The sequence below is a fragment of the Agromyces sp. Y782 genome, assembly GCF_059445405.1.
This window is the reverse complement of record NZ_JCAIUG010000002.1, coordinates 625,020-853,919: the sequence shown is the minus strand read 5'-3', so window position 1 is coordinate 853,919 and position 228,900 is coordinate 625,020. Positions and strand designations below refer to the sequence as shown.

General features: G+C 67.6%; 207 protein-coding genes, 3 tRNA genes and 1 pseudogene (2 of these 211 running past the window's edge). 65 read left to right on the top strand and 146 right to left on the bottom strand.

The genetic code is table 11. From position 1 onward, the window contains the following. The 7 genes in view from tatC to AC1C2S_RS18130 are tightly spaced (at most 50 nt apart) and all read right to left on the bottom strand, a layout consistent with a single transcriptional unit that may run on beyond the window. Window positions 1-715, bottom strand: partial view of a twin-arginine translocase subunit TatC gene (tatC, locus tag AC1C2S_RS18160; protein ID WP_495354000.1) — the 5' portion only. 83 nt of this gene lie to the left of the window's left edge; 715 of the gene's 798 nt are visible here — the first part of the coding sequence; it begins with the start codon at window positions 713-715; its stop codon lies beyond the left edge, outside the window. Between the two features lie 5 nt (window positions 716-720). Further along, a complete protein-coding gene (gene tatA, locus AC1C2S_RS18155; RefSeq protein ID WP_495353999.1) occupies window positions 721-933 on the bottom strand; it encodes a twin-arginine translocase TatA/TatE family subunit in 213 nt (70 codons plus the stop codon). A gap of 37 nt (window positions 934-970) precedes the next feature. Continuing rightward, complete coding sequence (locus AC1C2S_RS18150) at window positions 971-1,990, bottom strand: helix-turn-helix transcriptional regulator (protein WP_495353998.1); 1,020 nt, start codon at window positions 1,988-1,990, stop codon at window positions 971-973. Continuing rightward, window positions 1,990-3,051: a helix-turn-helix transcriptional regulator gene (locus AC1C2S_RS18145; protein ID WP_495353997.1), complete on the bottom strand. Its 1,062-nt coding sequence runs from the start codon at window positions 3,049-3,051 to the stop codon at window positions 1,990-1,992. The genes AC1C2S_RS18150 and AC1C2S_RS18145 overlap by 1 nt, the downstream gene beginning before the upstream one ends. A 50-nt stretch (window positions 3,052-3,101) precedes the next feature. Then, window positions 3,102-4,037 carry an FKBP-type peptidyl-prolyl cis-trans isomerase gene (locus AC1C2S_RS18140; RefSeq protein WP_495353996.1) on the bottom strand — a complete coding sequence of 312 codons (936 nt, stop codon included), beginning with the start codon at window positions 4,035-4,037 and terminating at the stop codon, window positions 3,102-3,104. A 42-nt stretch (window positions 4,038-4,079) separates the two neighbouring features. Next, complete coding sequence (locus tag AC1C2S_RS18135) at window positions 4,080-5,132, bottom strand: tRNA (adenine-N1)-methyltransferase (protein ID WP_495353995.1); 1,053 nt, start codon at window positions 5,130-5,132, stop codon at window positions 4,080-4,082. Beyond that, on the bottom strand, window positions 5,129-5,803 hold the full coding sequence (locus AC1C2S_RS18130) for an HAD family hydrolase (protein ID WP_495353994.1): 675 nt from the start codon (window positions 5,801-5,803) through the stop codon (window positions 5,129-5,131). Before AC1C2S_RS18130 ends, AC1C2S_RS18135 begins: the two co-directional genes overlap by 4 nt. A 74-nt stretch (window positions 5,804-5,877) precedes the next feature. On the opposite strand from AC1C2S_RS18130, the gene AC1C2S_RS18125 reads away from it, so the two are divergent. Continuing rightward, window positions 5,878-6,798 (top strand): PAC2 family protein, encoded by a 921-nt coding sequence (locus tag AC1C2S_RS18125; RefSeq protein WP_495353993.1) that lies wholly within the window; start codon window positions 5,878-5,880, stop codon window positions 6,796-6,798. Window positions 6,799-6,824: 26 nt separating this feature from the next. On the opposite strand, the gene AC1C2S_RS18120 is transcribed toward AC1C2S_RS18125, so the two are convergent. After that, window positions 6,825-7,652: an undecaprenyl-diphosphate phosphatase gene (locus AC1C2S_RS18120; RefSeq protein ID WP_495353992.1), complete on the bottom strand. Its 828-nt coding sequence runs from the start codon at window positions 7,650-7,652 to the stop codon at window positions 6,825-6,827. Between the two features lie 112 nt (window positions 7,653-7,764). Further along, window positions 7,765-9,090: a M20/M25/M40 family metallo-hydrolase gene (locus AC1C2S_RS18115; RefSeq protein WP_495353991.1), complete on the bottom strand. Its 1,326-nt coding sequence runs from the start codon at window positions 9,088-9,090 to the stop codon at window positions 7,765-7,767. A gap of 111 nt (window positions 9,091-9,201) precedes the next feature. Here AC1C2S_RS18115 and AC1C2S_RS18110 point away from each other — a divergent pair. Then, window positions 9,202-9,285 (top strand) — tRNA-Leu (locus AC1C2S_RS18110). A gap of 164 nt (window positions 9,286-9,449) precedes the next feature. Here AC1C2S_RS18110 and AC1C2S_RS18105 read toward each other — a convergent pair. After that, window positions 9,450-9,893 carry a MarR family winged helix-turn-helix transcriptional regulator gene (locus tag AC1C2S_RS18105; RefSeq protein ID WP_495353990.1) on the bottom strand — a complete coding sequence of 148 codons (444 nt, stop codon included), beginning with the start codon at window positions 9,891-9,893 and terminating at the stop codon, window positions 9,450-9,452. A gap of 102 nt (window positions 9,894-9,995) precedes the next feature. On the opposite strand from AC1C2S_RS18105, the gene AC1C2S_RS18100 reads away from it, so the two are divergent. Next, a complete protein-coding gene (locus AC1C2S_RS18100; RefSeq protein ID WP_495353989.1) occupies window positions 9,996-10,823 on the top strand; it encodes an SDR family NAD(P)-dependent oxidoreductase in 828 nt (275 codons plus the stop codon). Between the two features lie 52 nt (window positions 10,824-10,875). Here the strand turns inward: AC1C2S_RS18100 and AC1C2S_RS18095 are convergent, their stop codons facing one another. Continuing rightward, window positions 10,876-15,099, bottom strand: a complete 4,224-nt coding sequence (locus AC1C2S_RS18095) for a family 78 glycoside hydrolase catalytic domain (RefSeq protein ID WP_495353988.1) — start codon at window positions 15,097-15,099, stop codon at window positions 10,876-10,878. A 10-nt stretch (window positions 15,100-15,109) separates the two neighbouring features. Continuing rightward, a complete protein-coding gene (locus tag AC1C2S_RS18090) occupies window positions 15,110-21,136 on the bottom strand; it encodes a family 78 glycoside hydrolase catalytic domain (protein WP_495353987.1) in 6,027 nt (2,008 codons plus the stop codon). A 493-nt stretch (window positions 21,137-21,629) separates the two neighbouring features. Here AC1C2S_RS18090 and imuA' point away from each other — a divergent pair, with 493 nt between their 5' ends. Genes imuA' through AC1C2S_RS18070 form a run of 4 tightly spaced genes read left to right on the top strand, consistent with a single transcriptional unit; the run spans window position 21,630 to window position 28,268 of the window. After that, on the top strand, window positions 21,630-22,361 hold the full coding sequence (gene imuA', locus AC1C2S_RS18085; RefSeq protein WP_495353986.1) for a DnaE2-dependent mutagenesis accessory factor ImuA': 732 nt from the start codon (window positions 21,630-21,632) through the stop codon (window positions 22,359-22,361). After that, entirely contained in the window at window positions 22,361-23,914 is a 1,554-nt protein-coding gene (locus tag AC1C2S_RS18080) for a DNA polymerase Y family protein (protein WP_495353985.1), read from the top strand. The genes imuA' and AC1C2S_RS18080 overlap by 1 nt, the downstream gene beginning before the upstream one ends. 16 nt (window positions 23,915-23,930) lie before the next feature. Beyond that, entirely contained in the window at window positions 23,931-27,380 is a 3,450-nt protein-coding gene (locus tag AC1C2S_RS18075; protein ID WP_495353984.1) for an error-prone DNA polymerase, read from the top strand. Window positions 27,381-27,389: 9 nt separating this feature from the next. Next, on the top strand, window positions 27,390-28,268 hold the full coding sequence (locus AC1C2S_RS18070) for a DUF3097 domain-containing protein (RefSeq protein WP_495353983.1): 879 nt from the start codon (window positions 27,390-27,392) through the stop codon (window positions 28,266-28,268). Window positions 28,269-28,300: 32 nt separating this feature from the next. Here the strand turns inward: AC1C2S_RS18070 and AC1C2S_RS18065 are convergent, their stop codons facing one another. The 3 genes from AC1C2S_RS18065 to AC1C2S_RS18055 all read right to left on the bottom strand — a co-directional run bounded on the left by AC1C2S_RS18065 (window position 28,301) and on the right by AC1C2S_RS18055 (window position 30,842). After that, window positions 28,301-29,056, bottom strand: a complete 756-nt coding sequence (locus AC1C2S_RS18065) for an SDR family oxidoreductase (RefSeq protein WP_495353982.1) — start codon at window positions 29,054-29,056, stop codon at window positions 28,301-28,303. Between the two features lie 7 nt (window positions 29,057-29,063). Further along, the gene (locus tag AC1C2S_RS18060) at window positions 29,064-30,161 is read right to left on the bottom strand and encodes a VIT1/CCC1 transporter family protein (protein WP_495353981.1); all 1,098 of its coding nucleotides are present in this window, start codon (window positions 30,159-30,161) and stop codon (window positions 29,064-29,066) included. Between the two features lie 204 nt (window positions 30,162-30,365). Then, window positions 30,366-30,842, bottom strand: coding sequence for an Lrp/AsnC family transcriptional regulator (locus AC1C2S_RS18055; protein WP_495353980.1), 477 nt, complete (start codon window positions 30,840-30,842; stop codon window positions 30,366-30,368). Window positions 30,843-30,950: 108 nt separating this feature from the next. Between AC1C2S_RS18055 and AC1C2S_RS18050 the strand changes: the two genes are divergently transcribed. After that, window positions 30,951-32,198, top strand: a complete 1,248-nt coding sequence (locus AC1C2S_RS18050; protein WP_495353979.1) for a trans-sulfuration enzyme family protein — start codon at window positions 30,951-30,953, stop codon at window positions 32,196-32,198. 20 nt (window positions 32,199-32,218) lie between these two features. Here the strand turns inward: AC1C2S_RS18050 and AC1C2S_RS18045 are convergent, their stop codons facing one another. Together AC1C2S_RS18045 and AC1C2S_RS18040 are read right to left on the bottom strand one after the other, a co-directional pair. Next, window positions 32,219-33,598, bottom strand: a complete 1,380-nt coding sequence (locus tag AC1C2S_RS18045) for an MFS transporter (RefSeq protein ID WP_495353978.1) — start codon at window positions 33,596-33,598, stop codon at window positions 32,219-32,221. Between the two features lie 45 nt (window positions 33,599-33,643). After that, entirely contained in the window at window positions 33,644-35,440 is a 1,797-nt protein-coding gene (locus tag AC1C2S_RS18040; protein WP_495353977.1) for a DEAD/DEAH box helicase, read from the bottom strand. 71 nt (window positions 35,441-35,511) lie between these two features. Between AC1C2S_RS18040 and AC1C2S_RS18035 the strand changes: the two genes are divergently transcribed. Continuing rightward, the gene (locus tag AC1C2S_RS18035) at window positions 35,512-36,297 is read left to right on the top strand and encodes an SGNH/GDSL hydrolase family protein (protein WP_495353976.1); all 786 of its coding nucleotides are present in this window, start codon (window positions 35,512-35,514) and stop codon (window positions 36,295-36,297) included. A 29-nt stretch (window positions 36,298-36,326) separates the two neighbouring features. Here AC1C2S_RS18035 and AC1C2S_RS18030 read toward each other — a convergent pair whose 3' ends face one another. Together AC1C2S_RS18030 and AC1C2S_RS18025 are read right to left on the bottom strand one after the other, a co-directional pair. After that, window positions 36,327-37,577, bottom strand: coding sequence for a D-alanyl-D-alanine carboxypeptidase family protein (locus AC1C2S_RS18030; protein WP_495353975.1), 1,251 nt, complete (start codon window positions 37,575-37,577; stop codon window positions 36,327-36,329). Next, a complete protein-coding gene (locus AC1C2S_RS18025; protein WP_495353974.1) occupies window positions 37,570-38,391 on the bottom strand; it encodes a TrmH family RNA methyltransferase in 822 nt (273 codons plus the stop codon). Before AC1C2S_RS18025 ends, AC1C2S_RS18030 begins: the two co-directional genes overlap by 8 nt. A gap of 153 nt (window positions 38,392-38,544) precedes the next feature. Here AC1C2S_RS18025 and AC1C2S_RS18020 point away from each other — a divergent pair, with 153 nt between their 5' ends. Both AC1C2S_RS18020 and AC1C2S_RS18015 read left to right on the top strand, forming a co-directional pair. Continuing rightward, a complete protein-coding gene (locus AC1C2S_RS18020; protein ID WP_495354420.1) occupies window positions 38,545-39,327 on the top strand; it encodes an NAD-dependent protein deacetylase in 783 nt (260 codons plus the stop codon). A gap of 31 nt (window positions 39,328-39,358) precedes the next feature. Continuing rightward, a complete protein-coding gene (locus AC1C2S_RS18015; protein WP_495353973.1) occupies window positions 39,359-39,976 on the top strand; it encodes a histidine phosphatase family protein in 618 nt (205 codons plus the stop codon). 82 nt (window positions 39,977-40,058) lie between these two features. On the opposite strand, the gene AC1C2S_RS18010 is transcribed toward AC1C2S_RS18015, so the two are convergent. Then, complete coding sequence (locus AC1C2S_RS18010) at window positions 40,059-41,159, bottom strand: glycosyltransferase family 4 protein (protein ID WP_495353972.1); 1,101 nt, start codon at window positions 41,157-41,159, stop codon at window positions 40,059-40,061. Next, entirely contained in the window at window positions 41,156-42,049 is an 894-nt protein-coding gene (locus AC1C2S_RS18005; protein WP_495353971.1) for an alpha/beta fold hydrolase, read from the bottom strand. The genes AC1C2S_RS18010 and AC1C2S_RS18005 overlap by 4 nt, the downstream gene beginning before the upstream one ends. 126 nt (window positions 42,050-42,175) lie before the next feature. Here AC1C2S_RS18005 and AC1C2S_RS18000 point away from each other — a divergent pair, with 126 nt between their 5' ends. After that, window positions 42,176-42,874 (top strand): exonuclease domain-containing protein, encoded by a 699-nt coding sequence (locus AC1C2S_RS18000; RefSeq protein WP_495353970.1) that lies wholly within the window; start codon window positions 42,176-42,178, stop codon window positions 42,872-42,874. Here the strand turns inward: AC1C2S_RS18000 and AC1C2S_RS17995 are convergent. From AC1C2S_RS17995 to glgA, 4 genes are all read right to left on the bottom strand, one after another. Further along, on the bottom strand, window positions 42,851-43,462 hold the full coding sequence (locus AC1C2S_RS17995) for a GNAT family N-acetyltransferase (RefSeq protein WP_495353969.1): 612 nt from the start codon (window positions 43,460-43,462) through the stop codon (window positions 42,851-42,853). The two genes, AC1C2S_RS18000 and AC1C2S_RS17995, sit on opposite strands and share 24 nt — an antisense overlap. 91 nt (window positions 43,463-43,553) lie before the next feature. Continuing rightward, a complete protein-coding gene (locus AC1C2S_RS17990) occupies window positions 43,554-43,802 on the bottom strand; it encodes a type B 50S ribosomal protein L31 (RefSeq protein WP_022892088.1) in 249 nt (82 codons plus the stop codon). A 111-nt stretch (window positions 43,803-43,913) separates the two neighbouring features. Then, window positions 43,914-44,699, bottom strand: coding sequence for an ABC transporter ATP-binding protein (locus tag AC1C2S_RS17985; protein WP_495353968.1), 786 nt, complete (start codon window positions 44,697-44,699; stop codon window positions 43,914-43,916). A gap of 78 nt (window positions 44,700-44,777) precedes the next feature. Beyond that, complete coding sequence (glgA, locus tag AC1C2S_RS17980) at window positions 44,778-45,965, bottom strand: glycogen synthase (RefSeq protein WP_495353967.1); 1,188 nt, start codon at window positions 45,963-45,965, stop codon at window positions 44,778-44,780. Window positions 45,966-46,045: 80 nt separating this feature from the next. Here glgA and AC1C2S_RS17975 point away from each other — a divergent pair, with 80 nt between their 5' ends. The 5 genes from AC1C2S_RS17975 (at window position 46,046) to crcB (ending at window position 49,399) form a co-directional block, all read left to right on the top strand. Next, window positions 46,046-47,293: a glucose-1-phosphate adenylyltransferase gene (locus AC1C2S_RS17975; protein WP_495353966.1), complete on the top strand. Its 1,248-nt coding sequence runs from the start codon at window positions 46,046-46,048 to the stop codon at window positions 47,291-47,293. Continuing rightward, window positions 47,290-47,973: a phosphoserine phosphatase SerB gene (gene serB, locus AC1C2S_RS17970; RefSeq protein WP_495353965.1), complete on the top strand. Its 684-nt coding sequence runs from the start codon at window positions 47,290-47,292 to the stop codon at window positions 47,971-47,973. Before AC1C2S_RS17975 ends, serB begins: the two co-directional genes overlap by 4 nt. An 84-nt stretch (window positions 47,974-48,057) precedes the next feature. Further along, window positions 48,058-48,576 (top strand): universal stress protein, encoded by a 519-nt coding sequence (locus AC1C2S_RS17965; protein ID WP_495353964.1) that lies wholly within the window; start codon window positions 48,058-48,060, stop codon window positions 48,574-48,576. Then, the gene (locus AC1C2S_RS17960) at window positions 48,576-49,025 is read left to right on the top strand and encodes a fluoride efflux transporter FluC (protein WP_495353963.1); all 450 of its coding nucleotides are present in this window, start codon (window positions 48,576-48,578) and stop codon (window positions 49,023-49,025) included. Before AC1C2S_RS17965 ends, AC1C2S_RS17960 begins: the two co-directional genes overlap by 1 nt. Further along, window positions 49,022-49,399 (top strand): fluoride efflux transporter CrcB, encoded by a 378-nt coding sequence (gene crcB / locus AC1C2S_RS17955; RefSeq protein ID WP_495353962.1) that lies wholly within the window; start codon window positions 49,022-49,024, stop codon window positions 49,397-49,399. The genes AC1C2S_RS17960 and crcB overlap by 4 nt, the downstream gene beginning before the upstream one ends. A 39-nt stretch (window positions 49,400-49,438) precedes the next feature. Here crcB and AC1C2S_RS17950 read toward each other — a convergent pair whose 3' ends face one another. The 11 genes from AC1C2S_RS17950 to AC1C2S_RS17900 form a co-directional block, all read right to left on the bottom strand. Then, window positions 49,439-50,371 carry an urea transporter gene (locus AC1C2S_RS17950; protein WP_495353961.1) on the bottom strand — a complete coding sequence of 311 codons (933 nt, stop codon included), beginning with the start codon at window positions 50,369-50,371 and terminating at the stop codon, window positions 49,439-49,441. Window positions 50,372-50,444: 73 nt separating this feature from the next. Next, complete coding sequence (locus tag AC1C2S_RS17945; RefSeq protein ID WP_495353960.1) at window positions 50,445-51,422, bottom strand: urease accessory protein UreD; 978 nt, start codon at window positions 51,420-51,422, stop codon at window positions 50,445-50,447. 2 nt (window positions 51,423-51,424) lie between these two features. Then, window positions 51,425-52,060: an urease accessory protein UreG gene (ureG, locus tag AC1C2S_RS17940; RefSeq protein WP_495353959.1), complete on the bottom strand. Its 636-nt coding sequence runs from the start codon at window positions 52,058-52,060 to the stop codon at window positions 51,425-51,427. Between the two features lie 58 nt (window positions 52,061-52,118). Next, window positions 52,119-52,814 (bottom strand): urease accessory protein UreF, encoded by a 696-nt coding sequence (locus tag AC1C2S_RS17935; RefSeq protein WP_495353958.1) that lies wholly within the window; start codon window positions 52,812-52,814, stop codon window positions 52,119-52,121. Between the two features lie 7 nt (window positions 52,815-52,821). Then, entirely contained in the window at window positions 52,822-54,546 is a 1,725-nt protein-coding gene (ureC, locus tag AC1C2S_RS17930) for an urease subunit alpha (RefSeq protein ID WP_495353957.1), read from the bottom strand. After that, complete coding sequence (locus tag AC1C2S_RS17925; RefSeq protein WP_495353956.1) at window positions 54,546-54,974, bottom strand: urease subunit beta; 429 nt, start codon at window positions 54,972-54,974, stop codon at window positions 54,546-54,548. Before AC1C2S_RS17925 ends, ureC begins: the two co-directional genes overlap by 1 nt. A 19-nt stretch (window positions 54,975-54,993) precedes the next feature. Continuing rightward, complete coding sequence (locus tag AC1C2S_RS17920; protein WP_495353955.1) at window positions 54,994-55,923, bottom strand: sirohydrochlorin chelatase family protein; 930 nt, start codon at window positions 55,921-55,923, stop codon at window positions 54,994-54,996. A 1-nt stretch (window position 55,924) separates the two neighbouring features. Beyond that, the gene (locus AC1C2S_RS17915) at window positions 55,925-56,230 is read right to left on the bottom strand and encodes an urease subunit gamma (protein WP_495353954.1); all 306 of its coding nucleotides are present in this window, start codon (window positions 56,228-56,230) and stop codon (window positions 55,925-55,927) included. Between the two features lie 146 nt (window positions 56,231-56,376). Next, the gene (locus tag AC1C2S_RS17910; RefSeq protein ID WP_495353953.1) at window positions 56,377-59,850 is read right to left on the bottom strand and encodes an FUSC family protein; all 3,474 of its coding nucleotides are present in this window, start codon (window positions 59,848-59,850) and stop codon (window positions 56,377-56,379) included. 5 nt (window positions 59,851-59,855) lie between these two features. Continuing rightward, window positions 59,856-60,995: a S1C family serine protease gene (locus AC1C2S_RS17905; protein WP_495353952.1), complete on the bottom strand. Its 1,140-nt coding sequence runs from the start codon at window positions 60,993-60,995 to the stop codon at window positions 59,856-59,858. Window positions 60,996-61,230: 235 nt separating this feature from the next. Beyond that, window positions 61,231-61,941 (bottom strand): beta-ketoacyl-ACP reductase, encoded by a 711-nt coding sequence (locus AC1C2S_RS17900; protein ID WP_495353951.1) that lies wholly within the window; start codon window positions 61,939-61,941, stop codon window positions 61,231-61,233. A 133-nt stretch (window positions 61,942-62,074) separates the two neighbouring features. Between AC1C2S_RS17900 and AC1C2S_RS17895 the strand changes: the two genes are divergently transcribed. Genes AC1C2S_RS17895 through AC1C2S_RS17885 form a run of 3 tightly spaced genes read left to right on the top strand, consistent with a single transcriptional unit; the run spans window position 62,075 to window position 63,512 of the window. After that, window positions 62,075-62,428, top strand: coding sequence for a DUF3099 domain-containing protein (locus tag AC1C2S_RS17895; RefSeq protein WP_495353950.1), 354 nt, complete (start codon window positions 62,075-62,077; stop codon window positions 62,426-62,428). Further along, entirely contained in the window at window positions 62,425-62,682 is a 258-nt protein-coding gene (locus AC1C2S_RS17890; RefSeq protein WP_495353949.1) for a hypothetical protein, read from the top strand. The genes AC1C2S_RS17895 and AC1C2S_RS17890 overlap by 4 nt, the downstream gene beginning before the upstream one ends. Beyond that, window positions 62,679-63,512, top strand: a complete 834-nt coding sequence (locus AC1C2S_RS17885) for an SURF1 family cytochrome oxidase biogenesis protein (RefSeq protein WP_495353948.1) — start codon at window positions 62,679-62,681, stop codon at window positions 63,510-63,512. Before AC1C2S_RS17890 ends, AC1C2S_RS17885 begins: the two co-directional genes overlap by 4 nt. Window position 63,513: 1 nt before the next feature. On the opposite strand, the gene AC1C2S_RS17880 is transcribed toward AC1C2S_RS17885, so the two are convergent. Beyond that, a complete protein-coding gene (locus tag AC1C2S_RS17880) occupies window positions 63,514-65,112 on the bottom strand; it encodes an ABC-F family ATP-binding cassette domain-containing protein (protein ID WP_495353947.1) in 1,599 nt (532 codons plus the stop codon). Between the two features lie 137 nt (window positions 65,113-65,249). On the opposite strand from AC1C2S_RS17880, the gene AC1C2S_RS17875 reads away from it, so the two are divergent. Continuing rightward, window positions 65,250-66,401 (top strand): winged helix DNA-binding domain-containing protein, encoded by a 1,152-nt coding sequence (locus AC1C2S_RS17875; protein WP_495353946.1) that lies wholly within the window; start codon window positions 65,250-65,252, stop codon window positions 66,399-66,401. 54 nt (window positions 66,402-66,455) lie between these two features. Here AC1C2S_RS17875 and AC1C2S_RS17870 read toward each other — a convergent pair whose 3' ends face one another. After that, entirely contained in the window at window positions 66,456-67,019 is a 564-nt protein-coding gene (locus tag AC1C2S_RS17870) for a YceI family protein (RefSeq protein WP_495353945.1), read from the bottom strand. Between the two features lie 102 nt (window positions 67,020-67,121). After that, window positions 67,122-68,291 carry a glycoside hydrolase family 3 N-terminal domain-containing protein gene (locus AC1C2S_RS17865; protein WP_495353944.1) on the bottom strand — a complete coding sequence of 390 codons (1,170 nt, stop codon included), beginning with the start codon at window positions 68,289-68,291 and terminating at the stop codon, window positions 67,122-67,124. Between the two features lie 78 nt (window positions 68,292-68,369). Here AC1C2S_RS17865 and AC1C2S_RS17860 point away from each other — a divergent pair, with 78 nt between their 5' ends. From AC1C2S_RS17860 to AC1C2S_RS17835, 6 genes are all read left to right on the top strand, one after another. After that, window positions 68,370-69,515, top strand: coding sequence for an aggregation-promoting factor C-terminal-like domain-containing protein (locus AC1C2S_RS17860; RefSeq protein WP_495353943.1), 1,146 nt, complete (start codon window positions 68,370-68,372; stop codon window positions 69,513-69,515). Between the two features lie 17 nt (window positions 69,516-69,532). Then, window positions 69,533-70,357 carry an oxygenase MpaB family protein gene (locus tag AC1C2S_RS17855; RefSeq protein WP_495353942.1) on the top strand — a complete coding sequence of 275 codons (825 nt, stop codon included), beginning with the start codon at window positions 69,533-69,535 and terminating at the stop codon, window positions 70,355-70,357. Beyond that, window positions 70,357-70,851, top strand: coding sequence for an Lrp/AsnC family transcriptional regulator (locus AC1C2S_RS17850; protein ID WP_495353941.1), 495 nt, complete (start codon window positions 70,357-70,359; stop codon window positions 70,849-70,851). Before AC1C2S_RS17855 ends, AC1C2S_RS17850 begins: the two co-directional genes overlap by 1 nt. A gap of 108 nt (window positions 70,852-70,959) precedes the next feature. Next, entirely contained in the window at window positions 70,960-72,093 is a 1,134-nt protein-coding gene (pdhA, locus tag AC1C2S_RS17845) for a pyruvate dehydrogenase (acetyl-transferring) E1 component subunit alpha (protein ID WP_495353940.1), read from the top strand. Further along, on the top strand, window positions 72,090-73,112 hold the full coding sequence (locus tag AC1C2S_RS17840; RefSeq protein WP_495353939.1) for an alpha-ketoacid dehydrogenase subunit beta: 1,023 nt from the start codon (window positions 72,090-72,092) through the stop codon (window positions 73,110-73,112). Before pdhA ends, AC1C2S_RS17840 begins: the two co-directional genes overlap by 4 nt. Beyond that, on the top strand, window positions 73,109-74,479 hold the full coding sequence (locus AC1C2S_RS17835; RefSeq protein ID WP_495353938.1) for a dihydrolipoamide acetyltransferase family protein: 1,371 nt from the start codon (window positions 73,109-73,111) through the stop codon (window positions 74,477-74,479). Before AC1C2S_RS17840 ends, AC1C2S_RS17835 begins: the two co-directional genes overlap by 4 nt. 37 nt (window positions 74,480-74,516) lie before the next feature. Here AC1C2S_RS17835 and AC1C2S_RS17830 read toward each other — a convergent pair whose 3' ends face one another. Continuing rightward, a complete protein-coding gene (locus AC1C2S_RS17830; RefSeq protein WP_495353937.1) occupies window positions 74,517-75,032 on the bottom strand; it encodes a hypothetical protein in 516 nt (171 codons plus the stop codon). A gap of 104 nt (window positions 75,033-75,136) precedes the next feature. On the opposite strand from AC1C2S_RS17830, the gene AC1C2S_RS17825 reads away from it, so the two are divergent. The 4 genes from AC1C2S_RS17825 (at window position 75,137) to AC1C2S_RS17810 (ending at window position 79,437) form a co-directional block, all read left to right on the top strand. Continuing rightward, a complete protein-coding gene (locus AC1C2S_RS17825) occupies window positions 75,137-76,093 on the top strand; it encodes a metal-dependent hydrolase (protein WP_495353936.1) in 957 nt (318 codons plus the stop codon). Window positions 76,094-76,577: 484 nt separating this feature from the next. Continuing rightward, window positions 76,578-77,528: an amino acid ABC transporter permease gene (locus tag AC1C2S_RS17820; protein WP_495353935.1), complete on the top strand. Its 951-nt coding sequence runs from the start codon at window positions 76,578-76,580 to the stop codon at window positions 77,526-77,528. Beyond that, window positions 77,525-78,331, top strand: a complete 807-nt coding sequence (locus AC1C2S_RS17815; RefSeq protein ID WP_495353934.1) for an amino acid ABC transporter ATP-binding protein — start codon at window positions 77,525-77,527, stop codon at window positions 78,329-78,331. Before AC1C2S_RS17820 ends, AC1C2S_RS17815 begins: the two co-directional genes overlap by 4 nt. Before the next feature lie 212 nt (window positions 78,332-78,543). Continuing rightward, the gene (locus tag AC1C2S_RS17810; RefSeq protein WP_495353933.1) at window positions 78,544-79,437 is read left to right on the top strand and encodes an ABC transporter substrate-binding protein; all 894 of its coding nucleotides are present in this window, start codon (window positions 78,544-78,546) and stop codon (window positions 79,435-79,437) included. Window positions 79,438-79,450: 13 nt separating this feature from the next. On the opposite strand, the gene AC1C2S_RS17805 is transcribed toward AC1C2S_RS17810, so the two are convergent. Continuing rightward, window positions 79,451-80,956 (bottom strand): PucR family transcriptional regulator, encoded by a 1,506-nt coding sequence (locus AC1C2S_RS17805; protein WP_495353932.1) that lies wholly within the window; start codon window positions 80,954-80,956, stop codon window positions 79,451-79,453. A gap of 264 nt (window positions 80,957-81,220) precedes the next feature. Between AC1C2S_RS17805 and AC1C2S_RS17800 the strand changes: the two genes are divergently transcribed. Continuing rightward, window positions 81,221-82,426, top strand: a complete 1,206-nt coding sequence (locus tag AC1C2S_RS17800) for an alpha-hydroxy acid oxidase (RefSeq protein ID WP_495353931.1) — start codon at window positions 81,221-81,223, stop codon at window positions 82,424-82,426. Between the two features lie 66 nt (window positions 82,427-82,492). Here AC1C2S_RS17800 and AC1C2S_RS17795 read toward each other — a convergent pair whose 3' ends face one another. Together AC1C2S_RS17795 and AC1C2S_RS17790 are read right to left on the bottom strand one after the other, a co-directional pair. Continuing rightward, window positions 82,493-83,059: a hypothetical protein gene (locus AC1C2S_RS17795; RefSeq protein WP_495353930.1), complete on the bottom strand. Its 567-nt coding sequence runs from the start codon at window positions 83,057-83,059 to the stop codon at window positions 82,493-82,495. A 32-nt stretch (window positions 83,060-83,091) separates the two neighbouring features. Continuing rightward, window positions 83,092-84,237 carry a zinc-dependent alcohol dehydrogenase gene (locus tag AC1C2S_RS17790; RefSeq protein WP_495353929.1) on the bottom strand — a complete coding sequence of 382 codons (1,146 nt, stop codon included), beginning with the start codon at window positions 84,235-84,237 and terminating at the stop codon, window positions 83,092-83,094. Between the two features lie 469 nt (window positions 84,238-84,706). On the opposite strand from AC1C2S_RS17790, the gene AC1C2S_RS17785 reads away from it, so the two are divergent. After that, complete coding sequence (locus tag AC1C2S_RS17785; RefSeq protein ID WP_495353928.1) at window positions 84,707-85,018, top strand: DUF7882 family protein; 312 nt, start codon at window positions 84,707-84,709, stop codon at window positions 85,016-85,018. A 125-nt stretch (window positions 85,019-85,143) separates the two neighbouring features. On the opposite strand, the gene AC1C2S_RS17780 is transcribed toward AC1C2S_RS17785, so the two are convergent. From AC1C2S_RS17780 to AC1C2S_RS17750, 7 genes are all read right to left on the bottom strand, one after another. Further along, window positions 85,144-85,623: a DUF4383 domain-containing protein gene (locus AC1C2S_RS17780; RefSeq protein ID WP_495353927.1), complete on the bottom strand. Its 480-nt coding sequence runs from the start codon at window positions 85,621-85,623 to the stop codon at window positions 85,144-85,146. A 255-nt stretch (window positions 85,624-85,878) separates the two neighbouring features. Then, entirely contained in the window at window positions 85,879-86,451 is a 573-nt protein-coding gene (locus AC1C2S_RS17775) for a DUF3618 domain-containing protein (protein ID WP_495353926.1), read from the bottom strand. After that, window positions 86,448-86,879, bottom strand: a complete 432-nt coding sequence (locus AC1C2S_RS17770) for a phage holin family protein (RefSeq protein ID WP_495353925.1) — start codon at window positions 86,877-86,879, stop codon at window positions 86,448-86,450. The genes AC1C2S_RS17775 and AC1C2S_RS17770 overlap by 4 nt, the downstream gene beginning before the upstream one ends. Beyond that, window positions 86,876-87,601: a hypothetical protein gene (locus AC1C2S_RS17765; RefSeq protein WP_495353924.1), complete on the bottom strand. Its 726-nt coding sequence runs from the start codon at window positions 87,599-87,601 to the stop codon at window positions 86,876-86,878. The genes AC1C2S_RS17770 and AC1C2S_RS17765 overlap by 4 nt, the downstream gene beginning before the upstream one ends. 130 nt (window positions 87,602-87,731) lie before the next feature. After that, window positions 87,732-88,742, bottom strand: coding sequence for a manganese catalase family protein (locus AC1C2S_RS17760; protein WP_495353923.1), 1,011 nt, complete (start codon window positions 88,740-88,742; stop codon window positions 87,732-87,734). A gap of 188 nt (window positions 88,743-88,930) precedes the next feature. Then, complete coding sequence (locus AC1C2S_RS17755) at window positions 88,931-89,380, bottom strand: SRPBCC family protein (protein ID WP_495353922.1); 450 nt, start codon at window positions 89,378-89,380, stop codon at window positions 88,931-88,933. A gap of 141 nt (window positions 89,381-89,521) precedes the next feature. After that, window positions 89,522-90,499 carry a diacylglycerol/lipid kinase family protein gene (locus AC1C2S_RS17750; protein WP_495353921.1) on the bottom strand — a complete coding sequence of 326 codons (978 nt, stop codon included), beginning with the start codon at window positions 90,497-90,499 and terminating at the stop codon, window positions 89,522-89,524. A 776-nt stretch (window positions 90,500-91,275) separates the two neighbouring features. Between AC1C2S_RS17750 and AC1C2S_RS17745 the strand changes: the two genes are divergently transcribed. Further along, window positions 91,276-92,022 carry a histidine phosphatase family protein gene (locus tag AC1C2S_RS17745; RefSeq protein ID WP_495353920.1) on the top strand — a complete coding sequence of 249 codons (747 nt, stop codon included), beginning with the start codon at window positions 91,276-91,278 and terminating at the stop codon, window positions 92,020-92,022. Then, window positions 92,006-92,872 carry an NAD(P)H-hydrate dehydratase gene (locus tag AC1C2S_RS17740; RefSeq protein ID WP_495353919.1) on the top strand — a complete coding sequence of 289 codons (867 nt, stop codon included), beginning with the start codon at window positions 92,006-92,008 and terminating at the stop codon, window positions 92,870-92,872. Before AC1C2S_RS17745 ends, AC1C2S_RS17740 begins: the two co-directional genes overlap by 17 nt. Before the next feature lie 63 nt (window positions 92,873-92,935). Here AC1C2S_RS17740 and AC1C2S_RS17735 read toward each other — a convergent pair. The 5 genes and pseudogenes from AC1C2S_RS17735 to AC1C2S_RS17715 form a co-directional block, all read right to left on the bottom strand. Continuing rightward, window positions 92,936-93,037, bottom strand: a pseudogene (locus tag AC1C2S_RS17735) (glycoside hydrolase family 15 protein); the annotation flags it as partial. 607 nt (window positions 93,038-93,644) lie between these two features. Then, complete coding sequence (locus AC1C2S_RS17730; RefSeq protein ID WP_495353918.1) at window positions 93,645-94,208, bottom strand: 3'-5' exonuclease; 564 nt, start codon at window positions 94,206-94,208, stop codon at window positions 93,645-93,647. A gap of 227 nt (window positions 94,209-94,435) precedes the next feature. Then, window positions 94,436-94,576 (bottom strand): hypothetical protein, encoded by a 141-nt coding sequence (locus tag AC1C2S_RS17725; RefSeq protein ID WP_495353917.1) that lies wholly within the window; start codon window positions 94,574-94,576, stop codon window positions 94,436-94,438. A gap of 297 nt (window positions 94,577-94,873) precedes the next feature. Continuing rightward, window positions 94,874-95,548: an FMN-dependent NADH-azoreductase gene (locus tag AC1C2S_RS17720; protein ID WP_495353916.1), complete on the bottom strand. Its 675-nt coding sequence runs from the start codon at window positions 95,546-95,548 to the stop codon at window positions 94,874-94,876. A gap of 97 nt (window positions 95,549-95,645) precedes the next feature. Further along, entirely contained in the window at window positions 95,646-97,862 is a 2,217-nt protein-coding gene (locus tag AC1C2S_RS17715) for an LLM class flavin-dependent oxidoreductase (protein WP_495353915.1), read from the bottom strand. 64 nt (window positions 97,863-97,926) lie between these two features. Here AC1C2S_RS17715 and AC1C2S_RS17710 point away from each other — a divergent pair, with 64 nt between their 5' ends. Beyond that, on the top strand, window positions 97,927-98,301 hold the full coding sequence (locus AC1C2S_RS17710) for a winged helix-turn-helix transcriptional regulator (protein WP_495353914.1): 375 nt from the start codon (window positions 97,927-97,929) through the stop codon (window positions 98,299-98,301). Window positions 98,302-98,682: 381 nt separating this feature from the next. Here AC1C2S_RS17710 and AC1C2S_RS17705 read toward each other — a convergent pair whose 3' ends face one another. Further along, complete coding sequence (locus tag AC1C2S_RS17705) at window positions 98,683-99,972, bottom strand: hypothetical protein (RefSeq protein ID WP_495353913.1); 1,290 nt, start codon at window positions 99,970-99,972, stop codon at window positions 98,683-98,685. A 653-nt stretch (window positions 99,973-100,625) separates the two neighbouring features. Between AC1C2S_RS17705 and AC1C2S_RS17700 the strand changes: the two genes are divergently transcribed. The 6 genes from AC1C2S_RS17700 to AC1C2S_RS17675 all read left to right on the top strand — a co-directional run bounded on the left by AC1C2S_RS17700 (window position 100,626) and on the right by AC1C2S_RS17675 (window position 106,291). Continuing rightward, a complete protein-coding gene (locus tag AC1C2S_RS17700) occupies window positions 100,626-103,373 on the top strand; it encodes an AAA family ATPase (protein WP_495353912.1) in 2,748 nt (915 codons plus the stop codon). 383 nt (window positions 103,374-103,756) lie between these two features. Further along, on the top strand, window positions 103,757-104,344 hold the full coding sequence (locus AC1C2S_RS17695) for an SDR family NAD(P)-dependent oxidoreductase (RefSeq protein WP_495353911.1): 588 nt from the start codon (window positions 103,757-103,759) through the stop codon (window positions 104,342-104,344). A 5-nt stretch (window positions 104,345-104,349) separates the two neighbouring features. Then, entirely contained in the window at window positions 104,350-105,027 is a 678-nt protein-coding gene (locus tag AC1C2S_RS17690) for a hypothetical protein (RefSeq protein WP_495353910.1), read from the top strand. Window positions 105,028-105,047: 20 nt separating this feature from the next. Continuing rightward, entirely contained in the window at window positions 105,048-105,749 is a 702-nt protein-coding gene (locus tag AC1C2S_RS17685; RefSeq protein WP_495353909.1) for an SDR family oxidoreductase, read from the top strand. After that, on the top strand, window positions 105,746-106,000 hold the full coding sequence (locus AC1C2S_RS17680) for a nuclear transport factor 2-like protein (protein WP_495353908.1): 255 nt from the start codon (window positions 105,746-105,748) through the stop codon (window positions 105,998-106,000). The genes AC1C2S_RS17685 and AC1C2S_RS17680 overlap by 4 nt, the downstream gene beginning before the upstream one ends. Before the next feature lie 36 nt (window positions 106,001-106,036). Then, the gene (locus tag AC1C2S_RS17675; protein ID WP_495353907.1) at window positions 106,037-106,291 is read left to right on the top strand and encodes a hypothetical protein; all 255 of its coding nucleotides are present in this window, start codon (window positions 106,037-106,039) and stop codon (window positions 106,289-106,291) included. A 134-nt stretch (window positions 106,292-106,425) separates the two neighbouring features. Here the strand turns inward: AC1C2S_RS17675 and AC1C2S_RS17670 are convergent, their stop codons facing one another. Beyond that, window positions 106,426-107,016 carry a TetR/AcrR family transcriptional regulator gene (locus AC1C2S_RS17670; RefSeq protein ID WP_495353906.1) on the bottom strand — a complete coding sequence of 197 codons (591 nt, stop codon included), beginning with the start codon at window positions 107,014-107,016 and terminating at the stop codon, window positions 106,426-106,428. 146 nt (window positions 107,017-107,162) lie between these two features. Here AC1C2S_RS17670 and AC1C2S_RS17665 point away from each other — a divergent pair, with 146 nt between their 5' ends. Then, a complete protein-coding gene (locus AC1C2S_RS17665) occupies window positions 107,163-107,930 on the top strand; it encodes a DUF998 domain-containing protein (RefSeq protein WP_495353905.1) in 768 nt (255 codons plus the stop codon). 160 nt (window positions 107,931-108,090) lie between these two features. On the opposite strand, the gene AC1C2S_RS17660 is transcribed toward AC1C2S_RS17665, so the two are convergent. The 11 genes from AC1C2S_RS17660 to rplU all read right to left on the bottom strand — a co-directional run bounded on the left by AC1C2S_RS17660 (window position 108,091) and on the right by rplU (window position 115,793). Continuing rightward, window positions 108,091-108,597 (bottom strand): hypothetical protein, encoded by a 507-nt coding sequence (locus AC1C2S_RS17660; RefSeq protein WP_495353904.1) that lies wholly within the window; start codon window positions 108,595-108,597, stop codon window positions 108,091-108,093. A 157-nt stretch (window positions 108,598-108,754) separates the two neighbouring features. Continuing rightward, window positions 108,755-108,827, bottom strand: a tRNA-Ala gene (locus tag AC1C2S_RS17655). A gap of 92 nt (window positions 108,828-108,919) precedes the next feature. Continuing rightward, window positions 108,920-109,294 carry a ribosome silencing factor gene (gene rsfS / locus AC1C2S_RS17650; protein WP_495353903.1) on the bottom strand — a complete coding sequence of 125 codons (375 nt, stop codon included), beginning with the start codon at window positions 109,292-109,294 and terminating at the stop codon, window positions 108,920-108,922. A 34-nt stretch (window positions 109,295-109,328) separates the two neighbouring features. After that, the gene (locus tag AC1C2S_RS17645; protein WP_495353902.1) at window positions 109,329-110,153 is read right to left on the bottom strand and encodes a hypothetical protein; all 825 of its coding nucleotides are present in this window, start codon (window positions 110,151-110,153) and stop codon (window positions 109,329-109,331) included. A gap of 344 nt (window positions 110,154-110,497) precedes the next feature. Continuing rightward, on the bottom strand, window positions 110,498-111,097 hold the full coding sequence (nadD, locus tag AC1C2S_RS17640; RefSeq protein WP_495353901.1) for a nicotinate-nucleotide adenylyltransferase: 600 nt from the start codon (window positions 111,095-111,097) through the stop codon (window positions 110,498-110,500). A 16-nt stretch (window positions 111,098-111,113) separates the two neighbouring features. Further along, window positions 111,114-111,335: a hypothetical protein gene (locus AC1C2S_RS17635; protein ID WP_495353900.1), complete on the bottom strand. Its 222-nt coding sequence runs from the start codon at window positions 111,333-111,335 to the stop codon at window positions 111,114-111,116. A 51-nt stretch (window positions 111,336-111,386) separates the two neighbouring features. Then, complete coding sequence (locus tag AC1C2S_RS17630; RefSeq protein WP_495353899.1) at window positions 111,387-112,655, bottom strand: glutamate-5-semialdehyde dehydrogenase; 1,269 nt, start codon at window positions 112,653-112,655, stop codon at window positions 111,387-111,389. Between the two features lie 66 nt (window positions 112,656-112,721). After that, window positions 112,722-113,534 (bottom strand): glutamate 5-kinase, encoded by an 813-nt coding sequence (gene proB, locus AC1C2S_RS17625; RefSeq protein WP_495353898.1) that lies wholly within the window; start codon window positions 113,532-113,534, stop codon window positions 112,722-112,724. Then, window positions 113,531-115,135 carry a GTPase ObgE gene (gene obgE, locus AC1C2S_RS17620; RefSeq protein ID WP_495353897.1) on the bottom strand — a complete coding sequence of 535 codons (1,605 nt, stop codon included), beginning with the start codon at window positions 115,133-115,135 and terminating at the stop codon, window positions 113,531-113,533. The genes proB and obgE overlap by 4 nt, the downstream gene beginning before the upstream one ends. A 72-nt stretch (window positions 115,136-115,207) precedes the next feature. Continuing rightward, window positions 115,208-115,465, bottom strand: a complete 258-nt coding sequence (rpmA, locus tag AC1C2S_RS17615) for a 50S ribosomal protein L27 (protein ID WP_022892059.1) — start codon at window positions 115,463-115,465, stop codon at window positions 115,208-115,210. Between the two features lie 19 nt (window positions 115,466-115,484). Beyond that, complete coding sequence (gene rplU / locus AC1C2S_RS17610; RefSeq protein WP_495353896.1) at window positions 115,485-115,793, bottom strand: 50S ribosomal protein L21; 309 nt, start codon at window positions 115,791-115,793, stop codon at window positions 115,485-115,487. A gap of 238 nt (window positions 115,794-116,031) precedes the next feature. On the opposite strand from rplU, the gene AC1C2S_RS17605 reads away from it, so the two are divergent. After that, window positions 116,032-116,325, top strand: coding sequence for a DUF4031 domain-containing protein (locus AC1C2S_RS17605; RefSeq protein WP_495353895.1), 294 nt, complete (start codon window positions 116,032-116,034; stop codon window positions 116,323-116,325). On the opposite strand, the gene AC1C2S_RS17600 is transcribed toward AC1C2S_RS17605, so the two are convergent. Further along, window positions 116,314-119,007 carry an Rne/Rng family ribonuclease gene (locus AC1C2S_RS17600; RefSeq protein WP_495353894.1) on the bottom strand — a complete coding sequence of 898 codons (2,694 nt, stop codon included), beginning with the start codon at window positions 119,005-119,007 and terminating at the stop codon, window positions 116,314-116,316. The two genes, AC1C2S_RS17605 and AC1C2S_RS17600, sit on opposite strands and share 12 nt — an antisense overlap. Window positions 119,008-119,280: 273 nt before the next feature. On the opposite strand from AC1C2S_RS17600, the gene AC1C2S_RS17595 reads away from it, so the two are divergent. Next, window positions 119,281-119,907, top strand: coding sequence for a vitamin K epoxide reductase family protein (locus tag AC1C2S_RS17595; RefSeq protein WP_495353893.1), 627 nt, complete (start codon window positions 119,281-119,283; stop codon window positions 119,905-119,907). A gap of 63 nt (window positions 119,908-119,970) precedes the next feature. Here AC1C2S_RS17595 and ndk read toward each other — a convergent pair whose 3' ends face one another. From ndk to AC1C2S_RS17570, 5 genes are all read right to left on the bottom strand, one after another. Continuing rightward, on the bottom strand, window positions 119,971-120,390 hold the full coding sequence (gene ndk, locus AC1C2S_RS17590; protein WP_495353892.1) for a nucleoside-diphosphate kinase: 420 nt from the start codon (window positions 120,388-120,390) through the stop codon (window positions 119,971-119,973). After that, a complete protein-coding gene (locus AC1C2S_RS17585; protein ID WP_495353891.1) occupies window positions 120,387-120,842 on the bottom strand; it encodes a DUF4233 domain-containing protein in 456 nt (151 codons plus the stop codon). Before AC1C2S_RS17585 ends, ndk begins: the two co-directional genes overlap by 4 nt. Window positions 120,843-120,850: 8 nt before the next feature. Beyond that, window positions 120,851-122,212, bottom strand: a complete 1,362-nt coding sequence (locus AC1C2S_RS17580) for a bifunctional folylpolyglutamate synthase/dihydrofolate synthase (RefSeq protein WP_495353890.1) — start codon at window positions 122,210-122,212, stop codon at window positions 120,851-120,853. Continuing rightward, window positions 122,209-125,526 carry an isoleucine--tRNA ligase gene (ileS, locus tag AC1C2S_RS17575; RefSeq protein ID WP_495353889.1) on the bottom strand — a complete coding sequence of 1,106 codons (3,318 nt, stop codon included), beginning with the start codon at window positions 125,524-125,526 and terminating at the stop codon, window positions 122,209-122,211. The genes AC1C2S_RS17580 and ileS overlap by 4 nt, the downstream gene beginning before the upstream one ends. 233 nt (window positions 125,527-125,759) lie before the next feature. Next, window positions 125,760-126,155: a GntR family transcriptional regulator gene (locus AC1C2S_RS17570; RefSeq protein ID WP_495353888.1), complete on the bottom strand. Its 396-nt coding sequence runs from the start codon at window positions 126,153-126,155 to the stop codon at window positions 125,760-125,762. Window positions 126,156-126,281: 126 nt separating this feature from the next. Between AC1C2S_RS17570 and AC1C2S_RS17565 the strand changes: the two genes are divergently transcribed. From AC1C2S_RS17565 to AC1C2S_RS17535, 7 genes are all read left to right on the top strand, one after another. After that, window positions 126,282-127,943 carry an ABC transporter substrate-binding protein gene (locus tag AC1C2S_RS17565; RefSeq protein WP_495353887.1) on the top strand — a complete coding sequence of 554 codons (1,662 nt, stop codon included), beginning with the start codon at window positions 126,282-126,284 and terminating at the stop codon, window positions 127,941-127,943. Then, on the top strand, window positions 127,921-128,904 hold the full coding sequence (locus AC1C2S_RS17560; RefSeq protein ID WP_495353886.1) for an ABC transporter permease: 984 nt from the start codon (window positions 127,921-127,923) through the stop codon (window positions 128,902-128,904). The genes AC1C2S_RS17565 and AC1C2S_RS17560 overlap by 23 nt, the downstream gene beginning before the upstream one ends. 71 nt (window positions 128,905-128,975) lie before the next feature. Then, the gene (locus AC1C2S_RS17555) at window positions 128,976-129,773 is read left to right on the top strand and encodes an ABC transporter permease (RefSeq protein ID WP_495354419.1); all 798 of its coding nucleotides are present in this window, start codon (window positions 128,976-128,978) and stop codon (window positions 129,771-129,773) included. After that, the gene (locus AC1C2S_RS17550; RefSeq protein WP_495353885.1) at window positions 129,773-131,434 is read left to right on the top strand and encodes a dipeptide ABC transporter ATP-binding protein; all 1,662 of its coding nucleotides are present in this window, start codon (window positions 129,773-129,775) and stop codon (window positions 131,432-131,434) included. Before AC1C2S_RS17555 ends, AC1C2S_RS17550 begins: the two co-directional genes overlap by 1 nt. Window positions 131,435-131,559: 125 nt before the next feature. After that, window positions 131,560-134,142, top strand: coding sequence for a valine--tRNA ligase (valS, locus tag AC1C2S_RS17545; protein ID WP_495353884.1), 2,583 nt, complete (start codon window positions 131,560-131,562; stop codon window positions 134,140-134,142). An 8-nt stretch (window positions 134,143-134,150) separates the two neighbouring features. Continuing rightward, the gene (locus tag AC1C2S_RS17540; RefSeq protein WP_495353883.1) at window positions 134,151-134,597 is read left to right on the top strand and encodes a GNAT family N-acetyltransferase; all 447 of its coding nucleotides are present in this window, start codon (window positions 134,151-134,153) and stop codon (window positions 134,595-134,597) included. After that, complete coding sequence (locus tag AC1C2S_RS17535) at window positions 134,597-134,821, top strand: hypothetical protein (RefSeq protein WP_495353882.1); 225 nt, start codon at window positions 134,597-134,599, stop codon at window positions 134,819-134,821. The genes AC1C2S_RS17540 and AC1C2S_RS17535 overlap by 1 nt, the downstream gene beginning before the upstream one ends. A 28-nt stretch (window positions 134,822-134,849) precedes the next feature. Here AC1C2S_RS17535 and AC1C2S_RS17530 read toward each other — a convergent pair whose 3' ends face one another. Further along, window positions 134,850-135,677, bottom strand: coding sequence for a methyltransferase domain-containing protein (locus AC1C2S_RS17530; RefSeq protein ID WP_495353881.1), 828 nt, complete (start codon window positions 135,675-135,677; stop codon window positions 134,850-134,852). 52 nt (window positions 135,678-135,729) lie between these two features. Between AC1C2S_RS17530 and AC1C2S_RS17525 the strand changes: the two genes are divergently transcribed. Then, window positions 135,730-137,775, top strand: a complete 2,046-nt coding sequence (locus tag AC1C2S_RS17525; RefSeq protein ID WP_495353880.1) for a M3 family metallopeptidase — start codon at window positions 135,730-135,732, stop codon at window positions 137,773-137,775. A 7-nt stretch (window positions 137,776-137,782) separates the two neighbouring features. On the opposite strand, the gene AC1C2S_RS17520 is transcribed toward AC1C2S_RS17525, so the two are convergent. Beyond that, window positions 137,783-138,802, bottom strand: coding sequence for a DMT family transporter (locus tag AC1C2S_RS17520; protein ID WP_495353879.1), 1,020 nt, complete (start codon window positions 138,800-138,802; stop codon window positions 137,783-137,785). Window positions 138,803-138,835: 33 nt separating this feature from the next. Between AC1C2S_RS17520 and AC1C2S_RS17515 the strand changes: the two genes are divergently transcribed. After that, on the top strand, window positions 138,836-139,456 hold the full coding sequence (locus AC1C2S_RS17515) for a TetR/AcrR family transcriptional regulator (RefSeq protein WP_495353878.1): 621 nt from the start codon (window positions 138,836-138,838) through the stop codon (window positions 139,454-139,456). A gap of 59 nt (window positions 139,457-139,515) precedes the next feature. Here AC1C2S_RS17515 and AC1C2S_RS17510 read toward each other — a convergent pair whose 3' ends face one another. The 5 genes from AC1C2S_RS17510 to sufB are packed head-to-tail and all read right to left on the bottom strand — an operon-like array spanning window position 139,516 to window position 143,672. Further along, window positions 139,516-139,845, bottom strand: a complete 330-nt coding sequence (locus tag AC1C2S_RS17510) for a metal-sulfur cluster assembly factor (RefSeq protein WP_495353877.1) — start codon at window positions 139,843-139,845, stop codon at window positions 139,516-139,518. Between the two features lie 20 nt (window positions 139,846-139,865). After that, window positions 139,866-140,651, bottom strand: a complete 786-nt coding sequence (gene sufC, locus AC1C2S_RS17505) for a Fe-S cluster assembly ATPase SufC (RefSeq protein WP_495353876.1) — start codon at window positions 140,649-140,651, stop codon at window positions 139,866-139,868. 51 nt (window positions 140,652-140,702) lie between these two features. Next, on the bottom strand, window positions 140,703-141,029 hold the full coding sequence (locus tag AC1C2S_RS17500; protein ID WP_495353875.1) for a non-heme iron oxygenase ferredoxin subunit: 327 nt from the start codon (window positions 141,027-141,029) through the stop codon (window positions 140,703-140,705). A 1-nt stretch (window position 141,030) separates the two neighbouring features. Next, window positions 141,031-142,239: a Fe-S cluster assembly protein SufD gene (sufD, locus tag AC1C2S_RS17495; RefSeq protein ID WP_495353874.1), complete on the bottom strand. Its 1,209-nt coding sequence runs from the start codon at window positions 142,237-142,239 to the stop codon at window positions 141,031-141,033. 14 nt (window positions 142,240-142,253) lie between these two features. Then, complete coding sequence (gene sufB / locus AC1C2S_RS17490; RefSeq protein ID WP_495353873.1) at window positions 142,254-143,672, bottom strand: Fe-S cluster assembly protein SufB; 1,419 nt, start codon at window positions 143,670-143,672, stop codon at window positions 142,254-142,256. Between the two features lie 252 nt (window positions 143,673-143,924). On the opposite strand from sufB, the gene AC1C2S_RS17485 reads away from it, so the two are divergent. Then, complete coding sequence (locus AC1C2S_RS17485) at window positions 143,925-144,833, top strand: COX15/CtaA family protein (RefSeq protein WP_495353872.1); 909 nt, start codon at window positions 143,925-143,927, stop codon at window positions 144,831-144,833. A gap of 77 nt (window positions 144,834-144,910) precedes the next feature. Here AC1C2S_RS17485 and AC1C2S_RS17480 read toward each other — a convergent pair whose 3' ends face one another. Together AC1C2S_RS17480 and AC1C2S_RS17475 are read right to left on the bottom strand one after the other, a co-directional pair. Continuing rightward, window positions 144,911-145,600, bottom strand: coding sequence for an endonuclease domain-containing protein (locus AC1C2S_RS17480; protein WP_495353871.1), 690 nt, complete (start codon window positions 145,598-145,600; stop codon window positions 144,911-144,913). Window positions 145,601-145,942: 342 nt separating this feature from the next. Then, complete coding sequence (locus AC1C2S_RS17475) at window positions 145,943-146,863, bottom strand: heme o synthase (protein ID WP_495353870.1); 921 nt, start codon at window positions 146,861-146,863, stop codon at window positions 145,943-145,945. Window positions 146,864-147,187: 324 nt separating this feature from the next. Between AC1C2S_RS17475 and tkt the strand changes: the two genes are divergently transcribed. The 6 genes from tkt to pgl are packed head-to-tail and all read left to right on the top strand — an operon-like array spanning window position 147,188 to window position 155,298. Continuing rightward, entirely contained in the window at window positions 147,188-149,281 is a 2,094-nt protein-coding gene (gene tkt, locus AC1C2S_RS17470) for a transketolase (RefSeq protein ID WP_495353869.1), read from the top strand. Between the two features lie 26 nt (window positions 149,282-149,307). Further along, the gene (gene tal, locus AC1C2S_RS17465) at window positions 149,308-150,417 is read left to right on the top strand and encodes a transaldolase (RefSeq protein WP_495353868.1); all 1,110 of its coding nucleotides are present in this window, start codon (window positions 149,308-149,310) and stop codon (window positions 150,415-150,417) included. Beyond that, on the top strand, window positions 150,414-152,018 hold the full coding sequence (locus AC1C2S_RS17460; protein ID WP_495353867.1) for a glucose-6-phosphate isomerase: 1,605 nt from the start codon (window positions 150,414-150,416) through the stop codon (window positions 152,016-152,018). Before tal ends, AC1C2S_RS17460 begins: the two co-directional genes overlap by 4 nt. A gap of 15 nt (window positions 152,019-152,033) precedes the next feature. Further along, a complete protein-coding gene (gene zwf, locus AC1C2S_RS17455) occupies window positions 152,034-153,575 on the top strand; it encodes a glucose-6-phosphate dehydrogenase (protein ID WP_495353866.1) in 1,542 nt (513 codons plus the stop codon). Then, window positions 153,572-154,531: a glucose-6-phosphate dehydrogenase assembly protein OpcA gene (locus AC1C2S_RS17450; RefSeq protein WP_495353865.1), complete on the top strand. Its 960-nt coding sequence runs from the start codon at window positions 153,572-153,574 to the stop codon at window positions 154,529-154,531. Before zwf ends, AC1C2S_RS17450 begins: the two co-directional genes overlap by 4 nt. Continuing rightward, window positions 154,528-155,298 (top strand): 6-phosphogluconolactonase, encoded by a 771-nt coding sequence (gene pgl / locus AC1C2S_RS17445; protein ID WP_495353864.1) that lies wholly within the window; start codon window positions 154,528-154,530, stop codon window positions 155,296-155,298. Before AC1C2S_RS17450 ends, pgl begins: the two co-directional genes overlap by 4 nt. A 62-nt stretch (window positions 155,299-155,360) precedes the next feature. Here pgl and AC1C2S_RS17440 read toward each other — a convergent pair whose 3' ends face one another. The 12 genes from AC1C2S_RS17440 to coaE form a co-directional block, all read right to left on the bottom strand. After that, complete coding sequence (locus AC1C2S_RS17440; RefSeq protein WP_495353863.1) at window positions 155,361-155,726, bottom strand: RNA polymerase-binding protein RbpA; 366 nt, start codon at window positions 155,724-155,726, stop codon at window positions 155,361-155,363. Window positions 155,727-155,739: 13 nt separating this feature from the next. Further along, window positions 155,740-155,991 (bottom strand): preprotein translocase subunit SecG, encoded by a 252-nt coding sequence (gene secG, locus AC1C2S_RS17435; protein WP_108595410.1) that lies wholly within the window; start codon window positions 155,989-155,991, stop codon window positions 155,740-155,742. 103 nt (window positions 155,992-156,094) lie between these two features. Further along, complete coding sequence (tpiA, locus tag AC1C2S_RS17430; protein ID WP_495353862.1) at window positions 156,095-156,883, bottom strand: triose-phosphate isomerase; 789 nt, start codon at window positions 156,881-156,883, stop codon at window positions 156,095-156,097. Further along, complete coding sequence (locus AC1C2S_RS17425) at window positions 156,874-158,088, bottom strand: phosphoglycerate kinase (RefSeq protein ID WP_495353861.1); 1,215 nt, start codon at window positions 158,086-158,088, stop codon at window positions 156,874-156,876. Before AC1C2S_RS17425 ends, tpiA begins: the two co-directional genes overlap by 10 nt. An 11-nt stretch (window positions 158,089-158,099) precedes the next feature. Next, window positions 158,100-159,104 (bottom strand): type I glyceraldehyde-3-phosphate dehydrogenase, encoded by a 1,005-nt coding sequence (gene gap / locus AC1C2S_RS17420; protein ID WP_495353860.1) that lies wholly within the window; start codon window positions 159,102-159,104, stop codon window positions 158,100-158,102. 96 nt (window positions 159,105-159,200) lie between these two features. Next, complete coding sequence (locus AC1C2S_RS17415; RefSeq protein WP_495353859.1) at window positions 159,201-159,827, bottom strand: superoxide dismutase; 627 nt, start codon at window positions 159,825-159,827, stop codon at window positions 159,201-159,203. Window positions 159,828-159,930: 103 nt separating this feature from the next. Continuing rightward, on the bottom strand, window positions 159,931-160,911 hold the full coding sequence (gene whiA, locus AC1C2S_RS17410; protein ID WP_495353858.1) for a DNA-binding protein WhiA: 981 nt from the start codon (window positions 160,909-160,911) through the stop codon (window positions 159,931-159,933). Between the two features lie 38 nt (window positions 160,912-160,949). Then, window positions 160,950-161,825 (bottom strand): RNase adapter RapZ, encoded by an 876-nt coding sequence (rapZ, locus tag AC1C2S_RS17405; RefSeq protein WP_495353857.1) that lies wholly within the window; start codon window positions 161,823-161,825, stop codon window positions 160,950-160,952. A 37-nt stretch (window positions 161,826-161,862) separates the two neighbouring features. After that, window positions 161,863-163,821: an excinuclease ABC subunit UvrC gene (uvrC, locus tag AC1C2S_RS17400; RefSeq protein WP_495353856.1), complete on the bottom strand. Its 1,959-nt coding sequence runs from the start codon at window positions 163,819-163,821 to the stop codon at window positions 161,863-161,865. A gap of 4 nt (window positions 163,822-163,825) precedes the next feature. Further along, complete coding sequence (uvrA, locus tag AC1C2S_RS17395; RefSeq protein ID WP_495353855.1) at window positions 163,826-166,717, bottom strand: excinuclease ABC subunit UvrA; 2,892 nt, start codon at window positions 166,715-166,717, stop codon at window positions 163,826-163,828. 150 nt (window positions 166,718-166,867) lie between these two features. Then, window positions 166,868-168,934 (bottom strand): excinuclease ABC subunit UvrB, encoded by a 2,067-nt coding sequence (gene uvrB, locus AC1C2S_RS17390; RefSeq protein WP_495353854.1) that lies wholly within the window; start codon window positions 168,932-168,934, stop codon window positions 166,868-166,870. Window positions 168,935-168,997: 63 nt separating this feature from the next. Then, window positions 168,998-169,612: a dephospho-CoA kinase gene (gene coaE, locus AC1C2S_RS17385; protein WP_495353853.1), complete on the bottom strand. Its 615-nt coding sequence runs from the start codon at window positions 169,610-169,612 to the stop codon at window positions 168,998-169,000. A 117-nt stretch (window positions 169,613-169,729) separates the two neighbouring features. On the opposite strand from coaE, the gene AC1C2S_RS17380 reads away from it, so the two are divergent. Together AC1C2S_RS17380 and AC1C2S_RS17375 are read left to right on the top strand one after the other, a co-directional pair. Continuing rightward, window positions 169,730-169,963, top strand: a complete 234-nt coding sequence (locus tag AC1C2S_RS17380) for a DUF4126 domain-containing protein (protein WP_495353852.1) — start codon at window positions 169,730-169,732, stop codon at window positions 169,961-169,963. Further along, complete coding sequence (locus tag AC1C2S_RS17375; RefSeq protein WP_495353851.1) at window positions 169,960-170,271, top strand: DUF4126 domain-containing protein; 312 nt, start codon at window positions 169,960-169,962, stop codon at window positions 170,269-170,271. Before AC1C2S_RS17380 ends, AC1C2S_RS17375 begins: the two co-directional genes overlap by 4 nt. 53 nt (window positions 170,272-170,324) lie before the next feature. On the opposite strand, the gene rpsA is transcribed toward AC1C2S_RS17375, so the two are convergent. From rpsA to polA, 4 genes are all read right to left on the bottom strand, one after another. Continuing rightward, entirely contained in the window at window positions 170,325-171,776 is a 1,452-nt protein-coding gene (gene rpsA, locus AC1C2S_RS17370; protein ID WP_495353850.1) for a 30S ribosomal protein S1, read from the bottom strand. 153 nt (window positions 171,777-171,929) lie between these two features. Continuing rightward, a complete protein-coding gene (locus tag AC1C2S_RS17365; RefSeq protein WP_495353849.1) occupies window positions 171,930-172,922 on the bottom strand; it encodes an epimerase in 993 nt (330 codons plus the stop codon). A gap of 26 nt (window positions 172,923-172,948) precedes the next feature. Then, complete coding sequence (locus AC1C2S_RS17360; RefSeq protein ID WP_495353848.1) at window positions 172,949-174,622, bottom strand: DUF885 domain-containing protein; 1,674 nt, start codon at window positions 174,620-174,622, stop codon at window positions 172,949-172,951. A gap of 145 nt (window positions 174,623-174,767) precedes the next feature. After that, window positions 174,768-177,464: a DNA polymerase I gene (polA, locus tag AC1C2S_RS17355; RefSeq protein WP_495353847.1), complete on the bottom strand. Its 2,697-nt coding sequence runs from the start codon at window positions 177,462-177,464 to the stop codon at window positions 174,768-174,770. Window positions 177,465-177,521: 57 nt separating this feature from the next. Here polA and AC1C2S_RS17350 point away from each other — a divergent pair, with 57 nt between their 5' ends. Beyond that, window positions 177,522-177,941 (top strand): hotdog fold thioesterase, encoded by a 420-nt coding sequence (locus tag AC1C2S_RS17350; protein ID WP_495353846.1) that lies wholly within the window; start codon window positions 177,522-177,524, stop codon window positions 177,939-177,941. Between the two features lie 72 nt (window positions 177,942-178,013). On the opposite strand, the gene AC1C2S_RS17345 is transcribed toward AC1C2S_RS17350, so the two are convergent. Further along, window positions 178,014-178,619 (bottom strand): ANTAR domain-containing response regulator, encoded by a 606-nt coding sequence (locus AC1C2S_RS17345; RefSeq protein ID WP_495353845.1) that lies wholly within the window; start codon window positions 178,617-178,619, stop codon window positions 178,014-178,016. 36 nt (window positions 178,620-178,655) lie between these two features. On the opposite strand from AC1C2S_RS17345, the gene AC1C2S_RS17340 reads away from it, so the two are divergent. Continuing rightward, a tRNA-Leu gene (locus AC1C2S_RS17340) sits at window positions 178,656-178,741 on the top strand. An 18-nt stretch (window positions 178,742-178,759) separates the two neighbouring features. On the opposite strand, the gene AC1C2S_RS17335 is transcribed toward AC1C2S_RS17340, so the two are convergent. The 46 genes from AC1C2S_RS17335 to AC1C2S_RS17110 form a co-directional block, all read right to left on the bottom strand. Next, window positions 178,760-179,014: an SRPBCC family protein gene (locus AC1C2S_RS17335; protein WP_495353844.1), complete on the bottom strand. Its 255-nt coding sequence runs from the start codon at window positions 179,012-179,014 to the stop codon at window positions 178,760-178,762. 328 nt (window positions 179,015-179,342) lie between these two features. Beyond that, a complete protein-coding gene (locus AC1C2S_RS17330) occupies window positions 179,343-180,386 on the bottom strand; it encodes a DUF2776 family protein (RefSeq protein ID WP_495353843.1) in 1,044 nt (347 codons plus the stop codon). A 184-nt stretch (window positions 180,387-180,570) separates the two neighbouring features. Next, the gene (gene pyk, locus AC1C2S_RS17325) at window positions 180,571-181,986 is read right to left on the bottom strand and encodes a pyruvate kinase (protein ID WP_495353842.1); all 1,416 of its coding nucleotides are present in this window, start codon (window positions 181,984-181,986) and stop codon (window positions 180,571-180,573) included. Between the two features lie 75 nt (window positions 181,987-182,061). Beyond that, window positions 182,062-183,519 carry a glutamate synthase subunit beta gene (locus AC1C2S_RS17320; protein WP_495353841.1) on the bottom strand — a complete coding sequence of 486 codons (1,458 nt, stop codon included), beginning with the start codon at window positions 183,517-183,519 and terminating at the stop codon, window positions 182,062-182,064. Between the two features lie 175 nt (window positions 183,520-183,694). Beyond that, window positions 183,695-188,287, bottom strand: a complete 4,593-nt coding sequence (gltB, locus tag AC1C2S_RS17315) for a glutamate synthase large subunit (protein WP_495353840.1) — start codon at window positions 188,285-188,287, stop codon at window positions 183,695-183,697. Window positions 188,288-188,386: 99 nt separating this feature from the next. Beyond that, window positions 188,387-189,376 (bottom strand): prolipoprotein diacylglyceryl transferase, encoded by a 990-nt coding sequence (lgt, locus tag AC1C2S_RS17310; protein ID WP_495353839.1) that lies wholly within the window; start codon window positions 189,374-189,376, stop codon window positions 188,387-188,389. A gap of 57 nt (window positions 189,377-189,433) precedes the next feature. Then, complete coding sequence (trpA, locus tag AC1C2S_RS17305; RefSeq protein ID WP_495353838.1) at window positions 189,434-190,219, bottom strand: tryptophan synthase subunit alpha; 786 nt, start codon at window positions 190,217-190,219, stop codon at window positions 189,434-189,436. Next, window positions 190,216-191,424, bottom strand: a complete 1,209-nt coding sequence (gene trpB / locus AC1C2S_RS17300; RefSeq protein WP_495353837.1) for a tryptophan synthase subunit beta — start codon at window positions 191,422-191,424, stop codon at window positions 190,216-190,218. The genes trpA and trpB overlap by 4 nt, the downstream gene beginning before the upstream one ends. A 1-nt stretch (window position 191,425) precedes the next feature. Further along, window positions 191,426-192,199, bottom strand: coding sequence for an indole-3-glycerol phosphate synthase TrpC (gene trpC / locus AC1C2S_RS17295; protein ID WP_495353836.1), 774 nt, complete (start codon window positions 192,197-192,199; stop codon window positions 191,426-191,428). After that, window positions 192,199-192,429: a DUF6704 family protein gene (locus AC1C2S_RS17290; protein ID WP_495353835.1), complete on the bottom strand. Its 231-nt coding sequence runs from the start codon at window positions 192,427-192,429 to the stop codon at window positions 192,199-192,201. Before AC1C2S_RS17290 ends, trpC begins: the two co-directional genes overlap by 1 nt. A gap of 34 nt (window positions 192,430-192,463) precedes the next feature. Next, window positions 192,464-193,162: a Trp biosynthesis-associated membrane protein gene (locus AC1C2S_RS17285; RefSeq protein WP_495353834.1), complete on the bottom strand. Its 699-nt coding sequence runs from the start codon at window positions 193,160-193,162 to the stop codon at window positions 192,464-192,466. Window positions 193,163-193,173: 11 nt separating this feature from the next. Then, window positions 193,174-194,700, bottom strand: coding sequence for an anthranilate synthase component I (locus AC1C2S_RS17280; RefSeq protein ID WP_495353833.1), 1,527 nt, complete (start codon window positions 194,698-194,700; stop codon window positions 193,174-193,176). A 15-nt stretch (window positions 194,701-194,715) separates the two neighbouring features. Beyond that, the gene (gene hisI, locus AC1C2S_RS17275) at window positions 194,716-195,087 is read right to left on the bottom strand and encodes a phosphoribosyl-AMP cyclohydrolase (RefSeq protein ID WP_495353832.1); all 372 of its coding nucleotides are present in this window, start codon (window positions 195,085-195,087) and stop codon (window positions 194,716-194,718) included. Continuing rightward, on the bottom strand, window positions 195,084-195,845 hold the full coding sequence (gene hisF, locus AC1C2S_RS17270) for an imidazole glycerol phosphate synthase subunit HisF (RefSeq protein WP_495353831.1): 762 nt from the start codon (window positions 195,843-195,845) through the stop codon (window positions 195,084-195,086). The genes hisI and hisF overlap by 4 nt, the downstream gene beginning before the upstream one ends. A 7-nt stretch (window positions 195,846-195,852) precedes the next feature. Further along, on the bottom strand, window positions 195,853-196,692 hold the full coding sequence (gene hisG, locus AC1C2S_RS17265) for an ATP phosphoribosyltransferase (protein ID WP_495353830.1): 840 nt from the start codon (window positions 196,690-196,692) through the stop codon (window positions 195,853-195,855). Window positions 196,693-196,753: 61 nt separating this feature from the next. Beyond that, window positions 196,754-197,017 (bottom strand): phosphoribosyl-ATP diphosphatase, encoded by a 264-nt coding sequence (locus AC1C2S_RS17260; RefSeq protein WP_495353829.1) that lies wholly within the window; start codon window positions 197,015-197,017, stop codon window positions 196,754-196,756. A gap of 9 nt (window positions 197,018-197,026) precedes the next feature. Continuing rightward, window positions 197,027-197,698 (bottom strand): ribulose-phosphate 3-epimerase, encoded by a 672-nt coding sequence (gene rpe / locus AC1C2S_RS17255; protein WP_495353828.1) that lies wholly within the window; start codon window positions 197,696-197,698, stop codon window positions 197,027-197,029. Window positions 197,699-197,707: 9 nt separating this feature from the next. Continuing rightward, window positions 197,708-199,153: an RsmB/NOP family class I SAM-dependent RNA methyltransferase gene (locus AC1C2S_RS17250; RefSeq protein ID WP_495353827.1), complete on the bottom strand. Its 1,446-nt coding sequence runs from the start codon at window positions 199,151-199,153 to the stop codon at window positions 197,708-197,710. Then, complete coding sequence (fmt, locus tag AC1C2S_RS17245; protein WP_495353826.1) at window positions 199,150-200,085, bottom strand: methionyl-tRNA formyltransferase; 936 nt, start codon at window positions 200,083-200,085, stop codon at window positions 199,150-199,152. Before fmt ends, AC1C2S_RS17250 begins: the two co-directional genes overlap by 4 nt. A 50-nt stretch (window positions 200,086-200,135) precedes the next feature. Beyond that, window positions 200,136-200,699, bottom strand: a complete 564-nt coding sequence (locus AC1C2S_RS17240; RefSeq protein WP_495353825.1) for a dTDP-4-dehydrorhamnose 3,5-epimerase family protein — start codon at window positions 200,697-200,699, stop codon at window positions 200,136-200,138. Between the two features lie 125 nt (window positions 200,700-200,824). Beyond that, window positions 200,825-202,783, bottom strand: a complete 1,959-nt coding sequence (locus AC1C2S_RS17235; protein WP_495353824.1) for a primosomal protein N' family DNA-binding protein — start codon at window positions 202,781-202,783, stop codon at window positions 200,825-200,827. Window position 202,784: 1 nt separating this feature from the next. Beyond that, window positions 202,785-203,978, bottom strand: a complete 1,194-nt coding sequence (gene metK / locus AC1C2S_RS17230; protein WP_495353823.1) for a methionine adenosyltransferase — start codon at window positions 203,976-203,978, stop codon at window positions 202,785-202,787. After that, entirely contained in the window at window positions 203,975-205,243 is a 1,269-nt protein-coding gene (gene coaBC, locus AC1C2S_RS17225) for a bifunctional phosphopantothenoylcysteine decarboxylase/phosphopantothenate--cysteine ligase CoaBC (protein ID WP_495353822.1), read from the bottom strand. The genes metK and coaBC overlap by 4 nt, the downstream gene beginning before the upstream one ends. Window positions 205,244-205,257: 14 nt before the next feature. Then, entirely contained in the window at window positions 205,258-205,515 is a 258-nt protein-coding gene (gene rpoZ / locus AC1C2S_RS17220) for a DNA-directed RNA polymerase subunit omega (protein WP_022891987.1), read from the bottom strand. A 63-nt stretch (window positions 205,516-205,578) separates the two neighbouring features. Further along, window positions 205,579-206,508, bottom strand: coding sequence for a guanylate kinase (gene gmk, locus AC1C2S_RS17215; RefSeq protein ID WP_495353821.1), 930 nt, complete (start codon window positions 206,506-206,508; stop codon window positions 205,579-205,581). Next, the gene (gene pyrF / locus AC1C2S_RS17210; RefSeq protein WP_495353820.1) at window positions 206,501-207,379 is read right to left on the bottom strand and encodes an orotidine-5'-phosphate decarboxylase; all 879 of its coding nucleotides are present in this window, start codon (window positions 207,377-207,379) and stop codon (window positions 206,501-206,503) included. The genes gmk and pyrF overlap by 8 nt, the downstream gene beginning before the upstream one ends. Continuing rightward, window positions 207,376-210,663, bottom strand: a complete 3,288-nt coding sequence (gene carB / locus AC1C2S_RS17205; protein ID WP_495353819.1) for a carbamoyl-phosphate synthase large subunit — start codon at window positions 210,661-210,663, stop codon at window positions 207,376-207,378. The genes pyrF and carB overlap by 4 nt, the downstream gene beginning before the upstream one ends. After that, entirely contained in the window at window positions 210,663-211,841 is a 1,179-nt protein-coding gene (gene carA, locus AC1C2S_RS17200; RefSeq protein WP_495353818.1) for a glutamine-hydrolyzing carbamoyl-phosphate synthase small subunit, read from the bottom strand. Before carA ends, carB begins: the two co-directional genes overlap by 1 nt. After that, entirely contained in the window at window positions 211,834-212,412 is a 579-nt protein-coding gene (locus tag AC1C2S_RS17195) for a PH-like domain-containing protein (RefSeq protein ID WP_495353817.1), read from the bottom strand. Before AC1C2S_RS17195 ends, carA begins: the two co-directional genes overlap by 8 nt. 4 nt (window positions 212,413-212,416) lie before the next feature. Further along, window positions 212,417-213,757: a dihydroorotase gene (locus AC1C2S_RS17190; protein WP_495353816.1), complete on the bottom strand. Its 1,341-nt coding sequence runs from the start codon at window positions 213,755-213,757 to the stop codon at window positions 212,417-212,419. Continuing rightward, window positions 213,757-214,707 (bottom strand): aspartate carbamoyltransferase catalytic subunit, encoded by a 951-nt coding sequence (locus AC1C2S_RS17185; RefSeq protein WP_495353815.1) that lies wholly within the window; start codon window positions 214,705-214,707, stop codon window positions 213,757-213,759. The genes AC1C2S_RS17190 and AC1C2S_RS17185 overlap by 1 nt, the downstream gene beginning before the upstream one ends. Beyond that, the gene (gene pyrR / locus AC1C2S_RS17180; RefSeq protein WP_495353814.1) at window positions 214,707-215,252 is read right to left on the bottom strand and encodes a bifunctional pyr operon transcriptional regulator/uracil phosphoribosyltransferase PyrR; all 546 of its coding nucleotides are present in this window, start codon (window positions 215,250-215,252) and stop codon (window positions 214,707-214,709) included. Before pyrR ends, AC1C2S_RS17185 begins: the two co-directional genes overlap by 1 nt. A gap of 179 nt (window positions 215,253-215,431) precedes the next feature. Next, entirely contained in the window at window positions 215,432-215,941 is a 510-nt protein-coding gene (locus tag AC1C2S_RS17175; protein ID WP_495353813.1) for a DoxX family membrane protein, read from the bottom strand. Between the two features lie 781 nt (window positions 215,942-216,722). Next, window positions 216,723-217,136: a transcription antitermination factor NusB gene (gene nusB, locus AC1C2S_RS17170; protein WP_495353812.1), complete on the bottom strand. Its 414-nt coding sequence runs from the start codon at window positions 217,134-217,136 to the stop codon at window positions 216,723-216,725. Continuing rightward, a complete protein-coding gene (efp, locus tag AC1C2S_RS17165) occupies window positions 217,136-217,699 on the bottom strand; it encodes an elongation factor P (protein WP_495353811.1) in 564 nt (187 codons plus the stop codon). The genes nusB and efp overlap by 1 nt, the downstream gene beginning before the upstream one ends. Before the next feature lie 130 nt (window positions 217,700-217,829). Further along, entirely contained in the window at window positions 217,830-218,267 is a 438-nt protein-coding gene (locus tag AC1C2S_RS17160) for a type II 3-dehydroquinate dehydratase (RefSeq protein WP_495353810.1), read from the bottom strand. Between the two features lie 40 nt (window positions 218,268-218,307). After that, a complete protein-coding gene (gene aroB, locus AC1C2S_RS17155) occupies window positions 218,308-219,393 on the bottom strand; it encodes a 3-dehydroquinate synthase (RefSeq protein WP_495353809.1) in 1,086 nt (361 codons plus the stop codon). Beyond that, window positions 219,390-219,923 carry a shikimate kinase gene (locus AC1C2S_RS17150; protein WP_495353808.1) on the bottom strand — a complete coding sequence of 178 codons (534 nt, stop codon included), beginning with the start codon at window positions 219,921-219,923 and terminating at the stop codon, window positions 219,390-219,392. The genes aroB and AC1C2S_RS17150 overlap by 4 nt, the downstream gene beginning before the upstream one ends. Further along, window positions 219,901-221,121: a chorismate synthase gene (aroC, locus tag AC1C2S_RS17145; RefSeq protein WP_495353807.1), complete on the bottom strand. Its 1,221-nt coding sequence runs from the start codon at window positions 221,119-221,121 to the stop codon at window positions 219,901-219,903. The genes AC1C2S_RS17150 and aroC overlap by 23 nt, the downstream gene beginning before the upstream one ends. Window positions 221,122-221,187: 66 nt before the next feature. Continuing rightward, window positions 221,188-222,018, bottom strand: coding sequence for a shikimate dehydrogenase (locus AC1C2S_RS17140; protein ID WP_495353806.1), 831 nt, complete (start codon window positions 222,016-222,018; stop codon window positions 221,188-221,190). Then, the gene (gene mltG, locus AC1C2S_RS17135; RefSeq protein WP_495353805.1) at window positions 222,011-223,540 is read right to left on the bottom strand and encodes an endolytic transglycosylase MltG; all 1,530 of its coding nucleotides are present in this window, start codon (window positions 223,538-223,540) and stop codon (window positions 222,011-222,013) included. Before mltG ends, AC1C2S_RS17140 begins: the two co-directional genes overlap by 8 nt. After that, window positions 223,537-224,013, bottom strand: coding sequence for a Holliday junction resolvase RuvX (gene ruvX, locus AC1C2S_RS17130; protein WP_495353804.1), 477 nt, complete (start codon window positions 224,011-224,013; stop codon window positions 223,537-223,539). Before ruvX ends, mltG begins: the two co-directional genes overlap by 4 nt. A 5-nt stretch (window positions 224,014-224,018) precedes the next feature. Beyond that, a complete protein-coding gene (alaS, locus tag AC1C2S_RS17125) occupies window positions 224,019-226,676 on the bottom strand; it encodes an alanine--tRNA ligase (protein ID WP_495353803.1) in 2,658 nt (885 codons plus the stop codon). Between the two features lie 69 nt (window positions 226,677-226,745). Continuing rightward, complete coding sequence (locus tag AC1C2S_RS17120) at window positions 226,746-226,949, bottom strand: hypothetical protein (RefSeq protein ID WP_495353802.1); 204 nt, start codon at window positions 226,947-226,949, stop codon at window positions 226,746-226,748. A gap of 147 nt (window positions 226,950-227,096) precedes the next feature. After that, the gene (gene rpsD, locus AC1C2S_RS17115) at window positions 227,097-227,720 is read right to left on the bottom strand and encodes a 30S ribosomal protein S4 (RefSeq protein ID WP_495353801.1); all 624 of its coding nucleotides are present in this window, start codon (window positions 227,718-227,720) and stop codon (window positions 227,097-227,099) included. A gap of 217 nt (window positions 227,721-227,937) precedes the next feature. Beyond that, a protein-coding gene (locus AC1C2S_RS17110) for a replication-associated recombination protein A (RefSeq protein ID WP_495353800.1) crosses the window boundary here: on the bottom strand, window positions 227,938-228,900 show its 3' portion. It continues 486 nt past the right edge of the window; the window shows 963 of its 1,449 coding nt (coding positions 487-1,449); its start codon lies beyond the right edge, outside the window — the gene reads right to left on this strand; its stop codon occupies window positions 227,938-227,940.

Below are 228,900 nucleotides of genomic sequence, written 5' to 3'. Positions count from 1 at the left end.
AGAGCACGATCATCGGGACCGCGAGCATGAACATCGACACGACATCGGCCGACGGCGTCGCGATGGCCGTGAACAGCACGATCACGAGAATCGCCACCCGCCACGACTTGATGATCGCCGCCGCACTGATCACGCCGGCGAAGTTGAGCAGTACGACGAAGACCGGCACGACGAAGGCGATGCCGATCGCAACGACGAGTTTCAGCACGAAGTCGATGTACTCCCGCGCGGTGAGTAACGACAGCGAGCCTTCGGGAACGAATCCGGTCATGAGCTTCACGATGTTCGGCAGCACGAACCAACCGGCGGCGCAACCTGCGAAGAACAGCGGAATCGCGGTCACGAAGAAGACGAGTGTGAAGCGCCGCTCCCGCGTGTTGAGTCCCGGCACGAGGAAGGCGAAGACCTGATAGAGCCAGACCGGACTCGAGAGCACGATGCCGACGGTGAATGCGATCTGCAGGTAGAGATCGAACCCACTCGAAATCGTCGGAAAGACGAGGGACGTCTCATTCGATCGCGCCTCGGCGACGCGCTCGACCGGTTCTTGGAGCGCGTTCCAGATGAACAGATCCGTAAGCCACCAACCGAGGCCGGTGCCGACGACGATCGCGATCGCCGAGACGAAGAGGCGCTTGCGCAGCTCGATCAAGTGCTGACCGAGCGACATCCGTTTTTCGCGGCTCTTCTCGCCGCGATCTTTCACCGCGGTCACCGGAATCAGGACTTCTTGCCGGAATCCGGCTCTTCGGTCTTCGTCGTCTCGTCGCTCGGTGCCTCGCCGTCAACCTTGTCGGAGCGAACCTCGGTCTTCAGGATCTTCATCGACTGGCCGAGGCTGCGAGCGAGCGCCGGAAGCTTGGGCGCGCCGAAGAGCAGCAGGATGACCACGAGGATGATCAGCGCATGCCAACCGGTGAAGCCTTGCCACATGGGTGTTCGTCCGTTCGTCGGTGAGGGTGACGACAGTCTACCTGTCGTCAGTGCCCGGCGGTTGTGATCGCGCTTCGGATGCCTCTTGCTCGGCGTATCCCGCCAGGCCCGCCGTCGCCCACTCGGCGACGACCGCGCGGGCCTCAGCCGGCTCGACGACCGTCACAAGCCCGGGCAGACCGGCGACGAGACGCTTGAGGCCGTGCACGTGTGCGAGCCGGAGCGTGACCCGCAGCCGCCCGTCGACCGCCTCGGTGCGGGAATCCGCGAGATAGTCGGCGAGGAGCGGCAACGTCTCGGGCGCCACATCGACGACGACGTCGAGATCGGACTCGGAACTCTGGAAGAGGGTGTCGGGAACGACGCGATCGGAATGATCACCGATCGGCGCATCGGAGACGAGGAGGTCGCTCATGCGGTCGACGCGGAAATTGCGCACGTCTTCGCGCGTGTGACAGTACGCCTGCAGGTACCAGTCGGCGTCTTGGGAGAGGATCCGCAGTGGATCGACGCGCCGTCGGCCGGCGACGCCGAGTGCGTTGCGGTAGTCGAACTCGAGCTGCCGTCCGCCCGTCACCGCGGCCCGGATGAGCGCCAGCGAGGCATCCGCTTCGGATTCGGCGACCGCCAGGCGGCTGGGCGCCGCTGAGGCGCCGGCCGTGAGCTTGGCCATGAGCGAGGCGAGCGATGCCCGGCCGGCGTTCTCGGGCGATGCCGACATGTATTGGAGCCCCGCGATGAGCGCGGCGGCTTCACGTGCCGAAAGCCTCGGTGCGTCATCGATCGCGACGTGGTGCACGATGACGATGACGTCTTCGTCTTCGAAGGAGTCCCAGTCGATGTCGAAGAGATCGTTCGGCTGGTAGGTGCCGGTCTCGCCGGGCAGACCCGAGGTGGCGATGAGGCGCACCGCAAGCCGGATCTCCTCTTCGGACATGCCGAAATGCGTCGCGGCCTCGGCGACGTCGACGACCCGCTGCTCGAGCAGGTACGGCACGAACGAGAGCAGGAAGATGAGCTTGTCGGGTGCCTTCAACGGCTTGGATCGCTTCGCCATCAACGCGCCTCCCGCTCTGCTGCGCCGTGCTCGATCGGATCGTGAAGCGCGGTGGCACGATGAGCGGCGACAACCGCCGCGAGGCGGTCGCGCACCGCCGCGCGCAACGACTCGGGCGAGAGCACTCGAATTTCGGGGCCGTAGGCTGCGAGCTCGTCGGCGAAGACCGCCGCATCGGTGTAGTGCAGTCGGATGACCCCGGCGTCTTCGTCGCCTTCGATCGCCCGCTTGCCGAGCCGTACTTCGGCATCGCTGCCAGCTGAGACGGCGAGGTCGGCCACATTTGACAGGTGCAGTTCTTGCAGCTCGGCGATGATGCGGTCTTGGATGCCGAGCGGCGGGGCCTCGAAGCTCGAACCGGGCACGGGCGTCACCTCGCCGATGATGCGCGAGAGCAGGAAGGTGCGCACGTCGCCGGCCGAGCGATCATGCGCGTGCAAGTGCCACCGGCCGTCGTGCAGCACGACGGCGTACGGATCGACCGTGCGCAGTCGCGGCTCGGCCTCACCGGGCTTGAAGTAGCGGAACTGCACCGCATGTCGACGGTCGAGGGCTTGCCGCAGCGGCTCGAATGCGGTGTCGCGCACTCGGAGCCGGGGTGCGTAGCCGATCACCGGCTCGCGCGGCTCGATGCCGAGAGAGCGCAGCTTCGTGAGCGCGCGCTGCGAATCGGCCGACAAGGATGCCTCACGCCAGACCTCGGCCGCAAGGCCGAGCAGCGCGAGTTCGTCAGGAGTGAACCTGACCTCATCTGGCAGGTTGTACTGCCCCTTCGGTATGCGGTAGCGCAGCGCCTGATTGTCACCCGGGCGATCGGGCGACTCGACGGTCTCGAGCGGAATGCCGAGTTCGCGGATGTCGTCTTTGTCGCGCTCGAACTGGCGCTCGAGGTTCGCGTTCTGACCACCGGAATCGAAGCGATCGGCATAGCCGCGAACGGTCGAGAGGATCTCCGCTTTCAGGAGGCCCGTCTCGGTCGCGAGCAGCGCGAGAACAAGACTGAAGAGGCGATCCTCGACGGGAATCCTCGACTCGCCCCTTGCCTCTCCGCCGCTTGCCACAGGTGCGATCTTACTGAACCGCGGCGACCGCGACGGCCGCTCGGACCGGGTCAGACGACGCCCAGGATGTCGATCACGAAGAACAGGGTCGAGTTCGCGGGAACCTTCTCGTTCGCCTGGTCACCGTAGCCGTCAGCCGGCGGGATCACGACCGCGACCTGCGAGCCGACCTTCTGGCCGATGACCGCCTTCGAGAAGCCCGGTATGACCTGGCTGCCTTCGCCGTCGGCGACGACCATGTTCACCGGGGCACCATTCTCCCAAGTCGAGTCGAACACCTCGCCGTCAGCCCAGATCACGCCCGTGTAGTGCACGACGACCGTGTCGCCGGATTCGACGACCTCGCCCGAACCGGCCTTCAGCACCTCGACCTCGGTCGTCTCGAACGGGTCCGCCTTCGGCACGGTGATGCCGGGCCGCCCATCGGGTGCGAGCACGACGGCGGGGAACCCGTCGCGACTCAGCTGCACCGCGCCATCGGCGCGCGACGGGAACGCCCGCATCACGTCGAATACCGCAACCACACTGTCGCCGCCCGCGGCGCCGTTCGGGTCATCGGACGGGCGGATGGCGTCTTCGGACGGTGCAACGACGACAACCCGCGATCCCTCTCGGGCGCAGGTCAGTCCCTTCGTGAAAGCGATCAGCGTCTCGCCACCGACGACGAGCGGAACCGGCTCCTCGTCGTAGCCGACGGTCTGCACTTCTTCACCGGTCGTGCCGTTGAAGAGCGACGCGCCGAGCAGCACGAACTGGCCCTCTTCGAGCAACTCCCCGTCGCCGGCGATGACCTCGGTGCACTGCGTCTCTTCGGGCGCGAGCGGCGACGGGAACTCGACGCGTGGCTTCTCGCCGAAGTCGCCCTTCACCGTGACAGCACTGGAGGAATCACCGGATCCCGCCTCTGGCGCAGGCGCCGAAGCGCACCCCGACAGGGTCAGGGCGATGAGGCCGGCCGTGGCGATGAGCGCGAATGACGAGCGCACTGATCCTCGATTCCTAGGTGATCGGTGAGGGGCGTAGAAAGCCTACCCGGCAGAACCTGTGGGTTCCGTGCCGGGCGACTCGACAGCGGCAGCGTCCGCTGACGGAGGCGTATCGATCTCGCGCGAACGAGATGCCGCGGCATCCGCTTGCCTGACTCGCTTGCGCAGGCTCTTGTCGCTCACGTTGCGTTCCCCGAGCGCGCCGGGCGTCCATGCCTCGAAGTCTTCGTCGCTGAACTCGGTCTTCGACGGGCGTCGCTTGAGCTCGGGAAGGATCGTGTCCGGCGCGAGTCGGCGCGCGGTGATGAGAAAGCCCGTGTGCGCGATCATGCGGTGATCGGGGCGCACGGCGAGGCCCTGCACGTGCCAGCCCCGAACCATCGTCTCGCTCGACTGCGGCTCCGTGTACTCCCCCGTCGCGCGAATCGCTTCAGCAACCCGTGAAAGCTGCGTGGCGGTGGCGATGTAGCAGAGCAGCACGCCGCCGGGCTTGAGCGCAACCGAGACCGACTCGAGGCACTCCCATGGCGCGAGCATGTCGAGCACGACCCGGTCGACGGATGCCTCGGCAACGGTCTCGGGCAATGCCTCTGCAAGGTCCCCGAGCGTGATCGACCAGTTCTCAGGGTCGGCGCCGTGGAACGTCGCCACGTTGGCTCGGGCGACGCTCGCGAAGTCGTCACGGCGCTCGAAGGAGAAGAGGTGCCCGTCGGCGCCGATCGCCCGGAGCAGCCAGAGCGAGAGCGCTCCGGAGCCGACACCTGCCTCGACGACCTGCGCGCCCGGGAAGATGTCGGCCTGCGCGAGGATCTGGGCTGCGTCTTTCGGGTAGACGATCGCCGCACCACGGGGCATCGACATGACGAAGTCGGTGAGCAGCGGGCGCAGGGCGAGGTACTCGATGCCCGCCTGATTGGCGACGACCGAACCGTCGGGCCGGCCGATGAGGTCGTCGTGCGCGAGCAGGCCCTTGTGCGAGTGGAAGTGCGCGCCCGGTTGGAGAGTGATCGTGTGCAGTCGACCCTTCGGGCCCGTCAGTTGCACCCGGTCACCGACGCGGAATGGGCCGCTCTGCTCTCCCCTGCTCTCGGTCATGCTGTGGCCTGCCGTGCGGCGATGAGCCCCGCGATATCCGCGACCGTCGTGCCGTCGAGAGTCGGCCACAGTGCGCTCGACGGTTCGTCGTCGAGCGCGATGATGTTCGGAACGGCGACCGCGATCGCGCCGGAGGCGAAGGCGGAGGCGAGGCCCGCAGGCGAATCCTCGATCGCGACGCACTCGGCGATGTCCACGCCCAGCAGTGCCGCGGCCAGCAGGTACGGTTCGGGGTGCGGCTTCGCATTCTCGACGATGTCGCCGGTGACGATCACGTCGAATGCCTCGAACGGAATCGTCGAAATGATGTCGTCGGCCATCGAACGAATCGACATGGTCACGAGCGCGGTGGGCACGGATGCTTCGCGCAGTGCCCGCAGCAACTCGCGCGCTCCGGGCCGCCACGGCACGCCGTGCTCTTTCAACTGTTCGCGCACTCGCGTCGTGAGCCGATGCACGATGGCATCGGCATCGAGCGTGACGCCCTTCGCCTGGAAGTACGCCGCCGCCTCCCACAGGCCGCTGCCGACGAGTTCGAGCGCGTCGTCGTGGCCCCAGGAGCCACCGAAGGACTCCACGAGCTCTTCTTCTGCGGCCATCCAGTAGCGTTCGGTGTCGACGAGGGTACCGTCCATGTCCCAGAGGACTGCGGCGGGGAGGCGAGTGGTCACAACCGTCAAGTCTACGGGCACGGCCTATTGTGGAGGTGTACCCGGAATCCGGGGCGGAAAGCGGGGCACCAGGAGTGAATCAGCCGACCGGTTTCGAGGGCGGAAGGCTGCTCGTCGTCGCATTCGAAGGATGGAACGACGCCGGAGAGGCGGCGACCGGGGCGGCGAAGCTTCTCGTCGAGCGACTCGACCTCGTCGAGATCGCCGCCGTCGACCCCGAACTCTACTTCGACTACCAGTTCACGCGCCCGACCATCGTCGTCGATGATGACGGCGTGCGTCGTCTCGAGTGGCCTGGGGCGGCGATCATGGGCCCGGGCGATCTTCCCGTCGCTGACGATGCGGATGCCGACGACCGCGTCACGGGGCCGGGAGCCGACACCCTGCACGTGCTCATCGGTGCGGAACCGGCTCGCAGCTGGAAGGGCTTCGCCGCCGAACTCATCGATGCCGCGCTCGCGGCCGACATCGAGGGCATCGTGCTGCTCGGTGCGATGCTCGCCGACGCGCCACACACGCGGCCGCTCTCGATCTTCGCCTCGAGTGAGAACCCCGAAGTGCGGTCAGCGCTCGGCGTCGAGCGTTCGAACTATGAGGGCCCGGTCGGCATTCTCAGCGTCATCGCCGATCAGGCCGAGCGTGCGGGCATTCCCACGGTGTCGCTCTGGGCGTCGGTGCCGCACTACGTGCACAACGCCCCGTCGCCGAAGGCGGTGCTCGCCCTGCTCGGCAAGTTGGAGGAGCTCACGGGCCTCTCCATCCCCCGCGGCAGTCTCGAGATCGATGCCGCAGCGTGGGAGGCCGGGGTCGACGCGCTCGCCGCCGACGACGACGAGATGGCCGGCTACATCACCCAGCTCGAGCAGGCGCGCGACGCCGTCGATGCCCCCGAAGCGAGCGGCGAGGCGATCGCCCAAGAGTTCGAGCGGTATCTGCGCCGTCGCGGCGATGGCCCTGAGGGGCGTGCCGACGGTCGTGGCGACGGCCCCCGCTGAGGGTTTCTGCCCGACCCGACTCCAGCTCAGGCGGTGAGCGCGCCCGTGCCGAGCAGCACGAAGAGGGTGATGCCGAGCAGCACCCGGTAGATCACGAACGGCAGGAAGCTGCGCTTCGAGATGTAGCTCATGAAGAACGCGATCACGAGGATGCCGACGACGAACGCGACGAGCGTCGCCGCTGCGGTCTCGATCGGCCCGTACACCGTGGGCTCGCCGAGGCTCTTCACCAGCTGGAAGACGCCGCTGCCGAACACCGCGGGGATCGCGAGGAGGAACGCGTAGCGGGCGGCGGCCGCGCGCTCGTAGCCGAGGAAGAGTCCCATGGTGATGGTGCCGCCGGAGCGTGAGACTCCGGGGATGAGCGCCAGCGCCTGCGCGAGACCGAAGTAGATGCCGTGCGGCACCGTCAGATCGTCGAGCCCCCGCCGTTTCGCGCCCGCCCAGTCGGCGAGGCCGAGGATGAGCCCGAAGACGACGAGCATCGTGGCGACGATCCAGAGGGAGCGCAGGCTCGTCTCGATCTCGTCTTGGAAGAGGATGCCGAGCACGACGATCGGCACGGAACCGACGATGATGAGCCAGCCCATGCGCGCATCCGGATCATTGCGCGGGACCCTGCCCGTGAACGAACCGAACCAGTGCGAGACGATTCGCACGATGTCACGCCAGAAGAAGACCACGACCGCGGTCTCGGTGCCGAGCTGCGTGATGGCGGTGAACGCCGCACCCGGGTCTTGGGCTCCTGGCAGGAACTCCCCCAGGATGCGCAGGTGCGCGCTCGAAGAGATGGGAAGAAACTCCGTGAGTCCCTGCACGAGGCCGAGGATGAGCGCTTCGATCACGTGGTGCATCCGCCTTCCGCCTCCGCGGATTTCGGAGGGCTGTGCTGATCAGGGGCTGGTTCGGTCAGTAGTCGAGGAGGAGGTCTCGCAGGACCTGCCTCCCGAAGACTGACTGGTTCGGTCAGTAGTCGAGGAGGAGGTCTCGCAGGACCTGCCTCCCGAAGACTAATGCGTCGAGCGGCACCCGCTCGTCAACACCGTGGAACATCGCCGGGAAGTCCATGCCTTCTGGCAGCTTCAGCGGCGCGAAGCCGTATCCGGCGATTCCCAGCCGGCTGAGCGCCTTGTTGTCGGTGCCGCCCGAGAGCAAGTAGGGGAAGACCGGCACGCCGGGGTCGTGCACGCCGAGCGAGCGCTTCACGGCATCGACCAGGGCGCCGGATGTCGCGGCTTCGAGCCCGACGTCGCGGTGCACGATCTCGACGTCGACGTCGTCGCCGATGAGCGCCTGCACTTCGGCCAGCACCGCGTCTTCTTCGCCGGGCAGCGTGCGGATGTCGATGAGCGCCTCGGCCCGGTCGGGGATGACGTTGTGCTTGTATCCCGCGGTCAGGAGCGTGGGATTGCTCGTGGTGCGCAGGGTCGCAGTGATGAACCCCGACGCAGAACCCGTGGCGAGGGCGAGTTCGTCGGGTGACACCTGCTCGGGGTCGACACCCAGCACGCCCGCGATCCCGGCGAGCAGCTCCCGAGTGGTGTCCGTGAGCCGGACCGGCCATTCGGTGCGGCCGAGGGTCGCCACCGCCTCGGCGAGCTTCGTGACGGCGTTGTCGCGGATGAGCCTCGAGCCGTGAGCGGCGGTCCCACGCGCGACGAGTCGGATCCAGAGCAGCGACTTCTCCCCGGTCTGCAGGAGGTACGCACGCTGCCCGCCGACGGCGATCGAATACCCGCCGACCTCGCTGATCGCCTCGGTGGCACCCGCGAAGAGTTCGGGATGGTGGTCGACGAGCCATCCGGAGCCGAGGCCGCCACCCGCCTCCTCATCGGCGAAGAACGCCACGACGAGGTCACGTGCCGGCCGAGAGCCCGAGCCGATGATGTCGCCGAGGGCGGTCAACATCATCGCGTCCATGTCTTTCATGTCGACCGCCCCGCGACCCCAGAGCATGCCGTCGCGCACCTCACCGGCGAACGGGTCGACGCTCCAGTTGCGGGCATCTGCCGGCACCACATCGAGGTGCCCGTGCACGACGAGCGCCGGCTTCTCGGAGTCTCGCCCCGGAACCCGGACGACCACGCTCGTGCGTCTCGGTTCGGACTCGAAGATCTGCGGTGCGAGCCCGAGCGCTGCCAGCTGCGCCTCGACGTACTCGGCGGCCTCGCGCTCGCCGTTCGCCTTGCCCTCGCCGTAGTTGGAGGTGTCGAAGCGGATCAGGTCCCGTGCGACGATCGCCGTCTCATCGAGTTCTGGAACGAGGTCGGAATCGGTGGATGACGGGGCCATGCCATCACGCTAGCCGGGGCATCCTGCATTGGCCACCGTGTCGGAAGCGCCCCGGAAATCGTGCTAATGTCTTCTCTCGGGCCACCGAGGAATCGGAAGGCCCTGACACGAGCGCGGGTGGCGGAAATGGCAGACGCGCTAGCTTGAGGTGCTAGTGCCCTAACGGGCGTGGGGGTTCAAGTCCCCCCTCGCGCACGCTTGTGTCGAGAAGGCCGGATCATTGCGATCCGGCCTTCTTGCGTTTCCAGGACGTCTCCCCCCGGCACGAGGTACGTGACAGCACATGCTTGTTCGGGTGCCGAGCGGTACGGTCTCGTGGACGGGCGACGACATGAAGAGAGCGTGTGCCGAGCCCGAGGTCAGGGGGTGGCAGGCCCCGCTCCGAGGCTCCGCGACAGGATCCTGACGATCAGGTCGGAGAGCTCTCGCAGTTCGGCGGGTGAGGCGTGGACGAGCGGGCTTCGCTCGAGCGTCCCTGCGATGAGCTCCGCTCGCACTTCACGACCCCGTCGGGTGAGGGTCAGTACTTTCGATCTGCGGTCGTGCGAGTCGACCTGCCGCTCGACGAGGCCCTTCGACGCGAGGTGATTCGCGATGAAGCTGAGGTTCGGTGCATTGCAGTGGAGCCGTTCGCTGAGTGCCTTCATCGAAGGTGCCGGCTCAGCGGGGTCTATCGCCCAGAGGGCTTGAGCAGTCGCGGCGGTCAGTCCCAGGTCTGCGAGGAGGTCTTCCACGGCGTCGGTGGTGAGCATGAAGAGTTCATGGTTCGCCCGGACAGCCGGCTCCAGTTCAGCGGTGCTCATACCTCCACCGTACTTGCTTCGAGTCTCGAAGTGATACGGTGAAATCGTTCGACGCTCGAAGCAATTACCGACGTCGGCGACACACAACGAACGGACCCGCCCATGCACGATTTCACCGGCACGACCACCCTCGTCACCGGCGCCTCGCACGGCCTTGGCGCCGCCTACGCTGCGGAGCTCGCCCGACGAGGATCCAACCTCGTCGTCGTCGCCCGCTCCCGGGCAGTGCTCGATGCTCTCGCAACCCGTCTCGAGAACGACACGCACGTCACCGTTCACCCCATCGCAGCGGATCTGACCCAGTCGGGTGACCTCTCATCATTGATCGAAGAGGTGCACCGGCTGGACAGCCCCATCGACCTCCTCGTCAACAATGCCGGGACAGGGGCCGTCGGGCCCTTCGCCTCCGCCCCGCTGCAGCCGACACTCCGCTCCATCGACCTCAACATCAGTGCACTCCTCACCCTCACCCACGCTCTCGTCGGCGACATGGTGGCCCGTGGCGCCGGCGGCGTGATCAACGTCGCCTCCACCGCGGCGTTCCAGCCCATGCCGTACCAAGCCGGATATGCCGCGACGAAGGCGTTCGTCCTGTCCTTCACGGAGGCACTCGCGGAAGAACTCGAGAACACCGGCATCCGAGTGATGGGCGCACACCCCGGCGCGACGGACACCGGCTTCTTCAACGCCACGACCCACACCATGGATCCGAGAACCACCGACTCGCCGCAGAGTGTCGCGGAGCGCACACTCAACGACTTCGCCCGAGGGAGGAAAACCTCCTACCCCGGACGTGCCTCCACACGCCCGATGACCTGGGCGAGCCGGTTCCTCCCCCGCGCGACGGTCGCACGCATCACCGGAAACCTCAACAGGAAGGCGGGCATGGACAACGCGGCCATGCACGACACGCGAACAGCAGCTCCCTGAGGCATTGAACACGTGCATTCCGGCCTTCTTGCGTTTCTGGGAGACGGCGCCGCTAAACCCGCCGGGCGCGCCGTCGGCGAACGATGAGCGCCGAAGCTCCAGCGAGCAGCATCACGAGTACGATTCCGAAGGTGACGAACAGCTCGATGCCGGTAGCTGCGATCGTGCCACCGAGGGGCGTCTCACCATCACCGTGGGGAGGCGTCGCACCGTCTCCACCGCCACCGCCGGGAAGATCGCCGACGAGGAACACGAGTGCGTGCTCTCCCCCGCTGACCTCAGCCGGGATGTCCGCGGTGAGTGAGAAGAACCCGCTGTCGTCGGCTCGTTGGGAACCGATCACGGTCGATTCGGAGTCCAGTGCGAGGCGAACGAGTTCGCCCGCGACGAAGCCCGTCCGCTGCACAAGCAGCGTCTCACCGCCGGCGACCACGACGGCCGCGGGGTCGTCCGAAGACGCCACCGCCGCAGTTCGGTTTCCGGCATCATCCTGGGCCCGCACCCATGCGGTCGGAGCCAGGCCGTCCACGGCTGGCGACTGGGTCCAGTTCTCGCCGTCGGCGGAGTATTCGATCGCCGCCGCTCCCGAAGTGACAGGTGGGGACATGGAGGCGGCTCGTGCGAGCGCGCCGACCGGAGCTGCGTCCACGGCCGCCGCCGTCAGACGCCCGTCGTCATCCAGCCACGCCTGAACGCCCGGCACCGCACTGTCGATCTTGACGTGCGCCTCTTCGATCGACGAGGTGTTCGCCGCATCGTCGCTCGCGCGGGCGAAGACCGTGTAGACGCCGTCTGCGAGGGCCAGCGGTGTCGTGTACGCCTGCCACTGGCCGTCACCGACCTTGACCTCGATCGACGGCGCCGCGGCGACCTCGTCGGTGGCGCTGAGCGTTGCCGTTGCCTCGCTCGTCAGCCATCCCTCCTCTCCGGCGGCTCCCGAAACGTCGATGGTCACGGTCGGTGGCGTGACATCGGCTTCGGTTTCGCCGCTCACGAAGGAATAGTCGCCGGAGCCGATCTCGAGTACGACGTTCTCGCCATCCGCTGACCGGACGGTGATTCCGTCGACGTCGCCGACACTGATGCCGCCTTCGCTGATGTTCGCCGCGGACGCGGCGGGAATCGTCACGGCGGCCGTCGTACCCACCGGCACCGAGACATCGAGGGTCAGGCCGGTCTCGGTCGTCGCCCACGCAGAGGAGATCGTGCCGAACACCGATTCGAGGGTGCCCGTGGCATGGCTGAGCCCTCCTCCCATCGCCGGGGCGACGTCGAAGGTCCGGTATCCGGGACTCGTCGCCGAGATTCCGCCGATGTTCGCGTACATCCAATCGCCCACCGCGCCGTAGGCGTAGTGGTTGAAGGAGTTCAACCCACCGTCGACGAACGTGCCGTCGGGGTTGACGGCGTCCCAGCGCTCCCACATCGTGGTGGCTCCGAGCTTCACCTCGTACCCCCAGGACGGATACGTGTCGTTGCCGAGCAGGCGATACGCGAGGTCGGTGTGCCCGGTCGCGGTGAGCGCCGGAAGCAGCCACGGCGTGCCGAGGAACCCCGTCGAGAGGTGGTTGTCACGACTCGCGATCGCCTCGACGAACCTGTCGCCGACCTGCTGCAGACGGTCGTCGGGAATCAACTCCATGCCGATCGCGATCGCATAGGCGGTCTGACTGTCGCCGAGCACCGTGCCGTCGTCCGAGACGAAGTTGTCGACGAACGCCGTCTTGATGCGGTCCGCCAGATCCGCATAGTGCGCCTCATCGTCAGTGTCGCCGATGGCCGCGGCCATCTCGCTCATCTGACCGGCGGTGTATGCGTAGTACGCCGTGCCGAGCACACCGGCCTCGGTGGGATCGTCGAGGTTCAGCCAGTCGCCCAGATTGCCGTGAACACGGATCAGGTCCGGCCCCGTGGTGTTCGCTACGAACTCCATGAAGCGGCTCATCATGTCGTAGTTGTCACGGATGACGTCCGTGTCGCCGTAGCTCTTCCAGAGCGTGTAGGGCACGGTGATGCCGGCATCCGACCACCCAGTGCCGCCACCGCAGCAGCGGCCCACGATGTTCGGTGCCACCCCGGGCAGGTCGCCGTTGTCACCCTGAGAATCCTGCAGCGTGCGCAGCCAGTCGCCCAGGAAGTTGAGGGTGCTCTGGTTGTAGCTCGCGGTCGGCGCGAAGACGTTGATATCGCCGGTCCAGGCCAGTCGCTCGTCACGCGCCGGCGTATCGGTCGGGATGGAGAGGAAGTTTCCGCGTTGTCCCCACACGATGTTGCTCTGCAACTGGTTGAGCATCGGGTCCGACGTCTCGAGCGTGCCGGTGTTCGGCAGATCGCTGCCGATGACGAGCCCGGTGACCTGCTCGGTCGTCGGTGGTTCGCTCACGCCGGTGATCTCGACGTACCGGAATCCGTGGAACGTGAACGTGGGCGTGTACGTCGCCGCGCCGGTCTCGGCGAAGGTGTAACGGTCGGTCGCCTTCGCCCCGCGCAGGTTCTCGGTATACAGCGTGCCGTCCTGATAGATGGTCTCGCCATGACGGATGACTGCGGTGGAGCCTTCGACCCCCGTGAGCGTCACGCGCGCGACTCCGACCATGTTCTGGCCCATGTCGTAGATCCAGGTGCCGGGACTGATCTCGGTTCGGCTGAGCGCAGGGCGTTCCTCGGTCACGCGTACGGGTTCGTTCGCCTGGGGAGAGAGCTTGGCAATGGCACCGTCATCGGCGACCACGCCGACCTGCTCCCACGAGGCATCCGCGAAGCCGGGCGAGTCCCAGCCGTCGGGGAATCGACGAGCGTCGTACGTCTCGCCCATGATGATGTCCGATTCCACGAGCGGGCCGGCTGTCGTCTTCCATGACGAATCGGTCGACACCCACTCGTGCGAGCCATCCGTATAGTCGATGCGGAGCTGCCCGATGAACGACGTGCGATCACCCCAGATGCCCGTGCCGTAGCTGCCGACATTGCCGGCGTACCACCCGGTGCCAAGCTTCACGCCGATGGCGTTCTCGCCCTGCACCAGCAGCTCGGTGACATCGAAGCTCTGGTAGTCGATCCGCTTCTTGTACTCGGTCATGCCGGGGGCGAGCAGTTCGTCGCCGACGCGCTCGCCGTTGATGGCGACTTCGTACACGCCTCGAGCGGAAGAGTAGAGACGCGCCGAGCTGATCTCGCGATCAACGCCGAAGTCCTTTCGCAGCAGCGGTTGCGCGAGCTCCGAGCGCAGGATCGCCTCGATCGGGGCCACGACGTGCAGGTCACCGTCGACGACGGAACCGCCGGTGAATGGGTTCTGCCCATCGCTGAAATCGGTCTTGAGGAGGGTTCCGTGGGTTGGGGATTCAACGTCGATCGATCGCACGATCGAACTCTCGGGCCCCCCGCCGACCATCGACTGGCGGAAGCCCACGTATCCCCGGCTGAACGTCGTGTCGGTACGTCGGTCGATCTCGACGCCGTCGAGCGACGAGATCATCGTCGACCCCTCGAACGTCACCGAAAGGGTGTGCACACCGGTGCTGAGCTCTTCGATCGAGATGAACTCGGAGATGTCCTTGTTCACGAGCACCGTGTAATTGCCGTCGACCTTCACGTGCGGTCGGAACTGCGGAACCCCATCGGCGACCGTGAGCTGGATCATGTACCCGTTCTGGGTGCTCTCGGCCCGGGCGTAGAGCCCGAGCACGAGGTTCGTCATGGTGAAGTCGACCGAAACGGTGTAGTCCGACCACACCGCCAGCTTGTCGGCCGGGTCCGGAGCACCGATCCAGTCGGCATCCCATTGCTCGTCAGTCCACAGACCGGTTTCGAACCAGGCCCGCGCGCTCCACGCGGACTCGGAATCGTGATCGTCCCAGACCCGAACCTGCCAGGCGTAGCGCGTCTGCGATTCCAGCGGCCTGCCGTCGTAGACGACATTGAGCTGGTCGTCGGACGACACCTTGCCTGAAGACCACACGTCCTCAGGGGCATCCGTCGACTCGCTGCCGGTGACGCGCACCTCGTAGGCCGCCTGCGTGACACCGCGTCCAGGGGACGTGCTCTTCCAGCTGAACACCGGGGGCGCTTCGTCGATGCCCAGGGGGTCAGTCAAGCCGTTCACGCGCAGCCCGTCGACGCTGAGCGACTCCGGCGCTGCGGCGGCTGGCGTGGCCGAGGGCGGCATCGCGGCGGTCGCGGAGCCGAGCAGGAGTCCGAGCGCCGCCCCCACTGCGACCAGCAACCGCAGCGGGCTGCGAATCTTCGAAGGCTTGGGACTGGTTGGAATGGTCAAGATACCCACGTCAGATCATGCTCCTGTGCTGTGTCTGCTCCGCACGACGGCGTCGGCGGAGGATGAAGAAGAGGCCGCCCACGAACAGCAGGGTCATTCCGGCCCAGAACCAGGGCGCGGGCTCGGATCCCGTGGACGGCAGAACCCCGACCGGAATGGTGCCCGGCCCGCCTGAGCCGCCCCCTGCCAGGAGGAACACGATCGTGTGCTCGCCCGCAGCAACCGAAGTGGGAACCGTTGCCCGCAGCGCGATGACCCCGGAGGTATCCGCTACGGCAGTGCCGAGCACCACCGGATCGGAGTGCAGCTCGACTCGAACCGACTCGCCCGCGGTGAAGCCGCTCGCCTCGATCACGAGACGGTCGCTCGGCCTCACGGTGAGGCCATCGGGTGCGTCCGCGATCCGGCTCAGCTCCAGCGCTGCACCGGTGTTACCGGCCACGTCGACCGCGCGCAGCTGCACGCGCTCGGGGCTGCTCTCCGCAGCGAGGAGCGGGCTGAGGCCGCTCAACCAGCTCGTGCCGTCGAGCGAGTACTCGATGCGGTCCGCACCTGATCCTGCATCGCTCGCAACAGCGGTCATGGGCCCGGCCGTCGACAGCCAGCCCCAGACCATCGGATCGACGCGGTCGACCTTGACCTCCTGAACACCGGTCGCACTGGTGTTGCCCGCGACGTCGGTGGCGCGGAACTGCACGGTGTACTGGCCGTCGGGCAGATAGACCGGCTCGGAGTATTCGGTCCAGTCGTCCTCGCCGAGACGGTACTCGATCGAGTCGATCTCCGACCCGGCATCCGTCGCGGTCAGCGTCGCCGACGCATCTGCGCGCAGCCAGGCGTTAGCTCCCGCCCCCGACAGCTCGAGTGTCACGCTGGGTGCGATGCCGTCGGCGATCGAGATCGCGAGGCTGTTCGTGCCCTCGACGTTGCCCGCCACATCCGTCGAGGCATAGCTGACGGTGTGGTCGCCGAGCCCCTCGACGACGACGGCAGTGCCATCGAAGTCGGCCCAGTCGCCACCGTCGACCTGGTATCGCGTGGCTGCGACGCCCGAGCCTTCGTCGGTGGCCGAGAGCGTCACCGAGGCACGTTCGGCCGCTTCGTCGGCTTCGCTCGACGTGTCGCTCGCGTGCGTCACGGGGGCGACTGCGTCGACCTTGAACGACACGGCAGCGACCGCACTCTCGTTGCCCGAGGCATCCACCGCCCGATACTCGATCGTGTGTTCACCCGTTTCCGTCACCGTGATCGGGTCGGAATACGTCGTCCACTCGGCCCCGCCCGCCTTTCTGTACTGTGAGGTCACGTCGCCGGCTCGGTCATCCTGGGTCGCGATCGTCACGGTCGCATCGCCCAGAAGCCACCAGCTGCTCTCAGCTGCGGGTGCCGGCGTCACCGTTGCCATGACCACAGGGGCGATGGTGTCGGCGTCGACGGGTGAGGTCCAGAGGTCGGCGATCGAGGCGTCGAAATCGGAGTCGGCAGTGCGGTCCATCCGAATCCGCACGGTGCCGTCATTGCTGAGCGCCTTGGGATCGTCGACGAGGATCTGGTAGTTGCCGAGGCCGGCGGAATTCATTGTTCTGGTGAACACTCGCTTCTGCACGACCAGCCCGTCGACCAGCACGTCATAGCGCTTGAGCCGCGGTCCGTCGAAAGTCTCGATGGCCTGGATGACGAACGGTTCGTTCTTCGGAACCTGCATGTCGAACTCGAAGAACGAGCCACGCATGCTGCTGGTGTAGCGGCGACTGAGGCCGCCCTCGACGCTGGTTCCAGACGACGCGGACGCCGTCAGGCTGTGCGCCGACTCCGATGCGCCGTCTCCGAGGTCGATGTGATCGAAGCTCCCGTGCGACGGCAGCGGCACGGTCGCGTGGATAGCGACGGCCCCCGTGGCCAGGCCTGCTCCGTCTCGCTCGAATGCGACCGGGAGTGAGAGGTCCTCCTCGCTCAGCGTGGTCGGCACGAAGACCGTGACGGGAACGGTAATGGCGCCTCCGGCAGGCACTTCGATGATGCTCGTCGGCAGCGGGGTCGCCCAGCCGTTCGGCACGACCACGCACGCCTGCCCAGACACCGCGACGGTTCCTGTGTTCTGCAGCGTCACGTCCACAGTCGTCGCCGTTGACGGCGCGACCGTCCCCGGCGTCGCAACGGCATCGCTGACGGCGATGCCGGAGGCGACAGACGCGGTGATGGATGCCGAAGCCGACAGTTCGGTGTCGGCGTACGTGTAGTCGACCCGGGCGCCGAGCGTGAGGTCAGCCGGCAGTTGACTGCCGGGCACGGTGACCGTGAACTCGTCGACGTGGCTCTCGCCGGGGGCGAGGGCATCGAGCGTGCCGCCGATGGCCGGTTCGACGGTCCATCCCTCTGGCAGTGAGGGGGTCGCAGTGACGGCGGTCAGTGACTCGGTACCGGAGTTGCCGATCGTCGAGGTGAGGGTGAACCGGTCGCCGGGCAGGAGCGTGCTGGACTCGCCGATCGAGAGGTCGACCGAGATGCCGGTGAGGCCGGAGAGGACCTCGGTGAGCGCATCGTCGATGTGCTCGAGGCCGCCGGCCAGCACCGCCAGCGTCGCTTCGCCGATGCCAGAGGATGGGAGCCAGGCCTCCGCGGCCCTCACGGTGGCGAGCGCCGCCCGGAGCTGCATGATGGCACCGGCACCGTCGGCTTCGACGATCTCGATCGCATCGCTGATGTTCGAGATGGCGTCGGTCAGGTCGTCGGTCAGTCTCGCGGCCAGCTCGGCGGTGAGGTCTCCCCCACTCCGCAGGTCTTCGACCTGGTCGACCAGTGCTTCGGCCGCCTCGACGATCTCACCGAGGGCTCCTCGCTGCTCGCTGACGGCGAAGTCGTAGCTTCCTGAACCGACGACGACCACGACGTGCGCGGCGTCACCCGGGAGCATTTCGATGCCCTCGGCGTCACCGAGCGGTACGCCGCTCTCGGTCACGGCAGAGAGGTTCGCGGCTGGAATGCGCACCGTCGCAGTGGTGTTCACCGGCACCGTCGCCTTCAACGAGAAGCCGGCAGCATCGCGCGACCAGTCGCTCGAAATCTCCCCGTACACCGACTGGAAGGCGGCCTTGCCGGTGGTGAGACTGCCACCGGGGGTCGGCGCGATGATCGACGACTTGTACCCGGGCTCGTCTGCGCTGATGCCGCCGATGTTGCGATACATCCAGTCGCCGACCGCACCGAACGCGTAGTGGTTGAACGAGTTCATCGACGGGTCGCCGAAGTTTCCGTTGGCGTCGATGGAGTCCCAGCGCTCCCACATCGTGGTCGCCCCGGACTCGACCTCGTATCCCCACGAGGGAATGGTTTTCTGCTCCATCAGCCGGTATGCGGTGTCCCAGTTCCCGGTCTCGCTCAAGGCATTCATGAGCCAGGGAGTGCCGAGAAATCCGGTGGAGAGGTGATAGCCGCGAGACGCGATGTTGGCGACCAGTTTCTCGCCGGCCGCTGCGCGGAGCTCTGCCGGCACCAGGTCCATGCCCAGCGCCAACGCGTACGCCGTCTGGCTGCCGCTCGTGACGGTGCCGTCCGGCGCGACAAATTTCTCGACGAAGACGGCCGTCGCCTCCTCGGCGATGGCGCCGAAGCGTTCGGCATCCGCGGTCTCGCCGATCGCCGCCGCCATCTTGCTCATGAGTCGCGCGTCGTACGCGTAGTAGGCGGTGCCGAGCACCTCAGCGGGAGTGGCATCGGCCAGGTTGAGCCAGTCGCCGTACGGCCCGTCCACCCGGATGTAGTCGGGGAAGTTGGTCTCGAGGAACCCGAAGAATCCGAGCATCGACTCGTAGTTCTCCGAGATGACCTCGGTGTCGCCGTAACTTCTCCACGCCGTCCACGGAATGGTCACGGCGCCGTCCGACCAGCCGGTGCCGCTGTCGAACGCGTCGTCGGGCATCGGCGTCCACTGCGGGATCTCGCCGTCGTCCTTCTGCTTGTCGCGCACATCCTTCATGAACTTCTTGATGAACTCGAGCGAGTCCATGTTGAAGGTCGCCGTGCTCACGAACGCATTGAGATCACCCGTGTAGCCGAGCCGCTCGTCGCGCGCAGGCGTGTCGGTGGGCACCGAGATGAAGTTGCCTCGCTGCCCCCAGACGATATTCCTCTGCAACTGATTCAACATCGGGTCGGATGTCTCGAAGGCACCGGTCTGCTCGAGATCCGAGGAGAAGACCTGGCCGACGACGTCGACGAGCGCGGGGGGCGAGGACACGCCGCTGATCTCGACGTACCGGAAGCCGTGCTGCGTGAAGCGCGGCATGTAGGTGATGGTGCCGTCGGCGCCGAAGGTGTAGTGATCGGTCGCCTTCGCCGCACGCAGGTTGGCGGTGTAGAGACTCCCGTCGGCGCTGAGCACCTCACCGTGACGGATGGTCGCGTGCTGGCCGGCCACGCCGGTCAGGGTCACCTTCGCCACACCCGCCATATTCTGGCCGAGGTCGTAGATGTAGCTGCCTGCTGGAGCCTCGGTCTGCGCGACGGCCGGCAATTCGTGTGTGATGCGAACGGGTTCGTCGGTCTGCGGCCGCAGGTACTGGATCGCGGCGGAGTCGAGCACCGAGGCATCCGACCATGAAGAATCGTCGAAACCGGGCTGGTTCCAGCCGTCCTGGAGCCGGTTGGCGTCGTAGCTCTCGCCCATGAGCAGGTCGGCGCTGACGAACGGTCCGGGAGCCGTTGTCCAGCTGGAGTCGGTGCCGATGACCTGTTCCGTGCCGTCGGTGTAGTGGATGACGAGTTTGGCGATGACCCCGGGCTGCGAGCCGTAGCGGTTGGCGCCGAGCCAGGCGATGTGGCCGGAGTACCAGCCGGGAGCGACCATGGCCCCGATGGCGTTGTCGCCGCTCGCGATCAGCTCGGTGACGTCATAGCTCTGATACTGGATGCGTTGCGCGTAGTCGGTCCATCCGGGAGCCTCCTGCTGATCGCCGACCTTCTGCCCGTTGAGTGAGAGTTCGTAGAGCCCCAGAGCGGATGCATAGACGCGCGCGCTGGCGATCGCCCTGCCGTCTCGGGTGGGGAAGCTCTTGCGCAGGATCGGCAGGCTCGGCTTCCAGAGGGCCTCGACCGTGCCCGAGACGTGAAGACCGCCGTTCTCTCCGCGGAGGAGCTCGCCGACGCCGAACGGGTTGTCGCCGGAGTCGAAGCGCGATTCGTACATGGTCTCGGTCGGCGAATTGACGGTGATCGAGTGGAAGACGACGTCGTCGTGCGAAGAGTCGTGCAGGCGCACTCCGACGTATCCGCCGGAGTGCGAGGTGTCGGTGCGCACGTCGACGACGACGCCGTTGATCGTCGTCGTGATGGTGGAGCCGCTGAGCTGGATCGACATCGTCGCGCGGTGGGCGAGCACATCGGCGGCGAGGCCGACCTCGGTGAGATCGATCTCGTCAAGGACGGAATAGCTGCCCTCCACCCGGTTGTGCGGGCGCAGTTTCGGGTGGCCCGGCTCCGTGTCGTTCAGCTGCCACATGTAGGCGTTGCCCGTGTCCGTGGAGCTTCGCAGGTAGAGGCCGAAGCCGGTTCCGGGTTGGGCCGTGAAGTCGACGTTGACGGTGTAGTCGCGCCACGCCGCGGCCTGAGCGGTCGCGTCCGCACCGATCCAATCGCTCTGCCACTCGTCGTTGCTCAGCATCGCGGTCTCGAACGAGCCCGGCTCAGACCAGTCGGACTCATTGGAGCGGTTATCCCAGACCTTCACCTGCCAGACGTAGCGGGTCTCAGACACCAGGTCCGGACCGCCGTACTGCACACCCAGCTGCTGGTCGGAGTCGACTCGGCCGGCGTTCCAGACATCCGCTGATTCGAGCTGATTCTCAGAGCTCGCCACCCTGATCTGGTACGCCGTCTGGGTGACGCCTCGCTCGGTCGAGTGGAGCTGCCAACTCAGCAGCGGCGCCGCGCCCTCGATGCCGAGCGGATCGACCAGGCTGTTGGCTTTCAAGTCAGATGCCGTGAGCGCCGGAGCATCAGCTGCGCTCGCTCCCGCAACCGGCACGAGAATGCCTGCCACAGTGAAACCGATCGCGATCAGCAACACGCCGATCCCACGAACACGAGCGCGTGGCTGAGTGGATTCATGCATCGTTGCTGGAGCTCCAATCGTCATTGATCGGCCGTGAACAGCTGAAGGATCATTGAATCGATTCAGCGCGCCGCCGTCGAAACACTTTCATAGGGATTGGACCCACGTCAAGTGTTCGCACAACCGGTCCAAACATTCGGAGCCTCAGCCGTCAATGAGGCGTGAGTCGTAGATTCCTACGAATTCCCGCGCATCGCCCCCGCTTTCGCACATCGAAGATGCGGGTGTGGCTGCGCTCATTCGTACCCTGAATGGAGGCATTCGCGGAAGAATTCGAGAACGCCCTGCCCATGGCATAATGCGGCCTACCCCGGGGCGTGAACAATGCGGGCACTCATGAGAGCGAACACCAACACCCCAGGACAGTCGGCACTGCCGACTTGCTAGTTTCGAACATGTGTTCGAAACTAGGTGAGTGACCATGACCGCTCCCCTCGCCCCGGCTGAAGTGCCCTCGCGCGTCGAGGAGCTGCAGGCCCGCATCCGCGGGATGCAGGCCACGCGGCTCGACTCCAAGACGGTGCCTACACATCCGGCCCTCGAACAGGTGCTGCCGGGCGGCAGCCTGCGCGAGGGCACGGTCGTCACCGTCGAGGGCTCCACGACCCTGCTCATGGCCCTCCTCGCCGGCCCCTCGGCGAGCGGGCGCTGGGTTGCCGTCGCCGGCATGCCGGAGTTCGGCGTCGAGGCGGCCGCACGGTTCGGCATCGACCTCGACCGACTCGTGCTCGTGCCCGACCCGGGGCGGCAGTGGCTCGCCGTGGTCGGCGCGCTCGCCGACGTGATTCCCGTGGTCGCCGTGCGACCGGCCGGTCGGGTCGCCCCCGCCGAGTCGTCACGGCTGACGGCGCGGCTCAGGCAGCGCGGCACCGTGCTGCTCGTCGCGGGCGAATGGCCGGGCAGCGACGCGAGCCTCGGGGTCGAGACGAGCGAGTGGCACGGGCTCGAGCTGGGGCACGGGCATCTCAGCGACCGCGACGTCGTCGTCACGGCCGGCGGGCGCGGGGAGTTCGGCCGGCGTGCACGCTCGCGGCTCCGACTGCCGGGGCGTTCCCTCGAGTTCCAGGCGGCCGCCGACGATGAGACGCCCCGGGCACCGGTGCGCCTCGACGTGCCGGTGCGCCTCGATGAATACGTGCGGCGGGCCGTCTGATGATCGTCGACCCCGGCCGCACGATCGTGCTCTGGTGTGCCGACTGGCCCGTGTTCGCGGCCTGTCGCGAACACGGGATCGACCCGGCTTCCCCCATCGCCCTCACCGAAGGAGGGCAGGTCTTCGCCTGCTCGGCGGCCGCCCGCAGCGACGGTGTCGTTCGCGGATTGAAGATTCGCGAAGCCCAGTACCGCTCCCCCGCGCTCACGCTGCTCGACTACGACGCCTCGCTCGATGTGCGGGTCTTCGAACCGGTCGTGCGACGTGTCGAAGAGACGGTGCCTGGCGTGCAGCTCATCCGCCCGGGCACGCTCGCGATGCGGGCACGCGGCCCCGCCCGCTACTACGGCGGCGAGGATGCCGCGGCGCAGGCGCTCCTCGACACCGTCGCCGCACTCGGAGTGCCGGGGGCCAGGGTGGGCGTCGCCGACGGCCCCTTCGCGGCCGAGCAGGCCGCGCGGGCGACCGGCGAGTCTCCCGTGGGCATCGTCGCGCCCGGGACATCCGCTGCGTTCATTTCTCCGCTGCCCGTGAGCCTCGTCGTCGATGCGCGCACGTCGACCCTGCTCAACCGGCTCGGCGTTCGCACCCTCGGCGAGTTCGCAGCGCTACCCGAGGCCGATGTGCGGCGTCGCTTCGGCGCGGCGGGCGCGTTCGCACACGACCGGGCGTCGGGGCGCGAGCAGGCCAGGGTGCTCGCACGCACACCGCCGCCCGAGTTCGAGGTAGCGCAGGAGTTCGAGCCGCCGCTCGATCGCATCGACCAGCTCGCCTTCGCCTTCCGGGTGCATGCCTCCGAGTTCATCGAACGCATGCGGGCGAAGCGACTCGTGTGCACCGGCATCCGCGTCGAGATCGACGACGAAGGCGGCGGGCACTCGAGCCGAAGCTGGCTGCACCCACGCTGGTTCACACCCGCCGACGTCGTCGACCGGGTGCGCTGGCAGCTGCAGGGCGCGGGCACCGCCGACAGCGGACTCGCCTCGCCCATCGTGCGGCTACGCGTCGTGCCCGAACGCATCGACTCGACCGGCAACCACGAAGAGGGGCTCTGGGGCGGCGGACCCGACGAGCGCGTGCACCATGGACTCACCCGGGTGCAGAGCATGCTCGGCCACGATGCGGTCGTGACCGCGTCGGTCGGTGGTGGCCGCATGCTCGCCGACCGGCACGTGCTCGTGCCGTGGGGCGACCGGGTTCCCGAGCGCACGGGCGAGCAGACGGCGGCGCCGTGGCCCGGCAGCCTGCCCGCTCTCGCGCCCGCGAGCGTCTTCCGTGAGCGGCTGCCGATCGGGCTGCTCGACGCCAGCGGCTCCCCGGTCACGATCGACGCCCGTGGGGCGATCTCGGCGAACCCCGAACGCTTCGCGCTCGCCGGCGGCGTCGCCGCCCCTGTGCGGGCCTGGGCGGGGCCCTGGCCGGTCGTCGAGCGCTGGTGGGATGCCGAGCACGCCAAACGTGTGCACCGCTTCCAGATCGTCGACGACGACGGCTGCGCGTGGCTGCTCGTACGCGACGAAGCAGGCTGGTGGGCCGAAGCGAGGTACGACTGATGGGTGGTGGTCCCTGATGGGGTGGAACAACCCGGGCATCCCGTGGTCGGAGCTCGAGCGCAAGCTCTCCGATGCGCGTCGGCCGGGTGCGCCCAAGCTCATCGTCGACGGCGGCGACAGTCCGGCGTGGAGCCGCAAGCGGCATCCGTATCGCCCTGCAACCGACCTCGAGGCGCCGGCCGGGCCGGTCGTGCCCTACGCCGAGCTGCACGCGCACTCGAACTTCAGCTTCCTCGACGGCGCCTCATCACCCGAGCAACTGGTCGAAGAGGCGCATCGGCTGGGGCTCACGGGGCTCGCCATCACCGACCACGACGGCTTCTACGGCATCGTGCACTTCGCCGAGGCCGCCGAGAGCTTCCCCGAGCTGCAGACGGTCTTCGGCGCCGAGCTCTCGCTCGGCCTGCAGGGCCCGCAGAACGGCTTCGCCGACCCCGAAGGCGAACATCTGCTCGTGCTCGCCAGACGCGAAGCCGGCTATCACCGCCTCGCCGGCGCGATCACCGCCGGTCAGCTCGCCGGCGGCGAGAAGGGGCGACCGGTGTACTCCCTCGAAGAGCTCGCCGAACGGGCGGCCGGTGAGTGGATCGTGCCGACCGGATGCCGCAAAGGCGCGGTGCGTCGTGCACTCGCCGAGGGCGGGGCGGATGCCGCGGCGCGCGAGCTCGATCGCCTCACCGCGCTCTTCGGCCGTGAGAACGTCGTGGTCGAGCTCTTCGACCACGGGCATCCGTTCGATCAGCAGTCCAACGACGCCCTCGCCGGACTCGCCGAGCGGGCAGGCCTGCCGCTCCTCGCGACGAACGCCGTGCACTACGCGACTCCGCCCGAGCATCGCCTCGCCGCGGCCCTCGCGGCGGTACGGGCGCGCCGCAGCCTCGACGAGCTCGACGGATGGCTGCCGGCATCCGACCAGCTGCATCTGCGCAGCGGCGCAGAGATGGCCGAGCGGTTCGCCCGCTACCCCGGCGCCGTCGCCCGCTCGGTGACGCTCGCCGAAGAGCTCGGCTTCACCCTGCGCAGCGCCCGCCCGAAGCTGCCGAAGCAAGAGGTGCCGGCAGGACACACGCCGATGAGCTGGCTACGGGTGCTCGTCTGGCAGGGCGCAGAGCAGCTCTACCCCGGTGTGCCGATGCATGTGCGCGAGCGGCTCGAGCGCGAGCTCGACGTCATCGAGTTGAAGGACTTCTCCGGCTACTTCCTCATCGTGCACGACATCGTCGCCGAGGCGCGGCGGCGCGGCATCCTCTGCCAGGGGCGCGGCTCGGCGGCGAACTCGGCGGTCTGCTACGCGCTGCGCATCACCGCGGTCGACTCGATCGGGTACGGGTTGCCGTTCGAGCGATTCCTCTCCGCGCTCCGCGATGAGGAGCCCGACATCGACGTCGACTTCGACTCCGACCGGCGCGAAGAGATCATCCAGTACGTCTACGACAAGTACGGCAGGCAGAACGCGGCGCAGGTCGCGAACGTCATCAGCTATCGGCCGAAGGTCGCCGTGCGCGACATGGCGAAGGCGCTTGGGTACTCCACCGGCCAGCAAGATGCGTGGTCGCGACAGGTCGAACGCTGGGGCGCCGTGGTCGAGACCGACGACCACGACATCCCAGACGCCGTCGTCGAGCTCGCAGGCCAGGTGCTCACCTTTCCGCGCCACCTCGGCATCCACTCGGGCGGCATGGTGCTGACCGACCGCCCAGTCGGCGAGGTGGTGCCGATCGAGCACGCCCGCAAAGAGAACCGCACCGTGGTGCAGTGGGACAAAGACGACTGCGCATGGATGGGCCTCGTGAAGTTCGACCTGCTCGGCCTCGGCATGCTCGCCGCCCTGCAGTACACCTTCGACCTCGTGCGGGAGTCGACGGGTGAGGTGTGGGAACTCTCGACCCTGCCGAAAGAAGAGGAGGCGGTCTACGACATGCTCTGCCGCGCCGACTCGATCGGGGTGTTCCAGGTCGAGAGCCGGGCGCAGATGGGCACGCTCCCCCGGCTCAAGCCACGCTGCTTCTACGACCTCGTCGTCGAGATCGCGCTCATCCGTCCGGGGCCCGTGCAGGGCGGCGCGGTGCATCCGTACATCCGACGCCGCACGGGTGAAGAGGCGGTGAGCTACCTGCATCCGAAACTCGAGCCGGTGCTCGAGCGCACGCTGGGGGTTCCCCTCTTCCAGGAGCAGCTCATGCAGATGGCGGTCGCGGTCGGCAACTGCGACGCCGCCGACGCCGACCAGTTGCGGCGTGCCATGGGCTCGAAGCGCGGGGTCGAGAAGATCGAGCGGTTGAAAGCGAAGCTCTACGCGGGCATGGCTGAGAACGGCATCGAAGACGAGGTCGCCGACTCGATCTACGCGAAGATCGAGGCTTTTGCGAACTTCGGCTTCGCCGAGAGCCACGCCCTGAGCTTCGGACTGCTCGTCTATGCGAGCTCGTGGCTGAAGCTGCACTATCCGGCCGCGTTCCTCGCCGCGCTCCTGCGCGCGCAGCCCATGGGCTTCTACTCGCCGCAGACGCTCACCGCCGATGCGCGGCGCCACGGCGTCGAGATGCTGCGCCCCGATATCCTGCGGTCGGGGGTGCACGCGGGGCTCGAGACGAGCGAACCGCTCGCTGAGCCTGTCGAAACGGGTTCCCTTCGACCGGCTCAGGGAACGCAGCATCCGACCGGCCTCGATGCGTGCGCGAACCCGGTGCAGCCGCCCATCGGCAAGGATTTCGACCGCACCGCACCCGACCGCGGGGCTGAGCACCGTCGTGACGGGTCGTTCGCCGTGCGTCTCGGTCTCGCCGACGTCTCCTCCATCGGCAAGGCCGTCGCCGAGCGCATCATCGCCGAACGCGAGGCCCGCGGCCCGTACCGCGACATGGCCGACGTCTCGCGTCGCGCAGCGCTCGACGCCACCCAACTCGAGGCGCTCGCCGCTGCCGGCGCTTTCGACGGGTTCGGGCTCGAGCGACGCGAAGCCCTCTGGCTTGCGGGCGAGGCCGCCGCCGACCGCGAGGAGTACCTCGCGGGCTCCGTCGTCGTCGTGCAACCACCGCTGCTGCCGATGCTGAGCCCGGCCGAGCAGGTCGTCTACGACCTCTGGGCCACGGGCATCTCCCCTGACGACCATCCGATCCGGTACGTGCGCGAACGGCTCGACGAGCGCGGGGCCATCCGCATCGACCGCTTGCAGCAGGCTGAAACGGGCCGCCGCATCGAGGTGGGCGGGGTGGTCACGCATCGGCAGCGACCGGCGACGGCGAGCGGCATCACCTTCCTCAACCTCGAAGACGAGTCCGGCACGCTGAATGTGATCGCCGGCGTCGGGGTGTGGAACCGCTACCGGCGCATCGCCCGCGAGGCCCCCGCGATGATCGTGCGGGGCATGCTCGAACGATCACGCGAGGGAGTCACCAATCTCATCGCCGATCGATTCGAGCCGCTCACCGTGTCGGCGCCGCACCGATCGCGCGACTTCCGTTAGCCTCGACCGGTGCCCGCGACACCCTCTGATGCCTCCAGCCATGATCCCCTCGACCGTTACGGAGCCGACGTGCTCGCCGGCGATTGGAAGGCTCGCGGCCGTCGCACCATCCCCGAGGTCGAGGCCGAACGCGATCTTGTCGTCGAGCTCGCCGAGAACGGCTTCTGCGGTGCGGTGACCGGTGTTGCGAAGGGTGTCGTGACACTCGAGGATCGTTTCGGCGGCAAGCGGATGTTCCCGCTCGGTCACGGCTTCCTCGTCGACGGCGAGGCCGTGCAACTCGTCGCACCGAAGGCGAAGGCTCCCGCAGGGCGGCTTCGGACGGCGTCGGGGTCGTTCGCGGCACCGTCGGCGCCCGCCCGGGTCGCACTGCCGAGTCGCATATTCGTCGAGGGCCGCCACGACGCCGAGCTCGTCGAGAAGGTCTGGGGCGCTGACCTGCGCATCGAGGGCGTCGTCGTCGAATACCTCCAAGGCGTCGATGTGCTCGGCGACGTGCTCGCCGAGTTCACGCCGGGCCCCGGCCGCAAGGCGGGCGTGCTCGTCGACCACCTCGTGCCCGGCTCGAAGGAGCAGCGCATCGCCGACGCCGTCATGCGCGGCCCGCACGCGGCGAATGTGCTCGTCGTCGGGCACCCGTTCATCGACATCTGGCAGGGCGTGAAGCCCGCGCGCCTCGGCAAGACGGCCTGGCCGGTGATTCCGCGAGGCACAGAGTGGAAGCACGGCGTGTGCGATGCGTTCGGCTGGCCGCACGCCGAACAGGCCGACATCGCCCGCGCCTGGCAGCACATCCTCGGTCGCGTGCGCGGCTACGGCGACCTCGAACCCGCCCTGCTCGGCCGCGTCGAGGAACTCATCGACTTCGTGACCGCGCCGGCCGGATGATGCTGCCGTAAGAACGCATCAATCACGGCGCATCAGATCGAGAAGCCGCCGTCGCTCTTGATCAGCTGACCCGAGACCCATCGCCCCTCGTCTGAGATGAGGAAGCGCACCAGTCGTGCGGCATCATCGGGCGTGCCGAGACGCCCGCTCGGCTGCGCTGCGATCAGCGCCGTGCGGGTCGCGTCGTCCATCCAACCCGTGTCGACGGGCCCCGGATTCACGAGGTTCGCCGTGATGCCGAGCGGCGCCAGTTCACGGGCGGCCGCGATGACGATGCGGTCGAGGGCACCCTTGCTCGCGCCATACGGCAGATTGCCGACGACGTGATCACTGGTGAGGGCGACGACCCGGCCGCCGCCATCGACCGGCACCTGCGCGGCGAAGGCCTGGAGCAGCAGCCACGATGCCCGGGTGTTCACGGCGAAGTGACGGTCGAAGCTCTCGAGCGAGGTGTCGAGGAGGCCGGAATCCACGCCTTCTGCGTGCGAGAGCACGAGCGCACCGATCGGTCCGAGCTCGGCAGACGCTTGGGACACGAGTCGGCCGGGCACCTCAGGATCGGCGAGGTCGGCGTCGATGCCGAGCGCACGCACGCCGATCGCGCGAAGCTCGGCCTCGAGCGCCGCAGGGTCCCGGTCGGGATCGCCGCCCAGCGACATCCGCCGGTCGTAGTCGCCCAGGTAGCTGAATGCGATGTCCCAGCCGTCGGCGGCGAGTGAGGTGGCGATCGCCCAGGCGATGCCGTTGCTGCGGCCGGCACCGGTGATCAGGGCAGTACGTCGTGACATGGAGCTCCTAGGCGATGGTGGTGCCGAACGCGAGTCCGAGCACGTAGGTGATGGCCGCCGCGCCGAGTCCGATGGCGAGCTGGCGAAGCGCCCGCTTCAGCGGCGACGCCCCGGAGAGGAGGCCGACGATCGCCCCGGTCGCGAGCAGCGCGATGCTCACGAGCACCGTCGCCGTGATGATCGCCGGAAGCCCGGTCAGACCGAAGAGGTAGGGCAACACCGGAATCAGTGCGCCGGATGCGAAGAAGCAGAAGCTCGAGATCGCGGCAGAGAGCCCGGTGCCGACGGCCTCGTCGTCGTGCTCGACGACGCTCAATGCATCGGTCGGGGTCTGCGCCTGCTCGGCCGCGTGCACGCGGGCGACGACGAGCGCGGCGTGCTCGACCGCGGCCCGCTCCTCCATGCCGCGCGCCCGGTAGACGAGCGCGAGCTCGTTGGCGTCGATATCGAGGTCGGGCAGGGCGTCCCGCGCAGAGGGGTCGGGGGCGGATGCCTCGAGCAGTTCGCGTTGCGACCGCACCGAGACGTACTCTCCTGCGCCCATCGACAGTGCACCTGCGAGCAGCCCGGCGACGCCAGTGAAGAGCACCACCGACACGGGCACTCCCGTGGCGCCGATTCCGAGCACGAGTGCGAGGTTCGAGACGAGGCCGTCGTTGGCGCCGAAGACGGCGGCACGGAAAGTGCCGGCGAGCCGGCGGCGCCCTCGGGCGGCGAGCCCGCGCACGACCTCGCCGTGGATGCGTTCGTCGGCGGCCATCGCGGCGGTGGCATCGGGGTCGCTCGCATACGGCGACCGCGCTTCGGCACGCTGAGCGAGCGCGAGCACGAAGATCGACCCGAATCGTCTCGCGAGCGCGCCGAGCAGGCGCGTGCGCACGTCGGCGCGAGGCGCGCCGTGGTCATCGCCGCCGAGCAGCTCGAGCCAATGCGCCTCGTGGCGCCCCTCCGCGGCGGCCAGCGCGAGCAGGATTTCACGTTCTTCGCCGTCACGTCGTGCCGCGAGCTCCCGGTAGACGGCGGCCTCTGCGCGCTCGTCGGCGAGGTATCGCCGCCATCGGGTGCGGTCGGTCGAGGCTCCGCTCGACTGGTCGTTGCTCATCATGCTCCCATTTCACGGCGGGGCTTTCACGCCGGGGCGCCGGCAGCCGTGGCCGTGCTCGCGCCGCGCCATCGCTTGCCGGCCGCTCGCACGGCCAAAGTCACGATATCGGCCGGTGCCCGCGGGAACGCGCGGTTCGCTCGGATTGGCAGGATTTCGGAACGCCGAACCGGCGGGCGGGAGGGCACCCGGCAACGACGGCGGGCCTCAGCTGACGAGCCGGTTCCAGCCGTCGCCGTCGACGTGTTCGAAGATCAGGTTCGTCTCGGTGTGGGCGACGGCCGGATGCCCCGTGAGGTACGCGAGCACGAACTCGCGGAGTTCTTCGGCGTCGCGCGCGGCGACGTGGAGCAAATAGTCTTCCGCACCCGCCATATGGAAGACGCCGAGCACACCGGGCAAGTGGGGCACGGCCTGACGGAAGGCATCGATCTCACTGCGATCGTGCTTCACGAGACGAATGGCGATGAGCGCCTGAAGCGAGACGCCGAGCGAGGCGAGATCGACGTCGACACGGTAGCCGCGCACGGTGCCGAGACTCTGCAGGCGCCGCAACCGGAGCGATACCGTGGACTCGGCGACCCCGACCTCGGCGGCGAGGGCGGCACCCGAGGCACGAGCGTTCGTCGAGAGCGCCTGCAGCAGTGCGCGATCGACCCGGTCGAGTTCTGGTTTCTGCGCCATCAGTCGGCTCCTTGAGTCTGGAATGCAGAAGATTCGAGATTTCGAGCATATCGCATCGATGCTTCATGCCGGGTTGCCGAATGTCACAGATTCTGCTTGGTTCGACCCATGCAGACATCGTCGTCGCATCTCGAGACCCGCGCCGTCCACGGCGGCATGGCGGGCGTTCGAGAGAGCGGATCCCATGTGCCCGTGATCGACTTCTCGACCACCAACCCGCTCGATTCCGTCGAGACCGGCGGTGCATCGTACGAAGAGCTCGCGACCGGCCACGACCTCGGCGAAGGCCGTTCCGCGGTCTACCAACGTCTCTGGCAGCCGGGCGTCGCGCGCTTCGAGGAGTCGCTCGCCGGTCTCGAGGGCACCGAAGGCGCCGTCGCCTTCGCGAGTGGCATGGCCGCGCTCGCAGCGACGCTGATCGCCACGGCTTCCGCTGGCCGGCCGCACGTCGTCGCGGTCCGGCCGCTCTACGGCGGCACCGACCATGTGCTCGCGAGCGGCCTGCTCGGCACCGAGGTCACATGGGCGGATGCCGCGGGCATCGCCTCGGCCCTCCGCCCGGACACCGGGCTCGTGGTCGTGGAGACACCCGCCAACCCGACGCTCGAACTCGTCGACATCCGGGCCGTTTCGGATGCCGCGGGCGACGTGCCGGTGCTCGTCGACAACACCTTCGCAACCCCCGTGCTGCAGCGCCCGGTCGAACACGGTGCGACGCTCGTGCTGCACAGCGCCACGAAGTACCTCGGCGGACACGGCGACGTGATGGGCGGCGTCGTGGCGGGCGACCGCGCCTGGGTCGAGCGCCTGCGGCAGGTGCGGGCACTCACCGGTGGCCTGCTGCATCCGATGGCCGCATACCTCTTGCACCGCGGACTCCGCACGCTCCCCCTGCGCGTGCGCGCGCAACAGGAGACGGCCGCCGTGCTCGCCGAGCGGTTGCTCGCGCATCCGGCGGTCGCCGGGGTGCACTACCCGGGCCTGCCCGGCCAGGACCCTGCCGGGCTCCTCGGCACGCAGCTCCAAGGGCCTGGGTCGATCATCGCCGTCGAACTCGTCGGCGGCTACGACGCTGCAGCACGGTTCACGGAATCGTGCGAGCTCATCACGCACGCCGTGTCGCTCGGCGGCGTCGACTCGCTCGTACAGCACCCGGCTTCGCTCACGCACCGACCGGTCGCCGGTGAGGCGAAGCCCGGCGCGGGCATCGTGCGCCTGTCGATCGGGCTCGAGCACGTCGACGACCTCACGAGCGACCTCATGGCCGCGCTCGACCGCGCGGCCGAACTGGGCGGTCTCCATGGAGTCGTCGGCGCGCGCGGCGCTTCCGAGCGAGCGGATGTCCCGATACGCTGACGCCGTCGCCGGCGACGAGCTCAGTCGTGGACGCCCTCGGACGCTGACGCGACCGACGCCGGTTCCGAGTTGCGGATCCCGATCCACGACACGATGCCACCGACGACGAGAAACACGGCCGTCGCGATCGCGACGCGGTGATAGCCGTCGACGTCGAGCTGCGTGCCGACGATGACACCGATCGAGGCGATCGCGACGAGCCCCGCGATGCGTGCCACTGCGTTGTTCACCGCCGAGCCGATGCCGGCCCTCGCCGGGTCGACCGCGCCGAGGATCGCCGCGGTCAACGGCGCGACGGTCATAGCCATACCGAGACCCGTGACCACGATGCCGGGCAGGAACTGCGTCCAGTACTCGACATCCGGCGCCACCATGAGCGTCAACAAGTACCCGACTGCGACCGTGATCGGGCCGAGCGTCATGAAGATCCGCGGCCCGAGGCGCGACGAGAGTCCGCCGAACCACGATCCGAGGAAGACGATCATGATCGTCGGCGGCAGGGTCGCGAGCCCGGCCAGCGTCGCGGAGAAGCCGGCGTACTCCTGCAGGAAGATCGTGATCGCGAACGGTCCGAGCGAGAACGCGGCGTAGATGAAGAGCGTGGCGAGGTTGCCCGCCGCGAAGTTGCGCGCGCGGAAGAGGCTGAGTGGCAGCATCGGCTGCGGCGCCCGATGTTCCCACCACACGAACACCACGAGCGCGACGAGGCCGACGACGAGCGGAATGTAGACCACCGGCGACGACCAACCGAACCGGCCCTGCTCGATGAGCGCGAAGACCGTACCGCCGAGGCCGACGACGCCGAGCGCCGCCCCGAGCCAGTCGATGCGCTCCTTCGCGGGGTTCGGCGCATCTCGACCGAGCGCGTGCATGAAGACGAGGGAGAAGGCGATCGGCAGCAGGTTGATCCAGAACACGAGCCGCCACGAGACGAGATCGACGAGCGCTCCGCCCAAGAGCGGCCCGATGAGGAAGGCGACGGTGGTCCACGCGGTCCAGCGCCCGATCGCCTTGCCCTGCGCCGCAGCCGGGAAGGTCGCGATGATGAGCGCGAGCGAACTCGGCACGAGAAGCGCCCCCGCTGCGCCCTGGAGTGCCCTGGCGATCACGAAGACGAGACCGTCGGGCGCGACCGCGCAGAGCACCGAGGTGGCGGCGAAGCCGTAGAGGCCGATGCGGATGATGCGCAATCGCCCGAAGGAGTCCGACAGTGAACCGGCGAGCAGGATCAGCGAACCGAGGGTCAGGAGGTAGGCATCGACCGCCCACTGCTGCAGCGCGAGACCCCCGCCGAGCTCCGCTTCGATCGCCGGCAAGGCGACGTTGATGACTGCGCCGTCGAGGAACGCGATGAATGAGACGACGATGGCGACGACGAGTACTCGCGAGCGACGTTCCATAGGGGTCATGCTAGACCCGCCACGGATGCCGCGAGCCGGCGAGGCTCAGCGGCTGCCGAGCCGTTTGCGGAGGAACTCGATGCGCGCCTGCAGCTGCGTGACCGTCGCCTGCGCGACCGCGGGGCCACCGCAGACGCGGCGCAGCTCGGCGTGCACCTGGGAGTGCGCTTCGCCCGTGTGACGGGCCCAGAGCCCGACGAGGCTGTTGAGCAGAGAACGTTGCTCTTTCAGCGTGCGGTAGAGGGCGACCGGCTCGGGATTCTCGTCGGCGACCACCTGCTTGCGCCGCTCCCCCACGCGCCGCGCCTGTCGTGCCTGACGGTGCCGGAGCAACTCGGAGACCTGCTCGGGCTCGAGGATGCCGGGGAGCCCGATGAAGTCGAATTCCTCGTCGCTGCCGGGCTCGGCGAGGGTGCCGAACTCGGTGCCGTCGTAGAGCACCCGGTCGAACGAGGCATCCGACCCGATTGCCTCCCACGTGCCGAGGCCGGCCTCTTCGGAGGCGCGCTCTTCGCGGTTGGCCGACTCGAGCAGGCTGTCGTCGAGGCCGTCATCGTCGTTCTCGCCGCTGCGCCGGTCGAGCGCATGGTCGCGCTCGAGTTCGAGCTGCGCGGCCAGCGCCATGAGACCGGGCACGTTCGGCAGGAAGACCGACGCCGTCTCGCCGCGGCGCCGCGCCCGCACGAAACGCCCGATCGCCTGGGCGAAGAAGAGCGGCGTCGAGGCGCTCGTGGCGTAGACGCCAACCGCCAGACGCGGCACGTCGACGCCCTCGGAGACCATGCGCACCGCGACCATCCAGCGGCTCGTGCTCTCAGAGAACTCTTCTATGCGCGCGCTCGCCTCCTTCTCGTCGGAGAGCACGACCGTGACCTTCTCGCCGCTGATCTGCTCGAGGATCTGCGCGTACGCCCGCGCGACCGTCTGGTCGGTGGCGATGACGAGCCCGCCGGCGTCGGGGATGCCGTGTCGTACCTCGGTCAGGCGCCGATCGGCCGCCGCGAGCACCGCGGGGATCCACTCGCCGCTCGGCTCGAGCGCGGTGCGCCACGCCGAAGAGGTGATGTCTTTCGTGTTGTCTTCGCCGAGCTTCGCCTCCATCTCGTCGCCGGCCTTCGTGCGCCAGCGCATATGGCCCGCGTAGACCATGAAGAGCACCGGGCGCACGACGCCGTCGGCGAGGGCGCGGCCGTAGCCGTAGTTGTAGTCGGACTTCGAGAGCCGCACGCCCTGCGCGTCGGGCTCGTACTGCACGAACGGAATGGGCGCCGTATCCGATCGGAAGGGCGTGCCCGTGAGCGAGAGTCGCTTCGTCGCCTGCTCGAACGCCTCGCGGATCGCGTCGCCCCACGAGAGGGCGTCGCCGCCGTGATGCACCTCGTCGAGGATCACGAGCGACCTGCCCGAGAGGGTCAGCTCACGGTGCAGTGCCGGCCGCATCGCGACCTGCGCATACGTGACGGCCACGCCGTGATAGTGCCGGGCGCTGCGGCCGTGGGCGTTGCGAAAGCCGGGGTCGAGCCGGATGCCGGCGCGCGCCGCGGCATCCGCCCACTGGCGTTTCAGGTGGTCGGTCGGCGCGACCACCGTGATGCGGTCAATGATGCGGCGCGAGCGCAACTCGGCCGCGATTCGGAGTGCGAACGTCGTCTTGCCGGCACCGGGAGTGGCAGCCGCGAGGAAGTCGCGGGGCAACTCGGCGAGGTACTGCTCGAGTGCTTCGGCCTGCCATGCACGAAGCTTCGAGGCCGTGCCCCACGCTGCACGTTCGGGGAATGAGGGTGAGAGGTGCTCGGCGGCTGACGTGCCCGGTTGGGGGCCGAAAGGGATCGCGGTGCTCACTGAATCCGAGCGTAGCGGAGGGGGCCGACATCCTCGAACCGAGCACGTGCAGGGACGTGCAGAATGGAGGCATGGTCACCCAGCAGCATCCATGGTCGCGCTACGTCGCCCTCGGCGACTCCTTCACCGAGGGCATCGGTGATCCCGAGCCGACTGTGCCCGGCGGCCACCGCGGCTGGGCCGATCGCGTTGCCGAGGTGCTCTCCCAAGGCACGGAAGACTTCGCCTACGCGAACCTCGCGGTGCGCGGCAAGCTGATCCAGCAGATCATCGACGAGCAGCTCGAACCGGCCCTCGCGCTGCGCCCCGACCTCATCACCATCTCGGCGGGCGGCAATGACGTGCTCCGGCCGCGCACCGACCCCGATGAGATCGCGTCGCGCTTCGAGTACGCGATCGAGCGACTCTCCCGTGATCATGCGACGATCGTGATCTTCACGGGCGTCGATGTCGGCTTCTCACCCGTGTTCCGCGGCATCCGCGGCAAGGTCGCGATCTACAACGAGAACCTCCGCGCCATCGCGCAGAAATACGACTGCATCGTCGCCGACCAGTGGGCGTTGACCGCGATCCAGGACCAGCGCATGTGGGCGCCCGACCGCCTGCACCTGAACTCGCTCGGGCATCACACCGTCGCACGCATGGTGCTCGACGCCCTGAACGTCGAGAACTCCCTCGAGCCGCTGAAGCCCGAGCCGCTGCCGTCGAGCAGGTGGCGACAGGCTCGCGTCGAAGACCTCTCGTGGGCGCGCGAGTACCTCGTGCCATGGGTGCTGCGCCGGGTGCGCCACCAGTCGTCGGGCGATCTCATCAGCGCCAAGCGACCGGATGCCGGGCCGTATTCGCTGCCCGACTGACCCGCGGCCACCGACGGCTCACGCGAGCTTCAGTCGAGCCCGCCCGGATTGGCGAGCCGCCACCACGTGCCTGGATCGACGATCGCGGCGTCGAGCACGAGCGGCACGGTGATCTCTTGAGACCCGGCGCGCACGACGGCGGTGCCGACCTGGTCGCCGCGAGACGCGAGCCCGACGGAGTCAGCCCGCACCTCGACATCGACCGGCGTATCGCTCCAGACGACGACGGATGCCCCGTCGGCGGCGCGTGCCCGCGCCGAGTCGCCCCACGGCGTCGTGTACTCGGCGAGCACCGTGTTCGCCTCGAGCGCCGCGACCTCGTGGAAGCCCGGCGCGATGGAGTCGAGCAGCGTCGCGATGGCCTCGTCGAGCACGGCATGCGACTCCCCGCCGAGCAGCACGCCGACCACGGTCACACTCGACGAACCCACGGCGTAGTCGGCCGTGAAGAGCAGGTTCGCCGCGTCATCCGTCGAGCCGGTCTTCATGCCGTCGATGCCGTGCGTGCCGAGCAACTTGTTCGAGTTCGTCAGAACACCGATCTCGGGGATCTCGACGCTCTTCGACGCGACGATGGCCGCGATCGTCGGGTCTTGGAGTGCGATCTCGCCGAGCGCGACCATGTCCGCCGCGGTGCCGACGTTGTCGTCGGAGATGCCGCTGGAGTCGACGACGTGCGTGTTCGCCAGCCCGTGGGCGGTCAGCCAGGCATTGGCCTTCTCGACGAGCGCCTGCTCGGAGCCGAAGGCCCAGTTCGAGAGCGAGATGCCGTAGTTGTTGCCCGACGGGATCAGGAGCGCCTCGAGGCTCTCCTTGAGGCTCAGGGTCGCGCCTGCCTCGACGGGAGCGACCGACCCGTTCTGGGCGACCATGTCCCAGTAGATGTCGACGTCGGCTTCGGTGTACTCGATGTCGGGGCCGCTCTCGCCGGCCGGGATCGGATGCGCCTCGAGCAAAACGAGGGCCGTGATGACCTTCGTGATGCTCGCCATCGCCATTGGCGTCGCCTCGTTTCCAGAGGCGACGAGACCGTCGAACCCGACGGCCCCGACGGCGTAGCCGCCGAAGCCCGGCAGTGCGAGCGGTTGCGCGGCCGCTGCGACGGGCTCGGGGTCGGTGATCTGCGGCGCGGCGGCCGGCACCGCCGCGCCGAGCGTGTTGGTCGTGTAGACCCCGCCTGTCGTGACGAGCGCGATCACGATCGCGAGCGCGCTGACGGCGACGACGCGTCGTCGCCGGTACACGTGGGCGTTCGCCTGGCGGGCTTCGATCTCAGTCATCGGCAGACTCCTCGTTGAGCGCGACAGCGTAGAGCACGACTGCAGCAGCGGCAGCCACGTTCAGGGAATCGACGCCGTGCCGCATCGGAATCGTCACGACTCGGTCGGCGGCCTCGAGCGCCGTCCGGCTGAGTCCGTCGCCCTCGGCGCCGAACACGAGGGCCAGCCGCTCGGGCGGATCTGCCGCGAGCTCGCGGAGCGAGACCGCACCGTCGGCGAGGGCGAGGGCAGCGATCGTGAAGTCGTGAGCGCGCAGCATCCGTGACGCCTCAGGCCACTCGGGCAGCCGGGTCCACGGCACCTGGAACACCGTGCCCATGCTCACCCGCACGCTGCGACGGTAGAGCGGGTCGGCACATCGAGGGCTCACGAGTACCGCGTCGGCGCCGAGCGCCGCGACGCTGCGGAAGATGGCGCCGACGTTCGTGTGATCGACGATGTCTTCCAGCACCACGACACGGCGGGCGCTCGCGAGGAGCTCTGCCGGGTCGGAGAGCACCGGGCGCTCGAACGCCGCCAGGGCGCCGCGGTGCACGCGATAGCCCGTGATCGCCTCGAGCTGGTCGGGGTCGGCGAGGTGCACGGGGATGTCGAACGGCGCGAGCACCGGCTCGAGCCCGGCGAGCCATTTCTCTTCCATGAGCACCGAGCGCGGCCGATGACCGGCGCTGATCGCACGGCGGATGACCTTGGCCGACTCGGCGATGTAGAGACCCTGCTCGGGCTCGCTGGCGCTGCGCAGCACGACGTCGGTGAGCCGCGCGTAATCGGCCACCGCATCGGATGCCGCGTCGCGGACTCGTTCGATGTGCATGGGTCTCCTCCCCTCCAGCCTGCCAGTGCCGGAAACATTCCGGAAAACGGACACGTCTAGAATCGGAGCACCGTCGAAGGGAGACGTGCAGTGAGCACTGGCATCGAGACTCCGGTCGCAGCCGAAGCGCGACTCGTCGAAGCGATCGAGCTCATGCGCGGTGCGCGTGTCGCGGTGCTCACCGGCGCCGGCGTCAGCACCGATTCGGGCATCCCCGACTATCGCGGCGAGGGCGCGCCCGTGCGCACACCGATGACCGTGCAGACGTTCCTCGCCTCCGAGACCGCCCGCAAACGTTACTGGGCCGGCAGCCACCTCGGCTGGCGCAGCTTCGGCAACGCGCGACCGAACCGCGGCCACCTCGCGCTCGCCGAACTCGAGGCGAGCGGCGTCGTCAGCGGCGTGATCACGCAGAACGTCGACGGCCTGCACCGGCGCGCGGGCAACCGGCACGTCATCGAACTGCACGGCAGCATGGATCGCGTGCTCTGCCTCACCTGCGGCCAGCACTACGCCCGCCAGGCGATCGCCGATCGGCTCGAAGCCCTCAACCCCGACATCGACCTCGAAACCGCGATTCGACCCGCGCCCGACGGCGATGTCGAGGTCGACGACGTCGACGCGATGGTGATCCCGTCGTGCACGGTGTGCGGCGGCATCCTGAAGCCCGACGTCGTGTTCTTCGGAGAGTTCGTTCCGGCCGCCACCTTCCAGGCGGCCGCAGCGCTCGTGCAGGGCGCCGACGTGCTGCTCGTCGCCGGCTCCTCACTCGTCGTGAACTCGGGCATGCGACTCATCGAGCAGGCACGCCGTAAACGCCTGCCGATCATCGTCGTGAACCGCGGCATCACCAAGGGCGACAGCCGCGCCGTGGTGAAAATCGACGCGGGCGCGAGCGAGACCCTCGAAGCGTTCGCCGCAGCGCTCGATTCGTGACGTCGGCGGCCGTTCTGCAAGAGTTGTCGGCATGACGGATGCCACCAGTACCGCGCCGGTACTCACCGCCCCGGTGCTCATCGCTCTCGTACGCCACGGCGAGACCGATTGGAACCGGGACCGGCGCATCCAGGGCACGACCGACATCCCGTTGAACGACACCGGACGGAGTCAGGCGGCACAGACCGCGGCGCTGCTCGCCGATACCGGCTGGGACGCCGTGTACGGCACCCCGCTCTCGCGTGCATCGGAGACGGCCCAGATCATCGCTCGAACGCTCGAGCTGCCGGAGCCGCGTCTCGTCGCGGCGCTGGCCGAACGCGGCCACGGCGTGCTCGAGGGTCTCGACCACGCCGGCCGCGCCGCCGTCGAGGCGCAAGCAGCGACCATCGAAGGGCTCGAGCCGCGCTCGGCGGTGATCGAGCGTGCGACCGCTGCGCTGGCCGCCATCGCAGCCGCGCACCCCGGTGGCTCCGTCATCGTCGTCTCGCACGGCGGGGTCATCCACTCGCTCATGCTGCACCTGAGCGGCTGGAGCCTGCCGGGCGCGGGGTACACGATCGTGAACGGGTCGGTGCACCTCGTGCGATTCGAGGCGGGCGAGCTCGAGATCGTGCAGCCCGAGGCCCTCACCGGTACCGACGCGTAGCTGCAGGTAGACATTCGTGGTGCCGATGCCAGCTCACCCATTCGAGCCTCTCGGTGCTGATGGCGGGCCACGACCGGCGAGCTCAGCGGCGGGCGCGCCGACGACGTCGCCGCCCATTGCCGGTGACCGTGGCCCGCATCAGGGCGAGTAGGCGATCGGCCGAAGCCGCCCAGTTGTATCGTGCCGCGACGCCGACGGACAGCTCCGAGCGCCGTTCCCACTCCCCCGTACGCTCGAGTGACCACAGCGCCGCGACGAGCGACTCAGGGTTCTCGGGGTCGAAGTACACGGCCGCGTCGCCGCCGATCTCGCGGAAGATCGGGATGTCGCTGACGACCACCGGAGTGCCGAGCCTCATGGCCTCGACGAGCGGGATGCCGAAGCCCTCGGCCTTCGAGGCGTGCACGAGGGCGGTGGCGCCGGCGAGCAGTTCGGCGTACGCGGCATCCGTCGCACCGTCGTGGAAGACGAGCCGGGCCTGCGGTGCGAGGCGGGTGAGTCGGGTGCGCTCGGCTCGGCTGATGCGACTCACGAGGTGCAACTCGTGATCGGGCAGCGCCGCGACGGCGCGCACGAGGGTGTCGACGTTCTTGTAGGGCATGTACGAGCCCATGTAGACGAGCCGGTGACCTTCTGGGCGCACACGCGGCAGCGAGGGCGCACCGAAGTCGTCGGCGGCGTTCGGCACGACGGTGACCGGTCGATCGGTGAGGTGGTGCTCGTGGATGAGCCCGGCGGTCGTCTCGGACACCGTGACGATGTGGTCGGCGCGGTTCAGCAAGAGGCGCTGCGGCCACCACGCGAGGTGGTAGAGCCGCCAGAGCAGGCGCACCGGGGCGGGGAGATCGCGCGGCGGCGTGCGGTTCTCGTAGTAGATGAGGTCGTGCAGGGTGAGCAGCAGCTTGTAGTCGCGCCCCCACGAGCCCATGGTCTGCATCGGCGTGAACACCACGTCGGGTCGCAGCTTCTTGACCTGCAACGCCACGAGCGGCTCACGGATGCTCGTGGGTGAACTCACGAGCTGCCACGGCAGCTCGGGCAGCATGTCGAGCTGGCGGTGATCGCTGACGAGCATGGTGAGTGGATGCCGCTTGCCCAGCTCGGTCACGATGCCCGCGGTGAATCGGCTGATGCCGTCGTGCTGACCGATGCGGGTGTAGCGGCAGTCGACGACGATTCTCACGCGCGCGCCTCCGCGCGGAGAAACCGCAGGATGCGGGACGCGGCATCGCCGGGCGTCTCGTAGTGGATGAGGTGGCCCACCTCGGGGATCACCTCGAGGCTCGCATCGGGAAAGAGCGTCAGGAGCCGCTGCTGGGCCGAGAGCGGCGTGACGTCGTCTCGCGCGGCGGCGACGAGCAGGGTCGGCACGGCGATGTCGGCCGCGAACTGGCTGACGTCGTTGCCGACCGACGCACGGAAGGCTTCGAGCACGGCGTCGCGATCGCCGAACGCCGAGAAGTATCGGTCGTGCTGGTCGTGGATCCATCGCCGGAGCGACTTCGATCGCGTCTTGGCCATCGTGACGCTCATGATGCGCACTATGGCGCCGTTGCGCAGCAGCGCGAACCCCGCCCGCTCGGGCAGTGCCGCGGCCGTGCGGTAGTAGAGCACCGCCAGTCGGGTCATGACGCCGCGCGGCCCTTCGAGCGCCGGTGCGCCGATCGGGTTCACGAGCACGAGTCGCTCGGGTGCGAGCCCGCCTGCGACGGCCGCCGCAGACACGATCGAGCCGAACGAATGGCCGAGCAGTACGTAGGGCCCGGTGATGCCGATGGCGTCGATGAACGCGCCGAGCCAGTCGGTGTACGACGCGATGTCGTGCGGTCGAGCCGAGAACGTCGCCGACTCGCCGAATCCCGGAAGGTCGGGCGAGATGATGCGGAAGCCTGGAAGCTGGGCCACCACCGGTTCGAGGCCGTGATGGTCGCCGCGGAACCCGTGCACGAGCACGAGTACCGGGGCATGCGCTTCGCCGTACTCCCACCAGGCGGTCTCGGTGCCCTCGACGTCGACGCGGTGCGCCCGCACGGGGATGCGAGCGAGCTGCTCGGCGTACGGGGAGGTGATCATCGCTGCCATTCTATGGCGCGTCGCCTGCACGAGACTGAGTGCTGTGGAGAGCCGCGCCCGAACGGATGCCGCCGACACGCGTGCTCCCGGCGCGGCGATGACGGTGGCCGACCATAACCTGACGCCATGGATCTCACGGGAGCCCGCTGGGCTGACACACTCGCCGTTTTCGACCTCGAGACGACCGGCATCGACGTCGACACGTGCCGCATCGTCACGGCGCACGTCGGAGTACTCGGCGCCGATGGAGAAGTGCTCGAGCGACGTGAGTGGCTCGTCGATCCGGGCATCGAGATTCCCACTGCCGCATCGCTGATTCACGGAGTCAGCACCGAGCGTGCGCGACTCGAGGGGCAGTCTGCGCCGAGCGCGATCGCCGAGATCATCGAAGCGCTGACGGATGCCGCGGGGCGCGGGCTGCCGATCGTCGCCTACAACGCCGCGTACGATCTGACGACCCTCGAACGCGAGGCCGCCCGGTACGGCATCGCTCAACTGGCCGGCCCGGGAGCGGTCATCGACCCGCTCGTGATCGACAAGGCCGTCGACCGCTACCGGCGCGGCAAGCGCACGCTCTCGGCCGCTGCCGAGCACTACGGCGTGGTGCTCGAAGACGCCCACGACGCCGGTGCCGACGCCGTGGCTGCGGGCCGGGTGGCTCAGGCCATCGCTCGCGCATACCCCGAACTCGCCGCCGTGGCCGTCGCCGAACTGCACGCGCGCCAGGTCGACTGGAGTCGCGAGCAGGCCGAGAGCTACCAGCAGTGGCGCCGCAAGAACGGCGAGCCCGAGTTCACCACTTCAGGCGCGTGGCCGGTGCGCTGAGCCGTCGATCGACTGCGCCGCTTCGCGGAGCTGCGAATAGACGAACAGGTCGCGTCGCTCCGAGCGGATCACGCGCCACGATCGCAATAGTCCCTCGCGCTCGAACCCGGCCGCCTCGGCTGTCTTCCACGAGCCGGTGTTCCAGGGCTCTACGAACAGTTCGAGGCGCTCGAGCGACGGCAGGCTCCACGCCCACGTGCTGAGCGCTTGCAGCGCCTCGGTCGCGTAGCCTCGACCGCGCGCTGACGGGGCGATCCAGTACCCGATGCTCGCCCGCCCCGGGTCTTCGCGAACGGGCCAGAGCCCGATCTGTCCGATGGCGCGCTCGACAGGGTCCGCGATCGCGAACGAGTACCCCGTGCCCGAGCCGAGACGTCGATGCTGGCGCGCGATGTACGCACGCGCACCGCGACGGTCGGCGTCTCGCGGAACGGAGGTCACGTCGGGGATCAGCGAGTCCCGCGAAGCCTCGCGCACCGTGTCGACGTCATCGTCGAGGAACGCGCGGAGCGCGACGCGTTCGCCGGCGATCGAGGGCAACTCGAGCGCTCGGGTCACGCCCGTGCGGATGCGTGAGGATGCCGGCATGCGGCGACGCTAACACGATGCCACGCGCTGCCGCCCGTGAGCAGACGAAAGAGGCCCCGCCAGTGGGCGGAGCCTCTTTCGTCGGCAGGTGTTACTTGCCGAAGTTCTTGAAGCGCTGGTTGAACTTCTCGACGCGGCCGGCCGAGTCCATGATGCGCTGCTTGCCCGTGTAGAACGGGTGCGACTCCGACGAGATCTCGACGTCGATCACCGGGTAGGTGACACCGTCGAGCTCGATCGTCTTGTCGCTCGTCGTCGTCGAACGGGTGAGGAAGGTGGCGCCCGAAGCGAGGTCGCGGAAGACGATTGCGTTGTACTCGGGGTGGATGTCGGTCTTCATGGAGACTTCCTTGCTCTGCGTATGGTGGATTCGAAGCCTGCGCGCACGCAGGAAAGTGTTGCAGCCCATGGGCCAGCTACCGATTCTAGCAGAATCGATCGCGAAGGTCGGTCATACCGCGCGAGCTGCGTACCGGCCATCGGTCTCGACGAGCTCGATCTTCATGCCGAACGCCTCGGTGAGGTTGTCGGCCGTGAGTGCCTCGGCGAGCGGGCCAGCGGTCACGATGCCGCCCTTCTTGAGGAGGAGCGCGTGAGTGAAGCCGACGGGGATCTCTTCGACGTGGTGGGTCACCATGACGATCGCGGGTGACGCAGACGAAGCGGCGTAGCCACCGAGCAGCCCGACGAGCTCTTCGCGCGCCCCGAGGTCGAGGCTCGCGGCGGGCTCGTCGAGGAGCAGTAGTTCGGGGTCGGTCATGACGGAGCGTGCGATCTGCACTCGCTTCTGCTCGCCGTCGGAGAGGCTGCCGAATCGGCGTTCGGCGAAGCCGTCGAGGCCCCACTCGTTGAGCACTCGCTGGGCACGGCGGAGGTCGATCGACTCGTACTCCTCGTTCCAGCGGCCGGTGACCGAGTATGCGGCCGTCAGCACGACGTCGAGCACGGTCTCGTTGCGCGGGATCTTGCGGGCCATCGCGGTCGAGGCGAAGCCGATCATGGGTCGCAGTTCGAAGACGTCGACCTTGCCGAGCGACTCCTGCAGCACATCTGCTTTGCCCGACGTGGGGTGCATCGCCGCCGCGGCGATCTGCAGCAGCGTCGTCTTGCCTGCCCCATTGGGACCGAGGATGACCCACCGTTCGTCGGAGGCGACGCTCCAGTCGACCGAGTCGAGGATCGTGTTGCCATTGCGGACCACCGACACATCGTGGAACTGCAGAACCGTGCTCGCCATGCGTCCCATGCTATCGGCAGCGAGGAGGTCGCTCGGTGCAGGAGACGCGCCGTGCGAGCCGTGCGCGCCGCCCACGGCTCAGCGGGCGAGCACCCGCTCGTAGAGCTCGAGGGTACGCTCGGCTATCGCCGTCCAGCCGAAGTGCGTCTCGGCGCGCCGTCGGCCGGCCGCGCCCATTGCCGCGGCACGCGTGGGATCGGCGACGACCGCGGTGAGCGCCGCCGCGAGGTCGGCGACGAATCGATCGGGATCGACGGGCGTTCCTGTCCCGTCGTCGAGCTGCTCGATCGGCACCAGCACGCCGGTGACGCCGTCGTCGACGACCTCGGGAATGCCGCCGGTCGCGGTGCCGACCACCGGCGCCCCGCAGGCCATCGCCTCGAGGTTCACGATGCCGAGCGGCTCGTAGATCGATGGGCAGACGAACGCCGTCGCAGCAGTGAGAAGGGCGGTGAGTTCGGTGCGCGGCAGGTGCCGGTCGATCCACACGACGCCGCCCCGTTCCGCGCGAAGGGCGTCGACCGACGATGTGACCTCGGCCATGATCTCCTCGGTGTCGGGAGCGCCGGCGCACAACACGAGTTGCACGTCGGCGGGCAGCAGGCGCGCGGCGCGAAGGAGGTACGGAAGCCCCTTCTGCCTGGTGATGCGCCCGACGAAGACGATCGACGGCCGGTCGGGGTCGACGCCGAGCCCGCGAACCGTGTCGGGATCGTCTCGCGGCGCCCAGTCGACGAGGTCGATGCCGTTGTAGACCACGTCGACTCGCTCGGGATCGACGGAGGGATAGGCACGAAGGATGTCGCGGCGCATGCCCTCGCTGACAGCTACGACCGCGTCGGCGTCTTCGAAGGCGGCGCGCTCGACCCACGATGAGAGCCGGTACCCGCCGCCGAGTTGTTCGGCCTTCCACGGCCGCAGCGGCTCGAGGCTGTGCGCGGTCACGACGTGTGGCACGCCGTGCAGTCGTTTCGCCGTGAACCCGGCGAAGTTCGCGTACCAGGTATGCGAATGCACGAGATCGGCACCGGCCGCATCGCCCGCCATGAGCAGGTCGACGCTCATCGTGCCGAGCGCCGGATTCGCAGCGGAGAACTCCGCCGGTGTCGGGTAGCCGGTCGTGCCCGGTTCAGTGCGCGGCGATCCGAAGCAGCGCACCTGCACGTCGATCGAACGGCGCAGGGCGCGCACGAGTTCGGCGACGTGCACACCGGCGCCCCCGTAGACCTCGGGCGGGTATTCGCGGGTGAGCAGGTCGACGCGCATGCAGCAAACGTAGCGCAGCGGCATCCGTCACGCCCCGACTTCGCTGCCCGTTCGCGCCCGCCGCTGGCTACAGTTGTGGCATGGCGACGCGCAAGGTATTCGGCATCGTCCTCGCCGGCGGCGAGGGCAAGCGACTCATGCCCCTCACGGAGGATCGCGCGAAGCCGGCGGTGCCGTTCGCCGGGCAGTACCGGCTGATCGACTTCGCCCTGTCGAATCTGCTGAACTCGGGCTTGCGGCAGATCGTCGTGCTCACCCAGTACAAGTCGCACAGTCTCGATCGCCACGTCTCGCAGACCTGGCGTCTGAGCGGGCTCCTGAACTCCTACGTCGCCTCGGTGCCGGCCCAGCAACGCCTCGGGAAGCGCTGGTTCTCGGGTTCGGCCGATGCCATCCTGCAGAGTCTCAACCTCATCTACGACGAGCGCCCCGACATCATCGTCGTCGTCGGTGCCGATCACGTCTACCGCATGGACTTCGACCAGATGATCGACGCGCACATCGAGTCCGGCGCGGCGGCAACGGTCGCCGCGATCCGTCAACCGATCTCACTCGCCGACCAGTTCGGCGTCATCGAGGTCGACCCATCGCACCCGACACGCATCCACCGGTTCCTCGAGAAGCCGAGTGACCCGGTCGGCCTCCCCGACTCGCCGCAAGAGGTGCTCGCCTCGATGGGCAACTACGTGTTCGACGCCGACGCGCTCATTGACGCGGTGCTCCGCGACGGGGAACGCACCGACTCCAGCCACGACATGGGCGGCGACATCATCCCGGCGTTCGTCTCGCAGGGTGCCGCCGGCGTCTACGATCTCCAGCGCAACGACGTGCCGGGCTCGACCGACCGCGATCGGTACTACTGGCGTGACGTCGGAACCATCGACTCCTTCTTCGAAGCCCACCAAGACCTCATTTCGGTGCTGCCCGTCTTCAACCTCTACAACCGCGAGTGGCCGATCTTCAGCCAGCAGCTCAATTCGCCGCCCGCCAAGTTCACGCGCGACGCCCGCGGCACGCTCGGCACCGTGATCGACTCGATCGTCTCGCTCGGTTCGGTGATCTCGGGCGCGCACGTCGAACGCAGCGTCATCGGGCCGTGGGCGATCGTCGGCTCGGGCGCGCACGTGGCCGACTCGATCCTCTTCGACCGGGCGCGCATCGACGCCGGCGCCACCGTGCAGCGTGCGATCCTCGATAAAGAGGTCGTCGTCGATGCGGGCGCCCGCATCGGCGTCGACCGCGCTGAAGACCTCGCCCGCGGCTTCATCGTGACCGACAGCGGCATCACCGTGGTCGGCAAGGGTTCCCGGGTTCGGGCCAGCGCGTGAGCGCCGGCACCACCGGCCGCGCGAGCGGCCCCCTCGTCGTGCTCGATGCGGATTCCACACTCATCCGCGAAGAGGCGATCGAGCTGCTCGCCGAAGCGGCCGGCAGCCTCGAGCACGTGGCCGCCGTGACCGAACGCGCCATGCGCGGTGAGCTCGACTTCGCCGAGAGTCTGCGCGAACGGGTCGCGACCCTCGCCGGGCTCGATGTCTCGGCGCTCGCCGCCGCACGCGAACGCATGACACCCACGCCGGGCGCGTTGGAGCTCATCGAGGGCGTGCACGCTGCCGGCGGTCGCGTCGGTGTGGTCTCGGGCGGATTCCACGAGCTCCTCGACCCGCTGGCCGAGGAGCTCGGCTTGGACTTCTGCCGAGCGAATCGGCTCGAGATGGCTGACGGCCGCCTCACGGGCCGCGTCGACGGGCCGATCATCGACGCCGCAGCCAAGGCCTCGGCGCTCGAGGAGTGGGCTGCAGTGAGCGGCATCCCGTTGCGCCGAACCGTCGCGGTGGGCGACGGCGCGAACGACCTGCAGATGCTCGACCGCGCGGCTCTCGGTGTCGCGTTCTGCGCGAAGCAGATCGTTCGAGCCCAGGCGGATGTCGCGATCGACCGCCCCGACCTCTCGAACGTGCTCGCTCTGCTCGGCTTGCGGACGCGGTCCGGATCGACGCCCCGCTGAGTCGTTCATCGTCGTGACGGGCAGGTCACGGGTGCGGGCACCGGTCCATTGACCCCGCCGTTGCACCCGCGTAGCATCACGAACATGACGTTTCGGGGGGAAAGTCATCACTCGCATCCGGTCGTAGTCGGTGTGGCACCCGGCCAGCCTCCGGTCGTCGTTCTCCGCGCGGCGGCCTTCGCGAAGCGATTCGGCACCGAACTCGTGTGCGCCCACGTCAACCCGGCACGATTCGCCACTTCGGAAGCCGTCGACGGTTCCATCGCGAGTTCCTCGCTCGACCCCGACTACGCCGACGAACGCGAGACCGAGTTCGACGCGAAACTCGCAGCAGCCCTGAGTGAGATCCTCACTGATTCGGATGTCGCCTGGCGCCCGCTCGTGCTGGCCGGCGACGTCGCGCGTGCGCTCGGGCATCTGGGAGACACTCTCGACGCGTCGATGATCGTGGTCGGGAGTCATGAGCACTCGATCGGGGGAAGCATCCAGGAGTTCTTCAACCGTTCGATCGGCGTGCAGCTGGCGCATCAGCAGCTGCGCCCGGTCGTCATCATCCCCGCGCGAGCCCCCGACATCCCGTCACCGCTCCCGGGCAGCGACTGATGGCCCCCGCCCGGCCGCCGCACCTCAGGTGGGCGCCGATCGGTCTCGTCGTGCTGGGCGGAGCCTTCGGAGCCGCATCGCGCGAGCTGCTCTCCCTCGCGATCCCGAATCTCGGCGACGTTCCGATCGCGATTCCCATCATCAACGTCGTTGGTGCGTTCCTCCTCGGGTATCTCTACTCCGGAGTGACCTTCCTCGGCTCCGCCAGTTCGACGGCGAAGAACCTCAAGCTCCTGCTCGGAACCGGATTCTGCGGCGGGTTCACCACCTACAGCTCCCTGGCGACCGACACTGTGGTCCTTATACATCACGGCTCAGTGGGGACATCGGTGCTCTATGCACTCGGCACCGTCGTCGTGGGCGGTTTCGCAACCTGGCTCGGCATCATCGCCGGTTCCGCGTACAGCTCGCGGAAGGCGCACACGACGAAGGCGGAGGCCACCTCATGACCTTCTGGCTCCTCCTCCTGCTCGCCGTCGCCGGCGGAATCGGCGCTGGCGTGCGTTTCCTCGTCGACGGGGCGATCCGTTCGCACTTGCACACGGCGTTCCCATGGGCGACGACCATCATCAACGTGTCGGGATCCCTCGTGCTCGGCTTCATCACCGGACTCACAATGACGCACCTCCTGCCGACCGACCTCAGCGTCATCATCGGCACGGGCTTCCTCGGCGGCTACACGACGTTCAGCACGGCGAGCTACGAGACGGTTCAACTGATCAAGCAGCGACGGTATGCACAGTCGTTCATGAGCGGCGTTCTCATGCTCGTGTTCAGCGTCGCAGCCTCAGGCCTCGGGTTCTGGATCGGCCTCTCGATCTGAGTTCCCGACGGTCGCCGCTGAGCTCCTGACGTCGCCCGATCAGGTGCGTTTGGCCTGCGGAATGAACGCCGCGATGATCAAGAACACCCAGGTCGTGAGGATGTACGGCCACGTGTACGTCGGCCCCGACAGGTGATGCATGCCGAGGGTCACGAACGCGGTCACGATGGTGCCGATCACCGCGAGAATCCATGAGATGGTGCTCGACTGCAGGAACACCACCGCGAGTGCGATCGCGGTCAGCACGCCCGAGTAACCGGCGAGACCGTTCGCCGTCTCGGTGAGGGTCTCCCCCACCGCGAGCGCGCACAGGCTGCCGACGACGCTTCCCACGACTGCGGCGACTCCGACCTTCCAGCTTGCGATGAACAGGCCGATGAGGATCAGCGCGCCCGACCAGATGTTGTCGATCAGCACGACCTGCGACACGTTTGTCAAGAGCGAACGGAAGAACGCCTCGACGGCCGAGTCGGCTACGGTCAGCGGCGCTGAACTCACGTGCAGCGGAACCGTCGTGAGCAGGATGCCCGTCGCCACGATGCAGAACGGCGCGGTGGTCGACGGCAGCGCGAACCGCTGCATCGGCTTCAGTGCGAAGACCCAGACCACGAACCACGTCACGGGGGCGCAGATCAGCCCGCCCACGATCGCGATCGGATAGCTGGCCCACTGATCGCCCCCGAGCGCCGAGAAGGTCGCGGCTCCGACGAGTGCCCCGCAGAAGCCCTGCATGCCGGCGACGACATTATCGGGCTTCGCCCCGAGCCATCGACCGGCGAGCATGCTCGCCGCGCAGCCGAGTACCACGAGTATCGCCATGCGCCAGTCGGCGACCACGAACGCGGCGAGGATGAGCAACCCCGTCCAGATGTTCGCTTGGAAGTAGATCTGCGAGGGGCCATGGACGAATGCCAGCAGCCAGTTCTGGAACGACCCGACGTGCGTCGGTGCCGACGCCGATGCCGTGGTCATGGTCGTGGCCCTTCGCTGCGGAATCGCCGTACAGGAGATGAACGCTGAATCTTCATGATGTCTGCTCCTTCTCTCAGGTCTTTCTCGACTTCGGTGCGCGGCGGCCGGTCAGCAGTTCGTGTACTGCAGCGGATGTCGTGCTCCATGCCCGCGCGACGGCGACCGGGTCGTTTCCGACCAGTCGCATCCAGGCGCCCGTATCACCCGGCAGCGCGCTCACGCCAAAGACGAGGTCGTCGTCGGCCATGCCGTCGAGCACCCCTCGCAGGCAATCCGCGATCTCGGTCGGCGGAACGAGCGGTGTGAAGACGTACAACGAGATGAGGATGTCGTGATCGGCGAGCACCGCGGTGCCGCCGACGCCCCTGCTCTCGGGGCAGAGGCGCACCCGGTCGACGGCGACGATACGGCCCCCCGGCCGTCGCACCTCGAAGTCCGACGCGAACACTTCGTAGTCGTGACGTTCGTTGTACGCGAGCCTGCCCGCGTATACCTGCTCCCCGACCACGAGTGTGGCGGTCTCGTCGAGCACGACCGACGTCTGCTGGGTGAACCGCGAACCGGCGAACGGCACGACCGGGTCGGGAAGGTACTCGACGAATGCCGACGCCTCCACCGTGAGGTTCATGATCGCGGAGGCATAGTCGGTTTCCGACTTGTACACGCGCGTCTGTGCTTGCGTGGTGATATGAGCCGACGTCTCCGGCCCGAACTCGAGATCGGTCCGCAGCCGGTCTCCCTGCACGATGCCGCCACCCGTCGACATCAGGTAGGTGTGCGGCATGTCGGGTCGCTCGGGGTCGAAGTAGAGCGGGCGCATGATCTGCAGCGGCGACTTCTGATAATGCGAGACGAGCTCGGTACGCGGCCCCGTGCGCTCGAAGCGCAGTTGCAGCACCCCGACCTTTCCCGGGCTCCCGACCGGGAGCATCTCCGGCGTGCCGGCGTGCCGGAGCACCTCCGCCGGAACCCGGCGGGGCTCGTAGTGCTCGGGCCGGAGCCGGTACCCTCCCGGGAACTCCGGGGCAGGCACCGTCACGGGGACGGTCACGCTCATCCGACGAGCTCGGATCTGCTGCCGTTCCACTGCGCCATGATCTCGGCGTGGAGCTCCTCCAGCCCTTCGCCGGTCAGTGAGTTCGTCAAGGCGACGGGCCGGCCTTCGCGTACGCGATGGGCATCGCTCTCCATCACCGCGAGGTCGGTGCGCACGTATTGCGCGATGTCGATCTTGTTGATGACGAGGATGTCGGAGTCGGTGATGCCAGGGCCGCGCTTTCGCGGCATCTTCTCTCCCTCCGCGGTGTCGAGCACGAAGATGAAGATATCGGCGAGGGCGGGCGAGAATGTCAGCGTGAGGTTGTCCCCGCCCGACTCGTAGATGAGCGTGTCGATATCAGGGAAGCGCTCGAGCATCTCGGCCCCGACTGCGAGGTTCATCGTCGGATCGTCCCGCACGGCCGTGTGCGGGCATGCGCCGGTCTCGACTCCGACCACACGCTCGGGGTCGAGGATTCCCGCGAGCTCACGACGCACGTGGTGGGCGTCCTCCTGGGTGTAGATGTCGTTCGTGATGACACCCGGCGTGCGCCCGGCTGCGATCAAGATCGGCACCAGCGCTTCCGTCAGCGCGGTCTTGCCCGATCCGACCGGTCCCCCGATGCCGATTCTCAAGACGTTGTCGCTCATGAGATCCTCATTCCCTCTTCGTTGCTTCGACGTTTGATCACGTGCTCGTTCCGTTCGGTCAACTGGCGAAGAGCCGCGCCTCGGCCCGTTCGTGCTGGGCCGACATGATGTCGGCTACCGGTGCGCACCCGCCGAGCTCGTCGGGGTCTCGTGCAAGCGCGTCGCCGGCGACCTCCTCGATGACGGGTGCGATCGCGCGCAGGATCACCTGGGCCTTCCGGTGGTCGGTGAGCCGGAGCCTGAGTCCGGCGCCGACGAAACTCACCGAGAAGGCGAACAGGTCGGAGACGACCGCTCGCTCGGTCGCAACGCCGCTTTCCGCATACGCGACCGCCGCCGCGACCGGTTGGCATCCCGGGGTCGTTCTGGCCGTCACTCGGCGGCCGTACTCTACGAGCCCGGCCCCACCGATCACCTCGCTCGCGAGATCGGTGAACTGATGCCCGCTCCGCACGGAGGCCGTGCGCATTTCCGCGTTCAGTTTCGAGGCGAACAACAACTGGTCGATCTCCTCGACGCGGTTCCAGTCCGACACGGATGCCGCGCGGTGGGCCCCGGCGAGTGCAGTCGCATCGCCGGGGCCCACGGAGTGCACGAGCAGTTCGGTCAACAGTTCCTGCACATCGCCCGGACCGACCAGATGCGCCTGACGGTACCCTTCGAGCCCGTGCGACATCGTGTAGAAACCGCTGGGAAACGCGGAGTCGGAGAACTGCAGACTCGTCAGCAGCTGCTGCACTTCCGAGACCCCCATTCCGACCTCACGCAAGGAAGAACAGCTGCGTGAGTGGAAGGGACTTCGCCGGCTCGATCGTCGCCGGCTTGCCGTCGTACGTAACCTTGTAGGTCTCTGGGTCGACCTCGACGACCGGCGTGACACCGTTGCGCACCATGTGTTCCTTTCCGAGCTCACGGGTGCGTTTGACCGGCAGGATCATGCTTTCCAGGCCGAGCTTCTCCGGCACCCCGTTGGCGATGGCCGCCTTCGACATGAAAGTGATGCGCGTGCTCGTCTGCGCCTTGCCGTACGATCCGAACATCGGCCGGTAGAAGACCGGCTGCGGCGTCGGCAGCGAGGCGTTCGGCTCGCCCATCAGCGCCCAGTTGATGAGACCGCCCTTCACGATCAGCTTGGGCTTGACGGCGAACGAGTCGACCGGCCACAACACGATGTCGGCGATCTTGCCGTCTTCGAGCGAACCGATGTAGTCGGAGATTCCCTGCGTGATTGCCGGATTGATGGTGATCTTGGCGAGGTAGCGCAGGACGCGGAAGTTGTCGTTGTCCTTCGAGTCCTCAGGGAGCTTTCCGCGCTGGTCCTTGTTGTGGTGCGCGACCTGGAAGGTTCGCATGAACGACTCTCCCACCCGGCCCATCGCTTGCGAGTCGGAGGAGACGATCGAGATCACACCTTCGTCGTGGAGCACGGTCTCAGCAGCGATCGTCTCGGCCCTGACTCGAGAGTCGGCGAACGAGACATCCTCGGGGATATCGTGCGAGAGGTGGTGGCACACCATGACCATGTCGAGCAGTTCGTCGACCGAGTTGACCGTGTACGGCAGCGTCGGGTTCGTCGACGACGGCAGTACGTTCGGGTATCCCGTGATCTTCAGGATGTCGGGGGCGTGCCCACCACCCGCACCCTCCGAGTGGAAGGTGTGGATCGTTCGACCGTTGATGGCATCGAGCGTGTTCTCGACGAAGCCCGATTCGTTCAGGCTGTCGGTGTGCACCGAGACCTGCACGTCGTAGCGGTCGGCGACGTCGAGCGCGTTGCTGAGTGCCGCTGGGGTTGCTCCATAGTCCTCGTGGACCTTGAGCCCGGCGGCGCCGCCCTCGATCTGCTCGATCAGCGCGTCGGGAAGGGAGCCGTTGCCTTTGCCGAGGAATCCGGTGTTGACGCCCAGGCCATCCGCCGCCTCGAGCATCCGATGGAGGTTCCAGACACCTGGGGTCGTGGTGACACCGTTGGTGCCGTCGGTCGGACCGGTGCCGCCACCGAACAGTGTGGTGATCCCGTTCGACAGAGCTGCCTCCGCCTGCTGCGGTGACACGTAGTGCACGTGGGCGTCGATGCCTCCCGCAGTGGCGATCAGGTGCTCGCCGGCGAGGAGTTCGGTGCCGGGCCCGACGATCAGCCGTGGGTCGACGCCTCCCTGCAGGTGCGGGTTGCCCGACTTGCCGATACCGACGATCTTGCCGTCGCGGATTCCGATGTCGCCTTTGACCACCCCGAGGATGGGGTCGAGGATGACCGCGTTGGTGATCACGAGATCGAGCACCCCTTGAGCTCCGGTGGCCTGAGGATCCGCGCCCATTCCGTCGCGGGCGGTCTTTCCTCCGCCGTAGACGATCTCGTCCCCATAGTGGCCCTCGTTGTAGTCCTTTTCGATCTCGATGACGAGATTGGTGTCGGCCAGCTGCACCCGGTCGCCAACGGTGGGTCCGTAGAGATCCGTGTACTGCTTGCGAGAGATGATCGCCATTACTTCTTCCCCTTTGCGGCTGCACTGCGGTTCGCAGTACTGGTGCGAGCTTTCGGCTTTCCGTTCTGGTAATGCAGCTCGTTCATCAGTGCGACTGCCTTGATCCTCGTTGCCGCGGAGTCGAGACCGCCGTTGACGAGTCCGTTGAACCCGACGATGTGACGTGAACCGGCGAACGCGGTGAGTGTCACTTCCTTGGTATCGCCCGGCTCGATCCGAACGCCGGTGCCCGCTGGAATGTCCAGGTGCATTCCGTACGCCCGCTCGCGTTCGAAGAGCAGTGCCTTGTTCACCTCGAAGAAGTGGAAGTGGGATCCGACCTGCACTGCGCGATCGCCCGTGTTGCTGACGTTCAGCGTGACGCTGTCTCGGCCTGCGTTGATTTCGATCACTTCTTCGCGGTGTTGGTACTTCGGGCTTCCTAGCATGATGCGTCCTTCTTCCCGGTCAGTGTTCGTGGACGAGAGTGCCGTGTGAATGTTCGTGCCCGCCGTTCACGGGGTGATCGTCATTCCCGGCATCGTGATGTGAATGGCCACCGTGCGAGTGCGGTGCGCCACCGTGAGAATGGAGGGCACCGCCGTGGGTGTGCGGGCGCCCTTGGGCTTCCTCGAATGCGTGCGAGTGCGCGTATCCGTGCCCGTGATCGGCTTGCAGGCCGACGTCGATGCCGTTCTGCCCCTGATCGAGTCGACGGAGCGCGTGATCGCGTCGGTCGCGAACCACCTGAAGCACGGCCTGTTCGGTCATCAGCGGTCCATGGAAACGAACTCCACTGAGTTCGCCCTCGCCGTACGCAGCGTCGCTCTCGCGTTGGAAGTCGGCAGGCACGACGACGATGTCATCGAACCCGAGACGGCGAAGCCGGCGCACCGATTCCACCAGGTCGCCCTCGTCGCGCACGATGCCGACCTCCACCTCGTTGCCTGCTCCGTGGGTTCGCACGAGGTGGGCGATTCGAAAGAGTTCGGCGTCGTCGAACGGATTGGATGCCGCGGCGATGATGAGGATCGCCGCGCCCGGCGCTGCTCCGCGAACGCGGGCCGTCGCCGTCCTGAGCCACGCGGTCAGGTGGTCGGGAGTGCCGAAATCGTCGGCGAGCGCGATCCTGCCGCTCGATCCGCTCGACAGCCAGTTCAACGTCTTCGCGGTGTCCGCCACGAGCACGGGATTTCGGCCGAACGTCATGGGGAGCACGACGAGCTCGTCGTCCGACTCCGCGATGGCTCGCGAAATCACGCGATGCAATGGTCGCCCGGCGGCCGTGATCACAGCACGCGGAACAGCCTCCGCGATGAAGGCGATGTCCGCACCGTCTGCACTCTCGTGTCCGCCGACCAGAACCAACGTCGCAGGCGAGTCGGTCGGTCGGAGCATGTCAGGCGCCGACCGGGTCGTGACAGGAGACCAGTTTGCTTCCGTCGACGAATGTCGCCTCGACTTGCAGCAGTGCAAGACGTTCACGGACACCGGACATGCAGTCGTTCTCGGTGACGATGGTCTTGCCGAGTTCCATGCATTCGGCCACCGACCTGCCATCGCGAGCGCCCTCGAGGATCGCTTCGGTGATGAGCGCCTGCGCTTCGCTCAGATTGAGCTTGGTGCCCCGATCACGCCGCTTCTTCGCCAGGTCCGCGACCTGGTACACGTACAGTTTGTCGATTTCGCGCGGAGTGAGATTCATGGTGCCCCCCAGTGTTCTCTGCCGGTTTCGGCGTTCTCTGCCGGTTTCGGCCTGGCCCCCCAGGCCGGTTCACACAAGCGTGACCATACGCCGTCGCGCATGACGCCGCCACCCCCTTGCGTGGACCTCATCGCGATGGGTATGCGTCAGCGCTTCCCTCGGTGCATGAACCCGGTCCGTCGTGGTGGCTCGGTCTGGTTGTCGCCGACGAGCAGCGAGATGGTTTCGTTGATGCGCTCGAGCGAATGAATCGCCTGCTCGGTCGACTCGTCCAGTTCCCCATCGTCGAAGTCGGCGAATCCGAGGTTCAACTCGACACCCCGGGGAGCACGCTCCTCGAGCAAGGTCACCAGTGCGGCGAAGTTGTCGTCGGTCGTGGCCTCGCATTGCTCCCACTGCTCGGCGGGCACCGGCGCTTTTCCGCTCCCCTTGCGCAGCGTGGCCGTCACGAGATGGCGCGTGTAGTAGAGCAACGCCCAGTAGCCGGTCAGTCGCGCCTCGATGCCCCGAGGATCGAGAGACCCTGAGCTATGCCGCAGCGGTGCGGCGGTCTTGTGGACACCACTGAGCTGTTCGTTCATCGCTATCACCGCTCGTTGCAGCTTCTCGGCGGTGATGCCTCGAGCTTCAGCTCCCCCACGCAGGCGATGCATGGAGAGGTCCGCGACCTCCTGCACGGACTGCACGAGACGGATCGAGTCCTGGTCGAGCCGGGTCCTCGTATGCGTCGGAAGCACGAGCGCCGCGACGAGGAGCGCGATCACGGCGCCGATCACGGTCTCGACCACTCTGATCTCGATCGTCTCCGTGTCGAGCCTGCCGAGGAATTCGTAGAGTTGCGCGAACATCATCGTCTGCCAGAAGCTCGTCAGCGGCGACGAGGCGGCCCTGAAGTAGACCATGGCGAACACGCACAGCGCGAGCGCCGGCAGCACGACGAACGGGTTGCCATCGGTGCTGATCGCGATCCCGAATCCGACGGCTGCACCGAGGATGGTCCCGAGAATCCGGCGAGCTCCCTTCGCGTACGTCTCGCCGTCGGTGCCGCCGAGTGTCTGATATGCCGGCATCGCAGCCCAGTACTGGTAGCTCGTCGAGATGGTCGATCCGACGAGCAGGGCGAGACCGGTCGAGAGCCCGGCCTGGATCGCACGGCGGAACTCGCCGCCACTTCCGCCCCCGCCGCTCGTGGCCGTGGCGGTGAGCGCCGCCTCACCGGCCGAGTCCGATACTCCGGTATCGTCGCCCGACCCCGAGTCTTCCGCGTTCCGCGACTCCGGGTCGGCTTCCGCCGTGGGGAGCTCGGGTTCCGGCCCGGTGAGCACGAGATCCGCGCTCTGCGGGGTGTGCACGGCGTCGGCTGCGCGTTGCAATTCGGCGATCGCGCCGACGAGCCGTCGTGCCTCCTCCGGCCATCGTGTCGGTGCATCCTGCAGCACGGTGGTCCCATTCGCGGTCGAACCGTCGTCCGACGTCTTCACGGAGTCGGTCGCGGTGTCGGTCGCCCAGCCCGGTGTCGCCGGATACGCGCGAACGTGAGCTTGAAATGCCTCCAGGTCCTCGGCCAGTCGCGCACGGACCTCGATTGGGATGCGCGAGCCGGTCGCGGATTTCGCCGCCTCCGACACGTTGACGACCGCGAGCTCCGCGTCGAACACCCGCATCCTCAGCGCATCGGCTTGCTCTTGCGACAGACCGACGGTCCCGTCCACGCCGCTGAGCCTGCCGGTGAGGAATGCCGCCGTCCGGTGCGTCTGCGTCAACTCCGAGCGGACGCGCCGGATCAGATCCGGCTCCCAGCGAGCGGAGGACACCGTGTCGATGAGCGGTTCGACCATCCCCACCAACCGAAGCTCGAATGCTCTGACCCCGGCGAGCAGCGCCTTCCGCTGGCCCGTGCGGCTCGCGAGCAGGCTGATGATCGTCGCGACGACGACGCCCATGACCCCGGCGGCGGCGAAGAGCACGGACTCCGCCGGTTGCAGGCGCATGAGCAGTGTGAAGTAGTACACGATGAACAGCAGCTGCCCGAGGCCACTCACTGCTGGACCGAAGCGCGAGGCACCGACGCCGATGAGCGCCAGGACCACCATCACCGCCACTGCTCCCACTGAACCGTGTGGAACGACAGCGCTGAGCACGACCGCGATCAGCACGGGCACGATGGCCAAGAGCGCGCGCAACCGTGCGACGCCATGAGACGATCCGCCGGAGTTGCCGGCGTACATCCCAATGAAGCCGCCGAAGATCGCCGCCGGCATCACGGTCAGCCCCAGAGCAGTGAATACGGCCACGATCACGCCGATGGTCACGATCGCGGCGGCCAACGCACGGATGGCTTGGAAGAGCCGGATGTTGCCGGGATCGATGAGTGTCAGTCGACGTGAGAAGAACGCGCGGAACGCGCTCTGCCCCGGTCGCGCGCGCGCGACCGGGGCCGGCACGAGCACCGATGCGGGCTCAGCATCGTCCGTCTCCGAATAGATGGGCTGATAGTCGAGGTCGTGGGTGACCGCCGCGCTGAACTGCTGCGAACGATACGCGAACGGAAGCCACTCGACGTAGCGGTCGTAGGCCTCACCGAGGTCGGTCAGCGCGGGTTCGTGCACGAGATCGGCCATGTCGAGATTCATCTGGATGAATCGCTCCACCCAGGGTTCGATCTCCGCTTGGTGCTGTCGGCGGTTACCGCCGTTGCGTCGCTTCGCATCCGTCTCGACCATGCGCCGGAACTCGTCGCGCTCGACGGTCTCCGGCACGTCGGGGCTTTCCCACTTCAACAGGGGTTGCAGGTATCGACGAAAGCTGTCGAACTGCTGCGACAGCGGCAGCAGCGTCGGTTCCTGTGTGACGGGGTGGCCACTCGGCAACCCCCATCGCAGTGCTCCGATGACGCCCGCGAGCATGCGGATCGAGTACGGCAGCGAGAAGGTGTCGCGGCCGCTCTGGAAGTAGTAGGCGGCATGGTGCAACCGCACACCATCGGTGTAGGAACCGAACGAGTCCGCGACGCTCTGCAGGTGCGAATCGAGACCGCGTGACTGGCCCTCCGGGAAATAGGGGACGAGGCTCGCGATCGGTTCTCCGACCCCCCTCCCGCCGCTGAAGAACTGCGACGAGAGCGCGCGGAGGTCGCTGATCACCGAGTAGATGCCCAGCAGGAAGGTGAGGATCATCGACACCAGCACGACGCCTGTGAGCGTCTCGAGGACCGAGAGCGCTCTGAGCACATCGGTGTTCGGCGACAATTGGGATGTGCCGACGGTCGCGAGTTGCGCGGCGCTGAAGTAGAGCGCACCGAACAGGTCGCCGTTGACTCCGTCGTACTGGAACTGCTGGCCGCTCATCTGACCCAGGTAGATCAGACCGTAGCCGATGATCACACCGGCGAGCCACGTGAGCACGGTGGTCGTGATCTGCAGCCCGGTGACCTGTCGGAGCACGACCGGCCGCCATCGGCGCGACAACCGCCGAGTACCACGCCGGATCAGCGCCCACTGCCAGCCCGCGAGCCGCCCCGCGAGGAAGCCGGCCTCATCGTAGTTGAGCGCGGTGAGGAAGACGTCGAGGAGCGTCAAGCCCAAGACGAGGATGCCCGCAACGACCCAGATGGCATCCACGGTGGTCAGCTCTGCGGCGCTTCTTGGAGCGTCACGGTCGTGGTCGACGTCGTCCCGTCGCGAAGGTAGCCGATCTCGACTTCGTCGCCCACTTGAGCTTCGAGGGTGATCGCGGTCAATGTGTCGGGACTGGTCGCCGGTTCGCCGTCGACGGTGAGGATGATGTCACCGGTCTGGATTCCCGCCTCGGCGGCGGGGCCACCTTCGATGACCGAGGCGACGTAGAGGCCGGCATCCACACCGAAGTCCGCGGCGGCGTTCGCCGGAATCGCGACGACCGAGACTCCGAAGTACGGATAGCTGGCGCTCCCGGTCTCGATGAGTTGCTCGACGATCGACATGGCTCGGTCGACGGGCACCGCGAAGCCGATACCCACACTGCCCCCGCCGGATTCTCCCGAAGAGGTCGGCACCGTGGCGATCGCGGTGTTGATGCCGATGAGCCGGCCATCGCAATCGACGAGCGGTCCTCCGGAGTTGCCCGGGTTGATCGCGGCATCCGTCTGGATCGCTCCGGTGAGGATCGTCGTCTGGTCGCCGTCGCTCGGCACCGTCACCTCACGTCCCAGGGCGCTGACGATACCGGCGGTCACCGACCCCGAAAGCCCGAGCGGAGCTCCGAGTGCCACGACCGGCTGCCCGACCACGACGTCGGCCGAACTCCCGACTTCGATCGTCGGCAACGCGGAAGGGTGGTCGACCTTGAGCACGGCGATGTCGGCGCGGGGGTCGCGACCGACGAGTGTCGCCGGAGCGGATTCGCCGCTGCTGTACAACACGGCGATCTCGCCGCCGTTCGCGGCGACCGCGATCACGTGGTTGTTGGTGACGATGTACCCGTCGTCGCTGATGATCTCGCCGGATCCCACACCGCCCTCGGAACCGTTGCTCGCCGAGATGGTCACTACGGCGGGGAGCACGTCGTCGGAGACCTGCGACGCATCGCAGACGCCGCCATCGGCGACGGCTGCGGATGCCGAGGATTCAGGCGCTCCGGAAGGTGCGGGCGCTGCGGCAAGATTCTGCCCGAGCATGCCGCCCAGGAACCCCGCGATCAGGCCGAGGACGACCGAGAGCCCGACGACGATCCAGATCCATCCGCGGCCCGGCTGCGGCCGACCGACTTGTGCCTCTGATTCCGACATGGCTCCCCCTCGTCCATGCTCCTGCTACAGACCCAGAAGGGGACTCATTGCATGATTCATCGTTCCCCCGAACTGAACCTGCATCGAAGTCGAACTTCGACCCGAGTGGCCCCAGTCTGACCCGCGACACGGCGATAGGTCAATGACACTCGCCGCGTCTGCCGAGTGGGGCGGCCGCAGAATGCACGGCCCGGGCAACATTCGCCGACGTGCGACACCGGCGTCGGGTGGGAACCTAATGCCCCATGCCGAGGCCGCCGTCGACGGGGATGACGGCGCCCGAGATGTACCCGGCGTCGTCGCTTGCGACCCAGGCGACGACCTTCGCAATCTCGTCGGGCAAGGCGAAACGGGCGAGCGGGATGCGCTTCTTGTACTCCGCCTGCTGCGTCTCGGGCAGCTCGTCGGTCATGTCGGTCTCGATGAAGCCGGGCGCGACGACGTTCGCCGTGATGCCCCGCGCCCCGAGCTCACGGGTGAGCGAGCGGGCCATGCCCACGAGCCCCGCCTTCGACGCCGAGTAGTTGACCTGGCCGGCGGAGCCGGAGAGCCCGACGACGCTCGAGATGAGCACGATGCGGCCGGAGCGCGCCTTCAGCATGCCCTTCGAAGCACGCTTGACGACGCGGAACGCTCCAGTGAGGTTGGTGTCGACGACGCTCGTGAAGTCTTCTTCGCTCATGCGCAGCACGAGCGTGTCGCGCGTGATTCCCGCGTTCGCGACGACGACCTGGACGGGGCCGAGCTCGGCCTCCACTTCGGTGAAGGCCCGGTCGACGGATGCCGCGTCGGTGACGTCGGCCCGCACGGTGAGCGAGCCCTCGGGGCCCTCGCCCGAGCGCGCCGTGACGGCCACGCGGTGCCCCTGCGCGATGAACTCGCGGGCGATGGCGAAGCCGATCCCGCGGTTGCCCCCGGTCACGAGAACAGTGCGGCTCGTCGTCATGCGTGAATCTCCTTCTGGGTATCGGGCCGATCGACCCGTTCCAGCTTAGGGGCTCGTGGAATCGGGGCATCCGCCGCCCTCAGACGGACGTAGGCTTGAATACAGAGGAGCGCCGCAGACCCCGGCCACCACCATGAAGCAGCCGTCGATCACCTCGCTGCCGCTGTCGCCCGAGGCGGAGCGCCGGTCGCGCATGATCAAGTATTCGATCGCGATGTCGATTCGCATGCTGTGCATCGTCGCCATGCTCTTCGTCGATGGCTGGTGGCTCGCCGTGTGCGCCGCGGGGGCGATCTTCCTGCCGTACTTCGCCGTGGTCCTCGCCAACGTCGGCACGTCGCCCGCGCAATCCGAGGTGCTCCGCCCCGGCACCATTGTGCCGCTCACTCCCCCGCCGCCCGCCCCGCCGAGCGCGCCGACCGATTCGCCGGCCGAGGCCGCCCGCGACGCCCACGACGCCCACGACGACGAGCGTGGTGCCGCATGATCGGTGGCCTGGGCGCGTCGCCCGACCAAGGGGTCTGCTCGCGCGCGGAATGCCGGGAGCCCGCGACCTGGCGCGTCGACTGGCGCAATCCGCGCATCCACACCGGCGACCGCAGCAAGACCTGGCTCGCCTGCGACGAACACGTCGAGTACCTCCGCGGCTTCCTCGAGGCGCGGTCGTTCCCCGTCTCGGTCGCCGCCTTCGACGCGTCGAGCGACGAGCGACCGGATACCGCGAAAGAGGACCGTCGATGAACGAGTGGCGTTTCCTCCTCCACCGCCGTTGGGCGGGCTACCTCCTGCTCACGATCATCTTCGCGATCGTCTGCTCGGCGCTCGGCACATGGCAACTGAATCGGCGCGCCGAGGCGCTCGCCGAGGTCGCACGCATCGATGCGAACTACGACGCCGATCCGTTGCCGGTGGCCGAGGCGCTCCCCGATCCGGGGGCGTTCGAGATCGACCAGCGCTGGCAGGTCGTCTCGCTGTCGGGTGAGTATCTCCCCGATGAAGAAGTCGTGGTGCGCAACCGCCCGTTCCAGGGCAGCTCGGGGTTCCAGGTGATCACACCCTTCCGGCTCGACGACGGCACCGTGTTCATGGTCGATCGGGGCTGGATCGCCCAGAACTCCGAGGGGCGGCCGAGCGAGGTGCCGGCGCCACCGGCCGGAGAGGTCGACGTCGAGGCTCGGCTCAAGGCCAGTGAGGGTCGCATCTCCGGGCGTACTTCGACCGGCAACGAGTTCGCGACCATCGACCTCGCCGAGCTCGCCGAACGCGTCGGCGAGCCGGCCTTCACGGCGGCCTACGGCGTGCTCGTGCAGTCGGGGGCCGACGCCGACGAGCCCCCGCTCGCTGCGGCCCGGCCCGAGCGCGACGAGGGGCCGCACCTCTCGTATGCGCTGCAGTGGTTCGTCTTCGCGCTGCTGGCGTTCATCGGGCTCGGCTGGGCGGCGAACCAGGAGCGAAAGGGCATCGCCGAGGCATCCGGTTCGTTGGATGCCACGCGACCGCGCCGCGAGCCGAAGCAACCGAAACGAGACGCCGATGCCGACCTGGAAGACGGCGTGCTCGATCGTCGGTAGCTCAGGCCAGCTCGATGAGCTCCTGGTACTCGCGGCTCCAGTGGTCTTCGGTGCCGTCGGGCATGATGAGCACTCGCTCGGGGTTCAACGCCTCGACTGCGCCTGGGTCGTGCGAGACGAGCACGACAGAGCCCTCGTAGTGCGCGAGCGCGTCGAGGATCTCGGCGCGGCTCGCCGGGTCGAGGTTGTTCGTCGGCTCGTCGAGCAACAGCACGTTCGCACCGGAGACGACGATCATCGCGAGCGCGAGCCGGGTCTTCTCACCGCCCGAGAGCACTCCGGCGGGCTTGTGCACGTCGTCGCCTGTGAAGAGGAACGAGCCGAGCACCTTTCGCGCCTCGGTCTCGGTGAGGTTCGGTGAGGCGCTGACCATGTTCTGCAGCACCGAACGCTTCACGTCGATGGTCTCGTGCTCTTGCGCGTAATAGCCGACGCGCAGGCCGTGGCCGGCTTCGACGACACCGGTGTCGGGCTCGTCGACGCCCGCGAGGATGCGGAGCAGGGTCGTCTTGCCTGCGCCGTTCAGGCCGATGATGACGACCTTCGACCCGCGGTCGATCGCGAGGTCGACGGCGGTGAAGATCTCGAGCGAGCCGTAGCTCTTCGAGAGGTCTGATGCGGTGATGGGCGTGCGACCGCACGGCGCCGGAGTCGGGAAACGCAGCTTGGCCACGCGGTCGACGGCGCGCACCTCGTCGAGGCCGGCGAGGAGCTTCTCGGCACGGGCGACCATCTGGTGCGCCGCCGCCGCCTTCGACGCCTTCGCACCGAACTTGGCGGCCTGCAGTTGCAGAACGCCGGCCTTCTTCTCGGCGTTCATCCGCTCCTTCTTGCGACGTTCCTCGTCGGCGGCGCGCTGACGCTGGTAGTGCTTCCAGCCCATGTTGTAGATGTCGATCGCCGAACGGTTCGCGTCGAGGTAGAAGACGCGGTTCACGATCTCGCCGATGAGCACGACGTCGTGCGAGATGACGATGACGCCGCCGCGGTAGCCCCTCAGGAACTCGCGAAGCCAGACCACGGAGTCGGCGTCGAGGTGGTTCGTCGGTTCGTCGAGGATCATCGTCTCGGCGTCGGAGAAGAGGATGCGGGCGAGCTCGATGCGGCGTCGTTGGCCACCCGAGAGCGTCTTCAGCGGCTGGTCGAGGATGCGGTCGGGCAGGTTCAGGTTCGATGCGATCGACGCGGCTTCGGCTTCAGCGGCGTACCCTCCGAGCGCATTGAAACGGTCGGTGAGGTTGCCGTACTTCTTCATGGCACGTTCGGCGACCGCCGGGTCGGAGTCGCCCATGCTCAGGGAGGCCTCGTGCATGCCGAGCGCGATCTGCCCGAGCCCACGCGCATCGAGGATGCGGGTGCGGGCGAGCATCTCGGGGTCTCCGGAGCGCGGATCCTGCGGCAGGTAGCCGATCTCCCCGCCGCGGTCGATGCGGCCCGCGGTAGGCACCGTCTCGCCGGCGAGGGTCTTCGTGAGGGTGGTCTTGCCGGCGCCGTTCCGGCCGACGAGGCCGATCTTGTCACCGTCGGAGACGCGGAAGTCGACGTGCTCCATCAGCACGCGCGCACCGATGCGGATCTCGAGATCATGGACGGCGAGCACGGGATTCCTCCGAAGGAACAGGGGTGGGTTGGCGTGCCGAGCGGCACAGCCTCCCAGTCTATCCCGCTCGGGTGTCCGGACAGCAGCCATACAGGGTCTGCGACCGGATGTCTCAGGCATCCGCCAGACTCGGAACCATGCCGAATCTCGCCAGCGACGCCCGCGTTCGCGCTGCCCGACTCGAATCCCACGGCCTCCCCCGGGGGCTGCCCTCGGTCGCTGAGGCGGTGCGGCGACTCGGCGCCGTGCAGGCGCAGGATTTCGCCGCCTCGAAGTGGGTTCTCGGTGCGCGCGTGAAGGGCGCGGTCGCCGCCGACATCGACGCGGCGATCGAGTCGCGCGAGGTGCTCCGCTCCTGGCCGATGCGCGGCACCCTCCACCTCGTGCCGGCCGAATCGCTGCGCGACATCCTCGCAATCACCGGTCCGCGAATTCTCCAGCGCGCCACCGCGAGGCACCGCGAGCTCGGCCTCGACGCCGAGGCGTATGCAACCGCGCGGCGAGTGGCCGAGCGGTTCCTCGAGGGCGGTCGGTCGCTCTCACGCGACGACCTGCAGGCCGCGTGGCAGGCCGCCGGCATCGAGACGACGGGCCAGCGCGGCTACCACCTGATCTGGTGGCTCGCTCAAGATGCAGTGTTGTGCTGCGGCCCCATCGAGGGGCGTGGGCAGCGGTTCGTGCTCCTCGACGAATGGTCGCCCCGCGCGGCGCCGGCGTCGAGTCGCGACGAGACCCTCGAACGGCTCTTCGTCTCGTACATCGCCGGCCATGGCCCGGCCACGGTGCGCGATTTCGCGTGGTGGGCCGGGCTCACCCTCACCGATGCCCGTGCAGCTCGCGCCGACGCGGGCGAAGCGGTCGTCGCCTTCGACGACGAGCGATTCGTCGTTGCCGGATTCGGCTCGCACGAGGCAGCGGTACCGGTACCGGCGGCGACCGGCGATGCCGCTCGAGCCGTCGCACCGCTCGCAACATCTCGCGCGGGCGGTCGATTCGTGCTCGCCCCGTTCGACGAGTACTTCCTCGGTTACACCGACCGCGGTCCGGTGTGCGACCCGGCACACGCGGGTCGCGTCGTGCCCGGTTCGAACGGAGTGTTCCAGCCGACGCTCGTGCAGAACGGCCGGGTGGTCGGCCTCTGGCGCCCGGTCAAACGGGCGCGCACGACATCCGTCACGCTCGATGGCTTCGATGGCGAACTCGACCCTGCGCGGTTCACGCCGCGACTTCGCGAGTGGGCCCGCTTCTGGGGGCAGAACCTCGGTGAGGTCACCGCGCTCACGAACTGAAACAGGAAAGGGCGGTCGCGCTTGCGCACGACCGCCCTTCGCTGAACTCGATGACTACTGGTCGAGCGAAGCCTGCAGCTCGAGCGTGATCGTCACCTGATCGCCGAGCAGCACGCCGCCGGTCTCGAGCGCCGCGTTGTACATGAGGCCGAAGTCTTCACGGTTGATCACGGTCTTCGCCGTCGCGCCGCCCTTGTAGTTGCCGTAAGGGTCGCCGCCGAAGCCGCCGAACTCGAAGTCGAAGGTGACGGGCTTCGTGATGCCGCGGATGGTGAGATCGCCGTCGACCTTGAAGTCGCCCTTCTCGACGCGCACGCCGGTCGAGACGAAGTCGATGGTCGGGTGGGTCTCGGCCTCGAAGAAGTCGCCGGTGCGCAGGTGCGCGTCGCGGGTCGGCTCGTTCGTGGTGACCGAGGCGACCTCTGCAGAGGCGGTGACGCTCGAGTCGAGCGGGTTCTCAGCGGTGACGAAGGTGGCGTCGAAGCGGTCGAACTTCCCCCTGACCTTGCTGATCATGATGTGGCGGATGCTGAAGCCGACCTCGCTGTGCGTGGTGTCGATCTTCCAGGTGCCGGCGCGGTATCCGGGGATCTCGATCGTCGAGGCAGTGGTCGTCATATTGGGAGTCTCCCGTGTTCGATGTCGCGGCGACCGTTCGGTCACCCCTATGCAAACGCATATAACGCCGAGAAATTCCCCCGCCGGAGAGAAAACGCGAGTTCAGCTCGCGAACGAGCGGCGAAGCGTCAGGACTCGCTCGACCGCGTCGTCCAGCTGGGCCTCGCTGATCCGGCCGGCCTGCACAGCACCCACGATCGAGCCGACGAGTCCGTCGACCGAGATGCCGAATGTCGATGGGTCGGCGGGCAGCACGTAGAGCAGCAGGTCGGCGCCGGCGGCGACCGCGCGAACGGCGTTCTCCCCGGGGTCGGCGTACTCGGGGAGGCCGTTGTGCGCCAGCATCAGCATGTCGTCGGTGACCACGACGCCGTCGAACCCGAGTTCGTCGCGCAGGATGCGATGCCAGGCAGGCGAAAGCGATGCCGGCGCCGCGTCGACGGCCGGGTAGGCGAGATGACCCGTCATCACGAGTTCGGCCCCGGCGCCGACACCGCTCGCGAAGGGCAGCGCCGACCCCGCGCGCCACTCCTCGAGACCGAGCGGCGCCGTCGGGATGCTCGAGTGCGAATCGCCGGGAGCTGCGCCGTGGCCCGGGAAGTGCTTGAGCGTGCTCGCAACCGCTCCGCGCTCGCCCGCCACAGCGGCCGCGACCCGTTCGGCCGAGCCGGCCGGGTCGGTGCCGAGCACGCGCTGGAAGATGAACGACGCGGGATCGGCGGTGACATCGGCGACGATGCCGAAGTTCACGTTCACCCCGCTCGCGGCGAGCGTCGCGGCTCGCGCTGCGAACGCGTCTCGCGCCGCAACGGGGGGTTCGGCTCGCAACGTGTCCGCGGCTGCCGCTGCATCCCACGGCAACCGCTGCACCTCTCCGCCCTCCTCGTCGATGCCGATGAGGAGCGGGGCCTCGGGGTCGATCTGCACGGCCGCGGTGAGCGCCGCAAGCTCGGCCGGCCCGGCCGGCACGTTGTCGCCCATGAGGATGAGCCCGGAGACTCCCGCGTCAGCGTAGGCGCGAAGCGGTGCGGGATCGGTGCCGGGCGCGTGCACCATGAGCAACGCCGCCGCCTTCTGCTCGATCGTGAGCTGCGACATCCGCTCACCTACCCACTCGGCAACGGGGTCAACAGGTGTTGGAATCACCGAAGGGGTCGACGTCGGCGACTCGTTCGCGCCCGAAGCGACGGGCGCCGAAGATGCGCAGGCCGTCACCGCGAGCAGCACCGCCGTGAGTACGAACGGCAGTGCAGCCATTCGCTTCACTCGCATCCGCACAACCCTACGCTGCGTGTCCGAACGTCCGCCGAGCGGCGCCGTGGGTAGACTCACGGGCTCGGAGGGGGTGCTGTGCGGGGCAGATCGAGGTTCGCAGCGGGCGCGGCGGCGCTGATCGTCGCCGCCCTCGTGCTGCCGGCGGCCCCGGCGTTCGGCGAGGACTATCCGAGCTGGGAGGAAGTCGAGGCCGCGAAGCAGAATGTCGCCTCGCGTGAGACCGAGGCGACGCGCATCGCCGCCCTCGTCGATTCCCTCGAGGCCGAATCGGCTCGGCTCGGTGATGCCGCCGTCGAGGCTGCCGGGGCCGCCGCCACCGCCGCGGCCGCGCACGAGGAGGCCGAGGTTCGGGCGACCACCATCGCTGCGGCCTCCGGCGCCGCAGCCGCAGAGGCCGCAGTGTCGGGTGAGCGGCTCGGCCGGGTCGGCGCCGTGCTCGCCAGGTCGGGCGGTGCGGATGTCACGCTGCGCCTGCTCCTCGCCGACGACGGTTCGACCGAGCTGCTGCAGGGCCTCTCCCGCGCAGCGCAGCTCACCAACATCTACGGTGCCGTCACCGATCGTGCGACCGAGACCAAGGCGCAATCGCAGGCACTGAGCGCTCAAGCAGACGTCGCTGAACAGGAGCGAGAGCGCCGTGCCACTGAGGCGGCTGAAGCAGCCGACGCCGCCGAGGCCGCACACGAGGCGGCCGAGACGGAACTCGCCGAGCAGCAGGTCATCGTCGGCACGCTCTACGCCCAGCTCGCAAGCCTTCGTGACCGCACCGTCGAACTCGAACGGCAATACCAGGTCGGTGAACAGATACGCAAGGACGCCGAAGAGCGGCAGCAAGCCGCCGCTGCGGCTGCGGAGGCGGCCGCGAACGCGAATGGCGGCGGCGTCGGCAGCGCCCCGCCGCCCGGCGTCGTCGTCGACACCGCCGGTGCGAAGGCCTACGCGGCCGGCGCCGTCGCGCGATACGGCTGGGGCAGCGACCAGTACCAATGCCTGGTGCTGCTCTGGACGCGCGAATCGAGTTGGCGGGCCGACGCCTACAACGCCTCGAGCGGCGCCTACGGCATTCCCCAGTCGCTGCCCGGTAGCAAGATGGCCAGTGCCGGCGCAGATTGGCGCACGAACGCCGCGACGCAGATCGAATGGGGCCTCTCCTACATCGCCGGCCGCTACGGCGCCCCCTGCGGAGCCTGGGCGCACTCGGAGGCGAACAACTGGTACTAGCGGTACAACTGGTACTCATGCGCGAAGATGACGATCGATCGGTGTTCCGTCGCCACGGAGCCGAAGGCGTGCTGCTGCTCGGTGGCGGCGCGGCGATCCTGCTGCAACTGGCCGACCCGCGGGTCGCCCGCGGGGTCGCACGGCACAGTGCGTTCCGCGAACGCCCGCTGGATCGGCTGATCGGCACGCTCGACTACGTCTACGCCGTCGGCTTCGGCGACGATGCGGTCGCAGCTGCGGCAGTGCGCACGGTCAACCGACGTCACGCACCCGTGCGGGGCCGTGCAGACGGGGATGGCCCCGCCTACAGCGCGTTCGATGCCGACGCGCAGCGCTTCGTCGCCTCGACACTGCTCGTGGTGGCGCTCGACCTGCACGAACGACTGTGGGGAGCGCTGCCGCCCGAGACCGGCGACGCGATCGTGCAGGGTTACGCACCGCTCGGTGCCAGCCTCCAGTCGGGCGGTGAAGGTTGGCCGGCGAGCCGCGCCGAGTTCGACGAGTGGTGGGCCGATCGGGTCGCCGCGCTCACCGTCGGCACTGAGGCCCGCACGGTTGCGCGGAGCCTGCTCACCGAGACATCCGCTCTGCCCTTCGGAGCCGGCATACTGCTGCCGGTCGTGCGTCTCATGACCGCGGCGCTCCTGCCGCCTTCGGTGCGCGCGGCATACGGGTTCCGCTGGACGCCTCGCGTCGAACGCGTCGCGAACGGATGGCTCGACACGATCGGCACGCTCTGGCCGCTGCTCCCCCGCGCGATCAGGCATGCACCGATGCGCACCTCGCTCCGACGCGCGGAGCGCCGCAGCCGGTACGCTGGCCATGAGCCACGAGGACGATGATGACCCAGCAGACACCGCACCGGAACGACGGGCTCGACAGCATCGACCGTCGCATCGTCGCCGAGCTGAGCCGCGACGGACGGCTCTCGGTGCGCACGCTCGCCGAACGGGTGCACATCTCGCGCACCGCAGCCCACAATCGGGTGCAGCAATTGCAGCAGCGCGGCGTCATCACCGGCTTCGGCGCGCAGATCGATCGCAAGGCCATCGGCCTGAACATCTCAGCTCTCGTCGTCGTGCGCATCGGCGAAGTCTCGTGGGAGTCGATCGCCGCGAAGCTCGCGACCCTGCCCTTCGTCGAGAAGGTGCAGGCCGTCTCGGGTGACATCGACATCATCCTCACGGTGAGCGCCCCCGACCACGAGCAGTTGAGTCAGGCCATCCTCCGCGACATCCATGACATGCCGGGTGTGGTATCGACGAGATCGCACCTGATCCTCGCCGAGCTTGAGGGGCATCCGCCCGCTCAAACGCTGGACATCTGGCGCGCCTGAGCCTCCGCTGAACGGACGATCGGTCACGCTTTCGAGCGCGCGGAGCCGTTCGTTCACGGTTGCACGAGAGCCCCTCCGCGGGGCGCGAGAGTGTCGCACGATGAGGACATGACCCTCAATGTCGAGCACGCTTCCGTTCGCACCCTGCCTTCTGAAAAGCCACTGCGACTGCTCGACAACGCCGGCCATGCAGTGTCGGGCGCTGCGACCGGTGGCTTCGGTCTCCCCGACGCCGAGACGCTGCTGGGGCTCTACCGCAAGATGGTCATCGCCCGCCGCTTCGACGTGCAGGTCACCGCGCTCACGAAGCAGGGTCGCCTCGCGACGTATCCCTCGGCTTACGGTCAAGAAGCGTGTGAGATCGGCGCCGTCTCGGCGATCGCGGCAGACGATTGGCTCTTCCCGACCTACCGCGACAGCATCGCGCTGCTCACGCGTGGCATCGAGCCGGGCGACATCCTCGCCTCGTTCCGCGGCGACTGGCACAACGGCTACGACCAGCACGCGCACCGCACCGCCGCGCAGGCGACTCCCCTCGCGACGCAGACGCTGCACGCGGTGGGCCTCTCGCACGCGGCGAGGCTCCGCCACGATCCGATCGTCGCCCTCACCTTCCTCGGCGACGGCGCCACGAGCGAGGGTGACGCGCACGAGGCCTTCAACTTCGCCGCGGTCTGGCAGACACCGACCGTCTTCGTCGTGCAGAACAACCAGTTCGCGATCAGCGTGCCCCTCGAGCGTCAGACCCGCGCCGCCACACTCGCCGACAAGGCCGTCGGGTACGGCATGCCGGGGTATCACGTCGACGGCAACGACATCGCCGCCATGTACGCGGTGACCCGCGCGGCGGTCGAACGCGCGCGGAGCGGCGGCGGTCCGACCCTCATCGAAGGCGTCACCTACCGCATCGAAGCGCACACGAACTCCGACGACCCCACTCGCTACCGCACCGCCCGCGACGTCGAGCACTGGAAGCGCCGCGACCCCATCGAACGCCTCGAGAAGTACCTCGTCTCAGAGGGAGCGCTGACCGAGGCGACGCGCACCGAGATCGCGGATGCCGCGGAGGAGCTCGCCGCTCGCACCCGAGATGTCATGACGACCGAGGCCGAGCTCGACCCTCTCGAGCTCTTCGATCACGTGTACGGGCGGGAGCGCGCCGCGCTCCTCGAGCAGCGCGCCGCCCTCGAGGCCGAGATCTCCGCCGGTGCGTTCGCGCCGCACGCGGGAGCCGCGCGATGACCGCGACCGTGACGAACACCATGCCCGCCGAGGCATCCGCCCCGACGCAGCTCACGATGGCCGGTGCGCTGAACGCCGCCTTGCGCGACGCGATGGCGGCCGACGACCGGGTCGTCGTCTACGGCGAAGACGTCGGCCCGCTCGGCGGCGTGTTCCGGGTCACCGACGGCTTGCAGTCCGAGTTCGGCGACGACCGCATCTGGGACTCGCCGCTCGCCGAGTCCGGCATCGTCGGCACCGCGATCGGCATGGCGATGTACGGCATGCGACCCGTGGTCGAGATGCAGTTCGATGCGTTCAGCTACCCCGCGTTCGAGCAGATGGTCTCGCACGTCGCGAAGATGCGGAACCGCACGAAAGATCGCGTCACGCTGCCGATGGTCGTGCGCATCCCGTGCGCCGGCGCGATCGGCGGCGTCGAGCACCACTCCGACTCCTCGGAGTCGTACTGGGCGTCGACCCCGGGCCTCACCGTCGTGATGCCGTCGAACCCCGCCGACGCGTACTCGATGCTGCGTGAGGCGATCGACAGCGACGACCCCATCGTCTTCATGGAGCCGAAGAGCCGCTACTGGTCGAAGGCACCCCTCGCCCTGCCTGTGACGACCGCGCCCATGGATCGCGCCGAGGTCGTGCGCGAAGGCACCGACGTCACCCTCATCGGCTACGGCCCCACCGTGCGCACCGCGCTCGAGGCCGCCGAGGCAGCGGCCGAAGAGGGCCTCTCGATCGAGGTCGTCGACCTGCGCAGCCTCTCCCCATTCGACGATGCCACCGTCGGCGCTTCCGTGCGCAAGACCTCGCGAGCGGCTGTCATCCACGAGGCTGCACAGTTCGGCGGCTACGGCGCCGAGGTCGCCGCCCGCATCACCGAACGCAACTTCCACCACCTCGCAGCACCGGTGCTGCGCATCGCGGGATTCGACATCCCGTACCCCTCACCGAAGCTTGAGGAATATCACCTGCCGACTGCCGACCGCGTGCTCGCGGCCCTCGACAGCTGGGAGTGGGACGCATGACCCGCGACTTCATCCTGCCCGACCTCGGCGAGGGCCTCACCGAGGCCGAGATCGTCGCATGGCTCGTCGCGCCAGGCGATGAGGTGACGATCGACCAGGTCGTCGTCGAACTCGAGTCTGCGAAGTCCGTCGTGCAATTGCCGACACCGTTCGCCGGCGTCGTCGAGTCGCTCGGCGGCGAGGTCGGCGAAGTGCTGCACGCGGGCACCGTGCTGATGACGCTCGGTGGCGCGACTTCGCCGGCGGATGCCGCGGAGCCGGCCGAACCCGGCATCGTGACGAGTGAGACCGCGCTCGCCGAGGAGTCCGGCGCCGTATTGATCGGCTACGGCACGCGGCAATCGACCGTCACGAAGCGCGCCGCGTCGGCGCCCACGCGCTTCGGTCGTCGCAGCAGCGGATCGACGGGGCCGCGTTCGGGCGGAGCCGCCCGACTCGACGCCGCACGCCGCTCCCCCGTGGTCTCACCGATCGTGCGCCGCCTCGCCCGTGAGCACGGCTTCGACGCCAGCCAGCTTCTCGGGTCGGGACCGGAGCACCTGGTGATGCGGCGCGATGTTGAGTCGTTCATCGCCGAGCAAGGCGGACCGGCGGTCGAGCCGACAGCTGCGGCATCCATTGCCCCGGCGGTCGAAGCACCTCGGCCTGCGGGCGCGACGACCGACCGCGACCGCGACGGGGACCGCCGCGTGCCGCTCGACCGCATGGCGCGCGCCGCAGCCGCCCACTTCTCGCGCTCGCGCCGGGAGATCCCCGAAGCGACCGTCTGGCTCGACGTCGACGCGACCGGACTCCTCACCGCCCGCCGCCAACTGCAGGAGGCGACTGGTGAGCGGTTCGGCATCACGGCGCTCATCGCGCGTTTCGTCGTCGCGGGCCTCGCCAGGCATCCGTCGCTGAATGCGAGCTTCGATACCGAGCGTGAAGAACTCGTCTTCCACTCGGCCGTGAACCTGGGGCTCGCCGCGCAGACCCCGCGCGGTCTCCTGGTTCCGGTCGTGCACGGCGCCGAGCGGATGTCGCTGCGCGCGTTGCGCGATGGGATCGTCGCCCGCACCGAGGAGGCTGCGACGGGGATCTTCCCGCCATCGGCCCTCACCGGCGGCACGTTCACGCTGAACAACTACGGCACCCTGGGTGTCGACGGTTCGGCCGCGATCATCAACCACCCTGAGGCGGCGATGCTCGGCGTCGGCCGGTTCATTGAACGCCCATGGGTCGTCGACGGTCAGCTCGCCGTGCGCACCGTGACGGAGTTGACGATCTCATTCGACCATCGCGTGTGCGATGGCGCGGAGGCGGCCGGCTTCCTGACCTTCGTGGCTGGGTGCATCGAACGCCCTGTCGCAGTTCTCGCGGAGCTCTAAGACCCGTGCGGGTCTCCCAGCGCTGAACAGCTCCCGATCAGAAGAATTCGTCGGGCGTGCCTGCGGCGCGCTCGACGTCGCGCGTCTCCTGCCCGGCGGCGGTCAGCTTGGCGACGGCGACGCGCAGGCCCGACTCCATCTGGGCGGCCCACGCGTCCGACTCACGGGCGCTCACCTCGGATGCGCGAGCACGGGCATCGGCGGACTCGGCCGCATCTCGAGCGTCTTTCACCTGGCGCAGCGCGAGGGAGATGCCGTAGTACGCGACGACCATCGTGGCGATCGGAGCGGCGATGATCGCGAGGGCACTGATCGCGGGCCCCGTCGGGCTGAAGGCGATGAGCAGCGCGAACGCCAGGAAGAGCACCAAGATCGCTGCCAGCACGACGAGCATGAACCGGAGGTCGCTGCTCCACTTGCGTCGCTCGACCGAGTCCACGGGCGCCTCAGCTGCACCGGGCTGCACCCCGTCGTCGGGCGCCGGCGCGAAGTTCGGGGCCCCGTGAACGCCGGCCTGCTCATCGATGGTCGGACGAGTGTGCGCGTCTGACATCAGTTCTCCGCTCCCCTGCATTCGGTCAACCCCCCAATTGTGGGTCGCGAGGTGCGACGGGTCAAGGCGCCGCGCGGCGCTGACCTCGCGCAATCGTGTCACCCGTGCACGATACGGTCGAACGGTTCGGGCCCAGCCATTCGAGTGACGGTGTTGGCGTTCTCCGGGCGTCGACCGCCGCACTTCCAGCACGCAGTCGGAAATTCACACGACTCACCGAAGCGGATGTCGCACGCCCGCAGAAGAAGGAGCACGCCACCGAGATGATGGGCGTCAACCATGCCACGAGCGGCGCCGCCGCCTGGATCGCCGCGACCGGAGCCATGCCGTACTTGACGAGCGGCGCGTACCCGCTCGATCCGGTCGGCGTCGTCGCCGGATCCTTCGTCTGCGCCGGCGCGGCGCTGCTGCCGGATGCCGATCACCACAGCGCGACCATCGCGCAGTCGGTGCCGATTCTCGGCCGGCTCGCCGCGGGCGCCGTCGGATCGATCTCAGGCGGTCATCGCCACGGTGCGCATTCGCTGATCGCAGCGGCGATCGTCGGCATCGGCGCATGGGCACTGACCTTCCTGACACTCACGACCGAGCGATTCGGCACTTTCTCCGTCGGCACCGTGATGGGCGCCGCAGCGCTCATGTGCTTCGCCGTCAAGGCGCGCGGCCTGGTCGGATCGTGGCTGACGGCGTGGGCCCTCGGGGCGGCGTTCGGAATGCTCCTCGTGCTGTTGGCTCCGAGCAGCATCGGCTGGTTCCCGCTCGCCGTCGTGGTGGGGTTCGTCGCCCACCTCGCCGGAGACCTCCTCACCACCGGTGGTCTGCCCGGGCTTCTCTGGCCGATCAAGCCGAAGCCACCCAAGCTGCTGCGAAAGGCGCCGGTCATCAGCAGCATCTGGCGCCCGAACGGCTACATCGCGCTGCCCGTGCTCGGCGACACGGGATCGCCGCGAGAGATGGCGTTCGGATCGATGCTCGCCCTGTACGTGTTCATCGGGGTGGCGCACGAAGCGCTCCTCTGGTGCGGCATCGACCTCCTCGCTCTGCTGTACGCGGCATCGTGAGGTGCCTGGGCATTTCGTCGGCATATCGAGATCCGCTTACGCGCCCGGCAACACCGGGCCGCCATCCTCGCGCCGTCGTGGCCGTTGTGGGAGTCCGTGGGCACGGTCGGCGGGGTGAGCCAGGTCTTGGAGGTTCGTCCAGTACGTCCTGGCCGTCGGGAGTACCGACGTCACCGACCCCGTCGTCAACACCGCCGGAGGTCTGGCCGGCATCGGCCTGCTCACATTGGCACGCCCCAGGTTCCAGGTGGGCACCAACGGAAGGGGTGAGCTCCCCCGGATTTGTTTGAGGATCCAAGGTCATTCGGCGCGCTCTGTACGGATGCCCATAGAGTGCGGATGCGAACGCTCCTAGGCTCGACGAGGCTCCCTCTCGCCCGACTGCCGACAAAGGACGTTCAATGCGTGCTCGATTCTCGATCCCTGCGCTTGCCGCAACCGCCCCTCACGCCGTCACCGGCTGTCCGGCCATCTCGGTTTCGCCATGAGTGCACCTGCCATCAAAGCGGTTCGGCTGCGGCATCCGTGGCGCACGGTATTCGCCATCGCACTGCTCGCCATCCTTGCCCTGTTCCTCATCGACGCTGCCGGACGCACGGCCTACGACTGGCCGACCGTCGCGCAGTATCTCTTCGATCGGCGCATCTCGCAGGCGGCGTTCGTCACCGTCCAGCTGACCGTGTACTCGATGGCGCTCGGCATCGTCATCGGACTCGTCGTCGCCGTCATGTTCCTCTCACCCAACCCCGTGGTCAAAGGTGTCGCGTGGGCGTATCTGTGGATCTTCCGAGGCACACCGGTCTATGTTCAGCTGGTGTTCTGGGGGCTGTTCGCCGTTATCTACCAGACCATCGACATCGGTATCCCGTTCACGGAACCGTGGGCGCAGTTCAGCACCCAAGCACTGTTCAGCGCGTTCTTTCTCGCCGTCATCGGCCTCGGCCTGAACGAAGGCGCGTACATGGCAGAGATCGTGCGAGCCGGCATCCTCTCCGTCGACAAGGGCCAAGCGGAGGCTGCGACCGCGCTCGGCATGAGTTGGGGGCAGACGATGCGCAAGATCGTCATCCCGCAGGCGATGCGGGTCATCATTCCGCCAACCGGCAACAGCGTCATCGGCATGCTCAAGACCACCTCGCTCGTGACAGCGGTGCCGTTCACGCTCGACCTCTATACCCGCACCCGAGACATATCGGCCGAGACGTTCAACCCGATCCCGCTGCTGCTCGTCGCATCGATCTGGTACCTGTTCTTCACGTCGATCCTCATGATCGGCCAGCACTTCCTCGAGAAGCGCTTCGCCCGCGGGGTCGGCGAGATACGACCGGATCGCGGCGGTGGAGCGGGACCGACGGGGGTCATTCCCGTCGTCGATGTCGTGCCGACCGCCGCCGCGGTGACCACGGCCTCAAGAGATTCGGGCACGCACTCATGACAGAGACACCCGTACTCGCGGTAGCCCCGGTGGGGGCATCCGAATCGCCGATGGTTCTGGCGGAACACGTCTCGAAGAGCTTCGGCTCGAACGAGGTCCTCACAGACATTTCGCTGACGGTGAGTCGCGGCGAGGTCATGTGCCTGGTTGGGCCGTCCGGCTCTGGCAAGTCCACCTTTCTGCGTTGCATCAACCACCTCGAGGTCGTCTCGGCTGGTCGATTGAGTGTCGACGGTGAGCTGATCGGCTACCGAGAGGGCAGCGGAAAGCTCTACGAGCTGGCACCGAAGGCTGCCGCCAGGCAACGTCGCGACATCGGCATGGTGTTTCAGCGATTCAACCTCTTTCCGCACATGACCGCGCTCGAGAACGTCACGGTGGCACCGCGAACGGTCAAGGGGCGCGCCAAGGCGAACGCCGAGGTGCACGCCCACGAGTTGTTGGATCGAGTTGGGCTCGCGGAGCGAGCCGGCTATTACCCGGCGCATCTTTCCGGTGGCCAGCAGCAACGCGTCGCAATTGCTCGAGCCCTCGCGATGGAACCGAAGCTGATGCTCTTCGATGAGCCGACCAGTGCGCTCGACCCCGAGTTGGTCGGTGAGGTGCTCGAGGTCATGAAGGGGCTCGCGCGTGACGGCATGACGATGATCGTGGTCACCCACGAGATGGGCTTTGCGCGAGAGGTCGCGGATTCGCTCGTCTTCATGGATAGAGGAGTGGTGGTCGAATCCGGCGACCCGACACAAGTGCTCACGAACCCGCAGCGCCAACGTACCAAGGACTTTCTCGCCAAGGTCCTCTGACCGCACGTGCATCGAACGGGCTCCAGCAAAGCACCTTGGCAATTCTTCACAAGCCTGCGCTTCTGCGCTCGGACAAAGGTCCATAGAGCGGCGGCGACAGGATGCCTAGGCTCAACCGTGTTGCACCCCCGCTCACCTGCTTCGCCGATGAATCAGTGACAACTGGCATCGGCTGAAGTCCACAGCAGCCGTAACCAAAGATGAGGACCCCAATGCGCACCAGACTCGCTCTTCCCGCACTCGCCGCTGCCGCAGCCTTGCTGCTCACCGGTTGTGTCGACAACTCCGCAGCAGACCCTAAGGCCGACGACTCCGAGACCACCGATGCGACGGTCAACGCCGACGCGGTGGCTCTGCTTCCGAAAGACGTTGCCGAGTCGGGCAAACTCGTGATTGCGACGAGCCCCAACTATCCGCCGAACGAATTCAAGGACGAGTCCGGAACCCCCATCGGCTGGAGCATCGAGCTCACGGAGGCGCTCGCTGCCACCCTCGGGCTCGAGCCTTCCATCACGGTCTCTCGCTTCGAGAGCATCATTCCCGGCATTGTCGGCGGCCAGATCAACCTGGGCAATTCATCCTTCACCGACAACCCCGAGCGTGAAAAGCAGGTCGACTTCGTCAACTACTTCACGGCCGGGGTTCAGTGGGGTTCTCGCACAGGTGAAGACGTCGACCCGGCGGATGCCTGTGGCCTCAAAGTCGCTGTTCAGGCCACGACCTTCCAAGACACCGACGAGGTTCCCGACAAGAGCGCAGCGTGCGTCGCGGCAGGCAAGGCTCCGATCGAGAAGCTGCCATTCGACGCTCAGGATGCCGCGGTCAATGCCGTCGTGCTCGGCCAGGCCGATGCCTTCAGCGCCGATTCGCCAGTCTCCCTGTACGCCATCTCGAAGCTGGAAGGCAAACTACAGCTGGCGGGCGAAACCTTCGATGTGGCGCCGTATGGCTTTGCGGTGAAGAAGGATTCCGGCATGGCCGAGGCGGTTCAGGCCGCGCTCCAGGGAATGGTTGACGACGGATCGTACGCCGCCATCCTCGACGACTGGGGCGTTGCATCCGGTGGCCTCGACGAAATCACGATCAACGCCGCAACGGCCGGATAGCGCGAACCGTCGGCTACAGCTGATTCGCGCTCAGCTGTAGCCACACCAACAGCCTCGTCTCGGGCGAGCTGAGGTTGACGCCGAACAGCGGTTCCACGCGCGACAGCCGATATCGCACCGTGTTCGAATGCAGACCGAGCTTCGCCGCCGTTTCGATCGCGTTCGAATTGCAGTCGAGAAACGTGCGAATGGTTGCCTCGTACGCGGTATGGCGGCGCGCATCGTGCTCGGCGATGCGCGCCGCAAAGTCGCCGGGCAGCTGACCGGACTCCCTCAGCGCCGTCACAATGTGGCGCAGCTGAAGGCGAGCGCCGAACGATTGCGAGTCGGCGACGATCTCGTCTGAATCGGCGATTATGCGCCCGTCGTCGACATCCTGCAACAACATCGCGAGCACTGACTCTGCGTCGATGCGCGACTCAACAGCGCCGATGATCGCCTTCTGGCTGCCCATTCCCGCCAGAACCGAGCGGCCAATGGCGCGACGAGCGTGGTGAGCGATGCGCAGCACTGCAGCACGCTGAAAGAGCAAGGACGTGGTGGGACCGTGCGGCAACACCACATAGATGATGTTGTCGGCAACGCCGCAGATGGCGCCTGGCAGCCATACCGCGCAGGCGGTGCGCACGGTATCGAAGAGCTGCATGCTCGAGCGCACGGTCTCGAGCGCGCTGCCGGAGGCGCCGCTCACCGAAATCGCCACTACCTGCACCTCATCCGAGGCAATGCCGAGCTGAAGGGCTGCGAGCTCTGCCCGATCGCGTTCGAAGAGCAGGGGGTTCACGAGCTCGATCGTGCGCGTCCGCTCGGCATCGTGATGCGTGCGCCGGTGCAAGAGATGCAACGCGGCCACATTCGCCGCCTCGAGCAAGACACGATCGGTGTCCTCGTCGGCCGCATCGGCAGCGTCGATCAGCCAAAGTGAACCGAGAACGACATCGCCCGCGCGAATGGCGACGGCAACACGCGTCAAAGAGTTCTCTTCTGGTGCAACGCTCACCACCCGTTGCGCGGTGTGCACACGACGGTAGTCCTGGTCGTTCTGGGCTGAGTGCGGAACGTGCAGGCGAAGAATGGATGCCCGTCTGGTGTCGTCGATCGGCTGCTCCGGCAGCGTGGAATAGGCGAGCACCGTCTGGTCCGGATCGGAGATCGCGACCGCACCACCGGCCAGCGAGGCGACGACGTTCGCGAGCTCGAAGAGATCGCCCGGCCGAATATCTACGAGCGAATGGCTCGATTCTCCTTGCGGAACAATGGCGGCGCGAAAGAACTCGGCGAGCTGATCCCACGGAATATCCTCTGAGGCCCTGAACGCGGCGACGCCGGTGGCCCGAGCGGATTCGCGAAGTGTGGCATCCGCACCGCCGTATGACTTGTAGACGACCGCCGCGTAGCCGGCATCCGCGAGCCGCTCGAAATGCGCCCTGAGCTCCGCCGCGACTGGCGTCATGCCGATGAGCAGCGCGAGCGCGCCGGGAAATCGTTTGGATGGTGCGCCGAAATCGCGGATCGTCACTCCCGTGACGCGGGGCGGCTCTTCGGCCGGCGATTCAACCAGCGCCGCGACTTCAGAGCCGACGGCCCTGGCGACCTCAACGACGTTCGGGAGGCCCTCAGGGAGCAAACCTTGGTATCTCATAACAGTCTCGCACTCCCTACTTCGTCATGGCATCCATAGTTTGCGGCCAGATCAGATTCTAGGCTGACGGACGGCGCGTGAGTATCGCGTTGTGAGTGGCAGAAGAGGTGTTCCGTGAGACCAAGCGATGTACGGCAGCTAGTGCAGCTCAAGATGCCGGTGCTCAGGCGCCAGGACCGCGTCGTGAGGGACTGCTTCAGCGTGGCCGAATATCGTTCAGCAGCGAAGCGGATGCTGCCTGCCGGTATCTTCGACTACCTCGAGGGTGGCGCAGAAGACGAAGCGACGATACGCCACAACCGGGAGGTCTTCGACCGTTGGGGTCTCGTTCCTTCGTGGGGGCCCGTTGTCGATCTCGACACCTCGACACCGATTCTGGGGCGTGTTTCAGCGCTGCCGCTCACGCTGACACCGACGGGCGCCACCAGACTGTTCCAACGCGAGGGTGAGTCCGCCGTGGCGCGAGCCGCGACCACCGCCGGTATCCCGTACGGACTCGCTGGGTTGAGCACGGTGTCGATGGAGCAGATAGAGCGCGAACAGCCGGACCTCGACCGATGGTTCAACATCAGCCTGTCCCCCGACAAGGGCGCGATGCAGGACAAACTCGATCGCTGTGCGGCCGCCGGATACCGGGCGATCGTGGTCACCCTCGACACCCGAGCACTCGGCTCACGCGAGCGTGATCTCCGCAATGGATTCACGGCGCCGCCCTCTCTCACAGTCGCCTCGATGTACGGAATCGCCACCCGCCCAATTTGGTGGATGAACTTCTTGCGTGCTGAAGGCATCCGCTTCCCCAACCTCGATGACTCAGCCTCGCTCGCCACACCGTCGATGTGGGACCAGATCCTTGGACACTCCGAGGCGAGTCAAGGATGGGATGACGTTGCAGCCCTGCGTGAGGCGTGGTCGGGCAAGATCGTACTCAAGGGCATGGTGAATCCGGCCGACGTGGTCAGGGCGGAGAGCGTTGGCATCGATGCCGTGCAACTGAGCAACCACGGCGGGCGACAGCTCGACCACATGGTGAGCCCGATGGACGTCATTCAAGAGACGCGGCAGCGGGTTGGCGACTCAATCGAGATCTACGTCGACTCGGGAATCAGGCGCGGCAGCGACATGGTGAAGGCCATCGCGCTCGGCGCCGACGCCTGTTCCATCGGCCGCCCGTATCTCTACGGGCTGGCCGCGGCAGGCACCGCCGGGGTGCTTGGCGTCATCGCCATCCTCGCAGAAGAGCTGCGCAGAACGATGACGCTTGTTGGCGTCTCGTCGATCGCGCAACTCAAGGAGCGCGGCCCAGACATCGTGCGCGAGCTGCGTGCGCCAGCTGGTCGGCGTTAACGGGGCGTAACGGCCATCGCGTCGGGAGGACCCCACCCTATGGATCTCCCGGTCTACTACTACCGGTTACCGAGGCCGCAGTGCCCTTCGCACACCTCGCACGAGAACTACCGCGGTGAGGACCCAGGGGCCGGCGATGAGGATCGGGTCCAACCAGGTGTGCTTCAGGTCTACCCTTCCGCGCCCGAACCGCGATGCGAGCGGCCGTCGGCCGCGTTCACCGAGCACACCCGTCTGAGTGATGGGGTTGTCCGGCCGCGCAGACGCGAAGGACTTCAGATGTGCGGTTGTGGCATCGACCCGGTCGGCGAGGATGAGCAGGAGCCAATGCGCAGACTGTCCTTCGCTGTACGCCTCGTACGCCCGTCGACGAATTGCGCCCGCGAGTCCCCTCAATGGCTGTGCGGTACCGAAGACAGGCGTGAGACGCAGGTGCTCCACCGATTTTTCGCGCCGACCGGAATCGGCTTGTTGCTCGGGCAGATCCCAGTGAGCGCCTGTGTGGATTCCCGGCTGTTCGCGCGGGAATGCGGGACGCTCAGAAGGGTCGAGGTCCGCGCCCCAGCCGGGAATGCGTGCGCGGAGCTCCTCGGCGGTGGGCGTGGTTCCTGGCTTTTCAGACGTGTACGGCATGATGTTCCTTCGAGGTGATGGAAGTTCGCAGCTCAGGGTGTCGGCGTGATGACCGTCTTGATGCAGTCGTCGAGCTTCGACGAGAACATGTGGTACCCCTCGGCGATCTCATCCAGAGGGATGCGGTGGGTGATCATTTCGCTCGGCGAGATGACCCCGTTGCGGATGTGCTCCCACAGGCGTGGCCATTGTCGTTTCACGGGGGCCTGATTCGTGCGAACCGTGAGGCCCTTGTTCACGGCATCACCCCACTTGATCGCGCTGAACAGCGGGCCGTAGGCCCCCATCACCGAAACGGTTCCGCCCTTACGGACCGCGTCGATCGCCCAGTTGAGCGCCACCGGCGAGCCGCCCTGCAGCTTCAGCTTGGCTGAAGTCACGTGCTGCAGCACGTGGCCGTCCGCCTCGGCGCCGACCGCATCGATCACGACATCCGCGCCCAGGCCGTATGTCAGGTACTTCAGCTCGCGCACGATATCGTTCACCTGCCCGAAGTTCACCGTCTCTGCGAATGCGAAGGTCTTCGCCTTCTCCAGCCGGTAGTCGAGGTAGTCGACGACGATCACGCGACCGGCGCCCATGAGCCAGCATGAACGCGCCGCCGCAAGACCGACGGGTCCAGCGCCGAACACCACAGCCGTATCGCCCGCCACGATGTCGGCGAGCTGCGCACCGAAGTATCCCGTGGAGAACGCATCGGTCAGCATCAGGGCGTCCTCGTCCCCGATGTCAGCAGGAATGACCGAAGGGCCGACGTCCGCGTACGGGACCCGGACCAGCTCGGCCTGGCCGCCGTCGTACCCTCCGGCGGTGTGGGAGTACCCGTAGATGCCGCCGACCGCAGTGGCGTTGGCGTTGACGTTGTGGCAGTTGGAGAACAACCCGCGTGCGCAGAAGAAGCACGATCCGCAGTAGATGTTGAACGGAACCATGACTCGGTCGCCGACCTGGACGTTCTGCACCGACGAGCCGACCTGCTCGATCGTGCCCACGAACTCATGGCCGAAGGTATGCCCGACCCGAGTGTCGGGCATCATGCCGTGATACAGATGAAGATCTGATCCGCAGATCGCCGCCAGCTCGACCCGCACGATCGCATCGTTGGGATGCTCCAATCTCGGATCCGCCTTCTCTTCGACACGGATCTTGTACGGTCCTCGATAGACCATGGCTTTCATATCGCACCTCCCGGCTTGCAAGCATCACCCCGCGAGCGGATGAGTTGCAGGGGGTTGCGCCGATGGCCGAGGCATGCGAGCACGGGCGTCGGAAGCAGCGGCCTCGCTCTGCATATCGAAGCAGGGGCCAGCCCGCGGACATCGAGCTGGCATCGACCCGCTTCGGCATGTCGTCGCGATTCATCCTCTCGATGCACCGCTCACCGTCACGCGTACGCTTCGGCACCCTCTTCCCGTACCGTCTCCACGTGGCCCCATACCGATCGGAGCCCGCACCGTCTCAGCCGACTCGCTTCCCACCGGCGGCAGCGACCTGGACGTTCCGTGCCATCTGTCCTTGAGCACGCCACGGCCGCGTGTCTATCATCGGCGTTAAGTATTGGTTCCGTCGTGGATCTCTGCTTGAGAGTTCGTCGCGCACGCGGTTGCCGCTTGATCCAGGCACCACCGGTGTGGGAAGGGGGCACCGATGGGTCTCTTCATTTACAACAACAAGCTCGAGGTCGAAATGGACGATCGGACCCTCGCCCACTTGCAGGTCGTGATCATCGACAAATTCCGCCGCAAAGAGAAGTTCGCACTGTCTTTGGTGGCGAACGCCCGGGCAGTGACGATGTGGATGACGCCACAATCACGACTGCAGTTCGTGTACTCGGAGAGCCGGCGACCGGCGCTGAATCGTGCGTGGCTCGACGCACTCTCGGACCTGGTCGGCATGACCGGGATGCTCGGTTTGGTTCATGAGCCGGCCGAACAGGTCCCAACTGGCGAGAGCGAGTGAATCCGCACCAGCTGATGAGCGAACGGACGTTCAATCGCCACGCGCCAGTTTCTGACGCTCCGTGCGATGTCGGAATGGGCGGACTGCGTGCGGCTCGCCCGCAGAATCGGTGAGCTACGCGCCTTCTAACTGGCTGTGCCGGCGGTGCGGTCGCCCCGGTCGCGGCGGCCGAGGACGACGCCGAGCACGATCATCGCCACCGCGAGGAAGGCGTGCAGCCAGTTGTCAGCGGAGTTCAACGGGACGAAGTTCGCGGGGTGATCGCCCGAGAGGAAGAGCCCGTATACGAGCAGCAGCGCGTACACCGCTCCGCCCCAGATCAGGTAGTTCTTCGAGAACGCGAAGCTCGCCGCGGCGGCGAGCCCGACGATGCCGTAGAGCAGATGCACCAGATTGTGCAAGATCGACACTTGGAACACGCCGAGCAGCAGGGCCTGCGATTCGTGGCCGGCGAACTGAATGGTCTCCAGGTCCGCTGTAAGGCCGGGGATGAATCCCGCGATGCCGACGACCACGAAGATGATGCCGAATACCAGGGCGACCTTCTGGACGGGCGTTTCGGCGTAGCTTGTGCGATCCGCCGTCGGACGAACGGTGCTGTGCATGACAACCTCCTCATCGATTCGGCACTCGCGCCTTGCCGAGGCCGCGGAACCCTTGGGTTCCTCGCGACATGATCGAACGGCCGCTCGAGGACAGGCAAGGGGGTTGACGCGCGCGTATTCGAGTTGGCCGACTCGGAAAACGTCTCGCCGGAAGGACTGCGAACTCGGGGCCGGGGCGGCGAGCCGCGCGGCGGCCGTTGAGGCCCGTCACGCCCGGGCGTCCGGTGGCGTCGACACCGTGGCATGTACGGTCAGTCACCCGTGACCAGCCCCGGCGTCGCCGCCCGCGGCCTCGGCCCGCACCCCTTCGACGGCCTCCGCGCCCTCGGCCTTGACGGTTTCGACGGCGTCGGCGGCGCGATCCTTGACGGCCTCCGCCGCATCCTTCGCTGGCTCCTGCAGGTGCTGGGCGGAATCCTGCGCTGCAGCCTTCATCTCGTCGACGAGCGGCTCGGCAGCGTCCTTCGCCCTCTCGGCGACGCGTTCCTCGAGCTTCGATGCGGGAATGAGCGACGCCGCGAGGAGGCCCGCGCCGAACGCGATCAAACCGACCGCCACGGGGTTGCCCTGAGTCGTCGAGGCCACCCTGTGCGGGGCATCGGCCACTCCCGAGCCTGCGTCCGACAACGCGTCCTGCGTTCCGTGGGTGGCATCGGATGCCGCGCCCATCACTCGATCCTTCAGCGCGGTGAACGCGTGCTTCACTTTACGCCCCTGCCGCTCGGCGATCTTGCCGGGGCTCACCTTGTCGGCGAGGGCGTCGACATCCTGGCCGAGTTCAGCCCTCGTGCGTTCGATGTCCTCGCGGATCACATCTGGATTGCTCATCGGTTCTCCTCATTTCGCTTCAGTGCATCGGGAATCTCCTTGATCGTCTCCACGGTCTCGGGCATGCCGGAGATCGATTCGATCTCGCGCTTGCCGACGAGGGCGAGGACAAGGGCGACGACGCCCCAGAGAGCGGCGACGATCACCGCCGACCACGCGTTGCCCATCAGGTAGCCGAGCGCCCACCACAGGGCGACGGACAGGAACGCGAGTGCGAGGAAGCCGGCAACACCGGCGCCGCCGAACATGCCCGCGCCCTTGCCCGCCTTCGCTGCGGACTCCTTCAGCTCGGCCTTGGCGAGGTCGACCTCCCGGCGCATGAGCGTGGAGATGTCGCGGGATACCTCGGACAGCAGCTCCCCGACAGAGCTCGCGTCGGCTTGTCGCTCGGACGGCGTGCGGGTCTCGTGGAATCCTGGATCGCTCACCGCAGATCACCGACCTCGGTCGGGAACTCGGAGTCGGCTCCGAAGGTGCCGGTGGCGCGGTTGGCGCCGGTGCCGGCTCCGACACGCGTCGTGCTGGGCGCGACGGTCTCGCGAAGGGGCGGAGCAGGCGGCGCATCGAATGCCATCGTCGGGGTCGAGTCCGTCGATCGTGAGGGCCCGTCGGACGAGTCGTTGCCGGATGACGAGGCGAGCGCCCTGGCCAGGCGACCGACCACGAGTCCCGCGCCGATGGCGATCGCGATGAAGACGCCGGGGCGCCGTCTGGCGAACTGCTTCACGTCCTCGACGACGGTGCCAGGGTCGCGGGTGCCGAGCCAGGTCGCGACAGAGTCGATCCGATCGCCAGCAGCGCGCACGAGCTGCGGCGCGTAGCCGTCGTCGTCCGATTTCTCGGCCATCTTGGAGAATGACGATCCGGTCGCGTGCAGAGCGTCAGCGACACGGGTTTGCTGCGTGGCGGCCTGCTCGCGCAGTTCGTCGCCCACTTGCCCCGCAAGCTTCTTCGCCTGGTGGCCGGCCTCCGATGCGACCGATCGCGCCTCGTCCTTGGCCGTGTCGACGACCTGGTGGGTGGCTTCGCCTGCATCTGTGGCGAGGGACGACAGCGTGCCGTCGCTCTCCGCCTCGACACCGACTCGCGATGACTCCGTGGTGGTCGCAGACGAGGAGCCGGCGGTATGCGGAGTACTCGGCTTGCTCATGGTGATGCTCCTTCTCTCGTTGGTGGATGGCCAACGCTAGGTCGGCGATCCTCGGCGAAACAGGCCCTTCCCATTTCACGGATCGCGGCGTATAACGCGCGAGCCGGTCTCGGAAGGCCGCGCGCCTGCATCACTTCTTCGACGGACTCTGGTTCTTCGGTCGAGATTTGGTTCGGGATGCCGCAGCGGAACCCACGGGTCCGAACAGCGGATCAGCGGCCTCGGCCATCTCCATCTCTGCGGTCGCCTGCACGAGCGCGAGGAGATCGGGATCGAGGCCGGGCGCGTACTCCTCGAACCGCTCAGGAGCGATCGTGGACGGCACACCCTCGGGCGCCTGCTCGCGTGCATCGAGCTCGGTGCCGTCGTTCGAGGGCGACATGCCCCGGAAGATGCGGCCGGCCTCCGACTGCCCCGCGAGGTCGAAGGTGAACTGCTTGCTCTGCAGGTTGAGGTCGAGCAGGCGCTTGACCTCGGGGAATTGCTCGGCGTTCGTCTTCGGAATGGGCAGCAGGGTGTTCCACTTCACGCCGAGCGATTCGAGCGCCTTCGCATAAGCGTTCTCATGGGCCTGATCGCGCACGATCAGGTACGAGATTGTGGAGCGCGCGGTGGCGTTGTCCGTCATCTCGTAGATGCGGCACTTCTGCAGCCGGCCGGTGGACTCGAGCATGAGGTTGTAGAGCAGGTCGAGTGGCAGATTGCCCGAGTTGTAGACGTAGCTGCCGAGCCACGGGTTGCCCGCTGCATCGACCGGCAAAGCGCCCTGCGCTCCGACCAGATAGTGGTGGATATTGCCCTCGTCGAGCGCGATCTTCAGCGGGGTCGCGCCGCCTGCCCCGGGCTCGTCAACCGGGTCGGTGGGCTTGCCCTGGTACCGCGGCGATCCGTCGAGCAGCCGAGAGATCGTGGTGCCGATGAGCTCGACGTGGCTGATCTCCTCGGTGCCGATGCCCTGGATGAGATCCCGGTACGGCTTGCCGTCTGGACCCCGGAAGTTCATCGCCTGGAACAGGTACTGCATCATCGTGCGCATCTCGCCGAACTGTCCGCCGAGGCCCTCCTGCAGCGCATTCGCTGCACCCGGATCCGGCTCGTCGGGAACGATCTCGTTGATCAGTCGTTGCACGTGGAAAAACATTTCTACCCCCTGAATTGCTCCGTCGTCGTCGCGGAGGAGGCAAGGCTACGTCGGCGATCGTCGACGGGAGTAGGGGCTTGACAGCCCGTGCCGCATCCGTGTCAAGCCCATTCTTCGCGGGCGGTCGACGTGGCTACTCGCCGCCTTCGCGGCACAGTATGAGGAGGGCAGGGCAGCGACCGGCGGCTTCAGGATTTCCCGTTCTGCTGCCGGCCCTCGGCCACGAAGGCGAGGCGCTGGAGCGTCTCGCGGTTGCGCACGTGGAGCATCGGGTCGATGAGCACTCGCGGCACCCAGGTTCCAGGACCTTCGACCGGCTCCTCCTGGATGCGGACGAGACACCCGCTCCCGTGTCGGCGCACGTCGATCGTGACCCGCGCCTCACCGATCGGCCAGCCCTTGGCGCGCATGACCGCCCGGTGGGGCGGGTTCCATTCGAGGCTCACCGTCTCGTCATCGATGAGGATCGGCCAGACGCCGACGGAGTGGGCGAGGCTGCTGCCCTCGTTCGGCCACGCGGCATCGACGTCGCGCATGCGCGAGGCGCCGACCACCCACGTGGGGTAGAGCCACCCGTCGGCCAGCACGTCGAAGACCGCCGACGGCGTACAGCCCATCGATCGGACGTTTCGCGACATGTCGCTCCCTCCCGGCCGACACGCGGCGACCTCACCTCGACGCTAACGGGCAGGACACGAGGCCTCGCGGGGTTGACAGCGCGGAACTCGACAAGCACGACGCGGCCGGATGGAGCCTCCTCGATCTCTGGATCGGGAGGATCAGGCGTCCCTCGGCATCCGCACGACAAGACTCGACGGGTCGACCCAGGTCTTGAATGAGCGCGCCTCGCCGAACGAGTCGCCATCGAGCTGAATCTGTTCCGGTCGGCTGAGTGACACCACGAGCTCCGTGCCCTTCAGGTAGTCGAGCGCGCGCACTTCCTTCGTGAGACCCATCAGGCGACGACCGGCCGATGTGCGGCGCAGGACCCCGTTCTCCCAGAAGATCTTGGTCATGATCTGCACCCAGCCGAAGAACCCCTCGGGGCGCAGCATGACGATCTCCAGTTGACCGTCGTCGAGGGCGGCGTCGGGTAGCAGCAGGATGTTGGCCGGCAGTGAACCGCAATTGCCGATGATGATCGTGTGGGCACGAACACGGTGATTGCCGCCGGCGTCGAGCTTGTAGCGCAGCCGCAGTTGGTCTTTGTCTTGGAGAGCCAGCCCGATCGCCTTGACGTAGGCCAGCCACCCTGCCTTCTCTTTCAGATCATCATCCGTGTTCGCGAGCATCTTCGCGTCGAGGCCGAGCCCGGCCATGACGAGGTAGGCGTGGCGACGTGTCTTCCCGTCGTCCCCGCGGATCTCAATGAGCGCCATATCGATCGGTCGGTCGGTGCCTGTCAGGGCGGTTCGCAGCGAATGCTCCGGATCGTCGAGAGTCAGGTCCAGGTTTCGGGCGAGGAGGTTGCCGGTTCCTGTCGGGAGCAGGGCGAGTGGAACGCCTGAACCGCGCATCGATTCCGCCACGACGCGTACGGTGCCGTCGCCTCCGGCCGCGATGACGACGTCGACACCGCCCTCCAGTGCTCTCGCCGTCTGACCAGTTCCGGGATCTTCCACGGATGTCTCGAGCCACAGGCTCGGCTCCCAGCCGCCGTCCGCTTCGAGCGCTTCCAACACCGGCCGCATCGAGTCGGCGTCGAATTTTACCGGGTTGTAGATGAGGGCTGCACGGCGATTCGGGGTGGTCTGCATCTTCAGTTCCTCCTAGACCGCGGTTCCGTCGGCCGCGAGCCATCCGAAGAATGCGGAGCCGAACTCGATGCCGGGGAACTTCTCCCGCTCCCGCTCAAGAACATCCTCTCAGAGGGTGCTGCGCTCTTCCAGTGGTACAGACGGCGGCTGGGTTCGGAACTCGGGCGGGGGTCTGCTGCGAGTCCGTCTTCGGTTTCGAGTTTCGTAATGCGGATCGAACCCGGCAGGTGCGCGATCTATAATCCGCGGGCGCGCGTCTCGGCGTTGAAATTCGGCCCCTGGTGCCTCTGCCCTGGGGCCTTTGCACCGTGCGAGGCGATATGTCAACCCGGAGACGAGTAGCGAGCGACAGACGTACGTTTGCCCATGCACCTCTTGAAGGTCAGCGATCCTCGAGCATCAACAAGAAGGACCAGAACATGACTACGGGCGCCTCAGACCAGCACAAGGATTCACGCGATCTCGACCAAGTTGACGACCCCGCACCCGACACCAGCGGAGAGGACACGGCCCCCGCAGTGATCGAACGTGACGTGCACGGGGAACCGGAGAACCCGTCAGGCTGATGTACCCGCCACGCGGGACGGGTCGAGCGAAGCAGGGCCGATCGGAGTAGGCAGCATTCGCCCCGAAGTCCTCCGCGGGACCCGGGCCACGACGCTCGGAAGCGAGCGGCACGCGAGCTTGTCAACCCCGAGCAGCACTGCCGCCCTTCGCATACGTTGACCTGAGCCGGTGCGCCTGTGCCGGTAGAGCGATCGAAAAAGGGCGGCGCAATGGAGGACAGTCCGTGGACGGAGCTGTGGCTCATCCGGCACGGGGAGAGCTTGGGCAACGTCGCCGCCTCGGCGGCTGAGGCCGCCGGCGCCGAGGTCATCCCGCTCGACATCCGCGATGCGGACGTCGGCCTCTCGGTGTCAGGGCGGCAACAGGCGATCGCGCTACGGCCGTGGCTGGCCCAAACGCTGCCGTCGCACGCAACCGTCTGGTGCTCGCCGTACGCACGTGCCCGCGAGACACTGAACCTGGCTCTCGGCGACGACGCTCCCGAGGCGCAGATCATGGTGGACGAACGACTGCGCGACCGTGAGCTCGGCGTCCTCGACCTACTCACCTCAGTCGGTGCACTGCACCGACATCCCGAGGAGGTCGCCCGACGGCGCCACCTCGGGAAGTTGTACTATCGGCCACCCGGCGGCGAGTCCTGGGCCGACGTCGTCCTCCGTCTCCGCTCGTTCCTCTCGGACACGTCCGGACGGGGAGAGCAGGCTCACAGCGGGCTCATCGTTGCTCACGACGCGATCGTCATGCTGATCCTCTACGTCCTCCTCGAGCTCTCGGAAGCGGACCTGCTGGACTTCGCGCAGAACCACACCGTAGCGAACGCGTCGATCACGCACCTCGTGCGGACCTCCTCAGAGCAGCCATGGGAGCTGGCGGGCTTCTCCGACGTCGCCCACCTCGCCCGCCACGGCGCACCCGTCACCGTTCACTCAGGAGACCACGATGTCAAGCCGAACTGACGACGCAGGGAATATGGAGATCACGCCGGCCCGCCTGCGCGCCTGGCCGCTCCCCGAACCCGGCGACTCCAAGTACAGCCGAGGCCGGGTCGTCGTGGTCGGTGGATCGCTGACCGCTCCGGGCGCCGTTGCGCTGGCCGGGGTCTCAGCGCTCCGCGTGGGTGCGGGTCGGCTGACCCTGATCGTGCCCCGAGCGGTCGCCGTGCCGCTGGCTCTGGCCGTGCCGGAGGCGGGCGTGTTCGAACTCGGTGACGACGGAACGCTTTCCGGCGACGCGCGCGGTGAACTGGAGGATGCCGATGCGGTACTGGTCGGCCCCGGGCTCGCCGACCCCGATGTCACTCGGCTGGCGCTCTACCAGGTTCGGGAAGCGATGCCGCCGGACGCGCCACTCGTCCTCGACGCCTTCGCGCTCGGGGTGCTTCCAGATCTCGATGGCGAGGCGGCTGCCTGGCCGAACCCGCTCATCCTCACTCCCAACCGCGGTGAGGCGGCGATTCTGCTCGGCAAAGACCACGAGGGAGACGACGAGGATCTCGACCGGATCGCCGACCGCTACGGAGCGGCGGTCAGCTGCTACGGGGTGATCAGCCGACCGGGTGCTCGATCCTGGCATATCCCCTCAGACAACCCTGGGCTGGCGACCTCGGGCAGCGGGGACGTCCTGGCTGGAGCCGTGCTCGGCTTGGCGGGACGCACTGACGACATCGCTCAGGCGACTGTCTGGGCTACCTTCCTGCACATCGCGGCGGGAAACGACCTCGCTGCCGATGTCGGTTCGATCGGGTTCCTGGCGCGGGATATCTCCGAGCGACTCCCAGGGGCACTGAAGGCGATAACCGGCGCCTGAGCGTCGGCGCCCGCGCTCTGCCTCGACGTCGAGGCGTTCGTTGAGGGTAATGGCGGCGTCGATCAGCGCGAGATGTGTGAACGCCTGCGGAAAGTTCCCAAACTTTTGTCCGGTCTGAGCGATCTCCTCGGAGTACAGGCCGAGGTGGTTGGCATAGGTCAGCATCTTTTCGAACGTGACGCGAGCCTTGTCGAGCTGCAGTTGTCCGGCTGCCCCGTTGCCGATCCGGACCGGGTAGGAGCCGCGGTACCCTTCCCAGTCCTCGAGGATCTCCTGAGACAGGTGCGAGTCGCGCGGTGACGACCATGAGGACAAGCCGACTTGGCCCAGCGTCGGCTTGGCAGCTTCGGCGATCGCAGTAGCGCCGTACTCCACCACCTGCTCGGCGATGAGGGTGCCGAACACTCCGATGCCGGCGATATGGCCTGGACCATTGGCCGGTATATTGTCGGGCTACCCAGATCGCGGGCGGCTCCGGCGCAGAGTCGGGCAATCTTCTGAAGCCGTCGTCAAAGACGCGGAGGGGAAGAGGGTTCCCCTCCGAAGTCATCGAACCATCCCCCAGCCAGTCCAGCGCGTTCGCCAATTTGTATCGAGCAGAGACCCGCGCATTGGAACTCTGGCGGAACATTTGACGGTGAGTGAGCGCATTTTGACACTTCAGCTCGTGCGTTTGGCGTCCGGTCACCGGGCTTAGAGGACTTTCGCGCGGAAGCCGCAGGGCGGTGGCGAGCGTGCATGGTGCGATGTCCTTCGTGACCACAGCTCCACGTCACGCTGAGCGGATCTCCTTCTCGATGCTATTGGTCGTGACCTCAAGGGTGAGGAGGCGTTTGGTTGCGCGGGTTTGCGCGACGTAGAGGTCGCGGAGACCTGCTTCATTATCCGATTGGACGCCATCCGGGTCGATGATGATCACGGTGTCGAATTCCAGGCCACGCGCGTCGGGTGCGGCGAGGATCGTGACGTCGGTCTCGTTGAACTCAGCGTCCAGTGTGTCGGAGCGTTGCGTGGTGGTGACGACGCCGATCAGTTCTCCGGGATGTGTCTCTCGGGCTTGTCTGATCAGCTCGTTGAGCACGGAAGCGATGTCTTTTTCGGCGACCGGGATGACGGTGGGTTGTTCGCCGTGCCGGATGGAGCGGGAGAGTCGCTGTTGGGGGGCGATGCGGGTGAGCAGCGACTCTGTCGTCTGCAGGATCTCTGCGGTGGTGCGGTAGTTGACCGTAAGGGTGTGATGGGCGAACCGCTCATCAACGAAAGGCCCCAGTGCATCACCCCAGGTGCGGATGGCCGTGGTGGGACCCGCTTGGGCCAGGTCTCCCACGATGGTCATCGAGCGTTGTGGGCAACGGCTGTGGAGTTGATCGCTTGTTGGCGGTGTTCTGTGATCGCTAAGTGGCGGTGTCCGCGCGCACGGTAACATCCCTAACGGGACCGCGGGCGCATCGACCAAGGCCAGCACCTGCCCCCTCGACGGAAGCTCCCCTTCCTCACCGGAATGCTGTGTCGCACGGCGCCAGCTCGACTGGCGGCCGAGGCTGCTGACGAGCCTGGCGAGTTCTAGCGGTGCTTCCAGGTGGCCAAGTGCCCCTGGCCTGCCAGCACGTGCACGGCGGCGTCCGGGATGAGCAGGGCGACGTCTTCGAACGTCGTCCCGTACGGCGCATGCCCGCGGTTCCGCTCCCCGACGATCAGATCCACGCGCTCGGCTCGGCTGGCTAGTTCGTCAGGGCAATCCCACCGGTAAGGGGGAGCATCGGCCGCGTCGTGGATCTTGCGCACGAGATTCTCACCTGCCTCGATCTCCGGGACCCAGTCATTGGCCAGACCTGCAGCGTCCTCGGAACCGGGCCAGTCGTTGGCCGGGAGACGCTGACGGGCGGAACGAGGGGCCGGGGTGCGGGTCCAGGTCCGGGGAAGCGGGACCTTGTGGCGTGATGTCCTCTCGGATGGGAACGGTCTCCGGCCGGGCATCCAAGCCGGAGACCGTCGAGGCGCTTACGAGCGACTAGCGGCGGCTCGTTCGGTGTGCTGGCGCGCGGCGAGGGTGCGGCCGTGCCTTCGGGCATGGTGTTCAGCATTCGTCTTGATCTCTTCGGCCATGTCCGTGAACTCGTCCAGTGCGGGGTTCATGCCGACGAGGGTGAACTCTCGGGTCACGATGTTCACGTCGATCTGCCAGACGTCCTCGAGGATGCGTCGCGTCCATGCGGTGGCGTGGTCCCATCCTTCTTTCGGTGTGCCGGCGGAGTAGTTCCCGCCTTGCACGGTGACGAGGAGGCCGGGCTTTCGCGCGGTCACGGGGGTTTGCCCGGGGCCCATCCGGGGGTCGGCGATGACGAGGTCGGCGTACGTCTTGAAATGCTGCGAGGGGCCGAAGTTGTATAGCGGCACCGCGAACAGGTAGGCGTCCGCGGCGGCGAGTTCGTCGACGAGGGTACCGGCGAGGCTCAGTGCGTTGGCCTGTGCGGGGGTGCGTTCGTTCGCGGGCAGCGCAGATGCGGTAACCGCGTCGCCCCATGCGGTGCTCGGCAGCGGGGTCGTGCCGATCTCACGATGGATGATGGTCTTTTCGGTCGCGGTCTCCAACCACTGCGATTCGGAGATGTCGGCGAGAGCCCGACTGGCCGAGCCGTTGTGGCGAATGGATGCGTCGATACGAAGCAATGACAAGAGAGAACTCCTTGTGGATCGTGATATCGGTGTTTCTGGGTGGGAGGGTGTGTCTGGATGAGAGCGAGAGGTTCGGCGCGGCGGCCGCACCCCGCGCTCACGAGTCGATGTCTGCGCCTTCCGGTGCGATGTAGAAGTTGTCTCGGAAGAGGCCGGTGGGGTCCCATGTCGCTTTTAACTGGCGCAGACGGTTCAGGTGGTCGGGCGGGAACGCGCGGGCGAGGACGTCGGGGCCTGTGTCGGTCTCGAAGCTGAGATACATGCCTTCCAGGTGAGGGACGAGGTCGGCCCAGCGCTTCTCGACCTCGTCCATGCCGTCGGAGAGCATCGCGATGAGGAAGTTCGCGTCCCGCCAGGCATATGCGGCGAAGTCGGAGGGCTGGTTCGCAACTGCGCCGCCCGCGGAGCGGATGCTGAGGATGAACGACGACCGGGATGCGAGCAGTTCCGCCAACCCCTGCGACACGTCGCCGTTCAGGTGGCGGGCCAGGCCCGCGTGACCGTGCGGTTCGCTGTGACCATGCTGGTGTTCCCCGCCCGGAGGCACTTCGAGCAAGGCCGCGTAGGGAACCATCTGCACCGACTGATTCGCCATCGGCGCTAGCGCCGCAAATGGCTGCAACCGTTCCGCGACAGTGTCCGGGTCATGATCGTCGACCACGATGAGCGCCTGCACGGCGGTGGGTGAGCCGGGACTGGTCGGGCTGATCATCAGCGTGCCCGTCACTGTCATGTCTGAGTTCTCGATCGTCGTACCCCAGGTGTTGAGGAAGGAGGCGACGTCGTCGGGGACGAACACGAGCATCGCGAATCCGACCTGTTCGGCGACCGGGTGCGCGTCGAACTCGAACGAGACCGCGACACCGAAGTTAGCTCCGGCTCCGCGCATGGCCCAGAACAGGTCGCTGTTCTCATAGGCGCTGGCGTGGACCAGTTCACCGTCGGCGGTGACCACGTCCACCGAGCGGAGGTGGTCGATGGTCAGGCCGTGCTCGCGGGCGAACCAGCCGATCCCGGCCGTCGTCGCAAGCCCGCCGACCCCGACGCCGCCGGAGTCGCCGGCGGTGATCGCCAGCCCGTGCGGCGCCAGAGCCTGCGCGACTTCACCCCACCTGGCGCCCGGGCCCACCCGTACTCGATTGCCTGCGCTGACGGTGATCTCGTTGAGCGCGTCTAGGCCGATCACGATGCCGTCGTTGTTCAACGAACGACCGGACAATCCATGTCCTCCGCTGAACAGTCCCAGCGGAACATCCCGGTGTCGGCCCGCGAACCGCACCGCTTCCTGTACCTCTTCCGTGGATTCCGGACGGATCACCAGACCCGGCCGAGCACCCCGGAAGTAACTGGATGTGTACCGGGCGTATCCGCGATCTTTCGGGAACAGGCTCCGCCCCGCGATCCGTCCCGGGAGCGGGTCATCTCGGAACTCCCGGGCCTCAGAAAGCGCAGGAGCAGAAAGCCCCCCGCGGCGGGCCTTCTCAACGCGCTCCCGGATACGCGGCGCGGTGACCTGCGCGAACTTCCGGATCTCCTGCGGGTCATCGGAACCCACAATGAACACGCTGATCCCGTGCTCGATCGCGAGCTCCGCCATGTCTTCCGCGTCATACTGCGGAGTCACGTTCATCAGGCGGGTAACATCCCGCGGGTCACGTCCGGCCTTCCGAGCAGACTCGTCGATGACTCCATTGCCACGCTCGATATCACCCGGCTTCAGCCAGGGCAGGCTCGGCAGCCACCCGTCTCCCTTCCGGCCGATGATGCGCTGCATGCGGGGCTTGTACGCACCGACCCAGATCGGTATGTCATGCGCCGGCGCCGGACCCCGCGCCGCCCCGGAAACACGGTGATACTGTCCTTCCACATGCAGGGGCGCTTGCGTGCTCGTATCCCAGAGGCCTCGGATGATGTCTAGCGCCTCGTCCAGACCGCTTACCGCCTCCGCCGGAGTCAGCAACGGTGCGCCCATCGTTGCCATCGCATCGAAATACCCTCCCGTACCGATCCCCAGCTCGACCCGGCCATCACTGAGTCGATCCAAGCTCGCTAGCGCACGGGCGAGCACCGCCGGCTGCCGCAGCGGCAGATTCAGCACATTCCCCGACACATGGATCTTCGACGTTCGGGCAGCGACCCACGCAATCAGTGTCCATGTGTCCTGAAAGACCGCCTGGTACGGGTGGTCCTGGAACGTCACCAGGTCCAGGCCCAGCTCTTCGCTGAGCCTGGCCATGTCGACGGGATGCTGCGGTGACGCAGCAATCGGAGTTACGAAGCTGCCAAAGCGCAGCGGGTGGAGGTAATCAGCCATACGTACAGCCTCCGCGCATGCAACGTGCTTGACAAACCCCTGGTAACCGACTTACTTTTGGTACGTGACACGCAACGAAAAGACAAGGCAACGCCCGCCGTTGCGCATCGACGACGAGGAATGCCAGCGCCTCGCGGCTGTAATGGAGATAGTTGGCAAACGCTGGTCAAGCGGCATCCTTCTCGCTCTCGGAATGGGCGCAGAGCGCTACACCGAGATCAAGCGCCGCGTCCAAGGGCTCTCCGGGAGGATGCTCACCGTCCGGCTCCGCGAACTCGAAGACGCCGGACTCGTTGAACGCACCGTCGAACCAACCACCCCCGTCAGCGTTCGATACCACCCATCGGAGAGAGCAATGGAACTCCTGCGATCGCTCCAACCAATGGCACATTACGTTCGCCGCTGGGAACCACCGGCAGACAAGACATCGCCACGTTGAATCGGTGTCATTTCGTGAGCACTCGACAGCGCAAAGGTGAGGCCTAGCGCAACTCGAAAAACTCCCCTCCTCCGCGCGGAGGGGAGCTCTGCCGATGCGTCTCGAAAACCTAATGGTAGGCGGGGCCTAGCACGGACCCCTTCCGATACGATAATCGCCTCCTTTCAGGGATCGGGAGTGCCGGCCGGGCCCCCATCAAACACACCTCACTCTGCTCGCGGGATGAACCGGGCGCACAAAGACGACAGGACCTCTGGGTGTGTGGAGACCATCAACTGTCTCCGCAGACCCAGAGGTCCTGTCGTCCAGACCTGCAAGTAGGTTACGCCCCGTTCTGGCGGCCTAGGCATCGCAACTGATGCGCACCCGCCGGGGCTGACGTCACTCGGCCTCGCAGGAGTCTCCTGCGCATCCAGAAGTGATCTCCGACCCGTGGACTCCCATCACAACGACACCGCCGGTGTCGCTGTCGCCGATCTGAGCGTTGACTTGGCCGGTTCCTCCGATGACGATGTTGGAATCGTCCGCTGTCACCACGTTTCCGTTTCCCTCTGCGTGCATTGAGATGTCGTCGAATCCGTCGCCGCCGATCGTCAGTGAGCCTGCGCTAGACGACGCAGGAGTGAGGCCGTTATTGGAGTCTGTCGCGGTCGTCGTTGGCGCGACAACGTCCTCGGCGTCTTCCTCGTCATCTGGAGCCTCAGCTTCTTCATCGGGCTCTTCTCCTTCATTATCTGGGGCGTCGCCAGAGGGTCCCGACTCGATGACGGAGTCGGTTACATCGACCGCGATCAGTCCGCTGGAGTCCGTGTCTCCGGTATTGGCATTGATGAGACCATTCCGGTTGATGAAGACGTTCGAGTCGTCGTCCGTGACGATCTGACCGTTGCCGACGACATGCAGTGAGTGGTCTTCGAATCCTTCGATGTAGACGTCCTTCGGCGAGGCCCCCGACTGAGTGCTTCCCTGCAGCATTTGGCTCACCAAGGCTGAGACGCTTGTCGCGGACGAGTCAGTCGTTGCCGGCCCCCCTGACTCCACAATGGCGGACACGTTCGACGGAGAGCTCTCCAGTCTCGAGCCGTCGGATTCCAGGGCGACGATTCCGCTGCCGGTCGCGTCGCCGGTGTTGGCGGTGAGCTGACCATTCGGACCGAGGAACACGATCGACCCGTCCATGGCTGTGATCTGAAGCCCCATGCGGTAGAGCATCTGTGTCGTGAACGCCTCATATCTGGTCGTGAACGTCTCATGTCTGACGGTGGCCGCAGGATGGCCGCGAGGTTGCGAACCGGACGCCGTTGTGACACCGGGACCTTGCCAGGACTGGGATCCGCCAACGGGATCCGGTGTGGCGATCTCCTGCTCGGCGCTAGCCGCCGTGAGATCCTCTGCCGAAGTCACGTTCAACACAATGATCATCTGCGGCACTCCAGAGCCCGCCCCGCCAGGCGCCCCGGGGGTTGCGGATGTGCCCTCACCGCCAGTGAGGTCGGATGCCGCTGCGACCGTGAGCCCACCGGTTGTGTCGTGAGTCGAATCGCTGAGGATCCACCCGAGCATTCCGCCTGCGACGGCTATAAGGGCAGCGATTAGCGCCGTCTTGCCGTCGAGACGCGAGGGATGATGCCTCGCGTCGAGCCGGGACCTAAGTTGAGTTGTCTGTTCCATTGTTCTTCCTTTCATTTGTGGATCAGGGGTGCGTTTGTTGGGCGCCCAGATCCGGCGTGTGCGTCTGATCTTTTGGGAGTATTCCTGCACGCCTTTTGCGGAGACGTACCGCTGAGCCGCAGGGTGCGAGCCCGTAGGGTCCCGTTTCGCTGGGGTTCTCGCATTAGAGCCAGCGGTACACGGCGCCCCGCCATGCGGCGATACGCATCGACGCGGACGTCCCACCTCTTCCCGCCCAGCTGCGAGCCGCAGTGTGCGAGTGGATGTCGAAACGACGTTGGTCCATTTCTGTCTGGAGTTCCGGCACGGGCCTGCGGGCCGCCATTGCGGCGCTGATCGGTAAGCATTGCTAGGGTCTGCTCCACCGTTCAGGCAGGGAAACCTGAACACCGTCGAGGACTCGGTACGGCTCCGCACGATGACGCCGACAGCAGTTTCGTTGGTGTTGTGTTCGACCTCCATTCTGGGCGTGACCTGCAGCAGACGCTGCATTGCCATCAGACTGCGCCCGCGGGCAGCGGCCTGCATCTGTGCTGCTCCTAGTGCCGTTTCAAGCGCGGGCTGCGGCAAGAACGGTGCTGCACCAGCGATCTACTAGCCGCCCCTAGCGCCAGCCCTAGCTCTTGAGCCCAAACAGGGCCATACTTTTGGGCGTGCAAGCACGTCAGTCTGAACGTGCCCGACTGGATGATCTGCTGGGTCGCGTCCGCGGCGGCCACAGCTCGACGCTGATCCTTGACGGCGACGCAGGAGTCGGCAAGACCACACTCCTCGAGTATTTGGTGCAACGCTGCACCGGGATGCAACTGCTTCGCGCAACGGGCATACAGTCAGAAATCAAGATGGCCTTCGCTGCACTGCATCAAGTGTGCCGACCACTGCTGAGTGCCATAACGAGCTTGCCCGGACCACAGCGCGAGGCGCTGGAGACGACATTCGGACTCCGATCCGGTCGGCTTCCGGGCGAGTTTCTTGTCGGTATCGCCGTCTTGGGCCTGCTTTCGGAAGCTTCCCGTGCTGGGCCGGTCATTTGTGTCATCGACGACGCGCAGTGGATCGATCAGAGCTCGGCAGCGGTACTCGGCTTCGTCGCCCGCCGTCTCGAGGTGGAAGCTGTCGGGATGGTCTTCGCCATGCGCTCGAACACGGACATTCGCCCATTGAAGGGTCTTCCGCGTTTCACGCTAGGCGGCTTAGACAGCGCGGACGCAGTGCACCTGCTTGCCAGCCTCGTTCCCGGCCCGATCGACCGGATCGCCATGGCGAGGATCGTCGACGAGGCAGCAGGAAACCCTTTGGCTCTTGTTGAGTCCGCGCGGGCGTTTAGCCGGGCCGAAATCGGGACCGGCATCATCCTTGAAACCATCTCGTCCCAGCCCAGCCACCTCGAGGAGCACTACAGTCGGCGTCTGAGGTTGCTGCCCCCGAAGTCGCAGCAGTTGCTCCTCATTGCAGCCGCTGAACCCACCGCGGACCCTCACGTAATTCAGGCCGCGGCGTCCGCACTGGGGAACTACGGAGACGCACTGAAGCCGGCCGTCGACGCTGAGCTCTGCCACGCTGGTGGCACCGTGCGGTTCCGGCATCCTCTTGTTCGTCGCGCGGTCTACCGCACCGCGTCGGCTGCGGCGATTCGTGAGGCGCACGCTGCTCTGGCCGGCGTCAGTCCAGACGCTGCGGACCCGATTCTTCTCGCGTGGCATCGCGCGCGCGCCTGTGAAGCGACTGACGAGGATGCCGCCGCCAAGTTGGCGGCCGCGGCGGGACGGGTCATGGCCCGCGGTGCCCCGTCAGCATCTGCCGCTCTTCTTCGACAGGCGCAGCAAGTAACGGCCGACGGGACCCTCAAAGCGGAGTGGGCATTGCGCGCCGCTCAAGCGGCGCTTGCGGCTGGGGACTTCGAGAACTCGGAACGCGATCTCCACGCGGCGTCTCCGAGGCTGCTCCCCGCAGAACTGCAGTCGCAATCAAGACTCACCGAAGCAAGGCTCGCATTTGCGCGTGACCGCGGCACCGCGGCGTTCCCGCTGCTGCTGGAAGCGGCGGATCAGTTGGCCGCCGTGAGTCCTGAAGCAGCGCAGGACGCCTACCTCGAAGCCCTCTCCGCGGCTCTCTTTGGCGGGCAGCTTGAGCAGAAAGACCTTGAACAGGTTGCCCGCAGGTGGAGAGCCGCCGATTTGCCGCCCAACAATCGCCCAGCCCAACTGCTGCTTGACGCATTGGGCCAGGTGATTTCGCGGGGAGATTCGCTGGCCTGGTCGGGTTTGCGTGAAGCGTTGCCTAGGATCCTTCAACCGAGTGGGCAGTTGGACCCGCCGATACCTGCTTTGTGGGTGGCCTCCGTGAGCGCGGCCGCTGCTTGGGATATTGAGGCGTGGGACGCACTGTCCGACCGTCTGGTGGCGCTCAGCCGCAACGCAGGCGACTACAGCGAATTGCCGGCAGCGCTCAGCTCCCGCACCTTCGTCTACTTGTTCAGCGGCGAGACTCGACTAGCCGTCGAGGCCGTCGAGGAGACAGCGACAATCACCTCTGCAACCGGCAGCAGCATCAGTCCGTACGGCGCCATCGGTGTCGCCGCCATCCAAGGACGAGAGCAGGAGCTCAACGAGCTCGTCAAAGCAACAATCCCAAGCGCAGAACGCCGCTCGGACGCTACCGGGATCTCAATATCTCGTTGGGCTGGTGCGTTCCTCAACAACGCCAGAGGCCGCTATGACCAGGCCTTCAAGCTCGCATCGCGCGCACTTCCCCTATTTCACGTCCTGCACGCATCAAGTACCTGGACACACGTTGAGCTGATTGAGGCGGCCTCCCGGACAAACCGATTGGCGGACGCGGAAGCCGCCCTCGCGCAGATCGCACCACTTCTACAGTCAAGCGGCACTAGATGGGGGATGGGCGTACTCGCCCGCTCCCGCGCCTTGCTCCATAACGGCGCACAAGCAGAGGAATTCTTCGCCGAGGCCCTCCACCTCCTGGAACCAACCCGATGCCTGGTCGACCTCGCACGTACAGCTCTTGTGTATGGGGAATGGCTCCGCCGACAACGACGGCTGTCCGACTCGCGCACGCAGTTGGAGGGCGCCCTTCAAGTATTCGACACGATCGGAGCCCCAGCCTTCGCCGCCCGGGCTACTCGCGAATTGCGGGCGGCGGGTTCACAGGTGCGCAAGCGCAGGACTGCATCATCACCTCTGTTAACGACCCAGGAATCACAGATTGCGCAGCTTGTCACACAAGGCTTGAGCAACGACGAGGTCGCCTCTCGAATGTTCCTCAGCCGTCGAACGATCGAGTACCACCTCGCGAAAGTGTTTAGCAAACTCCAAATCAAATCGCGCCACCAGCTAATCTCCGCGCCAGCAGGTGCTCTCGAGGGCAAGCCAGACCGCCTATAGCAGCCCTGCTCGGCGCGGGTGGAGGGGGTGGATGTCGAGGTGACAGGTATACCGCGCTGAGCCGCTTACCGCACCACGTCCGTGCGCTGGGGACCGCATTTGCGGTACCTGGCTGGATGTTTGCTGGGCTGCCGGGTCCGTTCTGCGTATCGGGCAAGCACCGCATGAGAATACCCGCCTGCCCGAGGTGGGACCAGCGACCATCTCAGGGGATACCTCACCGACAGCTGGTTACCGAGCCAGCGCCCCGTGGAAGCACTAGTGGCTACACGGATGCAGCGGCGGGTTGGTTGCACGCAACCTGAAGGCGGAGCATCTAGGCGTCGCGCAGATCTTCCGCACTCTACGCCCCGACCTCTCGCCACGTCACGAAAGGCATCATCATGAGCGATTCCACTGCCCGCGTAGCTCTCGTGACGGGCTCATCCGGCGGAATAGGCCGCGTCACCGCTGAACGCCTCGCCGCCGACGGCATGGCGGTGGGCGTGCATTATGCCGGCAACACACCGGAGCAACTCGCGGAGCTCTACGACGTCAACGTGCTCTCAACCCAACGCGTCAACCGTGCCGCGCTGCCACATTTGCGGAATGCGGGCAACGGTCTCGTGATCTGGGTGTCGAGCTCAAGCGGCAAGGGTGGTACCCCGCCGTACCTCGGACCATACTTCGCGGCCAAGGTGGCACCGGAGGGCGCCACGGCATCCCTCGTCTCTGACGAGATCGCGCGCATCGTCGCGCTTCCTGAAGGGCACCGGCCGTATCGAGTGCACATCGACCCCGCCAACGAAGGATTCGAGGAGGTGAGCACGGTCGCAGACCGCGTACGTCGTGAAATCCTCAGGCGCGTGGACCTCGCAGACCTGCTCACGGCTGATCAGTCGGTCCGGCCCGTCGCAATGGGGGTGCACGGGTCTCAGATTGAACCCGGACGCCCAGCAGATTCCTCCCCGCCGGCAAGTGACATCGGGTAGCAGTCATGGCCGATCCCGAGCAGGTTTCCCCGGCGGTGCAAGCGCAGCTTCTCGCAACGGAACACTGGGGGCTGCTCGCCTCCCGCAGCACTACCCAGGCCGAGGTGCTCAACCGGATCAGCATCTTCCTGACCCTTACCTCTGCCGGCCTGGTCAGCCTCGCACTCGCGGGACAGGCGATGCAATTCAGTGGAACGTTCGTCGTGCTGGCGATGATCGTAGTGGCCATCGTGCTGGGGATTGGCGTCCTTACACAGATACGGGTGTTCAATGTCGGGTTCGAAGACCTCGCGTACGTGTTGGCAATGAACCGTCTGCGGGCCGCGTACGCCGAGCTGTACCCTGACATCCGCTCCTACCTGATGACCTCAGCGTTCGACGACCGGCTGGGCAGCCAGCAGACGTACGTTATGTTCGGCCGCCGCTCCGGGCCAGGCCACTTCGCGGGAAGCAGCATGATGCTGATCGCCGTGGTCAACGCCGTCCTCGTCGGCATCTTCGTCGCCGGAATTGTCCGAAGTTTCACACTCCCGACGACCACCGCTCTCCTCACCGGAGTAGCTGGCGGAGGGATCTACCTCGTTGTGGTCATCGTGTCGATGAGTCGGCGTCTTGAACGGGAATGGGCCAGTTATGAACCGCGGTTCCCGACTCCCGGGAAGTTGGGGAAGGGCATGCGATGAGGAATACTCTGGGCGACAGCGTGCACACCTACGCCGTACTGGGGGCAACGGGGCGTACCGGCCGTCACATTGTCCAAGCACTCCGATCGCATGGAGACGCGGTCATCGCGCTTGGCCGGAGTGTGCACCGGCTCGACCTGCTGGCGAAGACGGGTGCGCAGATCAGGCAACTGGATCTGACTACCGCTTCTCCACAGGCACTGACGACAGTGTTCTCCGGATGCGACGGGGTCCTTTTCGCAGCAGGCAGCTCCGATCCTCGTGCCGTGAGCGGCGTCGATCGCGACGGATCATTGAAGTCGGTGGAGGCAGCCGAACGAGGCGGAATCCGACGATTCATCCAGATCTCCTCCATAGGGGCGGGTGATCGGATACCCGCCGAAGTCGACACTCCGGAATTCGCCCCTTACTACGCGGCCAAGAGAGCCGCAGACGCGAATCTGCGCGCATCGGCTCTGCGCTGGACGATCATCGAACCGGGCTGGCTGGTTGACGAACGACCCACGGGCCTCATTCACCTTGGTGACCGTGGAATCCCCATGGGCACCATCGCACGAGGGGACGTCGCCGCAACGCTTGTCGCGACACTCCGCGAGGAACGAAGCATCGGACGACAATGGCAGGTTGTCGCCGGTCACGTGCCCATCGCTCAGGCAATCGGCGAACTGGTGCGACCAAACCGGGACGGAGCCGAAATGAGCCCGAAAGTGGTTGAACGATGACCAGCAACCGACAACTCGTCGATTCGGACGATCCATTCCGTCCAGAGATCATTCGAGAGGTATTCGAGGATGTCGAGTATGGAACGATCATCGTCGTCTGGGACGGCGCCGGTAGGACCATTGCAGGCACGCGTTACAGCAACACCTATGCCTGGTTCCTGCGGCTGGAGGACGAGAAGGTTGTAAACGGCGTCGCCTTCTTCGACAGCATCTCCTTCGATCGACTCTGGACGACTGTTGCGCCCCGCTGACCAATCAACTTATGACCGACACTGAAGGAGATGCCCGTGAACATGCTCACCACCCTCACTCTGGAAGACGTCGCCGACCGGCTCGCGATCCGAGACCTGGTCGACGCCTATGCGCACCACGCGGACTTCCGTGAGCCCGAGAAGCAGTACGGCCTCACTCATGAGCGCTCTCGTCGTTCGTTCCGGCCGACGTCCTCCCCGACGAACTCGCTCAGGGCACGCGCTTTACTGCGGCCAGTGGACGGCCCGCCTCGAGCCGTTGCGAACCATTGGCCAACGATCCCATTTTAGCCGCGACTGGCCTCGTCGCGCTCATCCGTGTGAGACTGAGCCGCCTCTCGAGCCGTATTGCAGTGGGAGCGGGTACATGGCTGGGTGATTGGTCAAAGGATGCCATTGTTACGCGAGGCTTCTACGGATGCGCGCTATTCCCCGGCCGCTCTGTAGCGCGTCCAACCCCTGTCAAGGAGCCGAAATCCTGCATCGATGGTCGGTCGTGGATTCGTTTCGCGGGTCGCGCTGAGCTGGATGTGCAATGCAAATCGGACGTAGAAGCGGATTTCTTCACTCGGCTCCGTGAGGCCAAGCTCCTCGGTGATCGCGACGACCAAGACGTCCTCGTGACGGAACCACATACTCTCCGCGTAGTCGACGAGGGCAGGGGTCTCTTGCATCAGGGCCAGGATCTGTCTTTGAGGTTCGGACCTCATGGCGGTGATCTCGGAGAGGTAGTACGCCTTCAGGGCGTCAGAGATCGTCGTCCCCGGTGCCCGGCCGCGAACCGCGGTCACAAGGCGTTCGTGCCGCTCGTCTTCGTCACTGAAGACAAGTGCCTCCTTCTGGGGGAAGTGCGTGAAAACGGTCTTGGGCGAGACGTCCGCCTGTTCCGCGATCTCGCGAACCGTGACTGCGTCGAAGCCGCGAGCGAGAAAAAGCGACGTCGCCGCCTCTAGGATCGCCGCCCGTGTTGCCGCCTTCTTGCGTTCGCGCCGTCCCAAAACTGCCGCATCGACCATAGCCCGATCCTACTAGCGTTGGACTATCGCTACATTGACAGCGAAAGTAGTCTCGCTATACTTTGCGTGTGAGTGAAGTTAACCAGAAAGCCACGTCCATAACCGCGAAGACCGACCCACGTCGTAGCGCACCCCGAAGGGAACCCGTGAAAGGCTCGAATGTCGGAAGGCTCGCCTCTGGTGCGGGTCGGCCCGCCCAGCGTCGAACCGCAGGAGCGTTGCTCATCGCCGGGCCTGCGATCTTCTTCATCACCGAGTTCATCGCCGCCGCAGCCTGGACAGATCCGCCGTACAGTTACACGTACCACTTCATCAGCAACCTCGGAGTCGCCGAGCCTTCGACGCTGTTCGGGCAGTATATGTATTCACCTCTCGCGTGGGTGATGAACACCGGGTTCTTCCTGTTCGGCATCATCATTCTCGCTGGCGCCGCGATGCTGCGCGGTCTATACGGCTGGCGCCGCTGGGCAGCGCTTGTGCCCGCGACAATGTTGGCCGTCGGCGGGGTCCTCCTCGCGGTCTTCCCTGGTTCAGGCGAAGCGCTCGAGAACGGCACTGGCGAACTCCACAGCTTCGGCGCGTTCGCAGGCTTCATCGGCGCCAACGTACTGGCTATCGTGCTCGGGAGCATGGGCTGGCGCGCCGGTCTCTCATCGACTGTCCGGAGAACGCTGGTCACGGCCGGCGTGATCGGCCTGTTTGCAACGGCGCTCTACCTTGCTGCGATTTTCACCGCGGGCGACACCGTCATCGGCATCATCGGCTTCATCGAACGCTGCGCCGTCTATCCGTTTCTGATCGGCCTCATCTGCGCGGGAGTGTCGATTTTGAATCGACTGACCCTTACCACCAGAGATTCACGTGCCTACAGAGATTCACGCTTGGCTGCCACGGAATCGCCAGCTGACGCCTGAGTGTTTGCCGTGGCCGGCTGACCTACCTCCGCGGGAGCAGCCGGGGCGCCCCCAACCCCGAGCGCCCCGGCGAACCCTCCCCCAGCCCCTGCATTGAGGGAGTCGAGTCGAGGGACGTAGGAGGCAGGCGTGGAACTTGCGCCCCTCGAGCTTGTTGCCGTCAGCCCGCACCGCTGACAAAGTGCCAGCGCCCGCCGCTGACGTCGAGCAGGATGTCCTCGGGATTCGGAGGCTCCCGCTTGAGCCGACCAATGTCCTCCTCTCGGGCATCCCCGACGGCATCCGACCCGGTACGACGTCGAATCTGCCGGTCCACAAGTACCTCTACGAGTCCGGTCGGATCGCACCAGATGGAACGATCGACTACACGGGCCTCCCTGAAGTCGTGCGGCAGCTCGCCGAGAAGGCGTTGACCGCATCTGCGCAAAGCGCCGCGCGGTTCCAACGGGACGTCGACGGCGTCCTGTGTACGCCTCGGCAGATCATGGATTCGAGCTACGCGCACTACTTCAAGCTTGAGTGCCTGATCTTGCTCGACCCTTCTGATTACGCGGCCGGCGAGCTGAGGGGGGTTCTCGTCGAGTTGTACGGGACCGAGGAAGCGAGCTCTGCGCACCATCGGGCGCTCTTCCGCAAGGCGCTCATACTCCTCAGGAGTGCGCATCACGCCGAAATGCTTGCCGTCTCAGGACTTCGCATGTGGATGCCTGTGGCGGCCCGTCATCGTTTTGAAAAAGGCCCCAAAAAGGCCCCAAGACCCCATTCTCGGCCTTTTCAACGAAAAGAACCCCTGACAAATCTCACGATTCATCAGGGGTTTTCGGTGGATCTGAGGGGACTCGAACCCCTGACCCCCTGCATGCCATGCAGGTGCGCTACCAGCTGCGCCACAGACCCTTACACCCCGTGCGGGGCAACGAATTGAGCTTACACCAGCCCCGGCCCCCTGAAGAAATCGAGCGAGGCTCGACCAGCGGATGCCGCGATGCTCAGTTGCTCGCGGTGAGCAACGGTGCCACCGGCAGTGCCGGGCAGTCGGCCCACAGCCGCTCGAGACCGTAGTAGAGGCGCTCCTCCTGATGGAAGACGTGCACGACGAGGTCGCCGAAATCAAGCAGGATCCAGCGGCCCGCCTGGTGGCCTTCGCGCCGTCGGGTCGGCGTGCCGGCACGGCCGAGCACGTCTTCGATCTCGTCGGCGATCGCGACAACGTTGCGTTCGGAGTTGCCGGTGACGAGAAGGAACACGTCGGCGAAGGGAAGCGGGGCCGACACGTCGAGAGCGACGAGGTCGTCGCCGCCCTTCGAATCAGCTGCCCGCGCCGCGAGCGCGAGTGTGTCGAGTGCCTGGTCGGATGCGGTCATGCGCTCACTTCCGGTGGGTGATGGATGTCTCGGATCAGAACAACCCGGAGATCGAGCCGATGACGAGGGTGGCGACGACGCCGAGTGCGAGCACGCCGGCGGTGACGGCGAGCACGAGCGGCAGGTTCATGCCCTCTTTCTTCGGCGGTGCGATCATGGTGCGCGAAGCGCCCTGCGTACTGATCGCGCGGGTCGCCGCGACGGGCGCGGCGCCGGTGCCGACGTCTTCGACCTGGTCGAAGAGACGGTCGACGTCGGAGGAATCGATATGGCTCGGGTGCACTCCCGTCGCCCCGTAGGAGCGAGGGAGGTCGATCGAGCCGGTGGCGATGATCTCGCCACTCGACGCGATCGGATTGCCGATCGAACCGTTGTCGGGAAGCGTCGGGAGGATGAGCGCGTTCGTCGTGGTCGGAACGCCGTGACTCACACCGCCACGTGAAAGCAACTGGTCGAAGGGCTCGGCCGATTCCACAGGGGTGTTCAGCTGCGACGCCCAGTGGCCGACTGCAGCCGACACTGGGGCCGCAGGATCGGCCTGTCGCGGTGGATGCGTCGGGCTCGCTGCTGCGGGAGGCGGCACCGCAGGCCCAGGCTGCGGGAGGCTTGCGGAGTACTGCGCGGCCTCTTCTTCTTCGAGGTCGAACTCGTCGAGTTGGTTGGAGTCGAGCATCGCGCGAAGCTCGCGCCGGGTGAGCGTGCGCTCGGGCGTCGTCGGCTCTTCGGCAACAGGCCACGGCTGCTCTTGGGGTGCCGGGCGAGCGCTCAACGGTTCTGCCTGCTGCGGGGGTTGCTGCCAGGGAACCTGCTGCTGCGGAGGCTGCTGCCAGGGAACCTGCTGCTGCGGGGGCTGCTGCACAGCAGGCGCCTGCGGCGCGGCTGGAGCCGGCGCGGGCGGCACTGGGCGCGGTGCGAATGGGCTTTGCTGCGGTAGCGGCGCGGCGTAAGGCGAGGTGGGTTCAGCGAACGCACCAGCGGGCCGGGGCGCCGCATACGCGGGGTTCGATCCTGACACCGGAAGCGCCGGTGCGGGAACCGCTTGCGCGGGAGCCACGGGAACGGGCTGCGGCGGCACGGGTGCGGGAGCCGGTGCAGGAACCGCCTGCGGCGGGGCATCCGGGCTCACCGAAGGAACCTGCTGCTCCAGCAGACGCTCGCGTTCGCGTATTTCGCGGCGCGTCAGCGGCGGATCCTGCGACGACGTCATTCGACACTCCGGTAGAGATGGTGCTTGGAGATGTACTGGACGACCCCATCGGGCACCAAGTACCAAACCGGGAAACCCCGGCGCACCCTGCTCCGGCAATCGGTCGACGAGATCGCAAGTGCCGGAACCTCAAGCAAGCTTACGTCTTGCTCCGGCAATCCAGAAACAGACAGCACATGTCCCGGACGACTCACAGCAACGAAGTGCGCAAGATCCCAGAGTTCTTGCACATCTTTCCAGGAGAGGATCTGCGCGATCGCGTCGGCGCCGGTGATGAAGTAGAGGTCGGCATCGGGGCGTTCACGTCGAACATCGCGCAGGGTGTCGATCGTGAACGTCGGCTTCTTGCGGTCGATATCGACCCGGCTCACGGTGAATCTCGGGTTCGATGCCGTGGCGATGACCGTCATCAGATAGCGGTGCTCAGCCTGGGTGACGTTCGACTTGTAGCTCGGCTGGCCGGTCGGCACGAACACGACTTCGTCGAGCTCGAGCGACTGCGCCACTTCGCTTGCCGCGACGAGGTGACCGTGGTGGATGGGATCGAACGTGCCGCCCATGACCCCGATGCGAGGCCGGCGTTCCGCGACCGTCATCTGGCGGCCGCCCGCCTCAGTGGCCGCCGTGCTCGTCTCCGGTGTGACGGGCGGCGTAGGCCGCCGCCTTGGCAGCGTGCCGGTTGGCCACGTCGCGGTACGACGCGACGACGAAACCGAGCGCGGCGAAGATGACGATCGCGATGAGGCCGTAGACCCAAGTCTCCATCGGCAGTTCCCTCGCGTGCACCGTCTCACTCAACACGGTCGAGGTCTGTACTGCGGTGGCTAGGCTCATTCGCCGTTCCTTTCGAATCCTGCGGGTCGTGCTCCGAACAGTCTAGCGAGGTCAGTCGCGCACGTGCCCGGCACCGCGCACGATCCACTTCGTGCTCGTCAATTCGGGGAGCCCCATCGGCCCGCGCGCGTGCAGTTTCTGCGTAGAGATGCCGACCTCTGCACCGAACCCGAACTCTGCGCCGTCGGTGAAGCGGGTGGAGGCGTTGACCATGACCGCCGCGGCATCCACTTCGTTCAGGAATCGTTCGGCGTTGCCGAGGTCGTTCGTGACGATCGACTCCGTGTGCTTGGTGGAATACCGGCGGATGTGGCGCAGGGCGCCGTCGAGCGAGTCGACGACCCCGACCGAGATGTCCAGCGACATGTGCTCGGTCGCCCAGTCCTCATCGGTGACCGCCTGCACCTCGGGCCGGATGGCGCGCACGCGCTCGTCGCCGTGCACGGTGACACCGGATGCCTCGAGGCGAGCCAGCACCGGAGGGAGCAGGCGCTCCGCCGCGCCCGAGTGCACCAGCAACGTCTCGAGTGCGTTGCAGACGCTCGGCCGTTGCGTCTTGGCGTTGTGCACGAGATCGACCGCCCAGTCTTCGCGGGCACTCTCGTCGAGGAACATGTGCACGACGCCGGCTCCCGTTTCGATGACCGGCACCTTCGCCTCGTCGACGACGGCTCTGATGAGCCCGGAGCTGCCGCGCGGGATGAGGACGTCGACGTAGTCGCGGGCCTGCATGAGGTGGCGGGCCCCTGCGCGGCCGAAGTCGTCGACCGTCTGCGCCGCTTCGGCCGGCAGGCCGACCGAGTCGAGTGCGTCGCGAAGCACGCCGAGGAGCACCCGGTTCGTCTGCTCGGCCGCCGTGCCACCTCGGAGCACCACGGCGTTGCCGCTCTTGAGCGCGAGCACTGCGATGTCGATCGTGACGTTCGGTCGTGCTTCGTAGATGGCGCCGATGACGCCCAGCGGCACACGGATCTGATCGATGCGCACGCCATTGGGCAGCGAACGGCCGCTCACGGTGTCGCCGACGGGATCAGCGAGGCCGATCACCTCGCGAACCGCACCGGCGAGAGCGGTGACCCGTCGTTCGTCGAGCGTGAGCCGGTCGAGCAGTCCTGACGCGAGTCCGGCCCCGCGACCCGCTTCGAGGTCGGCGCCGTTCGCCGCGATGATCTCTGCCGAACGGGCTACGAGCAGCACGGCGACCTGTTCGAGCGCCGCGTCCTTCTCGGCCGTCGTGGCCTGTGCCAGGCGGCGGGAGGCGTCTTTCGCGGCGGCGAGGCGGGTGTCGATCACCGAGGCGTCGAAGTCGGGCTGCTCCATGCGACCAGCCTAGGTGAGCGGCGTGTCGCCGTTCACCGTATGACGATCGTCAGGTCGCGCCGGTGGTCACCGCGTTGGGGCCGTCGCCGGGCGACCTTCAGGGGCGGGATCGAACCAAGTGCCGACCGCGGCGCCGGCGAGTGCCTCCGAGACGAGCGGAGTCGAGGTGATGAGCACGGCGGCGCCCGCCTCGGCGGCGATGCGGGCCGCGGAGACCTTGGTCTCCGCTCCCCCGACTCCGACGCCGGCGCCCCCGGCCGCTCCGATCTCGACGCCCGACAAGGGGTCGCCGAACGGCACATGCTCGATGCGTAGCGCGCCGTCGAGGTGCGGCGGCTTCGTGTAGAGCGCATCCACGTCGGAGAGCAGCACGAGAAGTTCGGCGCCGATCAGCTCGGCGACGAGGGCCGCGAGCCGATCGTTGTCGCCGAATCGGATCTCATGGGTCGCGACGGTGTCGTTCTCGTTCACGATCGGCAGGATTCGGAGGGAGAGCAGCCGGTCCATCGCGCGCTGCGCGTTCGAGCGGGGCGTGGCGTTCTCGAGGTCGCCGGCGGTGAGCAGTACCTGACCGGCGAGCACCCCGTAGCGATCGAGGCTCGTCTGGTAGCGCCACATGAGCACGTTCTGGCCGACCGCGGCGGCGGCCTGCTGCGTCGCCAGATCGGATGGCCGGCCGTCGAGGCTGAGGAACGGGATCGCCGTGGCGATCGCCCCTGACGACACGAGCACGACCTCGGCGCCGCGAGCATGTGCGGCGGCGAGGGCATCGACCAACGGCCCGATCTGTTCGGCGTTCTCGCCGCTGATCGACGAAGAGCCGACCTTCACGACGATGCGGGTCGCCGCCGGGATCTCGGACCGATTGCGAGGCGTCATGCGCGCTCCTCGCTGCTCGAGTCCTCCCCGTCGTCGGACACGCCTGCTGGTGGTGGGGCGTCGACGTCGCTGCCTGCGGCAGCCTCTGCCGCCGTCTGCTCATCGAGCTCCGACCACATGCCGGCGCCGCGCTCGCGCTCGAGCTCGGCGCGTGCCTCGGCCTTCGCATCCATGCGCTCGTAGTACTCGCTTCGACGCTCGGCGCGCGTGGCACGCCGGTTCTCGTCGAGACGGATGTCGGATCCGCGCGGCGCGGTGATGAGCTCGGCGGTCGACGTGAGCGTCGGCTCCCAGTCGAAGACGACCCCGGCACCCTTTCCGATGACGACGGCCGAGCCGGCGTCGGCGCCCGCGCGCACGAGTGCGTCTTCGACGCCGAGCTTCGCCAGTCGATCGGCGAGGAAGCCGACGGCTTCATCGTTCGTGAAGTCGGTCTGCTGAACCCACCGCTCGGGCTTCTGTCCGAGTACGCGGTACAGGGTGCCGTAGCTGCCGCCCTCTGCCCGCACGGTGAAGCCGGGGTCGTTGGAGGACTTCGGACGCATGACGATGCGCTCGGGCGCAGGAGCAGCGGCCGCCTCGGCGCGGCTGGCATCGACGAGCTCACCGAGCGCGAAGCCCAACTGGCGAAGGCCCTCATGGCTGACCGTGGAGATCTCGAACACGCGGTAGCCACGGGACTCGAGTTCGGGACGCACGAAGTCGGCGAGTTCGCGTGCCTCGGGCACGTCGATCTTGTTGAGGGCGACGAGCTGTGGGCGTTCGAGCAACGGCACCTGACCCTCGGGAACGGGGTATGCGGCCAACTCGCCGAGGATCACTTCGAGGTCGGTGATGGGGTCGCGACCGGGCTCGAGGGTGGCGCAATCGACGACGTGCAGCAGTGCCGTGCAGCGTTCGACGTGGCGGAGGAACTCGAGGCCGAGCCCTTTGCCCTCGCTCGCGCCCTCGATGAGGCCGGGCACGTCGGCCACGGTGAAGCGGTGGTCGCCCGCCTGCACGACACCGAGGTTCGGGTGCAGCGTCGTGAACGGATAGTCGGCGATCTTCGGTCGAGCCGCCGACAATGCAGCGATGAGGCTCGACTTGCCCGCCGACGGGTAACCGACGAGCGCGACATCCGCGATGGTCTTCAGCTCGAGCGTGATCTCGACCTCGTCGCCGAGCGTGCCGAGGAGCGCGAAGCCGGGCGCCTTGCGCTTCGTACTCGAGAGTGCGGCGTTGCCGAGTCCGCCGAGGCCGCCGGCCGAGGCGACGTAACGCGTGCCCGGCTCGGTGAGGTCGGCCAATTCGACGCCGTGCTCGTCTTTGACGACCGTGCCGATGGGCACGGGCAGCTCGAGAGTCTCGCCGAGCGCGCCGGAGCGGTGATCGCCCATGCCGGGCTGGCCGTTGGAGGAGCTGCGGTGCGAACGCCCGTGATAGGCGAGGAGGGTGGTCACCTGCGGGTCCGCGACGAGCACGATGTCGCCGCCGTGCCCGCCGTTGCCGCCGTCGGGGCCCGCGAGTGGCTTGAACTTCTCACGGCGCACCGAGACGCAGCCGTTCCCGCCATGACCGGCACGCAGGAACAGCGTCACCTCGTCGACGAAGCTGACCATGCTGCACTCTCCAAACCGATGAAAACACGTGAGGGCGAGCCGAAGCCCGCCCTCACGACAACCGTCGATCGACTATTCGCCGACCGCCACGATGTTGATGACCTTGCGGCCGCCCTTGTGACCGAACTGCACCGCGCCGGCCTCGAGTGCGAACAGGGTGTCGTCGCCACCGCGACCGACGCCCGCGCCCGGGTGGAAGTGGGTGCCGCGCTGGCGGACGATGATCTCGCCTGCGCCGACGACCTGGCCACCGAAGCGCTTCACGCCGAGGCGCTGTGCGTTGGAGTCACGACCGTTGCGAGTAGAGCTCGCTCCCTTTTTGTGTGCCATTAGCTGCTCTCCTCAGGCTCTACTTGATTCCGGTGACCTTGACGCGCGTCAGGTCTTGACGGTGACCCTGGCGCTTCTTGTAACCGGTCTTGTTCTTGAACTTCTGAATCACGATCTTCGGGCCGCGGAGGTCGTTGAGAACCTCGGCCGTAACCGTGATCTTCTCGAGCGACTTCGCGTCGGAGGTGATCTTGTCGCCGTCGACGAGGAGCACCGCGGCGAGCGTGACGTTGCCGTCTTTGTCTGCCTTGACGCGATCCATCGTCACGATGGTGCCGACTTCGACCTTCTCCTGCCGACCGCCGGCGCGCACTACTGCGTAAACCACTCTTCGTACCTATCTCTGGGGAAACCCGGGGGCTCCAACTGTCTGATGGGGTGTCACTGCGCGGGACCTCAGCGGGAAGAAGGGGTCGTCACTGCCAGAAAACGCTGGTGCAGATGAACTGCAAGCGGGCACACCGGGATAAGCGGTGGCACCAACGGTCGAGTTTATCCGATGTCGGGGGGCCGGTCAAACGCGCGGCCCACGGCGAGTCGTCGCCACCCGCGCATAGGATCGCAACATGACCGTGCTGATCGACACGCCGCTCTGGCCGAAGCACGGAACCGTGTGGGCGCATCTCGTCAGCGACGAGTCGATCGAGGAGCTCCACGCTTTCGCGCAGCGGGCCGATCTCCCGCCGAGATCCTTCGACCTCGACCACTACGACGTGCCGGTCGAACGCTACGACGACCTCGTGGCGGCGGGCGCCCAGGCCGTCTCGCCAAGGGAGCTCGTGGTGCGACTCCGCCGAAGCGGGCTGCGCGTCACGCCGCGTGAGCGACGCGAGCGCGCAGCCCGACGCTCACTCGGCTGAGTCGGATGCCCCGTCGTCGCCCGAGCCGTCGGCCCGGGTGATGACGGGTGCCGCGCCGGCCGTGCTGAGTGCCGCCGTGGAGACGCGACGACTGCGCGTACGCCCCTCACCGGCCTTCTTGGGAGCGGGCAGTGCGTCGAGCACCGAATCGAGGAGCACCTCGGTCTCGGCGAGGCGCGCCGGGCGCTTGCGCTCGACCGGCGGCACGGGCAGGTCGAGGATCTGCGGAACCTCGGACGCTTGATCGGCTGCGTTCGGTGCTTCGTCTGCTGCGTCGGGTGCAGGTGCCGTGGGTGCGGCACCCTGCTCCTGCGAGACGCGGCGGTGACGGCCGCGGCGACGAGAGCCCGCCGACTCGGCCGACTTCTCGGCGGTATCGGCCTTGGGGGCGCGCTCGGCGACGGTCGATCGCTCGGCGACGGTCGATTCTGCCGCTGGCGTCTCGGCCGCGGCATCCGCCTCGTGCTGCTCGGGCTTCTGCTCGGTGTGCGGAATCGTCGACGCCGCGATCTGCGCGAGCGCGTTCTTCACGTCATCGGTGATGGCGTGGGTGCCGGTGTGCGTCTTCGGCTCAGCGGGCGCCTGCGTCGACTGCTGCTGGTTGCCACCGCGACCGCGACCGCGACGCTCGGGCTGCTGCTGCTGCGCGGAGCGGTGCTTCACGACGGGCTCGTGGTGCACGATGATGCCGCGACCCGCACAGATCTCGCACGGCTCGCTGAACGACTCGAGCAGCCCGAGACCGAGCTTCTTGCGGGTCATCTGCACGAGGCCGAGCGAGGTGACCTCGGCGACCTGGTGCTTCGTGCGGTCCCTCGAGAGGCACTCGACGAGACGGCGCAGCACGAGATCGCGATTGGTCTCGAGCACCATGTCGATGAAGTCGACGACGATGATGCCGCCGATGTCGCGGAGCCGAAGCTGGCGAACGATCTCTTCTGCCGCCTCGAGGTTGTTCTTCGTGACCGTCTCTTCGAGGTTGCCGCCCGAGCCGACGAACTTGCCGGTGTTGACGTCGACGACGGTCATCGCCTCGGTGCGGTCGATCACGAGCGAGCCGCCCGAAGGCAGCCACACCTTGCGGTCGAGCGCCTTCTCGATCTGTTCGCTGATGCGGAACTCCTCGAAGGAGTCGCGCTCACCGGTGTACGCGTCTACGCGCTCGAGCAGATCGGGAGCGACGGCACGAAGGTACCGCTCGATGGTCTGGCGCGCGTCGTCGCCCTCGATGACCATCTTCTGGAAGTCTTCGTTGAAGACGTCGCGCACGATCTTGATGAGCAGGTCGGGCTCGGAGTGCAGCAGCGCGGGCGCCTGCACTTTCTCGAGCTGCGTGGCGATCTCGGCCCACTGCGCGATGAGGCGGTTCACATCGAGGGTGAGTTGCTCTTCGGTCGCGCCCTCGGCGGCGGTGCGCACGATGACGCCCTGGTTGTCGGGCAGCACCTCTTTGAGGATCTTCTTCAGGCGCGCACGCTCGGTGTCGGGGAGCTTGCGGCTGATGCCGTTCATCGAGCCGTTGGGCACGTACACGAGGTAGCGGCCGGGCAGCGAGACCTGGCTCGTGAGCCGGGCGCCCTTGTGACCGACCGGGTCTTTCGTGACCTGCACGAGCACCCGGTCGCCGGGCTTCAAGGCGAGCTCGATGCGGCGAGGCTGGTTCTTCTCGCCGTTCTCGGCTGCGGCTTCCCAGTCGACTTCGCCCGAGTAGAGCACCGCATTGCGGCCCCGGCCGATGTCGACGAACGCGGCCTCCATGCTGGGCAGCACGTTCTGCACGCGGCCGAGATAGACGTTGCCGATGAGCGACGCTTCTTGGTTGCGGGCGACGTAGTGCTCGACGAGCACTCCGTCTTCGAGCACGCCGATCTGGATGCGGCCGCCCTTCTCGCGCACGACCATCGAACGGTCGACCGACTCGCGCCGGGCGAGGAACTCGGCCTCGGTGATCACCGCACGGCGGCGACCGGCGTCGCGGCCGTCACGTCGGCGCTGCTTCTTCGCCTCGAGGCGCGTGGAGCCCTTGACCTTCTGCGGCTCGGTGATGAGTTCGACCTCGCGGGGCTTGCGCACCTTGACGACCGTGTTCGCCGGCTCGTCGGTGTTCGAGCGCCCCTCTTCGCCGCTGCGGCGTCGAGTGCGCCGGCGCACCGTCGAGGACTCCTCTTCGTCGGGCTCGCGATCGCGACCTCCTCGGTCACGGTCGCGATCGCCCGAGTCGCGTTCGTCGCGTTCGTCGCGATCGCCACGCTCCGAGCGTTCCGGGCGCTCCGATGCGACGAGCACCGGCGGCGCGTGGAAGATCAGCGACGTCGTCGAGAGCGCGGCCGGGATCGGCGACACCGATGAGGGTGACTTCGTCTCGGCGACGGGCTCCGGTGTCGGCGGCGCCTCGACCACGGAGGCGACGGATGCTTCGTCGCCGCCGTCGACCGCGACGTCGGTGCCAGCCGTGAGCGACGCCTCGACGCCGCTGCCCTCTTGGGTCTCGGCATCGACGGCCGGGCTCGACTGCGTGACCCCGGCTTCCGTCACGGGAGTCTCCGGCGTCTCGGCCGGCACCACCGGTTCGGTCGCCTTCGATCGGCCACCGCGACGCGAGCCGAACAGGCCTCCACGCCGCCGGGTCGGGCCGTTGCCGGCCTCGGGTTCGTTCGTGTTCTTCTCGTTGCCTTCCACCATCTCTGGTGCACTCCTACGCCGGTTTCGACGGCCGCGCCGTCGTACCGTACTCGTCTGGAGCGGCCTCGCGCTTCGCGCTGAGCCGCTGAATCCTTCATAACTGCGACCGGCAGGTTGCCTTGTCGCCACGTCTCGCGGTGCGTTCACCGCCTACTCGGATGCACTGCATCCTCAAGCCCTCATTGGCGTCGTGTCGGGCGCGGCCCGGACGACTCAATCGATTATCGCATGCTCTCGCAGGTGAGGTCGGAATCGGCATGCCATAATCCGAGCATGCCGGACTCCTCCCGACGTTCCAGACCCGTCGCCCTCGCGATCTTCCTCGTCGTCGCAGGGGCCATCGGCCTCTACGCGGCGTTCGAACTGTCGATCGAGAAGGTGCTGACGCTGAGCGATCCTTCGCACGTGCCGTCGTGCAATGTCGGCGTGCTGGTCGGCTGCGGCACGAATCTCGCGTCGTGGCAGGGCGCGCTGTTCGGCTTCCCGAACCCGTTCATCGGCCTCATAGCCTGGCCCGTGGTGATCACGGTCGGGGTGGCGATCCTCGCCGGTGCGACGTTCGCCCGATGGTTCTGGGCGGTGTTCAACGTCGGCGTCGCCGGGGCGCTCGTCTTCGTGGGGTGGCTCATCTTCCAGAGCATCTACGTGCTCGACGTGCTCTGCCCGTGGTGCATGCTCACCTGGGCGGTCACGATCCCGACGTTCTGGGCTCTTACGCTCTACAACCTGCGTGAGGGACATATTCCGGGTTCGGCACGTGTCCGTCGCCTCGCCGGCGCCTGGCTCGGCTGGGTGCCGCTCATCACGGTCATCTGCTACGCGATCGTCATACTGCTCGCGCAAGCGCAGATGGACGCGATCCCGCGGGTGATGATCGACTTGCAGAACCTGTTCAGCTGACACGGGGATGCCGCGGCGATCGGGTCGCCCGGTCGCCGCGGCATCCGCTCGTCGTTCAGGCGTTCAGAACCAGAGCGCGAGCTCGCGCTCGGCCGAGTCGACCGAGTCGGAGCCGTGCACGAGATTCTGCTGCACCTTCAGGCCCCAGTCGCGGCCGTAGTCGCCCCGGATCGTGCCGGGCGCGGCGGTCGTGGGGTCGGTCGTGCCCGCGAGCACCCGGAAGCCCTCGATCACACGGTTGCCGGCGACCCGCATCGCGACGATGGAACCGGACTCCATGAACTCGATGAGCGGCTCGTAGAACGGCTTGCCCTCGTGTTCGGCGTAGTGGCGGGCGAGCAGCTCGCGGTCGGCCAGCACCAGCCTGATGTCGACGAGCGAGTACCCCTTCGCCTCGATGCGCCGGAGGATCTCGCCAGTGAGGTTGCGGGCGACGCCGTCGGGCTTGACGAGCACGAGGGTCTCTTCGATCGGAGTGGTCATTCCTGTTCCTTCCATTGAGCGGCCGCGGCCGCTCGTTCTCGGTCGATTCGTGCGCCGGCGACCATGCAGTACCACCACATGCCGCCGAAGAGCGCGCCCACGACGAACATCGCAGGGTTGAGGAAGCCTGCCGCGAGGATGAGCGCCTGGATCACCCAGCCGAGCAGATAGGCCCACTGGTATCGAAGGAGCCCGATCGTCGCGATCAGCCCGATGATGATGACACCGCCGGCGATGAGGGCGACCCATGACGGCAGTGCGCCTTCGCCTTCGCCCTGGGCGAGCCCCCAAATGACGAGGGCGGCGAGGAAGACGACGATGACTTCGAAGGCGAGCACGATGGTGGCGAGGGTCTGACGCACCGAGCGCGCGCCGGCGCTTGGCGCGGTACCCGCAGCACCGTCACGCACACGGTCGGAGTCACCCTCGGGTGCGGGCTCCTGAGATGACATCGAGTCGCTCAAGCTCGCCCCCATCCGCGATCCGAGGCGATGCCGATCGCCTCACCGACGAGCACGATCGACCCCGCGACGACGACCGCGCGCTTCGGCGCCGCAGCCGCCCAGCTTCGCGCCTCGTCGAGTGCGTCGTCGAGCCGCGCAACGAGGTCGACGCGATCTGCGCCGACGACGCGCGCGACGGATGCCGCGAGCTCGTCTGCACCGATCGCGCGTTCGGATGCCGGCGCGGTGACGATGAAGCGAGCCCCGCCCGGCGAGAGGGCGGTGACGATGCCGTCGACGTCCTTTCCAGCGAGCACGCCGAGTACGAAGACGACCTCCTCGAAATCGAAGTACTCCTCGAGTGCAGCGGTCAGCGAAGCAGCGCCGTGCGGGTTGTGCGCGGCGTCGACGAGCACGGGGGGCTCGGTGCCGACCATCTGAAGGCGCCCGGGCGAGGTCGTCAGGCCGAGACCCTGCTGCAGCACCTCGTCGGCCAGTCGCATCGTGCCGGCGCCGAGGAACGACTCGACGGCGGCGATCGCGACGGCGGCGTTCTCCGCCTGGTGGCGCCCGAAGAGCGGCAGGGCGAGATCGCGATACTCCCCCGCGAGTCCCCTCACAGAGATGAGCTGACCGCCGACGGCGACCCGCGAGTCGAGCACTGCGAAGGCGCCGCCCTCGACGGCGAAGGTGCCGTCGTGCTCGGCGGTCGTGTCGCGCAGCACGGTGAGCGCTTCGGGTGTCTGGAAGGCGGTGACGACAGCTGCGTCGCGCTTGATGATGCCTGCCTTGGTGCGGGCGATCTGCTCGATCGTCGTACCGAGTGCCGACTCGTGATCGAGGGCGATCGGCGTGAAGACCGCCACCTGGCCGTCGGCGACGTTCGTCGAGTCCCATTCGCCGCCCATGCCGACCTCGAGCACGACGACGTCGACGGGGGCATCGGCGAAGCACGCGAACGCGAGCACGGTCAGCGCTTCGAAGAAGGTGAGCCGCGGTTCTCCGGCGGCGTCGAGGTCGGTGTCGACGAGGAGGATGAACGGTGCGATCTCCTCCCAGTTGCGGGCGATCGCCTCGTCGGTGATCGGCTCGCCGTCGATGAGGATGCGTTCGGTGAAGCGCTCGAGGTGCGGACTCGTCATGAGGCCGGTACGAAGGCCACCGGCACGCAGTATCGATTCGACCATGCGACTGGTCGAGGTCTTGCCGTTGGTACCGGTGATGTGGATCACCGGTGCCGCCCGGTGCGGGTCGCCGAGCATCTCGACCGCGCGCCGGGTGGCGCTGAGGCGAGGCTCGGGGGCGGCTTCGCCGACCCGATCGAGGAGGCTCCGGTAGACGGCGTCGGCCGCCTCGGTGTAGTCGGACTCGTCGGTCATGCCTTCGCCACCCTTACGATCAGGCGAGAGGATTCGCCCACGGGTCGCGCCTCGTCACCGGGTTCGCCGGCGACCACTGCCAGCTCGGTCGCGAGCGTCTCGCCCGCGATCAGCTCCCGGTGCGTCTCGGCGGCGGCAGCACCGGCCGCATCGAGGGTGAGCTCGAGCCGGATGCGGTCGCCGACGTCGAGCCCGGCCGCCTTCCGCGACTCCTGCACGGCGCGCACGACGTCGCGTGCGAGGCCCTCGGCCTCGAGTTCGGACGTCGTCGCCGTGTCGAGGATCACGAAGCCGCCGTCGGCGAGCAGCGCGAGTGCACTCGACCCGTTGCCGGCTCCGCCTGCCTCGAGCACGAGATCGTACTCCCCCGGCTCGAGTGGGATGCCGCCCGCGACGACCGACTCGCCGTCGACGCTCCAGTCGCCCGTGCGAGCGGCCTGGATCGCCTGCTGCACGGTCTTGCCGAGGCGCGGCCCCGCTGCGCGCGCGTTGACGGTGAGCCGCTTGGTCACTCCGAACGCCTCGGCGCTCGACCCGTCGAGGGTGACGAGGTCGACGGCTTTCACGTTGAGCTCATCACGGAGGATGGACTCGAACGGCGCGAGCGCAGCGGCATCCGTCGCCACGACCGTGAGCCTCGCGAGCGGGAGCCGCACGCGACGACCCGACTGCTTGCGCAACGACAGCGTCGCCGAGCTGATCTCGCGCACGGCGTCCATCGCGGCGACGAGCTCGTGATCGACCGGGAATCCGGCCGCGTCGGGCCAGTCGGCGAGGTGCACGCTGCGACCGCCCGTGAGGCCGCGCCAGATGCGGTCGGAGACGAGCGGCAGCAGCGGCGCTGCGAGGCGCGTGAGCGTCTCGAGCACCGTGTAGAGGGTGTCGAACGCTTCGCGGCCCGACCCGTCGGCGCCGACGCCCACCCAGAACCGGTCACGCGAGCGGCGTACGTACCAGTTGGTCAGCACGTCGCCGAAGTCGCGGAGCTTGGCGGCGGCGAGCGGCGAGTCGAACTCTTCGAAGTCGGCCGTGACCGAGGTCACGAGCTCGCCGAGCTTGGCGAGCAGGTAGCGGTCGAGCACGTCGGTCGAGTCCGTGCGAGCGGATGCCTCGTAGCCGCCCTGGCGGGCCGTGTTCGCGTACAACGAGAAGAAGTACCACGTGCTCCAGAGCGGCAGCATGAACTGGCGCACGCCCTCGCGGATGCCCTCTTCGGTGACGACGAGGTTGCCGCCCCGCAGCACCGAACTCGACATCAGGAACCAGCGCATCGCGTCGGAACCGTCGCGCTCGAAGACCTCGGAGACATCGGGATAGTTGCGCAGCGACTTCGACATCTTCTGACCGTCGCTGCCGAGCACGATGCCGTGGCTCACGACGTTCGAGAACGCACGCCGGTCGAACAGCGCGGTCGAGAGCACATGCATGACGTAGAACCAGCCGCGCGTCTGCCCGATGTACTCGACGATGAAGTCGGCGGGGTTGTGGCTGTCGAACCACTCCTGGTTCTCGAACGGGTAGTGCACCTGGGCGAAGGGCATCGAGCCCGAGTCGAACCACACGTCGAAGATGTCGGGGATGCGCCGCATCGTCGAGCGACCGGTGGGGTCGTCGGGATTCGGCCGCACGAGCTCGTCGATGTAGGGGCGGTGCAGATCGGGCTGGCCGTCGGGGTTCACCGGCAGCCGGCCGAAGTCGCGCTCGAGTTCTTCGAGCGAGCCGTAGACGTCGATGCGGGGGTACTCGGGGTCGTCGCTCTTCCAGACCGGGATCGGCGAGCCCCAGTAGCGGTTGCGGCTGATCGACCAGTCGCGGGCGCCGGCGACCCACTTGCCGAACTGCCCGTCTTTCACGTTGTCGGGCACCCAGTTGATGTCTTGATTGAGCTCGCCCATGCGGTCGCGGAGCTCGGGCACGCGGATGAACCAGCTCGAGACGGCCTTGTAGATCAGCGGGTTGCGGCAGCGCCAGCAGTGCGGGTATGAGTGCTCGTAGCTCGCCTGGCGGAGCAGGCGCCCCTCGGCCTTGATGAGCTGGGTGAGCGGCTTGTTGGCGTCGCTCCACAGCAGCCCCGCGACATCCGTCACCGCCGGCAGGAACTTGCCGCCCTCGTCGACCGAGATGACGACCGGGATGCCGGCGGCCTCTGAGATCTTCTGGTCTTCCTCGCCGTAAGCGGGCGCCTGGTGCACGATGCCCGTGCCGTCTTCGGTCGTGACGTAGTCGGCGACGAGGATGCGCCACGCGTTCTGGAGCCCGTACCCCTCGACGTCGGCGTAGTAGTCGAAGAGCCGGTCGTAGTCGACACCCTCGAGCTCGGCGCCGCGCACGGTGCGCGAGACCGCGGCGCGCGCCTCGTCGGCGGAGTCGTAGCCGAGGTCTTTCGCGTAGTTGCCGACGAGATCGATGGCGATGAGGTACTCGCCGCCGAGCACTTCGGTGTCGGATGTCACTGCACCTGACGTCGCCGTGCCGGCCTTCTCGCGCAGCACGGTCGCGTCGGGCGTGCCGTTCGGTCCGGCGGGAACGACCGCGTACTCGATGTCGGGCCCGACGGCGAGTGCGAAGTTCGTCGGAAGCGTCCACGGCGTCGTCGTCCACGCGAGGGCGCGCACGGCGGTGAGCCCGAGCGACTCCGCCTTCGGTCCGACCAGCGGGAACGTCACGGTGACCGTCTGGTCTTGCCGCATCTTGTAGACGTCGTCGTCCATGCGCAGCTCGTGATTCGAGAGCGGCGTCTGGTCGCGCCAGCAGTACGGCAGCACCCGGTAGCCCTCGTAGGCGAGGCCCTTGTCGTGCAGCGTCTTGAACGCCCAGATGACCGACTCCATGAAGGTCACGTCGAGCGTCTTGTAGTCGTGCTCGAAGTCCACCCAGCGGGCCTGCCGCGTGACGTACTCCTGCCACTCCTTCGTATAGCGGAGCACGGCGTCTTTTGCGGCCTGGTTGAAGGCCGCGATGCCCATCTCCTCGATCTCGCTCTTGTCGACGATGCCGAGCTGGCGCTCAGCCTCGAGCTCGGCGGGCAGGCCGTGCGTGTCCCAGCCGAAGCGACGGTGCACCTGCTTGCCGCGCATGGTCTGGAACCGCGGGAAGAGGTCTTTCGCGTACCCCGTGAGCAGGTGCCCGTAATGCGGCAGGCCGTTGGCGAACGGCGGGCCGTCGTAGAACACCCACTCGGGTGCGCCCTCGCGCTGGTCGATCGAGGCCTGGAAGGTGCCGTCGGCCTTCCAGAAGGCGAGCACCTCGCGCTCGACGGCGGGAAAATCGGGTGAGGGGGCGACACCGTGGTCGTCTGGGGTCCGGGGGTACACGCTCGCTCCTTGCGGGGACGGATGCTCTCGCGAGGACGCCGGTGCTCGAACGAGCTCCCGACGCGGTACCACCTCGCTTGCGAGTCGCGCCTTGCGACCGACTCGCCCCTCGTTGCCGGCTGTGACGGGCCGCCCCGTTCGGTTCTACTGGCGAGCGGATGCCGCGAGACATCTGTTCGTGTTCTTCCGAAGACTCCCCGGTGATGGCCGGATCGGTGTCGTTGTCGTCAAGACTACCGCGTCGGCATGGGGCGAAGCACGCCCGATGCCTGCGGCGCGGAGCGGTAGGCCTCGCGGATCAGGGCGAGGAGGGCCGCCTCGGGCAGATCGTGGTTCTTCGCTTCGTCGACGAGGTCGTAGACGGCGCCGGCGAGCGCGGCATGGCCGCCGATGCGCACGGCGACCACAGCACCGCGGCCGCGGTGCAGCTCGATGAGGTGCTCGTCGCGCAGGCGGTGGTACGCCCGCAGCACCGTGTGCACGTTGAGTTCGAGCGACGCGGCGAGGTCGCGAGCGGCGGGCAGGCGCTCGCCGCCCGAGAGGCGCCCGTCGATGATCGAGGCCCTGATGCCGGACGCGAGTTGTTCGAACAGCGGTGCTTCGAGGGTCGGATCGAGACGAATCAGCACACTCAAAGTCTATTGTTCTATCTGAATTCGAACAACTTCCTTGTCGTGGTGGTGTCGCGGTGTCAGGATGAATGCGGGCCCGCGCTGACGAGAGCCCGCCCCCACTCCCTCATTGCAAGGACCTCGATGCGTGCTGCACCCGTGACCACCTCCTCGAATGCCCGCAGGCTCGGGTTCCTCGCCGTCGCCCTCGTGTCGACGATCACGCTCGCCGGTTGTCAGGCACCGGCACCCGAGGCATCCGGCGACCCGGTCTCGGGCGGCACCCTCGCCTACGCGAGCGGCGACGCCGAACCCACGTGCCTCGACCCGCACGTCGGCGGCAACTACCCGCAGGCGCTCCTCGCGGGGCAGTTCCTGGAGTCGCTCGTCTCCCGTGACGCTTCGGGTGAGATCATCCCCTGGCTCGCCGAGTCGTGGGAGGCATCGGACGACGGCCTCTCGTGGGACTTCACCCTGCGCGACGATGTCGCCTTCACCGATGGCACCCCGCTCGATGCCGAGGCCGTGAAGATCAACATGGAGCACCTGCAGGACCCGGCGACCCAGTCCTCGACGGGCTACCTCGCACTCGGCAAGGTCGACCGCGTCGAGGTCGTCAGCGATCAGGTCGCACGATTCGTACTGAGCTCGCCCGACAGCGCACTGCTCGAATCGCTCACGCAGCCGTGGCTCGCGATCGAGTCGCCCACAGGCCTCGCCCGCGGCACGGACGAGAACTGCCAGGCGCCGATCGGCACCGGTCCGTTCATCGTCGACGAGTGGGTCAAGCAGGATCACGTCTCCCTCGTGCGCAACGACGAGTACACCTCGCCGCCGGCCGATGCCGCACACGACGGCCTCGCGTACCTCGATGCGATCGACTGGCGCTTCGTGCCCGACTCGGCGTCGCGGTATGCGGCGCTGCAGGCCGGCCAGGTCGACGTCATCGACAACCCTCAGCCCGACACCATCGCGGCGGCGAAGTCGAACGATTCGCTCACCTGGCTCGACGCACCCCGCCCCGGAGCGGCGAACCGCATCGAGCTCAACTCGGGCCAGGCACCGTTCGACGACGAGCGCGTGCGCGAGGCGTTCATCCGCGCCGTCGAGGTCGACGAGGGCATCGACGCGCTCTTCTTCGGCACCGCAGAGCGCTCATATTCACCGCTCTCCTCTGTCGAGGCCGTCGCGTACTCCGACGACTCGCTCTTCCAGCCCGACCTTGATAAGGCGAACACTCTGCTCGACGAGGCCGGTTGGAGCGAACGCGACGACGAGGGATACCGCGTGAAAGACGGCACCCGCCTCACGCTTCGGTTCCCGGTGAGCACGAACCAGTCGGTCCCGGCTGAGCAGTCGCTGTTCGAGCAGGTTCAGGCGACGGCGAAGGCGGCCGGATTCGACGTCGTCATCTCCCTCCTCGATCTCTCGAGCTGGTACGGCGCCCTGGCTGCGAACGAGTACGAGATCGTGAGCGCTCCGTACACGAAGGTCGGCCCCGACGTGCTGCGCATCCTGTATCACTCCGACAGCATCACGCCTGCCCCGAGCGGCTACTTCGCAAACCTCGCCCAGCTCGACGACCCCGAGGTCGATGACCTGCTCTCCGAGGCTGCGGCGACGAACGACGCCGATGCCCGAGCCACCCTGTACGAGCAGGCCCAGCAGCGCATCCTCGGCGGCTACTACCTCCTCCCCCTGTACGACCAGCAGAACAGCTTCCTGGTGAGCAACTCGGTGCACGGCGCGCGCGCCATGCCCACCGTCTCGACGCCGAGCTTCTATGACGCCTGGCTCGCCGGCTGAGTCCCGTCGCGCCGCTCGCGGCGTGACGCTTCGCCGCGCCGGCCTCCTGATGGCCGGCGCGGTGTTCGTGCTGTGGGCCGTCGCCACTCTCACCTTCTTCGCCATCCGGCTCATCCCCGGTGATCCGGCGCAGGCGATCCTCGGCGGGCCGGGGTCCCAGGCCTCGCAGGAGGCACTCGACCAGGTGCGTCGCGACTTCGGGCTCGACCAGCCGCTCATCGTGCAGTACCTCGCCATGCTCGGCCGGCTCATCACGGGCGACCTCGGCGCCTCGTACGCCCTCAAGGTGCCGGTCGCCGAACTCCTCGGAGCGCAGATCGGCGGCACACTCCTCCTCGCATTCCTGGCCCTCGTGCTCGCCTGGCTTCTCGCCCTCGGGCTCGCGCTCTGGTCGACGGGGCGCGGGCGTGTCGCCTCCGCCGTCGGCGAGGGCGTCGAGATCTCTGCCGCCGCACTGCCGCACTTCTGGCTCGCCGCGGTGCTCATCGCGGTCTTCAGTACCGCGCTGGGCTGGCTCCCGCCGGTGGCCACCGGCACGCCTGCAGGCCTCGTGCTCCCGGTCGTGACGCTCGCGATCCCGCTCGCGGGGTTCCTCGCCCAGGTCATGCGCGAGAGTCTCCTCGATGCCATGCAGCAGCCGTTCGTGGTGTCGGCGCGCGCTCGGGGCGAGACCGCACTCGGCGTGCGATTGCGCCACACCGTGCGTCATGCGGCGCTGCCGGCGATCAGCCTCTCGGGCTGGGCGCTCGGGTGGCTGCTCTCGGGGGCCGTCGTCGTCGAGACGATCTTCGCGATGCCGGGTCTCGGTCGCACCCTGTTGCAGGCCGTGACGCTCCGCGACATCCCGGTGGTGACCGGCGTGGTGCTGCTCGTCGCCGTCGTGTACGTGCTCATGACCGTGCTCACCGATGTTGCGTCGCGCATCGCCGATCCCCGACTTCGACAGGAGGCCGGGCGGTGAGCGAGCTCGAACTGCGACAGACGACGGTCGAAGCATCCGCCGATCATCTGCCGCTGAGGCGACGCGGCCGGATGCCACGCGCCGGAACGCTGCTTTCGGCGGCGTTCGTACTCTTCCTCGTCGCCGCGACCTGTACGCCGGGGCTCGTCGAAACACAGGACCCCAATCAGATCGCCGCGGCCGACGCCTTCCAGGCACCGTCGCTCGCCCACTGGTTCGGCACCGACGAATCCGGGCGCGACATCTACAGTCGCATCGTCGCCGGCACCAGCACCTCACTGCTCATCGGCGTCACGGCGACGCTCATCGGGCTCGTGCTCGGTCTCGTGCTCGGCGTGGTGGCGAGCTTCGGTGGTCGCGTCCTCGATTTCAGCGTCAATCGGCTGGTCGAAGTGCTCTTCGCCTTCCCCGGACTGCTGCTCGCGCTCCTCGTGATCGTCGTGTACGGGCCGGGGCCGGTGACCGCGACCGTCGCCGTCGGCCTCTCGACGGCGCCCGGCTACGCCCGGATCATCCGCGGCCAGCTCGTCTCGATCCGCTCCTCGCAGTACGTCGAGGCGGCGCGGGTGCTGGGTCGTTCCCCCGCCCGCATCCTCGGCCGGCATGTGCTGCCGAACGCACTCATCCCACTCTTCGTGCTCGCAACCCTCGGTATCGGCCAGGCGATCGTCTGGGCGGCGGCGCTCAGCTACCTCGGCCTGGGCGCGCAGCCGCCCGCTGCCGAATGGGGCGCCATGCTGGCCGCGGGTCGCACCTATCTCGCGACCGCCTGGTGGATGACGGTCTTCCCCGGGCTCATGATCGTCGCCACGACCATCGCGACGACCGTGCTCGGCCGAGCACTCACCCGACGCGGAAGGGGCGAATGATGACGGATGCACCCGTACCCGTGCTCGACGTCGCAGACCTCAGCGTCGGCTTCGGCCCGACCGAAGTCGTGCATGGAGTGAGCCTCACGATCTCGCCCGGTGAATGCGTCGCGATCGTCGGCGAGTCGGGCTCGGGCAAGTCGGTGACGGCTCGGGCCCTGCTCGGTCTGGCCGGCCCCCGATCTCTCGTCTCATCGCAGCGGCTGCGCATCGCGGGGCGGGAGTTGGGCGCGGCGACTGAACGCGAGTGGCGCCGCGTCCGCGGCCGCCACGCCGGGCTCATCCTGCAGGACGCGCTCGTCTCGCTCGACCCGCTCCGCCCCGTCGGTCGCGAGATCGAGGATCCACTCCGCATCCACGAACGGATGCCGGCGGCTGCGCGCCGCGCCCGGGTGCTCGAGCTCCTCGCCGACGTCGGCATGCCCGACCCGGCGCTCGCCGCAGGCCGGCGATCCGGCGAACTGTCCGGTGGCCTCCGCCAGCGCGCCCTCATCGCGGCCGCCATCGCACTCGACCCGCCGCTCCTCATCGCCGACGAACCCACGACCGCCCTCGACGTCACCGTGCAGGCGCGCATCCTCGCGCTCATCGCCGACATCCGCGCCCGCGGCACGGGTGTGCTGCTCATCAGCCATGATCTGGCCGTCGTCGGGCAGCTCGCCGACCGCATCCTCGTCATGCGCGAGGGCCAGGTCATCGAGCAGGGAACGGCCCGCGAGGTACTGGAGTCACCCCGGGAGGCGTACACGAAGGCGCTCATCGCGGCAGTGCCGTCGGACACCCCGCGCGGTGCTCGACTGTCGGCGCTGTCGGCCCTGCCTGCGCCGATCGGCCACGCAGCGCCGAGCCGTGTTCCGCCGGCGGCCGCGGCGGCGATGCCCGCGGCGCCGCCCTCCGCAGCACCTCCGCTGCTCTCGCTCGCGCACGTCACCAAGACGTTCGCGATCCCGGGCGGCCGCTTCGCCGCAGTCGACGACGTGTCACTGTCACTTCATCGGGGCGAGACGCTCGGCCTCGTCGGCGAATCCGGCTCGGGCAAGACGACCGTCGCGCGGCTCGCGCTCGCACTCACGGCGCCCGACAGCGGCACGGTGCACCTCGACGGCGAGGAGTGGTCGGCACTCGACGAGCGGCACCGTCGGCCCTCACGCCACCGCATCGGCGCGATCTACCAGGACGCCCTCAGCTCGTTCGACCCGAGGTGGGACGTCGGCCGCATCCTCACCGACGCCGCACGCGCCGCTCACCGCGGCTCGCCGACCCCCGACGTCGCGACCCTGCTCGATCAGGTCGGGCTCGCGGCATCCGTCGCCGGGCGAAAGCCCGTGACCCTCTCAGGCGGCCAGCGGCAGCGGGTCTCGATCGCCCGGGCACTCGCCGCGTCACCCGAGCTGTTGATCTGCGACGAGCCCGTCTCGGCGCTCGACGTGACGATCCAGGCGCAGATCCTCGACCTGCTCGACGATCTCCAGCGCGAGCGTGGCCTCGCGCTCCTCTTCATCTCGCACGACCTCGGCGTCGTGCACCACATGGCCGATCGGGTCGCGGTGATGCGGGCCGGTCGCATCGTCGAGACCGGCGAATCCGAGCGGGTCTTCGGGCGGCCGGAGCATCCCTACACCGCCCAGTTGGTGGCCGATTCGCCGCGGCTCGCATACTGAGCCGCAGGGCCGAGGGTCGGCGACTCGCCCAGACTGCGTTCAGCGCGCTCTCGGGTAGGCTGGATCGTCGCACATTCAGGCACCTCACCACAGACACGGTGCCGCATACATCGAACCGGAGCATCATGACCGACACCGCTCGCATTCCCGACAAGCCCGCTCTCGAAGGCCTCGAATCGGTCTGGGGAGGCGCTTGGGAGCGCGAAGGCACTTACCGGTTCGATCGCGATTCGGCCACGCGGGAGTGCATCTACTCGATCGACACTCCCCCGCCGACGGCTTCCGGCTCGCTCCACATCGGCCACGTGTTCTCGTACACCCACACCGACGTCGTGGCGCGGTATCAGCGCATGCGGGGTAAGAGCGTCTTCTACCCCATGGGCTGGGACGACAACGGGCTGCCCACCGAACGCCGCGTGCAGAACTACTACGGTGTGCGCTGCGACCCGACGCTCCCCTACATCGAGGGCTTCGTGCCGCCGTTCGAGGGGGGCGAGGGCAAGTCGACGAAAGCCGCCGATCAGGTGCCGATCAGCCGCCGCAACTTCATCGAGCTCTGCGAACGCCTGACCGTCGAAGACGAGCAGCAGTTCGAAGCCGTCTGGCGCCAGCTCGGCCTCTCGGTCGACTGGACCCAGACCTACCGCACCATCGGCGATGAGTCGTTGTTCGCTTCGCAGCTGGCGTTCATTCGCAACATCGACCGGGGCGAGGCGTACCAGGCGCTTGCACCGACCCTGTGGGACGTCACGTTCCGCACCGCCGTCGCCCAGGCCGAGCTCGAAGACCGCGAGCAGCCGGGCCACTACCACCGCGTCTCGTTCCACAAACCCGATGGCGGCACCGTCGACATCGAGACGAGCCGCCCCGAGCTCATCCCCGCGTGCGTCGCACTCGTCGCGCACCCCGACGACGAGCGCTACCAGCCGCTCTTCGGCACCACGGTCACGACGCCCGTCTTCGGCGTCGAGGTGCCCGTGCTCGCCCACCACCTCGCGCAGAAAGACAAGGGCACCGGCATCGCGATGATCTGCACGTTCGGTGACATCACCGACGTCGTGTGGTGGCGCGAACTCGACCTCCCGAACCGCGCGATCATCGGCTTCGACGGCCGGGTCATCGCAGATGCCCCCGACGTCATCACCTCCGAGGCCGGCCTCGCCGCGTATGCAGAGCTCGCGGGCAAGACGACGTTCTCGGCCAAGCAGGCCGTCGTGCAGCTCCTCCGCGACTCGGGCGACCTGCTCGCCGACCCGAAGGCGATCACCCACCCGGTGAAATTCTTCGAGAAGGGCGACAAGCCGCTCGAGATCGTCTCCACCCGTCAGTGGTACATCAGGAACGGCGCCCGCGACGAGGCGCTGCGCGAGCGTCTGCTCACCCATGGCCGCGAGATCGACTGGCACCCCGACTTCATGCGCGTGCGCTACGAGAACTGGGTGGGCGGACTCTCGGGCGACTGGCTCGTCTCCCGCCAGCGCTTCTTCGGCGTGCCGATCCCCGTGTGGTACCCGCTCGACGATGCGGGCGACCCGAAGTTCGACGAGCCGATCGTCGCGACCCGCGAGCTGCTGCCCGTCGACCCGTCGTCGGCGGCGGCACCCGGCTTCGACGAAGCCCAGCGCGGTGTCCCCGGCGGCTTCATCGGCGAGCACGACGTCATGGACACGTGGGCGACTTCCTCGCTCACCCCGCAACTCGCGGGCGGCTGGGAGCGCGACCCCGAGCTGTTCGAACTCGTCTTCCCGTACTCCCTGCGCCCGCAGGGTCAAGACATCATCCGCACCTGGCTCTTCTCGACGACCCTGCGCGCCGAACTCGAGCACGGTGTCGCGCCATGGTCCAACGCCTCGATCTCGGGCTTCATCGTCGATCCCGATCGCAAGAAGATGTCGAAGTCCAAGGGCAACGTCGTCACCCCGGCAGGCCTCCTCGAACAGCACGGCTCCGACGCGGTGCGCTACTGGGCGGCATCCTCCCGTCTCGGCACCGACGCGGCCTTCGACCCGCAGAACCCCACGCAGGTCAAGATCGGCCGACGCCTCGCCATCAAGGTGCTGAACGCGGCGAAGTTCATCCTCACCTTCGACGGTCGGGCGGATGCCCCGGTGTCCGTGCCGGTCGACCGCAGCATGCTCGCCGAGCTCGCCGTCGTCGTCGACCGCGCCACGCGCGCCCTCGACGCCTACGACCACGCCCGCGCCCTCGAGCTCGCAGAGACCTTCTTCTGGACCTTCTGCGACGACTACCTCGAGCTCGTGAAAGAGCGTGCGTACGGTGCGGCGAGCTCCGAGCAGGCCTCAGCGGTCGCCGCGCTGAAGACCGCGCTCGATGTACTGCTGCGCCTCTTCGCCCCGGTCATCCCGTTCGCGACCGAAGAAGCATGGCGCTGGTCGCATGACGGCTCCGTGCACGTGTCACAGTGGCCGACCGTCGACGACCTCGCCGCGCGTGGTGAGGCGGGCGTCGAGTTGCTCGAGCTCGCGAGCCTCGCGCTGACCGGCATCCGGCGCGCCAAGACCGATGCGAAGGCGTCGCAGAAGACGCCGGTCTCGAGCGCCGCGATCGCGGCGTCGGCAGCGACGATCCCGCTGCTGGAGTCGGTCGAATCAGATCTGCGTGCGGTGGGGCGCATCGCCGAGCTCAGCTTCGTCGAAGCTGAGACGTTCGAAGTCCGCGACGTCGTCTTCGAGGCGCCGTCGGAATAGGGGGAACCATGAGTTACGAGATACGGGCAGCCGGTGACGACGACTTCTTCGGATGGCTGCCGCTGTTCGAGGCGTACTGCCGCTTCTACGAAACCGAACTCGACGACGCCAAGGCGCTGATCGTCTGGAATTGGATCCGCGACGAGGCCGAGCCGCTCACGGCCGCACTGGCCGTCGATGACGAGGGCCGGCCCATCGGGCTCGCCCACTTCCGGGCCGTGCCCAATACGTTGACCGCGACCCGCGGCATGTACCTCGATGACCTGTACGTCGACGAAGGTGCACGCGGTTCGGGCATCGGCAAGTCGCTCATCGAGTTCGTGCACGCTCGTGCAGCAGAGATCGGCCACGGTGGGGTCAGCTGGATCACTGCAGATGACAATGCCGAATCGCAACGCCTCTACGATCAGCTCGCCGAGCGCACCAGCTGGGTGACCTACGAGATGGATGCGTGATGCGACTCGGCACTCGCTGGGCGTTCGGCACCGTGCCGCCGGCATCCGTGCCCGCTGAGCTTCGCGAGCGCATCGCGGCCGCCGAGACAGCCTTCACCGGTGACGGCGCGAATCGTCACTGGACGCTCACCTGGCTCGAGGGTCGACCGATCGCCGAGCTCGACGATGGCACCGTGGTGCGCGAGACGATCATCGATGCGAACGACGCCGACGAGGATTGGTAGCGGCCGACGACTTCCACCGTCGGGCTCGCTACGCGTGCGCGATGATCTCGCCGTGCGGCATGAGCAGCCAGCCGTCTTCGTCGGCCGCCCATGCACGCCACGCATCGGCGATTCGACGCAGTTCTTCGGGGTTCGAATGACCCGATTCGATCGCGTGCGCCGCGAACTGCGACTCGGTCGCGCGCTCGGCCCACGAACCGCCCCACCATTCGCGTTCGAGGTCGGTCGCGAACACCCAGGTCGTACCCGTCGCGGCGATGTCGGTGAAGCCCGCCTCGCGCGCCCAGGCTTTCAGGCGGCGACCGGCATCGGCCTCACCGCCGTTCCACTCGTGCACCGCGTGGTAGAGCTCGAGCCAGCGAGTGAGGCCGGGTGAGACCGGGTTCCAGATCACGCCGCCGTAGTCGACGTCGCGCGCCGCGACGATGCCACCGGGCTTCGTGACCCGGCGGAACTCGCGCAGCGCCTCGACCGGGCGACCGAGGTGCTGCAGCACCTGGTGCGCATGCACGATGTCGAAGGAGTCGTCCTCGAACTCGAGCGCGTAGGCGTCGCCGACCCTGAACTCGACGTTGGCGACGCCCTCGCTCTGCGCGAGACCCGCCGCGCGCGCGACGACATCGGCCGACGAGTCGATGCCGATGACGGAGCCGGGCCGCACCCGACGGGCGAGATCGATGGTGATCGTGCCGGGTCCGCTGCCGACGTCGAGCACTCGCTCGCCCTCACGCAGGTGCGGCACGAGGTAGGCCGCAGAGTTCTCCACCGTGCGCCAGGAGTGCGTTCGCAGCACGCTCGCGTGGTGGCCGTGGGTGTACTCGTCTCGTGGAGCGTTCTCGGGCCGATCGGTGCGCATATCCCGAGCCTATGCTCCTCGCCGACGGTGCGACACGAACTACGGTGGTTGGATGAGCGACCCATCGAACCCGTTCCTCGAGCCGAGCCCCCTGCCCTATCGGCTCCCCCTCTTCGCCCTCATTCGCCCAGAGCACTATCGGGAAGCGATCGAGCGCGGCATGCGCGAGCAGCGCGCAGCGGCCGAAGCGATCGCCATGAATGACGAACCGCCCACGTTCGAGAACACGATCATCGCGCTCGAGCGCTCGAGCGCCCTCCTCCGCCGGGTTCTTCCCGTGTTCGAGAACGCGAGCTCGGCCGACAGCAATGCTTCGATCGACGCGATCGAGGCCGAGTTCGCTCCGCTTCTCGCGGAGCACCGCGATGCGATCCGGCTGGACCCCCGCCTCTACGCCCGGATCGTCGAGCTGCACTCTGCCCGAGACGGACTCGGCCTCGACGCCGAGTCCGCGTATCTACTGGAGCGGTACCACCGCGAAGCCACGCTCGCGGGCGCCGCCCTCGAACCCGCCGAACGAGCCGAGCTGACTGCGCTGAATGCGCAGATCTCACGACTCACGACCGGATTCCAACAGCGCCTCCTCGCCGACACGAACGAGCTCGCGCTGCACATCGTCGAGGCTGATGAGCTCGCGGGCCTCGACGAGAGCCGGCGCTCGGCGGCGCGCGAGGCCGCCGTCGCGCGCGGCCTCGAAGGCTGGCTCATCACGCTCGTCCTGCCGACAGGGCAGCCTGCCATCGCCTCGCTCTCGCACGACGAGGTGCGCGATCGGCTCTTCACCGCTTCACGGTCGCGCGGATGTCGCGGCGGCGACCACGACACCCGCGAGACGCTGCTCGAACTCGTGCAGATCCGCGCCTCGCGGGCGCGATTGCTCGGCTTCGCGAACCACGCGTCAGCGGTGACCGTCGACGAGACGGCCGGTGCTCCTGAGGCGGTCGCCGACCTCCTCGCCCGCCTGGTGCCGGCCGCAACGCAGAATGCCCGTCAGGAGGCGGCCGCGCTCACCGAACGCGCGGCTCGGCTCGGTTGGCGCAGCGTCGAGGCCTCGGACTGGGCGATTCACACCGAAGCGGTGCGACGTGAGCGTTTCGACGTCGACCTGCAGGCGATGCGCCCGTATCTCGAGTTCGATCGCGTGCTCACCGAGGGCGTCTTCCACGCCGCAACGCTGCTGTACGGAGTGCGCTTCACCGAACGCACCGACCTCGTCGCCTACCACCCCGACACCCGGGTCTTCGAAGTCTTCGACGACGACGACAGCCCGGTCGGCCTGTACCTGATCGACCCGTACGCGCGCGACTCCAAGCGCGGCGGTGCCTGGATGAGCTCGCTCGTCGAGCAGTCCGACCTCGAAGCGACGCTTCCCGTAGTCGTGAACAACCTCAACGTTCCGAGGCCCGCGTACGGTGAGCCGACCCTGCTCACCTTCGATGAGGCCGAGACGCTGTTCCACGAGTTCGGCCATGCGCTGCACGGCCTTTTCGCGAGGGTCGCGTTCCCCTCGTCGGCCGGCACCAACGTCTATCGCGACTTCGTCGAGCTGCCGAGCCAGGTCAACGAGTTGTGGCTGCTTCGACCGGAGGTGCTCGAGCACTTCGCCCGGCACGTCGAGACGGGCGAGCGAATGCCGCAGACCCTCGTCGATCGCCTGCTCGCGTCGCGCACCTTCAACGAGGGTTTCTCGACGACCGAGTACCTTGCCGCTGCGGCTCTCGACCAGGCATGGCACCGTCTCTCCCCCGACGACGCCGCCGCGGTGACCGACGTCGCCGCCTTCGAACGACAGGCACTGGCCGCCGTGGGCCTCGACGACCCGCTCGTGCCCCCGCGCTACTCGAGCACCTACTTCGCCCATATCTTCGCCGGCGGCTACGACGCCGGGTACTACTCGTACATCTGGAGCGAGGTGCCGGGCGCCGACATCATGGCGTGGTTCGAGCAGCAGGGCGGTGCGACGCGTGCCAACGGCGATCGATTCCGGGCGGAGATCCTCGAGCCGGGCGGCTCACGCGACCCGCGCGAATCGATCCGGCGTCTGCTCGGGCGCGAACCCGACATCGCCCCGCTCCTGGCACGACGGGGCCTCGCCTGAGCGTCGCTCACGCCACCTCCGACGCGCTCTCCGAGGAGACCTGGCGACGAACACGCTCCTCGTTCCGAGTCGTCCGTCTGATCTCGGACTTCGGGGAATCTGTCGACGGCACGCGCGGCGGCGCCGACCGCGGTGACGCGATGACCAGCGCGACCGCTCCTGCACCGAGCACGAGGCCGACGAGGGTCGCCGGCGTGAACGGGTCGGCGAAGAGGATCGCGCCGGCGACCGCGGCAGTGGGGGCCACCAGATACAGAAGCGCATTCAACGCGGTGATGCCGAGGCGACGGAGAAGGTACCAGTAGAGCGCGTAGCCGAGGAGTGTGGGGACCACAGCGATCACGAGCGTCGAGACCCAGAACGCGGCTGTGGCAGGCGGGGCGAACGTTCCCGTGACGGCGGCGAGGAGCGCCACTGCCACGAGGGTGACGGACGAGTGCACGGTGAGGGTCGCGAACACGGAGAGGCGAGCCGAGGTGCGCCGCTCAAGGAACGTGGCGGTGACGAGGCTGGCCAGTGCGACGAGCGGGAGGAGGTACGCGGGCGTGGGAGACCCCGCGGCCAAGGCGTCGGCCGCCACGATGAGCGCCACCCCCACCGCGCCGAGCACCAGGCCGAGCCATTGGAGCGCACGGACGCGAAGGCCGAGGAGCGGGCCGACGAGGGTCGCCACGACAAGAGGTTGGACCGCATCGATGAGCGCGGTCGTTCCCGACGACACACCGGCGCCGACGGCCAGGTAGATCGGGACGACGTAGCCGAACTGTGCGAAGAATCCGATCGTGAGGTGCGGACGGATGTCGCGCCATGGCGGAAACACGAGCGGACGTCGTCGGACGTTCGCCGCGGCGATGACGATCAGGAGGATGACCCCGACGGTGAGGTATCGCCAGAACAGGACTGTCAGAGCCGGAGCAGCGTCGGTGCCGATCTTCGCGATCACGAAGCCAGAACTCCAAGCCAGGACGAACGTGACGGATGCACCAATGAGAAGGAGGCATCTCGGTATACCGGTCTGTTTACTCATTCGAACGAGTATACAGAGCGGTATAGTGGAGCCATGACCGCCGAGAATCTGCCCGAAGCGCTTCCTCACTACACGCCGGGAGCAGAGCGCGTGCTCGCCGCGGCATCCGAGCTCTTCTACCGTGAGGGAATCCACGCCGTGGGTGTCGACACCATCGCAGCCGCGGCAGGGGTGACGAAGAAGACGCTCTACGACCGGTTCGGATCGAAAGAGGCGCTCGCCGTCGCGTACCTGCGCGGGCGCGACGCGCGGTGGCGTGAGTACCTTGAACGCGAACTCGCACAAGAGCCTCCGGGAAGCGTCGAACGCATCCTGGCAGTGTTCGACATCGCGGGCCGGTGGGCGATCGACAACTGCGGCAAAGGGTGCAGCGCCATCAACGCCCGGGCCGAGATGGACGACGCGACGTCGCCCATTGCTGTCGAAGCCATCCGCCAGAAGAAATGGCTGCGGGATGTCTTCGAGCAACTCTGCCGCGATGCGGCGATCGCCGATGCCGAACGCGTCGCCAAGAGTCTGATGCTGCTCTACGAGGGCGGCCTGGTGACTACCGGCATGGGCACGTTCGCCGAACCGTTCGCGGCGGCACGGGATGCGGCGGCCCTGCTCCTCACGTTGAGTGCGGGCGGGCAGCGACCCGACGATGGTGCCTGAAACGACGGATGCCTCGTGCAGGCGTGCTGCACGAGGCATCCGTCGAGACGGAAGACGACTCAGATCGCGAAGCCGAGCGCCCGCATCATGTCGCGGCCGTCGTCGGTGATGCGCTCGGGACCCCACGGCGGCATCCACACCCAGTTGATGCGGAACGCGTCGACGGTGCCGTCGAGCGCCTCAGCGGTCTGCTCTTCGATCACGTCGGTGAGGGGGCATCCGGCGCTCGTGAGCGTCATGTGGATGACGAGGGCGTCGTTCTCGTCGTCCCAGCCGAGGTCGTAGATGAGGCCGAGGTCGACGATGTTGACCCCGAGCTCGGGGTCCATGACGTCTTTCAGCGCTTCTTCGACCTGGTCGTAGCGCTCTGGGGCGAGTGTGGTGACCATAGTGTGATTCTACCCTCGCCCTATTCGGCCGGCACCGCTTCGGCCACGGCCGTCTCGGCGACCTGGTACCGGTCGTAGCCCTCGTCTTCGAGTCGGTCGGCGAGCTCGGGGCCGCCCTGCTCGGCGATGCGGCCCGCCACGAAGACGTGCACGAAGTCGGGCTTGATATAGCGCAGGATGCGCGTGTAGTGCGTGATCAGCAGGACACCGAGGCCGGTGCTCGAGTGCGCCCGATTGACGCCCTCGGAGACGACCTTCAGCGCGTCGACGTCGAGACCCGAGTCGGTCTCATCGAGCACGGCGAACTTCGGCTTCAGCAGTTCGAGCTGCAGGATCTCGTTGCGCTTCTTCTCGCCGCCCGAGAAGCCCTCGTTGACGTTGCGCTCGGCGAACGCCGAGTCCATCTTGAGGTTCGACATCGACTCGCGCACGTCTTTGATCCAGCCGCGGATCGGAGGCGCCTCGCCGTCGATCGCCGTCTTGGCGGTGCGGAGGAAGTTCGTGACCGTCACGCCCGGAATCTCGACGGGGTACTGCATCGCGAGGAAGAGGCCGGCGCGTGCGCGTGCGTCGACCGACATCTCGAGCACGTTCTCACCGTCGAGCAGGATCTCGCCCTGGACGACCTTGTACTTCGGGTGGCCGGCGATCGTGTACGCGAGGGTCGACTTGCCCGACCCGTTGGGGCCCATGATCGCGTGGATCTCGCCCTCGTTGATGACGAGGTCGACGCCGCGGAGGATCTCGCGGGTGCCCTGGTCGGTCTCGACGTTGACGTGGAGGTTCTTGATCTCGAGAACGGACATGTTCGTAGTGGTCTCTTTCGGTTGCCGGCCGTTCCGGGCCGGAGGAGTGGGTCAGACGGTCAGTGTGACCATGGGGTCGATGTGGACGTCGCCGTCTCTGAGCTCGACCTGGTAGACCGGGACGGGCTCGTACGCGGGCAGCGTCAACGGCTTGCCCGTCTTCAGGGAGAACATGGAGCCGTGGGCCCAGCACTCGAGGGTGTCGTCTTCGACGAAACCTTCGGCCAGCGAGATGTCGCCGTGCGTGCAGGTGTCGCCGATGGCGTAGATCTCGCCTGCGGCGTCTTTCACCACGGCGATGGGAACGCCCTCGAGCACGAACCGCGAGGCCTCGTTCACGGCGAGGTCGTCGGCTGAGCAGACACGAACGGATGCCACGTCAGCGACCTTCCAGTTCGGCCTCGATGGCCGCGGTCAGGCGGGCTTCGAGGTCGGCCGAGCCGATCTTCTGCACGATGTCGGTGAGGAAGCCGCGCACGACGAGTCGACGTGCTTCGTCTTCACTGATGCCGCGAGCCATCAGGTAGAACAGCTGCTCGTCGTCGAAGCGGCCGGTGGCACTCGCGTGCCCGGCGCCTTCGATGTCGCCGGTCTCGATCTCGAGGTTCGGCACGGAGTCGGCGCGAGTGCCCTCGGTGAGCACGAGATTGCGGTTCTGCTCGTAGCTGTCGGTGCCGGTTGCGGCGTTGCCGATCAGTACGTCGCCGACCCAGACGCTGCGCGCGCCGGCACCCTGCAGCGCGCCCTTGTAGGTGACGCGGCTCTTGGTGTGCGGTGCGTCGTGGTGCACGTACACCTGCTGCTCGAGGTGCTGGCCGGCGTCGGCGAAGTAGAGGCCGAGGGCCTCGATGTCGGCGCCCTGCTCGGCAAGGTGGGTCGACGGGTTCACCCGCACGACCTTGCCGCCGAGGGAGACGACGATGTGCTTGAGGAACGCATCGCGGCCGAGGCGGGCGAACTGGCTCGAGAGGTGCACGGCCTCGTCGTCCCACTCCTGCAGCGAGACGACGGTGAGGGATGCCCCGTCGCTGACGAGGATCTCGACGTTCTCGCTGAGGCGGGCGGCACCCGCGCCGGCGAGCACCACGAATCCGCGGCTGTTCGGCGCGGCCTCGATGACGGTGTGCGCGGCGCGCGGGGCGTCGCCGAGACCGGTGCGGGTCACGAACGCGATCTTCTCGTCTTCGCCGGTGACGGAGACGAGGAGGGCCTCGCCGAAGTTCGACCACGCGTTGGCGCTCGCGCGCTCTTCGGGCGTGCCCGCCGCGCCGATGCGGGCGTCGTCGCGCGGGATGTACGAGAAGGCGATGCCCGAGACATCCGCGCCGTCTTGAGCCTGTCGAAGGGTCGTCTCGATCGGAAGTCGCGAACCGTCGAGCTCACCGCCGGTGAGGTCGGCGAAGGTCGCGACCGGAGAGAGCTTCCACTCGCGCTCGCGTCCGTTGACGGGCTCGAAGTCGTCGACGTTCACCGAGCGGAACCGCTCGGAGCGGGTCTGCACGGGCACGAAGGCGCCGTCGGAGTGCGCGACGAGGCCGTGTTGCCCGGGAGTGGCCAAAGGGGATGAACGCTGTGTTGTGCTGGTCATCTGATCGGTCATTCCTAGCCGACGCTGCCTTCCATGCCCATCTCGATGAGCTTGTTGAGTTCCATGGCGTATTCCATGGGGAGTTCACGCGCGATCGGCTCGATGAAGCCGCGCACGATCATCGACATGGCCTCGGTCTCGTCGATGCCACGGCTCATGAGGTAGAAGAGCTGCTCCTCGCTGACCTTCGAGACCGTGGCCTCGTGGCCGAGCTTGACATCGTCGACGCGGATGTCGATCGCCGGGTAGGTGTCGGAGCGAGAGATCGTGTCGACGAGCAATGCGTCGCAGACGACGCTGTTCGCCGAGTGATGCGCGTTGGCGTCGATGCGAACCTCGCCGCGATAGCCCGCTCGGCCACCGCCGCGCGCGATCGACTTCGAGACGATCGACGACTGCGTGTACGGCGCCATGTGGATCATCTTGGCGCCGGCGTCCTGGTGCTGGCCGGGGCCCGCGAAGGCCACGGAGAGCGTCTCGCCCTTGGCGTGTTCGCCCATGAGGAAGATCGAGGGGTACTTCATCGTGACCTTGGAGCCGATGTTGCCGTCGACCCACTCCATGGTCGCGCCTTCGGCAGCAGTCGCACGCTTGGTCACGAGGTTGTACACGTTGTTCGACCAGTTCTGGATCGTCGTGTAGCGAACGCGGGCGTTCTTCTTCACGATGATCTCGACGACGGCCGAGTGCAGCGAGTCGCTCTTGTAGATCGGCGCCGTGCAGCCTTCGATGTAGTGCACGTAGCTGTCTTCGTCGGCGATGATGAGCGTGCGCTCGAACTGGCCCATGTTCTCGGTGTTGATGCGGAAGTAGGCCTGCAGCGGGATCTCGACGTGCACGCCCTTCGGGACGTAGACGAACGAACCGCCCGACCAGACGGCCGTGTTGAGCGCGGCGAACTTGTTGTCGCCCGCCGGGATCACGGTGCCGAAGTACTCCTCGAAGACCTCGGGGTGCTCGCGCAGCGCGGTGTCGGTGTCCATGAAGATGACACCCTGACGCTCGAGCTCTTCGTTGATCTGGTGGTAGACCACTTCGGACTCGTACTGGGCGGCGACGCCTGCGACGAGGCGCTGGCGCTCGGCCTCGGGGATGCCGAGGCGCTCGTAGGTGTTCTTGATGTCGTCGGGCAGGTCTTCCCAGGTCTGGGCCTGCTTCTCGGTGGAGCGGACGAAGTACTTGATGTTGTCGAAGTCGATGTCCGACAGGTCGGCACCCCACGTGGGCATGGGCTTGCGCTCGAAGAGCTGCAGCGCACGCTGGCGTCGTTTGAGCATCCAGTCGGGCTCGTTCTTCAGCCCTGAGATGTCGGCGACCACCTCGGGCGAGATACCGCGTCGGGCGGATGCCCCGGCGGCGTCGGAGTCGGCCCAACCGAACTCGTACGTACCGAGTCCTTCGAGTTCTGGGCGGTCGATCAATACGTCCGTCATGCTCTCCCTCTTCTCCTCCCGTGCAACCGGCTATCAGGCCGGCCCATTCCCCTCGTGAGTCGAGGCGCTCATTGAGTGGGTGATGATGTGCCCGGTGGCTTCAGTGCGAACCTAAGATGGCTGGTGGCTCATCACGCGCGGTTTCGCGCGGTCGGCGAGCCTGCCAACCAGTCAAGTCTATAGGGTCGCAGGGGGCGCGGGGCAGGACTCCCAGCGCCGTCACAGCGCGACCAGGATCAGGATCGAACCCGCGTGACCCGCACTCTCCGCACCTTCGCCTGGGCCTCGTTCATCGCCCAGGTCACGATCATCGCGACGGGCGGCGCGGTGCGTCTGACGGGCTCTGGCCTCGGATGTCCCACTTGGCCCACGTGCACGGCCGACTCGCTCGTGCCGACCGACGAGCTCAGCTACCACTCCCTCATCGAGTTCGGCAATCGCATGATGACGGGCGTCGTCGGCATCATCGCCCTCGTCGTCTTCCTGCTGGTCTGGCGCATCCGACGCGAGCGCCGCGACCTCTTCGCGCTCTCCTTCATCGTCGGTGTCGGAATCGTCGCCCAGGCGATCGTCGGCGGCATCACGGTCTGGACGGGCCTGAACCCGTTCATCGTCGGGTTCCACTACCTTTCATCGCTCGCCCTGGTCTGCGTGACGGCCGCATTCCTCGACCGCATGGACTCCCTCCCAGGGCCTCGGGAGCGGGCCGTGCCCGGCTGGTACGCAGCGCTCACGCACGGCGTGACGGCCGTGCTGCTCGTCTCGATCGTGTTCGGCGTGCTGACCACCGGCTCGGGCCCGCACTCCGGCGACTCGGCGGCGGGCCGCAGCGGCTTCGACTCCGAGATCCTCGAGCACATCCACGCTTGGCCGGGCTACGCCCTCCTCGCCCTGACGATCGTGCTCGTGGTCGCCGCATGGCGCCTGCAGCTGCCGACGCTCCGCTGGTCGATCGCGCTCCTCGCCATCGAGCTCGTCCAGGTCGCGGTCGGCCTGTACCAGGCTCGCAACGGCCTGCCCGCCTTCGCGGTCGGTGTGCATATGGTGCTCGCTGCATTGACGGCTGCGGCGATGACCCTCGTCGTCCTGCACCTGAAGCGCCCGGTCTCCGCAGCGGTCGAGTCGGGTGAGAACGCCGCGGCCGCGGCATCCGCTCGCTGACCGCCACCGGGCCGGTATTCTTCATCTGCCCGGACGCGGTCCGAATATCCACTCCGATTCGGCGCAGATCTCCGACATCATGCGGCGCGGACGTGCAGCCCCTGACCAACCGCGCGGACGATGCGATCCTGCACGCCCGGCCAGTCGTCGATCACCTGCCGGTAGCCCACACGGATCACGTGGTAGCCGCGCAGCAGGAGCGCGGCATCATGGGCGTTGTCTTCGATCCGTTGCTCGCCGACGTGATGCCCACCGTCGATCTGCAGGACGAGACGCTCACCGAGCAGGAAGTCGACACGATGCCCCTCGATCCATGCCTGCGGCACGATCCGAATGCCGAGCCATCGCAGTCGCTGGAAGACGAGCGTCTCGAGCCCGGAATCGGCGAACATGTTCGCGGCGGCGAGCAGTTCGCGCGCCTGACCGACGAGCGGAAGGCGGGCGAGCAGATCATACGCCACGAGTCCCTTGCTCAGGGACGACTCCCACACGGCCAGCGCTGCCTCGAACGGCTGGCACGCGGCGACGAGTGCAAGCGTGTTCTCGATCGGATCCATCAACGAGTCGGGATGTCTCGGCAGCAGCGGCTTCGCCCAATGCACGGTGCCGTGGATCGCCGGCACCGCGGCATGCGGATCGGCCGCGACGTGGATGTGCGGGTGCGAGAGCACCCAGAGTCCGAGGCGCCGCGCCTGCGTGATGCAGGTGAGTACGACCCCTGCCTTCGCGGCCGCGATGAGCTCGCGATCGGCGTCGGGTAGAGCCAACCAGTTTCGCCTCACCCGAACGACGCGACCTCGATCGATGGCGATTCGGAGGTGATGCCGCGAGAATCCAGCGGCCTGGAGGCTCGTCGCCCTGGCCACTCCTCCGTGACGTCGCAACTGCTGTTCGAGATCATGCATGACGTCGACGATGCCGTCGCCTCGCCTGGCGATGCGCCGAGTGCGCCGAGCTGTGGCGTACCGGCCGGGATCACGCATGTGGAGGAGGAGTCGCCCACGCGCCCAACTTCGGAGATCTGCGCCGGATCGGCCGCAGATCACCGGATCACACCGCTCGGCCGCGATTGTCCGAAATTGCGGCGAGGGTCCGCGCGTCGCGACGGGTCAGAACGGCAGCAGCGGGTCGACGCCGATCGCGAGGAACAGCAGCGACAGGTACGCGATCGAGCCGTGGAAGACGCGCATCGGCGAGACCTGCTCGTGCCGGATCGCCAAGCTGTAGAGACGGTGCGTCTCGTAGATGAACCAGACGCCGGTGACCACTGCGACCGTCGAGTAGACGAGCCCCATGTCGGCGATCGGAATGAGCAGCAGCGAGCAGGCGACGGTGGCCCACGCGTAGAGGATGACCTGGAGACCCACCTGCGCTCGGCCGCGCACGACGGCGAGCATCGGCACGCCGGCGGCGGCGTAGTCGTCTCTGTACTTCATCGAGAGGGGCCAGTAGTGCGGCGGCGTCCAGAGGAAGATGATGAGGAAGAGGATGAACGGCGGCCAGCTGAGATCGCCGGTCACCGCTGCCCATCCGATGAGCACCGGCATGCAGCCGGCCACGCCGCCCCACACGATGTTCTGCGAGGTGCGGCGCTTCAGGATGAGGCTGTAGAACACGACGTAGAGCAGGATGGCGCCGAGCGAGAGCGCAGCCGCCAGCCAGTTGGTGAAGACCCAGAGCCAGACGATCGACGCGAGTCCGAGACCGTAGGCGAAGACGAGCGCTTCACGGTCGGTCAGTTCGCCTGTGACGAGCGGACGCCCCTGGGTGCGCTTCATGACGCGATCGATGTCGCGGTCGATGTAACAGTTGAACGCCCCGGCGGATCCGGCGCTCATGGCGCCGCCGATGAGCGTGGCGATCAGCAGCCAGAGGCCCGGCAACCCCTGCTCTGCAAGGATCATGGTCGGTGCCGTCACGACGAGCAGCAACTCGATGACCCGCGGCTTCGTCAGCGCAACGTACGCGGCGAGCTTGCGTCGTACGGTCATCGCCGGTCGGGTGTCTCGGGTCTGTACGGCTGCCTGCATCGTTCCTCTTCCGGCGCGCGGGCGCGCATCTGCCGCCACGCCCGAGTCCGATTCTATGACAACATGTGTCGCAGGGTTGGGTAAGCGCTTTCCTGCGCCATGCGGCCTCACTCCATCCTCCGAGGCCGGTGATCCTCCCGACACGTTCACGAAACGCGAGGAGTCCATATACTGGCAATGCGCGCCCGACGGCGCGGATTCGAATTGCCGTCCGGTGCGACGACCAACGGGTCATCCGCCGGACAACTCGCGCCGTAGCGAATTCCGCGGTGACGGGACAACGGTTCCCGGCGCCGTCCAATGACCGGAAGGAACGTACACCTCGTGGCAACTCTGCAGTGGGAACCCATCGACGACCAGGCGGTCGACACCGCCCGCGTACTCGCGGCCGACGCCGTCGAGAAGGTCGGCAACGGGCATCCCGGCACCGCGATGAGCCTCGCGCCCGCCGCCTACCTCCTCTTCCAGAAGATCATGCGACGCGACCCGTCCGACCACGCCTGGCTCGGCCGAGACCGCTTCATCCTCTCCGCAGGTCACTCCTCCCTCACCCAATACGTGCAGCTCTATTTCGCCGGTGACGGCCTCGAGCTCTCCGACCTCGAGGCACTGCGCACCTGGGGCTCGAAGACACCCGGCCACCCCGAGTACGGCCACACCGCCGGCGTCGAGATCACCACCGGACCGCTCGGCCAGGGTCTCGCATCCGCCGTCGGCTTCGCCTACGCGGCGCGCTTCGAGCGCGGCCTCTTCGACCCCGAGGCCGCGGCGGGCACGAGCCCGTTCGACCACTTCGTGTACGTCGTCGCGGGTGACGGCGACCTGCAGGAGGGCATCACGAGCGAGGCATCCTCACTCGCCGGCCACCAGCAGCTCGGCAACCTCGTCGTGATCTACGACTCCAACCAGATCTCCATCGAAGACGACACCAACATCGCCTTCACCGAGAACGTGGCCGAGCGTTACGAGGCCTACGGCTGGCACGTGCAGACGGTCGACTGGAAGAAGACCGGCCAGTACGTCGAAGACGTCGCCGAGCTGAACGCGGCCATCCAGGCTGCGAAGGGCGAGTCCTCGAAGCCGTCGATCATCATCCTGAAGACGATCATCGGCTGGCCCTCCCCGGGCAAGCAGAACTCCGGCAAGATCCACGGCTCGGCGCTCGGCGCCGCCGAGCTCGCCGCGACGAAAGAGGTACTCGGCTTCGACCCCGAGCAGAGCTTCGTCGTCGCCGCCGAGGTCATCGACCACACGCGACTCGCCATCGAGCGCGGCGCAGCCGAGCACGCCGAATGGCAGCTCGCCTTCGACGCCTGGGCAGCGGCGAACCCCGACCGTAAGGCACTGCTCGACCGGCTCGAGGCCGGCGAGCTCCCCGACGACATCGAATCGATGCTTCCCGTCTTCGACGGTGGCACCGAGGTGTCCACCCGTGCAGCGTCCGGCAAGGTCATCAACGCCCTCGCCGGCGTGTTGCCCGAGCTCTGGGGCGGTTCGGCCGACCTCGCCGAGTCGAACCTGACCACGATCAATGGCGCGGCCTCATTCATCCCGACCGAGTGGTCGACGCACGAGTTCGCGGGCGACCCCCACGGTCGCGTGCTGCACTTCGGCATCCGCGAGCACGCGATGGGCGCCATCGTCAACGGCATCGTGCTGCACGGCAAGACGCGCGCCTTCGGCGGCACCTTCCTGATCTTCAGCGACTACATGCGACCTGCAGTGCGTCTCGCCGCACTCATGAAGGCGCCCTCGATCTTCGTCTGGACGCACGACTCGGTCGCCCTCGGCGAAGACGGCCCGACGCACCAGCCGGTCGAGCAACTCGCAACCCTGCGGGCGATCCCGGGCCTCACGGTCGTGCGGCCCGCCGACGCGAATGAGGTCGCGCACGCCTGGCTCGAGCTCCTGAAGCGCAGTGACGCTCCGGCCGGCATCGCTCTCACCCGTCAGAACATCCCGGTGTTCGAGCGCGGCGACGGCGAGGCCTCCGGTGACACCCTCGCCGCTGCGTCGAACGTCTCGAAGGGCGCATACGTGCTCGCAGAGGCGGCCTCGGGCACACCCGACGTGATCATCATCGCAACCGGCTCCGAGGTGCAGCTCGCCGTGGCCGCACGCGCCACGCTCGCGGCAGAGGGCATCGGCGCTCGCGTCGTCTCGGCGCCATCGCTCGAGTGGTTCGAGGAGCAGTCGGCCGAGTACCGCGAACAGGTGCTGCCCGCGAGCGTGACCGCTCGCGTGTCGGTCGAGGCCGGCCTCGCCCTCTCATGGCAGCGCTACCTCGGCAACCAGGGCCGCGCAGTATCGATCGAGCACTTCGGCGCCTCCGCCGACTACAAGACCCTGTTCCGCGAGTTCGGCATCACGGCCGAGGCCGTCGTCGCCGCCGCGAAGGAATCGCTCGCGTCGGCCTGACGCGCGCCAGAAGAGGAGACACTCCCATGACCAGCTCCCCCACCGCAGCACTCTCAGAGGCGGGCGTCAGCATCTGGCTCGACGACCTCTCGCGTGAACGCATCGCCTCGGGCGACCTCGCACGGCTCATCGCCGAACGCGACGTCGTCGGCGTGACCACCAACCCGACGATCTTCGCCGGCGCCCTCGCCAAGGGCGAGCGCTACGCCGAACAGGTGCACGCCCTCGCTGCAGCCGGCGCCGACGTCGACACCGCAGTCTTCGAGATCACGACCGACGACGTGCGCGACGCCGCCGACGTCTTCCGTCCGGTGTACGACCGCTCCAAGGGCTTCGACGGCCGCGTTTCCATCGAGGTCGCGCCTGGACTCGCACGTGACACCGCCGGCACGATCACCGAAGCCAAAACCCTCTGGGCGAAGGTCGACCGCCCCAACGTCATGATCAAGATCCCGGCGACGGTTGAGGGCCTCGACGCCATCACCGAAGCCATCGGCTCCGGTATCAGCGTCAACGTCACGCTGATCTTCAGCCTCGACAGGTACCGCGAGGTCATCGAGGCATACCTCGCCGGCCTCGAGCAGGCCAAGGCAGCGGGCATCGACCTCTCGACCATCCACTCGGTCGCCTCGTTCTTCGTGTCGCGGGTCGACACCGAGATCGACAAGCGACTCGTGGGCATCGGCACCGACGAGGCGCTCGCGTTGAAAGGCAAGGCCGGCATCGCAAATGCCCGCCTCGCCTACGAGCTCTTCGAGCAGCTGTTCGCGACCGAGCGTGCCGCCGCGCTCCTCGCTGCCGGCGCCAACCGCCAGCGTCCGCTCTGGGCGTCGACCGGCGTGAAGGACCCAGCGCTTCCCGACACCCTCTACGTGACCGAGCTCGTCGCGCCGGGTGTCGTGAACACGATGCCCGAGAAGACCCTCGAGGCGACCTTCGACCACGGGGTCATCGCCGGCGACACCGTCACCGGTGCGTACGCCGAGGCCGGCGCTGTGCTCGACGCGCTCGCGGGCGTGGGCGTCGACTACGACGACGTGACGCTCGTGCTCGAGAACGAGGGCGTCGACAAGTTCATCGTCTCGTGGAACGAACTCCTCGACACCGTCCGCGCAGCGCTGGAGGCAGCACGATGAGCTTCCGCATCTCCGTCAGCGGCGCCGCTGCCGACGCAGTGCGCCGCACCGTTCCCGGGCTCGTCGCCGACTTCGTGGCGAGCGGCATCACCGGTCAGGATGCCGCGCTCTGGGGTGCGGCCGCTGAAGAGGAGTCGGCGAAACGACTCGGTTGGACCGAGGCCGTCGCGGTCTCCCGTCCTCTCGTTCCCGAGATCGAAGCCCTCCGCGAGGAGCTCGAGGCGGCAGGCGTCGACCACATCGTGCTCGCGGGCATGGGCGGTTCATCGCTCGCCCCCGAGGTCATCACGCGAACGACGAACGCCGACCTCACGGTGCTCGACTCGACCGAACCCGGACAGGTTCGCGCCGCCCTCGCCGATCGGCTCGCTACATCCGCCCTCGTCGTTTCATCGAAGTCGGGGTCGACCGTCGAGACCGACAGCCAGCGCCGCATCTACGAGCAGGCGTTCCGCGATGCGGGCATCGACCCCGCCTCGCGCATCATCGTCGTGACCGACCCGGGCTCGCCCCTCGACGAGTCGGCACGCGCCGCCGGGTACCGGGTCTTCAACGCTGATCCCAACGTCGGTGGACGCTACTCGGCGCTCACGGCGTTCGGGCTCGTGCCCTCGGGCCTCGCGGGCGTCGACATCGCCGAGGTCCTCGACGAGGCCGAGACGATCGAGCTCTCGCTCGCGATCGACAGCCCCGAGAACCCCGGACTCGTGCTGGGCGCCGCGATCGCGGCCACTCAGCCACTGCGCGACAAGCTCGGCATCATCGCCGACGGCACCCACATCGTCGGCTTCGCCGACTGGGCTGAACAGCTCATCGCCGAATCCACCGGCAAAGAGGGCACAGGGCTGCTTCCCGTCGTCCTCGGCGTTGACGCCCCCGAACTCGGCGAAGACCTCTCCGACCTTCAGATCGTGCGCCTCGTCGACGACGCGGGCGACGAGATCTTCGGCGACGACGGCTCGGGCGAGATCCGGGTCTCGGGCACCCTCGGCGCGCAACTGCTCGTCTGGGAGTACGCGACGGCGGTCGCCGGGCGAATCCTCGGCATCAACCCCTTCGACCAGCCCGACGTCGAATCGGCGAAGATCGCATCACGTGGACTCCTCGACGCCCGCCCCGAACCCGCGCCCGCGGCATTCGTGGAACAGGGCATCGAGGTGCGCGGCACGCCAGAGGTCATCGGCGCCTCCAGCGATCTCGCCTCGGCGATCGACGTACTGCTCGAAGAGCTCCCTGCGAACGGATACCTCTCGATCCAGGCGTATGTCGATCGCGTCGCGCACCCCGAGCTCGAGCGACTCCGCGACCTCCTGGCCGCACGCGCGGGTCGCCCGGTCACGTTCGGCTGGGGTCCCCGGTTCCTGCACTCGACCGGGCAGTTCCACAAGGGCGGTCCCGCGGTCGGCGCATTCCTGCAGATCACGCAGACGCCGGCCGAAGATCTCGCGATCCCCGATCGGCCGTTCACGTTCGGTCAGCTGATCGCCGCGCAGGCTTCGGGCGACGCGAGTGTGCTCGCCGAGCACGGTCGCCCGGTGCTCACCTTGACCCTCACCAACCCGTCGGCTGACACGGCGACCCTGTTCGACGTCGTCGACTGACCTTCCGGAGGAACGATGCAACCGGCCGCGATCACCGCGCAGCACAACCCGCTCCGCTCCCCCAAAGATTATCGACTGAACCGCATCGCGGGTCCGTCGAGCCTGATCATCTTCGGTGTCACCGGCGACCTGTCGCGCAAGAAGTTGATGCCGGCGGTCTACGACCTCGCGAACCGCGGTCTACTGCCGCCGGGCTTCGCCCTCGTCGGGTTCGCCCGACGCGATTGGGACGACCAGGACTTCGAAGCCGTCGTGCACGACTCGGTGAAGCAGTACGCTCGCACCGAGTTCCGCGAAGACGTCTGGAAGCAGCTGGCCCGTGGCATCCGCTTCGTCCAGGGCGACTTCGACGACGACGCCGCATTCGACCGCCTCCGCACGGTCGTCGAAGGGCTCGACCGCGAACGCGGCACGATGGGCAATCATGCGTTCTACCTGTCGATTCCGCCGAAGTCGTTTCCGGTGGTCACCGAGCAGTTGAAGCGATCGGGTCTCACGGAGCAGCACGACAACCAGTGGCGCCGCGTCGTCATCGAGAAGCCCTTCGGCAGCGACCTGAAGACCGCGCGCGAGCTGAACGACGTCGTGGCGTCGGTGTTCCCGCCCGACTCGGTGTTCCGCATCGATCACTACCTCGGCAAGGAGACCGTCCAGAACATCCTGGCGCTCCGCTTCGCGAACCAGCTCTACGAGCCCATCTGGAATGCCAATTACGTCGACCACGTGCAGATCACGATGGCCGAAGACATCGGCGTCGGGGGCCGAGCCGGGTACTACGACGGCATCGGCGCGGCGCGCGACGTCATCCAGAACCACCTGCTGCAGCTCCTCGCCCTCACGGCGATGGAGGAGCCGATCTCCTTCGAGGCCGGCGACCTGCGCGCCGAGAAGGAGAAGATCCTCGCCGCCGTGCGCCTGCCCGACGACCTCGCATCGGGTACCGCCCGCGGCCAGTATTCGGGTGGCTGGCAGGGCGGTGAGAAGGTCATCGGATTCCTCGACGAAGACGGGATGAACCCCGAGTCGACCACCGAGACCTATGCGGCGATGAAGCTCACGATCGGCACCCGCCGTTGGGCCGGTGTTCCGTTCTACCTTCGTGCCGGAAAGCGGCTCGGTCGACGCGTCACCGAGATCGCCGTCGTGTTCAAGCGCGCACCGCAGCAGGTGTTCGCCGACAGCCAGACTTCGCAACTCGGCCAGAATGCGCTCGTGATCCGAGTGCAGCCCGATGAAGGTGTCACGATCCGCTTCGGCTCGAAAGTGCCGGGAGCGGGCATGCAGGTGCGCGATGTCACGATGGACTTCGGCTACGGCCACGCCTTCACCGAGGCGAGCCCCGAAGCCTACGAGCGTCTGATCCTCGACGTGCTGCTCGGCGATCCGCCGCTCTTCCCGCGCCAAGAGGAGGTCGAGCTGTCGTGGAAGATCCTCGATCCGATCGAGGAGTTCTGGGCAACACAGGGTCAACCCGAGCAGTATCGGCCCGGCACGTGGGGGCCTGCCTCCGCCGACGAACTGCTCGAACGCGACGGAAGAAGCTGGAGACGCCCATGATCGTCGATCTGCCCGACACGACGACGAGCAAAGTCTCGAAGACCCTCGTGAAGATTCGTGAAGAGGGAGGCGTCGTCGCCCTCGGCCGCGTGCTCACCCTCGTCATCGCGACGACTCCCGGCGCCGAAGAAGAGGCGATCGAGGCGGCGAACGACGCCTCACGCGAGCATCCGATGCGCGTCATCGTCGTCTCGACCGAGCCCGGCACCGAGAATTCGTCGGTCGCACCGCGGCTCGACGCAGAGATCCGTGTCGGCGGTGACGCCGGCGCGAGCGAGGTGATCGTGTTGCGCGCCTGCGGCGATGCGGCGCTCGACGAAGAGAGCCTCGTGATGGCGCTCCTGCTGCCCGACGCGCCCGTCGTCACCTGGTGGCCGGGTGCTGCACCCGAAGTTCCCGGGCGTTCAGCGCTCGGTCGCATCGCACACCGAAGAATCACGGATGCTTCGGCGCAGCCCGACCCGCAGGCGGCGCTGCGTGCGTTGGCTTCGAGCTACACCCCGGGTGACGCCGACTTCGCCTGGACGCGACTGACCCTGTGGCGGGCTCAACTCGCCGCAGTGCTCGACCAACCGCCGTACGAGCCCGTCACGGCCGTAGAGGTCTCCGGGGCGATCGACTCGCCGTCGACCACGCTGCTCGCCGCATGGCTTCGGCTGGAGCTCAACGCCCCGACCGAGTACGACCTCACGGGCGTCGAAGCAGGATCCCATGGCATCCACGGCGTACGGCTGGTGCGCGACGGCGGTGCCATCGAACTGATCCGCGACATTCCCGGCATCGCGACGCTCCGTCAGCCGGGTCAACCGGTGCACGACCTGGCACTGCCTCGCCGCAGCCTCCGCGACTGTCTCGCCGACGAGCTTCGCCGGCTCGACCCCGATGAGTTGTACGGTGAAGTGATCACGAGCGGGCTCGAGCTCCTCGGCGCCGGCGACAAGGGAGACGTGGCATGACCAACGAACGACGCGTGCTCGTGCACCCCGACAAGGCCTCGCTATCGGGCTCGGTCGCTGCCCGGTTCATCACGAAGCTCCTCGACATCCTCGACACGCAAGCGGTCGCCCACATCGTCCTCACCGGAGGATCGATGGGCGCGGCGGTGCTCGAGGCGGTCGGCGCGTCGCCTGCACACACTTCCATCGACTGGTCCCGGGTGCACTTCTGGTGGGGCGACGAGCGATGGGTTCCGGCGGGCGACACCGAACGCAACGATGAACAGGCCCGCGTCGCGCTCCTCGGCCAACTCGACCTGCCCGCCGAGAACCTGCACCCGTTCCCCGCCGCCGACTCCGGGCTCGAGCTCGACGTCGCAGCAGACGTGTATGCCGCGGAGCTCTCGTCGCACGGTGTCGACGGGCTGCTGCATCCGATCTTCGACATCACCTTCCTCGGGGTCGGTCCCGACGGCCACATCGCGTCGCTCTTTCCCCACCGCTCCGGCATCCAGGTGACCGATCGCACCGTGATCGCCGTTCGCAACTCGCCCAAGCCGCCGCCCGAGCGGCTGAGCCTGACGCGCCCGGTCATCAACGCCTCGCAGCGCGTCTGGCTCGTGCTCGCGGGCGCCGACAAGGCATCGGCCCTGGGGCTCGCTCTGGCCGGCGCGAGTCGTGATGAGGTTCCCGTGGCGGGCATCAAGGGCCGGCGCCGTACCGTCTTCTTCGTCGACGCCGACGCAGCATCCGAGGTTCCCGAGTCGCTCATCGCCCGCGACTACTGAACTCCAGCCATAAAGAAAGGTCCGGCCCTGAGGCCGACCCCTTCTTCATGCTGCCTGTCGCGTCAGTCTTTCGGAGCCTGACCGCGACGCGTGCGAAGCTGGGTGAGTGCGTCGTCGAGGAGCGCGGCCGCCTCTTCGTCGGTGCGACGCTCTTTCACATAGGCGAGGTGGGTCTTGTACGGCTCGAGCTTCGAGACCGACGGCGGGTTCTCTCGGTCACGCCCCGCCGGCAGACCGGTCGACGGGCTGTCGATGGTCTCGGGGATCTCCTCTTCGGGCAGGCTTGCCGCGAAGTGCCGCACGGTCTCGTTGCCGTGCGCATCCCAGTAGCTGATCGCGACGCGATCGGCGTGGAACCCGCGGTCTTGTTCGCCCATTGGTCCCGCTCCGACGCGTGAACCGCGGATGGCGCTGTTTCCTGATGCCATGATCGTGCTCCCGTCAGATTCCGGCGTCGAACTTGGTGATGAGGCCCAGCACGACGATGCAGGTGACCCATACGAGCCCGAGGATGACCGTGATGCGGTTCAGGTTGCGCTCGGCAACCCCGGATGCGCCGAGGCTCGACGTGACGCCGCCACCGAACATGTCGGACAGACCGCCGCCACGACCCTTGTGCAGCAGGATGAGCAGTGTCAGCAGGAGGCTCGTGAGACCGAGCAGCACCTGCAGGACGACCTGGAGAATCTCCACTGGTGAACCTTTCCGGGCACGACAGATGAGTCGGGCCGACAATCGAGTATAGCTGGAAGCGCCAGTGTGCCCGGGATCGCGAGCGACCCCGGGCACGGAGAGTTCAGGCGCCGACGTGCTTCTTGAACCGCACGATGCTCGAGAACTCGTCGATGTCGAGGCTCGCACCGCCGACGAGCGCGCCGTCGACATTCGGCTCGCGCAGGAAGGACGCGATGTTCGAGGCCTTCACGGAGCCGCCGTAGAGCACCCTCGTCGATTGCGCGACGTCTTCACCGACGAGCTCGACGAGGAGTGCACGGAGTGCGGCAGCCACCTGCTCGGCCTGTGCCGGAGTGGCGGCCTGGCCTGAACCGATCGCCCAGACCGGCTCGTACGCGACGACGAGGCCTTTCGCTCCGTCGACGCCCTCGAGAGCTGCGCGCAACTGCGCGACCGGGACTGCACTCGGACCGTGCGTCTCAAGGTCTTCGGCGGTCTCGCCGATGCAGACCACCGGCACGAGGCCGTGGCGGTGCGCGGCCTTCACCTTCGCGTTGACCTCGGCATCGGACTCAGCGTGCAACTGACGTCGCTCCGAATGCCCGATGATCACATAGCGGCAGTCGAGCTGCGCGAGGAACGCGCCCGAGATCTCGCCGGTGTACGCGCCGGAGTCATGCGCAGAGAGATCCTGCGCCCCGTATCCGATGGGCAGCGAGTCCGCCGCGACGAGCGTCTGCACCGAACGCAGATCGGTGAACGGCGGGAACACGGCGACCTCGGCATCGGCGAAGTCGTGCTTCGCGTCGGCGAGGGCCCACGCCAGCTTCTGCACGAATGCGATCGCCTGCAGGTGGTCGAGGTTCATCTTCCAGTTGCCTGCGATGAACGGGGTGCGCTTCACTGCCATCCGAGGACCTCCAGTCCGGGGAGCTTCTTGCCCTCGAGGAACTCGAGACTCGCGCCCCCGCCAGTTGAAATGTGACCGAACTGGTCATCGGCGAAGCCGAGTTGGCGAACGGCGGCTGCCGAATCACCACCGCCGACGACACTGAGTCCGTCGACCTGGGTGAGCGCCTCGGCGACCACACGGGTGCCCGCAGCGAACGGTTCGAGTTCGAACACGCCCATGGGGCCGTTCCAGAACACCGTCTTCGATGCGCGAATGTGTTCGGCGAACGCGGCGGCGGTCTCAGGCCCGATGTCGAGACCGAGTCCGGATGCCCCGAACGGCGTCTGTTCGATCGCATCGGCGGGTGCAATGACATGGTCGGCTTCCGCCGAGAACGATGCGGACACCACGACGTCGGTCGGCAGCACGATGTCGACGCCGCGCTCGGCCGCCTCGGCGAGGTAGCCCTTGACCGTGTCGATCTGGTCGGCTTCGAGCAGGCTCGAACCGACCTTGTGCCCTTGGGCGGCGAGGAAGGTGAAGAGCATGCCGCCGCCGATCAGCAGCGCATCGACCCGCGGAAGCAGGTGGGCGATGACGCCGAGCTTGTCGGAGACTTTGGAACCGCCGAGCACAACCGTGTACGGACGTTCCGGTGTCTCGGTGAGACGGTCGAGCACGTCGAGCTCGGCGGCGATCAGGAGACCGGCCGCGCTCGGGCGCAACTGCTCGAGCTCGTAAACGCTCGCCTGCTTTCGGTGCACCACGCCGAATCCGTCGGAGACGACGGCGTCGGCGAACTCCGCGAGTTTCCCGGCGAACGCCGTGCGCTCCCCCTCGTTCTTCGAGGTCTCCCCGGGGTTGAACCGCAGGTTCTCGAGTACGAGCACCTCGCCGTCGCCGAGGGCATCGACCTTCGCCGCGGCATCCGAACCGACCGTGTCGTTCGCGAAGGCCACCGGCGCTTCGATCAGCTCGCCGAGACGGGTCGCCACCGGCGCCAGGCTGTACTTCGGGTCGGGTGCGCCCTCTGGGCGCCCCAAGTGGGACACCACGATGACGCGGGCTCCCTGAGCGACGAGCGCCGTCAGGGTGGGGACCGATGCCCGCACACGGCCGTCGTCCGTGATGGCCCCGTCCCGCAGGGGGACGTTCAGGTCACAACGGACGACGACGCGCTTGCCGGCGAGCGGACCGAGGGAATCGATCGTTCGCAGGGTCACTGGGGCTCGATTCAGAGACGTTCGGCGACGTACTCGGTGAGGTCGACGAGACGGTTGGAGTAGCCCCACTCGTTGTCGTACCAGCTCGAGAGCTTCACCTGATCGCCCAGCACGCGAAGGAGACCGGCGTCGAAGATCGACGAGTGCGGGTCGCCGACGATGTCGCTCGAGACGATCTCGTCTTCGGTGTACTTGAGAATGCCCTTCATCGGCCCCTCGGCGGCCGCCTTGTACGCGGCCTTGACCTCGTCGACGGTCACCGGGCGCGAGGAGGTGACCGTGAGGTCGGTGATCGAGCCGGTGGGAACGGGCACGCGCAGTGCGAAACCGTCGAGCTTGCCGACGAGCTCGGGCAGCACGAGGCCGAGGGCCTTCGCTGCACCGGTCGAGGTCGGCACGATGTTGATCGCGGCGGCGCGGGCGCGGCGCAGGTCTTTGTGCGGGCCGTCTTGCAGGTTCTGGTCGGCGGTGTACGCGTGGACTGTCGTCATGAGACCGCGCTCGATGCCGAATGCGTCGTTGAAGACCTTGGCGAGCGGTGCGAGGCAGTTCGTGGTGCAGGAGGCGTTCGAGATGATGTGGTGCTTCTCGGGGTCGTAGTCGTGCTCGTTCACGCCGATGACGAACGTCGCGTCTTCATCGGTCGCGGGCGCCGAGATGAGCACCTTCTTCGCGCCGGCCTCGATGTGCTTGCGCGCGTCGGTGGCTTTCGTGAAGAAACCGGTCGACTCGATGACGATGTCGACACCCAACTCGCCCCACGGCAAGTTGGCGGGGTCGCGCTCGGCGAACGCCTTGATCGCCTTGCCGTCGACGATGATGTGGTCGTCGTCGTAGTCGACCGTCGCGTCCAGTCGACCCGCGATGGAGTCGTACTTCAGAAGGTGAGCGAGCGTCTTGTTGTCGGTGAGGTCGTTCACGGCGACGATCTCGAGGTCGGCGCCCTGGGCGAGGGCGGCACGGAAGTAGTTGCGGCCGATGCGGCCGAAGCCGTTGATGCCGATCTTTACAGACACAGATGTCTCCTGATTGACGATGGCGCGAACGCGCTCTTTCACTGGTGAACTGGTCGGACGGCGGTGTCCTCGGACATGCCCGAGGACACCATCCGTTTACGACAGTAGCAGCAGCCCTGAGGTCTTCTCACCGGCGGTCTGGAACCGCTTCTGGACGTTCTCCCAGTTCGTGATGGCCCAGAACGCCTTCACATAGTCGGCACGCACGTTCTTGTAGTCGAGGTAGTAGGCGTGCTCCCAGACATCGAGCATGAGCAGCGGCACGATGCCGGCAGGCAGATTGCCCTGCTGGTCGAAGAACTGCGCGATGATCAGGCGTTCTCCGATCGAATCCCACGCGAGCACGGCCCAGCCGGAGCCTTGAACGCCAAGCGCCGTCGCGGTGAAGTGCGCCTGGAACTTATCGAACGATCCGAAGTGATCGTCGATCGCCGAGGCGAGCTCGCCCGTGGGCTTGTCGCCGCCGTCGGGTGAGAGGTTGGTCCAGAAGATCGAGTGGTTGACGTGGCCGCCGAGATTGAACGCCAGGTCTTTCTCGAGCTTGTTGACGTTCGCGAGATTGCCCGAGTCGCGGGCCTCTGCGAGCTGGGCGAGCGCAGTGTTGGCGCCCGTCACATACGCCTGGTGGTGCTTCGAGTGGTGCAGCTCCATGATCGTGGCGCTGATCGACGGCTCGAGCGCCGAGTAGTCGTAAGGCAGATCGGGCAGGGTGTAGTCGGCCATTGCTTCTCCTTGTCAGATGCGCCGGGCCTCCGGGCGACCCCCGAGGTTCCGCGGCTCCCTTTCGAGTCTATGCCCGTCGCGAGGCTCGCTGCCGGGGCATCCGTCACACCTCGTCGAGATCTGCAGGCAGGCTCGCTTCGGTACCGGGCACGCCGAGATCGGCGGCCCGCTTGTCGGCCATCGCGAGGAGGCGGCGGATGCGACCCGCGACGGCGTCTTTGGTCATCGGCGGGTCGGCGTAGTGGCCGAGCTCGTCGAGGCTCGCCTCACGGTGGGACAGGCGCAACTCACCCGCGTACTTCAGATGTTCGGGGATGCCGTCGCCCAGCAGTTCCATCGCCCGATCGACACGAGCACACGCCGCAACGGCAGCCTGTGCCGAACGGCGCAGATTGGCGTCGTCGAAGTTCACGAGGCGATTCGCCGTCGCCCGCACCTCTCGCCGCTGGCGCAACTCCTCCCAGTTGCGCACCGTGTCGGTGGCGCCCATCACGGCGAGCATCGCGCTGATCGCCTCGCCATCGCGAATCACGACACGATGCACACCGCGCACCTCCCGCGCCTTCGCCGAGATCCCGAGCCGACCAGCGGCGCCCACGAGGGCCATCGCGGCCTCGTTTCCGGGGCAGATGACCTCGAGCGCGGCCGAGCGGCCCGGATCGGTCAGGCTCCCCTTGGCGAGGAACGCGCCGCGCCAGATCGCCGCCACCTCGTCACGGGAACCGGTCGTCAGTTTGTTCGGCAACCCTCGAACAGGGCGCCGCCGAGCATCGAGCAGGCCGGTCTGGCGCGCGAGGGTCTCTCCGCCGTCGAGCACGCGCACGAGGTACTGGTTGGAGCGTCGCACGCCCGTCGGCGAGATCACCGAGACGTCGGGCCGAACACCGTAGATCTCAGCGAGATCCCGAGTCACACGTCGCACGAGCGTCGGCGAGTCGAGCTCGGCCTCGATCGCGATGCGGTTCGAGATGATGTGGAGCCCGCCCGCGAACCGCAGGATGGACGCCAGTTCTGCGACTCTGACGCCCGTTTTCGACACCTCGACACGCGCCAATTCTTCTTTCACGTCAGCGGTCAGTGCCACCTCAAGTCCCATCTCTCATCATGTCGCCTGGCCGTCGATCACTCGCGGCCGAGATCCCGGTCTTTCACGCTGACGACGACTCCGGGCAGCGCTGCGATGCGCGAGCTCAGTTCGCGCACCAGGGCGACCGAGCGGTGCTTGCCCCCGGTGCATCCGATTGCGATCGTGGCATGTCGTTTGTTCTCGCGCTGGTAGCCCGCGAGCACGGGCTCGAGCGCCTTCGCGTACGCGTCGAGGAACTCGCGCGCGCCGGGCTGGCTCAGCACGTACTCCGAAACTGCGGCGTCGTTGCCGGTGAGGTGGCGAAGCTCGGGGATCCAGAATGGATTGGGAAGGAACCTCGCATCGGCGACGAGATCGGCGTCGGCAGGCACCCCGTACTTGAATCCGAAACTCTGCATGGTGATGCGAAGCCCGGCGTGACCTTCTTCGGCGAATGTCTCGGTGACGAGGGTCGCGAGCTGGTGGATGTTGAGATCGGAGGTGTCGACGACGATGTCGCTCGCTTCGCGCAACTCGGCCAGCCGCGCGCGCTCCGCGCCGATGCCGTCGAGGAGCGTGCCATTGCCCTGCAGCGGGTGCGGGCGACGCACCGACTCGAAGCGGCGCACGAGCACGGCGTCGGTCGCGTCGAGGAAGACGACGCGCACGCTGATGCCCGTGCGCAGCGCCTGGATGATCTCACGCAGCTCGGAGAAGAAGCCCCCGCCACGGATGTCGACGATCGCGGCGATGCGCGGCAGCGACGTGCCCGCCCGCTCGACGAGCTCCACGAGGGGGCGCAGCATCTGCGGTGGCAGGTTGTCGACCACATACCAGCCGAGGTCTTCGAGCGCATTGCCGACGGTCGAACGCCCCGCACCGGACATGCCCGTCACGATCAGCATCTCTTGTTGCTCGGAATCAGCGGTCATCACGTCGAGGCCCCCTTCCGCGTGTCGACACCCCAGCCTATCGGGGTGCGGGCGCGCCATCGGCGTGCAGGGCTCGGTGCACGGTCGCCGCGAGCGTCGGCCCGATGCCCTTCACCTCGGCGATCTCGGGCTCGGATGCCGCGCGCAACCGCGCGACCGATCCGAAGTGTCGCAGCAACTCCTTCACGCGCGACGGCCCGAGCCCGGCAATCTCGGAGAGCACGCTGCCGATGTCGCGCTTGCGGCGTTGCCGTTGGTGAGTGATCGCGAACCGGTGGGCCTCATCGCGCACCCGCTGGAAGAGGAAGAGCGCGTCGCTGTTTCGCGGCAGGATCACCGGGAAATCGCCATCAGGCGTCCAGATCTCTTCAAGACGCTTGGCGATTCCGCAGAGGTAGATGCCCTCGACACCGGACTCCTCGAGCGCTCGGGCGGCCGCTGCGACCTGCGGTTGCCCGCCGTCGACCACCAGCAGGTTCGGCCGATAGGCGAATCTCTTCCGGCGCTCGGATGCCGCGGCATCCGTCTCGCCGTGGGCCTCCGCGTCATCAGGGGTCGCCGCCGAGTCCGGCTCGACCGGCGAACCGATCGAATCGGGCGTCTTCAGGTAAGCGAGGCGGCGCGTGAGCACCTGGTGGATCGAGTCGGTGTCGTCGGTGGAGTGCGGAATCGTGAATCGGCGGTATTCGTCTTTGCGCGGAAGTCCGTCTTCGAAGACGACCATCGAGGCGACGATGTTGGTGCCGCTGAGGTGGCTGACGTCGTAGCATTCGATGCGCAGCGGGGCGTCGGCCATTCCGAGCGCCTCCTGGATGTCTTCGAGAGCGCGGGAACGGGTCGTGAAGTCCGCGCTCCGCCGTGTCTTGTAGAGCATCAGCGTCTGCTTGGCGTTCTGCGTCGCGGTCGCGAGCAGAGCCGCCTTGTCGCCGCGTTGCGCGGCGCGCAGTCGCACCTTTCGCCCGGAGAGGTCGCCGAGCCAGGTCTCGAGAGCCGGAGCATCGTCGGGAAGTTCGGGCACGACGACTTCGACCGGTGGTCGGCTCCCGTCACCGTAGGCGTTCTGCACCACCGAGTCGACGAGTTCGCCGAACGGCACATCGAGCTCTTTGTCGACGGTCCACGAACGGACACCGCGAATGCGACCGCCGCGAACGATGAACTGCTGCACGGCCGCAGCGAGCTCATCGTGGTCGATTCCGAACACGTCGATGTCGACCTTCTCGCCGAGCACCACCGCACTCTTCTCGAAGAACGACGTCGCGGCCTGCAGCCGGTCGCGCAGACGCGCAGCAGATTCGTAGTCTTGCGCTGCGGCGGCCGTACGCATGCGTTGCGTGAGCTCGCCGATGATGCGCCGGTCTTGGCTCGCCATGAAGGAGACGAAGCGGTCGACGTTCTCACGATGCTCTTCGATGCCCACGCGACCCGAGCACGGACCGAAACAGCGTCCGATCTGCCCGGCGAAGCACGGCTTGCCGCTGGCCATTGCCCGGCGGTAGTCGGAGTCTTTGCACGTGCGGATCGGGAAGAGCTTGAGCAGGATCTCGAGTGTCTCGTTGACGGCCCAGACCTTGGGGTACGGGCCGAAATAGCGGGCTCCGCGAATGTTGCGGTTGCGGGTGACCAGCGCACGCGGCGCCTCGTCGGCGAGCGTCACTGCGAGGTACGGATAGGACTTGTCGTCTTTGAACTGCACGTTGAACGGCGGGTCGAACTCGTTGATCCACGTGAACTCGAGCTGCAGCGCCTCGACTTCGTTGGCGACGACCGTCCACTCCACCGAGGCCGCGGTGGTGACCATCCGGCGGGTGCGCTCGTGCAGGGTGCGAAGGGGTGCGAAGTAGTTCGACAGACGTGCGCGCAGGTTCTTCGCCTTGCCGACGTACAGCACACGCCGATCGGCGTCACGGAATCGGTAGACACCGGGAGTCGTCGGAATCTCGCCCGTCTTCGGGCGGTACGGAACGCCCTGGTTGCTCGACAGCGGGGTGTTCATCGCCTCAGCTGGCAACTTCGGCTCGCACCGACGCCGCGTCGAGCATCTCGCGCAGGAAGTAACCGGTGTGACTCTCGGACATGTTCGCGACCTGTTCGGGCGTGCCGGTCGCCACGATCTGGCCACCGCCCGAGCCGCCTTCGGGCCCGAGGTCGATGATCCAGTCGGCCGACTTGATGACGTCGAGGCTGTGTTCGATCACGATCACCGTGTTGCCCTTGTCGACGAGCTTGCCGAGCACCTTGAGCAACTTCTGCACGTCTTCGAAGTGCAGGCCGGTGGTGGGCTCATCGAGCACGTACACGCTGCGGCCGTTGGAGCGGCGCTGCAGCTCGGTCGCGAGCTTCACCCGCTGCGCCTCACCGCCCGAGAGCGTCGTGGCGCTCTGTCCGAGCTGCACGTAACCGAGGCCGACATCGACGAGCGTCTTCAGATAGCGGTGGATCGCCGAGATGGGCTCGAAGAACTCGGCCGCCTCACTGATCGGCATCTCGAGCACCTCGGCGATGTTCTTGCCCTTGTAGTGCACTTGAAGAGTCTCGCGGTTGTACCGCTTGCCACCGCACACCTCGCACGCGACGTAGACGTCGGGCAGGAAGTTCATCTCGATCTTGATCGTGCCGTCACCCGAGCATGCCTCGCATCGGCCGCCCTTGACGTTGAAGCTGAACCGCCCGGGGAGGTAGCCACGGGCCTTCGACTCGGTCGTCTCGGAGAAGAGCGTGCGGATGCGGTCGAAGACACCGGTGTAGGTGGCGGGGTTCGAGCGAGGAGTACGCCCGATCGGCGCCTGATCGACGTGCACGACCTTGTCGAGCTGGTCGAGCCCGGTGACGCGACGGTGCTTGCCCGCGACCTTTCGGGCGCCGTTGAGACGGTTCGCGAGCACCCGGTACAGGATGTCGTTCACGAGCGACGACTTGCCCGAGCCGCTCACGCCGGTCACGGCGGTCAGGATGCCGAGCGGGAACTCGACGTCGACGCCGCGCAGGTTGTTGGCTTCTGCGCCCTGCACGGTGATCGTGCGCTCGGGGTCGACGGGGCGGCGCGTCTCGGGAATCGGAATCGCCTTGCGACCCGACAGGTAGTCGCCGGTGAGTGAACGCGTGTTCTTCACGAGATCGGCGTAGCTGCCGGAGTGCACGACGGTGCCGCCGTTCACGCCCGCGCCCGGTCCGATGTCGACGATCCAGTCGGCCGTGCGAATCGTGTCTTCATCGTGTTCGACGACGATGAGGGTGTTGCCGAGATCGCGAAGCGCGATCAGGGTGTCGATGAGTCGACGGTTGTCGCGCTGGTGGAGGCCGATGCTCGGCTCGTCGAGCACGTAGAGCACGCCGGTGAGACCCGAACCGATCTGCGTCGCCAGACGGATGCGCTGCGCTTCTCCACCGGAGAGGGTCGCCGCCGCTCGCGAGAGGTCGAGATAGCTGAGCCCGACACGGATCAGGAAGTCGAGACGCAGCTTGATCTCGCGCAGCACCTGCGCGGCGATGGCTTGTTCGCGATCACTGAGCTCGAGGCGATCCATGAATGCACGGGCATCGGTGAGGCTCAGCAGGCCCACGTCGGCGATGCTCGCATCGTGGATGAGCACCGACAGCACCTCGGGCTTCAGGCGCTTGCCGCCGCAGACCGGGCACGGCACCTCTCGCAGGTATTCCGACCAGCGCGCACGCTGCACATCGGTCTCGGCCTGCAGGTACTGGCGCTCGATGTAGGGCACGACGCCCTCGAAGCCGGAGGTGTAGCTCATCTCGCGGCCGTAGCGGTTGCGCCACTTCACCTTGACCTCGAAGTTGTCACCACGGAGCACTGCCTGGCGAGCCGCCTCGTCGAGCTCTTCCCACGGGGTATCGAGCGAGAACTCGAGATCTCGGGCGAGCCCGCCGAGGAGCTTCTCGTAGTAGTTGTAGAGGCTCTTGCCCTGCGAGGTCCACGGAATGATGACGCCCTCGGCGATGCTGAGGCTCGGATCGCCGAGCAGTAGTGCATCGTCGACCGACATGCGCGTGCCGAGCCCCGAGCACTCGGGGCAGGCGCCGAACGGCGCGTTGAACGAGAACGTACGCGGTTCGATCTCGGTCAGCTGGATCGGGTGCTGATTCGGGCAGGAGAGCTTCTCGGAGAACGTCGCCCACGCGGCCGGTCCGGTCTCATCGATGTAGTTGATCTGCACGAGGCCGTCGGTCAGGCGCAGTGCGGTCTCGAGGGAGTCGGTGAGCCGGCCGAGCATGTCGGGGCTTGCGACGAGCCGGTCGATCACCACGGAGATGTCGTGCTTGACCTGCTTCTTCAGCGTCGGTGGTTCATCGAGCCTGATGATGTCACCGTCGACGACCGCGCGGGTGTAGCCCTGGGCGGCGAGGTCACGGAAGAGGTCGACGAACTCGCCCTTCTTCTTCGACACGACCGGACTCACGACCTGGTAGCGGGTGCCCTCGGCCAGCTCCATGAGCTGGTCGGCGATCTGCTGCACCGTCTGTCGCTGGATGCGCTCACCGCAGACCGGGCAGTGCGGCACACCGATGCGTGCCCACAGGAGGCGCATGTAGTCGTAGATCTCGGTGATCGTGCCGACGGTCGAGCGCGGGTTCCGGTTCGTCGACTTCTGGTCGATCGAGACCGCAGGGCTCAGCCCCTCGATGAAATCGACATCGGGGCGGTCGACCTGCCCCAGGAATTGACGAGCGTAGGCCGAGAGCGACTCGACGTAGCGCCGCTGCCCTTCAGCGAAGATCGTGTCGAACGCGAGCGAGGACTTGCCCGAACCAGAGAGGCCCGTGAACACCACCATCGCGTCACGCGGGATCTCGACGTCGACGTTCTGCAGGTTGTGCACGCGGGCACCGCGAACACTCAGGTGCGAATGGGCATCGAGACGTGAAACTGGCACTCTTCGAGTTTAGAGAGCACCACCGACACGGATGCCTCGTGCACACGCGCTCTGAGCGAACATACGTTCGAATCGGGCCGAGATCATTGCTCGCTCCGCCTGACCGCGACCGGATCGAACGATGCGATTCGGACGGATGTCAGCGTCTCGTCAGCCGAGGTGGCCGGCCTTCTCCATCTGGCGGAGTTCACGCTTGAGATCGGAGACCTCGTCACGCAAGCGCGCGGCGAGTTCGAATTTCAACTCGCCGGCCGCGACGAGCATCTGCTCGTTGAGATCGCGGATGAGGTCTTCGAGGTCGTTGGCGCCGGCCGCAGCGATGCCCTCGCGCCGGAGGTTCGGCACCGGCGCCTTCTTCTTCGCATCGCGACCGGCGAGGAGGGCCGCGGTGTCGGCCCCTTCGCGCGCGAGCACTTGGGTGATGTCGGCGATGCGTTTGCGAAGCGGTTGCGGGTCGATGCCGTTGACGCGGTTGTACTCGAGCTGACGATCTCGTCGTCTCGTCGTCTCGTCGATCGCCGACTTCATCGAATCGGTGAGCACATCGGCATACATGTGCACCTCGCCCGAGACGTTTCGTGCGGCGCGACCGATCGTCTGGATGAGTGACGTCGACGACCGCAGGAACCCCTCTTTGTCAGCGTCGAGGATCGCGACGAGGGACACCTCGGGCAGGTCGAGCCCTTCACGGAGGAGGTTGATGCCGACCAGGACGTCGTACACGCCCGCCCGGAGTTCGGTCAGCAACTCGACGCGGCGCAGCGTGTCGACATCTGAGTGGAGATAGCGCACCCGCACCCCCGCCTCGGAGAGGAAGTCGGTGAGCTCTTCGGCCATCTTCTTGGTGAGGGTCGTGACGAGGACGCGTTCGTTTCGCTCGGCGCGAGTGCGGATCTCGTCGAGCAGATCGTCGATCTGGCCCTTCGACGGCTTCACGATGATCTGTGGGTCGACGAGTCCTGTCGGACGGATGATCTGCTCCACCACGCCGTCGGCGATGCCCATCTCGTAGCGGCCGGGGGTGGCCGAGAGGTACACGGCCTGGCCAACCCGCGCCTTGAACTCATCCCACTTCAGCGGGCGGTTGTCGAGCGCGCTCGGCAGGCGGAATCCGTGCTCGACGAGGGTGCGCTTGCGGGAGGAGTCTCCCTCGTACATCGCACCGATCTGGGGAACCGTGACGTGCGACTCGTCGATCACCACGAGGAAGTCGTCGGCGAAGTAATCGAGGAGGCAATGCGGAGCCTCCCCCGCTTGTCGGCCGTCGATGTGCCTCGAGTAGTTCTCGATACCCGAGCAGAAGCCGATCTGCTCCATCATCTCGAGATCGAACGTCGTGCGCATGCGCAGCCGCTGCGCCTCGAGCAGTTTGCCTTCGCGCTCGAGCTCAGCGAGTCGCTCTTCGAGCTCGATGCGGATGGTGCCGATCGCCCGCTGCATCACCTCGGTGCTCGCCACGTAGTGCGACCCCGGGAAGACCGGCACCGAGTCGAGTTTGGCAACCACCTGCCCGGTCAGCGGATGCAGGCTGTACAGCGCCTCGATCTCATCACCGAACATCTCGATGCGGATCGCCAGCTCTTCGTAGATCGGGATGATCTCGATCGTGTCGCCCCGCACTCGGAAGTTGCCGCGAGAGAAGTCGACATCGTTGCGCTGGTACTGCATCGAGACGAACTTGCGGATGAGCCAGTCGCGATCGACCCGCTGGCCGACCTGTAGCGGCATCATGGCACCGAGGTACTCCTCGGGCGTGCCAAGGCCGTAGATGCACGAAACAGAGGAGACGACCACGACGTCGCGCCGGCTCAGCAGTGAGTTCGTGGTGGAGTGCCGGAGCCGTTCGACTTCGGCGTTGACCGACGAGTCCTTCTCGATGAAGGTGTCGGTCTGCGGCACGTACGCCTCGGGCTGGTAGTAGTCGTAGTACGAGACGAAGTACTCGACCGCGTTGTTGGGCATGAGTTCGCGGAACTCGTTGGCCAGTTGCGCGGCCAACGTCTTGTTGTGTGCGAGCACGAGCGTGGGCCGCTGCACCTGTTCGATGAGCCAGGCGGTGGTCGCCGACTTGCCCGTGCCGGTCGCACCCAGCAGCACGACGTCGGTCTCGCCCGCGTTGATGCGGCCTGCGAGTTCGGCGATCGCCGCCGGCTGGTCGCCGCTCGGAACATACTCGCTGATGACCTCGAATGGTCGAACGGATCGTGTGGCCTGCATGCTCTCCAGTCTAGGATCGCCCGCCGACACCGCACCTGGGAGCGTTCTCGGACTGGCAGCACGCTACCCCTTGGAGGCGCGCTCCTCGACGATGCGCCGCCAGAGTGCGTCGGTCTGGCTCATCGTGTGCGCGAGCGACCCATCGGTGTCGATCACGACGTCGGCGATTGCGAGGCGCGCGGTGTTGTCGACCTGGGCGTCGACGCGCGCCTCGGCCTGGATCGGGTCGAACCCGCGATCCTGCACGAGCCGTTCCACCTGGATGCGCCGCGGCGCGTTGGTCACGACGATGAGATCGAAGGGGTGATCGACGGATGCCTCGACGAGGAGTGGAACGTCGTAGACGACGACGGCATCGGGGTTCTCCTGTTCGGCCTTCGCGAAGAGCCTGGCCGAGAGTTCGCGTACGGCGGGATGCACGATCGCGTTGAGCTTCGCGAGCGCCTCCGAGTCGCCGAACACGCGCTCACCGAGTTTCGACCGATCGAGAGACCCGTCGCGGCGCAGCACGTCGTCGCCGAACTCGGCGACGATCGCCTCGAGTGCGGGCGTTCCGGGCTCCACCACTCGCCGTGCGAGCTGGTCGGCATCGATGTGCACGGCGCCATGCTCGTAGAGCCGACGTGCGACGGTGGACTTTCCTGAGGCGATACCGCCCGTGAGACCGATCAGATACACGCCACCACTCTAACCGTGCGACACTCGACGCGACGGCACACGGAGGCGGGCATGCTGGAGTTGTTGACGGGAACCGGGCTCGCCCTCGCTGCCGGATTGAACGCTTGAATCCCCCTCGTGGTGATCGGCGCTCTCGACCGTTTCACCGGTCTCATCGAGCTTCCGCCGCAGTGGTCATGGCTCTCGAATGAATGGGTGCTCCTCATCCTCGTGGTGTTGCTCATCGTCGAGTTCATCACCGAGAAGATTCCCGGCCTCGACTCGATGAACGACATCGTGCAGACCGTGGTACGGCCGACGGCCGGCGGTCTCGCGTTCGGCTCCGGCGTGAGTGCCAGACCGCAGCAGTGACCGACCCCGAAGCGTTCTTCACCTCGCAGCAATGGGTGCCGATCGCGGTGGGCGTCGTGCTCGCGTTACTCGTGCATCTCGCCAAGGCGATGACTCGCCCTGTGGTCAACGTCGCGACGGCGGGCGTCGGCGCCCCAGTGGCGAGCACCGCCGAGGATGCCGGCTCGTTCGCGCTCGCGTTCGCGTTCGCCGCGATCCTCGCACCGCTGCTCGTCGTGGTCGGCATCGTGGTGATCGTCGTGCTCGTCATCGTGGTGGTGCGCCGGCGTCGAGCGCGACGCAGGCAGCATCCGTCGACCGCGCCATGAACGCCGGAAGGCCGGCTCCCGAGGGAGCCGGCCTTCCGTATCGCGGTCAGCGACTAGTTGTTGCTCGAGAGCTTCTCGCGCAGCGCCGCGAGCGACGCATCGTCGGCGAGGGTACCCGCGCCGGCGGAGTCGCCCGTGAACGACGGAGCACTCGAGGTGAACGAGTCGTCGGCGGCAGCAGCAATGCTCGCCTGCGCGACCTGCTTCTTGTGCGCCTCCCAACGAGCCTGGGCGGCAGCGTAGTCCTGCTCCCACTTCTCGCGCTGGGTGTCGAAGCCCTCGCGCCACTCGTTGGTCTCGGGGTCGAAGCCCTCGGGGTACTTGTAGTTGCCCGCCTCGTCGTACTCGGTGAGCATACCGTAGAGCGCCGGGTCGAACTCGGTGCTCTCGGGGTCGACGCCCTCGTTCGCCTGCTTCAGCGAGAGCGAGATGCGGCGACGCTCGAGGTCGATGTCGATGACCTTGACGAAGACCTCTTCGCCGACCGACACGACCTGCTCGGCGAGCTCGACGTGCTTGCCCGACAGCTCGGAGATGTGGACGAGGCCCTCGATGCCATCGGCGACGCGAACGAACGCACCGAACGGAACGAGCTTCGTGACCTTACCCGGCGCGACCTGACCGATCGCGTGGGTACGGGCGAAGACCTGCCACGGGTCCTCCTGCGTCGCCTTGAGCGACAGCGAGACGCGCTCACGGTCGAGTTCGACGGAGAGCACCTCGACGGTGACCTCCTGGCCGACCTCGACGACCTCGCTGGCGTGCTCGATGTGCTTCCACGAGAGCTCGGAGACGTGGACGAGACCGTCGACGCCGCCCAGGTCGACGAACGCACCGAAGTTGACGATCGACGAGATGACACCCTTGCGGATCTGGCCCGGGTGGAGGTTCGCGAGGAACGTCGAACGCGACTCGGACTGCGTCTGCTCGAGCAGCGCGCGGCGCGAGAGCACCACGTTGTTGCGGTTCTTGTCGAGCTCGAGGATCTTCGCCTCGATCTCCTGGCCGAGGTACGGCGTGAGGTCGCGCACACGGCGGAGTTCGATGAGCGAGGCCGGAAGGAAGCCGCGAAGGCCGATGTCGACGATCAGGCCGCCCTTGACGACCTCGATGACCGAACCGGTCACGACGCCATCGGCTTCCTTGATCTTCTCCACGTCGCCCCATGCGCGCTCGTACTGCGCACGCTTCTTCGACAGGATGAGGCGGCCTTCTTTGTCTTCCTTCTGAAGAACGAGCGCCTCGACGGTGTCGCCGACGCCGACGACCTCGCTGGGGTCGACATCGTGCTTGATGGAAAGCTCACGCGAGGGGATGACACCCTCGGTCTTGTAGCCGACGTCGAGGAGTACCTCGTCGCGGTCGATCTTCACGACGGTGCCCTCGATGAGGTCGCCGTCGTTGAAGAACTTCAAAGTCTTCTCGACCGCGGCGAGGAAATCGTCAGCAGATCCGATGTCGTTGATCGCGACCTGCTTGGGTGCCTTGGTCGTTGCGGTTGTCATGTAGTGAATGCTCCGTAAAGGACAAAATCGAGCCCATCGCGCGGGAGAGCGTTATGTTGGTTCCGCGATGGGCATGCGGACAGGGATGTCACACGAGTGACACTCAATCCTAACGGAATCACTCCCCCATGGGCAAACGAGGGGGTTCTGGCGTCACACGAGACGTCGCTCGCCCGATTCTTCGGTGAGTGGAGCGGGCCGAAGGATGCTCAGCAACGCCGGCTCGAGGTCTGGATATTCGAACGCGTACCCGGCATCGAGCAGCCGCTCGGGTACGACCCACCTGCTCTTCAGCACGAGCTCGGTCTCGGTGCGGATGACCGCCGATCCGAGCTCGAGCATCCATCGCCACGCGGGAACGCCGATCGGTACACCGAGGATCCGGCGGATCGTTCGCATGAGCGTGCGATTGTCGCTCGGGTTCGGCGAACTCACGTTCACGATCCCGTCGATATCGGCTCGATCACGCAGAAAGTCGATCACGCCGGCGATGTCATCGATGTGCACCCAGCTGAAGCGCTGACGCCCACCACGCACGCGGAACACATGCTGCGTGCCCGCGGCCAGGCGTGCCTTCGTCGACGGCCATCTGCCGTCGAGTTGCGCGCCGCCGAGCCCGATCCGTGCAAGCCACGTGAGCGGCCGCATGGCGCTGCCGTCACCGAGCACGATCGCGATGCGGAGTGCCACCCGACGCGTCGCGGGCAGCGTGCCCTCGAAGAACTCGTGCTCCCACGCCCGGGCCACGTCGACGGAGAACCCCGCGCCGAGCTCACCGTTCGACTCGGTCATCGGCCGGTCTTCCGCATGCCGGTAGATCGTCGCCGTCGAGGAGTTGAACCACACGGCAGGGGGCGCGGCAACGGATGCCACGGCGTCGTGCAGCACCGCGGTCGTCTCGAGCCTCGACCGGAAGATCTCGGCGCGGTTCGCCGGCGTGTACCGACAATTCACATTCCTGCCTGCGAGGTTCACGAGCACGTCGGCGCCGTCGACCACTTGCTGGATCGCAGCAAGGTCGCCCCACGACGCATCCGCTTCAGCACCGCGGCCGATCGTCGCGACCTCGGCGCCCTCGGCACGGAAGTGCGACACCAGGTGCCGGCCGATGAAGCCGGACGCCCCAGCAATGACGATGCGCGTCATGCGTCTTCCTCGACGTGCGTGCGGAGTCAGGCGAGCAGCGACGAACGGAGCGTGTCGAGGCCGACACCACCCAGGCCGAGCGCCTTGCGGTGGAACTCGCGGATGTCGAACGACGCACCCTCTCGACGCGCCACCTCGTCGCGCAACTGCTCCCAGATGCGCTGCCCGACCTTGTACGACGGCGCCTGCCCCGGCCAGCCGAGGTAGCGGTTCACTTCGAAGCGCACGAAACTGTCGTTCATGTTGACGTTCTGCCCGAGGAACTCGAACGCGTAGTCGCCGGTCCACACGCCATTGCCGTCGGGGCGCTGCTTGCCGAGGTGCACGCCGATGTCGAGCACCACGCGCGCCGCGCGCATGCGCTGGCCGTCGAGCATGCCGAGACGGTCGGCCGGATCGTCGAGGTATCCGAGGCTCTGCATGAGTCGCTCCGCGTAGAGCGCCCAGCCTTCGGCATGGCCCGACGTGCCCGCGAGTTGGCGGCGCCAGGTGTTCAGCTGGCCGCGATTCACGACCGCCTGGCCGATCTGCAGGTGGTGACCGGGTACGCCCTCGTGGTACACCGTCGTGAGTTCGCGCCACGTGTCGAACTCGGTGACGCCTTCGGGTACCGACCACCACATGCGCCCCGCGCGCGCGAAGTCGTCGCTCGGCCCGGTGTAGTAGATGCCACCCTCTTGCGTCGGCGCGATCATGCACTCGAGCGTGCGGATCTCGGCGGGAATGTCGAATTGGGTGCCGGCGAGCTCGGAGACCGCGCGGTCGCTCGTCTCCTGCATCCACCGCTGCAGGGCGTCGGTACCGTGCAGCTTGCGCGACGGGTCGTTGTCGAGGAACGCGATCGCTTCGGCGACGGATGCCCCGGGCACGATCTCGTTCGCGATCGACTCCTGCTCGGCGACCATGCGGGCGAGCTCTTCGATGCCCCATTCGTAGGTCTCGTCGAGGTCGATCACCGCACCGAGGAACTGGCGCGACTGCAGGGCGTAGATATCGCGGCCCACGGCGTCGCGCTCGCCGGCGACCGGCTGCAGTTCGTTCTCGAGGAACTCGGCGAGCCGGGCGTATGAGGCGGTGGCGGCCGCAGCACCGCTGCCGAGCTGGCTCGTCACCGACGACGGCAGTTCTGCGTCACCGGCCTTCGCGGATGCGGCGAAAGTGCCGAAGAACCCATCGGGCTGCGCAATACGACGCGCCTGCGCGGCGACCTCTCGCACCTGACGAGCCGCGGGCACGATGCCTCGCGCGATGCCCTCGCGCAACGTTTCGACGTAGCCGTCGATCGCACGCGGAACCGCTTCGAGGCGGGTCGCGATGCGGTCCCAGTCCTCTGGAGCGTCGGTGGGCATGAGGTCGAACACCTCGCGGATCTCTTGTGCGGGGCTCGCGATGACGTTGAGGTCGCGCAGGTGGAGGCCTGCATCGTGCCGCTCGAGTGCGAGCTCGAGTTCGCTGCCGAGATCGGCGACGGTGATCCGGTCGACGTCGTCGACCGGGCTCGCCCCACGGAGCGCGGCGAGTGCCTCCCGCGTGGCCGCGATCGAGCGCTCGTGACCTTCGGGAGAGAAGTCGGCGAGTCGGCCGTCGTGCGTCGTACGCCCGATGTAGGTGCCGACGCCCGGGTCCAGCTCGACGAGTGTGTCGACCCACCCCTCTGCGATGCGATCGACGTCGGTCGGGGTGCGCTCACTCGATGCCATGCTGCGAGCCTATGACAGCGAGCCGACATCGCGCTCGCTTCCGGTGACCCGGCAGAATTCGCACGCGAACTCCCCGGCGTGCGAGTTTCACCCTGCGCACGAGCAGTATCCGGTCGTGGGCGCTCCCACCACCGCGGCGCCACGATCAGTGCGCAGCGTCCTCCCAGTTCGCGCCTCGGCCGATCTGCACGTCGAGCGGCACGAGCAGCTCGGCGGCGTGCGCCATGCGGTCGCGGACGACGGCCTCGAGCACCTCGGACTCCCCCGCGGCGACCTCGAAGATGAGCTCGTCGTGCACAGTCAGGAGCATGCGGCTGCCGAGCCCCTGTGCGGCGATGTCGGCCTCGACCTTCGACATCGCGATCTTGATGATGTCGGCGGCCGAACCCTGGATCGGCGAGTTCAACGCAGCGCGCTCCGCGTTCTCACGGTGCACCCGGTTGGGGCTGTTCAGGTCGGGGAACGGGCGCCGGCGGCCGAAGATCGTCTCGGTGTATCCGTCGATCTTCGCCTGCTCGACGACGCTGCGCAGGTAGTCGCGTACGGCGCCGAACCGCTCGAAGTACTCCTTCATGAGCTGCGTGGCCTCGGCACGATCGATGCGGAGCTGCTTCGAGAGGCCGAATGCGCTCAGCCCGTAGGCGAGCCCGTACGACATCGCCTTCACCTTCGTGCGCATCACCGGGGTGACCTCGGCAGGATCGACCGAGAACACTCGCGCACCGACGAATCGGTGGAGGTCTTCGCCGGCATTGAACGCTTCGATCAGGGCGGGGTCGCCCGAGAGGTGCGCCATGATGCGCATCTCGATCTGCGAGTAGTCGGCGGTGAGGAGCTCGGTGTATTCGGGGCCGTGACGGAACGCCTTGCGGATGCGCCGGCCGTCTTCGGTGCGGATCGGGATGTTCTGCAGGTTCGGGTCGTTCGAGGACATGCGGCCGGTCGCCGCGCCGATCTGCCCGTAGCTCGTGTGGATGCGCCCGTCATCTGCGATCGACTTGTCGAGGGACTCGACGATCTGCCGCAGCTTCGTGGCGTCACGGTGCTCGAGCAGGTAGCCGAGGAAGGGGTGCGGGTTCGACTCCTGCAGGTCGGCCAGCGCACTCGCGTCGGTCGTGTAACCCGTCTTCGTCGCCCGGGTCTTCGGCATGCCGAGCTGGTCGAAGAGCACCTCTTGCAGTTGCTTCGGTGAACCGAGGTTGACCTCCCGGCCGATCTCCGCGAACGCCGCCTCGGCAAGGCCCGCTGCGCGAGTGCCGAGCTCGGTGGAGAGCTCGGCGAGCTCGGCGTGGTCGACGGTCACACCGCGCACCTCCATCGCCGCAAGCACCGACACCAGCGGCATCTCGATGTCGGCGAGCAGCTGCCGCGAGCTCTCGGGGAGGGCTCGGAGCACGACGGGGGCGACCCGGAGCGAATACCAGGCGTACTCGGGGGCGCCTGCGTCGCTGCCTTCTTCGGGCACGAGCTGAGCGGGATCCGCCTGCGGCACGGTCTCACCGAGGTAGCGCTCGACGAGGTCGGCGAGCGTCTTCTCGGCGAGGATCGGTCGCACGAGCCATCCGGCGACGAGGGTATCGACGACGAGCCCGTCGAATGCGAGCCCCGATCGCATGAGCGCCTTCAACTGCGGCTTCGCATCGGTCATGATCTTCGGTGCGTCGCTCGCGAGCCATGCCTCGAACGGCGCGTAGTCGGATCGCCCCGCCTGCCACGGCAGCTGTACGGTCTCGTCGGCGGTCGCGATGCCCGCGCCGATCACGAGGCCGTCGAGCACTTCGACGCTGAGGCCGAGGCCTGCCGGCTCTGCGGCGACGGCGCGCTCGATCCAGACGGCGAGCTCCTCATCGAGGAGGCGGCGCGGGTTGGGCGCTACGGGGGCGGCGGGCGCGTCTGCGGCCGGGGTCGCAGGCGCAGCGGATGTCGCGGCCGCGCCGTTGCCATTGCCGTTGCCCGCCGCGATCTTCTTCATGCGTTCGAACAGCGTGCGGAACTCCAGCCGCTCGAACAGCGGCTGTACCGCCTCGATGTCGATCGGCTTCGCCTCGAGCTCGTCGAGCTCGACCTCGAGCTCGACATCGGTGACGAGCCGGTTGAGCCGCCGATTGCGGATCGCGTTCTCTTTCTCGTCGCGGAGGTTCTGCCCGACGACGCCCTTGATCTCGTCGGCGTGCTCGAGGATGCCGTCGAGGGAGCCGTAGAGGCCGAGCCACTTGACTGCGGTCTTCTCGCCGACCTTCGTGATGCCGATGAGGTTGTCGCTCGTCTCACCGACGAGTGCCGCGATGTCGGGGTACTGCTCGGGGCGGATGCCGTAGCGCTCGATCACCGCATCGGTGTCGTAGCGCTTCAGCTGCGAGACGCCCTGCGTGTTCGGGTAGAGCAGCGTGACATCGTCATTGACGAGCTGGATGGTGTCGCGGTCGCCGGAGACCAGCAGCACCCGGTAGCCCTCGGCGCGGCCGCGCGCCGCGAGCGTCGCGAGGATGTCGTCGGCTTCGAAGTCCTCTTTCTCGAGGGTGCGAATGCCCATCGCCTTCAGCGCATCTTGCAGGAGCGGCACCTGCCCCTTGAACTCCACCGGTGTCTCACCGCGCGTGCCCTTGTACTCGGGGTACTCGCGCGTGCGGAAGGAAGCGCGTGAGATGTCGAACGCGACCGCGAGGTGCGTCGGCTTCTCGTTCTGCAGCAGCAGAAGCAGCATCGACAGGAAGCCGTGGATGGCATTCGTGTGCTGACCATCGCGAGTGGTGAAGCTGTCGACGGGGAGGGCGTAGAAGGCCCGGAAGGCCAACGAATGGCCGTCGACGACGAGGAGGGTAGGCTTTTCTGCGTCCGACACCCCCCAAGACTACAAGCGGCCGACGACACTGCCCGACGGCCCATCTCGAAGGCGAGCATGACCCAGACGAGTGACCCGATCGACTACCTGCAGGCGCGCGGAACCGGCGCCCTGGCCGAGAAGATGGGCATCGAGTTCCTCGAGTTCTCGGTCGATCGTTCGGTCGCGAGAATGCCGGTCGAGGGCAACACGCAGCCCGCCATGCTGCTGCACGGCGGCGCCTACGTCGTGCTCGGCGAGTCGCTCGGCTCGATGGCCGCGAATCTCTGGGCAGGTGCCGGCCGACTCGCCGTCGGCATCGAGATCAACGCTACGCACACGCGTTCCGCGACGAACGGCTGGGTCACCGGCGTCTGTACGCCGATCCACCTCGGCCGCACCCTCACGACGCACGAGATCGCCATCACCGACGACGCGGGCCGACGCTGCTCGACGATCCGCATCACGAACCTGATCAAAGATCTGCCGGCGACCTGAGCAGGTACGAGAACAGCGGATGCCGCGGCGACACGTGTCGCCGCGGCATCCGCTGTTCTGGAACGGTTTCGCCTACTTCTTCGCCGAGAGCTGCTCGATGATCGCCTGCGAGACGTCTTTCATCGTGAGACGGCGGTCCATCGATGCCTTCTGGATCCACCGGAACGCCTCGGGCTCGGTGAGCCCCATCTTCTCGTTGAGCAGGCCCTTCGCTCGATCGACGAGCTTTCGGGTCTCGAAACGCTCGACGAGGTCGCCGACCTCGGCCTCGAGCGCGATGATCTGCGCGTGGCGCGCGAGGGCGATCTCGATCGCGGGCAGCAGGTCGTTGGGAGTGAACGGCTTCACGACGTATGCGAGCGCGCCCGCCTCGCTGGCCCGCTCGACGAGCTCTTTCTGGCTGAACGCCGTGAGAAGCACGACCGGCGCGATGTGACCCTTCGAGAGTCGTTCGGCGGCCGAGATGCCGTCGAGTTGGGGCATCTTGACGTCCATGATGACGAGATCGGGCCGAAGCTCGGTCGCGAGCGCGACCGCGGTCTCGCCGTCTCCGGCCTCTCCGACGACCTCGAAGCCGTTGTCGCGCAGGATCTCGACGATGTCGAGGCGGATGAGCGACTCATCTTCGGCTACGACGACGCGGCGCGGTGCCGGCTGGGTTGATTCTGTGTCTGTCACGCAGGAAAGCCTACGGTATCCTGAGCGAGGCCCTTGGCCGGTGTGGCGGAATGGCAGACGCGGAGCACTCAAAATGCTTTGCCCGAAAGGGCGTGTGGGTTCGACCCCCACCACCGGCACCAGTTGACCGAACCCGGAGTTCACTCACCGGGCGGCGCCGCGAGAAACGCGCCGCGTCGCTCGATGAGACGACGAAGGTACGGGCCGAGCACGAGCTCGGCGATTCGTCCGAACGGGCCGAGCGGCGCGGCGAAGGCCACTCGATCGATCATGAGCGTGCCGCCACCCTCAGCCGCCTCGAACCGATGCTCGTGCCGGAACCACGAGAACGGCCCCCGCACTTGTTCGTCGACGAACGAGTTCGGCCGGCTGAGCTGCGTGATGCGACTCGTCATGCGGAGCGGCAGGCCGAGGTGCCACGCGCGCCAGGGTGACCTCCTCGCCGAGACCGATCACGCCCGAGGTCACTCCGTCGACCGCACGCTCTCGTGTCGCCGACATCGAGGCCGTGTGCGCGTCGACATCGAGCGACCGGTCGAACGCCGTCTCGACGTCGATCGGCAAGCGGGTACGACACTCGAACGCTACGGCCACGCACGCATTCTCGCATGCACGATGGGACGGATGCCGCGGCATCCGTTGCCCGCTCTGAGAACGCCCAAGGAGCCGGCCCGACCGGCCCGGCGCCTTCTGCCGGGCTCGGGCCGCGCTGAGGCGTCCGAGCTACTTCGACGTCCCGGCCTCGAGGATCGACACGATCGAGAACAGCGTGAAGCAGACCGCGCCGAGACCCACCAGGACGTGCGCGCCGACGAAGAAGCCCGACTCGGTCATGGTCGCCTCGAAGAGGAACGCGGCGAAGAACAGGCATGCGAGCGCCGTGCCAACCGGGATGATCGGAATCCGGTTGGCGAGGGCGAAGACCCGGCGCCACACGAGCGCGAGCAGCAGCACCTTGGACAGGATGCTGAAGCAGATGAGACCCAGACCGATGAGCACTGTCCCGGGAGCGAGGCGCGCCGGATCGTCCGAGCCGAACAGCACCACGAACCCGAGGACCACGTTGATGGTTCCCATCGCGACGACCCACCACGACCAGCGGTAGCGCTCGGCGTCGCCGAACTCGTTGCGGACCTGTCGCACGATGCTCGCGACGAGCGCGACGAGCGCGGAGCAGATCAGCGACAGGCCGACCAAGACATGCCCCGCGACCAGCGCGGCGTCGCCGCCCCTCGCGTAGAGGGTCACCGCGACCACGAGCCCGACGAGTGCGAGCAGCGCGGGGATCGCGATCAGCATGGCACCGACACCACGTGAGTAGGCACCCTCCGGCGCACCGCCCCCGACGGGACGCGCAGCGCTCTTCTGGATGAGTACGAACTTGGTCGATGCTGTCGCCACGGTGCTCACGCATCCCGCGATGAACCCGATGCCGAGTACCACATGACCGGCCACGACGAACGGCGAGTCGTCGCCCCGCCCGATGATCGTGATGCCCCAGATCACTGTCGCGAGGGCGACCGCGTATCCGAGCACCGGCAGCGCGACGACCCAGAACCGGCCGTACCGGTGGACGAGCTGGCGAATGATCGTCGCGGCGGTCGTGAAGAGCGCGATGCAGATCGCGGTCAGGGCGATGTTGACGTGGCCTGCGACGAAGTGGTTCGCCTCGTCACCGCCCGACAGGACGTAGAGCCCGAACGCGAGGCATACCGCCCCCATCACCAACGGGATCGCACGGAAGAGAACGCTGATCGATCGGTTCATGCTCACTCCTCAGGCGGACGAGGTGCTGCGACTCCATGCTAGCAAACCACCGAATTCCGGCCTGTCGCCCTGCCGACTACCCACGCATTCCGACACGCAGCGCAGCGGATGCCGCGACATCCGCTACCCGCCTGTGAGCGCGCGGAGGCGGCCCTCACGGGACCGACCCCTCGCGGGCTGACGGCTAGAGCACCTCGCCGACGACGTGCACACGCACGTCGTTCGTGGTGCCGGGGATTCCGGGAGGGGACCCGGAGATGATGATGACCTTCTCGCCCTTGACGGCCTTGCCGGTCTTGGCGAGCACCTCGTCGACCTGGCCGACCATTTGGTCAGTATGCGTGACGCGGGCGACAACGTAGCACTCGACGCCCCAGTTGAGCGCCAGGCGACGTCGGATCGCCGGGTCGGGCGTGAACGCGAGGATCGGGATCTTCGAGCGCAGACGCGTCATGCGACGCACCGACTCCCCGGACTCGGTGAAGACGCAGAGGTACTTCGCCTCGACGAAGTCGGCGACCTCGACGGCTGCGGCCGTGATCGCGCCGGCCTGAGTGCGCGGCTTCGTGCCGAGCGGCAGAATGCGGTCGAGCCCGTGCTGCTCGGTCGACTCGACGATGCGGGCCATCGTCTGCACGGTGATGACGGGGTACTCTCCCACGCTCGTCTCGCCCGAGAGCATGACGGCGTCGGCTCCGTCGAGCACGGCGTTCGCGACGTCGGAGGTCTCGGCACGCGTCGGCACCGGGCTGTGGATCATCGACTCGAGCATCTGCGTGGCCACGATCACGGGCTTCGCGAGACGACGCGCGATCTCGACGGCGCGCTTCTGCACGATCGGCACCGCCTCGAGTGGCAGTTCGACGCCGAGGTCACCGCGGGCGACCATGATCGCATCGAACGCCTCGGTGATCTCTTCGAGCGCGTCGACTGCCTGCGGCTTCTCGATCTTCGCGACGACGGGCACGCGTCGCCCCATCTCGTCCATGATCTCGTGCACGCGAGTGATGTCAGAGGCGTCGCGGACGAAGGAGAGTGCGATGAGGTCGGCGCCGAGCTCGAGACCCCAGCGGAGGTCGGCCTCGTCTTTGTCGGAGAGCGCGGGCACATTCACCGCGACGCCGGGCAGGTTGATGCCCTTGTTGTTCGACACCGGCCCGGCGACGATGACCCGGGTGGTGACGACGGTGCCATCAGTCTCGACGACCTCGACGCGCACCTTGCCGTCGTCGATGAGCAGGAAGTCGCCCGGCTTCACGTCGTCGGGCAGGCCCTTGTACGTCGTGCTGACGAGCTCTTGCGTGCCGAGCACGTCGTCGGTGGTGATCTTGAAGATGTCACCCTCAGCGAGCTCGTGCGGCCCATCGGCGAATTTGCCGAGCCTGATCTTGGGGCCCTGCAGGTCGACGAGCACGGCGATCGCCCGACCGGAGTCGTTCGCCGCCTTGCGCACGTTCTGGTAAACGCCCTCGTGCACGTCGTAGCTGCCGTGGCTGAGGTTCATCCGTGCAACGTCGATGCCTGCATCGATGATCGCCCGGATCTGCTCATAGCTCGATGTCGCCGGCCCGAGGGTGGCGACGATCTTCGCTCGTCTCATGTGGTGTGTGCTCCCGATATTCTGCGCAAAGCGCTGGGTTGTGTTGGTCGAAGCGCGCCGTGCGGCGCGCAGTGGTCAGATGGAGAACGCCTGTGCCGTCGACGGGATCGGTGCGGGCAGCAGGGTCTCGCCTTCAAGGTAGCGGTCGACAGCAGACGCCGCAGCACGGCCTTCCGCGATGGCCCACACGATCAGGGACTGTCCGCGGCCGGCGTCCCCGGCGACGAACACGCCCGGCTGGGCCGTCGCATAGTCGGCTTCGCGCGCGATGTTGCCACGGTCGGTGACCGGCAGCCGCATCTGCTCGTCGAGCGCTGCGGTCTCGGGGCCGGTGAATCCGAGCGCGAGCAGCACGAGGTCGGCGGGAATCTCCCGCTCGGTGCCGGCCATCGGAACTCGGCGCCCGTCGAGGTACTCGGTCTCGGCCACGCGGATGGCGCGGACCTCGCCGGCGTCGTTCGCGAGGAACTCGACCGTCGAGGCGAGGAACTGCCGGTTGCCGCCCTCTTCGTGCGCGGTCTGCACCTCGAACAGCGTCGGATGCATCGGCCACGGCTGGTGCTCGGGACGGCTCGCGCCCGGCTCCTTGCCGATTGCGAGGTTGGTGACCGACAGGGCGCCCTGTCGGTGCGCGGTGCCGATGCAGTCGGCGCCGGTGTCGCCGCCACCGAGGACGACGACGTGCTTGCCCTCTGCGGTGATCTGATCGAACACCTGGTCACCGGCGAGGTGGCGGTTGGACTGGGTCAGGTAATCCATGGCGAAGTGCACTCCCGGCAGGTCTCGCCCCGGAATGGGCAGGTCACGCGGCACGATCGCGCCGGTCGCGACCACGACGGCGTCGTAGCGCTCGCGGAGCTGGGGCCACGTGATATCGACCCCGATGTTCACGCCGGCACGGAAGCGGGTGCCCTCTGCGGTCATCTGCGCGAGGCGCAGGTCGAGGTGCTTCTTCTCCATCTTGAAGTCGGGGATGCCGTAGCGAAGCAGACCCCCGATGCGGTCGTCGCGCTCGAAGACGGCGACCGTGTGACCTGCACGCGTCAACTGCTGTGCGGCAGCCAGGCCGGCGGGGCCGGAGCCGACGACCGCAACGGTCTTGCCCGTGAGCCGACCGGGCGGTTGCGGCTGCACCCATCCGCTTCCGAACGCCTGGTCGATGATCGAGACCTCGACCTGCTTGATGGTCACCGCGGGCTGGTTGATGCCGAGCACGCATGACGACTCGCAGGGGGCGGGGCAGAGCCGGCCCGTGAACTCGGGGAAGTTGTTCGTGGCGTGGAGGCGGTCTGCTGCCGCCCGACCTTCGCCGCGGTACATGAGGTCGTTCCACTCGGGGATCAGGTTGCCGAGCGGGCAGCCCTGATGGCAGAACGGAATGCCGCAGTCCATGCAGCGGCCGGCCTGGCGGCGGAGCTGGGCGGGGTCGCCCTGTTCGTAGACCTCTTTGAAGTCCATGATGCGCACCGGAACGGGTCGCCGCTTGGGCAGCTCGCGCTCGGTGACCTTCAGAAAGCCCTTCGGGTCAGCCATTCGTCACCTCGAGCGTGTTCATGGGCGCAGCCTCGTCCGGTGTCTGGATCGTCTCAGCCATTCGTCACCTCGAGCGTGTTCATGGGCGCAGCCTGGTCCGGTGTCTGGATCGTCTCAGCCATTCGTCACCTCGAGCGTGTTCATGGGCGCAGCCTCGTCCGGTGTCTGGATCGTCTCAGCCATTCGTCACCTCCAGAATTCTCGTCCAAACCACGTCTCCGTCGGGGTCGAGCCCCTCGTCGACCGCGCTCTGACGGGTGCGGAGCACTGCGGCGTAGTCGCGCGGCAGCACCTTGGTGAACCGGTCGAACGCCGCGTCGCCGGCAGCGAGGAGTGCCGCGGCGACTGCGGAATCGGTGTTCGCGACGTGCTGTTCGAGCAGGTCGCGCACGATCTCGCGGTCGGCACTGCCGAGTGACGTCAGCTCGAGTTCTCCGGTGGTCAGGGACTCGCGGTTGACTCGTCGCTCGCGGAGCCCGAGCACGTAGGCGGTGCCGCCCGACATGCCGGCGCCGAGGTTGCGGCCCGTCTCGCCGAGAATCAGCGCGAGACCACCGGTCATGTACTCGAGCGCGTGATCGCCGACGCCTTCGACGACCGCGGTCGCCCCCGAATTGCGCACGAGGAACCGTTCACCCACGATGCCGCGGATGAACATGCTGCCCTGTGTCGCGCCGTAGCCGATCACGTTGCCGGCGATCACGTTGCGTTCGGCCACGAAACCGCTGTCGCTCGACGGACGGACGACGATCTGGCCGCCGGAGAGGCCCTTGCCCACGTAGTCGTTCGAGTCGCCCTCGAGCCGCAGCGTGATGCCGCTCGGCAGGAACGCACCGAGCGACTGCCCGGCCGAGCCGGTGAGCGTGACGTCGATCGATCCGGCAGGGAGGCCGTGCTCGCCGCGACGCGCGGTGACCTCGTGTCCGAGCATCGTGCCGACGGCACGCTCGGTATTGCGAATCGGCAAGGCGATCTCGACCCTGCCGCCCCGCTCGAGCACGAGTTTGCTGCGGCGGATGAGCTCGTTGTCGAAGTGCTTGTCGAGTTCGTGGTCTTGCGCACGAGCGTTGCGCCGCGGCTCGGCCTCGGCGAAGTCGGGGCCGACGAGCACCGGAGAGAGGTCGAGGCCCGACGCCTTCCAGTGATCGACGGCACGGTCGACATCGAGCAGTTCGCGTCGACCGATGATCTCGTCGATCGATCGGTAGCCGAGCTCGGCGAGGTACTCCCGCACCTCTTGGGCGATGAACTCGAAGAAGTTGACGACGAACTCGGGCTTGCCCGAGAAGCGCTTGCGCAGCTCGGGATTCTGGGTCGCGACGCCGACCGGGCAGGTGTCGAGGTGGCAGACGCGCATCATGACGCAGCCCTGCACGACGAGCGGTGCGGTGGCGAAGCCGAACTCCTCGGCTCCGAGGAGCGCACCGATCACGACGTCTCGGCCGGTTTTCAGCTGCCCGTCGACCTGCACCACGACGCGGTCGCGCATGCCGTTCAGCATGAGGGTCTGCTGGGTCTCGGCGAGGCCGAGCTCCCACGGCGTGCCGGCGTGCTTCAGCGAGTTCAACGGGCTCGCCCCGGTGCCGCCATCGTGTCCTGAGACGAGGATCACGTCGGCGAGGGCCTTGGCCGTGCCGGCGGCGACCGCGCCGATGCCCGACTGGCTCACGAGCTTCACGTGCACGCGAGCCTTCGGATTCGCGCGCTTCAAGTCGAAGATCAGCTGCTTGAGGTCTTCGATGGAGTAGATGTCGTGGTGCGGCGGCGGCGAGATCAGCCCGACTCCGGCGGTCGCGTGCCTGGTGCGCGCCACCCACGGGTACACCTTCGTCGGCGGCAACTGACCGCCCTCGCCGGGCTTGGCGCCCTGGGCGAGCTTGATCTGGATGTCGTCGGCGTGCGTGAGGTACATGCTCGTGACGCCGAACCGGCCCGATGCGACCTGCTTGATCGCGCTGCGTCGCTCGGGGTCGAGCAGCCGGTCGAGGTCTTCGCCGCCTTCGCCCGTGTTGGACTTGGCGCCGAGACGGTTCATCGCGATCGCGAGCGACTCGTGCGCCTCTTTGGAGATGGAGCCGTAGCTCATCGCACCGGTCGAGAACCGCTTGACGATCGACTCGATGGATTCGACCTCATCGATCGGCACTGCCGGCCGAGTGCCGGTTCGCAGCGCGAACATGCCGCGCAGCGTCATCAGCTCTTCAGCCTGCGAGTCGACGAGCGAGGTGTACTCGCGGAACACGTCGTACCGCCGGTTCCTCGTGGAGTGCTGCAGGCGGAAGACCGTCTCGGGGTTGAAGAGGTGAGGCGAGCCGTCGCGGCGCCACTGGTACTCGCCGCCCGTGCTCAGACGCTCGTGGGCGCGGACAGCGGCGTCTTGCGGGTACGCCTGGGTGTGCCGGTCGAGGTTCTCGACCGCGATCGCATCGATGCCCACTCCGCCGAGCTTCGACGTCGTACCCGTGAAGAATTCGTCGATGAAGCCCTGCGCCAGGCCGATGGCCTCGAAGGCCTGCGCACCCGCATACGAGGAGATGGTCGAGATGCCCATCTTCGACATGATCTTCAGCACGCCCTTGCCGAGCGCCTTGATGACGTTGCGCACCGCTTCTTCGGGCGTCACACCGGTGATCACGCCCGAACGCACGAGGTCTTCGCACGTCTCCATCGCGAGGTAGGGGTTCACAGCGGATGCCCCGTAGCCGATGAGCAGCGCGACGTGATGCACTTCGCGAACATCGCCCGCCTCGACGACGAGGCCGACCTTCATGCGGTTCTCGGAACGGATGAGGTGGTGATGCACCGCCGAGAGCATGAGCAGCGACGGAATCGGCGCCAGGTCTTTGTTGGAGTCCCGATCGCTCAGCACGATGAAGGCGGCTCCGGCCTCGATGGCCTCATCGACCTCACCGCAGATCGCCGTGAGACGGTTGCGCATCGCGTCGGCGCCCTCGTCGAAGCGGTAGAGGCCGCGCACCGTGACCGTCGTACGGCGCCCGGGCGTCGGGTCGATGTGCACGATCTTCGCGAGCTCGTCGTTGTCGATCACGGGGAACGTGAGCGAGACCTGCCGGGCGTGCTCGGGGCCTGCGTCGAGCAGGTTGCGCTCGGGGCCGAGGGAGGTGCCGAGCGAGGTGACGACTGCCTCGCGGATCGAGTCGAGCGGTGGGTTGGTGACCTGCGCGAACTGCTGCGTGAAGTAGTCGAAGAGCAGTCGTGGGCGCTCGGAGAGCACCGCGATCGGCGTGTCGGAGCCCATCGCACCGAGGGGTTCCGCCGCAGTGCGCGCCATCGGCGCGAGCAGGATCCTCACCTCTTCCTCGGTGTAGCCGAAGGTGCGCTGACGCCGATTGACGGATGCCGGCGGGTGCACGATGTGCTCGCGCTCGGGCAGCTCCGCCAACTGGATGCGACCCTGCTCGAGCCAATCTCCCCACGGCTCCGCTGCGGCGAGCTCGGCCTTGATCTCGTCGTCTTCGATGAGGCGACCCGCCTCGGTGTCGACGAGGAACATGCGCCCCGGCTGCAGCCGGCCCTTGCGCACGATGCGACTCTGATCGATGTCGAGCACGCCGATCTCGCTCGCGAGCACGACGAGTCCGTCGTCGGTCACGACGTATCGGCCCGGGCGCAGTCCGTTGCGGTCGAGGGTCGCGCCGACGAGCGCGCCATCGGTGAAGACGATCGCCGCGGGGCCGTCCCACGGCTCCATGAGCATCGAGTGGTACTCGTAGAACGCGCGACGCTCGGCGTCGATCTCGGTCTGGTTCTCCCATGCCTCGGGCACCATCATCATGACCGCGTGCGGCAGGCTGCGGCCGGCGAGCGTCAGGAGCTCGACGACCTCGTCGAAGGAGGCGGAGTCGCTCGCTCCCGGTGTGACGATCGGCCGGATCGGCGCGAGGTCGCCGAGGAGCTCCGACTCGAGCTGCGACTGGCGCGCCCGCATCCAGTTGCGGTTGCCCTGAATGGTGTTGATCTCGCCGTTGTGCGCGATCATGCGGAACGGCTGGGCGAGCGGCCACGACGGGAAAGTGTTCGTCGAGTAGCGCGAGTGCACGAGCGCGAGCTTCGATGCGAAGCGCTCATCGGAGAGGTCGGGATAGAAGGGCTCGAGCTGCAGGGTCGTGACCATGCCCTTGTAGACGAGAGTGCGGCTGGAGAGCGAGGCGAAGTAGAGTTCGAGCTCGCGTTCGGCGCGCTTGCGCAACCGGAAGGTGAGCCGGTCGAGCTCGATGCCCGACACGGACGCACCGGTCGACGAGGTGGCGACGGCGTGCACGAACAGCTGCTGCACGACCGGCATGGCTGCACGGGCGAGAGTACCGAGCTCATCGGGTCGCACGGGCACTTCGCGCCATCCGATCACCGAAAGGCCTTCGGATGCCGCAAGTCCGACCAGTGCCTGCTTGACCCTGCTGCGCGCGGTGGGGTCGACGGGCAGGAAGGCGTTGCCGACGGCGTACGCCCCGGCGGCCGGAAGCGCGAATGCGGTGACCGCGCGGAGGAATTCGTCGGGCACCTGCGTCACGATGCCCGCCCCGTCGCCGGTGCCGGCGTCGGAGCCGACGGCACCGCGGTGCTCGAGGTTGCGCAGGGCGTCGAGTGCCACGGTGATGATGTCGTGCCCGGCCGTGCCACGCAGGGTCGCGACCATCGCGAGGCCGCAGGCGTCTTTCTCGTCGGCAGGGTCGTACATGCCCTGGGCAGCGGGAACAGTACCGAACCTCGAGAAGGGTGGGGTGAGCGACACGTGAACCGTCCTCATCAACTAAGTGTGCAGCGGGGGACGTCGTCGGCCCATCAAGGGAGATGTCGCAACGCGTGATGCGGCGTCGCTTTCGGAGAACGCGGTGTTGGGGCGTACCTACTTCGAGGTGGATCGGCTGGGGCTTGTGGCCGCCGGTTCGCCCGATTCGCTCGCGCCCTCGACCTCATCGTCGAGAGAGTCGGAGTCGGACTCGGTGTCTTCGGAGTCTACCTCAGCATCGGGAGCGCTCCATTCACGCCCCGGCACGTACGGACTCGGCTCGTCGCCGGTGTGGCGGCGGCGCTGCACGAGGATCAGGACGATGCCGATGACGATCGCCGCGAATGACGCCCAGACGTTCACCCGGATACCGAGGAACATCTCGCTCGGGTCGACGCGGATGGACTCGAAGAACGAACGGCCTGCGCCGTACCAGATGAGGTAGACGCCGAAGGCCTTGCCCCAGCGCAGGTTGAACTTGCGCTCGAGCAGGATGATGACCGCGGCACCCGCGAGGTTCCAGATGAGTTCGTAGAGGAACGTGGGGTGGAAGAGCGTGCCTTCGGCCAGACCGGCCGGGAAAGCGGCGTTGTCGGAAGAGATCTCGAGGCCCCAGGGCAGGTCTGTCGGCGAACCGAAGAGCTCGTGGTTGAACCAGTTGCCGAGGCGGCCGACCGCTTGCGCGACGAGCAGGCCGGGCGCAAGTGCGTCGGCGAACGACCAGAAACGGATGCCCGTGAACCTGCACCCGATGATCACGCCGACTGCGCCGCCGATGAGGGCGCCGTAGATCGCGTTGCCGCCCTCCCAGATGGCGAAGACGGTCCACCATTCCTGCCCCGCGAAGTAATCGGCGGGGTGCGTGAACACGTGGTAGAACCGAGCGCCGATGATGCCGAGGGGCACGGCCCAGAGTGCGATGTCGAGCACGATGCCGGGCTCTGCGCCGCGCTTGGTCAGCCGGCGCGAGGTGATGATGACGGCGAGGATGATGCCGACGAGGATGCAGAGCGCGTACGTGTTGATGACGAGCACGCCCCAAGGCACGGGGATCTCGAATGCGCGCCACGCGGGGTCTGGGCTCGGGATGCTGAACGGTGCGATCACGCCGGCTTGTGCCTTTCCTCAGTTGCGTCGGCCGCTGACGGCCTCAATGAGCGTACTTCACTCCGCGCGGGTTCCGCGCGCGAGTTCCGCGGCGAGCTCGCCGACGGCCGGCACACCGCCGGTCGCAAGTGCGTTCACGAGCGCCGAGCCCACGATCGCGCCCTCTGCGTACTCGAGCACCTCGGCGACCTGCGCGGCCGTGGAGATGCCCACACCGACGCAGCTCGCGGGCGCACCCGCTTCGGTCAGCCGCTCGACGAGCGTGCGAGCGGCTCGGTCGACGTCGCTGCGGGCGCCCGTGATACCCATCGTCGACACGGCGTAGACGAAGCCGCGGCTCGCCTCGATGGCCTGCCTGATGCGAACGTCGCTCGACGTCGGCGCGGCGAGGAACACCCGGTCGAGACCCGTGCGCTCGGATGCCGCGATCCACGCCGCAGCCTCATCGGGGATGAGATCCGGGGTGATGAGCCCCGCTCCCCCGGCAGCTGCGAGATCGTCGGCGAAGTGGTCGACGCCGTACTGCACGACGGGGTTCCAATAGGTCATGATCAGCACCGGGGCATCCACCCGCTCGGTGATGCGCCGGACCGCCTCGAAGCCGTCGGCGAGACGGAAGCCGTTCGCAAGGGCCTGCTGGGTCGCCGCCTGAATGACGGGGCCGTCCATGACTGGGTCCGAATAGGGCAATCCCAGTTCGATGGCATCGACACCGTGCTCGACCATGGCGACCGCCGCTTCGACGCTCTCGTCGAACGTCGGGAACCCGACCGGCAGATAGCCGATGAGGGCGCCGCGCGCGTCGTCGTTCCGCCGGCGGATGACGGGACCGACCGTGTTCATTCGGCGTTCTCCTGGTCGTAGAGCTCGAAGTAACGTGCGGCAGTGTCCATGTCTTTGTCGCCGCGACCCGAAAGATTCACGAGGATCGTCGCCTCGGGGCCGAGCTCACGGCCGAGTTCGAGTGTGCCGGCGAGGGCGTGTGCGGACTCGATGGCCGGGATGATGCCCTCGGTGAGGGTGAGCAGGCGGAGCGCCTCCATGGCCGCGGCGTCGGTGACCGGGCGGTAGCTCGCCCGGCCCAGTGCAGCGAGCCACGAGTGCTCGGGGCCGACGCCCGGATAGTCGAGGCCCGCAGAGATCGAATGCGACTCGATCGTCTGGCCGTCATCGTCTTGCAACAGGTAGCTGCGTGCACCGTGAAGCACACCAGGGCGCCCCTTCGTGATGGTCGCCGCGTGCCGCTCGGTCTCGACACCGTCACCGCCCGCCTCGAAGCCGTACAGCGCGACATCGGTGTCGTCGAGGAAGGCGTGGAAGATGCCGATCGCGTTCGAGCCGCCGCCGACGCACGCCGTGACCGCGGTCGGCAGCGCGCCCGTGAGATCGAGCACCTGCTGGCGTGCCTCTTCGCCGATGATCTTCTGGAAGTCGCGCACCATCTCGGGGAACGGGTGCGGGCCCGCGACCGTGCCGAAGATGTAGTTGGTCGTCTCGACATTGGTGACCCAGTCGCGCATCGCTTCGTTGATGGCGTCTTTCAGCGTGCGCGAGCCCGCCTTCACCGCGATGACCTCGGCCCCGAGCAGTCGCATTCGGGCGACGTTCAGCGCCTGCCGTTCGGTGTCGACCTCGCCCATGTAGATCACGCAGTCGAGCCCGAAGAGCGCCGCAGCAGTGGCCGTCGCGACGCCGTGCTGACCCGCACCCGTCTCGGCGATCACGCGCGACTTGCCGATTCGCTTCGTCAACAGCGCTTGACCGAGCACGTTGTTGATCTTGTGCGAACCCGTGTGGTTGAGGTCCTCGCGCTTCAGGATGACCCGGGCGCCGCCGGCGTGCGCAGCGAACCGCGGCACCTCGGTGATGATCGAGGGTCGACCCGTGTAGCTGCGGCCGAGTTCGGCGAGTTCGGCGCCGAACGCCGGATCGAGCTTCGCGAGATCGTAGGCTTCGCCGAGCTCATCGAGGGCGGCGATGAGCGACTCGGGCACGAAGCGCCCGCCGAATTCGCCGAAATACGGACCGGTCTGCGCTCTGAGCGCCATGTCACACCGCCAGGAAAGCTGAGAGGTTGGCAATCGGGTCGCCGCCCGTGACGAGCGCCTCGCCGACGAGCACGACGTCGGCGCCCGATGAGCGGTAGTGCGCGACATCCGCAGCCGACAGCACCGCGGACTCCGCGACGCGGATCGCGCCCTCGGGGAATCGAGGGGCGAGTCGGCCGAAGAGGTCGCGGTCGAGCTCGAAGGTCGAGAGGTCGCGGGCGTTCACGCCGATGAGGCGAGCACCGAGTGCGGCAGCTCGCTCGAGCTCTGCGGCCGAATGGGTCTCGATGAGCGGCGTCATGCCGAGTTCGACGATGAGATCGTGGAGCTCGCGCAGCAGGGTGTCGTCGAGCGCGGCGACGATGAGCAGCACGAGGTCGGCGCCCGCGGCGCGGGCCTCGAACACCTGATACGGCGTCGCGATGAAGTCCTTGCGAAGCACCGGCAAGGCGACGGCACGACGCACGGTCTCGAGGTCTGCGAGGGAGCCGCCGAACTTGCGCCCCTCGGTGAGCACGCTGATCGCGCTCGCACCACCCAACTCGTAGCTCCGGGCGAGCGCAGCAGGGTCTTCGATCGACGCGAGCGGGCCGCGCGAAGGGCTCGACCGCTTGATCTCGGCGATGATCTTCACGTGGGCCGCCGGCCGGAGCGCCTCGAGGGCGTCGAGGGCGGCCGGACGCGCGAGCGCGGCTGCCTCGACTTCGGCGAGCGTCGTGCTCTCGCGGCGCGCCAGAGCGTCGGCGACAGCGTTCGCCGTCAACTCATCGAGCATCAGTGCACCTTTTCGGCGACCTTCGAGCCGCCGACGCCGTAGCCGGCACGCGTGAGCACCCAGCCGACGAGAAGGCCGACGATGAGGAGCCCTGCCGAAGCCCAGACGAGCCACTGCAGCTCGAAGAAGAAGGCGACGGTGCCGATGATGAACGCGATGAGCATGATCGTGACGGCGGTCCATGCCGCGGGCGAGTGTCCGTGGCCGGGATCTGCGGTCTCAATGCTCATGATGCTCCTTCGTGCGGGGTTTTCGTCGGTCAGTCTAGCGGTTCGGACCGCTGGGGCTCTCGTCATGGTTCGGGTCGGCGGCCTCGCCGTCGCTCGGATCGCCGATCGGGTCGCCGGTCGGATCGTCGGCGGGATCGCCGGTGGGGTCGTCGCCACGGCTCAAGCCGTCCCAGTCGTCGATCGCGCGATCCGAGGCAGGGCGTTCCCCGTCGCCGGATCCCGCATTCGACGCTCGCGCGCCACCGTAGCGCCGCGACGAGCCCGGCCAGCGGCCGCCGGTCACGAGCACCGCTAGGCCCGCGAGCACCATGAGCGCTCCGCCCACGATCGCGATCACCGGCCACAGCGTCGGGGATGCGGACGCCACGAGCTCGGCCGTCGGCGCGGCACCGGCGACGCCCGTGGCCTCGGTGACCGCGGGAGAAACTGCGGCGATCGGATCGGCCAGCGAAATGCCCGCGGCGAGCAGCACGCACCCGCCGAGCACGATCTCGAGCACGCCGAGCACGACACGGATGCCCGGGCCCGCGATCGCCAGAGCGGCCACGAGGGCGAGTCCGGCGAGTCCGAGCGCGGCGAGTGCCGGTGAGGCGACGCTGCCTGCGACGGCGACCGGCTCACCGGAACCGGCGACGGTGCTCGCCTCGATCACGAGTTCGAACCAGGTCTGGCTCCAGGAGAGCAGCACGAGCCCCGATGCGACGATCGTCGCGAGGATCGTCGGCAGCTTCATGCGCGCCGGCTTCATGACTCCACCCGTCTCATCGCGTTGGCGACCGCAACGGCGCGAAGCGGTGCAGCAGCCTTGTTGCGCGACTCCTGGTACTCGGACTCGGGATCGGAATCGGCGACGAGACCGCCGCCGGCCTGCACCCGGGCGACGCCGCCCGAGATGGTCGCCGTGCGGATCGCGATGGCGAGGTCGGCGTCGCCGCCGAATCCGAAGTAGCCGACGACTCCCCCGTAGAGACCGCGCTGCGCCGGCTCGAGCTCATCGATGATCTCGAGTGCCCTCGGCTTCGGTGCGCCGGAGAGCGTGCCCGCGGGGAACGTCGCACGGAACACGTCGATCGCGTTCGCCCCCGGCACGAGATCACCCTCGACGGAGGAGACGAGGTGCATGATGTGGCTGAAGCGCTCGACGCGCATGAACTCGGTCACCTCGACCGAGCCCGCGATGCAGACCTTCGCGAGGTCGTTGCGGGCGAGGTCGACGAGCATCAGGTGCTCGGCCTGCTCCTTCGGGTCGGCGATGAGCTCCGCCTCGAGGTCGGCATCCGCTTCGGGAGTCGCGCCTCGCGGCTTCGACCCGGCGATCGGATGCGTGAACACCCGGCTCTGCTGCACCTTCACGAGTGCCTCGGGCGAAGACCCGACGATCCAGTACGGCTGCCCCGCCATGTCTTCGAGATGCAGGAGGTACATGTACGGACTCGGGTTCAGGCTGCGAAGCACGCGGTACACATCGATCGGATGCGCCGTCGCCTGCTGCTCGAACCGCTGCGAGATGACCACCTGGAAGATGTCGCCGTCGCGGATGTACTCCTTCGAGCGATCGACGGCGGCGAGGAAGTCGGACTTCTCGGTGCGGTGCACCGGATCGGCGGCGCGTGTGAGGTCGATCTCGGCGAGCCACGCCTCGGTGGGCTGCGCGAGACCGCGCTGCATGCGGTCGAGCCTCGTCTGCGCGTCGTTCCAGAGTGCACCGGCGTCTTCGCCACGGTCGTTCAACACCGATGCGATGAGCTGCACCGTGCCCGTGCGATGGTCGATCACCACGAGCTCGGAGACGAACGCGAACGCTTGTCCGGGCATTTGGAACTCCGACGGCGGGCGATTCGGCAACCGCTCGATCTGTCGGATCGCCTCCCAGCCGATGAACCCGACGAGGCCGCCCGTGAGCGGCGGTGCGCCAGGCACGTCTTCGGTGCGCCACCGTTCGAACAAGGCCTCGAGCGCGGCCAGAGGGGCCAGGCCCGCGGCGTCGCCGAGCGCGCGTTCGGCGCTGAGGCCGTAGTCCTGCCACCGCACCCGGTCGTCGGCCTCGGTGATCACGCCATACGACGAGACCCCGACGAAGGAGTACCGCGACCAGATGCCGCCCTGCTCCGCCGACTCGAGCAGGAACGTGCCCGGCCGGCCGCCCGCGAGCTTGCGGTAGATGCCCACCGGTGTCTCACCGTCGGCGAAGAGTTCGCGCACGACGGGCACGACGCGGCGCCCCGCGCGCAGTGCGGTGAACTCGTCGAACGTGGTCGTGGCGTCGGCCAACGTGTGCTCCTCAAGTCAGTCGGCTGGTGGGAACCCCGGGGTCACGGCGATCGGGTCGCCGTCGAAGCAGGTGCGGGTGCCGGTGTGGCACGCGGCGCCGACCTGCTCGACCTTCACCAGCAGGGTGTCGGCGTCGCAGTCGAGGGCGGCCGAGCGCACGTACTGCACGTGGCCCGAGGTGTCGCCCTTGCGCCAGTACTCCCGCCGCGATCGCGACCAGAACGTCACTCGGCCCTCGGTCAGGGTGCGGCGGAGCGCCTCGCGATCCATCCAGCCGAGCATCAGCATCTCACCGCTGTCCCACTGCTGGATGACGGCGGGCAGTAGGCCGTCGGCGTTGAAGACTGCACGCTCGAGCGCCTCATCGACCGTCGATTCCGTGGTCATCGCACGATCCTCCCATCGGCCGCCAGTGCGGCCTTCACTTCGCCGATCGTCAGCTCGCCGTTGTGGAACACGGATGCCGCGAGCACGGCATCGGCTCCCGCCGCGATGGCGGGCGGGAAATCGGCGACCGCGCCCGCTCCACCCGAGGCGATGACGGGCACGGTCGAGAGCTCGTGCATGAGCGCGGTGAGTTCGAGGTCGAAGCCGGCCTTCGTGCCGTCGGCGTCGATCGAGTTGACGAGCAATTCCCCCGCGCCGAGTTCGATGCCCCGGCGCGCCCATTCGAGCGCATCGAGGTCGGTCTCGGTGCGGCCGCCATGGGTCGTCACCACGAAGCCCGACGGGGTGCGACCCGAGCGCTTGACGTCGAGCGAGAGCACGAGCACCTGGGCGCCGAACCGGTCGGCGATCTCGTCGATGAGCGCGGGGCGGGCGATGGCCGCGCTGTTGACGCCGATCTTGTCGGCGCCGTGACCCTGCAGCCGCGCGACGTCTTCGGTCGAGCGGATGCCGCCGCCGACCGTGAGTGGGATGAAGACCTGTTCGGCCACCCGCTGCACCATGTCGTAGGTCGTCGATCGAGCGTCGACCGTCGCGGTGACGTCGAGGAACGTGAGTTCGTCAGCGCCCTGTTCGGCGTAACGGGCCGCGAGCTCGACGGGGTCACCCGCATCGCGCAGGTTCTGGAAGTTGACGCCCTTCACCACGCGGCCTGCGGCCACGTCGAGGCACGGAATCACACGGACGGCGAGAGACACTCCGGCCTCACAACCGTGCCGCGTGGATGGCGCTCACGAGGATCGCCCGTGCACCCAACTCGTAGAGCTCGTCCATGACGTGGTTCATCTCGGCGCGAGGGATCATGACGCGCACCGCGACCCACTCGGGGTCGTGCAGCGGCGACACCGTCGGCGATTCGAATCCCGGAGCGGCAGCGGTCGCGCGTTCGAGGTGCTCCACCGGCACGTCGTAGTCGAGCAGCACGTACTGGCGCGCGACGAGCACTCCCTGCAGCCGTCGCAGCAACGTCGATGCGCCGGGCTTGTCGACCCCCGACCCGATGAGCACGGCCTCGGAGTCGAGAATGACGGGGCCGAAGATCTCGAGTCCGGCCGCGCGAAGTGTCGAGCCCGTGGAGACGACGTCGGCGACGGCGTCCGCGACGCCGAGCCGCACAGCGGACTCGACCGCGCCGTCGAGCTTCACGAGCTTGGCGGTGACACCGTGACCGGCGAGGAACGCCCCCACGAGACCCGGGTAGCTCGTGGCCACGCGAACGCCGTCGAGCTCGGAGAGCTCGACGAAGCCGCCGGCCGGCCCGGCGAAGCGGAAGGTCGAGTCGCCGAATCCGAGCGGCGCGATCTCTACGGCATCCGACCCCGAATCGAGCAGGAGGTCGCGACCCGTGATGCCGACGTCGAGCGCGCCGGAACCCACGTACGTCGCGATGTCGCGCGGGCGGAGGTAGAAGAACTCGACCCCGTTGCGAGGGTCGGCGGTGTGCAGGTCGCGCGGGTCGCGGCGACCGGTGTACCCGGCCTCCCACAACATCTGCGCGGCGGTTTCAGCGAGCGAGCCCTTGTTGGGCACGGCGATTCGGAGCATGTTCTGTCTCTGGTTCTCGGCAATACTGCCGTGTCGACGGTTCTGAGCAGCCATGGACGTTTCAGAGATGTCGGTACACGTCGGCGGGCGAGAGCCCCTTCGCGAGCATCAGCACCTGCAGGTGGTAGAGGAGCTGCGAGATCTCTTCAGCCGTCTCGTCATCGCTCTGGTACTCGGCGGCCATCCACACCTCGGCCGCCTCCTCGACGATCTTCTTGCCGATGGCGTGCACGCCGGCGTCGAGCTCGCGCACCGTGCCGGAACCCTCTGGTCGGGTTCGGGCTTTGTCTGCGAGCTCGACGAAGAGTTCGTCGAAGGTCTTCACACTTCTAGGCTACCGGTGCGTGTGGGTGTGCGCCGACGCGGCGTCACGAAGCTCGGCGATGCGCTCGGCCGGCACCTCGGCCCCGAAAACCGCCGAACCCGCGACGAAGGTGTTCGCGCCGGCCGCGGCGGCGATGCCGATCGTCTCGAGCGAGATGCCGCCGTCGACCTGCAACCACACGTCGAGGCCGGTCTCGCGCACCGTACTCGCGAGCCTGGTGAGCTTCGGCATCGTTTCGGACATGAACGACTGACCGCCGAAGCCGGGCTCGACGGTCATCACGAGCACCTGGTCGAACTCTGGCAGCAGTTCGAGGTAGGGCTCGACATCAGTGCCGGGCTTGAGAGCGATGCCCGCGCGGGCGCCGATCTCACGGAGTCGCCGCGCAAGTGCCACGGGGTCGGAGGCGGCCTCGGCATGGAACGTCACCGAGAACGCACCCGTCTCGGCGTAGCCGGGCGCCCAGCGATCGGGATCGTCGATCATGAGGTGCACATCGAGCGGAATCGGGCTCACCTCTTGCAACCGCCCGACCATCTGCAGGCCGAAGGTGAGGTTCGGCACGAAATGGTTGTCCATCACGTCGACGTGCACGAGGTCGGCACTCGCGATGCGCCCGAGCTCGCGCTCGAGGTTCGCGAAGTCGGCAGCGAGGATGCTCGGGTTGATCCGCGTCGTCATGCAGCCACCCTACCGATCGGTGCCCGCGGGTGAGGGGGCATCGTGCTGCTTCTGCACGAGGGCGATGAACATCGCGTCGGTGCCGTGCCGGTGGGGCCAGAGCTGCACCGTCTCGGCCTCGCCGGCGAGGTCGAGCGGATGCCGCGACAGCCCCTCGACCACAGCGCGCGTGTCGAGCTGACGAGCCGACGTGCCTGCTCGTCGAAGCGCGGCGGCGAGCGTGCCCTGCGTCTCGGCGGTATGCGGCGAGCACGTGACGTACGCGAGGATCCCGCCGGGCGCGAGCGCGGCGAACGCGCTGTCGAACAGTTCGCCTTGGAGTTTCGCCAACTCGGCGACATCCGATGGGGCCTTGCGCCATCTCGCCTCGGGGCGGCGGCGGAGCGCGCCGAGCCCCGTGCACGGCGCGTCGAGCAGGATGCGATCGAAGCCGGCAGGCGCGCCGAGCGCCTCGAGGTCGAGGTCACGGCCGTCGCCGACGTGAACATCGACGGAGAGCGGCACCCCCGCGATCGCCTTGCGCACGAGCTCCGCCCGAACCGGCACGGTCTCCGTCGCCGACAGCACGGCCCCACCCGTCAGCGCCTCCGCGGCGAGCACCGCGGTCTTGCCGCCCGGGCCGGCGCAGAGGTCGAGCCAGTGCTCGCCCGCACGCACGGGCATGGCACGACTGAGCGCGAGTGCCGCGAGCTGGGAGCCCTCGTCTTGCACGCGGATGCGGCCGCCGGAGCCCTCGGCAGCGGCGATCGGGTCGTCGGCGACCGCGCCGATCGGCGAGAACCGATCGGGTTCGAATCCCTCGATGCCAGCGGTGTCGACATCGAGCCCCGGCAACACGGCGAGGTTCACGCGGGGCGAGGCATTGTCAGCGTCGAGGAGCGATTCCAGCTCATCGGCGCGACCCTCGCGCTCGAGCGCGGTGCGGAGCGCTCGCACGATCCACTCGGGATGGCTCGCCACCGCGGCAAGGCGGGCATCTTCGCCGGCAGCGCCCTCGGCGACGAGCTCTCGCCATGTTTCGGGTGACGATCGCGAGATCGTGCGCAGCACCGCGTTCACGAACCCGGCGGCCTTCGGCGCCGCCCTCCGCGCGAGCTCGACCTGCTCGTTGACGGCAGCGTGCGTCGCGACCCTGGTTGCGAGCAACTGGTGCGCGCCGAGCCGCAGCACATCGAGCACTGCTGGGTCGATGGCGCCGACGGGGCGATTCGCGGCGAGTTCGATGACGCGATCGTAGAACCCCTGCATGCGCAGCGTGCCGTAGGTCAACTCGGTCGCGAAGGCCGCGTCGGCGCGACTCAGGCCGGCACGGCGGATGCGAGCAGGCAGGAGGAGGTTCGCGTAGGCCTCATCGGTTCGCACCGCTTCGAGTACGTCGACGGCGACGAGGCGTGCGGGTGAGATCCGAGCCCCGGTGCCGCCGCCGGCGCTGCGCGGCCGGCCAGTACCACTCATCGGGCCACCCCCGCGGTCTGGGCGGCGCCGCGCCACCAGTCCCCTGCGTCCATCGCCGGCTTGCCTGCGGGTTGCACCCGCCGCAGCTCCAGCGGCCTCGTGGCCGTGCCGATCAGCAGGCGTCGTGCAACACGGGCGATCTCGCCGGGCCCGAGCGCCGGGACATCCGCCGCCTCGTCGACGCCGTCGAGCCCCAGTATCTTGACTCGCTGTCCGTCGACCGTCGTCCATGCGCCCGGCTCGGGCGTCACTCCGAGGTAGCGCGCTCGCACCTCCGACGCGGGGAGCGACCAGTCGAGGCGCGCATCGTCGATCGTGAGTTTCGACGCGAACGTCGGTTCACCGCGCTGGGGCACGGCGTGCGCCGCACCCTCGGCGATGCCGTCGACCACGCCGGCCAACAGCTGCGCCCCCGAGACGGCGAGTTCATCGAGCAACTCCCCCGCCGTCTCATCACCTCCGAGCGGTCGTTCCTGCATCGCGAAGACGTCACCCGCATCGAGTTCAGGCACGAGCTGGAACACGGATGCCCCTGCGACGGTGTCTCCGGCGATGAGCGAATGCTGCACGGGCGCGGCCCCTCGCCAGGCGGGCAGGAGGGAGAAGTGCAGGTTGATCCAGCCACGCTGAGGCGTTGAGAGCAGCGGCTCGCGCACCAGCCCGCCGTAGGCCACGATGACGCCGAGATCGGGTGCGAGCTCGACGATGCGCGCAGTGGCCTCGGCGTCGAGTCGATTGGTCTCGATGAGCGGTAGCTTCAAGCGCGCCGCCGCCTGTGCGACCGGCGACGGGGTCAGCACGCGCTTGCGGCCGAGCGGCGCCGGTCGCCGTGTCACGACGCCGACGAGATCATGGTCGCTCGCCGAGAGGCGCTCGAGAGACGGGACAGCCGCGGCAGGAGTGCCGGCGAAGATGATGCGGAGCTTCTGCACACTCCATTGTCGCCGACGAACGAGCGGTAACGGGACCCCGGGACCCGAGCTCAGAGCGAGATCGGCTCGACGTCCCGGAGAAACGGATGAGTCTCGTCCTTGCCCGACAGAACGGCCTCACCGAGCGGGATCGGCCAGTCCACCGCAAGATCCGGGTCGGCCAGATTCACGAAGGTGTACAGCTCGTAGGCGTCGGGGGTCCAGTGTCGGTTCACGCTGTAGAGGTAATGAAGTGCGCTCAAGCACTGGTACGAGTTCGCGACACCTGCTGGAACGAAGACCGCATTGTCGGGGCGGAGCTCAGTCGTCACGATCCTCCCGAACGTCTCCCCCGCTCTGAGATCCACATATGCAGCGAAGGCGGTGCCGTCGATGATCGAGATGTACTTGTCCCACGGCTCGGCGTGAAACCCCCGAGTCGATGCCCGCTCATTGAAAGCCACGCTGGTCTGGACGACGTCGAACGTTGCAGGAAGACCCGCGCCGACCAGCTTCTCGCGATGGTACTTCTCCTGAAACCATCCTCGAGAATCTTCGACACGGGTCACATCGAACACGAGCAATCCGGGAATCTCCGTCGTTTTCCCAGTGAATTGCGTGGTCGATGAACCCATCCTCAGCGCCTCCGTGCTCGAACGTCGCAAACCCGCGAGTCGCTTGACCAACCGCGAGAACCACCCCACGATAGCGCCCCGAAGTCATGCCGATTCGACGCACCGAACGCTGAAGACCCCGCCGGCTACGGGACCTCGGGATCGTCGAAGCGCACTCGAAGCACCGACGGCCGCTTCGGTGGCCTGCCCGTGACCGGCCGCCGCCGCTCGGTGGCGACTCGGATCATCTCGGCGCGCAGCGCCTTCGCGACCGCACCGCCGGCCGCGTAGTCGAATCGCACGATCGCCCGCTCGAGCCCTTCGCCGGCGGGCACCGGGCCGAGCGCATCGACGCCATCGGCGGCGGCTCGTGCCGCCGTGAGCGCCCGGGCGACCAAGGCGGGCGCAGCCGTCACGCTCGCCACGCGCACGGCGGGAGGGAAACGCAGCGCCCGGCGAGCGGCGAGCTCACCGCTCGCCCACTCGGGCTGCCGCCACGACGCCAGCGCGGTCGCCAGCGCTCCGGCAACCCCGACGAGAAAGACCGGCGAACCGGGTGCCGCGAGCGCCGCGGCATTCGACCACCATCGCAGACAGTCTTCGGCGACGCGGAGGGATTCACGCAGCAGCATCCGCTCGCCGTCGAGGAGGAGCACGGCGCGGTAGCCGCCGTCGGCAATCGGCTCGGCACCGCGCGTCGCGACCACCAGGGCCGGCTCGGCAGTCACCCGGAGCACCGGACGCTCTCCGTCGGAGAGGATGACCCGGGACGTCGGGAACGCCCGACCGAGCTCTTCCGCCGTGCGGCTCGCGCCGACGGTGACAGCACGCAGCTTCACGCCCTCGCAGACCGGGCAGCGCCACGTGCTCCCGCTCGTGCCGCAGAGCACGCAGCGCGGGTCGCCGCCGCTGCGCGGCACGACCAGGGCGCCGCCGCACGCGGTGCATCGCGCAGGCTCACGGCAACGATCGCAGCTGAGCAGCGGCGCGTGGCCGGGACGTGCGACCTGCACGAGCACCGGCCCTTCGAGGATCGCCTGCTGCGCCGCACGCCACGCACTCGAAGGGATGCGCGCCGAACCGGGGTCGGGCGCCGACTGCTGCTCGGTCGGAATGACACGGGGTCGAACATGCTTGACGGCAGTCACCTCGTGCGCCCAACCGATCTCGACGAGCCGCTCGACCTCGACGCTGCGCGTGTGACCGAGGAACACGAGGGCCGCACCCGACTGCTCCTGCCGGATGAGCGCGGCATCGCGAGGGTGCACACCCGGGGCGAGCTGCTCGTTCTGCAACGAGTCGCCGTCATCCCACATGGCGATGAGGCCGAGCCTGGTCGCGGGTGCGTACACCGTCGAACGGTTGCCGATGATCACGCGCGCATCGGGCGCCGTCGCGTCGAGGAAGGCGCGGAAGCGCTCCCCGCCCGTCTGCCGCGCGTCGGTGCGCAGCACACGTCGAGGGTCGACGCGATCGGCCAGGGCGGCCTGGAGCTGCTCCTGGTCGCGGTAATCGGGCACGATGATGAGGCTCGACCGATCGGATGCGAGCGTGTGGGCGGCCGCGGCCGCGAGCGTCGCCGCCCACGCACCGACCCACTCGCCCGAGCCGAGCCGAACCGGCCGGGGGTCGGCGACGAGCGCCATCCGCTCGCCCGCGTCGATGCCGGTCTCGAGACGGCCCCGGTCGTAGCCAGGAATCGCGGGCGGCGGGGCCGGCAGCTCACCGCGGTCGGGTTCTGCTGCACGCCACGCCCGCTCGGCTCGCACATACCGGCTGGGGATTGCCAGCCGAAGGATGTCACCGGCGTTGCCGGCGGCGCGATCCGCGGCCGAGCGGGCCAGCGCCCACACTTCGGGCATGAGCAACGGCGCCTCGGAGACGACGTCTTCGAGTTCGCTCAGGCGACCGGTGAACTCGCTCGTCTCCGAGAGTTCGACCAACCAGCCGTTGGCGATGCGCCCGCCCGATCGCAGCGGCACCCGCACTCGCACCCCGGCAACGGCCGCCTCACGGAGCCGATCGGGCACCGCGTAGTCGAAGAGCTGGTCGAGCTGGGGCAGGGGCGAGTCGACGAGCACACGGGCGACGGAGCCGCCGGTCACGTCAGATCCTGGCAGTGGCGCGGAGCTCGTCAACGCGGTCGAGGCGCTCCCACGTGAAATCGGGCAGTTCTCGGCCGAAGTGGCCGTAGCTCGCGGTCTGCGCGTAGATCGGCCGAAGCAGATCGAGATCGCGGATGATCGCCGCCGGACGCAGGTCGAACACCTCACGGATCGCGGCGATGATCTGCTCGTCTGGGAGTTTTCCGGTGCCGAAGGTCTCGACGTAGAGGCCCACCGGCCCCGCCTTGCCGATGGCGTAGGCGACCTGCAGTTCGAGCCGGTCGGCGAGGCCTGCGGCGACCGCGTTCTTGGCGACCCAGCGCATGGCGTAGGCCGCCGAACGGTCGACCTTCGAAGGGTCTTTTCCGCTGAAGGCGCCGCCCCCATGCCGGCTCGCGCCGCCGTAGGTGTCGATGATGATCTTGCGCCCGGTCAGCCCGGCGTCGCCCTGCGGCCCGCCGATCTCGAAGCGGCCGGTGGGGTTGATGAGCACGTTGAGTTCGGGGCGCGCGAGTTCGACCAGGTCGAGCACCGGACGGATCACGAGCTCTTCGACCTCGACCCGGAGCTGCTCGGTCGAGACGGCACGAGTGTGCTGCGTCGAGAGCACCACGGTCTCGATCGTCTTGGGCACCTGCCCGTCGTAGCCGACCGTGACCTGGGTCTTGCCGTCGGGGCGCAGGTACTCGAGTTCGCCGTTCTTGCGTACGGCCGCGAGTCGCTCGGCGAGTCGATGGGCGAGCCAGATAGGCACCGGCATGAGTTCTGGAGTCTCACGGGTGGCGTAGCCGAACATGATGCCCTGATCGCCTGCCCCCTGCTGGTCGAGCGCGTCGTCACTGGCCCGCTCACGAGACTCGAACGCGCGATCGACGCCCTGTGCGATGTCGGGTGACTGGCCGCCGATCGACACCGAGACTCCGCAGGAGCGCCCGTCGAACCATGCGTCGGATGAGTCGTAGCCGATCGATGTGACGCGCTCGCGCACGATCGCCGGAATCTCGACGTACCCGCTCGTCGTCACTTCGCCCGCGACGTGCACGAGCCCGGTGGTCACGAGGGTCTCGACCGCCACTCGGCTCGTCGGGTCTTCACGCAGCAGCGCGTCGAGGATCGAATCGGAGATCTGGTCGCACAGCTTGTCTGGGTGCCCTTCGGTGACTGACTCGGAGGTGAACAGGCGGAGTGCGCTCATGCTGGATCGGATTCCTTCGTCGTCGTCGCGGCAGTCGTCGCTTCCGAGACAACCACGTCGAGGATGTCATGCGCCACCGACAGCTTCGTTCCGTGTGCTCGTGTGACGACGACGCCGTCGGTGCCGATGACGACGACCCGGTTCTCGTCGCTCGCGAAGCCCTCATTCCAGCCGACCCGATTGACGACGAGCAGGTCGGCACCCTTCGCCTCGAGCTTGGCCCGGCCGAGTTCGAGCAGCCGATCGTCGTCGGCCTCGGTCTCGGCCGCGAAGCCGACGAGCAGGGTGCCGTCGTGCGGTGCATGGCCGAGGCCGGCGAGGATGTCGGGGTTGCGCACGAGTTCGAGCGTGAGTCCGTCGTCGCTCTGGTCTTTCTTGATCTTCGCCTCGCTCACCGTCGCGGGGCGGTAGTCGGCGACGGCCGCCGCCATCACGACGACATCGGCGCCCGACACCGCCTTGGTCACAGCGCTCTGCAGTTCGAGCGCCGTCGAGACACGGCGGATGTCGCAGCCATCGGGTTCGGCGACCTCGAGGTTCGCTGCGATGAGCGTGACGCGCGCGCCCCGTTCCCGCGCGGCCTCGGCGATCGCGATTCCTTGCTTGCCGCTCGAACGATTACCGAGGAACCGCACGGGATCGAGCGGTTCGCGCGTGCCGCCGGCGGTGACGACGACGTGCAGACCCGAGAGATCACCGCGATCGGCGGATGACGCGGCCGCACCGTTCGCGCCGAGCGCCCGCTCGAGCGCCGCGCGCACGATCTCGTCGGGTTCCTCCATGCGACCTGGCCCACTGTCGGTGCCGGTGAGCTGGCCGACCGCCGGACCGACGATCGTGACGCCGCGGGAGCGCAGCGTCGCGACGTTCGCCTGGGTGGCGGGGTGACGCCACATCTCGGTGTGCATGGCAGGCGCGATGACGACGGGCGCTTCGCTTGCGAGCACCGCGTTGCCGAGCAGGTCGTCGGCCAGGCCCGCGGCGAGTTTCGCGATCGAGTTCGCCGTCGCCGGAGCGATGACGATGAGGTCGGCCGCCTGACCGATGGCGACGTGCCGCACCTCGGCGACGCCCTCGTACAGCTCGGTGTGCACCGGGTTGCGAGAGATCGCCTCGAGCGTGGGTTTGCCGACGAAGCGCAACGCTCCCTCGGTCGGTACGACGTGCACATCGTGCCCCGCGAGCACGAGCGCGCGAATGACGCCGACGGCCTTGTACGCGGCGATGCCGCCGGTGATGCCGACGACGATGTTGAGCCGAGTCATCCGGCCCTCCCGGATCACTCGGCGATCGGGCGGAGCCGGAGCTTGTCCTCGTTGATCTCGTGCAGTGCGACCGAGAGCGGCTTGTCATCGATCGAGGAATCGACGAGCGGGCCCACGTTGTCGAAGAGGCTTCCCTCGTGCAGGTCGGCGTAGTAGTCGTTGATCTGACGCGCACGCTTCGACGCGAAGATGACCAACTGGTACTTCGAGTCGACCTTGGAGAGCAGGTCGTCGATGGGCGGATCGATGATGCCGGACAGCTTCTCAGCCATGGATTGACTCCTTGATCGTGGGGTGCGCACCCGCAGTGCGCGAAAAGTCGTGGCGAGGGCAGCTCAACGCCGACCCTTGCGAGATCTCATCAAGTCTACGACCTCTTGCGCGGCTTCGGCGACGTCGTGGTTGACGACCTGATGATCGAACTCGTCGACCGCGGCCAGCTCGACCCTTGCCGTCTCGAGTCTACGCTGCTGTTCGGCCGGACTCTCAGTGCCCCGACCGACGAGCCGGCGCACCAGTTCGTCCCAGCTCGGCGACAGCAGGAAGACGAGGGTCGCCTCGGGCGCGGCCCGTCGAATCGAGCGGGCTCCCTGGATGTCGATCTCGAGCAACACGCTGTTGCCGGCGGCGATGGCCTCTTCGACCGCCTTGCGCGGTGTGCCGTAGCGGGAGGCGTTGTGGACCGTCGCCCACTCGAGCAGCTCGCCGTTCTCGACGAGACGATCGAATTCGGCGTCGTCGACGAAGAAATAGCTCTCGCCCTCGACTTCGCCGGGCCGGGGTTTTCGGGTCGTCGCCGACACCGAGAGTCGCACGTCTGGGTGATGACGACGGATGTAGTCGGCCACGGTGCCCTTGCCCACCGCCGTGGGACCAGCGAGCACGACGAGCCGGTCGCCGGTGCCGCCGTGCGCGGCGACCCAATCGGCGAGGAACTCCCGCAGTCGCCGACGCTGCAGCCGGCCGAGCCCGCCGAGACGCTTCGACGGGGAGATCTCGAGCTCCTCCATGATGCGTGCCGACTTCGTCTGACCGATCGCGGGGATGGAGGTCAGGAACTCGGTCACCCGCAGTCGCCCCTCGACCCCATCGGGTGACTCGAATGCCTCGCGCAACACGTCGAGCGGGCTCCGCGAGCCCGCCGCGATCGCGGACTTGACCGTGGCCCGCGCCCGACGCGCGGCAACGGCCGCGCGGGATGCCGCGACCCGGTCGACCTCGGGCGGAGCCTGCCGCGTCGCGGCGGCGGTTTCGTGCTCAGACACTCGCGGCCCCCACTTCGTCGACGCGACGGGTGATCGCCTCTGCGAGGCCGTCGGGCCCGGCGCTGAGAATCGACCGTGACTCGCTGACGATCACGCCGCCTGCGAGCGATCCGTAGATCGCCCGCAGGTCGGAGAGCTCCGCCCCCTGATACCCGAAGCCCGGCGCCAGCACCGGCAGGCCGGGGCGCGGCGGGTCGGCATCGAGATCGATGCCGTACGTGCGGGGGTCGACGGTCGCTCCGAGCACCACGCCTACCGAGCCGAGCGCCCGGCTCGCGGCATCCGCTCGCCCCTGGTTCCAGCCGATGACGCCGGAAGTGATGGCCTGCGCGACCGTGAAGCCCTCGCGGCTCGACTGCTGAAGTACCGCCCGCTGGATGGCCGCCGCCTCGGGGTTGGAGGTCGCGGCGAGCACGAAGACGCCCTTGCCCGCCGACTCGGCTGCGGTCAGGACGCCCTCGAGCGAACCGAGGCCCTGGTAGGCGCTGACGGTCATCGCATCGGCCTCGAGGCTCGATCCGGGTCGCAGCCACGCCTGGCCGTACGCCTCGACGCTCGTGTCGAGATCGCCGCGCTTCACGTCGGCGATGATGAGCAGCCCGGCGTCGCGCGCTTCGGCCAGCACTCGCTCGAGCGCCGCGTAACCCGCCGCACCGTGTCGTTCGAAGAACGCCACCTGCGGCTTCACGATGCCCACGCGACCGGCGGTCGCCTCGACCACGCGCAAGCCGAACTCCCGCACTCCCTCGGCCGAGTCGGGCAGGCCCCACGCGTCGAGGAGCGAGGCGTGCGGGTCGATGCCGACGCAGAGCTTGCCATAGGCGGCGAAAACGGCTTCGAGTCGTTCTCCGAAGGGCGTCTGGCCGATCATGCGTTCGCCTCCCGTCGGAGCTGGTATTCCTGCAGGCTCGTGACTTCGAAGCCCTCGCGCTGCACGTCGAGCGAAGCGACCGCAGCGGAGAGTTCGGCGATCGTCGTGAACAACGGGATGTCGGCGGCGACGGCCGCCGCACGGATTTCGTAGCCGTCGGCGCGCGACGAACGCCCGCTCGGGGTGTTCACCACCACGTCAACGTCGCCGCGGTGGATGAGCTCGACCACGGATGCCGCGTCTTCGCTCGTCTTCTCGCTGAACTTCAGCACCTCCTGCGCCCGGATGCCGTTGCGCCGCAGCACCTCGGCGGTGCCCTCGGTCGCTGCGATGTCGTAGCCGAGTTGCTGCAGGCGGAGCACCGGCAGGATGATCGCGCGCTTGTCGCGATCGGAGACCGAGACGAACACCGTGCCCGAGGTGGGCATGCCGCCGTAGGCCGCGAGCTGGCTCTTCGCGAACGCGGTCGGGAAGTCCTTGTCGATGCCCATGACCTCGCCGGTCGAACGCATCTCGGGCCCGAGCACGGAGTCGACCATGATGCCCTCGCGGGTGCGGAAGCGGTGGAAGGGCAGCACGGCCTCCTTCACGGCGACCGGTGCGTCGAGCGGCACGCGCGAGCCGTCGGATGCAGGCAGCATCCCCTCTTCGATGAGCTCGGCGACGGTCGCACCGACCATGATGCGCGCAGCCGCCTTCGCGAGTGGAATGCCGAGCGCCTTGGAGACGAACGGCACAGTGCGGCTCGCACGAGGGTTCGCCTCGAGCACATAGAGCACGCCGGCCCCGATCGCGAACTGCACGTTGAGCAGGCCGCGAACACCGATGCCCTCGGCGATCGCGCGCGTCGCCACGCGCACGCGGTCGACCTCTGCACGCCCGAGCGTCACGGGCGGCAGGGTGCAGCTCGAGTCGCCGGAGTGGATGCCGGCCTCCTCGATGTGCTCCATGACGCCGCCGATGTAGAGGTCGGTGCCGTCGTAGAGGGCGTCGACGTCGATCTCGATCGCGTCGTCGAGGAACCGGTCGACGAGCAGCGGATGACTCGGGCCGACGATGCCCTGACCTTCGATGCGATCGAAGTAGTCGGCGAGCGAGGGCGAGTCGTAGACGATCTCCATGCCGCGGCCGCCGAGCACGTAGCTCGGGCGCACGAGCACTGGGTAGCCGATGCCCTCTGCGACCTGGACCGCGCCGGCGACGTCGAGGGCCGTGCCGTTCTTCGGCGCGAGCAGCCCGGCCGCGTCGAGGATGCCGGAGAAGAGGCCGCGCTCTTCGGCGAGGTCGATCGCGTCGGGAGTCGTGCCGAGGATCGGGATGCCCGCAGCCTCGAGGCCCTTCGCGAGACCGAGCGCCGTCTGGCCGCCCAGTTGCACGACGACCCCGACGAGTTCACCGGACTGCGACTCGGCATGGATGACCTCGAGCACGTCTTCGAGGGTGAGCGGCTCGAAGTAGAGCCGGTCGCTCGTGTCGTAGTCGGTCGAGACCGTCTCTGGGTTGCAGTTGATCATGATCGTCTCGAAGCCGGCTGCCGAGAGGGCGAACGAGGCGTGCACGCACGAGTAGTCGAACTCGACGCCCTGGCCGATGCGGTTCGGGCCGGAACCGAGGATCACGACCTTCTTGCGGTCGCTCGGCTCGACCTCGGTCTCCTGGTCGTAGCTCGAGTAGTGGTACGGCGTGAGGGCCGGGAACTCCCCCGCGCAGGTGTCGACGGTCTTGTACACCGGCCGGATGCCGAGGATGTGCCGCACCTCGCGCGCGTCCGCCTCGCCGAAGCCGCGGAGCTGTCCGATCTGCGCGTCGGAGAACCCGTGGTTCTTCGCGAGCAGCAGGAGTTCGGTGTCGAGGTTCTCGGCCGCCGCGATCGTCTCGGCGACCTCGTTGATGAGCACGATCTGATCGAGGAACCACGGGTCGATCTTCGTCGCCTCGAAGAGCTGCTCGAGTGTTGCGCCCTTGCGAAGCGCCTGCTGCACGAGCACGATGCGACCGTCGGTCGGGGTGGCGGATGCCTCGACGAGCTCGTCGGCCGTTCGGGTCTCGTCTCCCCAGTGGAACGAGGAACCGCGCTTCTCGAGCGAACGGAGCGCCTTCTGCAGCGCGGTCGCGTAGTTGCGGCCGATCGCCATGGCCTCGCCGACGGACTTCATGGTCGTCGTGAGCGTCGGGTCGGCGGCCGGGAACTTCTCGAACGCGAACCGGGGCACCTTCACGACGACGTAGTCGAGCGTCGGCTCGAAGCTCGCCGGCGTGACCCGCGTGATGTCGTTGGGGATCTCGTCGAGCCGGTAGCCGATCGCGAGCTTCGCGGCGATCTTGGCGATCGGGAACCCGGTCGCCTTCGATGCCAGCGCACTCGAACGCGACACGCGCGGGTTCATCTCGATGACGATGATGCGTCCGTCGGCGGGATCGATCGCGAACTGGATGTTGCAGCCGCCGGTGTCGACGCCGACGGCGCGGATGATGTCGATGGCGATGTCGCGGAGCTTCTGGTACTCGCGATCGGTCAGCGTGAGCGCCGGCGCGACCGTGATCGAGTCGCCCGTGTGCACGCCGACGGGGTCGACGTTCTCGATCGAGCAGACGACGACGGTGTTGTCGGCCGTGTCGCGCATGAGTTCGAGCTCGTACTCCTTCCAGCCGAGGATCGACTCCTCGAGGAGCACCTCGCTCGTGGGTGAGTCGTGGAGGCCCTGCGTGACGATGCGCACGAGGTCTTCCTCGGTGTGGGCGAAGCCGGATCCGAGACCGCCCATCGTGAACGACGGGCGCACGACGAGCGGGTAGCCGAGATCGAGGGCGAACTCCTTCGCCTGCTCGAGCGTCTTCGCGACGTGCGAGCGCGCGACCTCGGCGCCGATCTCGATCACGAGGTCTTTGAAGAGCTGGCGGTCTTCACCCTTGCGGATGGCGTCGACCTTGGCGCCGATGAGTTCGACGCCGTGCTTCTCGAGGATGCCGGCGTCGTGCAACGCGATCGCCGCGTTCAGCGCCGTCTGCCCGCCGAGCGTCGGCAGTACCGCGTCGGGCTTCTCCTTGATGATGATCGACTCGATGATCTCGGGCGTGATCGGCTCGATGTAGGTCGCGTCGGCGAAGTCGGGGTCGGTCATGATCGTCGCCGGGTTGGGGTTGACGAGGATGACCCGCACGCCCTCCGCTCGGAGCACGCGGCACGCCTGGGTGCCCGAATAGTCGAACTCGGCGGCCTGGCCGATGACGATCGGACCCGATCCGATGACGAGGACGCTGTTGATGTCGTCGCGCTTGGGCATTACTCGTTGCTTCCTTCGGTCGCTGAGCTCGTCGAGGTGTTCGCGATGACCATGTCGCGGAATCGATCGAAGAGGTAGTTCGCGTCGTGCGGGCCTGCCGCGGATTCGGGGTGGTACTGCACGCTGAATGCGGGGATGTCGAGGCAGTTCAGGCCCTCGACGACATTGTCGTTGAGGTCGTAGTGGCTCACTTCGACACGCCCGAAGCCCTCGCTCGACTCGCTCACCCGGTCGATGGGTGCGTCGACCGCGAACCCGTGGTTGTGCGCCGTGATCTCGACACGGCCGGTCGCCTTGTCGAGCACCGGCTGGTTGATGCCGCGGTGGCCGAACGGCAGCTTGTAGGTGCCGAAGCCGAGTGCCCGCCCGAGCAGCTGGTTGCCGAAGCAGATGCCGAAGTAGGGCAGCCCTTCGCGCAGCGTGGTTCGCAGCAATTCGACATGGCGGTCGGATGCCGCGGGGTCGCCGGGCCCGTTGGAGAAGAACAGTGCATCGGGGGCGAGTGCGAGCACCTCTTCGGCGGTGATCGACTGCGGCACGACGTGCACCTCGAAGCCCCGCTCGGCGAGGTACTTCAGGGTCGACGTCTTCACACCGAGGTCGAGCACCGCGACCGAACCGACCCGCTCGCTCTCGGCGGGCAGCGTGTAGGACTCGGTGGTCGAGACGGCGCCCGACAGGTTCGCGCCGGTCATGGCGGCGCCGCCCTGCACGAGGTCGAGCTGCTCCCCCGGTGTCAGCAGCGCGTCGTCGCCCGAGAAGACTCCGGCGCGCATGGCACCGGCGGAGCGGAGGTGCCGGGTGAGCGCTCGAGTGTCGATGCCGCTGATGCCGACGACGCCCGCGGCCGTGAGATCGTCGTCGAGACTCCGCTGCGAGCGGAAGTTCGACACCACCCGTGATGGATCGCGCACGATGAACCCCGCCACCCAGATGCGGGCGGATTCCATATCTTCGTCGTTCATGCCCGTGTTGCCGATGTGCGGCGCGGTCATCATGACGATCTGACCTGCGTACGACGGGTCGGTGAGCGTCTCTTGGTAGCCGGTCATGCCGGTGGCGAAGACCGCTTCGCCGAGCGTACGGCCGCGTGCGCCGTAGGCGCGCCCGTCGTAGCGGCGTCCGTCTTCGAGGACGAGCACGGCGGTGTCGCTCGTGCTTGCTGGGGTCTCAGTCATTCGAGGCCTCACTCTCTTGCTCTGGCTGCGGCGCGGCCGGCGCTGCAGCGATGTCCTCTGGCTGCGGCGCGGCCGGCGCCGCAGCGATGTTGTTGACGACCTGGATGATCCTGGCCGGGTCGCCCGGATACCGGGCGCGCACGTAACTGTCGACGCGAGTCTCAGTCTGCTCGGCCGCGCCTCGTTCCTGGGCGATCCAGGTGAGGGCGATGAGACCATCGGGCTCGACGCCGCGATCGATCGCATAGCTCGCGAGCTCGGCACCGACCAGCTTGTCGGCCGGGACGAAGGTCGTCGACTCCCCCGCGATGCGGAGGATGATGCCCTCGGGGAGCACTTCGATGCGCGCCGAGCCGCGGAACGCGAGACCATGCACGGCGAGGCGCTCGAGCGGCTCACCGAGCGGAGTCGTCGCGACGTAGAGCACCTCGGTCTCGAGCAGGGGCGTTCCGCGCGTCGACGGCTCGGGATAGGACCCGAGGGTCTCGTCGCGCACGGTGCGGCGCTTCCAGGAGCGGTACATCAGCCAGCCGGCGACACCGACGATGACGACCGCGACCACGATTCCCATCCATTTATCCATGGTCGCCCCCCGATGCTGCCGCGAGCCGGGCGACCTCGTCGTGCGGGCGCACCTCGCCGTCGAGGAAGGTCGGGTAGCCGCCGTGGAAGGTCGCGACGACGCGGCCGGGCAGGCTCCGCCCGAGGTACGGCGAGTTCGCGCTGCGGCCGGCGAGGCGGTCGAGGTCGAACTCGGATGCCGCGGCGGGGTCGTACAGCGTCAGCTCAGGTGCGGCGCCGACTGCGATCGACTCGCCGTGACCGCGGAGTCGGCCGATTCGGGCAGGGGCGGCCGACATGACGCGCGCGACGTCCGACCAGCCCATGAGCTCCGTCTCGACGACGGCGGCGTGCACGACCGCGAGCGCCGACTCGAGCCCCACCATGCCGTTGGCTGCCGCCTGCCACTCGCTCTCTTTCGCCTCGACCGGATGCGGAGCATGGTCGGTCGCGACGATGTCGATCGTGCCGTCGGCCAGTGCCGCGCGCAGCGCCTCGACGTCTTCAGCGCGGCGCAACGGCGGGTTGACCTTGAAGCGGGGGTCGTAGCCGGCGATGAGATCCTCGGTGAGCAGGAGGTGGTGGGGAGTCACCTCGGCCGTCACGTCGATGCCGCGGGCCTTCGCCCAGCGGATCACCTCGACGGAACCGGCGGTCGAGACGTGGCAGACGTGCAGCCGCGACCCGACGTGCTCGGCGAGGAGCACATCGCGGGCGATGATCGACTCCTCGGCGACGGCCGGCCAGCCGGTGAGGCCGAGTTCGCCCGACAGTGCACCCTCGTTCATCTGCGCGCCTTCGGTCAGGCGCGGTTCCTGAGCATGTTGGGCGATGACGCCGTCGAACGCCTTGACGTACTCGAGCGCGCGGCGCATGAGCAGCGGGTCGGAGACGCAGAAGCCGTCGTCGGAGAAGACCCGCACGTTCGCGCGCGAGCGGGCCATCGCCCCGAGCTCGGCGAGCTGTTCGCCCTTGAGCCCCACCGTCACGGCTCCGATCGGTTGCACGGTGGCGTACCCGGCGGCGCGGCCGAGACTGGCCTCCTGCTCGACGACACCGGCGGTGTCGGCCACGGGGAATGTGTTCGCCATCGCGAACACCGCGGTGTAGCCGCCGGCGGCGGCCGCCTGGGTACCCGTGAGCACGGTCTCGCTCTGCTCGTAGCCCGGCTCGCGCAGGTGCGTGTGCAGGTCGACGAGACCCGGCAGGGCGATGAGCCCGTCGGCGTCGATCACCGTTGCGCCAGCGGCATCCGCAACCCGACCGGCCTCGGCGATGATGCCACCGTCGAGGAGGATGTCAGCGCGTTCGCCGTCGGGAAGGCTGGCGCCCGTGATCAGGAAACGCTCGTTCATCAGGCTTCCCCCCGATCGCCGGACAGCAACAGGTACAGGGCGGCCATTCTCACTGAAACTCCGTTCGCAACCTGCTCGCGCACCGTCGACTGCGGGGAGTCGGCTGCACGAGCGGCGATCTCCAGCCCGCGATTCATCGGGCCGGGATGCATGACCATCGTACTGGGGGGCAGTGCGTCGAACCTGGCGTCGTCGAGACCCCAGGTGCGCGCGTACTCGCGACTGTTCGGGAAGAACGCCGCATGCATGCGCTCCGCCTGGATGCGCAGCATCATGACGACGTCGGGCGTTCCGCGCAACGCCGCGTCGAGGTCGTACCCGACACGCGCAGGCCACGCCGTCGTATCGACCGGCACGAGTGTCGGCGGGGCGACGAGCTCGACCTCGGCGCCGAGGGTTGCGAGGAGCCACACGTTCGATCGCGCGACTCGCGAATGCAGGATGTCGCCCACGATGACGACGTGGACTCCGTCGAGTGCCCGTCCGCGCGAACCCTTGCCATGCAGGCGCCGACGAATCGTGAATGCGTCGAGCAGTGCCTGCGTCGGATGCTCGTGGGTGCCGTCGCCGGCGTTCACGACTCCGGCGTCGATCCAGCCGCTCGTCGCGAGCGTGTACGGCGCACCCGAGGCGTGGTGGCGGATCACGACACCGTCGGCGCCCATCGCCTGCAGGGTCTGCGCCGTGTCCTTCAGGCTCTCGCCCTTCGAGACGCTCGAGCCTTTCGCACTGAAGTTGATGACGTCGGCCGAGAGGCGCTTGGCGGCCGCTTCGAACGAGATGCGAGTGCGTGTGGAGTCTTCGAAGAAGAGGTTCACGACCGTCTTGCCGCGAAGCGTCGGCAGCTTCTTGACCTCACGGTGCTGCACTGCGGCCATGTCTTCGGCGATGTCGAGCAGCTCGATCGCCTGCTCGCGCGACAGCTCGCGGGTGCTCAGCAGGTGTCGCATCACTCCTCGCCCTCGTCGATCGTCACGCCGTCTTCGCCGTCGATCTCGCTGAGACGCACGTTGATGCGCTCGCGAGTCGAGCTCGGGAGGTTCTTGCCGACGAAGTCGGCACGGATCGGGAACTCGCGGTGGCCGCGGTCGACGAGCACCGCGAGCCGCACGGCGCGGGCACGGCCGAGGTCGCTCAGCGCGTCGAACGCGGCTCGGATCGTGCGCCCCGAGTACAGCACGTCGTCGACGAGCACGACCGTCTTGCCATCGATGCCGCCAGGGGGCAGTTCGGTCGGCTGCGGTGTGCGGGTGCGCGTGCGCGTGAGGTCGTCACGGTACATCGTGACGTCGAGTGCACCGGCGAGGGCCGGAGGCGCGTCGGGCTCGATGCGGGCGATCGTCTCGGCGATGCGACGGGCGAGGATCACGCCCCTGGTCGGGATGCCGAGGATGACGAGATCGGAGCTTCCGCGATTGGACTCGAGGATCTCGTGCGAAATGCGGGTCAGCGCCCGCGAGATGTCAGCTTGACTCAGCACAGCACGTGCCATCAAACGACTCCCTTCTCCGCCTCACAGGACGGCCTTAAAGGTTGTCAACTTCGACAAGCCTATCCTGTCTCAGGCGCGTGTGGTCTCGTCGTTCCCGTCGGTCTCGGGGTGCCTGCCGCTCGGACGACCCCCGCCGCAATCGGCAGGGGTCGTCGGTGGACACCGATCGCAAGGTCCTCCGGTCACCCGATTCGGCGGGTGAATGCTCTCGACGCGACGACCATCGCGGCGGCGACGAGCACGACATCCTTCAGGATGTACTGCGCGGTCAACGTCGGACCGGTCGCGGTGAAGAGTTCGCCGGCGAAGAACGCCACGGGCGAGAACACCCCGACGAAGGTCACCGCCAATGCCAGGAGCCCGATTCGGTGCAGCACACCGGTCACGAGCGTGATCCCGACGAAGACCTCGAGCGTCGCCGTCAGTGCAAGAGCGGCGTAGCCGTCGACGACGCCGAATGAGAGCACGTTCCACGTGCGGATCACGAGGTCTTCGACCGGGCTCATGCCCGGCAGAAACTTCAGCGCACCGAAGACGAGGAAGACGAGGCCGAGCGAGATCCGCAGCGCAGGCGCCCCGGCCCGTGCGAGGAAGCGTTGGACGACCGCCTGCGCCGCGTTCGCGCGATCGAGGATCGAATCGTGGCCGGCCGCCGTCGAATCGCGACCCGTGCCGATGATGGTGCTGGACATGGTGCCCCTTCCGAGAGCAACGAGGGTGATGCCGGCCGGAAATCGGCGGCTCGCTCATCACACCGTCATCGCGCCGACCCGTCGTCGGGATTGCCGCTGATCTTCGCTCGGTGGCCGCACGGAATCCGGCCTCAGGGCAACGAGCCGCGGACCCCCTGTCTGCGGGACATCGCGCACGCGCCCCACATGGTGGGATGGGCCTGAGCCTCGGCGCTCATCTCGTCGCGACGCACACGGGAACGCCGTGGGTGACGGTGAGCATCGTGCCACTCGCGATGCCGACGCCCGAGCTGCCACCGCCGGCGCTCGGCTTGTCGCCCGCCCGCTACTCCCCCGACCTCGTCTGCGCGAGCGGGGTCGCCGAACTCGAGTATCCACGGCGCGAGTGGCAGAGTCGGGTGGTCTTCGTCGGCGCACTCGCCTGGCCCGCGGGCCGCCCCATGTCCGGCGCAACCCCGCCGCCCGTACCCGAACGAGCAGCCTGGTGGCCTGACGTGGGCGATGGCAAGGAGCCGATCGTGCACGTCACTCAGGGCACTCTGAACGTCGACCCCGACGACCTGATCCGGCCGGCATTCTCCGCACCGGCCGCCCACGTCCGCGGGCCATTCTCGCGGCGTGGCGCCGGGTCTCGACGGACGCCGCCTTCCGCACGAACGCCGAACGCATCGGTTCGAGTCTTCGCAGCCACGATGGTCCGACCGAGGTCGTCGCTCACACGCTCGAACTCGTCGAGTCGAGCCGCTCGACCTGACCGCGCACCCCGCAGGGTGCCGCGGGGTCAGGCCTTCGAGTGCGAGATGGCCGCGAGCAGCCCGTTGACGAAACCGGCCGAGTCATCGGTCGAGAGCACGGTGGCCGCCTCGACGGCTTCGGAGATCGCCACGGCGTCGGGCACGGCGTCGTTGTGGGTGATCTCCCACACGCCGATGCGCAGGATCGCCCGGTCGACGGCGGGCATGCGCTCGATCGTCCAGCCGTGCGAGTTCGTCTCGATGAGCTCGTCGATCTCGGCGCGGTGGTCGACGATGCCGTCGACGATCTCGCGGGCGTACAGCCACGAAGCTGCTCGTTCAGGTTCCCCGACGGCTTTCTCCGCCTCGACGACCAGCATCTCCTCGACCGGCACTTGGCGCATATCGGCGGAGTACAACATGTCGAGCGCGCGTTTGCGTGCTTTGGTTCGAGCGCTCACTAGTCGTTCACGCGGCCGAGGTAGTCGCCCGTGCGGGTGTCGACCTTGACCTTCGTGCCGGTCTCGAGGAAGAGCGGCACCTGGATCTCGTAGCCGGTCTCCACGGTGGCAGGCTTCGTGCCGCCCGTCGAGCGGTCGCCCTGCAGGCCCGGCTCGGTGTACGTGATCTCGAGCACGACCGATGCGGGCAGGTCGACGTACAGCGGGTTGCCGTTGTTCAGCGCGATCGTGACCGCCTGGTTCTCGAGCATGAAGTTCGCGGCGTCGCCGACGACCGTGCCGGGCACGGTGATCTGGTCGTAGTCGCTCGTGTCCATGAACACGAATCCGTCGCCATCGGCGTACAGGTACGTGAAATCGCGGCGGTCGACGTTCTCGATCTCGATCTTCGCGCCCGCGTTGTAGGTGCGATCGACGGTCTTGCCGGTGACGACGTTCTTGAGCTTCGTACGCACGAACGCACCGCCCTTGCCGGGCTTGACGTGCTGGAACTCGATGACGTTCCAGAGCTGGCCGTCGATGGAGAGGACGACGCCGTTCTTGATGTCAGCGGTGCTTGCCATGCGTGTGTGTTCCATTCGGTAGCGAAGAGGCTCGGCCTGAGGCGGCCGCAGAAGTACAGTCGGTCGAGTTTAGTCGCTCGGTTCCAGCTGCGCCAATGCGAGCGGATGTCGCCCAGCAGGTGAGTGCGCGTCAGGCGTGACGCAGTACCCAGTCGACCGCGAGGCGATACGAATCGCCGCCGAAACCGGCGATGACGCCCGTCGCCACGCCCGAGATGACGCTCGTGTGGCGGAACGTCTCGCGCGTGTGCGGGTTCGACAGGTGCACCTCGACGAGCGGGATACCGGCCTGCTTCAGCTGCGCGGCGGCGTCGCGGAGTGCGTAACTGTAGTGCGTGAACGCGGCCGGGTTCAACACGACGGGAAGCCGCCGATCAACGGCCTCGTGGATCCAGCCGATGAGTTCGGCCTCGTCGTCGCTCTGGCGCAAGTCGATCTCGACGTCGTCTGGTACGAAGCCGGCGAGCGAGGCACGGATGTCGACGAGGCTCTCGCTGCCGTAGACCTCGGGTTCGCGGGTGCCGAGCCGGCCGAGGTTCGGGCCGTTGAGCACGAGGATCGTCGTCATGCGAAAAGCCTAGCGTCGAGGTATCCGTCGCCCTGTTCGTTCAGGAGGCGATCTCCTGGTAGGCGGCGAAGAGGAGCGACTGGTCGGGCGCGAGCATCACGGTCGGTTTCGCGAGGTCGTCGAGCACGATGAACCGCAACTGGCCGGCGCGCGCCTTCTTGTCGCGCTGCATGGTGGCGAGCAACGTGTTCCACCGCCCGGCGGGATAGGAGGTCGGCAGGCTCAACAGGTCGAGCACCCGCTTGTGCCGGTCGGCGACCTCGTCGGAAAGGCGGCCGGAGAGGCGGCCGAGCTCGGCCGCGAACGACATGCCGACCGCGACGGCTGCGCCGTGCCGCCATTGGTACCGCTCGGCGTGCTCGACCGCGTGGCCGAGGGTGTGCCCGTAATTCAGGATCTCGCGCAGCCCCTGCTCGGTGAAGTCCTCGGAGACGACGTCGGCCTTCATCTGGATCGCGAGCTCGATGACGCGCCGGAACTCGGGGGTCGCCGGGTCGGTCGCGACCTCGGGGTCGGCCTCGATGATGTCGAGGATCTCGGGGTAGCGGAGGAAGCCCGCCTTCACGATCTCGGCGAAGCCGGCGAGGATCTCGTTCTTCGGCAGCGTGTCGAGCACGTCGAGGTCGCAGATCACCGCGGCGGGAGCGTGGAAGGCCCCGACGAGGTTCTTGCCCTCGTTGGTGTTGATGCCGGTCTTGCCGCCGACGGCCGCATCGACCATGCCGAGCACTGTGGTCGGCACCTGCACGACGCGCACTCCGCGAAGCCACGTCGCCGCGACGAACCCCGCGAGATCGGTGACCGCTCCCCCGCCGAAGCCGACGATCGCGTCGGTTCGAGTGAAGTCGGCCTGCCCGAGCACCTGCCAGCAGAACGCGGCGACCTCGACGCGCTTGCCGGTTTCGGCGTCGGGCACCTCGGCGAGCAGCACCTGGTACCGGTCGGAGAGCGCTTCGCGCAGCTCGGCGGCGCGGGCCCCGAGCGTCGCGGGGTGCACGATGAGCACTTTCGTCGGTGCCGTGCCGAGCGCCTCGCCGAGCTCGGCGATCACGCCCCGGCCCACGACCACGTCGTAACCCGATTCGCCGCCGACGCGGATGCTCGTTCGTGCCTCGTCTACCGTCATCGTGTTCCTCCGAAGTGCTCGGTGATGTCCTCGACGATCCGTGCGACCGAGCGGCGCGAGGTGTCGATGCCGAGATCGGCCAGTGCTGCGTAAATGGGGCGGCGCGCCTCGAGAATCGCCGTCCAGCGTTCGAGCCCGCCGTCGGCGAGAAGGGGACGATTGCCGCCGGCGAGTCTGGGGGCGACTGCCGCTGCCGAAACCTGGAGCCAGACTACGGGCAGGCCGGTCAGGTCGTCGCGAGTGTCGGCGTGCAGCACGGCGCCGCCGCCGACCGAGATGACCGCCTCCTCACGGAGCGCCTCGGCGACGACCTCGCGCTCGACGATGCGGAAGTACTCCTCACCCTCGCGTTCGAAGATCTCCTCGATCGGTCCGTAGCGCTCGACGATGCGCAGATCGGTATCGATGAACGGTGCACCGACGGATGCCGCGAGCCGCTGTCCGACCCGGGACTTGCCCGCGCCCATCGGGCCGACGAGCACGATCGGCAGGGCGAGGCGGCTCGTCTCAGACACCGTCTGCCGCGGCATCCGCCGACGCGACCGCCGTACGGAGGGTTTCGGGAATCGCCGCGAGGTAGGACTCGAGGTTGCGGCGCGTCTCGGCGACCGAGTCGCCGCCGAACTTCTCGAGCACCGCGTTCGCGAGCGTGAGGGCCACCATGGCCTCGGCGACGACGCCGGCAGCCGGAACGGCGACGACGTCGGAGCGCTGGTGGTGCGCTGCGGCGGCCTCCCCGGTTGCGACGTCGACGGTCGGCAGTGCGTGCGGGATGGTCGCGATCGGCTTCATGCCGGCTCGCACGCGCAACACGGTGCCGGTGGACATGCCGCCCTCGGTCCCGCCCGCGCGATCACTCGAACGCGAGATGCGCCCGTCTGCGACGTGCAGCTCGTCGTGGGCCGCAGAGCCGCGTCGTGTCGTCGTGAGGAAGCCGTCTCCGACCTCCACGCCCTTGATGGCCTGGATGCCCATGAGCGCAGCGGCGAGCTGAGAATCGAGCCGGCGGTCCCAGTGCACGTGGGAACCGAGGCCGGGCGGCACACCATAGGCGAGCACCTCGACCACGCCGCCGAGGGTGTCGCCCTCTTTGTGGGCGAGATCGACCTCGGCGACCATGGCGGCCGAGGTCTCAGGGTCGAAACAGCGCAACGGATCGCCGTCGAGCCGGTCGACGTCGTCTGGCGTGGGCAGCGGCCGCCCCTCGGGCACTCGCACCGGCCCGATCGCGAGGGTATGCGCGACGAGTCGGATGCCGAGTTCTCCGAGGAACGAGCGGGCGACGGCACCGAGCGCGACACGGGCGGCGGTCTCACGGGCGCTCGCCCGCTCGAGCACCGGCCTGGCCTCGTCGAAGCCGTACTTCTGCATGCCGACGAGGTCGGCGTGCCCCGGCCTCGGGCGAGTCAGCGGCGCTCCGCGACCGCGCCCGAGCTTGGCAGGGTCGATCGGCTCTGGGCTCATGACCTCTTGCCACTTCGGCCACTCCGTGTTGCCGATGCGCAGCGCGATCGGACTGCCGAGGCTCAGGCCGTGCCGCACGCCACCCGAGATCGCGAGTTCGTCTTGCTCGAACTTCATGCGAGCGCCCCGCCCGTAACCGAGTTTGCGGCGCGCGAGGTCGGCGCGAATATCGTCGAGCGAAACGGGGATACCGGCGGGAAGACCCTCGAGGATCGCGACGAGCTCAGGGCCGTGCGACTCTCCGGCAGTGAGCCAACGGAGCATGCTCCCATCCTTCCACAGGCTCACGCACGAGACTTGCGCATGACGTACGCGCGGGGACGTACTCGATCAGCTGACGGCGTCGCGCATGACGGCGAGCACGCGCTCTTCATCGTCGAGGGCGATGCTCGGGTCGCCATGCACGAAGATGCGCACCTGGAGCAGCGCCTGGTGCAGGAGCATCCCCAGGCCGTGCACGACCGTGCCACCGCCGGCGAGCCAGCTTGAAGCCAGCGGCGTCGGCCACGGATCGTAAGCGACGTCGAGCAGGGCGGCGTTCGAGATGAGCGCAGCGGATGCCGCGACACCGAGGTCGGAGGCGCCGGGAATCGTGCTCACCACCACCTCGCCTGCTTCGACCGCCGCGAGATCGGAGATCGCGCCTTCGATGACCTCGACGCCGAGCTGCGACCCGAGCTTCACGAGTGCCGCCGCCGCACCCGGCCGCCGCACGAGCACCTGCACGCGGCGCGCCCCGAGCTGCGCCATGGCGACGAGCGCCGATGCTGCGGTGGCGCCGCCACCGAGTAGCAGTCCGTCGGTGATCTCGTTCACGCCCACGTCGCGCAGGGTGCGCACGATGCCGCCCACGTCGGTGTTGAACCCTCGCCTGACTCCCTCATCGAAGAGCACAGTGTTCGCTGCTCCCGTGAGCGCCGCGACCTCATCGACGGTGTCGAGCAGCGGCAGCACCTCCTGCTTCAGCGGCATGGTCAGCGAGAGACCGCGCCACTCGCCCTCGCGGCTCGCGATGAAGTCACGCAGACCGGCCCCATGCATCTCGATCGCGCTGTACTGCCAGGGAAGACCGAGCAGTTCATAGGCGGCTCGGTGCAACGCCGGGCTCTTGGAGTGCGAGATCGGCGAGCCCAGCACGGCAAGCCGGCGGGGCTCATTCACAGTACGAGGCGTTCTCGTCTTGCGCGCACCATTCCTGCAGGCGTGCCACGGCGGCCTCGTGCTCGTCGACGGTTGTCGAGAAGACCGTCTCACCAGATTCGAGGTTCACCGGCACGAAGAACAGCCAACTGCCGTCCGCCGGGTGGATCGCGGCGTTGATGGCGACGTCGCCCGGGTTGCCGATCGGGCCGACCGGTAGACCGGGGTTCGCATACGTGTTGTACAGGTTCGAGGCGTCGGCCCGTTCCGCGTCGGTGGTCCAGACCGTGTGCGTGTTGCCGGTACCGTATGCCACGGTCGCGTCGGATTCGAGATTGATCCCCTGGTCGAGTCGGTTCTGGAATACACGCGCGACCTTCGGGAAGTCGGCGACGTTCGATCCCGCTTCGCGCTGCACGATCGAGGCGAGCACGATGGTGCGCCAGCGCTGATCGGCTGGCACCCCGGCCGTGTCGAGTGCTTCGAACTGACGATTCACGAGCGTCTGCAGCACGGTGTGCGCGTCGAGCCCCGGCTCGAGGGTGTACGTCGCCGGGAAGAGGAAGCCCTCGAGCGTCGTCGCTTCGGCCGGCAGCCCGTAGCTCGCGGGCGGCTCGGCCGCCGCCGCCTGCAGCTCTTCGATGGGCACGCCGGAGCCTTCGGAGATCGCGACGAGCGCGTCGGGCAGAGCCGTGCCCTCTGGAATCACGAAGGTGTTCTCGAGTTTGTTCGCAGGATCGACCAGGGCGTCGAGTGCTGCCTGCGCACTCATCCGCTCGGCGAGCTGATAGGCGCCGGGGTGGAACTCCGGCTCGGGGGTCTGCTCAAGCAGCAGATCGTAGAACGCGTCGTACGAGGCGGTGACGCCCTCATCGACGAGGTTCTCGGCGATGCTCGATCCGGTGTCGCCGTCGTGGATCATGAACACGAGCTCGCCGGTTCCCGTGCCGGAGTAGTCGGCGGCCGGGGAGAAGCGCTCGATGAGCGCGTTGATCGGCCCCTGCAGGAAGAAGAATGCACCGGCGCCGAGCGCGATGACAACGATCAGGGCGACGAGGCATCCCCATGCACCGCGTTTCTTGGGCTTCTCGGGTTCGTAGGGGTCGGATGTCACGGCGCGGCGCTCCGCCCGCGACGGTCGCGCCGGCCCTGGTTCCTCGGGCGCCGGCATCTCGGGCGCCGGCGTCTCGGGCGCCGGCGTCTCGGGCGCCGGCGTCTCGGGCACTGCCGCAGCCCAGTCGTGCGTCGGTACCGGGCGTTCCGGTGGTGCTGCAGCCCAGTCCGGCATCGGTACCGGGCGTTCCGCCGTCGCGGCTTCCGCTTCGGCTGCGCGCCGTTGCTCCGCCTCGCGGGCCTCGCGCCGGGTCATCGGGCGGTCGTTTGCGCCGCCCTGGGGCGGCCCGGCGGAAGCGACGCCTGGTGCGGGCGCGGCATCCCTGCGACCCGGTGGCGACGTCGGCGGCTTGCCCGCGAGCATCGCGTGCCAGTCGGTTGCGGCGCGGGCGGCTGCGTCGTCGTTGTGCTCTGGGGGGAGCTGGGTCACAGGGGGGATGGCCCTTCGTCAGTGTCGATCGTGCGGCCGGGCGGGCGGCCAGAGGTGCGTTCAGCATCGATGGCGTGTTGCAAAATGATAACGGCTGCAACTTGGTCGACGATGGGACGCTGCTTGCGCGTCGACTTTCCCGCCGCACGAAGGGCCTGCTGTGCGCTCACGGTCGAAAGGCGTTCGTCGACCAGCCGCACGGCGGCTCCGCCGCTGGCGAGCCGCTCGGCGAAGGCCACCGCGTCGTCGGTCGACGGGGTCGCGGCACCCGAGAGCGACAGGGGGTTGCCGACGACGACCTCGATCACGTCGAGTTCGCGCGCGATGTCGAGGATTCGACTCACGTCGGCGTCACCGTCGGCTGCGCGGGGAACCGTTTCGATGGGGGTCGCGAGCAACGCCCCGGCGTCGCAGCGTGCCACACCGATGCGCGCTCTGCCGACGTCGACGCCGAGTCTCACCCCGAGTCGCACGAGCGCTACCCGCGAAGCGCCGAGCGCGCCGCATCGAGCGCCGCGGGGATCGCCGCGAGATCGCTGCCGCCACCCTGAGCGAGGTCGGGCTTGCCGCCGCCACCGCCCCCGAGCACTCCGGCCATGGTTTTCGCGAGCGCACCGGCGTTCGCACCGGCATCGCGAGCGGCCGGCGAAGTCGCCACGATTGCCACTGGCTTGCCGCCGACCTCGGCGGTCAGCGCAACGACGGATGCCGCGTCGCCGAGCTGCGCCCGCACGGCGAGCGCAAGCGCGCGCAACTCGTCACCGGAGCCGAGCGCTCCGACGTTTTCGGCGACGAGCAGCACCTCTCCGGTGCGCACGGCCTTGGCTGCCAGAGCCGGCACACGGTCGTTCAGTGCCCGAGCCTCGAACGTCTGGATGCGCTTCTCGGCTGCTTTGAGGCTCGACACGAGCTCGCCGACACGGTCGACGAGCTGCTCCGGCCGGGTCTTCAACGTCGAGGTGAGTTCGGAGACGAGCGCGCGCTCCGATGCGAACCGCCTGAACGCGTCGAGGCCGACGAGCGACTCAACGCGGCGATTCGAGGCGCCGACGGATGACTCGCTGACGATGTTGATGATGCCGACTTCGGAGCTCGTCGCCACGTGCGTGCCGGCGCAGAGCTCACGCGACCACGGGCCGCCGATGTCGACGACGCGCACGACATCGCCGTACTTCTCCCCGAACAACGCCATCGCACCGAGGGACTTCGCCTCATCGAGGGGCATCTCACGGGTGACGACCTGGAGATTGTCGCGGATCGCGGCATTCGAGATCTCCTCGATCTCGCTGCGGGTCTCTGCAGACAGGGCTGAATTCCAGCCGTAGTCGAGCCGGAGGTAGCCGGCTTTGTTGAACGAGCCTGACTGGTGGGCGTTCGGGCCGAGCACCTGCCGGAGCGCCGCGTGCACGAGGTGCGTGCCCGAATGCGCCTGAGTGGCGCCGCGACGGTACTGCTCGTCGACGAGCGTGGTCGCCGGCACGCCGACGCCGACTTCGCCGGAGGTCACCTTGACGGTGTGGCTGATGAGGCCCTTGATGGGCTTCTGCACATCGAGCACCTCGAGCTCGAAGCCGTCGCCGACGATGCGGCCCTGATCGGGCGCCTGTCCGCCCGACTCGGCGTAGAGCGAGGTCTCGGCGAGGATCACCTCTGCGGTCTGCCCGGCGGTCGCGAAGGGAACGGGCCGGCCGTCGACCAACAGGCCGAGAACCGTCGAGCCCGTGGCGAGCTCGGTGTAGCCGGTGAAGATGGTCTCGCCCTTGGCACGGAAGTCGGCGTAGACAGAGAGGTCGGCGAGCACCTTCTTCTTCGACTTCGCATCGGCCTTCGCGCGGGAGCGCTGCTCGGTCATGAGGGTGTCGAACGCGGCGCGATCGACGGCGAGGCCGGCTTCATCGGCCATCTCGAGGGTGAGCTCGATCGGGAAACCGTAGGTGTCGTGCAGGAGGAACGCGGTGTCTCCCGCGAGTTCGGCCCGCCCCGAACCCTTCGTCTTCGCGACGGCGAGGTCGAGGATCGACGTTCCCGCCGTAAGGGTGCGGAGAAAGGTCTCCTCCTCACCGATCGCGAGCTGTTCGATGTGCGCGTAGTCGGTCGCGACCTCGGGGTAGGCGGACTTCATCGCGTCACGGGACGCGGCGAAGAGTTCGCGGAACGTCGGGCCCTCGACGCCGAGGAGTCGCATGGCTCGGATGCTGCGGCGCAGGAGACGACGCAGGATGTAACCGCGTCCCTCGTTCGACGGGCTCACACCGTCGCTCATGAGCATGAGTGCCGAGCGCACGTGATCGGCGATGACGCGCATGCGCACGTCGTCGTCGTGGTTCGCGCCGTAACGGCGACCCGAGATCTCGGCCGCCCGATCGAGCACGGGACGCACCTGGTCGATCTCGTACATGTTGTCGACGCCCTGCTTGATGAACGCGACGCGCTCGAGGCCCATGCCAGTGTCGATGTTCTTCTTCGGCAGCTCTTTCACGATGCGGAAGTCGGTCTTCGACGTCACGTCATCGATGAGGTACTGCATGAACACGAGGTTCCAGATCTCGACGTACCGGTCGTCATCGGTCGCCGGGCCGCCGTCGATGCCGTACTCGGGGCCGCGGTCGAAGAAGATCTCCGAGCACGGGCCGGCCGGGCCGGGCTGGCCCGTATGCCAATAGTTCGTGTCTTTGCCGAGGCGCTGGATGCGCTCTTCGGGAAGACCCGCGATCGACTTCCAGAGCTGGATCGCCTCATCGTCGTCTTCGTAGACGGTCACCCACAGGTCGTTCGGGTCGAAGCCGTAGCCGCCGGCATCCTCTCCGGTCGTGAGCAGCTCCCACGCCATGCGGATCGCGCCCTCTTTGAAGTAGTCGCCGAAAGAGAAGTTGCCGCTCATCTGGAAGAAGGTGCCGTGACGCGGCGTCTTGCCGACCTCTTCGATGTCGTTCGTGCGGATGCACTTCTGCACGCTCGTCGCCCGCGGGTACGGCGCGGGTACGAGCCCTGTGAGGTACGGCACGAAGGGCACCATGCCGGCGACCGTGAAGAGCAACGTCGGGTCATCGGACACGAGCGACGCCGAGGGCACGACGGTGTGTCCGCGCTCGGCGAAGAAGTCCAGCCAGCGCTGGCGGATGTCGGCAGTCTGCATGTTTCCGTTCTCAGTCTTGCCCGGGGCAGCCGGGCCATCAGATTCGCGTGCGGCTGAGGTCGCGTCGGCTCAGAGCGACGCGGGCGTTTCGCCCTGCTCGGCGCGGATCTCCGCGTCACGTGCGTGATAGCCCTCGGCGATCGCGTGACCGAAGGCGCGGGCCTTCGCATCCACTGTGGAGAAGAAGTCCCGCCCCTGCTTGGTCTGGTTGACCTGGTGCGCGACGGCGAATCCGGCCGCGACGCCGACGGTGAACCACAGAATGCTCTTCACGAGGTGTTCCTGCTCCCTGATCGATTTATCGCCGACGCGGTGCGCTCGGCACGCCTCGGACCAGTCTAGTGGCCGGGCACGAGCCCTCGCCGAGTACGCGACAGGGGCCGCGGGAAACCCCGCGACCCCTGTCGGAACTGCTCTGCGTCAGCGAGCGGCGTAGTACTCCACGACCAGCTGCACGTCACAGGTCACGGGGACCTCGACGCGCTTCGGACGACGGAGCAGCTTCACCTGGAGCTTGTCGAGCTCGACCTCGAGGTAGCCCGGGAGCTTGGGCAGCACGTCGACGTGACCGCCGGCGGCGGCGACCTGGAAGGGCTCGGTGCCCTCGCTGCGTGCCTTCACGTGCACGAGCTGGCCCGGCTTCACGCGGAACGAGGGGCGGTCGACGAGCTGACCGTCGACGAGGATGTGACGGTGCACGACGAACTGGCGGGCCTGCGAGATGGTGCGGGCGAAGCCGGCGCGCAGCACGATGGCGTCGAGACGCATCTCGAGCAGCTCGACCAGGTTCTCACCGGTCAGGCCGTCGGTGCGACGGGCCTCGTTGAAGGCGATGCGCAGCTGCTTCTCGCGAATGCCGTACTGGGCGCGCAGGCGCTGCTTCTCGCGCAGACGCACCGCGTAGTCGCTGTCCTGCTTGCGCTTGGTGCGGCCGTGCTCGCCCGGGGCGTACGGACGCTTCTCCATGTAGCGGGCGGCCTTCGGGGTGAGGGCGACGCCGAGCGCACGGGAGAGGCGGGTCTTGCTACGTGACTGGTTCGACACGAATGTCCTTTCGGAAGAATCTCAAGTGAATTTCACGGCGCGATCATGCGCCGAAAATCTGTGTCAGAGGGATTCGCCAAGGGTGCATCGGCTACAGATCGCACCCATTCGCCGGTGATCCTCTCGCAGCCGCGCTCGAGAATCAGGCTTCAGGCCAACGGAAATGATACCACGGGGCCCGGTCGCGACCCAACAGACCGCGAGCGTGCGATCGACATCAGCCCTCGCCCCGCACGATGCGACGCAGCTTCGCGAGTCGCGCCGACACCGCGCGCTCGTTGCCGTGCTCGGTCGGCTCGTAGTAGACGGCGCCGCGCAGCGAGTCGGGCAGATACTGCTGCTCGACCACACCGATCTCGTCGTTGTGCGGGTAGCGGTAGCCCTTGCCGTGCCCGAGCCGTTTGGCACCCGGGTAGTGCGCGTCGCGCAGGTGCTTCGGCACCCGGCCCGCCTTGCCCTCGCGCACATCGGCGATCGCCTGGTTGATGCCGAGGTAGGCGGCGTTCGACTTCGGCGCGGTCGCGAGATGTACCACGGCCTGTGCGAGGGGGATGCGCCCCTCGGGCATGCCGATGAGCTGCACGGCGTCTGCAGCGGCCACCGCGACGCCGAGCGCGCTCGGGTCGGCGAGCCCGATGTCTTCCGAGGCGAGCACGATGATGCGTCGGGCGATGAACCGTGGATCTTCGCCGGCCTCGATCATGCGGGCGAGATAGTGCAGCGAGGCGTCGACGTCGCTGCCTCTCACCGACTTGATGAACGCGCTGATGACGTCGTAGTGCTCGTCGCCGTTGCGGTCGTACCGCAGCAATGCGCGATCGACGGCGCGCGCCACGATATCGGTGGTGATCACGGGCGTGACGGATGCCGCGGCACGCGCTTCACCGTCGCTCTCGTCGGCGTCGGCGCCCGCGGCTTCGCCCTCGTCATCGGCATCGCCTTCACCATCGGCGGGTTCGGCGGTCGCGGTCTCTGCGGCCGGAACCGACTGCGTCGCTGCGACCGCTGCCGCCTCGAGCGCCGTGAGGGCCCGCCGCGCATCGCCCGATGCGAGCCGGATGATGGCTGCGCGCGCCTCGGCGTCGAGCATCACTCGACCGCCCAGCCCGCGCGGATCGGCGACCGCGCGGTCGACGAGCACCCCGAGGTCGTCGTCGGTGAGGAGTTCGAGTGTCAGCAG

Bases quoted from the DNA above. Each gene is read 5' to 3' on its own strand.
- AC1C2S_RS18020 (WP_495354420.1), top strand. From the start codon at position 38,545: ATGCGCGGTGCGCGTGTCGCGGTGCTCACCGGCGCCGGCGTCAGCACC.
- AC1C2S_RS17185 (WP_495353815.1), bottom strand. From the start codon at position 214,707: ATGCGACACCTGCTGAGCACCCGCGAGCTGTCGCGCGAGCAGGCGATC.
- AC1C2S_RS17920 (WP_495353955.1), bottom strand. From the start codon at position 55,923: ATGCTCCGACCGACCGACTCGCCTGCGACGTTGGTTCTGGTCGGCGGA.
- AC1C2S_RS17535 (WP_495353882.1), top strand. From the start codon at position 134,597: ATGCGACTCGGCACTCGCTGGGCGTTCGGCACCGTGCCGCCGGCATCC.
- AC1C2S_RS17820 (WP_495353935.1), top strand. From the start codon at position 76,578: ATGAGTGCACCTGCCATCAAAGCGGTTCGGCTGCGGCATCCGTGGCGC.
- AC1C2S_RS17415 (WP_495353859.1), bottom strand. From the start codon at position 159,827: ATGGCCGACTACACCCTGCCCGATCTGCCTTACGACTACTCGGCGCTC.
- AC1C2S_RS17475 (WP_495353870.1), bottom strand. From the start codon at position 146,863: ATGCAGGCAGCCGTACAGACCCGAGACACCCGACCGGCGATGACCGTA.
- hisG (WP_495353830.1), bottom strand. From the start codon at position 196,692: ATGCTCCGAATCGCCGTGCCCAACAAGGGCTCGCTCGCTGAAACCGCC.
- AC1C2S_RS18050 (WP_495353979.1), top strand. From the start codon at position 30,951: ATGCAGACATCGTCGTCGCATCTCGAGACCCGCGCCGTCCACGGCGGC.
- AC1C2S_RS17630 (WP_495353899.1), bottom strand. From the start codon at position 112,655: ATGGAGCAGCCCGACTTCGACGCCTCGGTGATCGACACCCGCCTCGCC.
- AC1C2S_RS17885 (WP_495353948.1), top strand. From the start codon at position 62,679: ATGAACGAGTGGCGTTTCCTCCTCCACCGCCGTTGGGCGGGCTACCTC.
- AC1C2S_RS18075 (WP_495353984.1), top strand. From the start codon at position 23,931: ATGGGGTGGAACAACCCGGGCATCCCGTGGTCGGAGCTCGAGCGCAAG.
- AC1C2S_RS18030 (WP_495353975.1), bottom strand. From the start codon at position 37,577: ATGACTGAGATCGAAGCCCGCCAGGCGAACGCCCACGTGTACCGGCGA.
- AC1C2S_RS17195 (WP_495353817.1), bottom strand. From the start codon at position 212,412: ATGGGAATCGTGGTCGCGGTCGTCATCGTCGGTGTCGCCGGCTGGCTG.
- aroC (WP_495353807.1), bottom strand. From the start codon at position 221,121: ATGCTCCGTTGGCTCACTGCCGGAGAGTCGCACGGCCCTGAGCTCGTC.
- AC1C2S_RS17175 (WP_495353813.1), bottom strand. From the start codon at position 215,941: ATGTCCAGCACCATCATCGGCACGGGTCGCGATTCGACGGCGGCCGGC.
- AC1C2S_RS18000 (WP_495353970.1), top strand. From the start codon at position 42,176: ATGGATCTCACGGGAGCCCGCTGGGCTGACACACTCGCCGTTTTCGAC.
- AC1C2S_RS17510 (WP_495353877.1), bottom strand. From the start codon at position 139,845: ATGGTCACCACACTCGCCCCAGAGCGCTACGACCAGGTCGAAGAAGCG.
- AC1C2S_RS18055 (WP_495353980.1), bottom strand. From the start codon at position 30,842: ATGGCGCAGAAACCAGAACTCGACCGGGTCGATCGCGCACTGCTGCAG.
- AC1C2S_RS17985 (WP_495353968.1), bottom strand. From the start codon at position 44,699: ATGGCGAGCACGGTTCTGCAGTTCCACGATGTGTCGGTGGTCCGCAAT.
- tpiA (WP_495353862.1), bottom strand. From the start codon at position 156,883: ATGGCAGTGAAGCGCACCCCGTTCATCGCAGGCAACTGGAAGATGAAC.
- AC1C2S_RS17600 (WP_495353894.1), bottom strand. From the start codon at position 119,007: ATGGTGGAAGGCAACGAGAAGAACACGAACGAACCCGAGGCCGGCAAC.
- AC1C2S_RS17635 (WP_495353900.1), bottom strand. From the start codon at position 111,335: ATGAGCCTAGCCACCGCAGTACAGACCTCGACCGTGTTGAGTGAGACG.
- AC1C2S_RS17760 (WP_495353923.1), bottom strand. From the start codon at position 88,742: ATGTTTTTCCACGTGCAACGACTGATCAACGAGATCGTTCCCGACGAG.
- efp (WP_495353811.1), bottom strand. From the start codon at position 217,699: ATGGCAAGCACCGCTGACATCAAGAACGGCGTCGTCCTCTCCATCGAC.
- sufD (WP_495353874.1), bottom strand. From the start codon at position 142,239: ATGACCAGCACAACACAGCGTTCATCCCCTTTGGCCACTCCCGGGCAA.
- pdhA (WP_495353940.1), top strand. From the start codon at position 70,960: ATGACCCTCAATGTCGAGCACGCTTCCGTTCGCACCCTGCCTTCTGAA.
- AC1C2S_RS17320 (WP_495353841.1), bottom strand. From the start codon at position 183,519: ATGGCTGACCCGAAGGGCTTTCTGAAGGTCACCGAGCGCGAGCTGCCC.
- AC1C2S_RS17605 (WP_495353895.1), top strand. From the start codon at position 116,032: ATGACCGTGCTGATCGACACGCCGCTCTGGCCGAAGCACGGAACCGTG.
- AC1C2S_RS17890 (WP_495353949.1), top strand. From the start codon at position 62,425: ATGATCGGTGGCCTGGGCGCGTCGCCCGACCAAGGGGTCTGCTCGCGC.
- AC1C2S_RS17915 (WP_495353954.1), bottom strand. From the start codon at position 56,230: ATGAATCTCACTCCGCGCGAAATCGACAAACTGTACGTGTACCAGGTC.
- AC1C2S_RS17680 (WP_495353908.1), top strand. From the start codon at position 105,746: ATGACCAGCAACCGACAACTCGTCGATTCGGACGATCCATTCCGTCCA.
- AC1C2S_RS17525 (WP_495353880.1), top strand. From the start codon at position 135,730: ATGAGCGACCCATCGAACCCGTTCCTCGAGCCGAGCCCCCTGCCCTAT.
- sufC (WP_495353876.1), bottom strand. From the start codon at position 140,651: ATGTCCGTTCTCGAGATCAAGAACCTCCACGTCAACGTCGAGACCGAC.
- AC1C2S_RS17160 (WP_495353810.1), bottom strand. From the start codon at position 218,267: ATGACGACGATCCTCGTGCTCAACGGCCCGAACCTCGGCCGGCTCGGC.
- valS (WP_495353884.1), top strand. From the start codon at position 131,560: ATGACCGACACCGCTCGCATTCCCGACAAGCCCGCTCTCGAAGGCCTC.
- AC1C2S_RS17740 (WP_495353919.1), top strand. From the start codon at position 92,006: ATGTCAAGCCGAACTGACGACGCAGGGAATATGGAGATCACGCCGGCC.
- AC1C2S_RS17795 (WP_495353930.1), bottom strand. From the start codon at position 83,059: ATGCCGTACACGTCTGAAAAGCCAGGAACCACGCCCACCGCCGAGGAG.
- AC1C2S_RS18045 (WP_495353978.1), bottom strand. From the start codon at position 33,598: ATGGAACGTCGCTCGCGAGTACTCGTCGTCGCCATCGTCGTCTCATTC.
- AC1C2S_RS17335 (WP_495353844.1), bottom strand. From the start codon at position 179,014: ATGACGAGTCGCATCACGCAGCTCAGCCGGCCGAACTCGTTCGTCGAC.
- pyk (WP_495353842.1), bottom strand. From the start codon at position 181,986: ATGAGACGAGCGAAGATCGTCGCCACCCTCGGGCCGGCGACATCGAGC.
- AC1C2S_RS17730 (WP_495353918.1), bottom strand. From the start codon at position 94,208: ATGACCATCGTGGGAGACCTGGCCCAAGCGGGTCCCACCACGGCCATC.
- AC1C2S_RS18105 (WP_495353990.1), bottom strand. From the start codon at position 9,893: ATGAGCACCGCTGAACTGGAGCCGGCTGTCCGGGCGAACCATGAACTC.
- AC1C2S_RS17790 (WP_495353929.1), bottom strand. From the start codon at position 84,237: ATGAAAGCCATGGTCTATCGAGGACCGTACAAGATCCGTGTCGAAGAG.
- AC1C2S_RS17835 (WP_495353938.1), top strand. From the start codon at position 73,109: ATGACCCGCGACTTCATCCTGCCCGACCTCGGCGAGGGCCTCACCGAG.
- AC1C2S_RS17975 (WP_495353966.1), top strand. From the start codon at position 46,046: ATGGCGACGCGCAAGGTATTCGGCATCGTCCTCGCCGGCGGCGAGGGC.
- AC1C2S_RS18060 (WP_495353981.1), bottom strand. From the start codon at position 30,161: ATGATGAGCAACGACCAGTCGAGCGGAGCCTCGACCGACCGCACCCGA.
- AC1C2S_RS17520 (WP_495353879.1), bottom strand. From the start codon at position 138,802: ATGAGTAAACAGACCGGTATACCGAGATGCCTCCTTCTCATTGGTGCA.
- AC1C2S_RS17550 (WP_495353885.1), top strand. From the start codon at position 129,773: ATGACGGATGCACCCGTACCCGTGCTCGACGTCGCAGACCTCAGCGTC.
- AC1C2S_RS17290 (WP_495353835.1), bottom strand. From the start codon at position 192,429: ATGAGCATTGAGACCGCAGATCCCGGCCACGGACACTCGCCCGCGGCA.
- AC1C2S_RS17855 (WP_495353942.1), top strand. From the start codon at position 69,533: ATGCGCGAAGATGACGATCGATCGGTGTTCCGTCGCCACGGAGCCGAA.
- AC1C2S_RS17540 (WP_495353883.1), top strand. From the start codon at position 134,151: ATGAGTTACGAGATACGGGCAGCCGGTGACGACGACTTCTTCGGATGG.
- AC1C2S_RS17555 (WP_495354419.1), top strand. From the start codon at position 128,976: ATGCCACGCGCCGGAACGCTGCTTTCGGCGGCGTTCGTACTCTTCCTC.
- carB (WP_495353819.1), bottom strand. From the start codon at position 210,663: ATGCCCAAGCGCGACGACATCAACAGCGTCCTCGTCATCGGATCGGGT.
- AC1C2S_RS17875 (WP_495353946.1), top strand. From the start codon at position 65,250: ATGCCGAATCTCGCCAGCGACGCCCGCGTTCGCGCTGCCCGACTCGAA.
- AC1C2S_RS17690 (WP_495353910.1), top strand. From the start codon at position 104,350: ATGGCCGATCCCGAGCAGGTTTCCCCGGCGGTGCAAGCGCAGCTTCTC.
- AC1C2S_RS17750 (WP_495353921.1), bottom strand. From the start codon at position 90,499: ATGCAGACCACCCCGAATCGCCGTGCAGCCCTCATCTACAACCCGGTA.
- AC1C2S_RS17580 (WP_495353890.1), bottom strand. From the start codon at position 122,212: ATGACCGACGAGTCCGACTACACCGAGGCGGCCGACGCCGTCTACCGG.
- AC1C2S_RS18035 (WP_495353976.1), top strand. From the start codon at position 35,512: ATGGTCACCCAGCAGCATCCATGGTCGCGCTACGTCGCCCTCGGCGAC.
- AC1C2S_RS18080 (WP_495353985.1), top strand. From the start codon at position 22,361: ATGATCGTCGACCCCGGCCGCACGATCGTGCTCTGGTGTGCCGACTGG.
- AC1C2S_RS17775 (WP_495353926.1), bottom strand. From the start codon at position 86,451: ATGAGCAATCCAGATGTGATCCGCGAGGACATCGAACGCACGAGGGCT.
- AC1C2S_RS17330 (WP_495353843.1), bottom strand. From the start codon at position 180,386: ATGAACCGATCGATCAGCGTTCTCTTCCGTGCGATCCCGTTGGTGATG.
- uvrC (WP_495353856.1), bottom strand. From the start codon at position 163,821: ATGAACACCCCGCTGTCGAGCAACCAGGGCGTTCCGTACCGCCCGAAG.
- AC1C2S_RS17765 (WP_495353924.1), bottom strand. From the start codon at position 87,601: ATGAGCAAGCCGAGTACTCCGCATACCGCCGGCTCCTCGTCTGCGACC.
- zwf (WP_495353866.1), top strand. From the start codon at position 152,034: ATGCAACCGGCCGCGATCACCGCGCAGCACAACCCGCTCCGCTCCCCC.
- pgl (WP_495353864.1), top strand. From the start codon at position 154,528: ATGACCAACGAACGACGCGTGCTCGTGCACCCCGACAAGGCCTCGCTA.
- AC1C2S_RS18100 (WP_495353989.1), top strand. From the start codon at position 9,996: ATGCACGATTTCACCGGCACGACCACCCTCGTCACCGGCGCCTCGCAC.
- AC1C2S_RS17905 (WP_495353952.1), bottom strand. From the start codon at position 60,995: ATGTCGGAATCAGAGGCACAAGTCGGTCGGCCGCAGCCGGGCCGCGGA.
- AC1C2S_RS17250 (WP_495353827.1), bottom strand. From the start codon at position 199,153: ATGAGTGGTACTGGCCGGCCGCGCAGCGCCGGCGGCGGCACCGGGGCT.
- AC1C2S_RS17515 (WP_495353878.1), top strand. From the start codon at position 138,836: ATGACCGCCGAGAATCTGCCCGAAGCGCTTCCTCACTACACGCCGGGA.
- glgA (WP_495353967.1), bottom strand. From the start codon at position 45,965: ATGCGCGTCGACCTGCTCACCCGCGAATACCCGCCCGAGGTCTACGGG.
- tal (WP_495353868.1), top strand. From the start codon at position 149,308: ATGACCAGCTCCCCCACCGCAGCACTCTCAGAGGCGGGCGTCAGCATC.
- AC1C2S_RS18150 (WP_495353998.1), bottom strand. From the start codon at position 1,990: ATGGCGAAGCGATCCAAGCCGTTGAAGGCACCCGACAAGCTCATCTTC.
- AC1C2S_RS18115 (WP_495353991.1), bottom strand. From the start codon at position 9,090: ATGGCCCCGTCATCCACCGATTCCGACCTCGTTCCAGAACTCGATGAG.
- AC1C2S_RS17995 (WP_495353969.1), bottom strand. From the start codon at position 43,462: ATGCCGGCATCCTCACGCATCCGCACGGGCGTGACCCGAGCGCTCGAG.
- tatA (WP_495353999.1), bottom strand. From the start codon at position 933: ATGTGGCAAGGCTTCACCGGTTGGCATGCGCTGATCATCCTCGTGGTC.
- AC1C2S_RS17285 (WP_495353834.1), bottom strand. From the start codon at position 193,162: ATGAAGCTGCCGACGATCCTCGCGACGATCGTCGCATCGGGGCTCGTG.
- AC1C2S_RS17990 (WP_022892088.1), bottom strand. From the start codon at position 43,802: ATGAAGACCGACATCCACCCCGAGTACAACGCAATCGTCTTCCGCGAC.
- gltB (WP_495353840.1), bottom strand. From the start codon at position 188,287: ATGAGGACGGTTCACGTGTCGCTCACCCCACCCTTCTCGAGGTTCGGT.
- carA (WP_495353818.1), bottom strand. From the start codon at position 211,841: ATGACTGAGACCCCAGCAAGCACGAGCGACACCGCCGTGCTCGTCCTC.
- ureG (WP_495353959.1), bottom strand. From the start codon at position 52,060: ATGAGCGACAACGTCTTGAGAATCGGCATCGGGGGACCGGTCGGATCG.
- AC1C2S_RS17865 (WP_495353944.1), bottom strand. From the start codon at position 68,291: ATGCGAGTGAAGCGAATGGCTGCACTGCCGTTCGTACTCACGGCGGTG.
- AC1C2S_RS17815 (WP_495353934.1), top strand. From the start codon at position 77,525: ATGACAGAGACACCCGTACTCGCGGTAGCCCCGGTGGGGGCATCCGAA.
- coaBC (WP_495353822.1), bottom strand. From the start codon at position 205,243: ATGACTCGGCTCAACATCGTCGTCGGCATCACCGGCGGCATCGCCGCG.
- rapZ (WP_495353857.1), bottom strand. From the start codon at position 161,825: ATGACCGCTGATTCCGAGCAACAAGAGATGCTGATCGTGACGGGCATG.
- AC1C2S_RS17440 (WP_495353863.1), bottom strand. From the start codon at position 155,726: ATGGCATCAGGAAACAGCGCCATCCGCGGTTCACGCGTCGGAGCGGGA.
- rpmA (WP_022892059.1), bottom strand. From the start codon at position 115,465: ATGGCACACAAAAAGGGAGCGAGCTCTACTCGCAACGGTCGTGACTCC.
- uvrB (WP_495353854.1), bottom strand. From the start codon at position 168,934: ATGCAGGCCACACGATCCGTTCGACCATTCGAGGTCATCAGCGAGTAT.
- AC1C2S_RS17965 (WP_495353964.1), top strand. From the start codon at position 48,058: ATGACGTTTCGGGGGGAAAGTCATCACTCGCATCCGGTCGTAGTCGGT.
- AC1C2S_RS17460 (WP_495353867.1), top strand. From the start codon at position 150,414: ATGAGCTTCCGCATCTCCGTCAGCGGCGCCGCTGCCGACGCAGTGCGC.
- AC1C2S_RS18065 (WP_495353982.1), bottom strand. From the start codon at position 29,056: ATGTCACGACGTACTGCCCTGATCACCGGTGCCGGCCGCAGCAACGGC.
- AC1C2S_RS18015 (WP_495353973.1), top strand. From the start codon at position 39,359: ATGACGGATGCCACCAGTACCGCGCCGGTACTCACCGCCCCGGTGCTC.
- AC1C2S_RS18120 (WP_495353992.1), bottom strand. From the start codon at position 7,652: ATGCACCACGTGATCGAAGCGCTCATCCTCGGCCTCGTGCAGGGACTC.
- AC1C2S_RS17150 (WP_495353808.1), bottom strand. From the start codon at position 219,923: ATGCCGCGGCAGACGGTGTCTGAGACGAGCCGCCTCGCCCTGCCGATC.
- AC1C2S_RS17960 (WP_495353963.1), top strand. From the start codon at position 48,576: ATGGCCCCCGCCCGGCCGCCGCACCTCAGGTGGGCGCCGATCGGTCTC.
- AC1C2S_RS17360 (WP_495353848.1), bottom strand. From the start codon at position 174,622: ATGGCATCGAGTGAGCGCACCCCGACCGACGTCGATCGCATCGCAGAG.
- AC1C2S_RS17785 (WP_495353928.1), top strand. From the start codon at position 84,707: ATGGGTCTCTTCATTTACAACAACAAGCTCGAGGTCGAAATGGACGAT.
- AC1C2S_RS17240 (WP_495353825.1), bottom strand. From the start codon at position 200,699: ATGGGTTCATCGACCACGCAATTCACTGGGAAAACGACGGAGATTCCC.
- pyrF (WP_495353820.1), bottom strand. From the start codon at position 207,379: ATGATCGGCCAGACGCCCTTCGGAGAACGACTCGAAGCCGTTTTCGCC.
- ndk (WP_495353892.1), bottom strand. From the start codon at position 120,390: ATGACCACTCCGATCGAAGAGACCCTCGTGCTCGTCAAGCCCGACGGC.
- AC1C2S_RS17450 (WP_495353865.1), top strand. From the start codon at position 153,572: ATGATCGTCGATCTGCCCGACACGACGACGAGCAAAGTCTCGAAGACC.
- AC1C2S_RS17870 (WP_495353945.1), bottom strand. From the start codon at position 67,019: ATGACGACCACTGCCTCGACGATCGAGATCCCCGGATACCGCGCCGGC.
- AC1C2S_RS17190 (WP_495353816.1), bottom strand. From the start codon at position 213,757: ATGAACGAGCGTTTCCTGATCACGGGCGCCAGCCTTCCCGACGGCGAA.
- trpA (WP_495353838.1), bottom strand. From the start codon at position 190,219: ATGAACACGGTCGGTCCCGTCATCCGCCGGCGGAACGACGACGCGCGC.
- AC1C2S_RS18025 (WP_495353974.1), bottom strand. From the start codon at position 38,391: ATGCACATCGAACGAGTCCGCGACGCGGCATCCGATGCGGTGGCCGAT.
- AC1C2S_RS17840 (WP_495353939.1), top strand. From the start codon at position 72,090: ATGACCGCGACCGTGACGAACACCATGCCCGCCGAGGCATCCGCCCCG.
- proB (WP_495353898.1), bottom strand. From the start codon at position 113,534: ATGACGCCTCGCAATCGGTCCGAGATCCCGGCGGCGACCCGCATCGTC.
- AC1C2S_RS17565 (WP_495353887.1), top strand. From the start codon at position 126,282: ATGCGTGCTGCACCCGTGACCACCTCCTCGAATGCCCGCAGGCTCGGG.
- hisI (WP_495353832.1), bottom strand. From the start codon at position 195,087: ATGACCACGGAATCGACGGTCGATGAGGCGCTCGAGCGTGCAGTCTTC.
- AC1C2S_RS17695 (WP_495353911.1), top strand. From the start codon at position 103,757: ATGAGCGATTCCACTGCCCGCGTAGCTCTCGTGACGGGCTCATCCGGC.
- AC1C2S_RS17350 (WP_495353846.1), top strand. From the start codon at position 177,522: ATGACCCAGACGAGTGACCCGATCGACTACCTGCAGGCGCGCGGAACC.
- sufB (WP_495353873.1), bottom strand. From the start codon at position 143,672: ATGACGGACGTATTGATCGACCGCCCAGAACTCGAAGGACTCGGTACG.
- alaS (WP_495353803.1), bottom strand. From the start codon at position 226,676: ATGCAGACTGCCGACATCCGCCAGCGCTGGCTGGACTTCTTCGCCGAG.
- AC1C2S_RS18135 (WP_495353995.1), bottom strand. From the start codon at position 5,132: ATGACCGAGAGCAGGGGAGAGCAGAGCGGCCCATTCCGCGTCGGTGAC.
- rpsA (WP_495353850.1), bottom strand. From the start codon at position 171,776: ATGACAACCGCAACGACCAAGGCACCCAAGCAGGTCGCGATCAACGAC.
- AC1C2S_RS17900 (WP_495353951.1), bottom strand. From the start codon at position 61,941: ATGACGACGAGCCGCACTGTTCTCGTGACCGGGGGCAACCGCGGGATC.
- AC1C2S_RS17585 (WP_495353891.1), bottom strand. From the start codon at position 120,842: ATGTCATCTCAGGAGCCCGCACCCGAGGGTGACTCCGACCGTGTGCGT.
- AC1C2S_RS17670 (WP_495353906.1), bottom strand. From the start codon at position 107,016: ATGGTCGATGCGGCAGTTTTGGGACGGCGCGAACGCAAGAAGGCGGCA.
- AC1C2S_RS17595 (WP_495353893.1), top strand. From the start codon at position 119,281: ATGCCGGACTCCTCCCGACGTTCCAGACCCGTCGCCCTCGCGATCTTC.
- AC1C2S_RS17780 (WP_495353927.1), bottom strand. From the start codon at position 85,623: ATGCACAGCACCGTTCGTCCGACGGCGGATCGCACAAGCTACGCCGAA.
- AC1C2S_RS17950 (WP_495353961.1), bottom strand. From the start codon at position 50,371: ATGACCACGGCATCGGCGTCGGCACCGACGCACGTCGGGTCGTTCCAG.
- rsfS (WP_495353903.1), bottom strand. From the start codon at position 109,294: ATGACCGCATCCGACCAGGCACTCGACACACTCGCGCTCGCGGCGCGG.
- AC1C2S_RS17830 (WP_495353937.1), bottom strand. From the start codon at position 75,032: ATGTCAGACGCGCACACTCGTCCGACCATCGATGAGCAGGCCGGCGTT.
- AC1C2S_RS17705 (WP_495353913.1), bottom strand. From the start codon at position 99,972: ATGGAACAGACAACTCAACTTAGGTCCCGGCTCGACGCGAGGCATCAT.
- AC1C2S_RS17745 (WP_495353920.1), top strand. From the start codon at position 91,276: ATGGAGGACAGTCCGTGGACGGAGCTGTGGCTCATCCGGCACGGGGAG.
- AC1C2S_RS17925 (WP_495353956.1), bottom strand. From the start codon at position 54,974: ATGCTAGGAAGCCCGAAGTACCAACACCGCGAAGAAGTGATCGAAATC.
- crcB (WP_495353962.1), top strand. From the start codon at position 49,022: ATGACCTTCTGGCTCCTCCTCCTGCTCGCCGTCGCCGGCGGAATCGGC.
- AC1C2S_RS17715 (WP_495353915.1), bottom strand. From the start codon at position 97,862: ATGGCTGATTACCTCCACCCGCTGCGCTTTGGCAGCTTCGTAACTCCG.
- AC1C2S_RS18005 (WP_495353971.1), bottom strand. From the start codon at position 42,049: ATGATCACCTCCCCGTACGCCGAGCAGCTCGCTCGCATCCCCGTGCGG.
- AC1C2S_RS17935 (WP_495353958.1), bottom strand. From the start codon at position 52,814: ATGGGGGTCTCGGAAGTGCAGCAGCTGCTGACGAGTCTGCAGTTCTCC.
- trpC (WP_495353836.1), bottom strand. From the start codon at position 192,199: ATGCTCGATGAGTTGACGGCGAACGCTGTCGCCGACGCTCTGGCGCGC.
- nadD (WP_495353901.1), bottom strand. From the start codon at position 111,097: ATGACGGTCGCGGAACGCCGGCCTCGCATCGGGGTCATGGGCGGCACG.
- AC1C2S_RS17560 (WP_495353886.1), top strand. From the start codon at position 127,921: ATGACGCCTGGCTCGCCGGCTGAGTCCCGTCGCGCCGCTCGCGGCGTG.
- AC1C2S_RS17810 (WP_495353933.1), top strand. From the start codon at position 78,544: ATGCGCACCAGACTCGCTCTTCCCGCACTCGCCGCTGCCGCAGCCTTG.
- obgE (WP_495353897.1), bottom strand. From the start codon at position 115,135: ATGGTCAGCTTCGTCGACGAGGTGACGCTGTTCCTGCGTGCCGGTCAT.
- imuA' (WP_495353986.1), top strand. From the start codon at position 21,630: ATGACCGCTCCCCTCGCCCCGGCTGAAGTGCCCTCGCGCGTCGAGGAG.
- AC1C2S_RS17530 (WP_495353881.1), bottom strand. From the start codon at position 135,677: ATGCGCACCGATCGGCCCGAGAACGCTCCACGAGACGAGTACACCCAC.
- rpe (WP_495353828.1), bottom strand. From the start codon at position 197,698: ATGACGACGCGGATCAACCCGAGCATCCTCGCTGCCGACTTCGCGAAC.
- aroB (WP_495353809.1), bottom strand. From the start codon at position 219,393: ATGACGGTAGACGAGGCACGAACGAGCATCCGCGTCGGCGGCGAATCG.
- AC1C2S_RS17895 (WP_495353950.1), top strand. From the start codon at position 62,075: ATGAAGCAGCCGTCGATCACCTCGCTGCCGCTGTCGCCCGAGGCGGAG.
- trpB (WP_495353837.1), bottom strand. From the start codon at position 191,424: ATGGCGCTCAGAGCGCAGACCGGTCCGTATTTCGGCGAATTCGGCGGG.
- metK (WP_495353823.1), bottom strand. From the start codon at position 203,978: ATGAGCGCACTCCGCCTGTTCACCTCCGAGTCAGTCACCGAAGGGCAC.
- rpoZ (WP_022891987.1), bottom strand. From the start codon at position 205,515: ATGGCTGAGAAGCTGTCCGGCATCATCGATCCGCCCATCGACGACCTG.
- AC1C2S_RS17850 (WP_495353941.1), top strand. From the start codon at position 70,357: ATGACCCAGCAGACACCGCACCGGAACGACGGGCTCGACAGCATCGAC.
- ureC (WP_495353957.1), bottom strand. From the start codon at position 54,546: ATGGCGATCATCTCTCGCAAGCAGTACACGGATCTCTACGGACCCACC.
- AC1C2S_RS17365 (WP_495353849.1), bottom strand. From the start codon at position 172,922: ATGACGCGCATCGTCATTGCTGGGGCGTCCGGCTTCATCGGCCGGCAC.
- AC1C2S_RS17755 (WP_495353922.1), bottom strand. From the start codon at position 89,380: ATGTCGCGAAACGTCCGATCGATGGGCTGTACGCCGTCGGCGGTCTTC.